This is a genomic window from Pseudomonas fluorescens (assembly GCF_018614655.1).
Lineage (GTDB): Bacteria > Pseudomonadota > Gammaproteobacteria > Pseudomonadales > Pseudomonadaceae > Aquipseudomonas > Aquipseudomonas fluorescens_BX.
The window spans coordinates 168,919-399,604 of the sequence record NZ_JAGGOG010000014.1 but is presented as its reverse complement, the minus strand read 5'-3'; the positions used below and the strand labels follow the sequence as shown (position 1 = coordinate 399,604).

Here is a 230,686-nt window from a genome sequence, read left to right as displayed (position 1 = left end):
TGCCGGTAACGCCATCGCTACCGTACAGTCCAACGCTTCGGTAAAAGTCATCACCGTACGTGCCACCGGTTTCGACCCGGTTGCCGCCGAAGGTGGTTCGGCTGCCGTTGAAGCTGTGGCTGCTGTGCACGACGCTGGCACCTCCAGCTTCGTTGGCGAAGAGCTGGCCAAGTCCGATCGTCCGGAACTGACCGCTGCCAAGATCGTCGTTTCCGGCGGCCGTGGCATGCAGAACGGCGACAACTTCAAGCACCTGTACGCCCTGGCCGACAAGCTGGGCGCTGCGGTCGGCGCTTCCCGCGCTGCCGTCGACGCAGGCTTCGTACCCAACGATATGCAGGTCGGCCAGACCGGCAAGATCGTTGCGCCACAGCTGTACATCGCCGTCGGTATCTCCGGCGCGATCCAGCACTTGGCCGGTATGAAAGACTCCAAAGTGATCGTCGCGATCAACAAGGATGAAGAAGCACCGATTTTCCAGGTGGCTGATTACGGTCTGGTAGCGGACTTGTTCGAAGCCGTACCTGAGTTTGAGAAGCTGGTCTAATCCGGCGGCTTCACTTATAAAGAGCCCGGTCTGTTGACCGGGCTTTTTTTTGCGCGTCAATTTTAGAGTGGAGAATCACGCCATGGAATTGCGTCCCTGGACTGTACTGCTGAGCCTGGCGCTCGTGCCAACCGTGTCCCTTGCCGCTGGCAAGTGCGAGCGCCTGGTGATCACCGGTAGCCCGGACGCACCGCCCTATCTGTGGCGCGATCCCCAAGATCCTACGCACCTGATCGGCAGCAGTGCCGATCTGTTGCAACAGGTCGGCAAGGACCTGGGTTTGAAAATCGACCTGTTGTACGGTGGCAAGCGCTCCCTGGCCCTGGACGAAGTGCGCAGCGGGCGCATGGACATCCTGGCCGATGCGCCACTGACCACCCGCGAGTTGGAAACCCTGGACTACATTCACCCGGCGCTGGTGCAAACCGACTACCTGGTGTGGACACGCAAGGATTCAACACTGGTCTACAACACAGCCGCCGACCTGCACGGGCACCAGGGCGCAGTCTCGCAAAGGGCGCGTTTGAGCCGTGACTTTGAAGCCTTCGCCTCCGAACAATTGACCTTGCAGCGCACGCCAACCGTGACCCCGGCCTTCCAGAAGTTGTTGCTTGGCGAAGTGGACTATGTAGTCGCAGGGCGTTATTCCGGCATGGCCATGGCCCAGAGCCTGGGCATGGACAAAGATCTGGTGGCTCGGGAACTGCCCATCGATCAGCCGGGTCTGTTCCTCGCCATTTCCCACAACTCGGCCTGCAACGATCCGTGGTTGCGCGGACAGCTCGCCAAAAAGATGACAGAATTGCCCGCGTCCGGTCTGGCGCAAACTGCGCTGCAGAGCAATCTGCAACGCTGGAAGGCGCAATTGCAGCAACCTGTCGGTACCCCAACAAAGTAGGGATTTTCAGTGACTATTCGACCTCTTTTCGCGGCCCTCGCCGTTGTAGCTTTGGCGGGATGTGCAGCCGATCCTGCGCCGAATGAACAAATGCGCCTGACTGGGCAAGCCCTGGAACAGGCCACCGCCGTGGGCGCCATCGCCGACGACTCGCCTGAGTTGAAACTGGCCGAGGGCAAGTTCGCCCGGGCCAAGGCCGACATGGCTGACAAGTCCTACAAGCATGCCCGTATGCGAGCCGAGCAAGCCGAACTGGATGCCCGACTGGCGGAAGCGCAAGTGTTGACGAAGAAAAGTCAGGAACAACTGAACGTGCTTAATACCCGTATCACCCGTCTGCGCAAACAGTTGGGAGAAGCCCAATGAACCCGATGATTCGCGGATTGAGCTGTGTGCTTCTGCTGGGTAGCGTGGCGATGGGCGGTTGCTCCAGCCATCCCAATACTGAGGCCGCCCTGGATCAGGCCAGCAGCGACTTCCAGAAGGTCAAGGAGGACTCCAATGTATTGCGTATCGCGCCCAAGGACGTGATCCGTGCCGGTGAATCGCTGGCCCGTGCCGATCGTTTCTCCAGCTATTGGGGCAGCAGCGCTGACGTCGCGCATTACGCCTACCTCAGCCAGCGCTACAGCGCGATTGCCCGGGAGCATACCGAGCAGGTGCTTAACGAAGAGCGCGGTGCCAAGCTCGAACTGGAACGCCAACGCCTGCAATTGGCCCTGCGTGAGGCCAAGTTGCTGAGCGTACAGCAACAGGGCAAGTGGCTTGAGGAGCAGATCATCAACCTGGCGACCAAGACGGATCGTGGCCTGGTGATGACCCTGGGGGACATGTTGTTCGATACCGGTGATGCGCAGCTGAAAAGTTCGGCCAACCGCACGGTGCTGAAAATCGTCCAGTTCCTGCAACTCAACCCCAAGCGCGTGGTGCGCATTGAGGGTTACGCCGACAATACCGGTGGCGAGCAAGAAAACCTCAAGCTGTCCCGGGACCGTGCCCAGGCGGTGGCGGACGTCTTGGTGGACCTGGGAATCGATGAAAAGCGCATCCAGGTGGAAGGTTATGGCGACCAATACCCGGTGGAGGTGAATGCTTCCGAACGGGGGCGTGCGCAGAATCGTCGGGTCGAGATTGTGTTCTCCGATGAGAAGGGCCAGTTGGGCGCCGCGCGCTAACAGTCTGGCGCAGATCAATATGTGGGAGCGGGCTTGCTCGCGAACGCGAAGTATCAGTCAACATTTCAGTTGCTGACACATCGCGTTCGCGAGCAAGCCCGCTCCCACATTTTTGTTCGGTGTACATCCGAAGTCCTGTCAATATCCTTACAGTTTTTTCTATCACTGCCGCCCGTGCTCGACTATTGTGGCAACTGTCCCCGTACACTTCTAAACTGTGCCGGTATGTTTCACACAAAAATAAAATACCCGTGAAATCGAGTGCTGCGTCATGACCAACCTTTTGCTCTATCAACGTATCGCTCAGCAACTGGCTGAGGATATCCGACGCGGTGTCTATCAGCCGGGCGAGCGCGTGCCGTCGGTGCGCAAGATGAGCTCACAGCTCAACGTCAGCCACGCCACGGTGTTGCAGGCCTACGCGAACCTGGAAGACCAGGGCTTGATTCGCGCACGGCCGCAGTCCGGGTACTACGTGCACCAGACCCCGGCCCTGACCGCGCCAACGCCAGACATCGCCCGGGTCGAGCGTCCAGGGTTGGTTACCCGCAGCAGCATCATTCAACAAGTATTGGTGGAGTCGCGCCGTGAAGGCGTGTTCCCGTTGGGCGCTGCGGTGCCCAGTGTCGACTATCTGCCGGTACGGGCATTGCACCAGCAACTGGCCAAGGTCACGCGCTTTCAGAGCCCTCGGGCTTTCAGCTACATGTTCAGCCCTGGTTTCGAACCGCTGCGCCGCCAAGTGGCGATCCGCATGCGCGATGCCGGCGTGGTGGTCGACCCCAGCGAAGTGGTGATCACACACGGCTGTGTCGACGCCTTGCAGATGTCTTTACGGGTACTGACGCGGCCCGGAGACCTGATCGCGGCCGAGTCGCCTACGTATTACGGTTTGCTGCAACTGGCTGACCTGCTGGGCCTCAAGGTCATCGAGATTCCCAGTGACCCGGCCACCGGCATGAGCCTGGAAGCCCTGCAACTGGCGGCCAACCAATGGTCGATCAAGGCGTTGGTACTGACCACGCGCTTGAGTAACCCCCTGGGCGGTACCATGCCCGAGGAACGGCAAAAACAGTTGCTGCGCCTGGCGTCGGACTTCGATATCCAGATTGTCGAAGACGATATCTACGGCGAACTGATGTTCGAACTGGGCCGCACCAAGGCCCTGAAAGCCTATGACCGCCTGGATCGGGTGATCTATTGCTCGAGCTTCTCCAAGACCCTGTCTCCGGGCATCCGCATTGGCTGGATGATCGCGGGCAAGTACCAGCAGGAAATCCAGCGCCTGCAAATGTTCAGCACCCATTCGGCCTGCAGCGTGACCCAGATGGGTACGGCGGCGTACCTGGAAAACGGCGGTTATGACCGGCATTTGCGCTATATCCGTCAGGAGTACCGCAAGAACCTCAGTGCCTTCCAGTTAGCGGTGCAGCAATATTTCCCTGAAGGCACCCAGATGACCCGGCCGACCGGCGGCTTCATCTTGTGGGTCAGTTTGCCGGGGCGGGTCAATACCCAGGAACTGCACGTGCGTGCGTTGCAGCAGGGCATCAGCATTGCGCCAGGGCTGATCTTCAGTAATACGGAACAGTTCAACCACTGTATTCGGCTTAACTGCGGCACCCCATGGAATCGCGAAGCCGAGCGGGCGTTGATGACCCTGGGCATGCTGGCCAGCCAGTTGTGTCAGGAAACGGCGGCAGGTTTTTGAACGGGGTAACGGGGACTCAAACATTCGTGGATTGATCAGCACGCTTGTCATGCCGGGCTCAACAAGCGAGCATATGGCCCTCTGCCGTTAATGCTGTTGGCGATATGACATCTACTTATCCTGCCGCGTTGTTGATTTGCCTGTTAGGCCTGTGCAACGCCGGCGTGGTGTCGGCGGCTCCAGCGAGTGAGCGAGCCGCTGCGGTCAGCACTGAACACAAGGCGCCGGTGACGAAAAAAACCACCCCGGCTCCCAAAAAACCGGTTGCCAGGAAAGCCGTCCCCGCGAAAAAACGTGCGCCTGTCGCCAGCAAGTCCAAATCGGCCCATGAAGTGGCCCGGACCAAATTGCCGCCGGCGCAGTTGGACTTGAGCCTGCCGTCGGACATGGTCAGGCACTTGCAGCCCCTCGGCACCATGCCGAAGCCGAAGAATGTGCCTTTGTTACCACCGATGTTCGAGGAAAAGCCCGCTGACAATAGCGCCTTCCAGATCAATGGACGCTTGCTCAGCAATGAGATGAAGCTGCAACTGCGTAACGAAGAACGGCGCGAAGTAGAAGGTGCAGCGCTGGATTTCGAGTTCAAGCAATAAACCCTGCCTGTAAACGTGACGTGGACAGCTGACCTTCTGTCGCAGACTGGTCAGTCACATTGGTTTTGCGCGAAAAACCCCTGTTAAGCCAATTTAAAACAGACGTTTAAGGGCGTACTCTAGCCTGGCCATTAATACTTAGTCGTCGAGGATCTGCTCGTCATGAAATGCCGTGAAGGCTGTGGTGCATGCTGCATTGCCCCCTCCATCAGTTCACCGCTACCCGGTATGCCCCAAGGCAAACCGGCGGGCGAACGCTGCCTGCATCTGTCGGTCGAACAGCTGTGCCAACTGTTCGGGTTGCCGGAACGGCCAGCGGTCTGCAGTGCGTTTGAGGCGGACATAGAGGTGTGTGGCAACAGCCAGGAAGAAGCGATCAGGTTGATCGGCTGGTGGGAGCAGATGACGGCGGCTTAGTGGGCTTTACTGTCGGAACTTCAACAATAAGGAATAAAACAATGGGTTCGCTGAAACGAATGGCTGTGTTGTGCGGTTTTACGGTTTTGTTTGCCGCCACGGCGCAGGCTGAAGACTGGCAAACGGCCAAGGATGAAGACGGCATCAAAGTGTCTTTGAGTGAAGTCGCCGGTTCCAAATACAAGGCGTATCGCGGTGTGACCGTGATCAAGGCGCCGCTGGCCAAGATTCAGGCCTTGCAGGAAGACGTGGCGGGCGCCTGCTCCTGGATCCACGAATGCAAGTCGCAAAAACTGCTCAAGCAGGAAGGTGACAAGAGCTGGACCTATACCCAGTTCAAGGCGCCGTTCCCGGTGTCGGATCGTGACTCGATCCTGGAAATCACCACCACCAAGGCGGCAGACGGCAGCGTGACCCGCAAGTTGTTGGAAGTGCCGACCTACCAGCCGGAAGTGAAGGACTATGTACGTGTTGCCCAGGTCGAAGGTTTCTGGAAACTGGTGCCTAAAGGCGCTGACCTGACCGAAGTGACCTACCAGGTGCACACCGAGCCAGGCGGCAGCGTGCCGTCATGGTTGGCCAACAAGTTCGTCGTAGATGCGCCGTTCAATACCTTGAAAGCGCTCAAAGAGCGCGCCGAGAAGTAAGCACCCTGTAGCCGCTGACGAGGCACGAGGCTGCGATGGGGCGCTCCTGCGGACCGCATCGCAGCCTCGTATCTCGGCAGCGGCTACAGTTTGAACGATTGTCAGTGCCCCAAGGTCCAGATATCTGTAAGCCCATCCATGGGTTCTATCGAGGAGGCACTGATGCAAACGTGGAACATCACCTTCGTTGACGATCACGGCGTCCAGTCTGTGGAGCAGTTCACCTGCACCGAAAAACCCAGTCTCGAAGACGCTGCCCAACTGATCCGCGCCAAGCTGCTGCCCGTGGCGGCCGAGCTGGACCTTAACGACCTGGATGGCCGCACCGATGAGCCAACGGTCAAGAGCCTGAAAACCCAGAACAGCATCCAAATCCTCAGCATTACCCCCGTCGCCTGAACATTCCCTGTCTGCCATTCAACCGCCTCTGGTGGAGGTGATAGCTTCGCGCTACTCTGCAAGGGAGATCAGCGAATGAATCGCTAAGGTCTGGTCTTGTCAGCTACATGCTTGTTTTCCTGCGGTGATGTCATTACCGGTTTACCTGTGCCGTTCGAGCACGGGGTTTGGGAAGCACGGAAAGTCTATCCATCAGTTTGAGGAGGACGTTTCATGAGCACAGCCTATCAAGAAGACATCAGCACCAACGTGTTGCGCCGCATGAAAGAGGGCGGCTTTGACTTCTCACGTTTCCACCCCATCGAGTTCTACGCCATTTTCCCGGATGAAGCCCGGGCGCGCAGGGCTGCGGGTCGATTTCGTGGGGAATCCCTCAATGCCCAGGTGAGCGTGCGGGACGACGGTGCCTGGTACCTGGAACTGAGCAAAGTAATGTTCGCCACCTACGACGGCATAGGAGACTTTGAGCAAGACTTTGAGGCGGTGGTCGAGCCTCTGGGCGGCATCATCGAGGGATGGGGCGTGAAGCAGGAGGTGCGTGGGTTACCCATGTAGCGTGAAGAACACCACAGCGTATCGGCTGACCCTTGGGTCGGCCGATTTTGTTTGTGCTGTCGCAAATATCCTGCACAAAAAAAGGCCACCCGAGCGGGGTGGCCAAAAGGGAAGACCGGACATGAAGGGGAACCGGTCGGTACACGAGGTACCAAGTTACCGGGGGTGCAATAGGTGATGCTGTAGGACGTGTCCTGTTCAGCTGATGAGGGCGATTATCCTCAGGGTTTGGCGGGCAGTGAAATCAACTCTGGCTATGCTGTTGATAGTCAAAGCCTGCGTCGCAATGAGGCGTGGGGCGAGACGCTTGGCATTTGCTGCACCGGGACGGTGCGGCTGGCCGTTCGGCTATATCCAACCGATTGATACTTAAGTGTTTATGCCGCTGGCACGGGCCTTGCGATGGTTCTTGCGTCCGGGTGACAAGGAGTACGGCATGATCCGCACTTATTATGATGAGATGTACGACGGGGCAGGGCGGGTTCGCCCCCATTACCGTGAGTTCGCCCGCTGGTTGGCCGAGACGCCTGCCGAGTTGCTGGCCCAGCGTCGGCGCGAAGCCGATCTGCTGTTCCACCGCGCCGGTATCACGTTCACGTTGTACGGGGACGAGCAAGGCACCGAACGGCTGATTCCCTTCGACACCATTCCCCGCAGCATTCCAGCCAGCGAGTGGCGAATTGTCGAGCGCGGCTGCATTCAGCGGGTCAAGGCGCTGAACATGTTCCTCGCCGACCTGTACCACGAACAACGGATCATCAAGGCCGGGATTATTCCCGCCGAACAGGTGCTGGCCAACGAGCAGTACCAACTGGCCATGCAGGGCCTGGATTTACATCGCGATATCTATTCCCACATCTCCGGCGTCGACCTCGTACGGGATGGCGACGGCACTTACTACGTCCTCGAAGACAACCTGCGCACTCCCAGCGGCGTCAGCTACATGCTGGAAGACCGCAAAATGATGATGCGCCTGTTCCCCGAGCTGTTCGCCGCCCAGCGCATTGCGCCGATTGATCACTATCCCAACTTGCTGCTCGACACCTTGAAAAGCTCCAGCCCGCTGGATAACCCCAGCGTGGTGGTATTGACCCCCGGACGCTTCAACAGCGCGTTCTTCGAGCATGCATTCCTGGCCCGGGAAATGGGCGTGGAGTTGGTGGAAGGTGCCGATCTGTTTGTAAGGGATGACCGCGTCTTCATGCGCACCACCGACGGTCCGAAAGCAGTCGATGTGATTTACCGCCGCCTCGACGACACCTTCCTCGACCCGCTGGCCTTCAACCCGGATTCCATGCTCGGCGTGCCGGGCCTGTTGGCGGCGTATCGTTCGGGCAATGTGGTGCTGGCCAATGCGATTGGCACCGGGGTGGCGGATGACAAGTCGGTGTATCCCTTCGTCACCGAGATGATCCGTTTCTACCTGGATGAAGAGCCAATACTGAAGAACGTCCCGACCTTCCAGTGTCGCAAGGCTGACGAATTGTCTTACGTGCTGGCTAACCTGTCGGAATTGGTGGTCAAGGAAACCCAAGGCTCCGGCGGCTACGGAATGCTGGTCGGTCCAGCCGCCAGTGCGGCGGAAATTGAAGCGTTCCGCGCGCGAATCAAGGCCAAGCCGCATGCCTATATTGCCCAGCCGACGCTGTGTTTATCCACCTGTCCGACCTTTGTCGAAAACGGCATTGCCCCGCGCCATATCGACCTGCGGCCGTTCGTGCTCTCAGGCAAGGAAACCCGCGTGGTGCCTGGTGGCCTGACCCGAGTGGCGCTGCGGGAAGGTTCGCTGGTGGTCAACTCGTCCCAGGGCGGCGGTACCAAAGACACCTGGGTGGTTGAGGATTAAAGCTATGTTGAGTCGAACTGCCTCGGACTTGTACTGGATGTCGCGTTACCTGGAGCGAGCGGAAAACCTCGCGCGGATGCTCGATGTCAGTTATTCCCTGTCGTTGATGCCCCAGGACGGGCGCGGCGATGGCCTGCATGAACTGGCCATGCCGCTGCTGATCACCGGCACCCTTGATGACTACCACGAGCGTCACGGTGAGTTGCACGCCGAACGGTTGCTGCATTTTTTTGCCCTAGATGCGGCCAACCCGGCGAGCATCTACAGCTGCCTCGGTGCTGCCCGTGCCAGTGCCCATGCGGTACGTGGGCGAATAACCGCCGACATGTGGGAAAACATCAACGCCACCTGGCTGGAAATTCGCGGCATTGCCCAGCAGGGCCTGAGCCGCTACGGCATGAGCCGATTTTGCGAGTGGGTCAAGGAGCGCTCCCACCTGTTCCGCGGCGCCACCTACGGCACCATCATGCGCAATGACGCCTTTCGTTTTATTCGCCTGGGTACGTTTATCGAGCGGGCTGATAACACCCTGCGCCTGTTGGATGCCCGCTACGAAATGGCCGGTGACCAGGCCGAGGCTGTCACTGATGGCACGGCCCATGCGTATTACCAGTGGAGTGCATTGTTGCGGGCCTTGTCTTCGTTCGAGGCCTACACCGAGATCTACCGCGATGCTCCCGGCGCACGACAAGTGGCCGAACTGTTGCTGTTGCGGGCCGATGTCCCGCGTTCACTGCGGGCCTGCAGCGAAGAGATCGACCAGATTCTCGCCAGCCTGCCCGGCGTCAACGGCCGCCCGGCCCAACGCCTGGCCGCCGAGATGGACGCGCGCCTGCGCTTTACCGCCATTGACGAAATCCTCGAGGAAGGCCTGCACGCCTGGCTGACCGACTTCATCCCGCTGGTTCGCCAGTTGGGTAACGCTATTCACAGTTCCTACCTGGAGGCGGCATGAGACTCTCCATCAGCCACGAAACCACCTACCACTACGAAGACCAAGTACGTGCCAGCATCCAGTACCTGCGCCTGACGCCTCACGACAGCGAGCGCCAGCACGTCCTGAGCTGGCAACTGGACTTGCCCCGGCCCGTGCGGGCGCAGTTGGACCCGTTCGGCAATATCTTGCATGTGTTGACCATGGACGAACCTCACGAAGCGATCATCATCGGTGCCCGCGGCCAGGTGGACATCGATGAGTTGCGCGAGGCCGAGCATGAGAGCCAATCGGCATTCCCATTTCTACGTTGCACGCGCTTGACCGAACCCGATGAGGCCCTGCGCAGTTTTGCCGAAAAACAGTGCCATCAGCGCCGGGACCGCAGTGCGCTGATCGACCTGATGCATGCGCTCAACCAGTACATGACCTATTCACCGGGAGCTACTGAAGTTGACACCTGCGCCGCCCAGGCATTCGCCGGTCGCGCCGGAGTCTGCCAGGACCATACTCACGCCTTTTTGGCGTGCGCTCGCAGCCTGGGAATTCCGGCGCGGTATGTGTCGGGGTATTTGTACACTGAAGACAGCGAACACCTGGCCAGCCATGCCTGGGCCGAAGCCTGGTTGGATGACGCCTGGTACAGCTTTGATGTGACCAATCAGCTTGCCCGGCCCGAGCGGCATTTGAAATTGGCCGTCGGGCTGGATTACCTGGATGCATGTCCGGTGCGCGGGATGCGCCGTGGAGGAGGGCATGAGCAGATGCATGCCAAGGTGTTTGTGGCGCCGACGCCGGTGATTTCGGTGCAGCAGCAATAAGGCTTCTGGTGCCTGATATTACGTAGCAGTTGTCGAGCGCCAGCGAGGCTACGTAAAGCCACACCACAAACAGAAAGCCGAACCCCCGACACTTCCAAAGTCAGAAGGAGTGGCGTCGCCCCCTACGCAGCCTCGCGGGAGCTCGGCAGCTGCTACGCGGTGACCCAGTTGGGTTATTTGTCCTGTGGGGTTCAAGGCGGTATCTAGGGCTGTTTTCTGTCTGCCATGTGCTTCAAATATCCCACCAGTAAATCCAGCTCACTGTCCGGCAACACACTGGCAGCAAACGCCGGCATCTTCGCCTGGGGCCAGCGTCTCAGGCTCTGGGGATCACGGATGTAGCGCTTGAGGAAATCGCCGCTGAAATATTCCGTGGGGCTGTAGGGGATATTCAAATCCGGCCCCACTTGCGCATCGCCTGCGCCATTCAAGCGGTGACACGCCATGCAGTTTTTCTGGAACAGCGCAAACCCCTGGTTGATCGGGTCATCGGCTGCCAGCTTCGGATCCGGCAACAGTGCTGGAAAACGCTCGGCTACGGTCTTCAACTGCTTGATTGCAGAAATCTGAAACGGCCACTGCTCCGGGCTGATATGGCCCACCTGCGGGTCAGTCCAGACCAGATAAAACGGCCCCGCACTGGGTTTGTCATCCCCCAGCTTCGGCCAAGGACGGGCCGGATCTTCCACCGCCAGCCAGGCTTGGGCACCGGTTTTTTCCAGCAACGGGCCTACGCTCAACTCTGCGGCAAAGCCGTCCAGGGCCACCGCCTGCAGATGGTTTTGCGGCTTGAGGCCTGGCAGCAACACTGCCAAAGGAACGGCGCGATAAGTCATCTGGCGCTTGTAGGAAACGTCATCGACGATCTGCACTGTTCGCACATCCGGGTGTTTGAGCAGGTCAGCGGTTTGCCACGTTTTACTGGCGTGATCCAGTTCAATGGTCAACTGCGCGGCAGAGGCCGGCAAGGTCAGCAGCAGGGTCAGGAAAGCGAGGGTGTATTTCAAGGGCGGGCCCATCTGTAGGGAGCGTCGACCTTGTATCCAAAGGCCGAAATCGTGGCTAACGATACCGCAAATCAACCAAAAACCGGCACGCAAAAAGGCAGCCCCTATAACGGGACAGCTGTACGCAATTTCCCGGTAGGAGCTGCCAAAGGCTGCGATCCTGGCGCTGCACTCGCGCCGCCTGTAGGGGTGGGGTCAGTCACCCAATGACCTTGGTCAGGTTGGGCAAAATTAGAATCAGGGTGGTGGCGAAGAGGATAAGTCCCGCTTGGCGTACTTTCGATTGTTTGAACATGGCTGACTGCCTTTTGTTGTTATTCCTGAGCGTCAAATGCGTGCCGTTGCATCTCACTATGACGGTGCTACATGAACCTTTTCTTACAGTTGCTCCAGCAAGACCCGGCAGCAACCTCATACAGTTCCTACAAAGTCAACCTTAGAGCCCTTGTCGTTCGTGGCTTAGATCCATTTCATATCAGCTAAGATCAAAAACCTTTAAAAAAAGCATGAGGCCTATCGCCATCTTGGCGGCAGCCCTAGGGCTAGACAGCTAAAACGATTAATCAGCCATTTCCAGTAGCCTCCTACCGTTCGTCTGAGCGTGACCGTCAAGGTCAATGAGCGCTTCGGTCATTGAATCCGCCGCCCCTGCGCTTAAGGTAAGAGCACGGTCGGCTCTCACCTTGAGAGCTTCATTGCACAGTGGTTCGAGGACGTCATGACCCAAGCTTTGATCTTTGATGCGATACGCACGCCCCGGGGTAAAGGCAAGGCTGATGGCGCCTTGCACAGCGTCAAACCGGTGAACCTGGTGGCGGGGTTGCTGACGGCGCTGCAACAGCGCACCGGCCTCGACACCCGGCAAGTGGATGACATCGTCCTCGGCTGCGTCACCCCGGTCGGTGATCAGGGCGCAGATATCGCCAAGACTGCCGCGCTGGTGGCCGACTGGGACATCAGCGTCGCCGGTGTGCAGATCAACCGGTTCTGCGCCTCAGGCCTGGAAGCGGTCAATCTGGGGGCAATGAAAGTACGCTCCGGGTTCGAGGACCTGGTGGTGGTCGGCGGGGTCGAATCCATGTCCCGGGTGCCCATGGGCAGCGACGGTGGCGCCTGGGTGCTGGACCCGCAAACCAATATGCACAGCCATTTCACGCCCCAAGGGATCGGTGCCGACCTGATCGCCACGCTGGAGGGTTTTACCCGCCACGACGTCGATAGCTTTGCCTTGCACTCCCAGCAGAAAGCGGCGAGGGCACGGTCAGACGGTTCCTTCAACAAGTCGCTGGTGGCGGTGCGCGACCAGAATGGCATCGTGCTGCTGGATCACGACGAGTTCATCCGTGGCGACTCCACACTCGAAGGCCTCGGCAAGCTCAAGCCCAGTTTTGAAATGATGGGGCAGATGGGCTTCGACGCCACGGCGTTACGGGTCTACAGCCATGTCGAGCGCATCAACCATGTGCACACGCCGGGCAACAGCTCCGGGATCGTCGACGGTGCCGCGCTGATGCTGATCGGTTCCTCCGCCTGCGGTCGCGAGTTGGGCCTGCAACCCCGGGCGCGGATTGTCGCCACGGCGGTCACCAGCACCGACCCGACCATCATGCTCACCGGCCCGGCGCCGGCCACCCGCAAAGCCCTGGCCAAAGCCGGCCTGCGGGTTGAAGACATCGACCTGTTCGAAGTCAACGAAGCCTTTGCCTCGGTGGTGCTCAAGTTCATCAAGGACATGGGCATTGATGCCGCCCGGGTCAATGTCAATGGTGGCTCCATTGCCATGGGCCATCCCTTGGGCGCGACAGGGTGCGCGATCCTCGGCACTCTGCTCGACGAGCTGGAGGTGCGCCAGCAGCGCTATGGCCTGGCCACGCTGTGTGTCGGCGGTGGCATGGGTATCGCCACTATTATCGAACGCCTCTGAGCCTAAGGAATTTGTCATGACCGATGCCATTCGTTACGAAAAAGGCCAGGACCAAATTGTGGTGCTGACCATCGACATGCCGGGCCAGAGCGCCAACACCATGAACGGTGTTTATCGCGACGCCATGGCGGCCACCGTCACCCGCCTGCAAGCGGAGAAAGAGTCGATTGCCGGGGTGATCATCACCTCGGCGAAGAAAACCTTCTTTGCCGGTGGCGACCTCAATGAACTGATCAAGGTCGACAAGCCTCACGCCAAAGAATTTTATGACAGCGTGCTGGTGTTGAAAGCCCAACTGCGCGCCCTGGAAACCCTTGGTAAACCGGTGGTGGCTGCGATAAACGGTACGGCCCTGGGCGGAGGTTGGGAAATTTGCCTGGCCTGTCAGCACCGAGTGGCCCTGGACCACAAGTCGGTGCAGATCGGCTTGCCGGAAGTCACCCTGGGTCTGCTGCCGGGCGGTGGTGGGGTGGTGCGGATGGTGCGCATGCTCGGTCTGGAAAAGGCGTTGCCCTACTTGCTGGAAGGAAAAAAGGTTACGCCGCAACAGGCGCTGCAAGCCGGGTTGATCGATGAGTTGGCCGCGGATCGGGATGAACTGCTGGCCAAGTCCAAAGCCTGGATCCTGGCCAACCCCGGCGCGAAACAACGTTGGGACAGCAGCGGTTACCAGATTCCTGGCGGCACACCCTCGAACCCGAAAGTGGCGCCGATGCTCGCCATTGCGCCGTCGATTTTGCGCAGCAAAACCAATGGCTGTTTCCCGGCCCCGGAGAAAATCCTCTGCGCCGCCGTAGAAGGTGCCCAGGTGGACTTCGACACGGCGCACCTGATCGAAACCCGATACTTCACCGAACTGGTCACCGGCCAGGTGGCGAAAAACATGATTGGCACCTTCTGGTTCCAGCTCAATGAAATCAATGCGGGCCGTTCGCGACCTCAAGGCTTTGCACCCTACGTGACCCGCAAGGTCGGCGTGCTCGGCGCCGGGATGATGGGCGCGGGGATTGCCTACGTCAGCGCCTGCGCCGGAATCGAGGTCGTGCTCAAGGACATCAGCCTGGCGGCGGCCGAGAAGGGCAAGGCTCACTCGGCAGCGCTGCTGGACAAGAAGGTCAGCCGTGGGCAATTGACCGCTGATCAACGGGAAAGCACCTTGGCGCGGATTCATCCGACCGAGTCTGATGCTGACTTGGCCGGTTGCGACCTGATCATTGAGGCTGTGTTTGAGGACCGTGAGCTCAAGGCCAAGGTCTGCGCGGCCGCACAACGTGTCGTGGGCGCCGACGCGTTGATTGCCTCCAACACCTCGACCTTGCCCATCAGCGGTCTGGCCACGGCAGTGCCCGACCCGAGCAAGTTCATCGGCCTGCATTTCTTCAGCCCGGTGGAAAAAATGCCCTTGGTGGAAATCATCAAGGGCGCTCGAACCAGCGACGAAACCCTGGCCCGAGGTTTCGATTTCGTCCTGCAAATCAAGAAAACGCCGATCGTGGTCAATGACAGTCGCGGCTTCTTCACTTCGCGGGTATTCGGCACGTTTACCAACGAAGGCATCGCCATGCTCGGCGAAGGCGTAGCGGCGCCGATGATCGAGACTGAAGCGCGCAAGGCCGGCATGCCTATTGGCCCGCTGGCGGTTTCCGACGAAGTGTCTCTCAGCTTGATGAACCATATCCGTCAGCAAACAGCCAAGGATCTGCAGGCCGAGGATAAACCGCTGCCTCAGCATCCGGCGTTTGTGGTGATCGACTTGTTGCTCAATGAGTACAAGCGGCCAGGCAAGGCGGCCGGTGGTGGTTTCTACGATTACCCGGTTGGCGCGCAGAAACATCTGTGGCCGGAGCTGAAAACCCGTTTTGAAAAGTCGGGCCAGCAGATCTCGTCACAGGATGTGCGCGATCGCTTGCTGTTTATCCAGGCGATTGAAACCGTGCGCTGCGTGGAGGAGGGCGTGCTGATGTCCACCGCCGACGCCAACGTCGGCTCGATCTTTGGTATCGGCTTTGCGGCCTGGAGTGGTGGGGCGCTGCAATTTATCAATCAATATGGCTTGAACGACTTTATTGCCCGCGCCCGCTACTTGGCCGAGCAGTATGGTGAACGGTTCTCGCCACCGGCCTTGCTCCTGGAAAAAGCAGCGCAGGGCACGACTTTCTGACGGGTTTTGGCACACGCGGGGCTTGCCTTGCCGGGGTATTTCAAGGCAGGCTCTGGGTGTGCATTATTCCCATCACAGTGTCAGGTATTTTTTATGTCGCTACGCGTCTGCATCCTGGAAACCGATAACCTGCGTCCAGGCCTGGTCGATCAATATCAAGGTTACGGGCAGATGTTCAAGCGCCTGTTTTCCAAGCAGCCGATTGCCGCCGAATTCGTCGTCTGCAACGTGGTGCAGGGTGATTACCCGTCGGATGACGAAGTGTTTGACGCGTACCTGGTCACGGGCAGCAAAGCCGACTCCTTCGGTGCCGATCCCTGGATTCAGACCCTCAAGACTTACCTGTTGAACCGCTATGAGCGTGGTGACAAGTTGATCGGCGTCTGCTTCGGTCACCAGTTGCTGGCGCTGTTATTGGGCGGCAAGGCTGAGCGGGCCAGCCAGGGTTGGGGAATGGGCATCCACGACTACAAACTCAACGCCAAGGCCCCGTGGATGAGCCCGGTGGTGGAGGAGCTGACACTGTTGATCAGTCACCAGGATCAGGTGACCACCTTGCCGAACAACGCCACGGTGATCGCCTCCAGCGAGTTTTGCCCGTTTGCGGCGTACCACATCGAAGATCAAGTGCTGTGCTTCCAGGGCCACCCGGAATTTATCCACGACTACTCCCGGGAACTGCTGGAAATTCTTCAGACAACCCTGGGGGAAAAGGTCTACAGCAATGGCGTCGCAAGCCTGGCGCGAGACCACCACGGCGTCACCGTGGCGGAATGGATGATGCGCTTTGTCGCCCACAAACCGCAGGTCGCTTGATCAATCAACCGACGGGATGGGTTAAAGCCATCCCGATCGCTTGAAGCTGACCCACAAACCGCTGCATCCCACCGCGATAAACCCCAGCACCGCAAAATAGCCGTAATGCCATTGCAGCTCCGGCATGTTCTGGAAGTTCATCCCGTAGATCCCGGCCACCGCCGTCGGGAATGCGAGGATCGCCGCCCAGGCGGCAAACTTGCGCTGCACCACGCTTTGGCGCGAGGCCTCGAGCAATACGCCAATCTCGATGGTCTGGCTGGCGATGTCTCGCAAGGTGGTCAGGTCTTCCATTTGCCGCGTCACGTGGATCTGTACGTCACGGAAATACGGGCGCATGTTCTTGTCGATAAACGGGAAGCTCAGCTTCTGCAATTCCTGGCTGATCTCCACCATCGGTGCCACATAACGCTTCAGTCGCAGCACGTCGCGGCGCAGCCCGTGAAGGTTCTGGATGTCCCGTTCATTCAGGGAGTCGCACAGTACATTGCGCTCCAGTTCATCGATCTCGGCGTGAATGGCCTCGCTCACCGGCTGGTAGTTCTCGGTGACGAAATCCAGCAGCGCATAGAGTACGAAATCTTCCCCGTGTTCCAGTAATAGTGGCCGCGCCTCACAGCGTTGACGTACATAGCCGTAGGACGCCGAGTGGCCGTTGCGGGCCGTGATGATGTAGCCGTTGCCGGCGAAGATATGGGTTTCGATAAACACCAGCTTGCCGTTTTCGCGAACCGGTGAGTAGGTCACGATAAACAGCGCATCGCCGAAGGTTTCCAACTTGGGCCGGCTGTGTTTTTCCAGGGCGTCTTCGATGGCCAGTTCGTGCAGGTTGAACTGGCGTTGCAGATTGGCCAGCTCCTGGGCATTGGGCTCTTCCAGGCCGATCCAGACAAAGTGGCCAGGCTTGGCAGCCCAGGCGGCACCCTCGTCGAGGGTGATATCGGTAACTTTCTTTCCGGCGCTGTAGACGGCCGCCGCAACAACTCTACCCATAATGCTGATCGCTTCTTCTTGGATGGCAGGTGACAGGCAGCTTAGCCTGCCCTGCGCTATCAGAGTCAGCGAATTCGGTGGGGTTCACCGGCAATTTCAGGTGTGGCTTGCAGCTCCCGATCCATCGCCTCAATACAGTCGTGCATCTGTGCCCTGCAGGTCAGCATCAACTGAGGCATGTCATCCATGGTCAGGCCGGTCGTAGGAATCGGCGGCAACGAACGAATCAAGATATCGCCACTGTCCCAGGCGTTCAGTTTCATCTGCTTTACGTAGGTGCTGACACACACCGGAACAATCGGCACGCCCGCCGCAATTGCCATCTGGAACGCGCCTTTCTTGAACGGCAGCAGGGTTTCACCGAGGTTGCGCGTGCCTTCGGGGAATACCCAGATCGATGTGTCCTCGTGCTGCAAGGTGTGCGTGGTGGTCAGCATCGAGCGGCGTGCTTTTTGGGCATTACCCCGATCAATCAGCACATTACCCGCCAGCCAGAACAACTGCCCGAACAACGGTACCCATTTCAGGCTTTTCTTGCCGATGCACACGGTGCGGTAGGGCACCACGTTGCCGAACACGAACAGGTCATAGTTGGACTGATGATTGGCAATGATCACGCAACTGTTGGGCTTGTTCCGCAGCGAGTCGACCTGGGTCTTGACTCGCAAGCGCAAGATCCACATCGCCGGCAACGCATACAGTCGCGCGCACAGGCGGCTGTTGTCCGGATTGAATGGCCGGCAAAGCCCCAGCAATACGCCAAGCACACCCGCCACCATAAAGTGCAGGCTCATCAATAACATGCGGAACAAATAAAGCATCAACACGGACCATCGGGACAAAAGGTGGCGCAGTGTACGGATGTGCACTGTTTTCGGCAATTACCCCTATAGAGGTAGGAGATGGACGATGTTTGAGCGCATGTTTCAACATGCGTTGATAGCGCCGGTTTAGAGGGCTAGAGGATCTTGCTGAATGCGAGGTAAGAAAAAGCCCGACTCAAGGTCGGGCTTCGGCTACAGCTGATGTGGGCAACTTAACCCAAGTGTTCCTGATCCTGGATGATCGCGTTATCCAGCGCTTCCAGCAGCGCCTTACGCACTTTGAGCTTGGTGTGCTTGTGGGCGTTCATGTTGATCTTCTTCAACTGGCGCGCCGCTTCCAAAGCGGCAGCCTGCAGCTCCTCAGGCGCTACTACCTTGTCGAGGAACCCGGCACCCAAGGCACCTTGCGGGTCGAACATCTCGGCATTGATCACCGACCGATGAAACGCCGACTTGCGCAGACGATCCCGCGCCAACTCGATCCCGGCGTGGTGCATGGTCATGCCGATCATCACTTCATTCAGGCCGATGCTAAATGGCCCCTCGACACCAATCCGATAATCCGCCGACAACAACAGAAACGCGCCCTTAGCCACAGCATGCCCAGGGCAAGCGACGATCACCGGGAACGGGTGTGACAACAGGCGACGCGCCAGAGTCGACCCCGACGTCACCAGACTGACCGCCTCTTTAGGGCCGGCAGTCATCACCTTCAAATCGTAGCCACCCGACAAAATCCCGGGCTGGCCCGTGATGATCACCACCGCCCGATCCTGCACCGCCTGATCCAGCGCTTCATTAAAGGCACTGATCACCGCAGGTGAAATGGCATTGACCTTGCCATTGCTCAAGGTCAGGGTCGCGATACCGTCTTCGAGGTGGTAAGCAATCAACTCACTCATGACGCGATTCCTTGTAATACTTGTAATAGAAGTACAGGCAGCAGACGTTACCCACCGCGCCCGCCTTGGTAAAGCGCCATGACTGACTACCCAGTCAGACTTTTCCCTCATGCCCACCCGCCAGCGGCCTTAGGCAGGGCGCAGCACCCACTATAGACAAGCGCCGCTCGTGCCTGAGAATGGCCGAATCGCCACCCTGGGCACGGCAGCGGATGCGCCTGGAACGGGATAACCGTCTAACCGCATGAAAATTCTGAAAAAAACCTTTGCCATCGGAAAAGCTTTCGACTACATTAGCGCGCCTCGACAGACTGAATCAGTTTGACGAGATACGGTGAAGTGTCCGAGTGGCTTAAGGAGCACGCCTGGAAAGTGTGTATACAAGAAATTGTATCGAGAGTTCGAATCTCTCCTTCACCGCCAAATTTGAAACAACAAAACCCCTGAAAACGTTAACGTTTTCAGGGGTTTTGTGTTTTCAGGGGGCAAAAAAAGCCCATATGGGAACATCCATGGAAACACAGGCTCCTGGATTGCCTGCGTTCATACCCCGATTTACAGGGCTTCGTGCCGCGCTGTCCGCATTGACCGGTAGATTAGCGTTGCGGGTTGCCACGATAACTTGCCGTTGCTCTTTTGACTGTCGGAGGAGGCGAGGAGGGTCTCCAGCGCAAACGCTATAGATGCAACCAGGCCAAGCTACCCAACACCACGCTCACTCCTGCTGCGGTGTACGACAAGCGTTTCAACCACTCCTTTCTCGTCAACAGCGTAATTGCCGCCAACGATATCGCGATCTGAATTGCCGTCATCGCTTGGGCCCAGCGATGGTGTTGGTGCAATGCCTGTTCTGACTTTACATCCCATTCCCGCGAGGTGGCTTCGAGCTTTTCCGCCTGTTTGTGCACCTCTTCCTTCTGGCTTTTATAGCGCTGGATTTCGTCGTTGTAGTGCGCCGCGTCCACGCCGGGAATATGCGCCGCCAACTCCGCCAGGTTCTGGCGGCTGGATTTGGCCTGGTAGTAATTCCACTGGTTGGCAGCTTCGGTCTTGAAGATCGCAGCGTTGTTTTTGTCCATGGCCGCTTCGCTTTCGGTGGAGCCAGCCTGGTAGCTGAGCATGGCGCCTGCGGTGGCCATGAGGGCGGTCATGACGGCGATGCGGCCGGCGAAGCTGTCACCACGGGCGTGGGAATGTTCGGTGGCGTGTTCGATGTGTTTTTCGTGAGGGCTGGGGACCTCGAAAGCTTCGGACATGGCGGCGTCTACACAGAGTTTCAGAGGGTCTGATTCTTCACCAGTGAAGCTGTCTCAAGGCTGTACGTAACGCTGCAAACCCTCTACCAATGCATCAAAAGTCACCCGGCAGCGTGGGCTGTTGCGCAGGTCTTCGTGCATGGTCACCCAGGTCTCCAACTCCAGTGAAAAGACATCCGGCAGTACCCGTATCAATCGGGTGTCTGGCTGGGCCAGCGGCACCTGACACACGCCGATGCCGGCACCGGCGCGGATCAGCGCCAGTTGCGCCAGGTCGCTGTCGCAGCTCAAGGCGAAGTTGCTTCGATCAATGCCTTTCAAAGGAAGGCTGCGGATAAAGGCGTTTTCCTGGTCGTAGCCAATGATGGAGTGAGGGGCCAGTTCGCTCAGTTGGCGGGGCGTGCCGTGGTGTTGCAGATAGTCATCGTGGGCATGCAGGCCCAGTTCGATGTTGCCAATGCGTCGTGCCAGCAATTGTTCCTGGCTGGGTCGGACCATGCGTACGGCGATGTCGGCTTCCAGTTGCAGCAGGTCGAGCAGGCGGCTGGTCAGCACCAATTCGATTTTCAAGTGCCGATGCTGCCGGCGCAGGCGCGCAAGGATGGGCGGCAGGACTTCGACACCAATCACTTCACTGGCGGACACCCTGACCACGCCGCGCACTTCCGGGCCTCGGGAGGAGGCGACGCGCTCGAGGGCGGCGGCAGTGGTTTCCATGGTTTCGGCGTGGGTCCGTAGCGCCAGGGCAACTGCTGTGGGCAGCAGGCCGCTGGGCGAGCGGGTGAACAGGGCCACGCCCAGAGCCTTCTCCAGCGCAGCAATATGTCGGCCCACCGTGGGCTGTGTGATGCCAAGCCGCCGCGCGGCGCCCGAAAGCGATCCCTCCCGGAGTACGCCGAGGAACGACCGATAAAGTTCCCAACCGATATTTGATGCCATGCATAAATGTATAGCGCATGGATGGTCTTCGGCAATTCCTCTATAGCGCGTTGGCTAGGAGAATCGACTCATCCAAACGCTTCGGGAGACAAACATGAACAAGGTGCTGGTGTTGGGTGCGACGGGTGGCGTGGGTGGCGAGGTGGCGCGGCAGTTGCTCGCCGCAGGCTGGCAGGTACGTGCCTTGGCTCGTGATGTTGCCAAGGCCCGTGAGCAGAACGCCGATTTCACCTGGATCAAGGGCGATGCCTTGAATCGCCAGGAGGTGATCGCCGCCGCCAAGGGTTGCGCGGTGATTGTGCATGCGGTTAACCCGCCAGGTTATCGGCGCTGGGCGCAGTGGGTGCTGCCGATGCTCGATAACAGCATCGCTGCGGCCACCGCAGAAGGTGCGACGATTGTCTTTCCGGGGACGGTGTACAACTTCGGGCCTGAAGCGTTCCCGTTGGTGAGTGAGGATTCACCCCAGCAGCCGCGCACCCGCAAAGGTGCGATTCGGGTGGAGATGGAGCGTCGTTTGTTTGAGGCGTCCACAAAAGGTGCGCGGGTGTTGATCGTGCGCGCCGGGGATTTTTTCGGCGCCAAGGCGGGCAATAGTTGGTTTTCCCAGGGGCTGGTCAAGCCTGGCAAACCGGTCGTCACGATAAATTACCCAGGCGCGCCCGGCGTGGCGCATCAGTGGGCGTATCTGCCTGATGTGGCGCAGACGATGGTCGAGCTGCTGGAGCGTCGCGAACAGCTCGATGCGTTTGCCTGTTTTCATATGGCCGGCCATCTGGATACGGACGGTACGCAACTGAGTCGGGCGATCCAGCGAGTTGTCTTGCGTCGGACGGGAGCGGAGTCACGCATAAGGAGCTTTCCTTGGTGGCTGCTGAAAGCGGCGTCACCCTTTGTCGTCACCTTCCGCGAAATGCTGGAGATGCGCTATTTGTGGGAAATACCTTTGCGCATGGATAACACCCGGTTGGTTCAGGTGCTGGGTCGCGAGCCTCACACACCGCTGGATGAAGCACTGGAGGCGACATTGACCGGTATGGGCTGCTTGCCTACACCGCCCGCGCCCGTTTCCATTGCCTGATAATCCAGCCATACACCGTCAGGTTGATCAGCAGCACCAGAGCGCCCAGGCCAAACTGGATTTGCGGCGTCAGCCCGGCCGGATAAATCAGCGTCAGTACATAGTGTTCGATGAAGCCGCCGCCATAACCGTCCTGCCCGGCGAGGTGGCGCAGCAGGTTTTCCCAGCGGGTCAGCGGGCAGGGCAGGTGGAAGAACTCGACCGCTACACCCCAGACGGCGGCAGGCAGATGCAGCCAGATGGCCGGGCGCCATTTGAGGGCGAGCAGGCCACCGAACAGTACAAACAGGATAAAGGCCAGGTGAAACAGCACCAGGCTGTCGGCGGCGATGCGGTAGAGCATGTTGGGTTCGCTTCAAAAGGGCAGGCTGTCAGTCTAAGGGAGAATGGGTTGCTTGCAGGCAAGCCGGGCCGTTATTGTGCTGAATCCTTTTAGTCCTTCGCCCACGGATCTGTTCTGATGAATGCACCGCGTACTGCTGTCGGCCCGATCAAGGCCGTGATTTTTGATATGGACGGGTTGTTACTGGACACTGAAGGCATCTACACCGAAGTGACGCAGATCATCGCCGAACGTTATGGCCGTACCTACGATTGGGGTATCAAGCAGCACATCATCGGGCGTGGTGCCCAGGACCTGGCCGAATACGTGGTCAAGGCGTTGGACCTGCCCATCACACCGGCAGAGTTCCTGGTGATCCGCGAACCGCTGATGAGCGAGCGCTTCCCCAAGGCTCTGGGCATGCCCGGTGCCGAGGCGCTGGTGCGGCACTTGAAGGCGCACAATATTCCGATTGCCGTGGGCACCAGTTCATCGCGCAATTCCTTTGGTCACAAGACCACTTTGCACCGTGAGTGGTTTGGCTTGTTCGGCACCATCGTCACGGCGGATGACCCGGAAGTCGGCGCCGCCAAGCCTGCGCCGGACATCTTCCTCACCGCCGCTCGCCGCCTGGGCGTTGCGCCCGAGGATTGCCTGGTGTTCGAGGATTCGCCTTTTGGGGTCACCGCCGCCAAGGCCGCGCACATGACCGCCATCGCCGTACCGGATGAAGCCATGGCCGACAGCAAGTATCACCACGCCGACCAGATCATCCGCAAGCTGGCGGACTTTGATCTTGAGGCCTACGGCTTGCCGCCAATGCGTTGATTCAACTGAATGCACCGAATCAAAATGTGGGAGCGGCGGTGCGACGATTCGACTTGCTCGCGAAAGCGGTGTATCAGTGACAGATATATTGCCTGGCACACCGTCTTTGCGAGCAAGTCGAATCGTCGCACCGCCGCTCCCACATTTAGTTATGCAGTGTTCTTAAGGCCGTAGGTATCACGCACTAAACCCGCCATCAATCGACAAGCTTGCCCCGGTGATATAACCCGCTTCCGGACCCACCAGATACGCCACAAAACTGGCGATCTCTTCCACGTGGCCGTAACGCCCCACTGCCATAAACTCGATCAGGCTCTCGGCAAAATCGCCGCTTGCCGGGTTCATATCCGTGTCCACCGGCCCAGGCTGCACATTGTTGATGGTGATCCCGCGTGGCCCCAAATCTCGCGCCAGGCCTTTGGTCAAGCCCACCAGCGCCGACTTGCTCATGGCATACGGGCCGCCACCGGCAAACGGCATGCGTTCGGCGTTGGTGCTGCCGATATTGATGATGCGGCCGCCTTCACTCATATGTTTGGCGGCTTCCTGGGTGGCGACGAATACGCTGCGCACGTTGATTGCCAGGGTCCGGTCGAAGTCTTCCAGCTTGAAATCTTCCAGCGGGCCGACGGCCAGTACTCCGGCATTGTTCACCAGGATGTCCAGGCGTCCGAACGCTTCAACCGTGGCGCTGACGGCGCTGCGGATGGCGGCTGCGTCGGCGCTGTCGGCATGAATCGCCAGGGCTTTGCCGCCTGCGCTGATCACGCTGTTCTGCAGTTCCTCGGCCTTGGCGGCAGAACTGACGTAAGTGAAGGCAACGGCAGCGCCCTGGGCTGCAAGGCGTTTGACGATCGCGGCACCGATGCCACGGGAGCCACCCTGGATCAAGGCGACTTTGCCGCTGAGGTTTTGTGTGGTCATGTCGATCTCCAAAAATGTTCAAGGCAGGCTGCCTTGTTGTTGGAGCCGAGTATCGACCTCACTGGGCCACCCCGGTAGACCGTCATTGCTATAGTCTGTGTAAACCAAAAGTTTAGAGTGTGGCGGTATGGAAAGCTTTGGCAGTATCGAATGTTTCGTGCGTAGCGCTGAAGGCGGCAGCTTCGCCGAAGCGGCTCGGCACCTGAGCCTGACCCCGGCGGCGGTCGGCAAAAGTGTCGCCAAGCTGGAAGCGCGCCTGGGTGTACGGTTGTTCCAGCGCAGCACCCGACGCCTGACGCTGACCGAGGCCGGCAAGTTGTTTCTGGAGGAAGTCAGCGGCAGTCTTATTACCATCCAGAATGCCGTGGCCAATCTGGCCAGCGCCGAAGGTCGACCGGTGGGCACGTTGAAGGTCAGCATGGGCACGGTGTTTGGTAACCGATATGTGGTGCCGTTGCTGGGGGAGTTTTTGCAGCGCTTTCCCGACATCAGCCCGGATTGGCACTTCGACAATCGCCAGGTGGACTTGATCGGCCAGGGTTTTGATGCCGCCATTGGCGGTGGTTTCGAACTGCCCCAGGGCGTGGTCGCACGCAAACTCAGCCCAGCCCATCGAATCCTGGTGGCCTCGCCGGACTATCTGGCGCGACGCTTGCCAGTGCATGCCCCTGAGGATTTGGGACGTTGCAGTGGCATCCTGATCCGTTCGCCCCAGACCGGGCGAATCCGCTCCTGGCAACTGACCAACCGGTTGCGCGAACAGCAGCCGCTGGTGCTCAAGGCACGAATGACCATGAGCGACTCCGAAGCGGCGTGTCATGCCAGCGCCCAAGGCTTGGGCATCTCGCTGGTGAGCATGCCGATGGCGGTGCCGTTCCTCGACAGTGGCGAATTACAGCGGGTGCTGGCGGACTGGTACGTCGACGACGGCAACATCTCCCTGTACTACGCCGAACACAAACTGCTGCCCGGCAAGACCCGGGCGTTTATCGACTTCATCATCGAGCAGTTTGCCGAACAAGGGTTGGGGCAGCGGTTCAGTGCGATCTGATTAGGGCGTGGGAACGATCGATGCAGTTGGCGCAGTCCCCTGTGGGAGCCGGGCTTGCCCGCGATGGCCATAACTCGGTCTCAGGGTTTACCGTCCAAACTTACCCGGCCATCCAATCACCTTCTTTGGTCTCGGCGTCGCATAAGTGCGCACCTTCGAGGTTGACAATCCCAACCGCACCAACCCCTCGGCAATCGTCACCGCCGCGGTCACTCCATCCACCACCGGCACCCCGGTACGCTGGCGAATCTGCTCATCCAACCCGGCCATGCCACCGCAGCCCAGGCAGATGACCTCGGCCTTGTCCTCGCTGATCGCCAGCTCGGCCTGGCGCACGATGGCCTCCATGGCGCGCAGTGGATCCTCTTCCAATTCCAGCACCGCCATGCCGCTGGCCCGCACGGATGCACAGCGCTGATACAAACCGGCCAGTTTCAGTCGATCCTCGATCAGCGGCACGGTGCGATCCAGTGTGGTCACCACCGAATAGGCATGCCCAAGAAACATCGCCGTGCTGGCGGCGGCTTCGGTGATGTCCACCACCGGCACGTTCAGCAGTTCCTGCAAGCCTTCGCGGCCGTGCTCGCCGTAACCGGCCTGGATCACCGCATCGAACGGTTGGTCGTAGGCCATCACCCGGTCCATTACTGCAATGGCGGCCAGGTAGCTTTCAAAGTTGCCTTCCACTGATTCGGCGCCGAACCAGGGCGTTAGCCCGACGATCTCGGTGCCGGGCGAGGCTACCGCCCGTGCTTGTTTGGCAATAGCGTCGGTGATGGTTTCGGTGGTGTTGACGTTGACCACAAGGATGCGCATGGAATGTCCTTAACAGTGTCGAAATTAATGGCTGGCGTTATCGACCGCGATGGCTTCGCCGTTGACATCGGCGTAGTACGGCTGGCGCTTGGCAATAATCAGGTACAGCAGCCCTGCAATGCCGGCGCCGATCAGCCAGGAGAAGGGTGAGATGCTGGCAAAACCAGGCAGCAGGGCCAGGAGAATGGCGATCACCGCCGCAGGAATAAACGACGCTACAGCTCGTAGATTGACCCCACGGCTGTAGTAATAAGCGCCATTGGAATCTTCGCTATACAACTGCGGTACATCGACCTGGCTTTTGCGGATCAGCCAATAGTCGACCATGATCACCCCGTACAGCGGCCCCAGCAGTGCGCCCAATCCAGACAGGAAATACACAATTACCAGCGGGCTGTTGTAGAGGTTCCACGGCAGGATCAGTACTGCCACGGTGGCGCTGATCAGCCCGGCCCGGCGAAAGTTCAGGTACCTGGGCGCCAGGTTGCTCAGTACAAACGCCGGGGCGACGAAGTTGGCCATGATGTTCACTGCCACGGTGACGATCAGGAACGCCAGGCAGCCCAGTACCACGAAGAACGTATTGGGAATCGCCGCGATGATTTCGGTAGGGCTTTCGATCACCCGGCCATTGAGCTGGAACTGCCCACCGCACAGCAGCACGGTGATGGTGGCAAACACCAGGATGTTCACCGGCAGGCCCCAGAAGTTGCCGACCTTGATGGTCTTGCGGCAGGGCGAGGAGCGAGCGAAGTCGCAGAAATTGAGGATCAGCGTGCCGTAGATTGCCAGCCACAGCGCGCCGCCGGCGAAGATGTTGCGCCACATCTCGCCACCCGTCAGCGGCTCGCGAACCGACCAGGCAATGTGGCCGCCGGCCTGGAAGTACATCCAACCGGCCAATGACGCCACAGTCAACAGAATCACCGGCCCGGCGAAAGCTTCATAGCGGCGCACCATCTCCATGCCATAGGCCAGGATCGTCAGTTGCACCAACCAGATCGCCACAAAGCACACCCAGCCGAGTGTGGAGAGCCCGAGGATCGAGTTGTGGTCGTAATCGGCAAAACCTGGGTGAATCGCCGTCAATAGCACACGGAAAACCACCGAGGCCAGGTAGGTCTGGATCCCGAACCAGGCAATGGCGATCACTGCGCGGATCAGTGCAGGAATCTGCGCGCCATGAATACCGAAACTGATGCGGCTTATCACGGGGAACGGCACCCCAGTCTTCTGCCCCATGTAACCGGACAGGTTCATGAAGAAATACACCAGCGCCGCGCCGATCCCCAGGGACAGCAGAATTTGCCAGCCTCCTAGGCCCAGGGCGTACAAGCCGATGGCGAAGGAGTAGTTGGCGATGTTGTGCACATCGTTGGTCCACAGGGCAAAGATGCTGTAGCGACCCCAACGCCGACCTTCGGCCTTGGTTGGCGCCAGGTCCTTATTGTGCAGGCGCGGGCTAAGCACCAGAGCGCCAGGACTTGTGGCCTCCGGGATCAAGGTGGAGGAGGGCAGATCCAGTGCGATGTTATTCGAGAGACTTGTACGCATTCCGGCAGGCTCCAAGGCATCTGTCGGAAAATCGCAGAGGCCAAAGTGTATGTATGTTTTGTATATTTTGTATACAAAGCGCATTTCACCTTAAGCCACATACGTGCCAGATTTTCGTCTATCAAATCAGCTGTTAATTTCGTTTTTATAGGTGTTAGCAATAACTAGCTGAATTTAAAACGATATAAATTGACCATTTGAACAGGTATTTATTTTGTATGAGGAATTTGATCAATCGTAGGGAGGAGTGTGTTGCAAGAAAGGGTGTAACTTTTCGGTGCGTTAATTATTAAATGCACACAAAAATGGCACTGATAGTGACATTCTTGTGTACATGTATTTGAGGTGGGCATCACGCCTTGCTGATGATATTCCCCGCGTGCAACCCGCATTCCTTCTGGGTTGCTTCTTCCCACCACCAGCGGCCTTCGCGCTCGTGCTGGTTCGGCAGCACCGGGCGGGTGCAAGGCTCGCAGCCGATGCTGATAAAGCCGCGCTCGTGCAGGCTGTTGTACGGCAGCTCCAGCATACGGATGTAACCCCAGATTTCTTCGCTGGTCATTTTCGCCAGCGGGTTGAACTTGTACAGGGTACGTTCCGGGGTGGAGAAGGCCGTATCGACTTCCAGCACCGCCACCTGGCTACGGGTGCCGGGGCTCTGGTCGCGGCGTTGGCCGGTGGCCCAGGCGCTGACGCTGGACAGTTTGCGGCGCAGCGGCTCGATCTTGCGGATGCCGCAGCACTCGCCATGGCCATCCTTGTAGAAACTGAACAGGCCCTTTTCCTTGACGAAGGGTTCCAGCTTGCTCTGGTCCGGCGAGATCAGCTCAATGTCGATTTTGTAGAACTCGCGCACCTGTTCAATAAACCGGTAGGTTTCTGGGTGCAGGCGGCCAGTGTCAAGGCTGAACACCTTGACGTTCTTGTTCAGCTTCCAGGCCATGTCCACCAGCACCACGTCCTCGGCGCCGCTGAAAGAGATCCACAGGTCGTCACCAAACTGGCTGAACGCCAGCTTGAGGATGTCCTGGGCGGATTTGTTGGCATAAGTCGCGGCGAGTTCAGCGACGTCGAAGGCTTGGTTCATCAGGACGGTTCCTACAGGTCAGTGGCGCTGAGCGCTCTATAGGGGGGCGATGGTAACAAAATCCGGCCTGCGTTGCGGCCGCCGGCATGAATCGCTAGAGTTCGGCAGTCCTTTTGCTCGCTCAACTAACAACATTAATGGGAGTGTCTTGTGGAAATTGCCTGTCTCGACCTGGAAGGGGTGCTGGTTCCGGAAATCTGGATCGCCTTCGCCGAAAAAACCGGTATTGAATCCCTGCGGGCCACCACCCGGGACATTCCCGACTACGACGTGCTGATGAAGCAGCGCCTGCGGATCCTCGATGAGCACGGCCTCACGCTTGGAGACATCCAGGAGGTGATTGCCACCCTCAAGCCGTTGGACGGCGCCATCGAGTTCGTCAACTGGCTGCGTGAGCGTTTCCAGGTGGTGATTCTGTCGGACACCTTCTATGAGTTCTCCCAGCCGCTGATGCGCCAGCTGGGCTTCCCGACGTTGCTGTGCCATCGGTTGATTACCGATGAGACGAATCGCGTCGTGAACTATCAGTTGCGTCAGAAAGATCCCAAGCGTCAGTCGGTATTGGCCTTCAAAAGCCTGTACTACCGGGTGATTGCGGCGGGAGACTCCTACAACGACACCACCATGCTGGGTGAGGCGGACCAGGGCATTCTGTTCCATGCGCCGGAGAATGTGATCCGCGAGTTCCCGCAGTTCCCGGCGGTGCATACGTTTGAGGATTTGAAGAAAGAGTTCATCAAGGCTTCGAACCGGCCGTTGAGCCTGTAAGTTATGTAGCGGGGTGGATGACCCTTTCGCGAGCAAGCCCGCTCCCACATTCGACCGCGTTTATCCTGTAGGAATGCGGTCGAATGTGGGAGCGGGCTTGCTCGCGAAGGGGCCTTTGAAAGCGCTATAACCCTTCCAGTGTCTCCAACAACACCCGCACCTTGGTCATCGACTCCTGATACTCCGCCTGCCACTCCGAGTCAGCGACAATCCCGCCACCGCCCCAGCAACACACCTGCCCATCCTTGACCAGCAAGCTACGAATGGCGATGGAGCTGTCCATCTCGCCGCGCACGTCCAGGTACAACAACGAGCCGCAGTACAGCCCGCGTCGGGTCGGTTCCAGTTCGTCGATGATCTGCATTGCGCGAATTTTCGGCGCGCCGGTGATCGAGCCACCGGGGAAGCTGCTGGCGATGAGGTCCAGGGGATCTTTGTCATCTGCCAATTCGCCGGTAACGCTGCTCACCAGGTGATGCACGTTGGGGTAGCTTTCCAGGCTGAACAGCTCCGGCACCTTCACCGAGCCGATGCGGCAGGTACGCCCCAGGTCATTACGCAGCAGGTCGACGATCATCAAGTTCTCGGCACGGTCCTTGGGGCTGGCCAGGAGTTCGGCGGCGTTGGCTGCATCTTCCGTTGGTGTCGCGCCGCGGGGGCGGGTGCCTTTGATCGGGCGGGTTTCCACCTGGCGCTGGCTGATTTTGACGAAGCGCTCCGGCGATAAACTCAGCACCGCGCCATCGTCAGGCAGGCTCTGGAATCCGGAAAACGGCGTCGGGCAGGCCTCGCGCAGAGCGCAATAGGCGACCCACGGATCGCCGATACAGGGGGCGCGAAAGCGTTGCGCGAAGTTGACCTGGTAGCAGTCGCCGGCCTGGATGTAGTCCTGAATCCGGGCCAGGGCTTGCCGGTAGGTTTGTGCGGTCAGATCCGGTGTCATCTTGCCGTGCAGTTTGAACGTCGCGGGAGCACTCGGCGCTGGGTGGCTGAACAGCATGATCAGGCGTTGCCGTTCGCTTTCCACCAGTTTGGGGTGAAATACCAATTGGCTGGTCTGGGCCTGGTGATCGCTGATCAGGGCCCAGGCATACAGGCCGAAGCGCGCGTCCGGTAGGCGCAGGTCGTCCACGGCCAGGTGCGGTAGCTGTTCCAGATGCCGACCGAAGTCGTAGCTCAGGTAACCGATCAGACCTCCGGCAAACGGCAGCTCATAAGGTGCCGGCAGCGCGGCTTCACCCAGCAGCGTCAGGTTTTCCCGCAACCGTTGCAGGAAATCGCTGCCACTTTCATCCGGCCAGACCGCCAGTGTGGCTTCCGGCCAGGCGCTGAGCAGGTCGTAGCGACCGCGTTCGGCGGCCGGTCGACCACTGTCCAGCAGCACCGCACCGGGGGCATGGCGAATGGCCGTGAAATACTCGGCAGGATTTGCCCGATAGGGCAGCGGATGAACGGAGCAGGTCGACATGCGGGATGGATCAGCTAGTGGCGCGAGGGAGGCGATTGTAGTCCCCTGTAGGATTTGCTCCTAGAGGGGATGTCGGGGATAGGTAGGTGTCAGCCTTCAACGGCAGGAACATGCCCAAACATGTCCTGCACAAATTTAACTCGTTCCTCTGGCGTTTCCGTTACACCCGCCGCTTTCAGCTCTTCCAGCCGAGCCTCCACCGCATGGGTGCGCAGGGTCAGGCCGCAGTCGTTGGCGATCTGGATATTCAGCCCCGGCCGGGCGTTGAGCTCCAGGATCAGCGGGCCTTTCTCCTGGTCCAGCACCATGTCCACACCGATGTAACCCAGGCCACACAGCTCATAGCAGCCGGCGGCGAGTTTCATGAAACCGTCCCAGTTGGGCAGTTGCACACCGTCCACTGCGTTGGTGGTGTCCGGGTGCTTGGTGATGATGTTGTTCAGCCAGGTGCCACGCAGGGTCAGGCCGGTGGCCAGGTCCACACCGACGCCAATGGCGCCCTGATGCAGGTTGGCCTTGCCGCCGGACTGGCGGGTCGGCAGACGCAGCATGGCCATCACCGGGTAGCCCATCAGCACGATGATGCGGATGTCCGGCACGCCTTCGTAGCTGATGCTTTTGAAGATCTGGTCAGGGACCACGCGGTATTCGATCAGCGCCCGGTCACGGTGGCCGCCCAGGGAATACAAACCGGTGAGGATGCTGGAAATCTGGTGCTCGATTTCTTCATGGCTGATGATCTTGCCGGACACTGTGCGATAGCGCCCTTCAAAGCGGTCGGCTACCACCAGGATGCCGTCGCCGCCCGCGCCCTGGGCCGGTTTGATCACGAAGTCGCTACGCCCGCCGATAATTTCGTCGAGCTTGTCGATTTCCTTTTCGGTGGAAATCACCCCGTACATTTCCGGCACATGAATACCGGCGGCGATGGCCCGCTCCTTGGTGATGATTTTGTCATCAACGATCGGATACAGGCTGCGCTTGTTGTACTTGAGCACGTAGTCGGCGTTACGCCGATTGATGCCCATGATTCCTCGTGCTTCAAGGGCCTTCCAGGTCTTCCAGAAGCCGAACATTACGAATCAGCCTTGAGGAAGGCCTTGAAACGCACCAGCTCGGTCAGGCGGTAGCCGCGATAGCGACCCATGGCCAGCATGAAGCCCACCAGGATCAGCAGGATCGCCGGGAAGGTAAAGACGAAGTAGACCAGCTCCGGCACGCTCATGATCAGGTGTGCCAGGGACGCGGCGAACAGCGTACCAATAGCCACTTTCATGGCATGGCCACCACCGCGTTCTTCCCAGGTGATGGACAGGCGTTCGATGGTCATGGTCAGGATCACCATCGGGAACAGTGCCACAGACAGCCCGCGTTCCAGGCCCAGCTTGTGGCTGAACAGGCTGATGGCGGCGATCAGCACCACCACGAACGTCAGCACCACCGACAGTCTCGGCAGCATCTGCAGCTTCAAGTGTTCCAGGTAAGACCTGAGTGACAGGCCCAGCGCCGTAATAACCGTGAACAGCACGATCCCGAAGCCCAGCTGTGTCTCGCGGAACGCCAGGGCGATCAGCACTGGCGTAAAGGTGCCCAGGGTCTGGAGGCCGATCAGGTTGCGCAGGATCAGGATCACCAGTACGCCAATCGGGATCATCACCATGATCATGAAGGTCTGCTGGGTTTGCAGCGGCAGGCCGTACAACGAGTATTCGAGGAAGTTGGCGTCGGTGTTTTCGTCGGTCAGCTTGGCCAGGCGAATGGCGTTCATTTCGCTGTTGTTCAGGCTGAAGGTCACCATGGCCTTTTTACCGCCGTCGACGGTGATCAGGTTTTCATCGCCGGTCCACCACAACAGGCGGTCGGACGGCAGGCCCTGTTCGCCGGTGTCCGGGTTGAAGTACAGCCAGTCGTTGCCATTGAAGCTGCGCAGCCACAGTTCCGGGGTTTGCGGCTGGTCAGCCACCAGGCGGATGGTGTGGACCTTTTCTACAGGTACGTGGGCGATGGACAGCAGCAGTTCGACGATCTTCGCCTTGTGCGGCGTCGACGGATCGCCTGCCAGCAGCAACTTGACGTTGTCGTCGTTGAGGTTGTTGGTGCGCTTGATGGCTTCGCTGATAAAGGTCTCGACGTCTGCCGAATGCTGGCGGATCGGTGCCAGCAAGGCTTCGGCGGCGATTTTTTCCGGGCCTTCGACGGCAATGCTGTCGCGGAAGGTAGGGCCCTTGATCTTGACCTTTTCGCCGCTGTAACGCTTGGTCAGCACCAGGCGGTAGTAGAGCGTCTGGTTGCCCTTGGCGCGGCGTGCCGACCAGGTGACCTTGCGGTTGCCATCGATGCGGTTGACGCTCACCCCATAATTATTGGAGATAAAGCTTTCATTAAGGCTGACGAAGTCGCGGCTCAGGGGCGGCACGAACATCTGGATTTTTACCGGGTCCTTGGCGCTGGCAACGAACTCGACCTTGGCGTCGATGTTCCACAGGTCGTCCGTGGCGTCTTCGGTGACGGGAATCCCCAGCACGAAAATCTGATAGGCGGTGACCGAAATGCCCAGTACCACCAGGATGGCGATCAGGATTTTCAGGTGCAGATTAAGAGAGCGCATTGAAATTACCCAGCGGTATGAGCGTCAGTGGCGCAGGCAGGTTTGCCCGCTGCGTATTTGAGACTGGGGTCGACCAGCGCATCAAAGCGTTTCAGCGCTTCGGAGCCGATCAGCAGCGGGTATTGGAAAGTGCTGCGGTCAGTCAAGTTCACTTCGATGCTGCGTAAAGCGGTACCCATGCAGATATCCAGGGCAATCACCGGGCGGGCGGTGTACTGCTTGCCCTCATCGGCGTCGTAGTCGTCGGCGCGCCGCTTGATCTTGCTGACGCGCGCCAGGGGACGTTCGATGGGGTGGGAATGCGCGGTGTCGATCGCCAGGTAAAAGCGTACCCAGGATTCGCCGTTGCGCTTGAAGCGTTTGATATCCCGGGCACTCAGTGATGCGGTCTTGGCACCGGTGTCGAGTTTGGCGGGCACTTGCAGGTCGATACCGGCCAAGTGAGCATATTCATTGAGGCCATACACCGTCTTCTCGGCAGCGAAGCCAAGACCGGGCAGCAACGATAGGCAAAACAATAGGGAGAAGGGCTTGAGTCTCATAAATCCTGACGCGGTGCAGTGCGATGTTCAATTCAAGGCGACTGGCATTGCTGCGCAAGCTCCCTCGTGCGCCTTTTCATCCAATGATGTCAGGCAAAAGCGGCGGGCATTCTAACATGAAGGTTTTCTGACGCCAGCGCTGGCAGGCGGCCATGCCCTCAAGGCATACAAAGGTGGTTATTAGACGATTGTCGACAATGTGGATTTATTCTTTGACTGTCCGGGGTTAATTGGCTAGTTTTTGCGGCATTGATTTTAAAGGTGTCGACAATATGCTGGGTCAATCGGAAGCTCCGATAGTGACGTCGGACGAATCCCAAACAATGTCGGAGAACGTTTTCCGCCGCATCCAGGCCGCCATCGTCAAGGGCGAGATCGCCCCCGGCAGCAAGATCTCCGAGCCGGAACTGGCCCGCACTTATGGCATCAGCCGTGGGCCGCTGCGCGAGGCGATCCATCGTCTGGAAGGCCAGCGCCTGCTGGTGCGCATCCCTCACGTTGGTGCGCGAGTTGTTTCCCTCAGCCATGCCGAACTGATCGAGCTCTACGAAATCCGCGAATCCCTGGAAGGCATGGCCTGTCGCCTGGCCGCCGAGCGCATGACCGATGAAGAAATCGAGGAGCTGCGCCAGGTACTGCACACCCATGAGCGCGATGCCGCGTTCCAGGCCGGCGTCGGCTACTACCAGCAGGAAGGCGACTTCGACTTTCATTACCGGATCATCCAAGGCGCCGGTAACCGCACCTTGACCCAAATGCTGTGCGGCGAGCTGTATCAGTTGGTGCGTATGTACCGCATCCAGTTTTCCGCTACCCCCAATCGTCCACGCCAGGCTTTTGCCGAGCATCACCGGATTCTGGACGCGATTGCTGATCGCGACGGTGAACTGGCCGAGTTGTTGATGCGCCGCCATATCGGCGCCTCCAAACGCAATATCGCGCGTCACTTCCCAGAGTGCGCCCCCTAGAGAGGTGAGTCATGAGTTCCAATAACAAAAGCACTCCAGGCCAGCGTTTCCGTGACGCGGTCGCCAGCGAACAGCCGTTGCAAGTGGTCGGCGCGATCAACGCCAACCACGCCCTGCTGGCCAAGCGTGCCGGTTTCAAGGCGATCTACCTGTCGGGTGGCGGGGTGGCCGCAGGCTCCCTGGGCGTGCCGGACCTGGGCATTACCGGCCTGGATGACGTGCTGACCGACGTGCGCCGTATCACCGACGTGTGCGACCTGCCGCTGCTGGTGGACGTGGACACCGGTTTCGGCTCCTCGGCGTTCAACGTGGCGCGCACCGTCAAGTCGATGATCAAGTTCGGCGCGGCAGCGATCCATATTGAAGACCAGGTGGGCGCCAAGCGTTGCGGCCATCGTCCGAACAAAGAAATCGTGTCGCAGCAGGAAATGGTCGACCGCATCAAGGCCGCCGTCGATGCACGCACCGATGACAGCTTCGTGATCATGGCCCGTACCGACGCCCTGGCCGTCGAAGGCCTGGAGTCGGCCCTGGAACGTGCCGCCGCCTGCATCGAGGCCGGCGCCGACATGGTGTTTCCGGAAGCCATCACCGAGCTGGAAATGTACAAACTGTTCGCCTCGCGGGTGAAGGCACCGATCCTCGCTAACATTACCGAGTTCGGCTCTACGCCGCTGTACACCGTCGAACAGTTGAAATCTGCCGATGTTTCACTGGTGCTGTACCCGCTCTCGGCATTCCGCGCCATGAACAAGGCCGCCGAAAACGTCTACACCGCGATCCGCCGCGACGGTACCCAACAGAATGTGATCGACACCATGCAAACCCGCATGGAGTTGTACGATCGCATCGACTACCACACGTTCGAGCAGAAGCTTGACGCGCTGTTCGCCAGTAGGAGCGAGCTTGCTCGCGAAGGTCGTTAACGATAACGCGCTTAGCCTGAATGAGCGTGGTGTCCTGAAGTTTTTCGCGAGCAAGCTCGCTCCTACAGGGGCAGCGTGAAAACTTAGCGATACGCGCCCCTGATAACTACAAGATTGGAGAAGACAATGGCCGAAGCAAAAGTACTGAGTGGGGCTGGCCTGCGTGGCCAGGTTGCCGGGCAGACCGCACTGTCCACCGTGGGCCAGGCCGGTGCCGGCCTGACCTACCGCGGCTATGACGTGCGCGAACTGGCTGCCGATGCGCAGTTTGAAGAGGTTGCCTACCTGCTGCTCTACGGCGAATTGCCGACCAAATCCGAACTGGCGGCCTACACCGCCAAGCTGAGCAAACTGCGCGACCTGCCTCAAGCGCTGAAAGAAGTGCTTGAGCGCATCCCCGCCGACGCCCACCCGATGGACGTAATGCGCACCGGTTGCTCGTTCCTGGGCAATATCGAACCGGAGAAGGATTTCAGCGCCCAGCACGACGTCACCGACCGCCTGCTGGCCGCGTTCCCGGCGATCATGTGCTACTGGTATCGCTTCAGCCACGACGGTAAACGCATCAACTGCGTGACCGATGAAGCATCCATCGGCGGCCACTTCCTGCACTTGTTGCACAACAAGAAGCCGAGCGAGCTGCACGTCAAGGTGATGAACGTCTCGTTGATCCTATACGCCGAGCACGAATTCAACGCTTCGACCTTCACCGCGCGGGTGTGTGCTTCGACCCTGTCGGACCTGTACTCCTGCGTCACTGCGGCCATCGGTTCCCTGCGTGGCCCCTTGCATGGCGGTGCCAACGAAGCAGCGATGGAGATGATCGAGCATTTTTCCTCTCCTGAAGAGGCGGTGAAGGGCACCCTCGGCATGCTCGAGCGCAAGGACAAGATCATGGGCTTCGGCCACGCGATCTATAAGGACAGTGACCCGCGTAATGAAGTGATCAAGGGCTGGTCGAAAAAACTGGCGGACGAAGTGGGCGACAAGGTGCTGTTCCCGGTCTCCGAAGCCATCGACAAGACCATGTGGGAGCAGAAGAAGTTGTTCCCCAACGCCGACTTCTACCATGCCTCGGCGTACCACTTCATGGGCATCCCGACCAAGCTGTTCACGCCGATTTTCGTCTGCTCGCGCCTGACCGGTTGGGCGGCACATGTGTTCGAACAGCGTGCCAACAACCGCATCATCCGTCCGAGCGCCGAGTATGTCGGCGTTGAACAGCGCAAGTTCGTGCCAATCGAACGTCGCTGAGTGGAGTAAACCGACGATCCCAGGGTGCAACAAGCCCGCTCCCACATTTAGACCGTATTTCACCTTGGATCAGCATCGGTTCCTCCTTTTGTAACTACCGTGACCGAGTCCTGACGATGAACACTGAACACCGCAAACCACTGCCCGGCAGCCGACTGGATTACTACGATGCCCGTGCGGCTGTCGATGCAATCACTCCCGGCGCCTACGCTACCTTGCCGTACACCTCCCGTGTGCTGGCAGAAAACCTGGTGCGTCGCTGCGACCCGGCGACCCTCAATGCGTCCCTGAGCCAACTGATCGAACGCAAGCGCGACCTCGACTTCCCGTGGTTCCCGGCGCGTGTTGTGTGCCACGACATCCTCGGCCAGACCGCCCTGGTGGACCTCGCCGGCCTGCGCGATGCCATCGCCCTGCAAGGCGGTGACCCGGCCCAGGTCAACCCGGTGGTGCCGACCCAACTGATAGTCGACCACTCCCTGGCCGTCGAAGCCGGTGGTTTTGATCCCGGTGCGTTCGAGAAAAACCGCGCCATCGAAGACCGCCGCAACGAAGACCGTTTCCACTTTATCGAGTGGACCAAAAAGGCCTTCAAGAACGTCGACGTGATTCCGCCGGGCAACGGCATCATGCACCAGATCAACCTGGAGAAAATGTCTCCGGTGATCCAGGTACGTGACGGAGTGGCGTTCCCTGATACCTGCGTCGGCACCGACAGTCACACCCCGCACGTTGACGCCTTGGGCGTGATCGCCATTGGCGTCGGCGGCCTGGAAGCCGAGAGCGTGATGCTTGGCCGCGCCTCGTGGATGCGCCTGCCGGAAAGTGTCGGCGTCGAGCTTACGGGCAAGTTGCAGCCGGGCATCACCGCCACCGACATGGTGCTGGCGTTGACCGAGTTTCTGCGCCAGCAAAAAGTCGTCGGCGCGTGGCTGGAGTTCTTCGGTGAGGGCGCCTCCAATCTGACCCTCGGTGACCGTGCGACCATCTCCAACATGGCCCCGGAATACGGCGCTACGGCGGCGATGTTCTACATCGACCAGCAGACCATCGCCTACCTGAAACTCACTGGCCGTGAAGACGAGCAAGTGGCGTTGGTGGAGCAGTACGCCCGTCACACCGGCCTGTGGGCCGATGACCTCAAGGGCGCGCAATACGAGCGTGGCCTGACCTTCGATTTGTCTTCTGTAGTGCGCAACATGGCCGGCCCGAGCAACCCTCACGCCCGCGTCGCCACCAGTGATCTGGCTGCCAAAGGCATCTCTGGCCAGTGGGACGACGTGCCGGGGCAGATGCCAGACGGCGCCGTTATCATTGCCGCCATCACCAGTTGCACCAACACCAGCAACCCGCGCAACGTGATTGCCGCAGGCCTGCTGGCGCGCAACGCCAATAAGCTGGGTTTGACCCGCAAACCTTGGGTCAAGTCGTCCCTGGCACCGGGTTCGAAAACCGTCGCCATGTACCTGGACGAAGCCGGGTTGACCACCGAGCTGGAACAATTGGGCTTTGGTGTCGTGGCGTTTGCCTGCACTACGTGTAACGGCATGTCCGGCGCGCTCGACCCGGTGATCCAGCAAGAAATCATCGACCGCGACCTGTACGCCACCGCCGTCTTGTCGGGTAACCGCAACTTTGACGGGCGTATTCACCCGTATGCCAAGCAAGCGTTCCTCGCGTCTCCGCCGTTGGTGGTTGCCTACGCCATTGCCGGCACCATCCGTTTCGATATCGAGAAGGACGTGCTGGGCCTGGATGCGAATGGCAAGGAAATCCGCCTTAAAGACATCTGGCCGAGCGACGAAGAAATCGACGCAGTGGTCAAGGCCTCGGTCAAGCCGGAGCAGTTCCGTCAGGTCTACATCCCGATGTTCGCCATCCATGAAGACACCGGCCCGAAAGTCGAGCCGCTGTACGATTGGCGTCCGCAGAGCACCTACATCCGCCGTCCGCCGTACTGGGAAGGCGCCCTGGCCGGTGCGCGTCCGCTCAAGGGCATGCGCCCGCTGGCGGTGCTGCCGGACAACATCACCACGGACCACTTGTCGCCGTCCAACGCGATCATGCTGGACAGTGCTGCTGGCGAATACCTGGCGAAAATGGGCTTGCCGGAAGTCGACTTCAACTCCTATGCGACGCACCGTGGCGACCACCTGACCGCACAACGCGCCACCTTCGCCAACCCGAAACTGTTCAACGAAATGGTGGTCGAGGACGGCAAGGTCAAGCAGGGTTCACTGACGCGTCTTGAGCCGGAAGGCCAGGTCACGCGGATGTGGGAAGCCATTGAAACCTACATGGAGCGCAAGCAGCCGCTGATCATCATTGCCGGTGCCGACTACGGCCAGGGCTCGTCCCGGGACTGGGCGGCCAAAGGCGTACGGCTGGCGGGTGTGGAAGCGATTGCCGCCGAAGGTTTCGAGCGCATTCACCGCACCAACCTGGTGGGCATGGGCGTGTTGCCACTGGAGTTCCTGCCGGGTACCGACCGCAAGACCCTGAAGATCGACGGCAGTGAAACCTACGACGTGATCGGCGAGCGCACCCCGCGTGCGGCGCTGACCCTGGTGATCAACCGCAAGAATGGCGAACGTGTCGAAGTGCCGGTGACCTGCCGCCTGGACACCGCCGAAGAAGTGTCGATCTACGAGGCGGGCGGCGTATTGCAACGTTTTGCCCAGGACTTCCTGGAATCGGCAGTGACCGCCTGACAACCGTGGCCGGGGCGTGCGCCCCGGCCCATGAGGAAAACCATGGCACACGTACCTCAGATCAGAATTCCCGCCACCTACATGCGTGGCGGCACCAGCAAAGGCGTGTTTTTCAGCCTCAAGGATTTGCCCGCATCGGCCCAGGTTCCGGGCGCCGCGCGGGATGCGTTGCTGCTGCGGGTGATCGGCAGCCCCGATCCCTATGACAAACAAATCGACGGCATGGGCGGTGCGACTTCCAGTACCAGCAAGACCGTGATCCTGGCCAAAAGTACCCGCGCCGATCATGACGTCGACTACCTGTTTGGCCAAGTCTCCATCGACAAACCGTTCGTGGATTGGAGCGGCAACTGCGGCAACCTGTCGGCGGCGGTGGGATCCTTCGCCATCAGCAACGGCTTGGTGGAAGCTGCGCGTATTCCGCAAAACGGCGTGGCCGTGGTGCGGGTCTGGCAGGCCAATATCGGCAAGACCATCATCGCCCACGTGCCGATTACCGACGGTGCTGTGCAGGAAACCGGCGATTTCGAATTGGACGGCGTGACTTTTCCTGCGGCCGAAGTGCAGTTGGAGTTCATGGACCCGGCGGCGGCGGAAGAGGGCGGCGGCGGTTCGATGTTCCCCACCGGCAACCTGGTGGACGACCTGGAAGTGCCCGGCGTGGGGACCTTCAAGGCGACGCTGATCAACGCCGGGATTCCTACCATTTTCATCAACGCCCAGGACCTGGGTTACACCGGTACCGAGTTGCAAGGCGTGATCAACAGTGATCCGAAAGCCCTGGCGATGTTCGAAACCATCCGGGCTCACGGTGCGTTGCGCATGGGCTTGATCAAGCACCTGGACGAAGCGGCCCAGCGCCAGCACACACCCAAGGTCGCGTTTGTGGCTCGGCCTGCGGATTACGTAGCGTCCAGCGGCAAGGCGATCAAGGCGGCAGATGTCGACCTGCTGGTGCGGGCGTTGTCCATGGGCAAGCTGCACCACGCGATGATGGGCACGGCGGCGGTGGCGATTGGCACGGCGGCTGCGATTTCCGGGACGCTGGTGAATCTGGCGGCCGGTGGTGTGGAGCGCAATGCGGTGCGGTTTGGGCATCCTTCCGGGACGTTGCGGGTGGGTGCCGAGGCGAGCCAGGTGGACGATGAATGGGTCGTCAAGAAAGCCATCATGAGCCGCAGTGCGCGGGTGTTGATGGAAGGTTTTGTGCGTGTTCCAGGCGACGCGTTTTAAGCATTGATCAATCAGGCAGACACCAAGATCTGCCTTTAAAAACACATCAACCCTGACCCTGAGGATGGACCAACCCCTAACTCTTTGGAGAATTGCCATGAGCGCCAACGTCGACCAAAACAATCGCCCCGACTACGACCAGGTCCTGCAGGACATCGCCGACTACGTCTTGAACTTCAAGATCGAATCCCGCGATGCCCTGGACACCGCCCGCAACTGCCTGATGGACACCCTCGGTTGCGGCCTGCTGGCCCTGCGTTTCCCGGAGTGCACCAAGCACCTGGGGCCGATTGTCGAGGGTACGGTGGTGCCGTTCGGTGCTCGAGTGCCCGGTACCTCATTTCGCCTGGACCCGGTCAAGGCCGCATGGGACATCGGTTGCATCGTGCGTTGGCTTGACTACAACGACACTTGGCTCGCTGCCGAATGGGGCCATCCTTCCGATAACCTCGGTGGGATTCTTGCGGTTGCCGACCATCTCTCGCAAAAGCGCGTGGCCAATGGCGATGCGCCGCTGACCGTCCGTGCAGTGTTGGACGCGATGATCATGGCCCACGAAATCCAGGGAGTGATCGCCCTGGAAAACTCTTTCAATCGTGTCGGTCTCGACCATGTACTGTTGGTGAAAATCGCTTCCACTGCCGTCACCGCCAAGCTGATGGGGGCCAATCGTGAGCAACTACTGTCGGCGCTGTCTCAGGCGTTTGTCGACGGCCAGGCCCTGCGTACTTATCGCCATGCGCCGAATGCCGGTTCGCGTAAGTCGTGGGCGGCGGGCGATGCGTCCAGCCGTGGCGTTCGCCTGGCGGACATTGCCATGCGTGGCGAGATGGGCATTCCCGGCGTATTGAGCGCGCCGCAGTGGGGCTTTTATGACGTGTTGTTCAGCCACACCAACAAGGACCTGGCGCTCAAGTCCGAAGACAAGCGCACCTTCAGCCTGTCACAGCCCTACGGCACTTATGTGATGGAAAACGTGCTGTTCAAGATAAGCTTCCCGGCCGAGTTCCATGCGCAAACGGCCTGCGAAGCAGCGGTGACGTTGCATCCACAAGTGAAGAACCGTTTGCATGAGATCGACAAGATCGTCATCACCACCCACGAGTCGGCGATTCGTATCATTTCCAAGGTGGGCCAACTGGCCAACGCCGCCGACCGCGATCACTGCATCCAGTACATGACCGCCGTGCCCCTGGCGTTTGGCAACCTGGTGGCTGAGCAGTACGAAGATGAGTTCCATGCCGCCCACCCGATCATCGATGAGCTGCGGGATAAAATGGTCATCGTCGAAGAGCCGCGCTACAGCCGCGAATACCTGGAAGCCGACAAGCGTTCCATTGCCAACGCGGTGCAAGTGTTCTTCAAGGATGGCTCCAGCACCGAGCAGGTGGCAGTGGAATATCCGATTGGCCACCGTCGCCGCCGGGCGGAGGGTATTGCATTGCTGGAAGACAAGTTCAAGGCCAACCTGGCGACGCGTTTTACTGCCCGACGCAGTGCCGAGATCTTTGCCTTGTGCAAGGAACAAGCTCAGCTTGAGACGACGCCGGTGAATCGGTTTGTCGATCTGTTTGTGATCTGACAGACACCGCCCAGGCATCACTCAAACCGCAAAATCACCCGTCGGTTGTGCTTGCTCTTCTTCTCGATTTTCTCGCAAAACACCCGACCTATTTCTTCGGTGTTGATCACATGGGTGCCGCCACAGGGCTGGATGTCGATACCGGCAATTTCAATCACCCGCACGGCGCCCTGGATCACCGGCGGCGCCACCGCCTGGGTGCGGGTGATCTGCAGCAAGGTGGAATACTCCGACGCGGGCATCGAGAGCGTCTTGACCTCATGGGCCTGCTCGATCAGTGCGTTGAGGTCGCGGGTGATGCTGTCCTTGTCGAGGGTCATTTCCGGCAAGTCGAAATCCAGGCGGCCTTTGTCTGCGTTGATGCTGCAACCGGTCACCGGGGCATCGATGATCGAGCACAACAGGTGCAGGCAGGTGTGCATCTTCATATGTTGGTAGCGCCGCTCCCAGTCCAGGTTAGCGTCCACCTGCACGCCGGCGCACAACTGGTCAGGGCGTTGCTCTACCTGGTGCCAGATGATCGAGCGTAATACCGGGTCGCGTACTGTCCCGATCACTTCAACTCGGGTGCCGTCGGCGAGGATGAAGTGGCCGGTGTCCCCAGGTTGACCGCCGCCGGTGGGGTAGAACAGGGTGTGTTCCAGGGCGATCCCTTGCTCACTGACGGCGATCACCCGGGCACTGAAGGCGTTCTGATAAGGCGCACTGTCAAACAGCGCCAGGGTTTCCATTGTGTGCACGGACATGTTCAACCTCCGACGATCAGTGGGCTGACTTGCAGCAAATGACGAACCATTGCGCTCAAGCCAGGGGGAGACAGCAGGGTGATTTCAAACTCGGGACCGCAGACTTTCAGGTTGATCGGCAAGCGCGGCGGGTGGCTGGTCGAGGCGACGTGACGCAAGCGAAACTGCAAGTGGTGACGCTCCTTCACCGTGGGTTCCAGCAATACGCCGGCCAAGGGATGGAAGTCTGCGTCCAGCACCGTCACTTTGTGGCTGGCGTTGACCTCACCTACTACGTGCAGGCGGTCGTTGAGGGCGAAGGCGCCAAGGTAGTTGCTGTGATCGGACTCGTCGTTTTTCTGCAATTGAATCTGGTTGACCACTTTGACTTTGGTGCCTGCCGGCACATCCTGTGTGATCACACAGGCTGGGCTGATGAATACGTTGTCACCGATCTGCACATAGCCCAGCACCCTGGCGCCTGCGCCGATTTCGACATTGTTGCCCAGCTGTGGATGACGTTTGCCGTCGGGGTTGTTGGCGATGCCTCGTGCACCCAGTGTCACGCCGCAGAGGATGTAGCAGTCGTTGCCTATCTCACAGGTTTCGCCGATGACGGTGCCATAGCCGTGATCAAGCACGAAGCGCCGGCCAATCCGCGCGGCGGGATGAATCTCGGCACCAGACAGGATCTTGCCCTGGTTGCTCAGCTTCAGGGCAATGGCGCAAAACACAGCGTTGGGCTGGTCGGGGAAACTCCACACCCAATGGGCCAGCCGGTAGAACAGCACTGCCTTGAACGAGGCGTAGGACTCCAGGATCAATTCGGCGCGCCCGCGAGATGCCGGGTCGCGATAGGCATAGGCAATCAAGTCCTCGGCCACGGCCTGCGCTGCCGTCTGGATCAGCGGCGCCAAGTGCGCCTGCAACTCCTGCATCTGTGCGGGCGAAAGGGTGGTGATGAGCTGAGTGAGCAACTCATCGTGCAATTGTTGCATGTCGATAAAGCCCCCCATGGAGGCACCCCCGCAATTGTCGTTATTCGAAACAGGGTAAATAGCTGTCCGCACTGTCGTAGACCATGGTCAGGACGACGGTCTCGGTGGGCAGTTCCGGTGCGAGCTTGGCAATGGCCACCATATTGGCGGCTGAAGACAACCCGAGGCTGATGGCATCGGTGCGCATGATGCGTTTCATCATCTCCAGGCATTCGTCCCGGGAGACTTTGAGCATGCCGTCCAGCACCGCCAGATTGAGGATGCTCGGGATCAAGCCGATGGACAGGCCCTGGATATGGTGCGGCGCATGTTGATCATTCAGCAGGTCGCATTCCTCGGGCTCTACACCCATGACGCGCACGGCTGGCCAGGTGGCCTTGAGGGTTTCACCAATGCCGGTGATGTGGCCGCCGGTGCCGATGCCGCTGACGAAATAGTCCACCCGCCGCTCGCCAAACGCGCGGATGATTTCCCGGGCGGTGGTGTCACGATGGGTCTGCGGGTTGGCGCCGTTGCGCTGTTGGTTGAGCATTACAAAGCTGGGGTTTTCCAGCTGTAGCTCCATGCACTTTTCGCCGTGGGAATTGTTGCCCAGGCGGCTGTCCGACAGCACCACCTTGGCGCCGTACAGGCGCAGCAGCTTCTGCTTCTCAGGGCTGTAGTTGTCCGGGATCACCAGCACCACTTTGTAGCCCAGCACGTTGCCGGCCATCACCAGGCCGATGCCGGTGTTGCCACCGCTGGGCTCGATGATGGTTTGCCCGGAACCACGGATCAGCACGCCCCGGCGTTCGGCGTCGAGGATCATGCCCAGGGCGATGCGCGCCTTGTGGCTGCCACCGGGGTTCAGCGACTCCAGTTTGGCGAAGACCTCGATGCCGAGGTCTTCGGAAAATTGTTCAAGGCGCACGATGGGCGTTTGGCCAATGGCGTCGAGTATCGAGTTATGCAACATCAAGTAGGAACCCATGGCCGGTAGTCAGTACAAAGGCATGTCGGGTTCAACGTCGCTAACCCAGTGTTTCATGCCTCCTTGCAGTACTTTGGTGTTGGCGAAACCGGCTGCCAGCAAGGTGCTGGCGGCCTGTTCGGCCCTGGTCCCGGCGTAGCAGATCAGGTAATGGGTGTTGTCCCGGCTCAGGCTGTGGAGTTGCCCGTCGAGTTCGGCCAGGGGAATGTGCAGCACGCCGGGCAGCTTGCAGACTTCCAGTTCGCTGGCGTCCCGCACATCCAACAGGATGTCGGCGCTTCTGTGTTGTTCGAGGAGTTGCTTGAGAACACGCGGCTTGATGTAGCGCTCTTCGGCCAGGGCCGGGGCGGTGACAACCGCGTCAGCACACACGGCGGCGGCAGGCTGTTCATTGCGGCGCAGTTCGGAGCAGCACGGGCAGTCGGCACGACGCTTGAAGCGGATTTCGCTGAACTTCATCGCCAGGGCATCGAAGCGCATCAACCGGCCTGACAAAGGTTCGCCAATCCCGATCAGCAGCTTGATCGCCTCGGTGGCCTGGATCATCCCGATCACGCCCGGCAGCACGCCGATCACACCGCCGGAACTGCAATTGGGGGCCAGTTCTGCCGGTGGTGCCTGAGGAAACAGGCAGCGATAACATGGGCCGCCTTTGTAGTTGAGGACGCTGATCTGGCCGTCGAAACGGTAGATGGCGCCGTACACCAGGGGTTTACCCAGTTGCACGCAGGCATCGTTGACCAGGTAGCGGGTTTCAAAGTTGTCGGTGCCGTCGATCACCAGGTCATAGGCGCCCACCAGTTCCAGCGCGTTGTCTGCATTCAAGGCGGTGTTGTGGGCATTGATCTGGATGTGGCTGTTCAGGTCTTGCAGGCGCTGTTTGGCAGACTCGACCTTGGGCATGCCCAGGGTGCTGTTGCCGTGGACGATCTGGCGTTGCAGGTTGCTGCTTTCCACCACATCAAAGTCCACCAGTCCCAGGGTGCCGATACCGGCTGCCGCCATGTAGAGGCTGATGGGCGAGCCGAGGCCGCCGGTACCGATGATCAGCACCTTGGCCTTCTTCAGGTTTAGTTGGCCTTCGCGGCCGACGCCGGGAAGGGTGATGTGGCGCACGTAGCGCTGCACTTCCTCATTGCTCAGTTGGTCGACGTCCATGCCGCCGGAGGTGGCGAGCAGGACTTCAATTTTTGCCGACTTGGGCAACGGTTCATCGGCCTCAATCAGCTCTTCCTCGGCGGTAAACAGGAAGTGTTCCTTGAGTTGGTTGTTTTTCTCGTGGAACAGGTGCGTACGCAATTGCGGGTAGCTGTCGCAGAGGTTTTCAATGACTTCGCGCAATGTCGATCCGGCACCCTCAAGGGTCGATTCGGGCAGCTTGGCCACACGGACCAGGATGTCGGGGAAAGAGACAGCGTTCATGCACAACTCCATTTGTAGGTCGTTGAAGGGTTTGCGGGCAAAGCGGCTGCCATCCCAGGCAAACAGCTTTGAACCTTGGGCCTTGCCCTGACGAACATCCACCACCAGGTAGCTGACGGGGTAGATGGGTTCGCCCATGAACAAGGCTTTTTCCTGGTCCTCGTCGCTGAAATAGGCACCGACGTCAGGATGGGAGTGGTAGATCACCACCACCGGGTTATCACTGCGAAAAGCCTTGTTCATCATCACCGTATCGGCCACCGCGAAGGTGTAACCGTTGGCTGCGCTGCGTGGGTACATTTCGGGATTCTTGCGGTGCAATTCATTCTGGATATTGCTGCCCAGGTACACGTTGCCATCCGCGAAGACGAAGCCGCAGCACTCTTCGGGGTAGGTGCGGCTCGCGTGGGCGTAAATCTGGTCCAGGGCGGAAGGGGTAAGGGCGTTCATGTCAGTTTTTCTTGGCCAAAAGCTTTTCGATAGGCAGCTTGGTGATCGCAAAGCCGGCCAGCAGGATTGCCGAGTAGAGCATCAGGTCCTTGGAAATTTCCACGCCTTCGTACCAGGCGCCGATGATCACGGCGAACACCGGGAAAATGATAAAGACAAAAGACAGGATGATCGGGCTCAGGCGCTTGAGCAGCATGAAATACACAATAAACCCGCCGACCGACGCTACCAGCCCCAGGTAGAACAGGGCGCTCCAGGAGCGCAAGGTGATGTCTTCGAAGGTTGGGGTTTCAAACCACAGCCCGGCGAGAAACAGCATTAAACCGGCGATGCCAATGGGCAGGGTGTTGTAGGTAATGACGCTGATGGCGCTGCCTTTTTGTTTGGTGATGACATAGCACAAGGCATGCATGATCGCCGCGGTGAGAATTGCCAATACCCCGAAGAACTCGGCATGGTCCAGGTGCAGGCCCTGGCTCTTGATGATCATGTAGAGGCTACCGAAACCGATGCTGATACCGACCACCTGGGAAAAGTAGATGCGTTCACGCAAAAACAGCGCGGAAAAAATCAGGATAAACACCGGCATGCAACTGAACAGCAGGGCGGTGAGGCCGGACGAGACATGCATCTCGCCATAATTGAGCAGGTAATAGGGAACACTGAAGTAGGAAAGGGTCACGAACACAAAGAACCAGCGACTCTCACGCGGGAACAGGATCGGCTCGCGGCGCACCATCGCGAAACACAGGAACAGCGGGAAGGCGATCAGGAAGCGCAGGCCTGCCGAGGTCAGCGGCGGCACACTTTCCACCGCAATCTTGATCCCCAGCCAAGTGGTTCCCCAGCTCAGGCAGACAATCAGAAACATCACACTGGTGATCAGGCCGGCCAGCCACTGCTTGCGTGTTTTTGTTTTTTCAGTGTTTTCTAAGACGGCGGACATTGGCATCGTGACTTTGCTTCCCTGATACGGAATTGACCTCTATATTGAGATCCTTAATCCGGTGATTGAACCCGTTAAAGCACACTATTTGGGCGAATGATGACTGTCAAAACAAATATTGACATGGTGTCAATTATGCGTGAGGGGCTGTCCAGCGGTCAGGGCGTCAAGTACAAACGCCTGTCCGATGTCATGGAGCGGGGCATCCTTGAAGGCTTGATTGAACCGGGACGAAAACTGCCGCCCCATCGGGTGCTTTCCGACAATCTGGGCGTCACCATCGGCACCATCAGTCGGGCCTATGGTGAACTGGAACGCCTGGGGTTGGTGGTGGCGCGGGTCGGCGACGGCACTTTCGTGCGCAAGCGTGGGATGGAGCGCCAACGGGATGAGGGTTTCCGTAACTTCAGCGAGGAGCCGCGGCAGTACTTCGACATGAGCCGCAACATGCACATTCCGGGGCAAGAGACGACATTCCTGGCACAGAGCTTTCAAACCCTGGCCAATAACGCCAAGTTCCTGCAGGACATCAGCGCGTATACCCCGGATGCCGGTTTGCCCCGTTACCGCGCTGCCGGCGCCCAGTGGCTGACCCAGCGCGACTTCTATCCGATTCCCGAACAGGTGATTTGCGTGAATGGCGGCCAACACGGACTGTTGTGCGCCATGATGGCGCTGTTGCGGGCCGGGGACACCGTGGTGACGGAGCAATTGACCTACCCGGGGTTGATCACCGCGGCGCGCATGCTCGGCATACGCTTGATCGGCCTGGAGATGGATGAAGAAGGGCTGTTGCCGAGTGCGGTGGATGAGGTCTGCCGTAATCACCGGGTATCGGCGTTGTACTGCACACCGACGATCCAGAATCCGACGACGGCGGTGCTGTCGGTCGCCCGGCGTGAGGCGTTGGTCAAGGTCTGCCGGGAACACAACTTGCTGATCCTCGAAGACGAGGCTCACGGCGTATTGGTGGAAGACCGGCCGCCACCGCTGAGTCATTTCGCCCCTGAACGCACGATTCTGATCAGCAGCCTGAGCAAGGCAGTGTCGGCAGGCTTGCGCGTGGGTTATGTGCATGCGCCGCCAGCGCTGGTCAGCCGTATCTCTGCAGCCTTGCGCTCTACCTGCTGGATGGCGACGCCGGTGACCCTGGAACTGGCCACCCAATGGATCGAAAACGGCACGGCGGAGTATTTGTTGCACCAGCAAATCAACGAGATCAGCCGGCGCAAGGCGCTGGTCGAAGGCCTGCTGGCCGGCCTTGAATATCGCACTCACCTCAATAGCCCGCATTTCTGGATCGAAGTCCCGGAACCTTGGCGGGCGTCGGAAATCGAGGCCGAACTCAAGCAGAACAATTATCTGATTGCGACGGCGGAGGCGTTTGCCGTCGGGCAAACCGCAGTGCCGCAGTTTATTCGGGCGAGTATCTGCAATACGTCCGGGGATGATCAGTTGTTGCGGGAGGGGTTTGATGCCTTGGCGACGGCGTTGGGGCAGGGCGGGGGGCGCTTTTGCCTTTGAGAAAATCCGGTAGCGATAGTGCTGTTGTGGCGAGGGGGACAAGCCCCCTCGGCACAGGGTTACTTGAAGCGCCGCTCGACACCTTTCTCCACCAGAATCTTCGCCGAAATCTCTTCCACTGAGAAATGCGTGGAATTGATGTGCGCAATATTCTCGCGACGGAACAGATTTTCCACTTCCCGCACTTCAAACTCACACTGGGCATAGCTGGAGTAGCGGCTGTTGGGTTTGCGTTCGTTGCGAATGGCGGTGAGGCGGTCCGGGTCGATAGTCAGACCGAACAGCTTGTGCTGGTGGGCGCGCAGGGCGGCCGGCAGCGTCAGGTGCTCCATGTCGTCTTCGGTCAGCGGGTAGTTGGCCGCGCGAATGCCGAATTGCATGGCCATATAAAGGCAGGTCGGGGTCTTGCCGCAGCGGGACACACCGACCAGGATCAGGTCGGCCTTGTCGTAGTAGTGGGTGCGGGCACCGTCGTCATTGTCCAGGGCGAAGTTCACCGCCTCGATCCGCTCCATATAGTTGGAGTTGTGACCAATGGAATGGGACTTGCCTACCGAGTAGGAGGAATGTTCACTCAACTCCTGTTCCAGGGGCGCCAGGAAGGTAGAGAAGATGTCGATCATGAAACCATTCGAAGTTGCGAGGATCTCACGAATGTCCTGATTGACGATGGTGTCGAAAATGATCGGACGAAAACCGTCTTTTTCGGCGGCCAGATTGATTTGTTGTACCATGGCTCGCGCTTTATCCACGCTATCGATATAGGGTCGCGTGAATTTGCTGAAGGTAATGTTTTCGAACTGCGCCAACAGGCTTTGACCCAGGGTTTCGGCAGTAATGCCGGTGCCATCGGAGATAAAGAAAGCAGATCGTTTCATTTGAGCCTTGGGCCTTAAGCTGATGACGAATCTTGGATATGATAGGCGCGATTTTGCCGTCCCGCAGTGGGCCGCATTCTCACTTATTTTCCAGGTCCAGGCCACAAGCGCAGGTGTTTGCTCCTAATGAGCGGCCAGCGTCCTGAGCTTTTCCAACATAGTTAGTGGAGAGATCACCTTGGTAGAGTACGTAGTTTCCCTCGATAAGCTCGGCGTCCATGATGTAGAGCATGTGGGGGGCAAGAACGCATCCCTGGGCGAGATGATCAGTAATCTTGCGGGCGCAGGTGTCTCGGTGCCCGGTGGCTTCGCCACTACGGCCCAGGCTTACCGTGATTTCCTCGAGTTGAGCGGCCTCAACGATCAGATTCACGCGGCCCTCGATGCGCTGGACGTCGATGACGTCAATGCCCTGGCCAGGACTGGCGCCCAGATCCGTCAATGGATCATGGAAGCCGAGTTCCCTGAGAAGCTCAATGCCGAGATCCGCACCGCGTTCGCCACGCTGTCGGCCGGTAACCCGGACATGGCTGTCGCCGTGCGTTCCTCGGCTACCGCCGAAGACCTGCCAGACGCCTCATTTGCCGGCCAGCAAGAGACCTTCCTGAACATTCGCGGTGTGGAAAACGTCATCCGCGCGGCCAAGGAAGTGTTTGCCTCCCTCTTTAATGACCGTGCCATTTCCTACCGTGTACACCAGGGTTTCGACCACAAGCTGGTGGCCCTGTCTGCCGGTGTGCAGCGTATGGTGCGTTCGGAAACGGGTACCGCCGGCGTCATGTTCACCCTGGACACCGAATCGGGCTTCCGTGACGTGGTGTTCATCACTGGCGCCTACGGTCTCGGGGAAACCGTCGTACAAGGCGCGGTCAACCCAGACGAATTCTACGTCCACAAGCACACCCTTGAGGCCGGCCGTCCGGCTATCCTGCGCCGCAACCTGGGCAGCAAGGCCATCAAGATGATCTACGGCGACGAGGCCAAGGCCGGTCGTTCGGTGAAAACCGTTGATGTCGACAAGGCTGAACGCGCGCGTTTCTGCCTGTCAGACGCTGAAGTCAGCGAACTGGCCAAACAAGCGATGATCATCGAGAAGCACTACAAGTGCCCGATGGACATCGAATGGGCCAAAGACGGCGACGACGGCAAGCTGTACATCGTTCAGGCCCGCCCTGAAACCGTGAAGAGCCGCACTTCGGCCAATGTCATGGAACGTTACCTGTTGAAGGAAACCGGCACCGTGCTGGTGGAAGGCCGTGCCATCGGCCAGCGCATCGGCGCTGGCAAGGTGCGGATCATCAAGGACGTGTCCGAGATGGACAAGGTTCAGCCAGGTGACGTGCTGGTCTCCGACATGACTGACCCGGATTGGGAACCGGTCATGAAGCGCGCTAGCGCCATCGTCACCAACCGTGGCGGGCGTACCTGCCACGCGGCAATCATTGCGCGCGAGTTGGGGATTCCTGCTGTGGTCGGTTGCGGCAACGCCACCCAGTTGTTGAAAGACGGCCAGGGCGTGACCGTTTCCTGCGCCGAAGGCGACACCGGTTTTATCTTTGAAGGTGAGCTGGGCTTCGACATCAAGCAAAACTCCATCGACGCCATGCCGGACCTGCCGTTCAAGATCATGATGAACGTCGGTAACCCTGACCGCGCCTTCGACTTCGCCCAGTTGCCGAACGCTGGCGTGGGCTTGGCCCGCCTGGAGTTCATCATCAACCGGATGATCGGCGTGCACCCCAAGGCGCTGTTGAACTACGACGGCCTGCCGCTGGATATCAAGGAAAGCGTCGACAAGCGCATCGCCGGCTACAACGACCCGGTGGGCTTCTACGTCGAGAAGCTGGTGGAAGGCATCAGTACCCTGGCGGCAGCGTTCTACCCGAAAAAAGTCATCGTGCGCCTGTCGGACTTCAAGTCCAACGAATACGCCAACCTGATCGGCGGCAAACTCTACGAGCCGGAAGAAGAAAACCCGATGCTGGGCTTCCGTGGTGCCTCGCGTTACATCAGCGAAGCCTTCCGTGACTGCTTCGAGCTGGAATGCCGTGCCCTCAAGCGCGTGCGCAACGAGATGGGCCTGACCAACGTCGAAATCATGGTGCCGTTCGTACGCACCTTGGGCGAGGCAAGCCAGGTCGTTGACCTGCTGGCCGAAAACGGTCTGTCCCGTGGCGAGAACGGTCTGCGCGTCATCATGATGTGCGAACTGCCGTCCAACGCGATCCTGGCCGAAGAGTTCCTGGAGTTCTTCGACGGCTTCTCCATCGGCTCCAACGACCTGACCCAACTGACCCTGGGCCTGGACCGCGACTCGGGGATCATCGCCCATCTGTTCGACGAGCGTAATCCTGCGGTCAAGAAGCTGCTGGCCAATGCCATTCAGGCTTGCAACAAGGCCGGCAAGTACATCGGTATCTGTGGCCAAGGCCCTTCCGATCACCCGGACCTGGCCAAATGGCTGATGGAACAGGGCATCGAAAGCGTCTCGCTGAACCCTGATTCCGTGCTGGAAACCTGGTTCTTCCTGGCGGAAGGTCAAGCGCCAGCGTAGGTAGTAACATCAAAAGTGCCGGTCAACCGTTACGGTTGGCCGGCATTTCTCATTCTGTACAGGGCGGAACTCCATCCGGACGCCGCCCTTTTTTGTGCAAGAGCATTATGCAGAGCAGCAGCAACCTGTTTCCCGTCGCCTTGATCAGCGCTGAGCGTCGTGGCGACCTGAGTGAAGATGTTTACCGGCTCAAGCCCGGCAACAGCCCTGATGGCACCGTCGAGTTGGCCGTGACCCGTCTGGGGTCGGCCAATGTCCCGGAAAACCGCGGCGTGCCGGTGGTGCTATTGCATGGCAGCTTCTCCAACCGACGGTTTTGGTACTCGCCCAAGGGGACCGGCCTGGGCGCCTGTCTGGCGCGGCAAGGGTTCGACGTGTGGATCCCGGAAATGCGTGGCCATGGCTTGTCCCGGCGTAACCAGGACTACGCTAAAAACCGTGTCGCTGACTATGCTCGTTACGATTTGCCGGCCATTGCCGCGTTTGTTCGTGAACAGAGTGGGCAGATTCCCCACTGGATAGGTCATTCCCTGGGAGGGATTACCCTGGCAGCCGCATTGGGTGGTCAGTACCTGGGCGCTCCGGTGGTGGCGTCGGTAGCCTTGTTCGGTTGCCAGGTCAGCCGAACCTGGTGGCCATTGAAGATTCCGCCGGTGGCGTGGGGTGGTCGATTTATCTTGAAACGTTTTTCTCAGTTGTCCGGTTCCAGGCTCAAGCGAGGTCCGGAAGATGAACCTATCGGCCTGGCCCTGGAAGCCATGCGTTGGCACGGCTTGTTCGGGCGCTTTGGCGACGCCGAAGGTGATTGGTGGAAGGGGTTGGCTGAGGTGGATGTGCCGATTCTGGCGGTGAGCGCCGCCGGCGATCATCAGGATCCGGATTGGGCCTGCCGCAAGCTGTTCGAGCAAATCGGCTCCGAGCACCGTCAGTATCTGTGCCTGGGGCGCAAGCATGGGTTTTCCGGTGATTTCGGGCATGTGGAGATGCTGGTCAGCAAAGCCGCCCAGGTCGAAGTATGGCCGTTGGTGCAGCGCTGGTTGAAGGATCCGCTGACACCTTTGATGGGGAATCAGCCTCAGGTGCTCGCGGCGATTTGAGGGGAGGGCTCTAACAAGGGCGTTTCGCTTGCTTGTGGTTGCGGCTAAGATATGACGCGTCGGGCTGTTCTGGTCATATTCAGTCGCGTAGTAGCTATTGCGTTGCGCTCGAGTGAGTCTGATCATTGCCGGCCACAACGAACGAGCCTTAAAGAACCGTCGTTGCGATGCGTTTCCCTGAGTTAAAGAGCTGATGTAAACAGTGGGTTGTTCGACACCTTCTTTCACCTGCAGGAGTTTCCCGATGAACCATTACGTTACCCCCGATCTGTGTGATGCCTACCCGGAACTGGTGCAGGTGGTTGAGCCGATGTTCAGTAATTTCGGTGGCCGGGACTCCTTTGGTGGCGAGATCGTCACCATCAAGTGCTTCGAAGACAACTCACGGGTTAAAGAACAAGCCGAGCTCAACGGCACCGGCAAGGTGCTGGTGGTCGACGGTGGCGGTTCCCTGCGCAGAGCCTTGCTGGGCGACATGATCGCCGAGAAAGCCGCGAAAAATGGCTGGGAAGGGCTGGTGATCTACGGTTGCATCCGTGATGTCGACGTCATTGCCCAAACCGACCTTGGGGTGCAGGCCCTGGCCAGTCACCCGATGAAGACCGACAGACGTGGCGTTGGCGATTTGAACGTGACGGTAACCTTTGCCGGCGTGACATTCCGCCCGGGTGAGTATGTTTACGCCGACAATAACGGTGTGATTGTCTCCCCCAGCCCACTGAAAATGCCCGAATAAACAGCAGTAGCCGACAGGGGTGAGGATGTTCGAGGAAGAAAACGCGCAATGGGGGCTGGTGCATGCCCTGGTGCTGGATGGCAAAGGCGGTGCGCGTTCGATTGCCCGGACTGAGCTTGATGAGCTGCACCTGCAGCCGCAGGAAAGCCTGTGGCTGCATTGGGATCGCAGCCATCCCCAGACCCAGACCTGGCTGCGCAAATCCAGCGGCCTGAGCGAGTTTGCTTGTGACTTGCTGCTGGAAGAGAACACTCGCCCGCGTCTGTTGCCACTGCCGGACGCAGAGCTGTTGCTGTTCTTGCGCGGAATCAACCTGAACCCCGGGGCCGAGCCGGAAGACATGGTGTCGGTGCGCATTTTTGCCTCGGCTTCGCGGGTCATCTCCCTGCGTTTGCGGCCATTGCGCGCCACCGATGAGCTGCTGGTGCAATTGGCGGATGGCAAAGGGCCTAAAACCGCGTCAGAACTTATCCTTTATATGGCGCAGTACCTGACCAACAAGGTTCAGGATCTGGTCAGCGATCTTTCTGAAATCGTCGATGCCGAAGAAGAAAAACTGGATGCCGACGAACGGTATACCCCGGAGCATGGCAGCATCTTGCAGATCCGTCGTAGGGCGGCGGGGTTGAAGCGCTTCTTGTCACCCCAGCGGGATATCTTCGGCCAGTTGACCCGGATCAAATTGCCGTGGTTCGTCGATGACGATGCTGACTATTGGAATGAATTGAACAACAGCCTGACCCGTTATCTGGAAGAGCTGGAATTGACCCGAGAGCGCGTGGGGCTTGTGCTTGAGGCCGAAGACCGGCGCTTGAGCGTGCGCATGAACCGCACCATGTACCGCTTCGGGATCATCACCGGGATCTTCCTGCCAATGAGTTTCCTGACGGGATTGCTGGGCATCAATGTGGGGGGGATTCCGTTCTCTTCCAGCCCTTACGGGTTCTTGATTGCCTGCCTGATGATGGTCTCGGTGGCGCTGGGACAATGGTGGTTGTTTCGACGGTTACGCTGGGTTTGACCTGAATATGACCTGAACGTAGGAAGAGGTCATGTGACCTGAAGAATTTTACCCTCGTCTTTTAAAATACTTGCGAGAGGTCCCTTATGCACGATCCGTTCGAACAGTCTTTGCGTGACATGCTTAATGCCTCGCCGTCCAACCGGGACGACGATGCTTGCCTGGGTCGCGTACTGAAAACCGCCAACCGTCAGGTCGGGGCGGGAGATCTGTTCGGTTTGCTCGGTCGTTGGCTGCCGGCGTTGATGATGGCCCTGAACAATGGTTCGGCCCATGTATCCCCGGTTTCCCGTCGTAAACCTATTGCTCGCACTGCTGATAAGGCTGATTGAATATGGAACTTGATCTCTGGACGCAGAGTCTGGTAACTGCAATGACTGCACTGTGGACCAAGGTGGCGAATTTCATTCCCAACCTGTTTGGCGCTCTGGTGGTGGTCCTGCTAGGGTTTGTCGTGGCCAAGCTACTCGACACCCTGCTGTCCAAGTTGCTGGCCAAATTAGGCCTTGATCGCTTGATGGGAGGCACCGGTCTTACCAAGTTGCTGGGCCGGGCCGGGCTGCAAGTACCGATCTCCACACTGATCGGAAAGATTGTTTATTGGTTCGTTTTGCTGATTTTTTTGGTTTCTGCAGCCGAATCACTTGGACTTGAGCGAGTTTCAGCTACTCTCGACATGTTGGCGCTGTATTTGCCGAAGGTATTCGGCGGCGCGCTGGTGTTGCTGGTAGGGGTTTTGCTGGCGCAACTGGCCAATGGGCTGGTGCGAGGCGCAGCTGAAGGAGTGGGGCTGGATTACGCCAGCGGTCTGGGGCGAATCGCTCAGGGGCTGGTGATCATCATCAGTATTTCGGTCGCGATCAGCCAGTTGGAGGTCAAGACTGACCTCCTGAACCATGTGATTGTGATTGTTTTGATTACCGTTGGTCTGGCTGTTGCGCTGGCCATGGGGTTGGGAAGCCGGGATATTGCCGGTCAGATTCTTGCGGGAATCTATGTGCGTGAGTTGTACCAGGTTGGGCAACACGTGCGTGTGGGCGAGGTCGAAGGGCAGATCGAAGAGATCGGCACGGTCAAGACGACAGTGCTGACCGATGATGGCGAACTGGTTTCGCTGTCCAATCGGATTCTGCTGGAACAGCATGTGAGTAGCCGCTAATCCGGCAAACCCTGCTAATGTACGCCGCCGCAATCCTGGGTAACCAGACTGTGGCGGACATTGACCTGACTGTCGGCACGACTTGTTTTGAATAAAGCCCAAACGCTGTCCACGCGCTATGACCCCCGTGAGCTCTCTGATGAGGAGTTGGTCGCGCGCTCGCACACGGAGCTGTTTCACGTAACACGTGCGTACGAAGAATTGATGCGCAGGTATCAACGCACCTTGTTCAACGTTTGTTCAAGATATTTGGGGAACGATCGGGATGCGGATGATGTCTGTCAGGAAGTGATGCTCAAGGTGCTGTACGGCCTGAAGAACTTCGAGGGTAAATCGAAGTTCAAAACCTGGCTATACAGCATCACGTACAATGAGTGCATCACGCAGTATCGGAAGGAACGGCGAAAGCGTCGCTTGATGGATGCTTTGAGTCTGGACCCCCTCGAGGAAGCGTCTGAAGAAAAGGCGCCGACACCTGAGGAGAAGGGCGGACTTGATCGCTGGCTGGTGTATGTGAACCCGATTGACCGGGAAATTCTGGTGCTACGATTTGTCGCAGAACTGGAGTTTCAGGAAATCGCGGATATCATGCATATGGGTTTGAGTGCTACAAAAATGCGTTACAAACGTGCTCTTGATAAATTGCGTGAGAAATTTGCGGGCAGTACTGAAACTTAGTTCGGTGCAAATATCTCTTACGTGTAGGCAAGTTCTGTTAGACTTGTCGCCGAGTTGTCCCCCGGTATGTGGGACTGCTTTACAATCACCAGATGGGGATTTAACGGATGAAACTGAAAAACACCTTGGGCTTGGCCATTGGTTCTCTTATTGCCGCTACTTCTTTCGGCGTTCTGGCACAAGGCCAAGGCGCAGTTGAAGGCGAGCTGTTCTACAAGAAGCAGTACAACGATAGCGTCAAAAATATCGAAGACGGCTTCAACCCAGGCGCTCGCATTGGTTATTTCCTGACCGACGACCTCGAGCTGAACCTCAGCTACGACAAGACCAACCACACCCGTTCGAACAACGGTACTGGTAATCAGAAGATCGGTGGCGATACTGGCAGCCTGACTGCTCAATATCACTTTGGTCAGGCTGGCGTTGACTCCCTGCGTCCATACGTAGAAGGTGGTTTCGGTCACCAGAGCCGTAGCAACGTAGAAGCTGACGGTCACAAAGGTCGTGATCAAACGACCCTGGCTATCATCGGTACTGGCGTGAAGTACTACTTCACCAACAACCTGTACGCTCGTGCTGGTGTTGAAGCTGACTACGGTCTCGACAACGGTAAGTGGGACTACGCTGCACTGGTTGGTCTGGGCGTAAACTTCGGCGGTAACGCCGGCGCAGTAGCACCAGCTCCTGCCCCAGCTCCAGAGCCAGTTCCAGAGCCAGAAGCTCCGGTTGCTCAGGTTGTTCGTGTTGAGTTGGACGTTAAGTTCGACTTCGACAAGTCGGTTGTTAAGCCTAACAGCTACGGCGACGTGAAAAACCTGGCCGACTTCATGGCTCAGTACCCAGCTACCAACGTAGAAGTTGCTGGTCACACTGACTCCATCGGTCCAGACGCCTACAACCAGAAGCTGTCCCAGCGTCGTGCTGACGCTGTTAAACAAGTCCTGGTCAAGGACGGTGTTGACGCTAGCCGTGTGACTTCGGTTGGTTACGGCGAATCCCGCCCAGTTGCTGATAACGCAACTGAAGCAGGTCGTGCTGTTAACCGTCGCGTAGAAGCATCGGTTGAAGCTCAAGCAGCTCAGTAATTACTGAGTTGTAGAAAAAAGCCCGGCTTAGGCCGGGCTTTTTTTCGCCTGGAGTTTGCCTCAGGCGGTTTCCATTGCCCGTGTTTGCACCGCCTGCGCCATTGCAGCAACGTGTCCAATCACCAGGATTGCCGGGCTCTTCAAGGCAAAGTCCCGCGCATCGTCCTCCATGCCGGAAAGGTCGCTGCGACACTCCCGTTGCTCAGGTAATGACGCATTTTCAATCATGGCCACCGGCATATCAGCGGCCATGCCCGCCTCCAGTAACTGTTGCCGGATCTCTCCCAGCTTCGCCACGCCCATGTAGACCACCAGCGTCGTTCCACCGTCTGCCAGTGCCCGCCAATTGAGAGTGCTGTCGTCTTGAGTGTGGGCGGTCACTAGGGTGACGCCACGACTGATCCCCCGCAACGTCAGCGGTATATCGCAGTTGGTTGCGCCTGAAAGTCCCGCCGTAATGCCATTGACCAGCTCTACCTCGATACCCCGATCCCTCAGCCACAAGGCTTCTTCGCCGCCGCGGCCAAAAATGCAGGGATCACCTCCTTTAAGCCGCACCACACACTTGCCCTGGCGGGCATAGCGCAGCATCAGGCGGTGGATAAAGTTCTGTGGCGTGGAGCGACAACCGCCACGTTTGCCGACGGTCACCACTCGAGCCTCCGGGCAATGCTCAAGCACCGTTGGGTTGACCAAGTCATCAATGAGCACCACATCTGCCTCACGCAGTGCTCTTACCGCTTTGAGGGTCAGCAGTTCCGGATCACCGGGGCCTGCGCCCACCAGCCAGACTTTTGCATTCATGATTATTCCCCTCACAGACTTATCGCAATGGATTGCGGATTGCTGGCCAATAGACGTTTGATTTCCGGTACACAGGAACCGCATTGCGTGCCGCAGCCCAGTTCCTGCTTGAGTCCATTCAGGTCCAGGCCCCGGGCGATGCCTGCGCAGACGGCGCTTTCGCTGACGTTCTTGCAGTTGCACAAGGTCTTGTTGTTGGTCGTTCCTGCGGCGTTGCCCGGCGGTGCGCTCAACGGCGCCAAGAGCCAGCGGCGTAGTTGTTCGTCGGTGCGGCCTTCCAGCCACAGGCTTTGCAACCAGTGGCGGGCGAGGGTTTCTCCTGCCAGGCGGACGGCGGTGATACGACCCTTCTCAATTTTCACGCGCTTGCCGATGGAGCGGCGGGGATCGTCATAGGCCATGACCGGGCCATCATTGAGTCCCAGTAACTGGTCGATGCGCTGGAGCACTTGCAAGTCAGGCGCTTCGCCATGGGCCGCGCGAATCAACAACGCTGGCCGTTCACGCCCAGCCAGGCTCAAGCTGACGTAGGCAAAGCCCTCGCACAGCGGTCGCAATGCTTCAAAATGCTGCTGCACATCGCCCTCAATCAATGCGAACAATTGCCAGGGCAATTGCACCGCTTCCAGGCGTACGCCGCTGTGCTTGAGTTCTGGCTGTTTCGACAAGGGATCGAACGCCGGTTGGGTGAGGGCATTGACGCCGCCCTTGAGGAAGCGATCGCCCCAGTGCATGGGCAGAAATGCCTGGCCGGGTCGCACGCTGTCGTCGCTGGACACCGCCACAATCACACTGCCGCGACGGCTTTTCAGGCTGACCAGATCGCCCTCTTTGAAGCGATGGCGCCGCAGTTCATCCGGGTGCAGGCCCAACAAGGCTTCGCTGACATGGCCAAATAGTTGCGCAGCGGTGCCTGTGCGGCTCATACCGTGCCATTGGTCCCTCAGGCGGCCGGTGATGAGGGTCAGGGGGAAGCGCGCGTCCCGTTGTTCCTTGGCGGCCCGGTAGGGGTCGGCAATAAAACGTGCGCGCCCATTCTCGGTAGGAAAGACGCCGTCGGTATACAGCCGCGCGGTACCTGTCTGCGCGTTGGACGGAAAAGGCCATTGCTGCGGGCCGATTCGGTCGAGTAAGGCGTGACTGATACCCGACAGGTCCAAGTCGCGCTCGCAGGTCAGCATCTTGTACTCATCGAAGATCTGCGCCGGGTGCTCAAAGGCGAATAAGCTCGTCAATCCAGGCCGCAGCCGTCGCTCCAGACGCTGGGCGAAATCCACGGTGATCGCCCAGTCAGGCCGCGCCTCTCCCGGTGGGACGATGGCGCGGCGCACGTGGGAAATACGTCGCTCGGAGTTGGTGACGGTGCCTTCTTTCTCGCCCCAACTGGCGGCCGGCAACAACAAGTCGGCGAAGGCGGCGGTTTCGGTGGTGCGAAAGGCTTCCTGCAACACGACGAAGGGGCACGCTGCCAAGGCTTGGCGGACGGCATTCTGGTCCGGCAGTGATTGCGCGGGGTTGGTGCAAGCGATCCACAGCGCCTTGATCTTGCCAGCCTGAATTTGCTCGAAGAGTTCGATGGCGGTCAGCCCGGTATTGGCCGGCAGTTGTTCGACGCCCCAATAGGCGGCCACTTGCGCTCTATGTTCCGGGTTGGCCGCCTCACGGTGACCAGGCAGCAGATTCGACAAGCTGCCGGTTTCCCGACCACCCATGGCATTCGGCTGGCCGGTCAGGGAAAACGGCCCGCAGCCCGGCCGGCCCAGGGTGCCGGTGGCCAAGTGTAGATTGATCAATGCGCTGTTCTTCGAGCTGCCGGCGGTGGACTGGTTGAGCCCCATGCACCACAGCGACAGAAAACTGGGTGACGTACCAATCCATTGCGCGCACTGGCGCAGTTGCTCGACGTTGATCCCGCACAGTTGCGACACCATTTGCGGGGTGTAGTCGTGCACCAGCTTTTTCAGCTCGGCCAAACCCTCGGTATGACCCTGGATAAAGTCGCGATCGATCCAGTCTTCCCACAGCAACAGGTGCAAAATCCCATGAAACAAGGCGACGTCTGTACCCGGCAGGATCGCCAAATGCAGGTCTGCCAAATCGCAGGTGTCGGTGCGCCTTGGATCAACCACGATCACTTTCATCTGCGGGCGACGAGCTTTGGCTTCCTCCAGGCGTCGGAACAACACCGGATGGGCGTAGGCCATGTTGCTGCCGACGATCAGCACACAGTCGCTCGACTCCAGGTCTTCATAGCTGCACGGCGGCGCATCCGCCCCCAAGCTGCGCTTGTAACCCACTACGGCCGATGACATGCAGAGCCTGGAGTTGCTGTCGATATTGTTGGTGCCCACCAGTGCACGGGCCAGCTTGTTGAAGCTGTAGTAGTCCTCGGTCAGCAGTTGTCCGGAGATGTAGAAGGCCACGCTGTCCGGCCCATGTTCGGCAATGGTGTCGGCGAACACGTTGGCGGCGTGTTCCAGTGCGGTATCCCAATCGGTGCGGCTGCGGGCCAGGGTCTTGCCTAGCCGCAGTTCCGGGTACAACGCCCGTGCAGTGATGTCTCCGGTCAGGTGCAGACTGGAACCCTTGCTGCACAGTTTGCCGAAGTTGGCTGGGTGCGTTGGATCACCGCTGACACCGAGAATCCGCTCGCCGTCATGCTCAATCAGTACGCCGCAACCCACCCCGCAGTAGCAGCAGGTCGAGGCGGTGGTCTGGCGGTTCATCAACCGGCGTCCCGCAGGGCCAGCATGACTCGACCGTTTTCAACCCGGGCGTGATGATGGTGAGCGCAACCGATATCCGGTGCCTGGGCTTCACCGGAGGCCAGGTCGATCTGCCAGTTATGCAATGGGCAGGCAACTCGCTTGCCGTAGATCAAACCTTGGGACAACGGCCCACCCTTGTGGGGGCAGCGGTCATCCAGGGCAAACACTTCGTCGTCACTGGTACGGAAAATCGCGATCTCGCCTTTAGGTCCGCTGATGATGCGCGAGCCGAGGGCATTGATTTCATCCAGCGCACAGATATCCAGCCAGTTCATACCGTTACCTCCAGCTGTTTGACGGGGATGGTGTCGAACTCCTTTTTCAACTGTGGCTGCTCCAGGCGTTCCTTCCACGGGTCCTGTTCGAACGACAGGGAGAATTGCAGGCGGTCGTTGAGGGCCCGACGGCGTTCTGGATCTTCCAGTACGGCTTTCTTGATGTGCTCCATGCCCACCCGTTGCAGGTAGTGCACGGTGCGCTCCAGGTAGAAGGCCTCTTCCCGGTAAAGCTGTAGGAAAGCGCCGTTGTATTCGCGCACTTCTTCAGCGGTTTTCAGCTTGACGAAGAACTCGGCGACCTCGGTCTTGATCCCGCCGTTGCCGCCGATGTACATCTCCCAGCCGGAATCGACGCCGATGATTCCCACGTCCTTGATCCCTGCTTCCGAGCAATTACGCGGGCAACCTGAGACCGCCAGCTTGACCTTGTGGGGCGACCACATGTTGAACAAGTCATGTTCCAGTTCGATGCCCAGTTGCGTGGAGTTCTGCGTGCCAAAACGGCAGAACTCGCTGCCCACGCAGGTCTTCACGGTGCGGATGGATTTACCGTAGGCATGGCCGGAGGGCATGTCGAGATCCTTCCAGACACCCGGAAGGTCCTGTTTCTTGATCCCCAGCAAGTCGATGCGTTGCCCGCCGGTGACCTTGACCATGGGCACGTTGTACTTGTCTGCCACATCCGCAATACGGCGCAGCTCCGAAGGATTGGTCACACCCCCCCACATCCGTGGGACCACCGAATAGGTGCCATCTTTCTGGATGTTGGCGTGGGCCCGCTCGTTGATCAGCCGCGATTGCGGGTCATCCTTGGCTTCGCCGGGCCAGGTGGAAATCAGGTAGTAATTCAATGCCGGGCGGCAGGTGGCGCAGCCATTCGGGGTGCGCCAGTTGAGGTAGCTCATGGTGCCGGCGATGGTCAGTAAATGTTGGTCGCGAATGGCTTGGCGGATCTGCCCGTGGTTGAGGTCGCTGCAACCGCAGATAGCCTTTTCGCTTTTCGGTTTGACGTCAGCAGCACCGCCCACGGTGTTTATCAGGATCTGCTCCACCAGCCCGGCGCAGGAGCCGCAGGAACTGGCGGCCTTGGTGTGTTTCTTGACCTCGTCGACGCTGAACAGGCCCTGTTCCTGAATCGCCTTGACGATGGTGCCCTTGCACACGCCATTGCAGCCGCAGACTTCGGCGCTGTCGGCCATGCTCATGGCCTTGTCCTGGCCCTGATGGCCTACGTCGCCCAAAGCGTTTTCACCAAACATCAAGTGATCGCGGATCTCGCCAATGGCGTGGTTCTCACGGATCTGTCGGAAGTACCAGCCACCGTCGGCGGTGTCGCCGTACAGGCACGCGCCGACGAGGATGTCGTCCTTGATCACCAGTTTCTTGTAGACGCCGCCGATCGGGTCGGAGAGGGTGATGGTTTCAGTGCCTTCGCCGCCCATGAAGTCGCCGGCGGAGAACAGGTCGATACCGGTCACTTTCAGCTTGGTTGAAGTCACCGAGCCTTGATAGCGGGCAAAGCCCAATTGTGCGAGATGATTGGCGCAGACCTTGGCCTGTTCGAACAGCGGCGCGACCAGACCATAGGCGATCCCGCGATGGCTGGCGCATTCGCCGATGGCATAAATGCGCGGATCGTAGGTTTGCAGTGTGTCATTGACCAGAATCCCACGGTTGCACGGGATGCCGGACTTTTCCGCCAGTTCGGTATTGGGACGAATACCGGCGGCCATCACCACCAGGTCGGCGGGGATCACGTCGCCATTCTTGAACTGTACCGAGCCGACGCGACCGTTACCGGCGTCATGCAGGGCCTGGGTCTGTTCGCACAGGCGGAACACCAAGCCACGGCTTTCCAGTTCGGTTTGCAGCAGTTGGCCGCTGGTCTTGTCCAGTTGCCGCTCCAGCAACCACTCACCGATATGCACCACGGTCACGTGCATGCCCCGCAGCATCAGGCCATTGGCGGCTTCCAGGCCGAGCAGGCCGCCGCCGATCACCACCGCGTGCTTGTGAGTCTTGGCGGTATCAATCATGGCCTGTGTGTCGGCGATGTCGCGGTAGCCGATCACGCCCTGCAAGGTGTTGCCGGGAATCGGCAGGATAAACGGCGTCGACCCGGTAGCGATCAGCAGGCGATCGTACTCGGCTTCGCTGCCGTCTTCGGCGATGACTTTACGTTTGACCCGGTCGATCTGCACCACTTTGCGGTTAAGCAGCAGCTTGATGTCGTTGTCCAGATACCAACTCAAGTCGTTGAGCACGATCTCTTCGAACGTCTGCTCGCCGGCCAGCACCGGCGACAGCAGGATGCGGTTGTAGTTGGTGTGGGGCTCGGCGCCAAAGACGGTGATGTCGTATAGCTCGCTGCTGAGCTTGAGCAATTCTTCAAGGGTGCGAACCCCGGCCATGCCGTTGCCGATCATCACCAGTTTGAGTTTCTTCATGTCGTTCTCCGCAGTGGCTCGACAAATCGTGCGCAAACAAAAAAAGGCGTCCCCACTAGTTACCTAGCGAGGACGCCTTTGTCCTGGTCCCGTTCTCTCGGGAAGCTCGACCTTCGACGTTGAAGGGGCGGCTATATGTGTGTTGATGGAAGAACTAATGCAGTGGTTGTGCCAAGTGAGGTGATGCCGGGGTTTATTGGCGATGTGGCGCAAAGTTCGAGAGGTTTCGCCCCTTAGCGGTGCAATAGCCAGTACAGCAGCACCAGATTGATCAACAATGATGCAACTGCCAGGGTCTGCCAGACCTTGAGCGGTTCCCGTTCCAGCAGTGGCCTGGGGCGCAGGCTCAACTCACTGCGCTCGGCGTGTTCCAGTACCAGCAGCCATTCCTCGGCGGTTTCATAACGATGCTCAGGTTGGGCGGCCACTGCCCGCTCCAGGCCTTGTTGTAGCCAATCAGGCAGGTCGGGCCGATATCGACTGGCACTGATGGGCAGGGCGAACTTGGGCCGTTGGAAAGCCTCGATTTCACCGTAGGGATAATGCCCGGTCAGCAGGTAGTACAACGTCACGCCGATGCTGTACAGATCCTGCTGCGGTGTAGGAGGTTCTCCATTGAAGGCTTCGGGTGCGATGAAGCTCGGGGTGCCAGGCAACAAATGGGCACGGTCTTCGGAAAGTCCCGGACAGTAGGCCAGGCCAAAATCCAGGACGCGCAGTTCACCATCGTCTCCCAGCAGCAGGTTTTCCGGTTTGATGTCGCGGTGCAGGATTTGCCTGCGGTGCAACAGCCCCACCGCACGCAGCAAGCGTTCGGCGAGGAACTGCCATTGCGCCAGGGGCAACGGGCCTTGCTGCTTAAACAGCTCGGCCAGGGTCTGGCCAGTGTATTCACGCATCACGTAGTACAAATGCAGACGGCCGCTGGCGGGGTGGACTTCAGGAAACGCTCGCCCGGCGACTCGGCGCAGAAACCATTCCTCCGATAGCAAGGCTTGCGCGGCATGGGTGTCACCATCGTGGCCGGCCGGCAAGGTCTTCAACAGCCAAGACTGGTGCTGGGCATCGCGCACACGGTAAAGCAGGGACTGCCGACTTTGCCCCAGCACCGTTTCTACCTGCCAGCCCTCAAAACGCTGCCCGGCTTTCAAGGCGGGTGGCAGGGGCCATTGGCGCAACTGCACCAGGGCATCGCCGAGGGTGGCGGCGCCCAGTTGGTCGATACGCACCAGCAGGGCGCTGGCATTGTCTTGGCTGCCCGCCAGATGCGCAGCGCTGACCAGGGTGTTCACGGCGAGGTCCAGGTCCGACTGTTCCCGCAGGATGGCGCTGATGCTGTGATCGCCCAGCGTCGCCCAGACTCCATCGCTGAGCAGCAAAAAACACTCACCCTCACGTAGCTCACCGTCGAGAAAATCCACCACCAAGTGTTGATCCAGTCCCAGGGCGCGCTTGAGCACATGTTGCATGCCCGGTTGTTCCCAGACATGTTCTTCACTGATGCGCTGCAAGTCGCCGTCCAGCCAGCGGTACACCCGGCAGTCACCGACATGCGCCAGGGTGAAGCGCTGCCCACGAAATACCAGGGCACTGAGGGTGGTGAGCAACGGCAGGCCACCACCGTTGGCCTGCAGCCAGCGGTTCTGTGCCAGCAGCAAGCGGTCCAGGGCCTGGGCCACGTCCCAGGTTTGCGGTGTGGCGTAGTAGTCCAGCGCCAGAGCTTGCAGGGTTGAGCGGGCGGCGAGGCCACCGTCGGCGCATTGGCTGACGCCGTCGGCGATGGCACACAAATAGCCTTTGCTCGCGGCCAACTCAGGGGCGGGGGTAACCAGGCGCAAGGCATCCTGGTTTTCCGCCCGTGGGCCGGTGGCACTGGCCTGGGCGACGCTCAGTTGCAGGCTCATCAGACCCGCGCAGCGGTGACGGCCGCCGAGCCCCAGGTGGTCCTCCAGCGACGCTTGACCCCATGTAGGCCGAACCAGGCCAGCACGCCGAGGCTCGCGAACAACCAAAGTGCGAGTTGATAGCTACCGGTGCTTTGCTTGATCGCGCCCATGCCCGCCGCCAGGGCGAAACCGCCGATGCCGCCCGCCATGCCGATCAGGCCGGTCATCACGCCGATCTCCCGGCGAAAGCGCTGGGGTACCAGTTGGAACACCGCACCGTTACCGGCACCCAGGCCAAGCATGGTGCAGACGAAAAGCGCCAGGGCTGCGTAGGAGCTCGGCAGGTTGAAACCCACCGCGGTAATACAGATTGCCGCCACGCTGTACATGCCCAGCAAGGTGCGAATTCCACCGAATCGATCGGCCAGCGCGCCGCCCAGAGGTCGCATCAGGCTGCCACCAAACACGCAGGCAGCGGTGTAGTAACCCGCGGCGACCGGGCTCAAGCCGTACTGGTCGTTGAAGTAGCCGGGCAGGGCGCTGGCCAGGCCGATGAATCCGCCGAAGGTCACGCTGTAGAAAAACATGAACCACCAACTATCGCGGTCGCCGAGTGCCTTGAAGTAGTCGGCCATGGACTTGGCTTTTGGCCGTTCGGGGGCGTTGCGGGCCAGCCAGGCGAAGACGATCAGGGTCAGGATCAGCGGAATCAGGGCGAAGCCAAACACATTGCTCCAGCCGAACGCGGCCGCCAACACCGGCGCCAGCAGGGCTGCAAACACCGTCCCGGAGTTGCCTGCACCGGCAATGCCCATGGCCTTGCCCTGGTGCTCGGCGGGGTACCACTGGGACGCCAGGGGCAGGGCAACGGCAAAAGAAGCGCCGGCCATGCCGAGGAACATCCCCAGCAGCAACGCGTGTTCATAACTGTGAATCCCCAGTTTCCAGGCGACGAACAGTGCCACGATAACTATGACCTGGCCAATCAGCCCGGCGGTCTTGGGTGACAGCTTGTCTGCCAGCATGCCCATCAGAAACCGCAGGACGGCGCCCGCGAGGATCGGCGTTGCCACCACCAGACCGCGCTGCTGGGTGGTCAGGTGCAGGTCGGCGGCGATCTGTATCGCCAGTGGACCGAGCAGGTACCAGACCATGAAACTCAGGTCGAAATACAGGAACGCGGCAAACAAGGTCGGGGTATGACCGGATTTCCAGAAGCTTGATTTCATCACGCACCTCAGCGGTAAGGGGGCTTGTAAGAAGGCCTTGTGATGGAACAGCTGGCTAAGGCCGCTCCATCGGCCCCGGGTTATGGGGCCAAAACGAAAAAACGCCGCCACCGGGTTCGCGAGGGCAAACCGGGTGTGCGACGTCTTTGTCGTGGAGGGGCAACCGCCGTTGGCTACCTGTGGTGATTGTGTAGCAAGACCTGAGCCAATATCGGCAGCGGGGGGGAATGTGTCGATCACCTGTAGCCGCTGGCGCAGCCTGCGATCGGCTGCGCAGCAGTCGCCAGGATCTTGAAACCGCTGAAGGTCCTTCGGCCCTTATCGCAGCCTCGTGCCTCGGCAGCGGCTACAACGGGCCAAATTCTTGCCTGGTGACGTGCAAGACGGTATCTACACGGACTTTTCAGCCCAGTAATTCGCTCATGGCAATAATTTGCTCTGCCACCTGGATCAGCTTCTGTTGCCGGCTCATGGCCTGGCGGCGCATCAGGGTGTAGGCCTCTTCTTCATTGCAGTCCTTCATTTTCATCAATAGGCCCTTGGCCAGTTCGATGCGTTTGCGCTCTGCCAACTGCTGGTCCCGGGCCTGCAACTGCGCGCGCAGGGCCTGGTCGCTTTCGAAGCGGGCCATGGCCACGTCGAGGATCGGTTGCAGGCGCTGGGCCTGGATACCTTCGACAATATAGGCACTGACCCCGGATTTGATCGCCTGACGCATCACCACAGGGTCGTGCTCATCGGTAAACATCACAATGGGCCGTGGCTGGTCGCGGCTGACCAGCACCACTTGCTCCATGACATCGCGGCCCGGTGACTCGGTATCGATCAGGATCACGTCCGGGCGCACTGTTTCGACCCGTGCGGGCAGGTCGATGGTCAGCCCGGATTCGTCGATGACCTCGAATCCGGCCTCGGTCAGCGCGGCCTTGAGGCGCCCGACTTTGCGCGCAGTGTCATTGATCAGCAGGATTCGCAACATAAGGTCATCCTCCTGTCAGCGCCGGGCGAGTTGGGCGGCAGTGTCGGCCATGGCATGCAGACGGAAGCTACGGGCATAGCCGGCCGGGTCCGAACCGTCCCAGACCTTGCCATCGATTAGTTGGCTGCTGCGCATTTCCTCGCCCCAGGCCGCGACGCCCACGGCCGTTGCGGCCTCGCGATAGATCTCCAGTTGCTGGACCTGACGGGCGACGCCGAGGTAGTCCGGGTCTTCGCGCAACAAACCCCAACGGCGGAACTGGGTCATGAACCACATACCGTCGGACAGATAAGGCAGGTTGACCTTGCCACCACCGTGAAAACGCAGGGCGTGGAGGTCTTGCCAGTGGTTGCCCAGGCCGTCGTCATACTCGCCCAGCAGGCGCGGCTCGATGCAATCGAGGGGGGCATCAAGGTAGTCCCGGGCGCTAAGCAATTGCGCAGTGGAGTGGCGATTTTCAGGGCTTTCATCGATAAAGCGACTGGCCTCCAAAATCGCCATCACCAACACGCGTGCCGTGTTGGGGTATTGCTCGACGAATGCCTGGGTGCAGCCGAGGACTTTTTCCGGATGATCCGGCCAAATGGTCTGGGTGGTGGCCAAGGTGAAGCCCTGGTTTTGCTTCACCGCACTGGCACACCACGGCTCGCCGACGCAAAAACCATCAATTCTCCCGGCTTGCAGGTGCGCGACCATTTGCGGCGGTGGCACCACCACACTCTCAACATCCTGCAACGGATGGATGCCCTGGCTGGCCAGCCAGTAATACAACCACATGGCGTGAGTGCCTGTGGGAAAGGTCTGGGCGAAGGTGAGTTTTGTTCGGCTTTGGTGCGCGTGGTGATTCAGTGCCTCAGGACTGGTCACCCCTTGCTGCTGCAGGCCGTGGGACAGGTTGATGCTTTGGCCATTCTGGTTCAGGCCCATCAGCACCGCCATGTCGGTGGGGGCGATACCGCCAATTCCCAGGTGCACGGCGTAGATCAGCCCATACAGGCTGTGGGCGGCATCCAGTTCGCCGCTGACCAGCTTGTCCCGCAGATTAGCCCACGACGATTGGCGCTTGAGGTTCAGGGTCAGGCCGTAGGGCTGGGCGAAGCCCTGGGTGGCGGCGACCACCACCGAGGCGCAGTCGCTCAAGGCTATGAAGCCGAGGTCGAGGCTGCGCTTTTCCGGGGCATCACTGCCGTTGACCCAGGCCAGGGGGTTGCCCGCCTGGCGATTGCCCACCGAATCACTCATCAACGCCTACCTTATTTAATCAAAAAAAGCGTCGTTCCTTCGGGTGGCAGTGCCAGCCACCGGAGGGTAACGACGCCTTTGTCCTTGAGCCCGCTCCGTCGTTGGCGAGGGCTGCGATAAACAAGTCAAAGCAAGGCACATGCCACGGGGGACGGGGGCTCGGAGCGGCGTCAGCTTTTGATCAAGATTGAAAGCACTGCGGCTCTCACTATGCCCGCTCCTTCATTCCCGGCCACGCAGGAAAACCCGCCGTGCACGTTGATCAATTCGCCGCGATTTACTGCCATCTGTTCTTGCGACGCTGGTGGCTTTGTTGGCTGCTGATGCTAGGCAGCACACCGGTCCTTGGCGAGGTTTATCAGGCCAGGGATGAAAGCCTGCACACGTTCTTTACCGCGTTATCGGTGCCATTGGGTCAGCCCATCGTTGTCAGCCCGGCTGTTGCCCGCAAGCACATCACCGGGACGTTCGATTTCAGCACGGCACAAGGGACGCTGGAGGCGACGGCTGTCCAGCAAGGTTTGATCTGGTACAGCGACGGGCGGGTACTCTACCTCTATGACGCCAGTGAGGCGAAAAGCTCGGTGGTTGCGTTGCGTCATATCTCGGTCGACAGGCTGCGTGGATTCATGCGGAGCTCTGGGCTCAGCGAAGCGCGCTATCCGCTACGCGCGAGCGGGGCACGAATGTTTTCTGTTTCGGGGCCGGCTAACTATGTCGATCAGGTGCTGCGTCTGGCCCAGCTCATGGATCGGCGGCGTGAAGAGTTGCGCACGGGGGCACAGAAGATCGGGGTGGTGCAGGTGCTCAACACGCATGTCGCCGATCGTCAGTACGCCATGGGGGACGAGCAGGTCAACGTACCGGGCATGGCCTCGATGATCGAAAAACTGTTGGCCTCCGAACAGAAGAATACCTCCTCGTCCCCGTCAGGGTTGCTGGCTGATAAAAACATCTCGGTGATGGCGTATCCCGACACGAATAGCCTGTTGATAAAGGGGAAACCCGAGCAGGTACGTTTTATCGAGAACCTCGTGGCGGAGCTGGATGTGCCCAAACGGTCAGTAGAAGTGTCGCTGTGGCTGGTAGATGTGGACCGCGATGAGCTCAAGAAAATAGGCATGCAATTGCACAAAGAGGGCAAGACCGAGGGCACGGCTGCCTTTGCGACTCGGGCTCTGGCGCCCGTTGAAGATGATGCGTTCATGAGTCGAATCACGGCGTTGGAGCGACGGCGTCGGGCGAAGGTGGTGACGCTGCCCGTCATCCTGACTCAGGAGAATGTCCCGGCGGTTTTTCATGACAACCAGACTTTCTACCTGCCTCGTCCAGGGACAGACAGTGATGAATGGCAACCGGTTATTTACGGTACTCAGGTCAGTGTTCTGCCGCGTTTTGCCGAGGCCAATGAAGTCGAGATGCAGCTCACCATCGAGGATGGTCGCCAAATGAACAAGCCACGCGGTAGTGATGCACCGTTGGCAGCGGTGGGGCATATCGGGATCAATACCGTGGTGCGTGTGAGCCAGGGTAATCGGTTGTGGGTCGGTGATTTTCCACGCGCGGCCAATGGCGCCGCGCGTGGCGCGTCATTCGGGCCGATGGCCAACAGTGTGCGTTTGTTTGTGATCCAGGCCAGGGCCTTGGGGGACATCAGTATCGGGCCAGGGCATCCGCCGCCCTTGGCGCCATCTCAGTACCAGCGTGTGAAACGCGCGTTTGTTCGTTCAGCCGAGCTATGACGAAATGTCTTACGCGTCCTGTCCAGTAAATCTCGAGTTTATGGGTTTTTGCCTACCGCATAGCTGCGAGGTGATTTCTATAGTTGCCGCCTATCTGGCAGACCCGTGTTGAGCACCAGGGAGCCCTGAATGTCGGTTGGTAAGTGTCGAGGTTTGAATGGACGATGTAGCTGAGGGTTGGGCGCCTGCGCCTGTGATCTTCGGTCGCTGGACGTTGCATGGCGATGGCAGGCTGACAGGCGCTTGCGCGGATATTCAGCTGCCTCCCAAGGAGTGGCAGGTGTTGCGCTTACTGCTTGCATCCACCGGTGTGCTGGTGACCAAGGATCATTTGCTGGAAAGGGCCTGGTCCTCTGGCGAAGTCACCGAGGAGTCACTGACTCGCTGTATCTATTCACTGCGTAAACACCTGGGCGACGACAAGGGGTTTATCAAGACCATCTATGGCAGGGGCTACCGCTTTACCTGTCCGGTAGTAGCGGTCAATGCGGCTGATCACGTGCCTGTGCCCCCCGTGGTTCACGTCTGTTCGACCTGTGGACAGGTGAGCCGGTGGGAGTCCTGACTTGAGAGGGGCCTGGTGCAAAGGATGGCTGCTGATCATCCTGCTCGTGGGCAGCGAGGCCAAGGCTTATTGCTGGGCAGAAGCGGCCAGTCGATATGACCTCGAGCCGGAGCTGTTACAGGCCATAGCGGCGGTGGAGTCTGGCTACCGAGCCGACGCCATGAATTACAGCAACAATAACGGCACCCGGGATATCGGGCTGATGCAGATCAACAGCATTCACCTGCCACGGCTGCTCAAGGAGGGCGTTACCGAGCAGCGACTGTTGGATGAGCCTTGCTTGTCAGTGGCGGTGGGGGCATCGATTCTTGCCGGCTTTATCAAGCAGTTTGGTTACAACTGGACAGCGGTGGGTTCTTACAATGTGGGCACCGGCTCAGGGCCGCAACGTGACGCATTGCGTGTTCGTTATGCGCAAAAAATCTGGGCGCGGTATGAAGAGTTGATGGCGTTGCGTAACTGATGATCGGATTGTCTGTGCGCCGTGCTTCGCCTGGACCCCTTCACCCGGCTATAATCCCGGCCACTTTTCGCCGCCACCCGAGTCAAGCCCGCCCATGTATACCCTGGCCCGCCAGCTGTTGTTCAAACTCTCCCCGGAAACCTCCCACGATTTGTCCCTGGACCTGATCGGCGCGGGTGGCCGCCTGGGGCTCAATGGCCTAGTGTGCAAGGCTCCGGCCAAGATGCCGGTGTCGGTGATGGGGCTCGACTTTCCCAATCCCGTAGGACTGGCCGCCGGTTTGGACAAGAACGGTGCGGCTATCGACGGCTTTGCGCAGCTGGGTTTCGGCTTTGTCGAAATCGGCACGGTCACACCTAGACCGCAACCCGGCAATCCAAAGCCACGCATTTTCCGCTTGCCGGAAGCCGAGGCGATCATCAATCGCATGGGCTTCAATAACCTTGGGGTCGACCACCTGTTGTCGCGGGTTCAAGCGGCGAAGTACAAGGGCATCCTGGGGATCAATATCGGCAAGAACTTCGACACGCCGGTGGAGCGTGCCGTGGATGACTACCTGATTTGCCTGGACAAGGTCTACGCCCACGCCAGTTACGTCACGGTCAACGTCAGCTCGCCCAATACACCGGGTTTGCGCAGCTTGCAGTTTGGTGATTCCCTCAAACAACTGCTGGAAGCCTTGCGCCAGCGCCAGGAAGACCTGGCCGTGCGTCATGGCAAGCGCGTTCCGTTGGCGATCAAGATTGCCCCGGACATGAGCGATGAAGAAACCGTATTGGTGGCACAGGCGCTGGTGGACTCGGGAATGGATGCGGTGATTGCCACCAATACCACCCTGAGCCGTGTCGGCGTCGAAGGCTTGGCCTATGGTGACGAGGCCGGTGGCCTGTCCGGGGCCCCGGTACGTGACCAGAGCACCCATATCGTCAAGGTCCTGGCCGCCGAGTTGGCAGGGCGTCTGCCGATCATCGCCGTAGGTGGTATCACCGAAGGCAAGCACGCGGCCGAGAAAATCGCGGCTGGTGCCAGCCTGGTGCAGCTGTATTCCGGTTTTATCTACAAGGGCCCGGCGTTGATTCGCCAGTCGGTGGATGCGATTGCCGCGTTGCCTAGAGGCTGAATAAAGAGGGCATAAAAAAGGGCTCCTCGAAGGAGCCCCTGGGCCGAAGCCCGCCGCCCGGATGGGGCGTGCGTGGTTAAGTCGTTGCGTATTCGTGATGGTGTCGGAATTAAATGCCCTTGATTAGCCGACGGCGTGAAGTTCGTTGAGTCTGTGGATTCCCGCAGTGCCAGTCATACCGTCCCAGTTGTCGCCGCGTCCTTCTCGCCAGCCGTTGATCCAGGCTTGGCGTACCGACGGTAGAGTAAATGGGCAAAGCTCACGGGATTTGCCATGAACGCCATATTGATATCCGCGTAAAAATGCTCTTTCCAACGGATCACGCTTAAGTCTTCTCATAGGGTGTTTCCCTCACTTGTTGACTGTCTTGATATCCTTCGGCCCCGTCCGAGGCCGGGCAGAGTTTTTCTGCCGTTGGTGCGCTCGCTGCCGGCGTGGCGAGCACGGTGTCGGCGCCGTTACGACGCCAACCTGTGTTGAGTTCTAACCAATAGGTCACATGGATTCAATGATCGTTTTGTCATAAGGACGTAACGATAATGCTGGTATAGCCATAAGCTGGGGTGGCTTTTCGCCCCTTTTATTGGGTAAAGCCAGCTATGATGTGCCCTGCAAAGAGGATGGGTTTAATCCTTTAGTGAGAATGTCCGCCCGTTGCAGTCGGTTATTATTCGACGAAGGGTCGGAATATTTCTTTTTGTTGCATCAAATACATGATCTGCCCCGTCAATAAAGGCCCAGAGGGCCTGCAGCCGGGGTGGGACGGCACATTCGTGCCACACGAGTGCTCTTCAAGAAAAGCGCTTGATTGAAAACCGAACCGGCGATGCGTCGCTCGTTCACTTATTGCTGAAAAGCCTGGAATTCCCATGTCGGATCGTTACGAACTCTTCCTCACTTGCCCCAAGGGCCTCGAAGGCTTGCTGATCGAGGAGGCCGTCGGGCTTGGCCTTGAGGAAGCACGCGAGCACACCTCGGCCGTGCGCGGTATGGCCGACATGGAAACCGCCTACCGCCTGTGCCTCTGGTCGCGCCTGGCCAACCGCGTGTTGCTGGTGCTCAAGCGCTTCCCGATGAAGGACGCCGAAGACCTCTACCACGGTGTGCTGGACATCGAGTGGGCAGACCACATGGTTGCCGACGGCACCTTGGCGGTGGAATTCAGTGGACACGGCTCGGGCATCGACAACACCCACTTTGGCGCGCTGAAGGTCAAGGATGCGATTGTCGATAAGCTGCGCACCCCGACCGGCGAACGCCCGTCCATCGACAAGATCAACCCGGACCTGCGCATTCACCTGCGCCTGGACCGTGGTGAAGCGATCCTGTCCCTCGACCTCTCCGGCCACAGCCTGCACCAGCGCGGTTACCGCTTGCAGCAGGGCGCTGCGCCACTCAAGGAAAACCTGGCGGCGGCGATCCTGATTCGCTCCGGCTGGCCGCGCATTGCCGCTGAAGGCGGCGCGCTGACGGACCCAATGTGCGGCGTCGGTACCTTCCTGGTGGAAGGCGCGATGATCGCCGCCGACATGGCCCCCAACCTCAACCGCGAGCAGTGGGGCTTCACTGCCTGGTTGGGCCACGTTCCGGCCCTGTGGAAGAAACTTCACACAGAGGCCAGCGAACGTGCCGTCATCGGTATGGCCAAGCCGCCGTTGTGGGTTCGTGGTTACGAAGCTGATCCACGGTTGATTCAGCCCGCTCGTAATAACATCGAACGTGCGGGTCTGAGCCATTGGATCAAGGTGTATCAGGGCGAAGTCGGCACCTTCGAGCCGCGCCCGGACCAGAACCAGAAAGGCCTGGTGATCTGCAACCCACCTTACGGCGAGCGTCTGGGTGATGAAGCCAGCCTGTTGTACCTCTACCAGAACCTCGGCGAGCGCCTGCGTCAGGCCTGCCTGGGCTGGGAAGCGGCGGTATTCACCGGTGCCCCGGATCTCGGCAAGCGCATGGGTATTCGCAGTCACAAACAGTATTCTTTCTGGAACGGCGCCTTGCCGTGCAAGTTGCTGCTGATCAAGGTCACGCCGGATCAGTTCGTCACAGGCGAGCGCCGTACCCCTGAACAGCGTCAGGCGGAACGTGAGCAGGCCGTCTACGACCAGGCACCGACCGAGCCGCAAGAGCGTCAGTACAACAAGAACGGCAACCCGATCAAACCGGTACCGGCTCCGGTGGTCGAGCAGGCACGCTTGAGCGAAGGCGGGCAGATGTTCGCCAACCGTTTGCAGAAAAACCTGAAGCTGCTGGGCAAGTGGGCCAAGCGTGAAGGCGTCGACTGCTACCGCGTCTACGATGCCGACATGCCGGAATACTCCATGGCCATCGACCTGTACCACGATTGGGTCCATGTCCAGGAATATGCCGCTCCGAAATCCATCGACCCGGAAAAAGCCTCGGCGCGTATGTTCGATGCCCTAGCCGCAATTCCCCAGGCGTTGAACATCGACAAGAGCCGCGTGGTGGTCAAGCGCCGCGAGCGTCAGAGCGGCACCAAGCAGTACGAGCGTCAGAGCGCCCAGGGCAAGTTCACCGAAGTCAGCGAAGGCGGCGTGAAGTTGCTGGTCAACCTGACGGATTATCTGGATACCGGCCTGTTCCTCGATCACCGGCCAATGCGCATGCGTATCCAGAAAGAAGCGGCCGGCAAGCGCTTCCTCAACCTGTATTGCTACACCGCCACCGCCAGTGTGCATGCAGCCAAGGGCGGCGCGCGCAGCACCACCAGTGTCGACTTGTCGAAAACCTACCTGGACTGGGCACGCCGCAACTTCTCCCTCAACGGCTTCTCGGACAAGAACCGCCTGGAGCAGGGTGACGTGATGGCATGGCTGGAAGCCAGTCGTGATGAGTTCGACATGATTTTCATCGACCCGCCGACCTTCTCCAACTCCAAGCGTATGGAAGGCATCTTCGACGTGCAGCGTGACCACGTGCAATTGCTTGACCTGGCCATGGCACGCCTGGCGCCGGGCGGCGTGTTGTACTTCTCCAACAACTTCCGCAAGTTCCAACTGGAAGACAACCTCAGCGCGCGTTATGCCGTTGAGGAAATCAGCGATAAAACCATCGACCCGGATTTTGCGCGCAACGCCAAGATCCATCGGGCCTGGAAAATCACCGCACGCTGATCTGCACCTCTGAAGCCGCGGGCCTGGAGTATTCCGGGCTCGCGTTTTTTTTTGCGCTGGTCAAACTCAACCCCTGTGGCTATAACTTAGGGTCCAGCCAAAGTGACGTCCCGGCACACTGGCGCTTTGAGTGTTGCCTATGTCGCTGCATGCCGTGCGCCCGAAAATCCTTGGCTTTATCAATGAGCAGGCGTCGGCGTGGCTCGTGGCATTGACGGTCTTTCTGGCAGGCGTAGCGCTGACGGCCATCGTCGCGTGGGCGGCGTCCGATCTCTATCAACAGCAGGTTCGCCAGCGGTTTCAACTGCTGGTCAACGAACGCTACAGCCGTCTTCAGGAGCGCTTTGAAGATCAGGAACAACGCCTGGGCAGCCTGCGGCGTTTTTTCGTCAACTCGCACATGGTTTCCCACAAGGAATTCAATGGTTTCGCACGGCCCTTGCTGCTGCGTACCCGGGCCTATGCCTGGGCGCCGCGGATTTTTCGTGATCAACGCAAGGCGTTTGAACAGCAGGTGACCCATCAGCGCGGTTTTCCGTTTGCCATTCGTGAATTGAATGAGGCAGGTGAATTGGCGCCAGCGGCCGAGCGCGATGAATATGTGCCGGTGCTCTACAGCCAGACTCAAAGCATCCTTGGGTCACCCTTGGGGTTTGATTTGTTGGCCCAGCCCCTGCGTCGTTCGACGCTTGCACGGGCGCAAAAAACAGGGACGATGGCGGTTTCACAACCCATGCTATTGGTGGGCGTGGAGCCGGCCTACGCCATGGGCGTCTTGCTGGTAGTGCCGGTCAGTCACGCGGCCACTGCGCAAACGCCCCAAAGCGAGCCATACGGTTACGTGATGGCCGTGATCAGCATGCGCCAGTTGGTAGCCGACGGTTTACCCAAGCCCGACCGGGACAATCTGGTGGTGCAGATTGTCGACACCTCCGATACGCAGCAACGCGTGCTCTACGAATCCAGCAGTGCCTTGGCCCACAGCAGCCTGGAGGCGACACGCCGGTTGACCTTGGGCGATCACGTCTATGCCTTGACGCTGCGCCCCAGTCAGGTATTCGAGAAGGTCAATCACTCTTCGGTGATCAGCATCCTGAGCCTGGGTAGCCTGCTTAGCGTGTTGCTCAGCGCCTTGCTTTATGTGCTGGTCAGCCAGCGCCAGAGGGCACTGAAGCTGGTGGAGCAACGCACTGGCCAGTTGCACCAACGGGAGCAGGAATTGCGCGGCGCCCACGGCCAATTACGCAGTGTGTTGAACGCGGCAACGCAGGTAGCGATCATTGCCACCGACTTGCGCGGGGTCATCAATACCTTCAATGCCGGGGCTGAGCAGATGCTGGGCTTTGAGGCTGATCAGGCAGTGGGCCATCTGACCCTCGCAAGCCTGCACTTGGCCCCAGAGCTTGACGCCCGGGCCGCGCAGTTGAGTCTGGTACTCGGTAAACCCATTGCGCCGCATCAGGCGATGCTGGTGGAAGGCGGTGACAATGTGCATGAGGCCCGTGAGTGGACGCTGGTGCGCAAGGATGGCAGCCAACTGACGGTGAATATGCTGGCGACGACCTTGCTGGATGACCATGGTCTGTGGATTGGCCACTTGGCGATCTGCCTGGATATCACTGAGCAAAAACGTGCCTATGAGGCGCTGGCAGCGCGGGATCGGTTGCTGAAAAAGCTCAGTGCCCATGTTCCCGGTGGCATCTTTCAATTCACCCTGGAACCTCGGAATAACTGGCGATTTATCTATGCCAGTGATGGCATTCGTGACATCTACGAAATCGAACCCGGGTTGTTGCAGTTGGATGCGAAACAAGTCTTTGAACGCATTCATCCCCAGGACGCCGAGCGGGTCCGCGCGTCTATCCGTTTGTCAGCGCTGCAATTGAGTCACTGGCGTGAAGAGTACCGCGTGCAATTGCCTCAACGGGGCCTGCGCTGGGTCCGTGGCGAAGCTACCCCGGAAGAGCTGCCAGGCGGCGGGACGTTGTGGCATGGCTATGTGTCGGATATTTCCGACCTGAAACGGGTCGAGGAAGAGCTTCGGGCACTGTCCATCACTGACTCCCTGACCGGCATTTATAACCGGCGCTACTTCCAGGACCGCCTGCGGGCCGAGATGATCAGGGTCAAGCGCACCTCGGGAGCGTTGGCGGTGATCATGTTCGATATTGATCACTTCAAACGCATCAATGATCAGCATGGGCACGCCGTGGGCGATGGCGTGTTGCAAGAGTTGTGTCGGCGGATACGCCAGCGCTTGCGTCGCACTGATGTGTTCTGCCGCCTGGGAGGCGAGGAGTTTATGGTGCTGTGCCCTCACACCGATGGCGCCCAAGCCTATAGCCTGGCGCTGGAGTTGTGGCAAGCGTTGCGCAGCGCGCCAATGGAGCGCGTGGGTACCGTGACAGCCAGTTTCGGGGTTGCCAGTTGGTGGGTCGATGAAGGCGAAGACAGTTTGTTGTTGCGCGCGGACTCGGGGGTGTACGCGGCCAAGCAGGCGGGCAGGGATCGAGTCGAGGTAGAGCGGTTGCCGGCTTGATGACAGCCTTGCAGGAGCCAGGCCCCTGCAAGGCTGTGGGGTTTACAGAACCGGCGCGGCCGCTGTCAGCTTCGGCTGGCGATACAGGTCCAGTAACACCTGATCCAGCACCGACGAGGCGCCCCATGGCTTCGGATCGTTAAGGATTGCTACCACTGCCCAGGTGTTGCCGTTGTTATCGCGGCTGAAGCCGGCAATCGCCCGCACGGTGTTCAGGGTGCCGGTCTTGACGTGAGCTTCACCGCGCAACGCCGTGGTTTTCAGACGTTTGCGCATGGTGCCGTCCATCCCGGAAATCGGCAGCGAACTGATGTACTCCGCAGCATACGGGCTTCGCCAGGCAGCTTGCAGCATGGCCGCCATCTCCCGGGCGCTGACGCGCTCGGCACGGGACAAGCCGGAACCGTTCTCCATCACCAGATGTGGCGCGGTGATGCCTTTTTTCGCCAGCAACTGACGCACAACCCGCTGGGCAGCCTTGGCGTCATCACCATCGGCATCGGTGCGGTATTGCGCGCCGAGGCTGAGGAACAGCTGCTGGGCCATGGTGTTGTTACTGTATTTGTTGATGTCGCGGATGATTTCCGCCAGGTCCGGGGAGAACGCACGGGCCAGGACCTTGGCATCCTTGGGCACCGGGGCCTGGATGTCGCGGCCCTGGATGCTGCCGCCCAGCTCTTTCCAGATCGCCCGTACGGCTCCGGCGGTGTAGGTGGCGTGGTCCAGCAAGGACAGGTAGGTCTGAGAGCTGCAGCCATCACCCAATTGCCCGTTGACGGTCACCGTGACACTGCCATCGGCGGCGGTTACTGGGTTGTAGCGCACATCACCGGTGCACTGTTTGCTGTTGACTACCTTGACCTGGTTGTCGATGTGAATGCTGGCAATCGGTGGCTCCACCGAAATCAACACCTTGCCCGAGTCGTTGCGGGCTACAAAGCGCAAGGCCTTGAGGTTGACCAGCAGGGCATCCGGCTTGACCAGGAATGGCTTGTTGGCGTCATTGCCATCGTCATTGAATTCCGGCAATTGCGGCTGGACGAAGAAACTGCGGTCCAGCACCAGGTCTCCGGTGACTTGCTGCACGCCATTGGCCCGCAGGTCACGCATCAGCAACCAGAGTTTTTCCATGTTCAGCTTGGGATCGCCGCCGCCCTTGAGGTACAGGTTGCCGCGCAGTATGCCGCCGCTCAGGGTGCCATCGGTGTAGAACTCGGTTTTCCACTGATGGTTGGGGCCGAGCATTTCCAGGGCGGCGTAGGTGGTGACGAGTTTCATGGTCGAGGCCGGATTGACCGACACATCGGCGTTGAACACGGTGGGTGTGCCGGGGCCGTTGAGGGGAATCATCACCAGGGACAGCGCATTGTTCTGCAGCTTGGCCTTCTGGAGGGTTTCCTGAACCTTGGGGGGCAGGGTGGTGTTGATCGGGGCGGCGGTGACGGAAAAGGCCAGGGGCAAAAGAAAACCGGCCAGTAACAGGGGACGCAGAGATTTGATCATAAGAAATGGAACCCTACTGCTGAGGAGGGGTGAAAAGAGGAGGGCATATGAACGAAAATCCCTCAGTGGTCATGAAAGTGTCGGCATTATGCCCCAAGCGTGAGGCACTTGTGCCTGAACCATAGCGGCTAATTGCGGTTTTTTTTACTGGCACACTGCCGCCCGTCCCAGAGAGTCGGGCAAAGGGCCGCTTAAACTGCTAAAGTGCCGCCCGTTATTACTTATGAGGATTGTTCCATGGCGACTAACCGTTCCCAGCGTCTGCGCAAAAAACTGTGCGTTGATGAATTTCAAGAGCTGGGCTTCGAGCTGAACCTGGATTTCAACGAAGGTTTGGACGACAAGGCTATCGACGCTTTCCTCGACGCATTCCTGAAAGAAGCGATGGAGGCCAATGGCCTTGGCTACGTGGGCGGCGATGACTACGGTCTGGTTTGCCTGCAGAAGCGCGGCTCGGTCAGCGAAGAACAGCGTGTTGCTGTTGAAGCTTGGCTCAAAGGCCGTAGCGAGCTGAAAAGCGTTGAAGCCAGCCCGCTGATGGACGTCTGGTACCCGGAAAAGCCGATCAATCCGGTAGCCTGATGTCATGAAAAAGCGACCCGCCCGGGTCGCTTTTTCGTTATGGCGTCTTAAAAAGAGTCAGGCCTTGCGCCCATTCAGAATCACCAGCGTCAACACCCCCGCGACAATCCCCCAGAACGCCGAACCGATGGAAAACAACGTCAACCCCGACGCTGTGACCATAAAGGTGATCAGCGCTGCTTCCCGTTCCTTGGGCTCATTCATGGCGATGCTCAGGCCATTGATGATCGAGCCAAACAACGCCAGTGCCGCAATCGACAGCACCAGTTCCTTGGGCAGGGCCGCGAACAAGGCCGCCAAGGTGGCGCCAAATACCCCGGCAATCCCGTAGAAAATCCCGCACCAGACCGCAGCCGTGTAGCGCTTGTTGCGATCCTCATGGGCATGGGGACCGGTGCAGATCGCTGCGCTGATGGCCGCCAGGTTGATGCCGTGGGAGCCGAACGGCGCCAGCACCAGCGAGGCCAGGCCGGTCGCCGTGATCAGGGGCGAGGCCGGCACGTTGTAGCCATCGGCCCGCAGTACGGCCACCCCCGGCATGTTCTGCGAGGTCATCGCCACCACGAACAGCGGAATGCCGATGCTGATGGTGGCGGCCAGGGAGAAGTACGGCGTGGTCCACACCGGTGTCGCGACTTCCAGGTGGAAGCCACTGAAATCCAGCAACCCCATCAGGCCGGACAGGGCCGTGCCGATCAGCAGTGCGGCCAGTACCGCATAGCGCGGCGACAGGCGCTTGACGATCAGGTAGGTGAAGAACATCCCCAGCACCAGCGCGGTACGGTGCTGCGCGGCGACGAAAATCTCGCTGCCGATCTTGAACAGAATCCCCGCCAGCAAGGCCGCCGCCAGGGACGCAGGGATACGCTTGACCAGTTTTTCAAAACTGCCGGTGAGCCCGCAGATCGTCACCAGCACCGCGCAGGTGATGTAGGCACCGATGGCCTCGCCGTAGCTCACGCCGCCCAGGCTGGTGATCAGCAGTGCCGCGCCGGGTGTGGACCAGGCGATGGTGATCGGCGTGCGATAGCGCAGGGACAGACCGATGCTGCACACCGCCATGCCGATGGAGATTGCCCAGATCCACGACGAAATCTGCGCCGTGGTCAGGCCGGCGGCCTGGCCGGCCTGGAACATCAGCACCAGGGAGCTGGTATAGCCGGTCATCATGGCAATGAAGCCGGCGACGATAGCCGAAGGCGAGGTATCGGCTAGTGGGCGCAGTGGCGCTTGGGTCGCGTCGGTCATGGGGCGGTGTTCCTTTATGCCTGGGGCTTATTTTTAGAAGCGGGTGCGGATTCAAGCCTAAACTCAAACGTAACGACTCATTGCAATACAGCCGGCGCCGCAAACAGCCATACAGTCGTGTTGGCGCAACGGGTTGTGTACAATATGCGTTGTTTTTACGCGATACTTGCCAGCGACCCTCAGTACCGTATTACAGTCAACGTCAATTCGCCGCCGTTCTCCCGACCCGAGTGCCCATGAACGAACAGTTGCAGCCCCTCAAGAAACAACCGCGAGCCGGTAAGGCCGGTCGCAGTGGAACCCAGGACGATATCGTCTACGCGCATATCTTCGAGGCGATCCTTGAACAACGCCTGGCGCCCGGTACCAAATTGAGTGAAGAAGCACTGGGCGAAATCTTCGGCGTGAGCCGTACGATCATTCGCCGGGCATTGTCGCGCCTGGCCCATGAAGGCGTGGTGTTGCTGCGGCCCAATCGCGGTGCGGTCGTGGCCAGCCCGAGTGTCGAGGAAGCCCGTCAGGTGTTCATGGCCCGACGCCTGGTGGAGCGCGCGATCACTGAGTTGGCGGTGCAGCATGCCACCGCCGAGCAGTTGGCCGAATTGCGTCAGATGGTCAATGACGAGCGGGACAGCTTCTCCCGAGGCGATCGCGGGGCGGGTATCCGGCTTTCCGGCGAGTTCCACCTGAAGCTGGCCGAGGCGGCGAAGAACGCACCGCTGATCAGCTTCCAGCGCAGCCTGGTGTCCCAGACTTCACTGATCATCGCCCAGTACGAAAGCGGCAACCGTTCCCACTGCTCCTACGATGAGCACACCCAACTGATCGACGCTATCGAGGCGCGGGATGCGACGTTGGCCGTGAACCTGATGATGCACCACATGGATCACATCGACAGCAAGCTCAACCTCGATGAGGAAAGCGCGTCGGATGACCTGCATGCAGTGTTCTCGCATCTGTTGCAGACCAAGAAGCCGGGGCGGTCGTCTGTAAAATTGTAAACCCGATCAAAAAATGTGGGAGCGGGCTTGCTCGCGAAGGCGGAGTGTCAGTCACTAGATTTATCGACTGATCCACCGCCTTCGCGAGCAAGCCCGCTCCCACATTTGTTTTGTGGTGTTTGTTATATCAGCGTTGGTGCACCAACTGCCCGGCCGCATACGTCTGCAATACCGCCCGATCATCCCCCAGCGTCATCAACACAAACAACGTCTCGGCAATGGTATTGGCCTGCTTCAAACGATAGCTGAGCAGCGGCGTGGCGTTGTAGTCCAGCACCAGGAAGTCCGCGTCGGTGCCCGGTTGCAGCGTGCCGATCTTGTCTTCCAACCGCAGCGCCCGCGCGCCGCCCAGGGTCGCCAGGTACAACGATTTGAACGGACTCAGTCGCGCACCCTGCAACTGCATCACTTTGTAGGCTTCGTTCAGTGTTTGCAGGAGTGAGAAACTGGTGCCCCCACCGACGTCGGTGCCCAGGCCGACATTGAGCTTGTGCTTCTCCGCCATCGGCAAGTTGAACAAGCCGCTGCCGAGGAAGAAGTTCGAAGTCGGGCAGAACGCTACCGCCGAACCCGCTTCTGCCAGGCGCGCGCATTCGTCGTCGCACAGGTGCACGCCGTGGGCGAATACCGAGCGTTCTCCCAACAGTTTGTAATGGTCGTACACGTCCAGGTAACCGCTGCGTTCCGGGAACAGCTCCTTGACCCACTCCACTTCCTGCAGGTTTTCACTGATGTGAGTCTGCATGTACAGGTCCGGGTATTCCCCCAGCAGTTGCCCGGCGAGGGTCAGTTGCTCCGGTGTGCTGGTCGGTGCGAAACGTGGCGTCACCGCGTAGTGCAAGCGGCCTTTGCCGTGCCAGCGCTCGATCAGCGCCTTGCTTTCCAGGTAGCCGGATTCGGCGGTGTCGGTCAGATAGTCCGGAGCGTTGCGGTCCATCATCACTTTGCCGGCGATCATGCGCAGGTCAAGTTTCTCGGCCGCTTCGAAAAACGAATTCACCGACTGCGGGTGCACGCTGCCAAACACCAAGGCCGTGGTGGTGCCGTTACGCAGCAGTTCCTTGATGAAAATGTCCGCGACCTCTTCGGCGTGGGCCTTGTCGGCGAACTGGCTTTCGCAGGGGAAGGTGTAGGTGTTGAGCCAATCCAGCAACTGTTCGCCATAGGCGCCCACCATGCCGGTTTGCGGCAGGTGGATATGGGTGTCGATCAGGCCGGGGGTGATCAGCGCATCCTGGTAATGGGTGACCTCGATGTCAGCCGGCAGGCTGGCGAGCAGTTCGCTGGCATGGCCCAAGGCGCTGATCTGGCCGTTGTCGATTACCAGCAGGCCGTCTTCGAAATACTCATAGGAGGCTTCAATGCCTACTTCAGCAGGGTCGGCGATGCTGTGCAGGATGGCGGCACGGTAGGCTTTGCGAGTCAAAGGCATGGTCATCTCAGTTAATAGCTTGGCTGCGACGCGAGGCCGGCAGCAGTTTGGCAATGGGTTCGGCGCTGGCGGTGTGCTGGCCGAAATGGGCGTTATAGGTGGCGATGATTTCGCCGGCGATGGAGATGGCGATTTCCACAGGCAATTTGCCTTTGACCTCGCCCAGGCCCATCGGGCAACGCATGCGTTGCAGTTGCGTGGCGTCGAAGCCGCGGTCGCGCAGGCGGTGTTCGAACTTGACCCGCTTGGTTTTCGAACCGATCAGGCCGAAGTAGGCGAAGTCATTGCGTTTGAGCAGGGCGGCGGTCAATTCCAGGTCGAGGGCGTGGTTGTGGGTCATGACGATGCAATAACTGCCTGCGGGCAAGTTGTCGATTTCATCCACGGGCTCTTCGCTGACGATTTTACGCACGCCCTGAGGGATCTGCTCCGGGAATTCCTGTTCCCGGGAATCGATCCAACGCACGCGGCAGGGCAGGCTGGCCAATAACGGCACCAGGGCGCGACCGACATGACCGGCACCGAACACGGCTATCTGCGCCTGCACCTGGCCCATCGGTTCAAACAGCAACACCGTGACGCCGCCGCAGCACTGGCCCAGGCTGGCGCCGAGGCTGAAGCGCTCCAGATGAGTGTTTTGCTGGCCGCGAACGAGCATGTCCCGGGCGATCTGCATCGCCTTGTATTCCAGGTGCCCGCCACCAATGGTGTCGAAGGTCTGACTGGCGGCGATGACCATCTTCGAGCCCGCGTTACGCGGCGTGGAGCCGAGCTCTTCGATGATGGTCACCAGTACGCAAGGTTCACCCTGGGTTTGCAGGTCGGCGAGGGCGCTGATCCAGTTGTTCATGTTTACCTCAACATTTCTGTTGTCAGTCCGGCCGTCTTCGACTTACTCGCGAAGGCAGCACCTCGGTCTAAAGCGAAGCCAACTCAGTTTCAGTTTCAACAGCTTTCGCTGCCTTCAACTGCCGCATCTGCTCACAACCCCACAACACCCGTTCCGGTGTCGCCGGTGCATCAATCTTCGGTTGATGGCGGTAGTCACCGAGGCTGGCCACGGCATCCTTGATCGCACACCAAGACGCAATGCCAAGCATGAACGGCGGCTCACCCACGGCCTTGGAATGGAACACCGTGTCTTCCGGGTTCTTGCGGTTTTCCACCAGCTTCACCCGCAAATCCAGCGGCATGTCCGCTACGGCCGGGATCTTGTAGCTGGCCGGGCCGCAGGTCTCTAATTTGCCCTTGGCATTCCACACCAGCTCTTCCATGGTCAGCCATCCCATGCCCTGAATGAAGCCGCCCTCGACCTGGCCGATGTCGATGGCCGGGTTCAGCGACGCACCCACGTCGTGGAGGATATCGGTACGCAGCATCTTGTACTCACCGGTCAGGGTGTCGACGATCACTTCGCAACAGGCCGCGCCGAAGGCGAAGTAGTAGAACGGCCGCCCGCGTGCCTGGCTGCGGTCGTAGAAGATTTTCGGGGTCTTGTAGAAACCGGTGCTGGACAGCGACACCTGGGCGAAATACGCCTGCTGGATCAGCGTTTCAAACGTCAGGATATGGTCGCGGACCCGTACGTGGCCGTTGTGGAATTCCACATCGGCTTCACTGACTTCGTACTTGCGCGCGGCAAACTCCACCAGGCGCTGCTTGATGATTTCGGCGGCATTCTGTGCGGCTTTACCGTTCAGGTCGGCGCCGCTGGAGGCGGCGGTCGGCGAAGTGTTCGGCACTTTGTCGGTGTTGGTGGCGGTGATTTGTACCCGGTCGGTTTCCACCTGGAATACCTCGGCTACTACCTGCGCGACCTTGATGTTCAAACCCTGGCCCATCTCGGTGCCGCCGTGGTTCAGGTGGATGCTGCCGTCGGTGTAGATGTGGATCAGTGCACCGGCCTGGTTGAGGAAGCTGGCAGTGAAGGAAATGCCGAACTTCACCGGCGTCAGCGCCAGGCCTTTTTTCAGGATCGGGCTGTTGGCGTTGTAGCGACGAATCGCTTCGCGACGCTCGACATATTGGCTGCTGGCTTCCAGTTCGGCGGTCATTTCTTCGAGCATGTTGTGCTCGACCGTCTGGTAGTAGTGGGTGACGTTGCGCTCGGTCTTGCCGTAGTAGTTGGCCTTGCGCACCGCCAGTGGGTCCTGGCCCAAGTGGCGTGCGATAGCGTCCATCACTTCCTCGATGGCGACCATTCCTTGTGGGCCACCGAAGCCACGATAAGCGGTGTTGGACGCGGTGTTGGTCTTGCAGCGATGACCGTTGACCGTGGCATCGCCCAGGTAATAGGAGTTGTCGGCATGGAACATGGCGCGGTCGACAATCGAGTTCGACAGGTCCGGTGAGCAGCCGCAGTTACCGGCCAACTCCAGATTGATCCCGTGCAGGCGTCCGCTGTCGTCAAAGCCCACGTCATATTCGATATAGAAGGGATGACGCTTGCCAGTCATCAGCATGTCTTCGACGCGGGGCAGGCGCATCTTGGTCGGCTGGCCGGTGAGGTGGGCGACTACCGCACACAGGCAGGCAGGGCTTGCCGCCTGGGTTTCCTTGCCGCCGAAACCACCGCCCATGCGGCGCATGTCGACGACGATCTTGTTCATCGAGACGTCGAGTACTTCGGCCACCAGCTTCTGCACTTCGGTGGGGTTTTGCGTGGAACAGTAGACGATCATGCCGCCGTCTTCGGTGGGCATCACCGAGGAGATTTGGGTCTCCAGGTAGAAATGTTCCTGGCCGCCGATGTGCAGGGTGCCCTGGATACGATGTTTCGCCGTCGCCAGCGCGCCCGTCGAATCACCGCGTTGGTGGGTGTGGCTGTCCAGCACGAAATGTTTTTTGCGAAAGGCCTCGACCACATCCAGCACCGGCTCCAGGTCTTCGTATTCGATGACGGCGGCCATCGCCGCTTTACGTGCGGTTTCCAGGTCGCGGGCGGCCACGGCCAGCACCGGTTGCCCGACAAACTGCACATCATCAATCGCCAATAACGGGTCGCCCGGCATCAGTGGGCCAATGTCTTTCAGGCCCGGTACATCTTCATGGGTGATGACGATGCGCACGCCTTCAAAGGCGTAGCAGGGCGCGGTGTCGATGCTGATGATTTTGGCGTGGGCGCGGTCGGACAGGCGCGCATACAGGTGCAACTGGTTGGGGAATTCCAGGCGGTCATCGATGTACTGCGCTTCGCCGGACACGTGCTTGGCGGCGCTGTCGTGCTTGATGCTGCGGCCGACACCGGAGGTCAGGTCCTTGGCAAACAGCTCGGCGAGTTCGGCTTGGGTTTTTTCCACGGCGTGATGATTAGACATAAGCGGTCACCCGAGTCTCGATGTGCGGCGTTTGCAGTTCGATGAAGTATTTGCGCAGCAGGTTTTGCGCGCTGAGCAGGCGGTATTCCTTGCTGGCGCGGAAGTCTGACAGCGGGGTGAAATCCTCGGCCAGGGCGGCGCAGGCTTTTTCCACCGTGGCTGAATTCCAGGTCGCGCCCGTCAGGATCGCTTCGCAATGTTTTGCGCGTTTTGGCGTAGCCGCCATGCCACCGAAGGCGACGCGGGCATCGGCGATCACACCGTTATCAATCTTCAGATTGAAAGCCGCGCAGACGGCAGAAATATCATCGTCCAGACGCTTGGACACCTTGTAGGCACGGAACAGCGACTGGCCCTTGGGCACGATGATCTTCTCGATAAACTCACTGTCCTGGCGGGCCGTGACGCGGTAGTCGATGAAGTAGTCTTCCAAGGCCAGGGTGCGACGGGTGTTGCCTTTACACAGGACGATTTGCGCGCCCAGGGCGATCAGCAGCGGCGGTGAATCACCGATAGGCGAGGCGTTGCCGATATTGCCGCCCAGCGTGCCCTGGTTGCGGATCTGCAAGGAGGCGAAGCGGTGCAGCAGGTCGCCGAAGTCCGGGTATTCATTATTCAAGGCGGTGTAGCAGTCGGACAGCGAGGTGGCGGCACCGATTTCCAGGCGGTCTTCGAAGATCTCGACACGCTTCATCTCGGTGATATTGCCAACGTAGATCATCACCGGCAGTACGCGGTGGAATTGGGTCACTTCCAGTGCCAGGTCGGTGCCGCCGGCCAGAAGTCGGGCTTGAGGATAGGCGTCATAGAGGTCGGCCAGGTCGGCGACCGTCAGCGGCACCAGGCAGCGTTTGTCGCCGCTGTTCAACTCGCCGGTTTGTGTTGGGGCAATGGCCTTGAGGCGGGCGATGGTGGCGGCTTCGCGGCTGTCGAACTGGTCCTGGGGTTTGTTGCAACAGGCCTGTTCGGCGGCGGCTAGAATCGGGCGATAGCCGGTGCAGCGGCAGAGGTTGCCGGCCAAGGCTTCATGGGCCTTGTGGGTATCGGGGGTTTCGCTGTTCTTTTGCAGGGCGAACAGCGACATCACAAAGCCCGGGGTGCAGAAGCCGCACTGCGAGCCGTGGCACTCGACCATGGCTTTCTGCACGCTGTGCAGTTCACCCTGATGCTTGAGGTCTTCGACGCTGATCAGTTGTTTGCCGTGCAAAGACGACACAAAGGTCAGGCACGAGTTGAGGCTGCGATAACGGATCTGCTCGCGGCCCTGATCATCGGTATGCAACTCGCCCACCACCACGGTGCAGGCACCGCAATCGCCGCTGGCGCAGCCTTCCTTGGTGCCTGATTTGCCCAGATGCTCGCGCAAATAGTTGAGCACGGTCAGGTTAGGGTCCAGGGCGTGCTCGCTACGGAGTTCCTGGTTAAGTAAAAACTGGATCACGGAAGGCCTCGCAGACTCATTATTGTTGTTAACCGCTTTGCGCCGAATCTAGTCATGTCTGACTTTTCGGTCAATGATTTTCTGACCTAAGGGTCAAGAAATTGCGATTTCAACATCCTTAATTATGGTCCAGATCTTTGGAACCGATGTTTTTGGGGGCTTTTGGGCTTTAATGGCTGCTTATTTCATGCCAAATTCCAGCTCGTGGGCCCTGCGCCATCAACCTGCAAGTGCGCTACACTGCCGCGCTCGTACCGATAGAAGATTTTGAAGGGAAAACATGACGTTCAAGGCGCCGGATAGTCTTGCCGAGCAAATCGCTCACCACCTCGCCGAACGTATCATTCGCGGCGACCTCAAGCCTGGGGAGCGGATCCAGGAGCAGAAGGTCACGCTGGCGCTCAATGTCAGCCGTGGTTCCGTGCGCGAAGCCTTGCTGATCCTTGAGCGGCGGCACCTGATCGCGATCCTGCCGCGCCGTGGCGCCCACGTCACCGAACTCACCGCCCACAAGGTACAGAGCCTGTGTACGCTGATGTCCGAAATGTACATCCTGCTGGGCAATTCGGTCGCCGAAGGCTGGCAGACCCAGGCCGACATGGCGCCGTTCCTGCAGATCCAGCAACGGCTGGTGAGCAATTTCGAGCGCCAGGACATCCGTGCCTTCGTCGAAGAAAGCTTCAATGTGATGCGCGCGGCCTACCCCTTCGCCAACAACCCGTATTTGCAGGAAACCGTCGAGAACCTGCAACCGGCGATGAACCGTGCCTATTACCTGGCGCTGGATCAGCGCAAGGCGGAAATGAGCGAGTACCTGGCGCTGTTCGAGCAATTGCTCGCCGCCGTACTGGCCCGTGACCTGTCACAGATTCGCCTGGTGCTCTCGGCCTACGGCCAGCGCAGCAGCTCCCTGGTCATCGCTGCCTTGGCGGTTGCCTAAGCGTGCGGCTCAAGTGCATCAAACTGGCGGGGTTCAAATCCTTCGTCGACCCGACCACGGTGAATTTCCCCAGTAATATGGCGGCGGTGGTAGGGCCCAATGGCTGCGGCAAGTCGAACATTATCGACGCCGTGCGCTGGGTGATGGGCGAGAGTTCCGCGAAAAACCTGCGTGGCGAGTCGATGACCGACGTCATCTTCAACGGCTCCACCAGCCGCAAGCCGGTGAGCCAGGCCAGCATCGAGCTGGTGTTCGACAACTCCGACGGCACCCTGGTCGGTGAGTACGCCGCCTATGCGGAAATCTCCATCCGCCGCAAAGTGACCCGTGACAGCCAGAACAGCTACTTCCTCAATGGCACCAAGTGCCGACGCCGGGACATTACCGACATCTTCCTCGGCACCGGCCTGGGCCCGCGCAGCTATTCGATCATCGAGCAGGGGATGATCTCCAAGCTGATCGAAGCCAAGCCCGAAGACCTGCGTAACTTCATCGAGGAAGCGGCTGGCATCTCCAAGTACAAGGAGCGCCGCCGCGAGACCGAAAACCGTATTCGCCGCACCCACGAAAACCTCGCCCGCCTGACCGACTTGCGCGAAGAGTTGGAGCGCCAGCTCGAACGCCTGCACCGTCAGGCCCAGGCCGCCGAGAAGTATCAGGAATACAAGGGCGAAGAACGCCAGCTCAAGGCGCAACTGTCGGCGCTGCGTTGGCAGGCACTGAACGATCAGGTCGGCCAGCGCGAAGCGATCATCGCCACCCAGGAAATCAGTTTCGAAGCCTTGGTGGCCGAGCAGCGCAACGCCGACGCCAGCATCGAACGCCTGCGGGACGGTCACCATGACTTGTCCGAGCGCTTCAATCTGGTGCAGGGGCGCTTCTATTCGGTGGGCGGTGACATCGCCCGGGTCGAGCAGAGCATTCAGCACGGTCAGCAGCGCTTGCGTCAGTTGCAGGACGATCTGAAAGAAGCTGAACGCGCGCGCCTGGAAACCGAATCTCACCTGGGCCACGACCGCACCTTGCTGCTGACCCTCGGTGAAGAGCTGGATATGCTCACCCCTGAGCAGGAAGTCACCAGCGCGGCGGCCGAAGAAGCCGCTGCGGCCCTGGAAGAATCAGAAACCACCATGCACGGCTGGCAGGAGCAGTGGGACGCTTTCAACCTGCGTTCCGCCGAACCGCGCCGCCAGGCCGAGGTGCAGCAGTCGCGCATCCAGCAGCTGGAAACCAGCATGGAACGCTTGGCCGAGCGTCAGCGGCGTTTGCTGGAGGAGCGCGTGTTGCTCGCTGCCGATCCGGAAGACGCGGCGATCTTGCAACTGAGCGAGCAATTGGCCGAGAGCGAAATGACGCTTGAAGAGCTGGAGGCCAGCGAAGAACAGCAAGTAGAGCGCCTGGAGCAATTGCGTCAACAGCTGCAACAGGCGGGTCAGGCCCAGCAGCAGGCACAGGGTGATTTGCAGCGGCTCAACGGCCGTTTGGCGTCGCTGGAAGCCCTGCAGCAGGCGGCTCTTGATCCGGGTACGGGGACCGCCGAATGGCTGCGCGATCAACATCTGGCCGAGCGTCCGCGCTTGGCCGAGGGTTTGAAAGTCGAGGCCGGTTGGGAGCTGGCGGTGGAAACCGTGCTGGGTGCCGACCTGCAAGCGGTGCTGGTGGATGACTTTGGCGGTTTCGACCTGGCCGGTTTTGCCCAGGGCGATTTACGCTTGCTCAGCCCTGCGGCGGACGGTGTGCGGGTGCCGGGCAGTTTACTGGACAAGGTTGAGGCAGCGATTGATCTGTCGCCCTGGCTGGGCCAGGTCAAACCGGTGGAGAGTCTTGAGCAGGCCTTGGCACTGCGTGGGCAGTTGGCGGCCGGCGAAAGCCTGATCAGCCGTGACGGCTGCTGGGTCGGCCGGCATTTCCTGCGGGTACGCCGTGCCAGTGAAGCTGAAAGCGGCGTGCTGGCGCGAGGTCAGGAAATCGTCAACCTGAGCGCCGAACGTGAAGAGCGTGAAGCCACCCTTGAAGCCCTGGAAACCCAATTGCAAACCCTGCGCGCTACCCAGCGCCAGCAAGAGACTGGCCGCGAACACCTGCGCCGGCTGTTGCAGGACGAAGCGCGTCAGCAAGGCGAATTGAAGGCTCAGCTGTCGGCGAGCAAGGCCAAGGTCGAACAGTTGACCCTGCGCCGTACCCGTCTTGATGAAGAAGTGGCCGAGATGGGCGAGCAGCGCGCCCTGGAGCACGAACAAGTTGGCGAGTCACGCCTGCAATTGCAGGAAGCCCTCGACAGCATGGCCCTGGACACCGAGCAGCGCGAGTTGCTGTTGGCCCAGCGCGACAGCTTGCGCGAGCGCCTGGATCGGGTACGCCAGGAAGCCCGCCAGCACAAGGATCACGCTCATCAGTTGGCGGTGCGCTTGGGATCGCTCAAGGCGCAGCACGATTCCACACGCCAGGCCCTTGAGCGCCTGGAAATGCAATCCGAGCGGCTGACCGAGAAGCGCGAGCAACTGAGTCTCAACCTGGAGGAGGGCGAAGCCCCGCTGGAAGAGCTGCGGCTCAAGCTTGAAGAATTGCTCGATAAGCGCATGACTGTCGACGTCGAACTCAAGACAGCACAAATTGCCCTGGAAGATGCCGACCGCGAATTGCGTGACGCCGAAAAACGTCGGACCCAGGCCGAGCAGCAATCGCAACTGATCCGTGGCCAACTCGAACAGCAGCGCATGGAATGGCAAGCCCTGACCGTGCGCCGTAAAACCTTGCAGGACCAGTTGCTCGAAGATGGCTACGACCTGCACGGCGTGCTCAATACCTTGACCGCTCAGGCCAACGAAAAAGAAGCTGAAGAAGAACTTGAGCGCATCGCCGCGCGTATTCAGCGGCTGGGCGCGATCAACCTTGCGGCCATCGATGAGTACCAGCAGCAGTCCGAGCGCAAACGTTATCTGGATGCCCAGGATGCCGATCTGGTGGAAGCCCTGGACACGTTGGAAAACGTTATTCGCAAGATCGACAAGGAAACCCGTAATCGCTTCAAAGATACCTTTGATCAGATTAATGGTGGTTTACAGGCGTTATTCCCGAAAGTTTTCGGTGGTGGCAGCGCTTACTTGGAACTGACGGGCGAAGATCTACTCGATACAGGGGTGACGATCATGGCGCGGCCTCCGGGCAAGAAGAACAGCACCATCCATTTGTTGTCCGGTGGCGAGAAGGCACTGACGGCATTGGCCCTGGTATTTGCCATCTTCAAGTTGAACCCGGCGCCGTTCTGTATGCTCGACGAGGTTGACGCCCCGCTGGATGACGCTAACGTTGGACGGTATGCCCGACTGGTTAAAGAGATGTCCCAGACGGTGCAGTTCATCTACATCACCCACAATAAGATCGCCATGGAAATGGCCGATCAGTTGATGGGGGTGACGATGCACGAACCGGGATGTTCGCGTTTGGTAGCGGTGGATGTCGAAGAAGCGATGGCGATGGTGGAATCTTAAGTCGCGCTTTGAAAGGGATTTTTCAGCAGGATGTAAGGTGTTTTACCGGTCGCGGGGCGATGGCAAAGGGACATATTTGTTCAAGCCATTTTGACAGACTGTGTAAAGTTATCTTTGGTCGTGCTAGTTTAATGTCAATTTCTTGTATGCGTGGGCAAAACGTCATTCAGAACATAGAGTTGGCGCCACGTTTTAAAGCGGTTTGCACGGTGCTAAACCCCTTATTTTTCAGCATTTTTTATTAGAGGCACGGGATTACATGGAAATCGGTCTGCGCGAGTGGCTGATCGTCATCGGCATCATTGTCATTGCCGGTATTCTTTTTGATGGCTGGCGCCGTATGCGCGGTGGCAAGGGCAAGTTGAAATTTCGCCTGGACCGCAACCTGTCCAATTTACCGGACGACGACGGCAGTGCTGAGCTGCTGGGGCCGCCCCGTGTCCTGGACGCCCATAAAGAACCGCAGTTGGACGAGCATGACTTGCCGTCGATGAGTGCGCCGGTGCGTGAAGCCCGCGAGCCCTCCGGAAAACGCGGCAAGCGTACTGCCGGCGAACCTTCCCAGGGTGACCTGAATCTGGACCTGGAAGACGGCCCGAGCTTCAGTAGCCGTGACGGCGATTTCCCGGACGAAAGCCCGGCCAAGAGCGCCTCGCGTGAGTCCGTCAAGGATCAGCCGGCCGCTGAAGAAGTGCTGGTGATCAGTGTGATCTGCCGCGACGCTGCCGGCTTCAAGGGCCCGGCGCTGTTGCAGAACATTCTGGAAAGCGGCCTGCGTTTTGGCGAGATGGATATTTTCCACCGCCACGAAAGCATGGCCGGCAACGGTGAAGTGCTGTTCTCCATGGCCAACGCGGTCAAGCCAGGCGTTTTCGACCTGGACGACATCGACCATTTCAGCACCCCGGCGGTCAGCTTCTTCCTTGGTCTGCCAGGCCCGCGTCATCCGAAACAGGCGTTCGACGTCATGGTGGCGGCGGCCCGCAAGCTGTCTCAGGAACTCAACGGCGAGCTCAAGGACGATCAACGCAGCGTACTGACCGCCCAGACCATCGAACACTACCGTCAGCGTATTGTGGAGTTCGAGCGTCGCGCCCTGACACAGAAGCGCTGAGGTTCGATCTTAAGCGTCGCCTGTAGAATACGTGCACTAACATATTGAGCAGCTTCGGCTGCTCTTTTGCTTTATGAGAGAACACCCATGACCGCCGCCCATACCCGCATCCTCGAACTGCGCGCTGAACTGGATCAGCACAACTACCGTTACCACGTCCTCGACGAGCCGAGCATTCCGGACGCCGAGTACGACCGCCTGTTCCACGAGCTCAAGGCCCTGGAAGCCGAGCATCCGGAGCTGGTCACCCGCGACTCACCGACTCAGCGGGTTGGCAGCGCGGCGTTGTCGGCCTTCACTCAGGTGCGTCACGAGATCCCGATGCTCAGCCTGGGTAACGCCTTTGATGAAACCACCATGCTGGAGTTTGACCGCCGGGTGACCGAAGGGTTGGACCTGCCGGTGGGCGATCTGTTTGGCGGCGGCGCGGCGGTGGAATACAGCTGCGAGCCAAAACTCGATGGCCTGGCGGTCAGCCTGCTGTATCAGGACGGTGAGTTGGTACGCGGCGCAACTCGCGGTGACGGCACTACCGGCGAAGACATCAGCATCAATGTGCGCACCGTGCGTAATATCCCGCTCAAGCTGCAAGGCTCCGGCTGGCCGGCAACCCTGGAAGTGCGCGGCGAAGTGTTCATGTCCAAGGCCGGTTTCGAGCGGCTCAACGCCACACAGCTGGAAGTCGGGGGCAAGACCTTCGCCAACCCGCGTAACGCCGCTGCCGGCAGCTTGCGCCAGTTGGATTCGAAGATCACCGCCAGCCGCCCGCTGGAGTTCTGCTGCTACGGTGTGACCACCGATATCAGTGACACCCATATCGGCAACCTGCAGCAGTTGAAGCAGTGGGGCATGCCCATCAGCCACGAGTTGAAGCTGGCCAAGGGTATTCAGGATTGCCTCGACTACTACCGCGATATCGGCGAGCGGCGTAACGCCTTGCCCTATGAAATCGACGGTGTGGTGTTCAAGGTCAATAGCATCGCCTCCCAGCGAGAGCTGGGTTTCCGTGCCCGCGAACCACGTTGGGCGATTGCCCATAAATTCCCCGCCATGGAAGAACTCACCGAGCTGCTGGACGTTGAATTCCAGGTCGGTCGTACCGGTGCTGTCACGCCTGTGGCGCGGCTCAAGCCGGTCAAGGTCGCGGGTGTGACGGTGTCCAATGCGACCTTGCACAACATGGATGAGGTGGCGCGCCTGGGCTTGATGATCGGCGACACCGTGATCATCCGCCGTGCCGGTGACGTGATTCCGCAGGTGGTGTCGGTGGTGCTCGAGCGTCGCCCGGAAAACGCCCGTGCGGTGCAGATCCCCGAGAGCTGCCCGGTGTGCGGCTCCCATGTTGAGCGCACGCAACTGGTCAAACGCAGCAAGGGCAAGGAAACGGTCAGTGAAGGTGCGGTTTACCGCTGCGTCGGGCGCTTGGCCTGTGGTGCCCAGCTCAAGCAGGCGATTATCCATTTCGTTTCTCGTCGGGCCATGGACATCGACGGCTTGGGTGACAAGACCATCGAGCAGTTGGTGGATGAAAAACTCATCGGCTCGCCGGCGGATCTCTACAAGCTCAAGTACGAGCAGATCATCGACCTGGAAGGCTTTGCTGACGTCTCCAGCAAAAAACTGATCGCGGCTATCGAGAACAGCAGGACCCCGACCCTGGCGCGGTTTATCTACGCCCTTGGCATTCCCGATGTGGGCGAGGAAACCGCCAAGGTGCTGGCGCGCTCCCTGGCGTCCCTTGAGCGAGTGCAGCAGGCGTTGCCGGAAGTGCTGACGTACTTGCCGGATGTCGGGCTGGAAGTGGCGTATGAGATTCACAGCTTCTTTGAGGATGGCCATAACCAGGAAGTGCTAAGCGCGCTGCTGTCCAAAGACGAGTGCGGGCTGGAATTGCAGGAGCAGGGCGACCTGAGTGCCGAGTTCGCCGCCAGTACCACCTTGGGCGGCTTGCTGGACAAACTGCATGTGCCTTCGGTGGGGCCGGGCGCCGCACAGAAGCTGGCGGACAAGTTCGGCTCACTGGAAGGCGTGATCAAGGCCGATTGGCTCGACATGCGCCAGGCATTGCCGGAGAAGCAGGCCAAGGCGGTGCGAGATTTCTTCGATAATGAAGAAAACGCCAGGCGCGCGCTGGCCATTGAGCTGCAACTCAAAGACTTCGGCATGCATTGGCAGAGCGAGAAAAAAGTCGTCGAAGGCTTGCCCGAGGCTGGCCATACCTGGGTGCTCACCGGCTCCCTGGAGCTGATGAGCCGGGATGTCGCCAAGGAAAAACTCGAAAGCCTCGGCGCCAAGGTGGCGGGTTCGGTGTCGGCGAAAACCCATTGCGTGGTAGCGGGGCCGGGGGCGGGGTCGAAGTTGGCCAAGGCCAGTGAGCTGGGGTTGAAAGTGTTGGATGAAGAGGCGTTTGTGGCCTTTTTGGCCAAGCACAACATCACGGTCTGATGCTTTTGTGGCGAGCGGGCTTGCCCGCGTTGGGCTGCGTAGCGGCCCCAGAACCTGCTACCGAACTCCTCCTGAAAGAACTGCGTGACCTTACTGGGGCTGCTTCGCAGCCCAACGGGGGCAAGCCCCCTCGCCACAAGTAATAGGCCACCAATAAAAAACTGGAACGATCAACTCGTAACCGTGATCTAGTCGTGGGTATGCCAAGGAGAGATCGCCATGTACCGCTTCTTCGAGCAGCTCAGTTCGCGCATTGCTTCGCCGTTCATGGCCGGGCAATCGCGCAACAGCAAGGTGTGGCAATGCCGCTGCGGTCAGTCGCTGTTCTTTCGCAATAGCCAGTGCCTCGCCTGCTCGGCGCTGCTGGGGTATCAGCCGGAGCACAGCCGGCTTTCTTCCTTGCAGCCTGGGCCTTACGTCGAGACCTGGCAGTTGGACGCCGACCCTGAGGCGGGATTGTTTCGCCGTTGTGCCAATCTGGATACCCCGGCCGCCTGCAACTGGCTGCTGCCGGCAGACAACGGCCAGACCTTGTGCGTCGCTTGCAGCCTGAACCGCACCATCCCCGATCTGTCGATCCCTGAAAACCCTGAGCGCTGGCGCAAGGTGGAAATCGCCAAGCGGCGGTTGGTGGCACAATTGATTAGCCTGGGCTTGCAGGTGATCCCCAAGAGCCTCGATGAAGACAACGGTCTGGCTTTCGATTTTGTCGGTATCGACCTGGAAGGCAAGGCACCGACCACCGGCCATGCCAACGGCCTGATCACTCTCGATATCAAGGAAGCCGACGACGCGCACCGCGAAAAAGTCCGCGTGCAGATGCGCGAACCTTATCGCACCTTGCTCGGCCACTTTCGCCACGAGGTCGGCCACTACTACTGGGATCGCCTGATCGGCAACAGCCACTGGCTGGAGCCGTTCCGCAGCCTGTTCGGTGACGAGCGCGCCAGTTATGCCGAGGCCCTCGAACAGCACTATCAAAACGGCCCCCGCCCGGATTGGCAGCAAACCTGTGTGAGCGCCTACGCCACGATGCACCCCTGGGAAGACTGGGCCGAAACCTGGGCCCACTATCTGCACATGATGGACGCGGTCGACACGGCCCTGGGGTTTGGCATGAGCGCCCAGGAGATGGACCTGGACTACCAGCCGTTTCCCCTGAGCACCCTCTACGATCCCGAGCATCCGGGCGGGGCAGCGTTCCTGTCGTTCGTCAACGCGTGGATCGAATTGGCCGGCATGCTCAACGAATTGTCGCGGAGCATGGGGCAGCCGGATTTCTATCCCTTCGTCTTGCCGTCGGCGGTGATCACCAAGTTGCACTTTATCCACCTGGTGATTCAGCAAGAGGGCGGCAAGGCAGATGAAGTGCTGCAGGCGCAATAACTCACCCGCGGGCAAGTGCTTGAACCCCAACATTTTTTAATCCGGAACCAACGGTTGTAACTTCCGATGAGATCGGTACAATGGCGCGGCTTGCCGAGAGGCGAGCGTCGTTATGGTGACTCCATCGGTCCCCCCGCAACGATTACCCGTGAACCTGGTCAGACCCGGAAGGGAGCAGCCACAGCGGGAACATTGTGTGCCGGGGTGTGGCTGGTGGGGTTGCCTCCATAACGTACCTCCTGCAGTACCCCTTCTGTTTGAACCCTCTTTTCGCCACATCAGAATGTTTGTTTGATCGCCCGTCTTTTATCCCGCGATGCGTGATGATCATTTCACAACGTTCAAAACCCTCTCTGGACAACCACAAAACGGCTTGTTAGTTTTTGTGCGCCACATGTTTCAGTATATGACGGTGGTGCACGGATGATATTAAAGTGATGGCGCTTGCTTGCCGTCCTCTATAACTAATAAGGATGCATGTCATGCAAAGCGTGCAAGGATTGCCCCGTCTTATCAGCGCTTCGGTCGGTGCCCCAGGCAAGGCGCGCAACTTGCCCGCTGACGTTCAATGTATCCAATACCTATTTAACCTGATTATTCCCAAGATGGGCTTTGCGCTGAACGAGAATGGCAGGTCTGATGGCCAGTTGGTGCAGTGCATCAGCCAGTACCAGTTCCGCCAGCTCAAGTACGCACACCCCGATGGCGTTATCGATCCGACCGGCCGCACGTTCAACAGCTTGATCGAAGAAGCGATCAAGGTGCCGGTCAAGGCCAATCCGGCCTTGCGCATCCCAAGTTTCCTCGGCGGTTTTGGCAATGCCAATTCGGAGATGATCCACGCCACGGTCAATCACTACCTGGACCGCATGCGCGCAGTCATTGAATCCGAGCGGCGCAACCGGCAGATGGTGCTCCAGGCCACGTGCGACGGGGGCATGACCCTCACTGACAAAGACTTTCAGAGCGCCGCAACCCAGTTGGGTAACGGTATTTCGGTGAACATCATCAAGGCGTTTGCCACGGTGGAATCGGGCGGGCGCTCCGGTTTCGGGCCGGCCAAGTTGCCGGTGATCGCCTTTGAAGGCCACCTGTTCCGCAAGTACACCAAGCACAAATACGATCAAACGCATCCGCTGCTGTCATACCCCTATGTAAAAAAGGCCGGGCCCCAATGGCAGGCCAATAACAAGGATCAGACCAAAGCCTGGGAAACCATGGCCACCGCGTTTGGCCTGGATCAGGAAGCGGCCTTGATGTCGGCCTCCTGGGGTATGTTTCAAATCATGGGCTTCAATTTTTCGACGTGCGGTTACAAGACAGTTTTTGAATTTACCGCAGCCATGAAGATTAATGCCGGCAACCAGTTGAAGGCCTTCGTGGGCTTTTGCAGTAAAAGTTCGGCGTTGATCAAGGCCATGAAAAACAAGGACTATGCCGCGATGGCGTTGAACTATAACGGCAAGGATTATGGCGATTATGATTCGCGGATTAAGAAAGCCTACGAAGCGCTTGAAGGGAAAAAATAAGATGGCAATGACGCTTTCCACCCGATTGTTGGCTGCTGGTGTGTTTTCCTTTTGTGTGGCGACTCCCGTGTTTGCCGGTGCTCCTGTACTGCATTCGGGCAAGTACGAGGCGTTGATGCTGGCGGTGACGCCACAGCATCAGGTCGAGGGGTTTTATGCCGAAGAGCGGGGTGAAGGCACAACCTTCAGTTGTGCTTTTTATCTGCAAGGCAAGGTTGAGGCCGGCAAGCCTTCGGCGGTTTCTACGTGGTCTGATGAAGTCTATCCGGGCTCGGTCGAGGCGTCGGCGGACGGTGTGACCCTTACGGTCGAGAAAGGCCAGCAGCACCCTGGCTGCATGAATGTATTGATGCCCGATATCGCCACCGGTCTGGACCTGACACAGACCGCCAGCAAAAAATGGATCGGGCTGGTGACGGTCCTGGCTGACAAGGCTTTCTTGCAGAAGGCCCCGCAGGCCTCAGCCGGTAAGCGCCCTTATATCGTCAAGAACGATGTGGTGGGCGTGCTGGCGTACAAGAATGGCTGGGCCCAGGTGGAGTTCATCAATGACCAGGATCGCTCCTTCACCGGCTGGATCAGCCAGGATCAGTATGCTCGGTTGAGCGCACCCAAGAACTGATGATGTCCCTGCACCGCGACAGGCCAGGCCTGTCGCGGTGTTTTTTTGTGCGCCAGAAACTCAGCCGAACGTCTCCCGCAGCAGCCCGGCAAATGCGTCCCGAGCCAGATGGCGCTGAGTGTCCTTGTGCCAGAACAGCAGGTTGTCCACCGCCGCCAGCTCATCGAAGCGGTAGGACGTCAACTGGTTGGCCTGCTCATAGCGGGCCAGGATGCCTTCTGGTGCCAGCGCCACGCCAATGCCCGCGCTGACGCAACCGATGATCGTTCCCCAACTGGCATAGCTGGCAATGGCCGGCTTGATATCGTGGGGTTTGAGCCAGTTTTCCAGGGCGGCACGGTAAGGGCAGCCTGGCGGCCAGACCAGCAGGGTGCGGCCCGCCAGGTCACTGGCGTCTGCAATGGGGGCACTGGAGGCGCTGGTGATCAGCACCAGGCGTTCGCTGTAGACCACGCTTTGTTCGAGTTTGGGGCGTTTGCCTCCCGCAGCCACCAACGCCGCATCCAGGCGGTGGTGTTGCAGGTCATCGAGCAGATGCGCCCAGGCGCCGGTCACCAACTCCAACTCCACTTGTGGGTAACGTCGGTGGTATTCGGCAAGCAGCGGAGGCAGACGACCACTGGCGCTGGATTCCACCGCGCCGATGCGCAATTTGCCGCGAGGAATCGCGTTGCTGTCGACCGCACGCTTGGACTCCTCCACCAGCGCGAGGATGCGCTCGCAGTAGTCGAGAAACACTTCACCGGCGGCACTGATCGCCAGACCGCGCCCGGCGCGAATGAACAGGGGTGTGCCCAACTCGCTTTCCAGTTGCTTGATGCGCGTGGTGATGTTCGACGGTACGCAGTGCAACTGCACGGCGGCCTGGGCCACGCTGCCGGTTTGCGCCACGGCTTTCACCATTTTCAGTTGGGCCAGTTCCATCGCTCAGTTCCAGTGATTACAGAAGTCAGAAACGGTTAATTGTCCTGCACCTTGCCCAGGACAAGACTGCGGCATTCCCACTCAGTTTCTGGATGCCGTCGATGAATGCCCCGTCACCCGTAAAGCTTACGCTAGTCACTGCCAGCGTGATCCTCTGTTGGGCATATTCGCCCATTGGAGTTCACATGGCGCTGCACGGTTACAGTCCCGGCCAACTGGCTTTGGCGCGGTTTCTGATTGCATCGCTGTTTATGGCGGGTGTGGCGTTGGTGGTGCGGATCGAGCTGCCTCGGCTGCGGGATTTGCCATGGCTGTTGGTACTGGGTTTTTTCGGGATCTTCCTGCATCACCTGTGCCTCAACCTGGGCCAGCAGTGGGTGACGGCGGCGGCTTCCAGTGTGTTGGCGCAATCGGTGCCGCTGTTCAGCGTTCTGGTGGCGTTTGTCTGTTTGAAGGAGCGGGTGAGCGGCTGGCGTTGGGGGTGTGTGCTGCTCGGGCTGACAGGGGTGTTGGTGGTGATCTGGGGCGAGCGCGGCCTGGGTGAAATTGACCCCCGAGGCCTGCTGATTCTGCTGGCAGCGATCTCGTGGAGTGTGTATTTCGCCATTCAGAAGCACTATTCCCGCCGCTACAGTCCGCTGACCACCGTGTGCTACACGGTGTGGTCAGGGACGTTGTTGCTCTGTGTCTACTTGCCAGGTTTGCCTGCCATGGTGATTCAGGCGCCGCTGTCGGCCAACCTGGCGGTGCTGGTGCTGGGTGTCTTCCCCAGTGCCCTGGCTTACCTCGCCTGGGCCTATGTGTTGAGGCACGTCGAGGTGAGTCGTGCTTCGGTGGCCTTGTACCTGGTGCCGCCGGTAGCGATGGTGATGGCGGCGACCCTGCTCGGGGAGCAGGTTTCAATGCGAGTGGTGATGGGCGGCCTGATCGTATTGACCAGTGTGGGCGCTATCAGCCTGGAAGGGCGCTGGCGCCGTCAGCCACTATTGGGGCACGGTGAACACCCGCAGGCGGTGGCCGTCGGGATCCAGGCCGGTAAAGGTGTAGCCAAACCCCATCTCGACGGGTGATTGCGCAATGCTTACCCCCTGTTTGACCCAGTGTGCATGCAGTTCATCCACCGTTGATGGCTCGGCGACGCGAAATCCAACCTCGCAGCCGCCCCCGGCGCTCTGGGCGGCCGGCTCTGCGGTGTGCCGGGACCACAGGCCAAGCTTGACGCCGTTATCGAGCATGAACAGGGCAAAGGTGGGGTTCAGCGCGACTGGCGGCTTGTCCAGCAGACGGCTGTAGAAGTTGGCGCTGGTGGCGGGGCTGTCGACGTACAGCAGGAAGTAGTGGTCGAGGATCTGCATGATGGCTCCATGGAAGCTGGCAGCAATGGCGCGGCTCAGTCCCGTGAAGTCTAAGGGCCTGTCCTGTCAGTTCATGTCAGGAGTCGATGAACAAAGAGCGGACAGCCTGGGCTGTCTGCTCTTTTTATTACGGGTACTGGTGTTGCGAGCTCTAAGGCTTGGACAAGGCCTGGTCTACCGCCGCGATCAGCTTTCCCAGATCCTTCGGGGTGGCTTTGTGTATGACACCGAACAGGTAAGCGCGCTGTTCATCCTCGTCGACCAAGTCTGCGAAAAAGACTGTCAGCTTCACTTCCAGCGCCTCTGCGAACAAAAACAGAGCCTCCACGCTGGGTGTATAGGTGCCGGTTTCGAAGCGGCTAATGGTTTTAGGATCAAAACCGGTTTTTTCACCTAGTTCAGCCTGAGTAAGCCCCGCTACCTTGCGGTAGCGCCTGATGGCCGGACCCAAACTTGAAATTTGCATCGCTCAATTCCCATTTAGAATCAAGAACTTAACGATAAATATTAGAATTAGACAACCGCTCGCGCCATCACCTTTTCTTGCAAAATGTGATGTAATTCGTAGAATCGACATTTAGGACAAGTATTTGGTGGTCTCGTTTCAGAAGGTAGGTTTATGAAACAGGAAATCATTGCTTTTTTCCTACTCTCATAAAGGTGCCCATACATCGGACGCTTGGCAGGGGCTCAACCGTCGCTCGTCAGTGCCAAAGCACCACCTCGCCTTCCGTGCCGGATACCCGTATTAAAGCCTAGTTGATCATCAAAGAATCGACGGTGAATTGCTGTGCAAAACCGTGGCTTAGCCGCCGATTGTGGCCATCCAGCCGATTGACGGCATAGCCGGACTAGAAATGCGAATCGGCCCATCCTGCCTACCCGGCAGTCGATAGGGTGATCGAATGCTGTTCATGGAGCTTTAACGTGCGTCTCAACTTGCCGGTCACCGATGTTGAACAAACTTTTGGGGAGCAGCAACGGCTTATTTCCGCTACTGACGTCAACAGCCATATTACCTACTGCAACGCCGAGTTCGTCGCCATGAGCGGTTTTACTCAGGCGGAGCTGATCGGCAGCCCCCACAATCTGGTGCGCCACCCGGATATGCCGCCCGCCGTGTTCCAATTGATGTGGAGCTACCTCAAGGCTGGGCAAAGCTGGATGGGCGTGGTGAAAAACCGCTGCAAGAATGGCAACTATTATTGGGTCAGCGCCTATGTGACACCCATTCTCGAGGATGGCCGGCTGGTGGGCTATGAGTCGGTGCGGGTCAAGCCCACTCGCGATCAAGTGCGCCGGGCCGAAGCCCTGTACGCGCGGTTACTGGCGGGCAAGTCGGCCGTTTCGGCAGGACGGCGGATCGCCGCTACGGCACGGGCGCTGGCGTTGCCGTCAGTGGCAGCGGTGGTTTCGGTCGGTGCCTTCCAACTGATTCCTGTGGGGTGGGCGCAAGCCTTGACCGTTGGTTTGTTTCTCGGCGTGGGTGTTTGGGCACAGCAGCGCTTGGGGCAGCAACTCCAGAAAATCGTCCAGCACACCTCCAATACCTTTTCCGACCCGATCAGTGCTTTGACCTACAGCGACGCCACCGGCTCGGCTGCACAGTTGGAAATGATCCTGATCAGCGAGGACGCGCGGCTGAAAACTGCCTTGACGCGCCTGGGTGACCTGGCCACCCAGATGGCCGAGGCCGCCACCGACTCCAGCGCATTGTCGAGCAACACTGAGTCGGCACTGTTGGAACAGCGAGCTGAAACCGACATGACGGCCGCCGCCATGACCGAAATGGCAGCCTCCATCGCCGAGGTGGCGGTGCATGTGCAGCAGACCGCCAGCGAAGCTTACACCGCCAACGGATTGGCCGAGCAAGGCAGCCATGTGGCCGGCACCTCGCGTGAGGCGATCCAGTTGCTGGCCGGTACCGTCACCCAGATCAACCAGGCCGTGGGTAACCTGTCCGGGCAGACCCAGGAAATCCAGGTGGCTGCGAGCATGATCCAGGCCATCGCCGACCAGACCAACCTGCTGGCCCTCAACGCCGCCATCGAAGCTGCCCGTGCCGGTGAGCAAGGGCGCGGGTTTGCCGTGGTGGCCGATGAGGTGCGGGCGCTGGCGGGCAAGACCCGTGAGTCGACCGAACAGATCCAGGGCATTATCCAGAACCTGCGGGCCGGCGCTGATGAGGCGGTCGATATCGCAAGCTTGGGTATTCGCGAAGCCGAGCAGGGCGTGCAGCAGGTGCTTGAGGCGCAACAGGCGCTGCAAGGTATCCGCCAGGCGGTGGAGCGCATCACTGACATGAGCCAGCAAATGGCCGCCGCCTCCCAGGAACAATCCCACGTCGCCGAGGAAGTTTCACAACAGATCAACAATGTCGCCGCCACCGTGCAAAAGACAGCAGGCAATGCTAACGCTGCGGTCACCCGAGGACGGGAACTCGAAAGCATCTCTTCCGGGTTGCGCGCCCTGGTCGAGCGGTTCAACCGCTAGCCAATGTGAGCCTCACTCATGGACGAGAAATACCGCAGGGCCGTGGATGCAGCCGCCATTTTCTCCGAGACCGATCTCGCAGGCGACATCACCTACGTCAATGATCAGTTCTGCGGCATGTCCGGCTATAGCCGCGAAGAGTTGCTGGGGAAGAACCACCGGATTCTCAGTTCCGGGCTGCACCCTGAGGCGTTTTTCCAGGGGATGTGGAACGCCATCAGCCAGGGCAGGGTCTGGCGCGGCGAAATCTGTAACCGCGCCAGGGACGGCACGCTGTATTGGGTCGACAGCACCATGGTGCCGTTGCTCAATGAGCAGACCGGTGAGGTGCAGAAGTACGTGTCGATTCGCTTTGATGTCAGCGAAAAGCGCCAACTGCTGCACACCTTGCAGTGGCGGGTCGGCCATGACGTGCTGACGGGGCTGCCAAACCGCGCTTATTTGTCCGAGTTGCTCACCCAGTCCCTGGAGTTTTCCCGTAGTGAAGACATTCCCTTAGCGCTGTGCATGCTCGACCTGGACGGGTTCAAGGCGGTCAACGATGGTTACGGCCATGCGTGTGGCGACTTGTTGCTGGTGGAGGTCGCCAGTCGCCTGCGGGAGATCATCCGTGGCGAGGATGTGGTGGCTCGGCTCGCGGGTGACGAGTTTGTGCTGATCCTGCGTTATGTGCGTGACATCGACGAACTCAACGGCGCGTTAGTGCGCATCCTCAAGGCTATCTCCGAGCCGTATTCGATCCAGGGTGCGGAGATCAATGTGTTTGCCAGTATTGGCGTCACCTTGTTTCCCCTGGACGATGAGGACGCCGACACCTTGCTGCGCCACGCCGACCAGGCCATGTATGTGGCCAAGCAGAGCGGGCGCAATCGTTTCCAGCTGTTCGATGTCTCCCTGGAGCAGGAGGTCAAGGCTACTCACCAGACGGTGCAGCAGATTCGCCAGGCTCTGGCGGCGGGCGAGTTGTGCCTGCATTACCATCCCAAGGTCAATCTGCGCTGCGGCACGGTGGTAGGGTTCGAAGCGCTGTTACGTTGGCAGCATCCCGAGCGCGGGCTGGTGGCGCCGGGGGATTTCCTGCCGTTGATCGAGCAGACTGACCTGATCGTCGACATCGGTGAATGGGTGATGAACCAGGTCCTGACCCAAATGTATCAATGGCAAGGGGCAGGGCGCTGCTGGGCGGTCAGCGTGAACATCGCGGCGCGGCATTTCCAGCGGGCGGACTTCGTCGAGCGGCTGCAGCAACTGCTGGCGCAGCACCCCGGCGTGGAGCCGCATATGCTCGACCTGGAAATCGCTGAATCAGTGGCCATCGACAATATCCAGCGGGTCACCCAGCACCTTGAAGCCTGTCATGCCCTGGGCGTGCAGTTTTCCCTGGATGATTTCGGCACGGGTTATTCGTCCCTGAGCTACCTCAAGCGCTTGCCCACCCAGACCATCAAGATCGATCGGTCTTTTGTGCGTGACATCCTCCACGACAAGGATGACCTGGCGCTTACCAAGGCGGTGATTAGTCTGGCCCGGGCCTTTGGCCGCGAAGTGATCGCCGAGGGCCTGGAAACCCTGGAACATGGCCAGTTGTTGATGCGCATGGGCTGCGAAGTGGCCCAGGGCTACTTCATCGCTCGGCCCATGCCGGCCGGTGAGGTGCCTGGTTGGGTCGATGGTTTTGCTCCGCCGGTGCAGTGGTTGAAGGGCGGATGAACCTGTCTGGGCGCCGCGGATTCAGGCTTTTCAACGGGCTGTAGAGCCCTCTTAGTCAGATAAGGCGAGCGTGCCGGATGCAATTTCCCCCCTGCTCCGCTAGCATTACCGGCTTCTGTTTCCCAGTTGCGACGGTTTTCGATGAGTTATCAGGTTCTTGCACGTAAATGGCGTCCGCGCTCGTTCCGCGAAATGGTCGGCCAGACCCATGTGCTCAAGGCTCTGATCAATGCCTTGGACAGCCAGCGGCTGCACCACGCCTACCTGTTCACCGGTACCCGGGGTGTCGGCAAGACCACCATTGCGCGGATCATCGCCAAGTGCCTGAACTGTGAAACAGGCATCACGTCGACGCCCTGCGGCACCTGTTCGGTGTGCCGGGAAATCGACGAAGGGCGGTTTGTCGACCTGATCGAGATCGACGCCGCCAGCCGCACCAAGGTCGAAGACACCCGCGAGCTGCTGGACAACGTGCAGTACGCACCGAGCCGTGGCCGCTTCAAGGTCTACCTGATCGACGAAGTGCACATGCTGTCCAGCCACTCGTTCAACGCACTGTTGAAAACCCTGGAAGAGCCGCCGCCCTACGTCAAATTCATCCTGGCCACCACCGACCCGCAGAAACTCCCTGCAACGATTTTGTCGCGGTGCCTGCAGTTCTCCCTGAAGAACATGACACCGGAGCGGGTGGTCGAGCATTTAACCCACGTTCTTGGTGTCGAGAACGTACCGTTCGAAGACGACGCCTTGTGGCTGTTGGGTCGCGCCGCCGATGGCTCGATGCGCGACGCCATGAGCCTCACCGACCAGGCCATCGCCTTTGGTGAAGGCAAGGTCATGGCCGCCGATGTGCGGGCCATGCTCGGCACCCTGGATCATGGTCAGGTGTTCGATGTGTTGCATGCGCTGATCGAAGGCGACGCCAAGGCGTTGCTCGAAGCCGTGCGTCACCTGTCTGAACAAGGCCCGGATTGGAATGGGGTGCTCTCGGAAATTCTTAACGTGCTGCACCGCGTGGCTATCGCCCAGGCCTTGCCTGAGGGGGTCGACAACGGTCACGGCGACCGCGACCGCGTGCTGGCCCTGGCCCAGGCGCTGCCGGCCGAAGACGTGCAGTTCTACTACCAGATGGGCCTGATCGGCCGTCGTGACCTGCCCCTGGCGCCGGACCCGCGAGGCGGGTTCGAAATGGTCCTGCTGCGGATGCTGGCCTTCCGGCCCGCCGACACAGCGGACGCACCGAGACAGCCGCTAAAGCCAGTGGGGATCAGCCAGGCCACAGTTGATTCCGCCAAACCAGTGGCTGGCGCGGCGGTTGTCGCGCCAGTGGTTGCGCCGAGTATTGCAGCGCCGGAGCCTGTTGCGCCCGCACCTGTTGTTGCCGAGCCAGTAGCCGCGCCTGAGCCGGTTATCGAGCCTGCACCTGTAGAGGCCGTGGTCGACCTGCCCTGGAACGAGCCGGTAGAGGCGGTTGTCGAGCAACAGCCAGCGGTCGAGCCGGTGCTGGAAACCGCTGCCGAACAGCCTGAACTGACGCCCATGCCCACGCCGACCCCGGACAGCGTGGTGCCGGATGCGCCGGAGTGGGTCTCGGCTCCTGTGCCGGAACCGACCATCGCTGAAGTGGACGCCGCGACCCCAGGCACCGACCTCGATGACGAGCCGCCGCTGGACGAAGACTACATCGAGCCGGACATGGATTCGGCCTACAGCTACCTGGACGATCTGGCCAGCGAGCATACCGCCGAGCCTGCCCCGGAGCCTGAGCCGGAACCTGCGGCGATGCCGGCCACCGGCTTGGCGCTGCAGTGGCTGGAGCTGTTCCCGAAATTGCCGATTTCCGGCATGACCGGCAGCATCGCCGCCAACTGCACCCTGATCGCCGTCGATGGTGACCATTGGTTGCTGCACCTGGACCCGGCTCACAGCGCACTGTTCAACGCCACCCAGCAGCGTCGACTTAACGATGCCCTGAACCAGTACCACGAACGCACCCTGACCATCAGCATCGAATTGATCAAGCCCGAGCAGGAAACTCCCGCCCAGGCCGCGTCCCGCCGTCGGGTCAACCGCCAGCGCGAGGCTGAGGAGTCGATCCACGGTGATCCGCTCATCCAGCAGATGATGGAACAGTTTGGCGCGGTGGTGCGCCACGATACTATTGAACCTGTCGAAGCCCCGGTGGCAGCACAGGGCTAATAATTGAAGGCGCGGTGCCCATGGGCACCGTGCTGTCTTGATCCACGTACTTTTGAGGTGATTCCCATGATGAAAGGTGGCATGGCCGGCCTGATGAAGCAGGCGCAGCAGATGCAGGAAAAAATGGCCAAGATGCAGGAAGAACTGGCCAATGCCGAAGTCACCGGTAAAGCCGGTGGCGATATGGTCAGCGTAGTGATGACGGGCCGTCACGACATCAAGCGCGTGAGCATCGACCCAACTGTATTGCCAGGCGCGAGCGAAGACGACCTGGAAATGCTCGAAGCCTTGTTCGCCGCGGCCGTCAACGACGCCGTGCGCAAGATCGAAGCCAACAGCCAGGACAAAATGTCCGGCGTGACCGCAGGCATGCAACTGCCGCCGGGCATGAAGCTGCCGTTTTGATTCAAGAGCGGGATCACAAAAATGCCAGGCCTCGTGCCTGGCATTTTTTTTAAAGCATATTCCCGCGTAGCAGCTGTCGAGCTTAAGCTCGACAGCTGCTACGGGACGATAACTTTGTCGAACCTCAACGTCCCGGCAAGTGTCTGCACCCTATACCGTTGAATTCACTCACCGATAAAGGAGCCTCGCTGATGACTCAAGAACCGACTCTCAACCAGCGCATCGTGCTGGTCTCACGGCCTCAAGGCGCGCCAGTGCCGGAAAATTTCCGCCTCGAACGCGTCACCCTGCCGGACCTGGCCGATGGCCAGGTCTTGTTGAAGACGCTGTTCCTGTCCCTGGATCCTTATATGCGTGGCCGCATGAGCGACGCGCCGTCCTACGCAGCCCCCGTGGAAATCGGTGAAGTCATGACCGGTGGCGCTGTCAGCCGGATCGAACAGTCGCGCAACCCGAAGTTCGAGGTAGGTGACGTGGTAGTCGGCGCCACCGGTTGGCAAAGCCACAGTATTTCCGACGGTCGCAACCTGATACCGGTGCCCAAGGGGCTGGCCAGTCCGTCCATGGCCCTGGGCGTCCTGGGTATGCCGGGCATGACCGCCTACATGGGCCTGACCGACATCGGTCAGCCCAAGGCCGGGGAAACCCTGGTGGTGGCGGCAGCGTCCGGCGCAGTGGGCTCGGTGGTCGGCCAAGTGGCCAAACTCAAAGGCCTGCGGGTGGTGGGTGTGGCAGGCGGAGCGGACAAGTGCCGCTATGTGGTCGATGAGTTGGGCTTTGATGCTTGTATCGACCACAAGAGCGAGAATTTTGCCAATGAACTGGCTCTGGCCTGCTTTAAGGGCGTGGATATCTATTTTGAAAATGTCGGTGGCAAGGTATTCGACGCCGTCGTGCCGCTGCTCAACCCCAAGGCACGGATTCCGTTGTGCGGCCTGATCGCCGGTTACAATGCCCATGAAGCACCCAGCGGTCCCGACCGGTTGCCGGCATTGCAGCGCACCTTGCTGACCAAGCGCGTGCGGATCCAGGGTTTTATCGTGTTTGATGACTACGGCGATCGCCAGCCTGAATTCCTCAGTGCCATGGCGCCCTGGGTGCGGGATGGCAAAATCAAGTTCCGCGAAGATGTGGTCGATGGCCTGGAACAGGCGCCTGACGCCTTTATCGGTTTGCTGGAAGGGCGCAATTTCGGCAAGTTGGTAGTGCGTGTCGCACAAGATTGAGCATTTGACGCTAATCCGGGGCGCGGGTATAAACCGCGTCTCGTTGTTTTTGTCGGACCTTTCCCCATGAGCTTCAGCCCCCTGATTCGTCAACTGATCGACGCCTTGCGTACCTTGCCAGGCGTGGGTCAGAAAACCGCCCAGCGTATGGCGCTGCAACTGCTGGAGCGTGATCGCAGCGGTGGTTCCCGGTTGGCCCAGGCGTTGAGCCAAGCCATGGAGGGTGTGGGCCATTGCCGATTGTGTCGCACCCTCACCGAGGAAGAACTCTGCCCGCAATGCGCTGATCCGCGCCGCGACGACACGCTGCTGTGCGTGGTTGAAGGGCCGATGGATGTGTATGCGGTGGAACAGACCGGTTATCGCGGCCGCTACTTTGTGCTCAAGGGCCATCTGTCGCCGCTGGACGGTCTGGGTCCGGAGGCCATCGGTATTCCGCAACTGGTGGCGCGGATCGAAGAGCAGGGCACGTTTACCGAAGTGATCCTGGCCACCAACCCGACGGTGGAGGGCGAGGCCACGGCGCATTACATCGCGCAGTTATTGAGCAACAAAGGCTTGATCACCTCGCGTATCGCCCATGGCGTACCGCTGGGCGGTGAGCTGGAGTTGGTCGATGGCGGCACCTTGGCGCATTCATTTGCCGGGCGTAAGCCAATCGCGCTCTAAGCCGCACTGCAGGACAGAATGTGGGAGATTCTATGGTTGAGGGGCAACCATACAAGCGGGCTTGCTCGCGAAGGCGGTTGTAGCCGCTGCCGAAGAATGAGGCTGCGATGGGCTTGGTGCGGCATTCCGACGCAGCGGCCCCAAGGCGGTCCTGCGGACACGCATCGCAGCCTCGTGCCTCGGCAGCGGCTACAACCGCCTTCGCGAGCAAGCCCGCTCCCACATTCGTTTTGTGGTGTTCACGAGTTTTTCTTTGGCTTGATAACCAAGCAAGCGCTTGGTAAGTTCGCTCCACCGTCCCGTGGAGCTTGCCGATGTCTACCTATCAGGAATACTTCGACCCCAGCCACCAATTGGTCCGCGACAGCGTGCGCCGCTTTGTCGAACGCGAGATCTTGCCGGACATCGAGCAGTGGGAAGAGGCTGAAAGCTTCCCACGCGAGCTTTACCTCAAGGCCGGTGCGGCCGGGATTCTTGGTATCGGTTACCCCGAAGCCCTGGGTGGCAGCCACGAAGGGGACCTGTTCGCCAAGGTCGCCGTCAGCGAGGAGCTGATGCGTTGCGGCTCGGGTGGTGTAGTGGCGGGGCTGGGCTCGCTGGATATCGGCCTGCCGCCCATCGTCAAATGGGCTCGGCCTGAAGTACGTGACCGTGTCGCGCCGCAGGTCTTGTCTGGCGAGAAGATCATGGCCCTGGCGGTTACGGAGCCGGGTGGCGGTTCCGATGTCGCCAGCCTGCAAACCCGTGCGGTGCGCGACGGTGATCATTATCGTGTCAGCGGCAGCAAAACCTTTATCACCAGCGGTATACGCGCCGACTTCTACACCGTGGCCGTGCGCACTGGTGGGCCGGGGTTTGGCGGTATCAGCCTGCTGTTGATGGAGAAGGACACGCCGGGCTTCACCACAGGCCAACCGCTAAAGAAAATGGGCTGGTGGGCGTCAGACACCGCTGAACTGTTCTTCGACGATTGCCGAGTACCGGTGGGTAACCTGATCGGTGTCGAGAACATGGGGTTTGCCTGCATCATGGGCAACTTCCAGAGTGAGCGCCTGGCCCTCGCGTTGATGGCCAACATGACCGCACAGCTTGCCCTGGAGGAGAGCCTGAAATGGGCCGCCCAGCGCGAAGCTTTCGGCAAGCCCATCGGCAAGTTCCAGGTGCTCAAGCATCGCTTGGCGGAAATGGCCACTGCGGTGGAAGTCTCCCGGGAGTTCACCTACCGCCAGGCCGCGAAGATGGCCGCGGGACAGAGCGTGATCAAGGAAATTTCCATGGCCAAGAACGTCGCCACCGACACCGCCGACCGTGTGACCTACGATGCCGTGCAGATCCTTGGTGGCCTGGGTTACATGCGCGGCAGCCTGGTAGAGCGGCTGTGTCGGGACAACCGGATCCTCTCCATCGGTGGCGGGACCCGGGAAGTGATGAATGAAATCATCAGTAAGCAGATGGGTTTGTAACCCGGCTTACTTGTCCGTCAGCGCAAACTGGGTCAGGCAAAACGTCGGGATTCCCATGTCTTCCAGGCGCTGGGAGCCTCTCAGCTCCGGCAGGTCGATAATCGCCGCCGCTTCGAAAATCCGCGCGCTCATGCGCTGTACCAGGTTGGCCGCTGCAATCAGGGTGCCGCCGGTGGCGATCAGGTCATCGAACATCAGCACCGAATCGCCTTCACACAGGCTGTCAGCGTGCACTTCCAGGAAAGCCTCGCCGTACTCGGTCTGGTAACCCTCGCTCAACACATCGGCCGGCAATTTGCCCTGCTTGCGGAACAGGATCAGCGGCTTGTTCAATTGATAGGCGATGATCGAACCGATCAGGAAGCCCCGGGCACCCATCGCACCAATGTGGGTGAAGTCGGCTTCGACGTAGCGGTGGACAAAGCTATCCGCCACCAGGCGCAACGCCCGCGGGGATTGAAACAGCGGCGTGATATCGCGAAAGATCACCCCAGGCTTGGGGAAGTCGATGACTGGGCGAATCAGAGATTTGATGTCGAATGAATCGAAGACCATCGTCGGGTGTCCTGGGAAGAAGGGCGGCTGGGCAGTATAACCCGCGACCGAACCTCGGTCGCGGGCGCCTGGATCAGCCTTCCAGGGAGCCGCCGGCCAGGGCGCAAAGCTGGATCGGGTCGAGGATGTGCACCTCCTTGCCCTCGGCGGCGATCAACGCGTTTTGCTGGAAGCGAGTGAACACCCGGGACACGGTTTCCACCGCCAGCCCCAGGTAGTTGCCGATTTCGTTGCGCGACATGCTCAGGCGGAACTGATTGGCCGAGAAGCCTCGGGCACGGAAGCGCGCGGAGAGGTTGACCAGGAAGGTGGCGATACGCTCGTCGGCGGTTTTCTTCGATAACAGCAGCATCATCTGCTGGTCGTCGCGAATTTCCCGGCTCATGACCCGCATCAATTGCCGACGCAATTGTGGCAATTGCAGCGCCAGTTCATCCAGGCGCTCAAAAGGGATTTCACACACCGAGGTGGTCTCCAGCGCCTGGGCCGACACCGGGTGAGTTTCAGTGTCCATGCCTGACAGACCGACCAGTTCGCTGGGCAGGTGGAAGCCGGTGATCTGCTCTTCGCCGCCATCACTCAAGCTGAAGGTTTTCAACGCACCCGAGCGCACTGCGTAGACGGAATCGAACTGGTCACCCTGGCGAAACAGAAACTCACCTTTTTTCAGCGGTCGACCACGTTTAACGATTTCGTCCAGCGCGTCCATGTCTTCCAGATTCAGCGAAAGTGGCAGGCACAGAGGGGCCAGGCTGCAATCCTTGCAGTGGGCCTGGTTATGAGCGCGCAGTTTGACTGGCTCGGACATTTCTTAAATCCTTGTGGGAAATCACACATAAGACGTAAGGGTACCGCACTGTGGGAGGGTCAGGCCAGCGTGTACAAGAAGCCGGTCGGGGTATAAAGATTGTTCAACAGCCGCCGATGAACTGGTATTGCCCCATGAGCCAGGAGGCTCAAGCCATGCTTTCCTTCAGTACCAACCTTGCAGCACACACGGTTATCCCTACAGTGCTTGAGCCGAAAAAGGTGATTGCCGAGGACGACACTTCGGTTACTCCTGTTGCTCCTGAGTCCAAGCCTGGTGTGGTCGTCACCATTTCCGGTGCGGCCATGAAAGCGGCGGCGGCGCAGAGTGCTTCCAACAATGATATCGACGATAGCGGGCTGGCCGATAACGTTAAGCAGTTGCTCAAGCTGATTCGCCAGATCAAACAACAGATTGCCGAAAAACAGGCGGAGATGGCCGCAGTAATGGCTGACAAGAACCTCAGCCCTGAAGAGGCCCAAGCCAGGCTCGGCAGTTTGCAGTCGGCCATGAGCACGTTGCAGGCGGGCTTGACGTCCGCCCAAGCGTCCTTGGCCAAGGCTATCAAGGACCTGGACCCGGGTGATGCGATCAAGGCTGCCGGCCTGGCGATGAAGTAGCCGACCTTCAGATCACCCGTGAAAATCGCTGCCTGTTCTGGTGTTCCAGGTAGGTATCGAACACCATGCACACCGAGCGCACCAGCAGGCGTCCCGCTGGCAAGACGCGGATGCCCTGGGCGTCGAGTTCGATCAGACCCTCCTTGCCCATGGCTTCCAGTTGCGGCCAGAGCGCTGCGAAATACCCACGAAAATCAATATTGAAGGCCTGTTCGATCCCCTCGAATGTCAGGTTGAAGTTGCAGATCAACTGTTGAATCACCTCCCGCCGTAAACGGTCGTCCGGGTTGCATACCAGGCCACGGCTGGTGGCCAGTTGTGCGCCGGCCAAGGCGTTCTGGTAGTGATTCAGGTCGCTGCTGTTCTGGCAGTACAGGTCGCCAATCTGGCTGATGGCCGACACCCCGAGCCCGATCAAATCGCAATGCCCGTGGGTGGTATAGCCCTGGAAGTTGCGTTGCAGCGTTGACTCTTCCTGGGCGATGGCCAGTTCGTCATCCGGCAGGGCAAAGTGGTCCATGCCGATGTAGCGGTAACCGGCGTTGGTCAGTTGCTCTATGGTGGTTTGCAGCATCAACAACTTTTCGGCCGGGGTTGGCAAATCAGCGGTGTTGATCCGCCGCTGGGGCATAAAACGTTCCGGCAAGTGGGCATAGTTGAACACCGAGAGGCGGTCGGGTTGCAGGCTGATCACTTCCTCCACCGTACGAGCGAAACTCAACGGCGTCTGCTTGGGCAAGCCGTAGATCAGGTCGATATTGATCGAGCGAAATTGCAGGGTGCGTGCCGCATCCATCACCGCGCGGGTTTCTTCAAGGCTTTGCAGACGATTGACCGCCCGTTGCACGTTGGGATCCAGGTCTTGCAGGCCGACACTCACGCGGTTGAAACCCAGTTCACGGAGCAAGCCCATGGTGGACCAATCGGCTTCCCGTGGGTCGATCTCGATGCCGTAATCGCCGGAATCGTTGTCCAGCAGGTTGAAGTGCCTGCGCAGTTGGGCCATCACCTGGCGCAGTTCGTCATGGCTGAGAAAGGTCGGGGTGCCACCGCCAAAGTGCAGTTGCTCGACTTTCTGGCTGGGGTCCAGGTGGCAGGCCACCAACTGGATTTCCTGTTCCAGGCGTTGCAGATACGCCTGAGCGCGGCCGCGGTCCTTGGTGATCACCTTGTTGCAGGCGCAGTAGTAGCAAATATTGGCGCAGAACGGCACATGCACGTACAGCGACAGAGGCCGTACGGCCTTGCGGCTTTCGCGCAGGGCGTGGAGCAGGTCGAAGGTGCCGACCTGGCTGTTGAATTGCACGGCAGTGGGGTACGAGGTGTAGCGCGGCCCCGCCAAGTCGTAGCGGTGAATCAGATCAGTATCCCAACGAATGGCGTCGAGCATGCGGGTGCTCCCCCGGATAGGCTAGTGGGCCGAGTCTAGGGGGAGTGCCGGTGGGGCATCTTGATTTGCATCAACGGGGAGCGGCGCTATGCCACAGGGCGACTCAGTGGCCCATCAGCCAGTGCTGATGGGGCCCGGGCAAGGTCCAGACACCGAACAGCACCACCAGCAAGCCACCGGCCATTCGTACGCTGCGTTTGCGCAACAGCGCGGTGACACGCTCGGCCGCGAGCCCGGTGGCCAGCAACACCGGCCAGGTGCCGAGGCCGAACGCGAGCATCAGCATTGCGCTATCCAGTGCATTACCTTGGCTGGCGGCCCAGAGCAAGGTGCTGTAAACCAGCCCGCATGGCAACCAGCCCCAGAGTGCCCCCAGCAGTAACGCCCGGGGCAGGCTGGACACCGGCAGCAAACGGTTGGCAACGGGCTGGATATGGCGCCACAGGCCACGACCGAGGCTTTCGATACGGGTCAGGCCGCTCCACCAACCGGCCAGGTACAGGCCCATGGCGATCAATAACAGTCCGGCAAGGACGCGCATGAACATCGCGGCTGGGCTGTTGGCCACCGCCCAGCCTGCCAGGCCGATCAGCAGGCCAGCGCTGGCATAGCTGAGGATTCGTCCCAGGTTGTAGGCCAGCAACAGACGAAAGCGTCGGCTGCGTTGTTCCTTGGGAATCGCCAGGGTCAGCGCGCCCATCAGCCCGCCGCACATGCCCAGGCAATGACCACCGCCCAACAAACCGAGGATGACTGCCGAGACCAGCAGTGGCACGAGTTCAAGCATGGGGTGGGTCTTTGGGTTTTGCGGGTTGATCAGGACCGTTGGCTTCGTCGATCGCCGCCAGGTGGTTCGGGTCCTGATCGTCGAACAGCACACTGTGGGCCGGGCCGTCGAGGTCGTCGTACTGGCCGCTGTCTACCGCCCAGAAGAAGATGTAAATGGCGATGGCCACGATCAACAGTGCCGCCGGAATCATCACGTAAAGAGCTGGCATCTGCACTCCATGCCCGCACGGCTCAGGCCGGCAGCGGGCGGGTTACGAGGGTGGGGCTGGCCGTGTGCGTGCTCGGCAGGCGAGTCAGGCGCAGGGCGTTGAGCACCACGGTCAACGAACTGAGGGACATGCCGATCGCGGCCCAGATGGGGGTGATCCAGCCGAGGGCGGCGAACGGCAACATCAGGCCATTGTACAGCCCGGCCCACAGCAGGTTCTCAATGATTACCCGACGGGTACGCCGCGCCAGGGTGAAGGCTTGCACCAGGGCGTCCAGGCGGTTGGACAGCAGTACGGCATCGGCGCTGGTTTTCGCCAGGTCGGTGGCCGAGCCCATGGCCACGCTGATATCGGCGGCGGCCAGTACCGGCACATCGTTGACGCCGTCGCCGAGCATCAGCACCTTGCGGCCTTCCTGATGCAGGCGTTGCAGCACTTGCAGCTTGTCATCGGGGCGCAGGCCGCCCTGGGCTTCGTCGATCCCCAGTTCCTTCGCCACGCTGGCGACCATGGGTGAGCTGTCCCCGGACAGCAGCAAGGTGCGCCAACCCCGTGCCTTGCAGGCTGCCAGCAACGCCGGGGCATCGCTGCGCAGGCGATCATCGAGGACAAACCAGGCGAGGGCGCCATGGCCGTCACCGAGCAGCAGCCATTGGCCCGCTTCGTCAGGCGAGGCGGGGATCGGGCAGCCACTCAGTTCACAGACAAAGCCCGGCTGGCCAATGCGCAGGCGTTGTTCGCCCACCCGTCCTTCCAGCCCGAGGCCAGGGGTGCTGAGCACTTCGTCTGCTGCCAGTGGTGCGCGGCCGAAGGCGCGGGCGATCGGATGTTCCGAGCGGTTTTCCAGGGCCGCGGCCAGGCCCAGGCATTGATCGCTGTCCAGCGCGCCCAGCGGCCGAATCGCGCGCAGGGCCAGGCGTCCTTCGGTGAGGGTGCCGGTCTTGTCGAAAATCACCGTATCGATCTGGTTCAGGCCTTCCAGCACATGGCCGCGGGTCAACAGCAAACCGAGTTTGTGCAGGGTGCCGGTGGCGGCGGTCAGGGCGGTCGGAGTGGCCAGGGACAGGGCGCAAGGGCAGGTGGCGACCAGCATCGCCAGCACAATCCAGAACGCGCGCGATGCATCCAATTCCCACCACACCAAGCCAATCACGGCGGCGGCAATCAGTGAGCACAGGAGGAACCATTGGGCGGCGCGGTCGGCGATTTGCGCCAGGCGCGGTTTTTCCGCCTGGGCCCGTTCCAGCAGGCGCACGATGGCAGACAGGCGCGTGTCATGACCCAAGGCCCGGACTTCCACGGTCAGCGCACCTTCGACATTGAGGGTGCCGGCAGTCACGGCATCCCCGACGTGCCGTGGTTGCGGCAGGTATTCGCCGGTCAGCAGCGACTCATCAATGCTCGATTGACCGTCAAGGATCACGCCGTCGGCCGGCAGGATGGCACCTGGGTGCACCAGCACACGGTCGCCCAGTGCCAGCTCGGTCAGCAGGATCCTTTCGCTCTGGCCGTCGGCGTGCAGGCGCAGGCACGAGGCGGGCAACAGGTTGACCAACTGTGCGGTGGCGGCGGCGGTTCGTTCCCGGGCACGACGTTCCAGATAGCGTCCGGCCAGCAGGAACAGCGCAAACATGCCCACCGCGTCGAAATACAGCTCGCCCACGCCAGTGATGGCGGTCCAGATACCGGCCAGATAGGCGCCGCCGATGGCCAGGGACACCGAGACATCCATGGTCAGGTGGCGGGTGCGCAGGTCGCGCATGGCGCCCTTGAAAAACGGTGCGCAGCTGTAGAACACAATAGGTGTGGTGAGAAACAGCGCGACCCAGCGCAAGATCGTGTGCAGCTCCGGGCTCAGGTCGATATTGAATTCTGGCCAGGTGGCCATGGTTGCCATCATTGCCTGGAACCACAACAACCCGGCGACACCTAATTGACGCAAGGCCAGGCGGTTTTCGCTGGCCAGCTGCTCGGCGGCACGGTCGGCCTGGTACGGATGGGCGGCGTAGCCGATATGGCGCAGCTCGCTGAGAACTTGGCTCAGCGGTAATTGGGCATCGGCCCAGCGCACTTGCAGGCGGTGGTTGGACAGGTTCAGTCGCGCTTCGGCCACGGCGGGCAGGCTGCGCAGGTGTTTCTCGATCAGCCATCCGCACGCGGCACAACTGATGCCTTCCATCAGCAGGGTGGCTTCGGCCAGTTCACCTTCGTGGCGTACGAAAGGTTGCTGCACGTCGGCGCGGTCGTACAGCGCCAGTTCGTCCATCAGTTGTACCGGCAGTGCCTCGGGGTTGGCCGAGGCTTCGCTGCGGTGCAGGTAATAACTTTCCAGCCCGCCGGCGACAATCGCCTCGGCCACCGCCTGGCAGCCCGGGCAGCAGAGTTCTCGGGGCTCGCCGAGGATCACGGCGATGAACCGGCTGCCGGGCGGAACGGGGAGGGCGCAGTGGTAGCAGGGCGTTGGGGTGCTCATGGTCGTGGCTAGTTTTTCAGGTCTTCAGCGCCCTGCAACGGCTCATCGCCCAGCAGCAAGTCCTTGTCGTGGCTGACCTGCTCTTCCTCAAACATACGCCAGGTCTGGTTGTCTTGTACGCCCAGCAGTTCCACGAAACGACGGCCTTCGACTTTGTCGGACAGTTGGCCGATATAACGACCCTGTTCGCTTTCACTGCGGGCCAGGACGATCTTGCGATCCTTCTCTGGCTGGGTCGGCGAAATCAGGTTCAGTTCCAGGGTGGCTGGCTGGCTGTTGCCGGTCAGGCGCAGATCGACCTCACCGGTCAGTTCGTCCAGGTGCATCGTGGCGCGCAGTTGCAGGGTCTGGGCCAGCAACTCACGGTCCAGGGAGCGGTTGATGCCTTTGCCGGCCTCATAGTAGTTGTCGTTGACCAGGTTGTCCGGGTTCTTCACCGCGATGGTCACCATGGACAAGGTCAAGGTCACCGAGCAGGCCAGGATACCAATGATGATCCAGGGCCAGAGGTGCTTGTACCAAGGGCTTGCGGCAGTTGCTGCGGGCATTGTTCTGCTCTCTTGTTAACGGACTTTTTGTTTAACGGACTTGTGGGCCGATGAATCGGCTCTTGGCGTCAATGTGGACGCTGTCGTCATCGGCATCCTTGAGGGTGAATTTCACCTCGTTGGTGCTGGATGGCAATTGTTCCGGTGCGCTCGACAACTCCACCGGCATGCTGAAGATTTCCCCGGCGCCGACCTTGATCTCGCGCTTGCCTTGCAGCTTGAGGTCCGGCAGGCCCGAAGCTTCCAACACGTAGGTATGGTCGCGCTGATCCTTGTTCATGATCTTCAGGCTGTAGACGTTTTCGATTCGCCCTTCGGCGTTCTCGCGGTACAGCACCCGGTCTTTACTGACATCAAAGCCCACCAACGAACGCATGAAGAACGCCGTCACCAACAGGCTGATCATCGCCAATAGCACCAGCGCGTAACCGATCAGGCGTGGTCGCAGCTTATGGGTTTTCTGTCCTGAGAGGTTGTGCTCGGTGGTGTAACTGATCAGCCCGCGCGGGTATTCCATCTTGTCCATGATGTTGTCGCAGGCATCAATGCAGGCGGCGCAGCCGATGCACTCGATCTGCAGGCCATCGCGGATGTCGATGCCGGTCGGGCAGACTTGCACGCACATGGTGCAGTCGATGCAATCCCCCAGGCCCTCGGCCTTGTAGTCGATGCCTTTCTTGCGCGGGCCACGGGCTTCTCCACGGCGTGGGTCGTAGGAAACGATCAGCGTGTCCTTGTCGAACATCACACTCTGGAAGCGCGCGTACGGGCACATGTAGATACACACTTGCTCGCGCAGCCAGCCGGCGTTGCCGTAGGTGGCGAGGGTGAAGAAGCCGACCCAGAAATACGACCAGCCATCGGCCTGCCCGGTGAAGAAGTCGAACACCAGTTCACGGATCGGCGAGAAGTAGCCGACAAAGGTCATGCCGGTGACAAAGCCGATGACCAACCACAGGCTGTGCTTGCTGAACTTGCGCAGGAACTTGTTGGCGCTCATCGGCGCCTTGTCCAGCTTGATGCGCTGGTTGCGGTCGCCTTCAGTGACTTTTTCGCACCACATGAAGATCCAGGTCCAGACGCTTTGCGGGCAGGTATAGCCGCACCAGATCCGCCCGGCGTACACGGTGATGAAGAACAGGCCAAACGCAGAAATAATCAGGAGGCCCGACAGCAGGATGAAGTCCTGGGGCCAGAAGGTTGCGCCAAAAATGAAGAATTTACGCTCTGGCAGGTTCCACCACACAGCCTGGTGACCGCCCCAGTTCAGCCATACGGTGCCGAAGTACAGCAGGAACAACCCGGCGCCGCCGACCATCCGCAGGTTGCGAAACAGACCGGTAAAAGCCCGAGTGTAGATTTTCTCCCGGGACGCGTAGAGATCGACGGTGTTGCTCGGATTTTTGGCAGGCGGGGTAACGTCATGTACCGGAATCTGGTTGCTCATCATTGCATCCCACGGCAGTGGAGATTGCCTCGGCCAGTACGTGCCAACCGGGGTCAAAATAGGGGTGTTGCAGTGGCGTAATGATACGCCTGTAGTGCCGGCGAACGGGTGCGACCTTTGGTCGCGTTGGGGGAAATCAATTGATGGTGTACGTGATCTGGGTCAATTGACTTGTGAAGTATGGACGGTTTTTTCCGCAGGGGAGGTCATTCGTCCCATGGGTTGATCAGTGCAACGCCGCTGGACTGAAAATCGCTGGTATTGCGGGTGACCACTGTCAGGCCATGAACCAGGGCCGTCGCGGCGATGAGGGCGTCGCTCTCGTTGGCTTGATCCGGAACATGCAAGCTAGCGCAGCGTAGTGCCACAGCGGCATCAACCGGTAAGATTCTGGCATCGAATGCTGGCATTACGTGACGCCTCAGCCAGGTGCGCAGTACCTTCCCTTGAACAGGGTCTCGGCGCTCCATCCGTAGTACCCCTGTCTCCAGTTCCTTCAAGGTAATGGCCGAAATATACATGCGGGGTGCGATGACGCTCTTGGCCCAGGCGACGACTTTGGCGTCCGCCTGGGGTTTGCGCAGTTCGGAAATGACATTGGTGTCGAGTAAGTACATCAGGAGAGGTCCACGGGTCGATGAATGATCACGGCGCGCTCGGTTTCGAACTCGATGTCTGCCGCTTCTGGCATCACCAACAGGTCAACGATGTCGGCATTGAGGCCTGTCAGGTTTTGATAGTCCTCAATGCTTAGCAGTACATGGGCTGGCTTGCCTCGATCAGTGATAAAAACCGGTCCTTGGCGGGTGGCTTTTTTGGCACCGCTTGTGTCTTGATTGAATTCGCGGCTGGAAATAGTGGTGATGGTCACGGGGTACCTCCCCTTTAATTAAGGTGAATGTAGTTACGTTACTACTTCGCTGGAGCAAGCCACAAGCTCGAAGCTACGAGCGGTCGATGTGTTCTTTGCTTGCCGCTACCTCCAAAACAAAAAAGCCCCGCCAATTTTCATTGGCGGGGCCGTTTTTGTATCGCTGTTTACCTTACTCGGCGTCAGCCGGCTTGTCCCCATGGGACAGGCTGTAAACATACGCCGCCAGCAAGTGCACCTTGTCGTTGCCTTGCAGTTGCTCTTGCGCAGGCATCTGGCCCTGACGGCCATAACGGATGGTCTGCTGCAACTGGGCGAAGCTCGAACCATAGATGAACGCGCCCGGGTGAGTCAGGTCAGGTGCGCCCATCGCTGGCGTACCTTTACCGGCCGGGCCGTGGCAGGCCACGCAGTTGGCAGCGAAGAGTTTCTCGCCGTTGGCCACGTCAGCCTTGGCGCCTTCCGGCAGTTTGCGGCCGTCGAGGTTGCTCACGACAAAGCCGGCCACGTCGGCCACACCTTGCTCGCCAATGACTTCGGCCCAGGCCGGCATCACCGCGTGGCGGCCTTTCATGATGGTTTCCTTGATGGTGGCGGGCTCCCCGCCCCAGCGCCAGTCGGCGTCGGTCAGGTTGGGGAAGCCATAGGCGCCCTTGGCGTCGGAACCGTGGCACACCGAGCAGTTGGAGGCGAACAGGCGGCCCCCCATCTTCAAGGCTTGTGGGTCTTTAGCCACTTCTTCGATCGGCATCGACGCGAACTTGGCAAAGATCGGCCCGAACTTGGCGTCCGACCTGGCCATTTCCTTTTCCCACTCGTGCACGCCGGTCCAGCCGGTCTGCCCGTTGGCAAACGGGGTTTGCTTGTCGTTATCGAGGTAGGCGTAGCCTGGCAGCAGGCCTTTCCAGTTACCCAGGCCCGGGTACAGCGCCAGGTAACCCAGGGCAAAGATGATGGTGCCGACGAACAGCATGAACCACCATTTCGGCAGCGGGTTGTCGTATTCCTCGATCCCGTCGAACGAGTGGCCAACCGTCTCGTCCGTTTGCTCGGCGCGCTGGCCCTTGCGGGTCGACAGCAGCAGCCAGGTCAGGGCGAAAATGGTACCCAGGCTGAGGACTGTGACGTACAGACTCCAGAACGTAGTCATTCTTTGTTACTCCTAGAAGCTTGCTCGACGTGCTTGATAGCTTCGGGATCATCCGCAAAGGGCAGCAAGGTCGCGTCTTCAAACTCCGACTTGCGCTTGGGGCTGAACACCCACAGCGCCAGCCCGATAAAGGCCACCATCACGACAACGGTGCCCAGGCCTCGAATCATCCCGATATCCATCCAGATCACCGTTTGCTTTTGATGATGGTGCCCAGGCCTTGCAGATAGGCCACCAGTGCGTCCATTTCGGTCTTGCCCTTCACGGCATCCCTGGCGCCGGCGATGTCTTCGTCGGTGTAAGGCACGCCCAGGGTGCGCAAGACTTCCATTTTCTTCGCGGTGTCCTTGCCGTCGAGCTTGTTTTCCACGAGGAACGGGTACGCCGGCATTTTCGACTCGGGAACCACGTTGCGCGGGTTGTACAAGTGCGCACGCTGCCAGTCATCGGAGTAACGACCGCCCACACGGGCCAGGTCCGGACCGGTACGCTTGGAACCCCACAGGAACGGGTGGTCCCAAACGCTTTCACCGGCAACCGAGTAGTGGCCATAGCGTTCGGTTTCGGCGCGGAACGGGCGGATCATCTGCGAGTGGCAGCCGACGCAACCGTTGGCGATGTAGACGTCGCGGCCTTCCAGTTCAAGGGCGGTGCGTGGCTTCATGCCTTCTACCGGCTTGTTGGTGACGTCCTGGAAAAACAGCGGAACGATCTGGGTCAGGCCGCCGATGCTCACGGCGATGACCATGAAGAAGGCCAGCAGGCCGATATTCTTCTCGACTACTTCATGCTTCATCAGTGAGCTCCCACTACAGCGATCTGAGCGGCGGCTTCAGCTTCAGCCGGGTTCGAGGCGCGAACGGTGCGCCACACGTTGTAGGCCATGAACAGCATGCCGCTGGCAAAGAACGCACCACCGATGGCACGTACGATGAAGCCAGGATGGCTGGCTTGCAGTGCTTCGACAAAGGAGTAGGTGAGGGTGCCGTCATCGTTGATTGCACGCCACATCAGGCCCTGGGTGATGCCGTTGACCCACATCGAAGCGATGTAGAGCACGGTACCGATGGTGGCGAGCCAGAAGTGGGTGTTGATCAGGCTGACGCTGTGCATCTGCGCACGTCCGAACAGTTTCGGGATCATGTGGTACAGCGCACCGATGGAGATCATCGCCACCCAACCGAGAGCGCCGGCGTGTACGTGGCCGATGGTCCAGTCGGTGTAGTGGGAGAGCGAGTTGACGGTCTTGATGGCCATCATCGGGCCTTCGAAAGTCGACATGCCGTAGAACGCCAGCGAAACCACCAGGAACCGCAGGATCGGGTCGGTGCGCAGCTTATGCCAGGCGCCCGACAGGGTCATCATGCCGTTGATCATGCCGCCCCAGCTTGGCGCCAGCAGGATGATCGACATCGCCATGCCCAGGGACTGAGCCCAGTCCGGCAGGGCGGTGTAGTGCAGGTGGTGCGGACCTGCCCAGATGTACAGGGTGATCAGCGCCCAGAAGTGCACGATGGACAGGCGATAGGAGTAGATCGGACGCTCGGCCTGTTTTGGCACGAAGTAGTACATCATCCCCAGAAAACCCGTGGTGAGGAAAAAGCCTACGGCGTTGTGGCCGTACCACCATTGGATCATCGCGTCGGTCGCACCGGCGTAGGCCGAGTAGGACTTGAAGAAACTCACCGGCAGCGAGGCGTGGTTGACGATGTGCAGCATCGCCGTCACGACGATGAAAGCCCCGTAGAACCAGTTACCCACATAGATGTGTTTGGTCTTGCGCTTGACGATGGTGCCGAAGAACACCGCACCGTAGGTGACCCAGACAATCGCCAGCAAAATGGCGATAGGCCATTCCAGCTCGGCGTATTCCTTGGTGGTGGTGTAACCCAGCGGGAGGGTAATGATTGCGCCGATGATGACCGCTTGCCAGCCCCAGAAGGTAAAGGCCGCCAGTGAGTCTGAAATCAGTCGGGTCTGGCAGGTTCGCTGCACGACGTAGTAAGAAGTGGCAAACAGTGCACATCCACCGAAGGCGAAGATCACCAGGTTGGTGTGCAGTGGGCGCAGGCGTCCAAACGTCGTCCACGGCAGGCCAAAATTCAACTCTGGCCAAACCAGTTGCGAGGCGATGAAGACACCGAGCCCCATGCCAAGGATCCCCCAGACCACCGTCATGATGGCGAACTGGCGGACTACCTTATAGTTATAAGCAGTCGGACTGATTGCTGTGCTCATTCTAAGGTTCCACGGTTTAGGTTTTTTTATAGGGTAAAAATCGGTCGCAAGTATGGAGAAAGCAGGGTTCCATTGCAACGCAAGGTGACCTGCGTCAATGCGTTCCAAACCAGATTCTGCGCCCTTTCCATGTTTGGCGTAAGGACAAAATCCAATATGAAAAGCTGACGAGTTGGACAGGAAATTTGAAGGGTCGAAGGTACTTGTAACTTGGTGTGTGTAAACAAGCGGCCCGGGTGACGACGGGGTAGTGGCACGACAGCCGGTCACTGCCAGCCTTTGCGCCTGTCATCGAGCAGAAATGTTCAACCCATCGAGTGCAAGTCGGCCGTCGACCGGCCAAAGCCAGTCCACTGTGGGGACAAGCGTAGACCCGAATGGCAGGAGGGGAAAGTCAGCAATCAGGCAGGTGCGACAATGGGTCGCAAAGAGGTATGAACTGCCGCACCTTGATCAGATGCGGCTGTTCGGTATTGCCGTGTTACTCAGGCCGGCTTTCAGGCGTTGCGCCATCGGCGTTGTGGGACAGGCTGTAGACGTAGGCGGCGAGCAAATGCACCTTGTCATTGCCTTGCAGCACTTCCTGCGCTGGCATCTGGCCCTGGCGACCGTGGCGAATGGTCTGCTGCAACTGCGCCAGACTGGTGCCGTAGATAAAGCCGCTTGGCTGCGTCAGGTTCGGCGCGCCCATGGCTTCAACACCATGGCCATCCGGCCCGTGACAGGCCACGCAAGTGGTGCTGAATGCCGTTTGGCCAGCCGCCACATCGGCGGTGCTATCAGCCGGCAGCGGCAGTTTAGCCAGATCGTGACGCACATAGGCGGCGACGTTTTTCACCCCGTCTTCACCCAGCACGTCACCCCAGGCTGGCATTGCGGCATGACGGCCGTTCATGATCGTCGCCTTGATGGCCTCTGCCGAACCACCCCAGCGCCAGAGGTTGTCCGCCAGGTTCGGGAAACCGTACGCGCCCTTGGCATCCGAGCCGTGGCACACCGAGCAGTTGGAGGCGAACAAGCGGCCGCCCATTTTCAGCGCTTGTGGGTCTTTCGCGACGTCTTCCACGGGCATGGCCGAGAATTTGGCGAAGATCGGCCCGAACTTGGCGTCGGCCCTGGCCATTTCCTTGTCCCATTCCTTGGTCTGGGTCCAGCCGTCTTCATAGCCCGGCAACACGCCTTTCCAGTTGCCCAGGCCCGGGTAGAGGATCAGGTAGCCGACCGCAAATACCAGGGTTCCGGCAAACAGCATGAACCACCATTGCGGCAGCGGGTTGTCGTATTCCTCGATCCCGTCGAACGCGTGGCCCATGGTCTGGTCGACGCTGCCGCGGGTTTCGCCTTTGCGGGTGCCGATCAACAGCCAGGTCAGGCCGATCAGGCTGCCGAGGGTCAGTGCGCAGATCCATGTACTCCAGAAGGTCGTCATGGCCGGATGCTCCTTGTTACAGGCTCTTCTTGAGCGTCGGTGGTAGGCATGGGTTCATCGGCAAACGGCAACAGGCGTGCCTGCTCGAACTCCGCGTTGCGCCGGCTGTTGAATACCCAGAGCGACAGGCCGATAAAAGCGATGGCCACAATCAGCGTGCCCAGGCCACGGAGGGTGCCTGCATCGAATTCAAATCCCATGGCTCACCTCTTGCTCTTGATGGCAGTGCCAAGCACTTGCAGGTACGAAACCAGCGCGTCCATTTCGGTCTTGCCCTTGAGGCTGGCTACCGCGCCGCTGATGTCGTCGTCGGTGTAGGGCACGCCGAGGGTGCGCATGACCTTGAGCTTGGTCTCGGTGTGGCTGCTGTCGACTTGGGCGGTGACCAGCCATGGATAGGCCGGCATTTTTGACTCCGGTACCACGTTGCGCGGGTTGTACAAGTGCGCGCGGTGCCAGTCGTCCGAGTAGCGCGCACCAACGCGAGCCAGGTCCGGCCCGGTGCGCTTGGAGCCCCACAGGAACGGGTGGTCCCACACGCTTTCACCGGCGACCGAGTAGTGGCCGTAGCGCTCGGTTTCGGCGCGGAACGGCCGGATCATCTGCGAGTGGCACTGTACGCAGCCTTCGCGGATGTAGATGTCGCGGCCTTCCAGTTGCAGCGCGGTGTAGGGCTTCATGCCTTCCACCGGCTTGTTGGTGACGTCCTGGAAGAACAACGGGACGATCTGGGTCAGGCCGCCGATGCTCACGGCGAGCACCATCAACAGCATCAGCAGGCCGACGTTCTTTTCAATGGTTTCGTGTTTCATCATCGACTCCTCAGGCCATCTGCGCGGCAGTGGTGGCTTCGGCGGGTTGCGCCGAACGCACGGTGCGCCAAGTGTTGTAGGCCATCAGGAACATGCCGCTGAGGAAGATCGCACCGCCCACCAAACGCACGATGAAGCCTGGGTGGCTGGCCACCAGGGTTTCGACGAAGGAGTAGGTCAGGGTGCCGTCTTCGTTGACCGCACGCCACATCAGGCCCTGGGCGATGCCGTTGACCCACATCGACGCGATGTAGAGCACGGTGCCGATCGTGGCCAGCCAGAAATGCGCGTTGATCAGGCCGAGGCTGTACATCTGCTCGCGACCGAAGATTTTCGGGATCATGTGGTACAGCGCGCCGATGGAGATCATTGCCACCCAGCCAAGCGCGCCGGCGTGTACGTGGCCGATGGTCCAGTCGGTGTAGTGGGAGAGAGCGTTGACGGTCTTGATGGCCATCATCGGGCCTTCGAAGGTCGACATACCGTAGAACGCCAGGGATACCACCAGGAAGCGCAGGATCGGGTCGCTGCGCAACTTATGCCAGGCGCCCGAGAGCGTCATCATGCCGTTGATCATGCCGCCCCAGCTCGGTGCCAGCAGCACCAGCGACATCACCATGCCCAACGACTGCGCCCAGTCCGGCAGTGCGGTGTAGTGCAGGTGGTGGGGGCCTGCCCAGATATACAGGGTGATCAGGGCCCAGAAGTGCACGATGGACAAACGATAGGAGTACACCGGACGTTCGGCCTGTTTCGGCACGAAGTAGTACATCATTCCGAGGAAGCCGGCGGTGAGGAAGAAACCTACCGCGTTGTGGCCGTACCACCACTGCACCATGGCATCCGTCGCACCGCCGTAGAGGGAGTAGGACTTGGTCAGGCTGACCGGGATTTCCAGGTTATTGACGATGTGCAGAATGGCCACGGTGATGATGAATGCACCGAAAAACCAGTTACCCACATAGATGTGTTTGGTGTTGCGCTTCATGATCGTGCCGAAGAACACGATGGCGTAGGCGACCCAGACGATGGTGATCAGGATGTCGATTGGCCATTCCAGCTCGGCGTATTCCTTGGAACTGGTGTAGCCCAGCGGCAAGGTGATCGCGGCCAACACAATGACCAACTGCCAGCCCCAGAAGCAGAACTGTGCAATTTTTGGTGCGAACAGTTGAGTCTGGCAGGTGCGTTGCACCGAGTAGAAGGAGCTGGCAAACAAAGCGCAGCCACCGAAGGCAAAAATCACCGCGTTTGTGTGCAACGGGCGCAGGCGACCGAAACTGGTCCAAGGCAGGTTGAAGTTGAGTTCGGGCCATACCAACTGGGCAGCGAGAAAAACCCCGAGCCCCATGCCAACGATGCCCCACACCACCGTCATAATGGCGAATTGGCGGACCACCTTGTAGTTATAGGCGGTACTTAAAGTAGTGTTCATGGTTCCCCATCCACGGTTCAACCCAAGCCAATGCGGCACTTGGGCTGGAGTTATAGGCAGACTAAAAAGCGAGGTAAGCATGGGCAAAGAGCACAAGGCCAGTATTGACGGGGATCAATGGGCGCGGTGTGTGCGGGAACGCGGCTGGATTTGGGATGTCGCCTCAGGCGTCGCCCCGGACGAATCCGTGACGCTGATCCTGGCCCACGGTGCGGGCGCGCCGATGGACTCGGGCTTTATGAACGACATGGCTGAACGCCTTGCCGGGCATGGCGTGAACGTATTGCGCTTCGAGTTTCCCTACATGGCCCAGCGCCGTGTGGATGGCGGCAAACGCCCGCCGAATCCAGCGCCAAAACTGTTGGAATGCTGGCATGAGGTGCATGCCGAGGTGCGACGTCATGTCGCTGGGCGTTTGGCCATTGGCGGCAAGTCCATGGGCGGGCGGATGGCCAGTTTGCTGGCTGACGAATTGAGCGCGGATGGGCTGGTGTGTCTGGGGTATCCGTTTTATGCGGTGGGCAAGCCGGAAAAGCCAAGGACCGAGCATTTGGCTGGATTGAAGACGCCGACGTTGATTGTTCAGGGCGAGCGGGATGCGCTGGGCAATCGGGCGGCGGTGGAAGGGTATGCGTTGTCGCCGAGCATCGAAGTGATGTGGTTGGTGGCGGGGGATCATGATTTGAAGCCGTTGAAGGCCTCGGGGTTTAGTCATGAGCAGCACTTGGAGGCTGCGGCGGTGAAGGTGTCTGGGTTTCTCGGCGCCTGTTAGGGCCCTTTCGCGAGCAAGCCCGCTCCCACATTCGACCGAGTTGTTCTGAATGAATACGGTCAAAATGTAGGAGCGGGCTTGCTCGCGAAAGCGATTTACCGGTTAAACCGTTCCACCAGCGAGTACTGGGTATTCGCCGTATGCGTCAGCTCTTCACTCAACTGCGCCGAGTTCAACGCCTGCTCCGACGTCTGATCCGCCAACAGCGCAATCGTGCTGATATTGCGGCTGATCTCTTCGGCCACGGCGCTTTGCTCTTCGGTGGCGGCGGCGATCTGTGTGGTCATGTCGGTGATATTGGCCACCGCTTCACTGATCCCCACCAGCGCTGCATCCGCCTCCATCACCCGCGCCACACCTTCTTCTGCCTGACGATGCCCGGCATCCATGGTCTGCACGGCCGCGCTGGCGGTCTGCTGCAGCTTGGCGATCAGTGTATGGATCTGCCCAGTGGACTCGGCGGTGCGCTGCGCCAATTGCCGTACTTCATCGGCCACCACCGCAAAACCACGACCCATCTCCCCGGCACGGGCCGCTTCGATGGCCGCGTTCAAGGCCAGCAGGTTGGTCTGGTCGGCAATGCCTTTGATCACGTCGACTACGCCGCCGATTTCATCGCTGTCCTTGGCCAGTTGGGTCACGGTCACGCCGGTTTCGCCGACGGCCGCCGACAGACGCTGGATAGCGTCGCGGGTTTCTCCGGCAATATCGCGGCCGCGACCGGTGAGGCGATTGGCTTCCTGAGTAGCGTCCGCCGTGCGCTGCACATGGCTGGCCACTTCCTGGGTCGTTGCCGCCATCTGATTGACCGCCGTGGCCACTTGTTCGGTCTCCACGCGTTGGCGTTCCAGGCCGCTGGAGCTGTTATGCGCCAAGGTATTGGACTGTCGCGCCTGCTCATTGAGGTGCTCGGCGGTGTCCTGCAAGCGTGTCAGACACGTCTTCAGACGGGCTTCCTGACTCAGGATCGACATCTCCAGACGTGCCTGTGCGCCACGACTGTCGGTGTACATCTGCGCGATCAGCGGGTCGGAAGTGGTCTGTTCGGCCAGGCGCAACAGGCGTTTGAGGCCGCGTTGTTGCCAGGACAAACCCAGCAAGCCCAACGGCACCGAAAGCGCCGCCGCCAGGGCAAAGCCCCAATGCGAGTTAAGCCACACGCCAATCAGGAAGCTTAACTGGCTGACCAGGATAAACGGCAACCAGTCCTGCAGCACCGGCAGCCACTTGTCACGGCGTGGAATGGCCGGCTTGCCCTGGTTGATGCGCTGGTACAGCGCTTCGGCGCGGCGGATCTGCTCGGCGGTGGGCTTGACCCGCACCGATTCGTATCCGATCACCTGATTACCGTCGAAGACCGGCGTCACATAGGCGTTGACCCAATAATGATCGCCGTTCTTGCAGCGGTTCTTGACGATGCCCATCCATGGCAAGCCTTGTTTGAGCGTGGACCACATGTGTGCGAACACCGCCGCCGGTACGTCCGGATGGCGAACCAGATTGTGCGGCGCGCGCGTCAGCTCGTCATGGGAAAACCCACTGATTTCGACAAAGGCGTCGTTGCAGTAAGTGATCACACCTTTGGCATCAGTGGTGGAGATCAACCGTTGCTGAGCGGGGAAGGTACGTTCGCGCTGGGTAACGGGTTGGTTATTACGCATGGTGGTTCAATCCGCAAGGCTTTGACAGGTTGTCGGCCGTTACGGGGTTTTATTTAACTTGTTTTTGCAACAATCGGCACAGCCTCACACCGTTGAGATCCGGCGCTGGCACAGGCTGTGCTCGTTTGACAGGCGCGTTGTCAGCCCGCCAGCATCGGGTAGGTAAACAGCGCAAAGTGCAGCAGGTTCAAGCCGAAGTGCGTGGCAATCGCCGCGCCCAGGCCGCCAAAGCGATACGCCAGCCCGTAACCGACGCCGGCAATTCCCGCCAGCAGCGTCCACTGCCAGCCTGCGCCCAGATGAACCAGGCCGAACAGCAGGGATGCCAACAGCAGCGCCAGGTTTTCACCGTAGGGTAACTGCTTGAAACGCCGGCTCAGACCGCCCTGGATGTAGCCACGAAACAGCGCTTCTTCCACCAGCGTCACCAGCAACAGGTTGTTCAACACCCACAGCCACGCCTGGTCCGGCCATTTCGGTGCCCAACTGATAATGCCCAGCAGCAGCGCGCCACCGAGGGCGGCGATGGTCGTCAGGGTCAACGCCATGGCAGTGGCGTAGATCGAAAGACGCAGGGAGCGACGGGCGACAATCCACGGGCACGCCAGCAGCAACCAGAAGCCTATCAGGGGTTTATCCTGGTTCAGGTACATCGAGAAGGGTACGGAGTCGTCGGTAAAGCGTTGCGGGTCAATTGCGCGGCCGTTATAGAAACCTGGCAGCCAGTGCATCGCGAGGCCCAGGGCCAGGACAATAAACAGCCCATGGCCGAGGTAGCGTGCCCAAGGGTTTCGCTGTTGGCGGACGGCAAAGCCGGCGACCAGCAGCAAGGCAATGGACACCACCGCCAGCAATCCCAGTTTCCCGTAGATCAAGGCCAGTACATAGCCAATGGAAAGAAGCGCCAGGTATAGCCAGGGCAGAGCAAGCATGAGGAGTCCTTGTGACGGTAAACAGCGCGGCATTATAACGACCGTCGCGGTGTACCCAAAAGAAAACACCGCCCATAAAGGCGGTGTTTAGTGTGGCGAGTGTCCGTTACGAGGCGATTAGTTGCCGCAACACATAATGCAAAATCCCCCCCGCCTTGAAGTACTCCACCTCATTGAGCGTATCGATCCTGCACAGCACTTCTACTTTTTCGCTGCTGCCGTCTTCCCGGGTAATCACCAGCGTCAGATTCATCCGCGGCTCTATATTGGCGTCCGTCAGCCCCAAAATGTCGACCTTCTCCTTCCCCGTCAGCTTCAACGTCTTCCGGTTCTGATCCAGCTTGAACTGCAACGGCAACACACCCATCCCCACCAGATTAGAGCGGTGAATACGCTCAAAACTCTCGGCGATGACTGCCTTGACCCCCAGCAGGTTGGTGCCCTTGGCCGCCCAGTCGCGGCTTGAACCGGTGCCGTACTCCTGACCCGCGATGACCACCAGCGGCGTACCGGATGCCTGATATTTCATGGCCGCGTCGTAGATCGGCATTTTCTCGCCGGTAGGGATGTAGATCGTGTTGCCGCCTTCTTCACCGCCGAGCATTTCGTTGCGGATACGGATGTTGGCGAAGGTGCCGCGCATCATGACTTCATGGTTGCCCCGGCGTGAGCCGTAGGAGTTGAAGTCCCGGGGTTCGACGCCTTGTTCGCGCAGGTAGTGGCCGGCGGGGCTGTCGGTCTTGATGTTGCCGGCGGGGGAGATGTGGTCGGTGGTCACCGAGTCGCCGAGCAGGGCCAGGACGTTGGCGCCTTTGACGTCTTTGATTACCGGCAGAGGCCCGGCGATGTCGTCGAAGAACGGTGGGTGCTGGATGTAGGTGGAATCCTTCTGCCACACGTAGGTAGCAGCTTGCGGGACTTCGATGGCTTGCCATTGTTCGTCGCCAGCAAACACTTCGGCGTATTCCTTGTGGAACATGCCGGTGCTGACTTGCGCGACGGCGTCGGCGATTTCCTTGCTGCTGGGCCAGATGTCTCGCAGGTATACGGGTTTGCCATCCGAGCCGTTACCGAGCGGTTCGCTGCTGATATCCATGCGTACAGTGCCTGCCAGCGCGTAGGCCACCACCAGGGGCGGGGAGGCCAGCCAATTGGTCTTCACCAGCGGGTGAACCCGGCCTTCAAAGTTACGGTTGCCCGACAGCACGGAGGCGACGGTCAGGTCGGCTTGCTGGATGGCTTTTTCAATCGGTTCCGGCAGGGGACCGGAGTTGCCGATGCAGGTGGTGCAGCCATAACCCACGAGGTCGAAGCCCAGTTGGTCCAGGTACTGAGTCAGGCCCGCGGCCTTGTAGTAGTCGGTGACCACTTTGGAGCCCGGCGCAAGGGAGCTTTTTACCCATGGCTTACGCTGGAGACCTTTCTCCACGGCCTTTTTCGCTACCAGGCCAGCCGCCATCATCACGCTGGGGTTGGAGGTGTTGGTGCAGGAGGTGATCGCGGCGATCACCACGGCCCCGTTTTTCAGGCGATAGGTCTGACCTTCGAAGTCGTAGTCGGCTTCGCCTATCAGGTCGGCGTTGCCTACAGCGACACCGCCACCGCCTTCGCTTTCCAGGCGGCCGACTTCCTTGCTTGCCGGTTTGAATTGCAAATCGATGAAATCAGTGAAGGCTTGGCCGACGTTGGGCAGCGAGACGCGGTCTTGCGGGCGTTTCGGGCCGGCGAGGCTGGCTTCGACGCTGCCCATCTCCAGGGCCAGGCTGTCGGTGAAGACCGGCTCCTGACCCGCCTTGCGCCACAGGCCCTGAGCCTTGGTGTAAGCCTCCACCAGTTTCACGGTGGCGGTCGGACGGCCCGACAGGCGCAGGTAGTCCAGGGTCACGTCATCCACGGGGAAGAAGCCGCAGGTGGCGCCGTATTCCGGGGCCATGTTGGCGATGGTTGCGCGGTCGGCCAGTGGCAGGTCGGCGAGACCGTCGCCATAGAACTCGACGAATTTGCCCACTACGCCTTTTTTACGCAGCATCTGGGTGACGGTCAGCACGAGGTCGGTGGCGGTGATGCCTTCTTTCAGTTTGCCGGTGAGCTTGAAGCCGATGACTTCCGGGATCAGCATCGACACCGGTTGCCCGAGCATCGCCGCTTCGGCTTCGATGCCGCCCACGCCCCAGCCCAGTACGCCGAGACCGTTGATCATGGTGGTGTGGGAGTCGGTGCCCACCAGGGTGTCGGGGTAGGCGTAGGTGCGGCCGTCTTCGTCCTTGGTCCACACGGTGCGGCCAAGGTACTCCAGGTTGACCTGGTGGCAGATACCGGTGCCAGGCGGCACCACGCTGAAGTTGTCGAAGGCGCTCTGGCCCCAGCGCAGGAAGGCGTAGCGTTCGCCATTACGCTGCATTTCGATGTCGACGTTCTGCTCAAAAGCGCTGGCGGTGCCAAATTTGTCGACCATCACGGAGTGGTCAATCACCAGGTCCACCGGTGATAGTGGATTGATCCGCTGGGGATCGCCACCGGCCTTGGCCATGGCGGCGCGCATGGCCGCGAGGTCAACTACGGCAGGCACACCGGTGAAGTCTTGCATCAGCACGCGCGCCGGGCGGTATTGGATCTCGCGGTCGGAGCGGCGCTCCTTGAGCCAGGCGGCAATGGCCTTCAGATCGGCGCCGGTGACGGTTTTTTCGTCCTCCCAGCGCAGCAGGTTTTCCAGCAGGACCTTGAGCGACATCGGCAGCTTGTCCAGATCACCCAGGCTCTTGGTGGCTTCGGGCAGGCTGAAGTAGTGGTAGGTCTTGTCGTCGATTTCCAGGGTTTTAAGGGTTCTCAGGCTATCAAGGGATGACATCGAATGACTCCTTATGGTCCGCACGGCTACGGACCTGACGGGACGGATAGAGCTTCTAAGCTAGCCCTGTTTTAAGTAGCTGGCTAATAACTGGACTCTATGGACAGATCCAAGGTTCCGAAGTCAGCTATCATGCGCGCGTTTTCATGACAGGCATTGCGCTAGAGCAGGCCGGTTACCAGGAGAGTCAATGAACACCCTTTTTATGCACTGCCGCCCGGGTTTTGAGGGCGAAGTCTGTTCCGAGATCGCGGAACACGCCGCTCGCCTGAACGTCTCGGGCTACGCCAAGGCCAAGACCAGCAGCGCCTGCGCCGAATTTGTCTGCACCGAAGAGGACGGCGCGGCGCGCCTGATGCGTGGCCAGCGCTTTGCCGAGCTGATCTTCCCAAGACAGTGGGCACGCGGGGTGTTTATTGATTTGCCGGAAACTGACCGCATCAGTGTGATCCTCGCCCATCTGCAAGGTTTCCCGCTGTGCGGCAGCCTGTGGCTGGAAATGGTCGACACCAATGATGGCAAGGAACTGTCGAACTTCTGCAAGAAATTTGAAGTGCACCTGCGCAAGGCGCTGATGGCGGCCGGCAAGCTGGTGGAGGACCCGAGCAAACCGCGTTTGCTGCTGACCTTTAAAAGTGGCCGAGAGGTGTTCATGGGGCTGGCCGAGTCGAATAACTCGGCGATGTGGCCCATGGGCATTCCCCGCTTGAAATTCCCGCGGGACGCGCCAAGCCGCTCCACCTTGAAGCTGGAAGAGGCTTGGCACCACTTTATCCCTCGGGATCAGTGGGATGAACGCTTGCACAGCGACATGACCGGGGTCGACCTGGGCGCTGCGCCGGGTGGCTGGACCTGGCAACTGGTCAACCGTGGCATGCTGGTGACCGCCATCGACAACGGCCCCATGGCCGAGAGCCTGATGGACACGGGCCTGGTGCAGCACTTGATGGCTGACGGTTTCACCTATACACCTAAACAGCCGGTGGACTGGATGGTCTGCGATATCGTCGAGAAGCCGGCGCGCAACGCGGCCTTGCTGGAAACCTGGATCGGCGAGGGGCATTGCCGTGAAGCGGTGGTTAACCTGAAACTGCCGATGAAACAGCGCTATGCCGAAGTGAAGCGCTTGCTGGAGCGGATCGAGGAAGGTTTCAAGGAACGGGGCATTCGCGTGGAAATCGGCTGTAAGCAGCTGTACCACGACCGTGAAGAAGTCACCTGCCATTTGCGGCGGTTGGATGCGAAGAAGCCAAAGGCCCGGTAAACTGATGGCCAGTTTCAGGAGTGAATAATGAGCGACATGTTTGACACCCCCGTCGACGGCACCCTCGACGCCACCGGCCTCAACTGCCCGGAACCGGTCATGATGCTGCACCAGCACATCCGCGACCTGGCACCTGGTGGTTTGCTCAAGGTCATCGCGACCGATCCCTCGACCCGCCGCGATATCCCCAAGTTCTGCGTGTTCCTTGACCATGAACTGGTGGGGCAGCAGGAACAGGCCGGGACTTACCTGTACTGGATTCGCAAGAAGTCCGCTTAAGCCACTCGAATCCGCCGACGCGCACTGCGTGTCAGGCGGATCACCAGCATCGCCGCTGCGCAGCTCAAGCCGACAATCAGACCTTGCCACAAGCCGCTTGGGCCACTGGCCTCACCCAGCCAGTCCGTGAGCCCCAACACATACCCTACCGGCAACCCCACGCCCCAATAGGCAAACAACGTCAGGACCATGGTCACCCGCGTGTCCTGATAGCCGCGCAACGCGCCGGCGGCCGTGACCTGGATCGCGTCGGAAAACTGGAACAACGCCGAAAACACGATCAGCATCGCGGCCACCTGGAGCACCAGCGGGTCCGAGGTATAGATCGCGGCTATCTGTTCGCGAAACAGCAGCATCAGGCTGCAGGACAGGCAGGCATACGCCAGCGCCGTGCCCATCCCCACACCCGCCGCGAAGCGCGCTTCCCGGGGTTCGCTGCGGCCCAGGGCCTGGCCCACCCGCACGGTGACGGCCATGCTCAGGGAGTAGGGGATCATGAACACCAGCGAGCTGAAGTTCAGGGCAATCTGGTGGCCGGCCACCACGGTGGCACCCAGACTGCCGATCAGCAGGGCGATCACTGCGAAGATGCTCGATTCGGCAAAGATCGCAATGCCGATCGGCAGGCCGATGCTCAACACGCGTTTGATCACCGACCATTGTGGCCAGTCGAAGCGCTTGAACAACTCACTCGCCTGATAGACCGGCGCCCAGCGGGTCCAGCCGGCCAGGCCGAGCATCATCACCCACATCACAATCGCCGTGGCCCAGCCGCAACCGATACCGCCCATTGCCGGCACGCCGAAATGGCCGTAGATGAACACGTAGTTCAGTGGAATATTCAGCGCCAGCCCGCACAGGCCCAAGACCATGCTCGGCCGCGTGCGGCCCAGGCCATCGCTGAAGCAACGCAACACGTAATACAGCGCAATCGCCGGCATGCCCGAGGCGATGCCGTGCAGGTAACCCATGCAGGGCTTGATCAGTTCGGGATCGACATTCATGGCATGCAGGATCGGTTCGGCACTGATCAGCAACAGCAGGGCGGTCATCCCGACCACCAGTGCCAGCCACAGCGACTGGCGCACCAGCGGGCCGATCTCACTGTGTTGACCGGCGCCAAAGCGCTGGGCGACTTTGGGGGTGGTGGCCAGCAAGGTGCCGGTCATCAGCAGGTACACCGGGATCCAGATCGAGTTGCCCAGTGCGACGGCTGCCAGGTCCCGGGCGCTGACGCGTCCGGCCATCACCGCGTCGACAAAGCCCATGGCGGTGGTCGCCAGTTGGCCGATCATGATCGGCAGCGCCAGGGCCAGCAGGTTGCGTACTTCCAGGCTGACGCGGGCGGGACGGGTGAGGGGGGTGGTGGCAGTGTTCACGTGCAGGGTGTCCAAAAAGGGGGAGCGCAGGACGGCGCATTCTACGCTTTGACGGGTCGGTCAGGAAAAAACCTGTGTTGCGGATTTGTAAGCAGCCTCCCAGGCAACCCAGGGCCCCACAAGGGATCGGCATTGTTCGACCAATCTCATTCCATCCCTGATCCCTGTACACTGCTGATCCGCGAAAGGAGCCTGCCATGCTGATTGTTGCCGACGAAAATATCCCGCTACTCGATGCGTTTTTTGAAGGGTTTGGCGAGATTCGCCGCGTTCCCGGCCGCTCCATCGACCGCGCCGCCATTGAGCAGGCGGATGTGCTGCTGGTGCGCTCGGTGACCAACGTCAACCGCGCATTGCTCGAAGGCACCCCCGTGCGTTTTGTCGGAACCTGCACCATCGGCACCGATCACCTGGACCTCGACTATTTCCAGCGCGCCGGCATCCAGTGGTCCAGCGCGCCCGGCTGCAACGCCCGGGGGGTGGTCGACTATGTGCTGGGTAGCTTGCTGACCCTGGCCGAGATCGAAGGCGCAGACCTCGGCCAACGCACCTATGGTGTCGTGGGGGCCGGTGAAGTCGGCGGGCGGTTGATCAAGGTCCTCAGGGGGCTGGGCTGGAACGTGCTGGTCTGCGATCCGCCACGGCAGGCCGCCGAGGGCGGTGATTACGTCAGCCTCGAGCAGATCGTCGAGCAATGCGACGTCATCAGCCTGCATACACCGCTGAACAAATCCGGCAATGGTTCTACCTGGCACCTGTTTGATCGCCAGCGCCTGAACCAGCTCAAGCCTGGCGCGTGGCTGATCAACGCCAGCCGTGGTCCCGTGGTGGATAACGCGGCCCTCAGGGACGTGCTGCTTGAGCGCGAGGACCTGCAAGCGGTGCTGGATGTCTGGGAAGGCGAGCCGCAGGTGGATGTCGACTTGGCTGACCTGTGTGTATTGGCCACCCCGCACATCGCGGGTTACAGCCTGGATGGCAAGCAGCGTGGCACCGCGCAGATTTACCAGGCGTTTTGCCGGCATCTTGGCCAGGAGCCGACTGTTCAACTCAGTGATTTGCTGCCTGAACCGTGGCTGGCCGAAGTCAGTCTCAACGTCAATGTCGACCCTGCCTGGGCCTTGGCGACCCTGTGCCGCAGCGTCTACGACCCGCGCCGTGATGATGCGGATTTCCGCCGTAGCCTGGTAGGAACGGTGGAAGAGCAGCGTAAGGCGTTTGACCTGCTGCGCAAGCATTACCCCGAGCGGCGTGAGATTGACGGGTTGAAAGTGCGGATCGGTGGAGAGTCGGCCACTCTGTCGAACATTGTGTCAGCGTTGGGCGCACAGGCAATTTGAGGCCATAAAAAACCCGGCCATCAAGGTCGGGTTTGAAAGGGGTTGGGCGATTCAGCCTTGCTGGGCAGGCTTGACCAATTTCTGTTCCAGTTCGCGGCATGCGTCCTGGACCATCTCTTCAGTAATCTGCACCTCACGGCCTTGGGCATCGATATACGAGCAAGGCAGATCCTGTGGCTGGCGGATCACTTCAATTTTGGCATTGCTGCTATTTTGCAAGGACATAGCCTGTCTCCTCATCAGGTTGTGTACCGACTCTAAAACCCCCGCATGACCAAGCTGTGACAAATCCGTACAAGGTGGCGGTTCGAATGCCCAGTCCAGCAGAAACCTTTGGGAATTTCCAGCCGTGTATTAGACCGATAACGTCTACGCGCTAGCGCTGCCGGGCATAATTAACCTGACTCATTATGATTTACCCAAGTTCCATCGGATTGCAGTGTAGGCTTGGGGTTGTACCCTTCAGGTGATGCTCTCCATGCTCTCAGCCCGTCAACGCCGCGCCATTCGCCTGGCCACCCGCTTTGTTGCCCCTTACCGCTGGCAGGCGCTGGGTGCCTTGTTGGCACTGATCGTCACCGCCGGTATCACCTTGTCCATGGGGCAAGGCATCAAGCTGTTGGTGGACCAGGGCTTCATGACTCAGTCGCCGCATCTGCTCAACCAGTCCATCGCTTTGTTTATGATTCTGGTACTTGGCCTGGCGGTGGGTACCTTTGCGCGGTTCTACTTGGTATCGTGGATCGGCGAACGCGTCGTGGCGGATATTCGCCGGCAGGTGTTCAATCACCTGATCTACCTGCACCCCGGTTTTTACGAAAACAATCGCAGCTCGGAAATCCAGTCCCGCCTGACCGCTGATACCACGTTGCTGCAATCGGTGATCGGCTCGTCGCTGTCCCTGTTTCTGCGCAACGCGTTGATGGTGATCGGTGGGATCGTGCTGCTGTTCATCACCAATCCCAAGCTCACCAGCATTGTCGTGGTGGCGTTGCCGCTGGTGTTGGCGCCGATCCTGATTTTCGGCCGCCGAGTGCGCAGCCTGTCGCGTCAGAGCCAGGACCGTATCGCTGATGTGGGCAGCTACGTGTCCGAGACGCTCGGCCAGATCAAGACGGTACAGGCCTATAACCACCAGGTGCAGGACGAGCAGCGCTTCGCGGTCACCGTGGAAGAGGCATTCACGACTGCCCGCAAACGCATCGTGCAGAGGGCCTGGCTGATTACCCTGGTGATCATGCTGGTGCTGGGCGCCGTGGGTGTGATGCTCTGGGTCGGCGGCATGGACGTGATCGCCGGGCGCATCTCCGGGGGAGAGCTGGCGGCGTTTGTGTTCTACAGCCTGATTGTCGGCAGCGCCTTTGGCACCTTGAGCGAAGTGATCGGCGAACTGCAGCGGGCGGCGGGGGCGGCAGAACGGATTGCCGAGCTGCTGCAGTCAGGCAATGAGATTCAGGCGCCTGTTGAGGGCGCGATCACGTTACCAGCGCGGGTCAGCGGTCGGTTGGAACTGCAGGACCTGCATTTTTCCTACCCTTCGCGTCCGGATCGCTTTGCTGTCGATGGCTTGAGTCTGACGATCAATGCGGGCGAAACCCTTGCGTTGGTCGGCCCGTCCGGCGCGGGCAAGTCGACGGTTTTCGACCTGCTGCTGCGCTTCTACGACCCTCAGCAAGGTCGGGTGCTGCTGGAAGGCCACGCCCTGACCGACCTCGACCCGCTGGACCTGCGCCGTTGCTTCGCCCTGGTCTCCCAGAGTCCTGCGCTGTTCTTCGGCAGCGTCGAAGAAAATATCCGCTACGGCAATCCATCGGCCACCTTTGCTCAGGTCGAGGAGGCTGCGCGCATCGCCCACGCCCACGACTTCATCCTGCAAATGCCCGATGGCTATCAGACTCACTTGGGCGACGGCGGCATGGGCCTCTCCGGCGGCCAACGCCAGCGCCTGGCGATTGCCCGGGCTCTGCTGGTGGACGCGCCGATTCTGTTGCTGGATGAAGCCACCAGCGCCCTCGATGCCCAGAGTGAGCACCTGATCCAGCAAGCCTTGCCCAGCCTGATGCAGGGCCGTACTACGCTGGTTATTGCTCACCGTTTGGCCACGGTGAAAAACGCCGACCGGATCGCGGTGATGGATCAGGGCAAGTTGGTGGCGGTGGGCACGCATCAGCAGTTGATTGCCAGTAACCCGCTGTATGCGCGGTTGGCGGCATTGCAGTTCAGTGATGGAGCCAGGGAAACCCATCCACACTAAATCGCCGTCCATAAAAAATGCCCGCATCTTTCAATGCGGGCATTTTCAGCATCAAGCCTGACGCTTACTGATCATCAAAATACCGTTCATGCCAATCCACCAGCGGCTGTGGCGCATTGAGTTTTTGGCCGTAGATCACCGAATAAGACAGCACGTTCTGTACGTACTGGCGGGTTTCGTCGAAGGGGATGCTTTCCACCCACACGTCGAAACTCAGGTGATCAGCACCGCGCAACCATTGGCGCACGCGACCTGGGCCGGCGTTATAGGCGGCGGACGCGAGCACGCGGTTGCCGTTGAACTGGCTGTGGACCTGGCTCAGGTAGGCGGCGCCGAGCTGGATGTTCTTGTCCGGGTCCAGTACTTGCGCAGGTGACGCCAGCGGGATGCTGAACTTACGTGCGGTTTCCTTGGCGGTGCCGGGCATCAGTTGCATCAGGCCACTGGCGCCGACGCCGGAGCGGGCGTCGTCCATGAAGGCGCTTTCCTGGCGAGTAATGGCAAACACCCAGCTTGAGTGCAGGCCGCGAACCTTGGCTTCGCGCACCAGGGTGTCGCGGTGGGCCATCGGGAAGCGGATGTCCAGGTCATCCCAGTATTGCGCCTGGCTGATGGTGCGGATTGCCGGGAAATACCACTTCATGTCGTAGGCCAGTTTGGCCTGGGCGACCATTTCGTCGCGGTTGAAGTGGCGGCTGACGTGGTACCACTCGCGGCGCCCGTCGACGATCTGGCCTCGGGCGTAGAACTCCAGCGCACGGCGAACGCCAGGGGTGTTACGCACTTTATTGATCAGCGCCTGGCTCATCACCAGTGGCTTGTTGTTCAACTGGTACGGTGCTTGGGAGCGATCCGCCGCGAGGAAGCCATAGAAGTCCCGTTCTTTCGCCAGGCCTTTGTACAGCACCAGGGCTTGCGGGTTCTTCGGCTCCGCCAGTTCAAGGCTGCGGGCTTGCCAGTAGCGCCAGCGGTTGGTGGTGGCCAGGTCCTGCGGCAACTTGCGGGTCAACTGGTAGGCGTCTTCCCAGCGAGCCAGGCGCAGCAGCAAGCGCAGGCGCCATTCGGAAACGGTGTTGTCCCGTAGTTCCGGGTCGTATTTGGTCATTACGTCCAGGGCGCGGGAGTCGAAACGTCGTGCCAGGGTCAGGCCGATCTCCCTGGCGATGGACACTTTTTCGTCACGGGAGAAGTGCATGCTGCTGGCGTAGCCATCGAGCAGGGCCATGGCCTTGTCGGGATCCTGACGTGCCAGGCGACGAAGCCCGAGGCCGACCGCGTCGGACATTGCCTCGCTAGCCGGCAGGAAACGTGATGAATCACTGAGCATGTCGGGTTTTTGCGCCACGTCCACCATCAAGCGTCCCTGAGGGCCGAGGGTGCGCAAGGTTTTTACCAGGCTGTTGGCCAGCGCGTAGTTACGGGCTTCGGCGGCTAACTTGGCGCGGTCCCAGATTTTCTGTTCGGTCAGTTGGCCATCAGCGGCCCATTGGCCAAAGGTGGCATCACAGGCGGCCGGTTGAGATTTGCCGGTCATCCACAGTTTTTCAGCCGTTTTGTAACCTTCGGCCTTTAGGTTGTGGCTCAACTGATACTGGCCGTGGAGGCAGTCCAGCTCGACGAAGTTGAGTTTCGCGTCGTAGTACTTTTCAAAGGTTTGCCAGTCGCCGCGCTCCGCCAGCCAACGCAACCAGCGCAACTTCATCCAGTTGGCCTGGGGCAGGTCGCCGTTTTTGGCGAAGAACTGTTCGACTTCCTGGTTGCTGGCAGACTTCAGGCGCGCGGTCAGTTCGTCGTAGGCCAGATAAGGCGTTAACGGATAATCGGCCAAGGCCTGGCTGTATTGCATGTAGGGGCCGCTGTCACCCTTGGCCAATGCGCGCTTGGCTTCATCGTAATACTGGCGTTGGGTGGTCAGATCCACGGCCTGGGCAGATTGAACGGCGGTGGCAGAAAGGAGCAGACAAGATAAAAAGTTAAAAAGGCGACTGCGCATGAGACGTCCGTGCAGAGGAATCAGGACTAGTGCCGACAGTGCCGACACTGATTGCCCCTAGCTTAGCCTTTTGCTCGTAGCCGGTGAAAGCTTTGCCGGTCGCTTCGTTCAAGTTCATTAGAAATGTCCTACAGAACGTGTCGGCCGCGAAAATGCCGGCCGCCTCAGGCCCTAAGTCAGGTAGAATGCGCGCCCAGTTTTTGGAGAAGCTCATGACCCTGCTCAAATTCAGCGATGTGTCCCTTGCTTTCGGCGCTATGCCGTTGTTGGACAAGGTGTCCTGGCAGATCGCCCGTGGTGAGCGGGTGTGCATCATCGGCCGCAACGGCACCGGCAAGTCCAGCATGATGAAGCTGGTAAAAGGTGATCAGAAGGCCGATGAGGGCTCTGTCTGGCGCGCCCCGGGCCTCAAGATCGGCGAATTGCCGCAAGAATTGCCGGTGGCCGACGAGCGGACGGTGTTCGACGTGGTCGCCGAAGGCCTCGACGGCGTGGGCGCACTGCTCGCCGAATACCATCACCTGGCGCAGAACTGCGTCACCGAAGAAGACCTGGACAAGCTGATGCATGTCCAGCACGACCTCGAAGCCCGTGACGGCTGGCGCCTGCAGCAATTGGTCGACAGTACCCTGAGCCGCCTGCAGCTGCCGGCCGACAAGACCCTCGCCGAATTGTCCGGCGGCTGGCGTCGTCGCGTCCTGCTGGCGCAGGCACTGGTTTCTGAACCAGACCTGCTGCTGCTCGACGAACCGACCAACCACCTGGACATCGGCGCTATTGCCTGGCTTGAAGAAGCCCTCAAGGATTTCCAGGGCGCCGTGCTGTTTATCACGCACGACCGTTCTTTCCTGCAAAACCTGGCGACGCGCATTCTGGAACTGGATCGCGGCGGCCTGATCGACTGGAACGGCGATTACGCCAGCTTCCTGGTGCACAAGGAAGCGTCGCTGGCCGCTGAAGATACCGCTAACGCGTTGTTCGACAAGAAGCTGGCCCAGGAAGAGGTCTGGATCCGTCAGGGCATCAAGGCGCGTCGTACCCGTAACGAAGGCCGCGTACGTGCCCTCAAAGCCCTGCGCAATGAGCGTAGCGAGCGCCGTGAGCGCACCGGCAAAGCCAACATTCAGCTCGACACTGCCGATAAGTCAGGCAAGCAGGTAATGGTCCTGGAAAACGTGAGCTTCGCTCACCCGGGTGGCCCGTTCCTGATCAAGGACTTCTCCATGGTCCTGCAGCGCGGCGACCGGATCGGCCTGCTCGGTGCCAACGGTACCGGCAAGACCACCTTGCTCAAGCTGATGCTCAATGGCCTGCAGCCCTCCAGCGGTAAAGTGGAAGAGGGCACCAAGATCGATGTGGCCTACTTCGACCAGTTGCGTCATCAGTTGGACCTGGAAAAAACCGTCATCGACAACGTTGCTGAAGGTCGCGACTTTATCGATATCGACGGCCAGAGCCGCCACGTACTGAGCTACCTGGGCGACTTCCTGTTCAGCCCGCAACGTGCCCGTACGCCGGTCAAGGCGCTGTCGGGTGGTGAGCGTGCGCGCCTGCTGCTGGCCAAGCTGTTCAGCAAGCCGGCCAACCTGTTGGTGCTCGATGAACCGACCAACGACCTCGATGTTGAAACCCTGGAATTGTTGGAAGAGGTCTTGCTGACCTTCAACGGCACCGTGCTGATGGTCAGCCACGACCGGGCATTCCTCGACAACGTGGTCACCAGCACCCTGGTCTTCGAAGGTGAAGGCAAGGTGCGCGAATACGTGGGTGGTTATCAGGACTGGCTGCGTCAGGGCGGCTCGCCGCGCCTGCTGGGCGTGACCGAGAGCAAATCCGGCAAGGCTGACTTGAACTCTGCCGTGGTCACGCCGGTTGCAGCACCTGCACCGGTCCAGGATGCGCCTGTTGCGAAGAAGAAACTCAGCTACAAGCTTCAACGTGAGTTGGAAGCGCTGCCGGGTGATATCGACGCCAAGGAAAAGCAGATCGCTGCTGTTGAAGCAGAAATGGCTGACTCGGGTTTCTACCTGCGTCCTGCGGCTGAAACCGCCAAAGTCATCGCATCCCTGGAAACCTTGAACCAGGAGCTGGAAGTGCTGGTTGATCGTTGGGCCGAGCTGGATGCCTGATTGATCCTGCAGCACTAAAAAGCCTGGCGTTCATTCCTGTGAGCGCCGGGCTTTTTTATATGAAATGCGATCCAAATGTGGGAGCGGGCTTGCTCGCGAAAGCGGTGTGTCAGTCACCAGACGCATCAACTGAAAGACAGCTTTCGCGAGCAAGCCCGCTCCCACATTTGATATGCGTTGTACTTAAGGGGCTTTCACCAGCTTCACCGCCAGCACATCGCACGGTGCGCCGTGCAGTACATCGTTGGCAGTGGAGCCCAGCAGCAAGGCCAGGCCGTGACGGCCATGGCTGCCGACCACAATCAGGTCGCAGTTTTGTTCCTTGGCCAGGTGGTGGATTTCCTGGCGGGGCTGGCCGTAGGTGAGGTGGGAGTTTTCCTTCGTCACTTCAGGGTATTTAAGGATCAATCGTTCAAGGCGTTCTTTGGCCTGATCAAATTGTTGTTGCTGTAACTGGGAAAGGTCCATGGGCACGTCGCCACCAAACGCCATGGCCATTGGCTCGACGATATGCACCAACGATAGTTTTGCGCCGCTGGCGACCGCAAAGGCTCGTGCGCGCTTGATCACTGGATCGCACTCTTCGGTCAGGTCCACGGCGACCAGAATATGTTCGTATGACATGGGGAGTTCCTCCAGGGGACTGCAATAGGTTCAGTATGGCTGGTTTTTCAGGCGGATGGGGGTGTCAGGTCAAATCCGCTCATCAAGAATTCGGGAGTACACATATGACGGTCTGGATAGTGGTGTCAATCCTTGTGGTGGTCTTGAGTCCTCTGGCATGGTTGCGTCCCTCGCGCCATCAGAGCGGGCGCATGGCCCTGCGCATGGAGGCGCGCCGCATCGGCCTGGCCATGCAGCTGGCGCCCCAGGAGTGGCCCCACTGGCTCAAGCAGGAGCCGCCGAGCCCCTGTGCACAGTATTGCCGGCCACGGCGGGGCAATAAGCCTCAATGCTGGAGTTATTGGCAGTTGGAGCCGGGAATATGGGTCAATCAGTGGCAGGAAGTCTGCGTTGATGAAAAGTTGTTGCCATATTTTGCGACGCTGCCGGCCAACGTCTACAAGGTCGAAGCAGACAAGCAAATGATCGCCTTGTATTGGGGCGAGAAGGGCGAGGCGAGTGTTTTGCAGGACATCGCGTCCTTGCTCAAGGCTCTGGCCTGATTCGTGCCCACAGAAAGCCAGGCAATAAAAAGCCCGATATCAACATCGGGCTGGAGTTGGCCAGGCAGGCCGGTAATTCGTCACTAGCCAGGTCGCTCAATCACGCGAGGTGTTCACCTGCGCGTTCATACTCCCTTACCAAGGTTGCCCTAGCCTAGCCGGATATTCTGGCCTGTACAGGTTTTAGCGCGAATTTTCCTACTATTGATTGGGTGAATGCTTAAACATTGGCGAAGCGCTGATGGATAGCGTGGGTTCTGAAATGACTGAAAAGTCGCGTTTTGCCTGCTCTTTCGAGCGATTGACAATTGCCCGAATTTGGATGAAGGTGGCGTACCCAAATCAAACGGGCGTATGAATTGAGCGTTTGTATTTCAGACCGCTCTTACAGAATCCCGACTATCGCGTTGACGGGTGTGCCTGGCGGATTGGCGTAGCATCGACGGTAACGTCCCTGCTGAACCTGCGGCCAGCGTCCAACGTGTACTGTTCAGCTTCCATATCGTGGAGATCAGTTGATGATTTACGAAGGTAAAGCCATCACGGTTAAGGCTCTTGAAAGTGGCATCGTCGAATTGAAATTCGACCTCAAGGGTGAGTCCGTCAACAAGTTCAACCGTCTAACCCTGAACGAACTGCGTCAGGCCGTAGACACCATCAAAGCAGATGCATCGGTCAAGGGTGTGATCGTCTCCAGCGGCAAGGACGTGTTCATCGTCGGCGCTGACATCACCGAATTCGTCGACAACTTCAAGCTGCCCGATGCCGAGCTTGTGGCTGGCAACCTCGAAGCCAACAAGATTTTCAGCGATTTCGAAGACCTCAACGTGCCGACCGTTGCCGCGATCAATGGCATCGCCCTGGGCGGCGGTCTGGAAATGTGCCTGGCCGCGGACTTCCGTGTGATGTCTGCCACTGCGAAAATCGGCCTGCCGGAAGTCAAACTGGGCATCTACCCAGGCTTTGGCGGTACCGTGCGCCTGCCGCGCATCATCGGTGCCGACAACGCCATCGAGTGGATTGCCGCCGGCAAGGAAAACCGTGCTGAAGACGCGCTGAAAGTCGGCGCTGTCGATGCCGTGGTTGCTCCCGACAAGCTGGCAGAAGCGGCACTGAACCTGATCAAAGGCGCCATCAGCGGCGAATTCGATTACAAGGCCAAGCGCCAGCCAAAGCTGGAAAAACTCAAGCTCAACGCCATCGAACAGATGATGTCGTTCGAAACCGCCAAAGGTTTCGTGGCTGGCCAAGCCGGTCCGAACTACCCGGCGCCGGTTGAAGCGATCAAGACTATCCAGAAGGCTGCGAACTTCGGTCGCGACAAAGCTCTGGAAATCGAAGCGGCGGGCTTCGTCAAACTGGCCAAGACCTCGGCAGCCCAGAGCTTGATCGGTCTGTTCCTGAACGATCAGGAACTGAAGAAAAAGGCCAAGGCCTACGACGAAATCGCCCGTGACGTGAAACAGGCTGCCGTACTCGGTGCCGGTATCATGGGCGGCGGTATCGCCTATCAGTCGGCGTCCAAAGGCACGCCGATCCTGATGAAAGACATCAATGAACACGGGATCGAGCAGGGTCTGGCAGAAGCCGCGAAACTGCTGGTGGGCCGCGTTGATAAAGGTCGCATGACCGCTGCGAAAATGGCTGAAGTGCTTAACGGCATTCGTCCTACGCTGTCCTACGGCGATTTCGGCCATGTCGACCTGGTGGTCGAAGCGGTTGTCGAGAACCCGAAGGTCAAGCAGGCAGTACTGGCTGAAGTTGAGGCCCAGGTCAAAGAAGACACGATCCTGGCTTCGAACACCTCGACCATTTCCATCACCTTGCTGGCCAAAGCCCTCAAGCGTCCGGAAAACTTCGTCGGCATGCACTTCTTCAACCCGGTGCACATGATGCCGCTGGTGGAAGTCATCCGTGGCGAGAAGTCCAGCGAACTGGCAGTGGCAACCACCGTTGCCTACGCCAAGAAAATGGGCAAGAACCCGATCGTCGTCAACGACTGCCCGGGCTTCCTCGTCAACCGCGTGCTGTTCCCGTACTTCGGCGGTTTCGCCAAGCTGGTCAGCGCCGGTGTGGACTTCGTCCGTATCGACAAGGTCATGGAAAAGTTCGGCTGGCCGATGGGCCCGGCGTACCTGATGGACGTGGTCGGTATCGACACCGGCCACCACGGTCGTGACGTGATGGCTGAAGGCTTCCCGGACCGCATGAAAGACGATCGTCGTTCGGCTGTCGATGCGCTCTACGAAGCCAAGCGCCTGGGCCAGAAGAATGGCAAAGGTTTCTACGCTTACGAGACCGACAAGAAGGGCAAGCAGAAGAAAGTTGCCGACCCATCGGTGCTGGAAGTGCTCAAGCCGATTGTCTACGAACAGCGTGAAGTGTCCGACGAGGACATCATCAACTGGATGATGATCGCTTTGTGCCTGGAAACCGTGCGTTGCCTGGAAGACGGCATCGTTGAAACCGCAGCCGAAGCCGACATGGGCCTGGTCTACGGTATTGGTTTCCCTCCGTTCCGTGGTGGTGCGCTGCGTTACATCGATTCGATCGGTGTAGCCGAGTTCGTTGCCCTGGCTGATCAATACGCTGATTTGGGCCCGCTGTACCACCCGACTGCGAAGCTGCGTGAGATGGCCAAAAACGGCCAGAGCTTCTTCGGTTAAGTGCCCAGACGACTAGAGCGAGAATATTTATGAGCTTGAATCCAAGAGACGTCGTGATTGTCGACTTCGGTCGTACTCCGATGGGCCGCTCCAAGGGCGGCATGCACCGCAACACCCGTGCCGAAGACATGTCGGCACACCTGATCAGCAAGTTGCTTGAGCGCAACGTCAAGGTTGACCCTAACGAAGTCGAAGACGTGATCTGGGGCTGTGTGAACCAGACCCTGGAACAGGGTTGGAACATCGCACGCATGGCGTCGTTGATGACCCAGATCCCGCACACCGCTGCCGGCCAGACCGTCAGCCGTCTGTGTGGCTCCTCGATGAGCGCGCTGCACACTGCTGCACAAGCGATCATGACCGGCAACGGTGATGTATTCGTGGTCGGCGGCGTGGAGCACATGGGCCATGTCAGCATGATGCACGGCGTTGATCCTAACCCGCACATGTCCCTGTACGCGGCGAAAGCCTCGGGCATGATGGGCCTGACCGCAGAAATGCTCGGCAAGATGCACGGCATTACCCGTGAAGCCCAGGACGCTTTTGGCCTGCGCTCCCACCAGCTGGCCCACAAGGCGACCGTGGAAGGCAAGTTCAAGGATGAAATCATCCCGATGAACGGCTACGACGAGAACGGTTTCCTGAAGCTGTTCGACTATGACGAAACCATTCGTCCGGATACCACCCTGGAAAGCCTGGCGGCCCTCAAACCTGCCTTCAATCCAAAGGGCGGCACCGTGACAGCCGGTACTTCGTCGCAGATCACCGACGGTGCCTCGTGCATGATCGTGATGTCGGCCCAGCGTGCCCAGGACCTGGGTATCCAGCCGATGGCGGTGATTCGTTCGATGGCAGTGGCGGGTGTGGATCCGGCCATCATGGGCTATGGTCCAGTACCGGCCACACAAAAAGCATTGAAGCGCGCGGGCCTGACCATCTCCGATATCGACTTCTTCGAGCTCAACGAAGCTTTCGCCGCACAGGCCCTGCCAGTGCTGAAAGATTTGAAAGTACTCGACAAGATGAACGAGAAGGTTAACCTGCACGGCGGCGCGATTGCCTTGGGTCACCCCTTCGGGTGTTCCGGTGCTCGTATCTCCGGCACGTTGCTTAACGTGATGAAGCAAAATGGCGGCAACCTTGGGGTTGCTACCATGTGCATTGGTCTCGGCCAAGGCATCTCTACCGTCTTCGAACGCATCTAAGCGTTCGGTTGACGGAAGCCGGGGCCCAGTGCCCCGGTTTTTGTTTTTTGGAAGAATTTGTAATTTTTTTTTAACAATTTTTGTGAGAGGGCCAGAGCATGAAAGTCGAACCAGGGCTCTACCAACATTATAAAGGTCCGCAGTACCGCGTTTTTAATGTGGCGCGGCACTCTGAAACCGAAGAAGAAGTGGTGTTCTACCAAGCACTGTATGGCGATTACGGCTTTTGGGTGCGTCCCTTGAGCATGTTCCTGGAGACTGTCGAGGTTGACGGCGAACAGGTCCCGCGCTTTGCTTTGATCCAGGTCGAACCCAGCCTTTTTTCAGCGCAATAAAGGCAGTCTGCGCAGAATGCTGCGCTTGACCTCACCTTGTTGCCACTATATATAGCGTTGCCGCGTCAGGCGCCAACCGCCTTTCACTTCTCGAATTCAGGAATTTTCCGATCCATGGGCAAATCGCTGGTCATTGTGGAATCCCCGGCTAAGGCCAAGACCATCAACAAGTACTTGGGTAACGAGTACGTGGTGAAGTCGAGTATCGGCCATATCCGAGACCTGCCCACCAGCGGTTCGGCTAGCGCCAGCAAGGAGCCTGCCGCCAAGCGCGGCAAGGCGGCTGCGGGCGAAGGTCCGGTGCTCACGCCTAAAGAGAAAGCGCGCAAGCAGCTGGTCTCGCGCATGGGTGTCGATCCCGATCATGGCTGGAAAGCCAAGTACGAGATCCTCCCAGGCAAGGAAAAGGTCATCGAAGAGCTGCGCCGGCTCGCCAAAGATGCTGACACCATCTATCTCGCAACCGACTTGGACCGCGAAGGGGAAGCCATTGCCTGGCACCTGCGGGAAGCCATCGGTGGTGACGACAGCCGCTATAAGCGCGTGGTGTTCAACGAAATTACCAAGAAGGCGATCCAGGAAGCCTTCTCCAAGCCGGGCGAACTGGACATCGACCGCGTCAATGCCCAGCAGGCCCGTCGTTTCCTCGACCGCGTCGTGGGCTACATGGTCTCGCCGTTGCTATGGGCGAAGATCGCCCGTGGCCTGTCTGCCGGTCGTGTGCAATCGGTTGCCGTGAAGCTGGTGGTGGAGCGTGAGCGCGAGATTCGTGCGTTCAACCCCGAAGAGTACTGGGAAGTCCATGCCGACCTCGGCACTGCCAAAGGCGCGAACGTGCGCTTTGAAGTGGCCCGCGAGAAAGGCGAGGCGTTCAAGCCACTCAACGAAGCCCAGGCCATGGCCGCGCTGGAGAAGCTCAAGTCTTCCAGCTACAGCATCGTCAAGCGTGAAGACAAGCCTACCAGCAGCAAGCCATCGGCACCGTTCATCACCTCCACCCTGCAACAGGCCGCGAGTAACCGCCTGGGCTTCGGGGTGAAGAAGACCATGATGATGGCCCAGCGTCTGTATGAAGCGGGCTACATCACGTATATGCGTACCGACTCCACCAACCTGTCGTTGGATGCGGTCGCGATGGCGCGTACCTATATTGAAGGTGAGTTCGGCAAGAAGTACCTGCCGGAAAAACCTAACGTCTACAGCAGCAAGGAAGGCGCACAAGAGGCTCACGAAGCGATTCGTCCTTCTGATGCCAACACCGAGCCAAGCAAGCTGACCGGCATGGAGCGTGACGCTGAGCGCCTCTACGAGCTGATCTGGCGTCAGTTCCTCGCCTGCCAGATGCTGCCGGCGCAATACCTGTCGACCACCGTCAGTGTCGGTGCCGGGGACTTCGAACTGCGGGCCAAGGGCCGTATCCTCAAGTTCGACGGCTACACCCGCGTCATGCCGCAAATTGCCAAGCCGGGCGACGACGATGTACTGCCGGACATGGCCCAGGGCGACGCGATGAAGCTGATCAAGCTTGATCCGAGCCAGCACTTCACCAAGCCGCCGGCCCGTTATTCGGAAGCCAGCCTGGTCAAGGAGATGGAGAAACGCGGCATCGGTCGTCCTTCGACCTACGCGGCGATTATTTCCACCATCCAGGACCGTGGTTACGTTGCACTGCATAATCGTCGTTTCTACTCGGAAAAGATGGGCGATATCGTCACTGAGCGTCTGTCGGAGAGCTTCTCCAACCTGATGGACTACGGCTTCACCGCCGGCATGGAAGAGCACCTCGATGACGTGGCCCAAGGCGAACGCGACTGGAAAAATGTACTCGACGAGTTCTATGGCGACTTCAAGAAGAAGCTCGAAGTAGCCGAAAGCCCGGAGAGTGGCATGCGCGCCAACCAGCCGGTGATGACGGATATTCCGTGCCTCACCTGCGGGCGCCCGATGCAGATTCGTACTGCTTCCACCGGTGTGTTCCTCGGTTGCTCGGGCTATAGCCTGCCGCCGAAAGAGCGCTGCAAGGCGACCGTCAACCTGGTGCCGGGCGATGAAATCGCTGCCGATGACGAGGGCGAGTCCGAGTCGCTGGTACTGCGTGGCAAGCATCGCTGCCCAATCTGCAGCACGGCGATGGACGCCTACCTGCTGGACGAGAAGCACAAGCTGCACATCTGCGGTAACAACCCGGATTGCAACGGCTATGAGATCGAGGAGGGCACTTACCGTATCAAGGGCTACGAAGGTCCGAGCCTGGAATGCGACAAGTGTGGCAGCGAGATGCAGCTCAAGACCGGCCGCTTCGGCAAGTTCTTCGGGTGCACCAACCCTACCTGCAAGAACACCCGCAAACTGCTGAAAAGCGGTGACGCGGCGCCGCCGAAAATGGACCCGGTGAAGATGCCTGAGCTCAAGTGTGAGAAGGTCAACGACACTTACATTCTGCGTGACGGCGCTTCGGGCCTGTTCTTGGCCGCCAGCCAGTTCCCGAAAAACCGTGAGACCCGTGCGCCACTGGTGATCGAGATCGTGCCCCACAAGGACGAGATTGATCCGAAGTACCACTTCCTCTGCGAAGCGCCGAAGAAGGACCCGGATGGTCGTCCGGCGGTAATCCGCTACAGCCGCAAGACCAAGGAGCAGTACGTGCAGACTGAGGTCGAGGGCAAGCCTACCGGCTGGAAGGCGTTCTATGACGGTGGCAAGTGGAAGGTCGAGGACAAGCGCCAAGGCGCTTGATCCCCCAACCGCTTAGCGATAAAGGCCGCCGTTACAGGCGGCCTTTTTTTGCGCTTGCAGTAGGCTTGGTTGATCCATGACACTGCTGAACCAGCATCACGCCTTATTCGTTGTGGAGACTGCCGTCATGGCCAACGAACTCTATACCCGTACCAATCAGAAAATTTATTTCGCGGGGTTGTCCCTGGAAGCCCTCGGTCGCGCCGAGGAGGGAAAGGAGATGAACGCTATCGCGCTGGTGCAGGCTGGACGTGAGTCGGCGTTGTTCCACCTTTATGGGGCGTTGCTTGGTCTATGCCATGAAATTGCCGGGTTTTATCGGCTACCCCAAGCCGGCGCGCCCCGGGCGGAAATGATCCTGACTCGCGAAGTGTCGGAGTCCATCGCTATTCCGGAATTGGCCGAACTGGTGGAAATGGCGCAGAGCCCGGACAGCTGGTTGGCGCGCTTGCTGGTAGCTCATTCGGCGATGTTCCAGCCGCCACGAGTGCCACATAAGCCCAAGGGCGACGTGACCCAGCCGCTGATCGTGGCGGTGAGCCTGGAAGAAGAGGGGCCGGAGCCTTTGAGTCGGGAAGAGCTGGAGAGTTGGCGGCAGGAGCTCAAGAAGCTGGCGATTCGGTTTCGGGATGGCTTGAACGAGTGCTGATAAGTGAAGTAATGATCGTTCCCGTACAGAGCATGGGAACGATCAATCTGGTTGCACCATTCATCAAATCGTAAAGAAAGCGGCCCAGATCCCGAGCGAGGCCAAGCGGATGACTGATATAATCTCGGCCTTTCGTGGAGAACAGACTTTTATGCCAACGTCCTTTCTGGAAATTGTTGAACTGCCCGACGGCCGAATTGAGCTGCGCAGGGCTGAGGACGAGGGTTCTCTGGTGATTCTGGACTTTTCCGAGGACGCCAAAGCGTTCCTGCAAGGCCAGCATGTAGAAGTGGCAAAAGCCATGTTGAGCGTCGGCGTGCAGATGGCGGGGCGCCTGGCTGAAGGTGAGCCGGAGAAAGACGACGGCCCACGGATTCTTCACTGAGTCCGTTTGTCGGTTTTTTGCGAGTTTGAAGTTACAGATCGGCTTCTCAATCCTAGAGAAGCCTCGCGTCTATCGCAGGCTCTGACGGTAAGTCAGATAACTGCAAAGCGGACGATTTTCAGTACATCCCGGTAACGCTTTTCAGCGTTGGTCCAGGGATTATCCCAATCGAATGTTCAGGCTCTGTGCGTCGCCATCCCGTGCCGCGCTGATCAACTGCTGCCTGGCCGTTGTACTCAGCGGGTTCAGCCAGCTGACTACTGTATGGCTACGGCCCAGGCGCAAGGCTTCGCAGGTCAATTGTTGAGCGCTCTGTGTGCCGCGGGGTTGCAGCAACAGAATACGCTCGCGATTCAGGCCCGCATCCCGTAACCAGGTCTGGGTCAGGCTGGAAGGCGGGGCGATCAGTGTCAGCCAGCGTGCATCCTGTTCTTCGCTCAGTTCGCGAAGAATGGGTGCCAGCAGGTTCAGGCAGTTCCCGGCGGCACCGCGCAACGACAGTTCACTGAACGTCTCGGGTTCGGCGCTCCAGGGCGCCTCGACCGACTCCTTGAGGATCGGCGCAAGGGGTTGCGCCATCATGAAGGCTTCAAACAGCGGAAGCTGAGTGTGTTGTGGTGTGTGTGGAAACTGCATGATGCCTCCGTTAGCGGCGAATAACGCCGACGCTCAAACCTTCAATCACCAGATCCTGATCCTTCAGGTTGACTTCAATGGGTGCGAACTCGGGGTTTTCGGCCAGGAGCCAGACCTTGCTGCCTTCGCGCTTGAAACGCTTGACCGTCACCTCGTCGCCGATACGGGCAACGACGATCTGGCCGTTGCGGGCTTCGCGCGTGGTATGGACGGCCAGCAGGTCGCCATCGAAAATGCCGACGTCCTTCATGCTCATGCCATGAACCCGCAACAGGTAGTCGGCGCGAGGATGGAAGAAAGTCGGGTTGATGTTGCAGGACTCCTCGACGTGCTGCTGCGCCAGGATTGGCGCACCGGCAGCGACACGGCCGATGATCGGCAGGGTCGACTCGTCGGCCTTGGCCTCGAAGCCAGGAATACGAATGCCTCGTGAAGCGCCCGGGGTCATCTCGATCGCGCCTTTGCGGGCGAGAGCCTTGAGGTGTTCCTCGGCAGCGTTGGGCGACTTGAATCCCAGCTCAAGGGCAATTTCCGCCCGGGTCGGCGGGTAGCCATTGTCATCAAGGCAGCGCTTGATAAAAGCGAGAATCTCAGCTTGGCGTGGCGTCAGTTTTAGCATGTTGATCGCTCTGTCTTTTTATACAGTGACTGGGATTATATACAGTGGACTGCGCTTGGCAATCACCGTTTTTACTCACTCCGCTGGACGGTCATCGGTCACCTGTCCTACATGACCGGGACAGCGCTGCCTACAGACCTTGGAGGATGTGATTAAATAGCGACGAAATAGATGACTGCCCAGCCGGAAAACGGACCTGCAGGCTTGACAATACACAAAGTGAAACGTATGTTTCAAACAAGTGTTTGTCAGGCGGAGTAGCCATGGCCCAGTCGGAAACCGTTGAACGCATTCTCGATGCTGCCGAGCAGTTGTTCGCGGAAAAAGGATTTGCTGAAACTTCATTGCGGCTGATCACCAGCAAGGCTGGGGTCAACCTGGCGGCAGTGAACTATCATTTCGGCTCGAAAAAGGCCCTGATCCAGGCGGTGTTCTCGCGCTTCCTGGGACCGTTCTGCATCAGCCTCGATCGCGAACTGGAGCGCCGCCAGGCCAAGCCTGAAAACAAGCCGAGCCTGGAAGACTTGCTGGAAATCCTGGTCGAACAAGCGTTGGTGGTCCAGCCGCGCAGTGGCAACGACCTGTCAATCTTCATGCGTTTGTTGGGCCTGGCATTCAGTCAGAGCCAGGGGCACTTGCGGCGTTACCTGGAAGACATGTACGGCAAGGTGTTCCGCCGCTATATGTTGCTGGTTAACGAAGCAGCGCCACGTATTCCCCCTATCGAATTGTTCTGGCGTGTGCATTTCATGCTCGGCGCTGCGGCGTTCAGCATGTCCGGGATCAAGGCCCTGCGAGCGATCGCCGAGACCGATTTTGGCGTCAATACCTCCATTGAGCAGGTGATGCGCCTGATGGTGCCATTCTTGGCTGCGGGTATGCGGGCCGAGACCGGTGTCACCGACCAGGCCATGGCCGCTGCCCAACTGCGTCCACGCAGCAAGTCCGTGCCGGCGGCCGCCAAGGTTTGACCGCTTGCGGGTGGGCGTGTCCGCTGGCTTGCGCTAAGCTAGCCGCCCATGCCGATTTCAGATGTTTATCCACAACCCGTTGCTCACGCTGAGCGTCCATTGCCAGGCTTTATCCGGCGATGCGACCTCGCGAGGGCTTCGGGTTGTGCGCTATTTAAGGAAGGTTTATGACTGCGGCCCTGCAAGGCTCTTTGATGGTGGACGTCGCCGGTACCTGGCTGACGGCTGAAGATCGCCAGTTGTTGCGTCAACCCGAGGTGGGTGGCCTGATCATTTTTGCGCGCAATATCGAACATCCGCGCCAAGTGCGCGAGTTGAGCGCTGCGATTCGCGCGGTGCGCCCTGATCTGCTGCTGGCAGTTGACCAGGAAGGTGGCCGTGTCCAACGCCTGCGCCAAGGGTTTGTGCGGCTCCCGGCGATGCGTGCCCTGGCGGACAATCCCAATGCTGAATACCTGGCTGAGCAATGCGGCTGGATTATGGCTACCGAAGTGTTGGCCGTCGGTCTGGACCTGAGCTTTGCACCGGTACTGGACCTGGATTACCAGCGCAGTGCCGTCGTGGGCAGTCGCTCATTCGAAGGCGACCCCGAACGCGCTGCCGTGCTGGCCGGTGCCTTTATTCGCGGCATGAACAGCGCCGGCATGGCCGCCACCGGCAAACATTTTCCGGGCCACGGTTGGGCTGAAGCCGATTCCCACGTCGCCATTCCCAATGACGAGCGCAGCCTGGAACAAATTCGCGCCAACGACCTGGTGCCTTTCGCACGACTGAGCAAGCAACTGGCGGCGGTAATGCCGGCCCATGTCATTTACCCTCAGGTTGGTTCACAGCCTGCCGGTTTCTCCCGTCGTTGGTTGCAGGACATCCTGCGGGGCGAATTGCAATTTGACGGCGTGATTTTCAGCGACGACTTGTCCATGGCGGGTGCCCACGTGGTCGGCGATGCTGCCAGTCGTATCGAAGCCGCGCTGACTGCCGGTTGTGACATGGGCCTGGTGTGCAACGATCGAGCGGCTGCTGAGCTGGCTCTGAGCGCCGCACAACGCATGAAGGTCACCCCATCGGCGCGTATTGCGCGGATGCGTGGGCAGGCAATCGCCTCTACCGAGTACAAGCAGAACCCGCGTTGGCTGACGGCGCTTGGTGCGCTGCGGGATGCTCAATTAATTGACTGACAGCTGCGGTGCGCCCTTCGCGAGCAAGCCCGCTCCCACACTTGACCCCGCATACCCTGAAGAAATGCGGTCGAATGTGGGAGCGGGCTGGCTCGCGAAGGCGATCTAACCGTCAGCGCTTTTCCTGCTTGTGAGGCAACGGCGCAAACAACGCCTCAATATCCTCATTGCCCAATTTCCAATCCCCGGTCGTGCGGCCATCGAGCACGCCCGCGGCCAGGTCAGACTTTTCCTTCTGCAAATGCTGGATTTTCTCTTCCACGGTACCCCGGGCAATCATCTTGTAGACAAACACCGGCTTCTCCTGGCCAATGCGATACGCACGGTCGGTCGCCTGGTTTTCGGTGGCCGGGTTCCACCACGGGTCGTAGTGAATCACCGTGTCCGCTTCCGTCAGGTTAAGCCCAACGCCGCCGGCCTTTAGGCTGATCAGAAAGATCTGCAGTTTACCGCTCTGGAAGTCCTTCACCGGCGTGCGCCGATCCCGGGTTTGCCCGGTCAGCAGTGCGTAGGCCACGCCACGTTTCTTCAGCTCGGCCTCGATCAGGCTCAGCATCGAGGTGAACTGGGAAAACAGCAGAATCCTGCGTCCTTCCGCAAACAACTCCTCAAGCATTTCCATCAGGCTGTCGAGCTTGCCCGAGCTGCTGCCTCGTGCGGGCAGGGTTGCGTCGTTCACCAGCCGCAAATCGCAGCACACCTGACGCAACTTGAGCAGCGCTTCCAGGATAATGATCTGACTGCGGGCCACGCCCTTGCGGGTGATCTCGTCGCGGACTTTCTTGTCCATGGCCAGGCGCATGGTTTCATACACGTCGCGCTGGGCCTCGTTGAGGTCGACCCAGTGGATGATTTCGGTCTTTGGCGGCAACTCCGTTGCTACCTGTTCCTTGGTACGGCGCAGCAGGAAAGGTTTGATCCGCCCGTTAAGGTGCTGCAATCGCACTTCGCTGGCACGCTTTTCAATGGGCACGCGGTAATCCCGATTAAAGCTTTTCACGTCCCCCAGCCAACCCGGCAACAGGAAGTGGAACAGCGACCACAGCTCGCCCAAGTGGTTTTCCAGCGGTGTCCCTGACAGGCACAGGCGCTGGCGGGCATTCAGCTCGCGCGCGGCCTGGGCGGCCTTACTGGTGGGGTTCTTGATGTACTGGGCTTCGTCGAGGATCAGTACGTGCAAGGGCTGGGCGGCCAGTAGCTCAATGTCCTTGGGCAGCAAAGCATAGGTGGTGAGCAGCAGGTCGTAGTCCTGCAGTTGTGCGAAATGTTTTTTGCGCCCGGCGCCGTACAGCGCCAGCACCTTGAGCTGCGGCGTAAAGTGCGCGGCTTCGTCGAGCCAGTTGGGAATCAGGCTGGTGGGCATTACCACCATGCACGGGCGATCCAGACGCCCGGCGATTTTTTCGCTGAGAATATGCGCCAGGGTTTGCAGGGTTTTCCCCAGGCCCATGTCGTCCGCAAGAATCCCGCCGACCTCCAGTTGCCGCAGCGACTGCATCCAACTCAAACCTTCCAACTGGTAGGGGCGCAAGGTCGCATTCAGGCCTTCGGGTGCCGTGGCAGTGAAATCCTTGATGTCCCGCAGGCGCTGAGCGAAGTTGCGGATCTGTTCGCCACCTTCCCATTGCAGTGGCAGGTCTTCCAGAGGATTGAGGCGGATCGCGTCGGCCTTGCTCAGGCGCAACGTGGTGCCGGGCTCTTGCAGGTAGAACTCGCCGAGGGTGGCCAGCACCGGTTTCAGCCGGCCGTAGGGCAGGGCGACTTGCAGAGGCCCATGGCCGCCGTTGGGCATGGCCGGGATATTCACCAGGATCAGTTCGTCATCGCGGCGGCGCGCAAGTTTTTCCGGGTTGAGGATCTCGGTGTGGGAGCGCATCAGGTTCAGCAGGATCGGCAGCAGGCTCAGTCGCTCGCCGTTGACGATGATCCCCAGCTCCAGGTCGAACCAATCCCGTTCCGGTATTTCATCGACGGTGGCGTACCAGTCGTCCACGGCCGTCAGGTCGAAGCCGAAATCCTCATCGATCTGCAGCTCCCAGCCTTGGGCGCGTAACCCGGGCGAAGCATTCAGAGTGAAGTTCAGCCAGGCGCTGTCATTGACCATCTCGAACAGCTCGCCGGCACTTTCCGGCAAGGCTTTGCTCTGGCGGGTGGCGATCTTGAAGCCCAGCAGGCGCAGTTGTTCGCGAAACTGTTGTTCCACTTCTGGATGGCGCTTGATCCGCAGGCTCTGGGTTTCCTGGCGGACAATGATGTCGGCGTTCTTCTGCCCACTGACGTAGTTGTCTTGATAATTGAACGACAGCGCCGCCCGATGCTGGATATAACGCTGCATCTTGCCGTTGCGTGGTTCGAACGCACTGAACTCGATACTCGCCAGCCACAGGCGCGGCACCGGTTGCACGTCATCCAGCACTACTTGGGGCAGCACCACTCGGTTGTCCAGCACCGCCTGGAGCTTTTCCAGCAGTTCGGCATCCTTGGCTGCGGCCGGGTAGGCCAGGGTTTCCTGAACCTTGAGCAGCACCGCAGCGATGTGTTTGCAGTTGGTGTGTACGGGGCAGGTGCAGCGACTGTCCACCAGGATCAAGGTGCCCTTGGCTGACTCGCGCAATTCGATGGTCTGTCGATAGACGTTGCCGCCCGAGCCTTCGCAGCTGGCGATGATCGTACTGTCACCGGACTCGACGATCCGCACGCGGTTTTCCAGGGCGTAGCGCCGGCCACGCTCAAGGCTTTGCTCTTTGAAGCGGTTGGCCCATGAAGGGGCCAGGGGTTTGGTCAACGACGACGTCAGGGGCATGGCGCAGGATCAGTCCTGAAGATCAGGCGGTGGTGCGCTGGGCGGCTTGGCGGTCAGCGAGGTGATCTTGATCAACAGGGCCAGGTGGCCGCCGTCCAAGTAGTTGAGCTGGTTATTCTTGGTGCGCACATCTTTTTGATTGAGGTGCTCGCTGGCGATCACGCTGCCATTACTGTCGAACTGGTTGACCCAGAAATCTGCATCCATGTCGGTAAAACGGCCCAGTTGCAGGTTCAGGGTGCCCTCGATCGGAAATTGACCGAACTGTTCCTGACCGTCGCTGATGGCCAGCTTGATCGGTTGCTCGCCGAGGCTCTGTTCCCACGCCTTGTGCAGCAACACGGTGTAATGACTGTCAGCGCGGAGCTTATCGACAATGTTCGTCAGTCGCGGTGGGCTCATTTTATCGGTGCCCAGGCGTGGCGCCCCGGCGTCCCAGTCTTCCGGGGCCGCGCGGCTGTTGATCACCGGTTCCGCATTCTGGCGGATCAGGATCATTTCTACCTGATACAGGCTATCGGCAAACGCCGACGGGGCGAGCACCACCAACAACAGGCTCAGAATGCGGAACAGGCGCATGGGGCGTCCTTCAAGCAGATTTCGGGATGAGGCGCTCAAACAGCGCCTCCAATGTATTAAAGCGTTCTTCGGCACGTTCCATCGGCACCATGAACTTGAACAGCGTAGCCCCTTCGAACTTGTAGCGATTGGGTTGGCCCTGAATCAGCTTGATCAACACCAGTGGGTCCACCGGTGTCTGTGCTTCGAACTCGATGCGCCCACCTTGCGGCCCGGCGTCGACCTTCTTGATCCCCAGTTGCTCGGCCTGCAATTTGAGCAGAGTCAGGCGCACCAGGTTCTTGGTCGGTTCGGGCAGCAGGCCGAAGCGGTCGATCATCTCCACTTGCAGGTCCTTGAGGCCTTCTTCGTCGGTGGCTGAGGCGATGCGTTTGTACAGAATCAGCCGCGCATGCACATCCGGCAAGTAGTCTTCGGGAATCAACGCCGGCAAGCGCAGGTTGATTTCCGGGCCGCCGCCCAACGGTTGGTCAAGGTTCGGCTGCTCGCCTTTGCGAATAGCCTTCACGGCGCGTTCGAGCATTTCCATATAGAGGGTGAAACCCACCGCCTGGATCTGCCCGCTCTGGCCATCCCCCAGCAGTTCGCCGGCGCCACGGATTTCCAGGTCGTTGGTGGCCAGCACGAAGCCGGCGCCCAGATCCTGGGTGTTGGCGATGGCTTCCAGGCGCTTCTCGGCGTCGGAGGTGATCTGCTGTCGCGGCGGCGTGAGCAAGTAGGCGTATGCCTGGTGGTGACTACGGCCGACCCGGCCACGCAATTGGTGCAGTTGCGCCAGGCCGAACTTGTCGGCGCGCTCGATGATGATGGTGTTGGCGCTCGGCACGTCGATGCCGGTCTCGATGATGGTCGAGGCGATCAGCACGTTGAAGCGCTTGTGGTAGAAGTCGCTCATCACCTGTTCGAGTTCGCGTTCGCGCATCTGCCCATGGCCGATGGCGATCCGTGCTTCCGGTACTAGTTCGGCCAATTCGGCGGCGCACTTCTCGATGGTTTTCACATCGTTGTGCAGGTAGTAGACCTGGCCACCACGGAGCAGCTCACGCAGCAGCGCTTCCTTGACCGTACTTTTGTTTTGCTCCATGACGAAGGTGCGCACCGACAGCCGTCGCGCCGGCGGCGTGGCAATGATCGACAGGTCACGCATGCCCGATACCGCCATGTTCAACGTGCGCGGGATCGGTGTGGCAGTGAGGGTCAGGATGTCGACTTCACTGCGCAGGGCCTTGAGCTGTTCCTTCTGACGGACACCAAAGCGGTGTTCTTCGTCGATGATCACCAACCCGAGGTTTTTGATCTTCACATCGTCGGACAGCAGCTTGTGAGTGCCGATGACGATGTCGATCTTGCCTTCTGCCAGATCCGCAATGGCGGCGTTCACTTCCTTGGCGGACTTGAAGCGGCTCATCACTTCCACGCTCACCGGCCAGTCGGCAAAGCGGTCGCGGAAACTGTTGTAGTGCTGTTGGGCGAGCAGGGTGGTCGGTACCAGGATTGCCACTTGGCGACCGCCGTGTACCGCAATGAAGGCCGCGCGCATGGCCACTTCGGTCTTGCCGAAGCCCACGTCGCCGCAGACCAAACGGTCCATCGGCTTGGGGGCGAGCATGTCGGCGCGCACGGCGTCGATGGTGGTTTGCTGGTCCGGGGTTTCCTCGAAAGCGAAGCCGGCGCTGAACGTGGCGTAGTCGGCTTTCGGGTCAGCGAAGGCATGTCCTTCGCGGGCCGCACGGCGGGCATAAATGTCCAGCAGTTCGGCGGCCACGTCGCGCACTTGTTCGGCGGCCTTGCGCTTGGCTTTCTGCCAGGTCTCGGACCCCAGACGGTGCAACGGTGCCAGGGCGTCGTCGCTGCCGGTATAGCGGGCGATCAGGTGCAGGCTTGCCACGGGCACATACAGCTTGGCGCCTTCGGCGTATTCCATGGTGAGGAATTCGGCGGCCTGGTTGTCGATTTCCAGGGTCTGCAGGCCCAGGTAGCGGCCGACGCCATGGTCGATGTGCACCACCGGTGCGCCTTCGCGCAATTCGGTGAGGTTCTTGATCACGGCATCGTTGTTGGCATCGGCGCGTTTTTCGCGACGGCGACGCTGCATCACGCGCTGACCGAACAGCGGGCTTTCGGCAATCAGCGCCAGGGCCGGATCATCCAGCACCAAGCCTTCATCCAGCGGTGCAATGGTGATTGCCAGGCGGTGCTTGCTGGCGACAAAGTCCGGCCAGCTGTCGACGGTTTTTGGTCGCAGCTTCAGGCGTTCCAGCAGTTCCAGCAGCACTTCGCGACGGCCGGCGGACTCGGCGGTAAACAGCACGCGGCCGGGGAAGTCGCCGAGGAAGTTCGACAGTGCTTCGAGCGGTTGGTTGGCTTTGGCTTCAATCGCAAGGTTGGGCAAGGCCTGTGCCGGGAAGCGCTCACGGCCAACGCCGGCTTCTACATCTTGTTGGCTGGCAACTACGCGCGGCCAGTTTTTCAGGCGGGCAAAGCAGTCTTCCACCGGCAGGAACAGCTCGGCGGGCGGTAATAAAGGGCGGGACGGATCGACGCGGCGTTCTTCATAACGGTTGCGTACGTCATTCCAGAAGTTTTCCGCCGCCTGTTCGATGCCGGGCAACGAGAACACTTGGGTGTCCTGGGGCAGGTAATCGAAGAGGGTCGAGGTTTCGTCGAAGAACAGCGGCAGGTAGTACTCGATACCGGCGGGGGTAATCCCGCTGCTCAAGTCCTGAAAGATCGGGCAGCGACGGAAGTCCACATCAAAGCGCTCGCGAAAGCGCGCCTTGAAGCGGGTGACGGCGTCTTTTTGCAGCGGGAATTCCCGGGCCGGCAGCAGCTTGACCGACTCGACCTTGTCGATGGAACGCTGGTTTTCCGGGTCGAAGGTGCGCAGGGTTTCGATTTCGTCGTCGAACAGGTCGATCCGATAGGGCAGTTTGCTGCCCATCGGGAACAGGTCGATCAAGGCACCGCGTACCGCGAACTCGCCGTGTTCGTACACCGTGTCGACGCAACGATAACCGCTGGCTTCAAGCCGGGTGCGCATCTGTTCCACGTCGAGCTTCTGGCCGATATCCAGCACTAGGCTGCTGCCCAGCAGGAATTTGGTCGGTGCCAGGCGGTGCAGTGCCGTGGTGATGGGTACCACCAGTACGCCGTGAGCCAGTTCCGGCAGGCGATAAAGGCTGGCGATTCGCTGGGAGATGATGTCCTGGTGCGGCGAAAACAGATCGTAGGGCAGGGTTTCCCAGTCCGGGAAATGCAGCACCGGCAAATCGGGGGCGAAGAAGCTCAGCTCCTGCTCCAGTCGCTCGGCGCTTTGGCTGTCGGCGGTGAGCAGCAGGGTAAAGCGCTTGGCTGCGCTGGCAGCCTCGGCAATGGCCAGGCTCAGGGCGGCACCGGGCAGGTTGCCCCAATGCTGTTTACCTGCCTCGGCAGGGAGTAGCGGTAGACGCAGAACGGGCACGGAAGGTTGAGCTCCAAGCGTTGCGACAAAGTCGGTAATTGTAACGGCCCCGGGTGCCGCCTGTCAGTTGCTGACTGTGCCTAATACGTATTGAGGGAAATGTAGTGGCTAAGACAAACAAAGGCGGCTTTTGACTCATTATGTAGTGCCGAAATCGGCGTATGTTTCGGAGGGTTACGGACACTTTGCCCGGATGGTCCAACGAGGGGTGCGCTGAAAGCCACGTGTTTACTGGGCTCCAGCGCGACGATATTTTTTTGCAAGGGGTTTTGTTGCGGGGCGCGCATTGCTCCGAGGGCGGTCGGGCGGCATAATGTAGCCCCTTTTTTCTGCCCCTACATGTGGAAGGTTCCCGTGACTCAGAAGCCCGACCAGTGTCTTGGTGAATGGATCGATCGTGAAGCACTCGCTGAAGCGATGATTCCGCTTATCGGTCAGCTGTACCGCAATAACAATGTGGTGAGCTCGATCTATGGCCGCAGCCTGATCAACCAGTCAGTCATCGCGATTCTCAAGGCTCATCGCTTTGCTCGCCATCGTTCTGCTGACGATAGCGAACTCTCCGTCCACGAAACATTCCCTCTGCTTAAAGCCATGAGCGAGCTCAAGCTCGGCGCGGCGTCGGTAGACCTGGGCAAGTTGGCCTACAAATTCCGCAACGAAGCCAATGGCCGTACTGCCGAGCAGTTCGTCCGTGAAGAAATGGCTGACGTGGTGGGTCAGCAAAACGCTGCGGCCCGCAAAGGCACTGACGTTGTCCTGTACGGCTTCGGTCGTATCGGCCGTTTGCTGGCGCGCATCCTGATCGAAAAAACCGGTGGCGGCGACGGCCTGCGCCTGCGTGCCATCGTTGTACGCAAAGGTGCCGAGAACGACCTGACCAAGCGCGCAAGCCTCTTGCGTCGCGACTCGGTACACGGTCCGTTCAACGGCACCATCGTCATCGACGAAGAAAACAACACCATCACCGCCAACGGTAACCTGATCCAGGTGATCTACGCGAAGAGCCCGGCTGAGGTGGATTACACCCAGTACGGCATCAAGGACGCACTGCTGGTAGACAACACCGGTGTGTGGCGCGACGCCGAAGGCCTGGGTCAGCACTTGGCGTGCCCAGGCATCGACCGCGTTGTTCTGACGGCACCCGGCAAAGGCAAGCTGAAGAACATCGTTCACGGCATCAACCATGGTGAAATCACCGCTGACGACAAGATCGTGTCTGCGGCTTCCTGCACCACCAACGCCATCGTGCCGGTGCTCAAAGCTGTAAACGACAAGTTCGGCATCGTTAACGGTCACGTTGAAACGGTTCACTCGTACACCAACGACCAGAACCTGATCGACAACTTCCACAAGGGCGATCGCCGTGGCCGTAGCGCCGCGCTGAACATGGTGATCACCGAGACCGGTGCTGCTACCGCTGCTGCCAAGGCCTTGCCTGAGCTGGCCGGGAAGCTGACCGGTAACGCGATCCGTGTTCCGACGCCAAACGTGTCGATGGCCATTCTCAACCTGAACCTTGAGAAAGCCGCCACCCGTGAAGAGATGAACGAGTACCTGCGCTACATGGCGCTGCACTCCGATCTGCATAAGCAAATCGACTTCGTCAATTCCCAGGAAGTGGTTTCCACCGACTTCGTGGGCTCGCGCCACGCGGGCGTGGTGGATGCTGAGGCGACCATCACCCAAGACAACCGTGTTGTTCTGTACGTTTGGTACGACAACGAGTTCGGTTACAGCTGTCAGGTGGTTCGCGTGATGGAAGACATGGCCGGGGTCAACCCACCAGCATTCCCGCGTTAAGCATCAGTGGTAAATGAAAACGCCCCGACATGTCGGGGCGTTTTCGTATCTGGCGTACACCCTCCATAGCGTTCTGAGTCTTCCCCATGACGCCTGGTTCTTGCTCGCGAAGATCGTCAACGATAACGCAGCGCTTTTAAGTGCTTCGCGAGCAAGCTCGCTCCTACAGGGGAAGGTGGGTGTCAGTTGTTGAGGCGGATCGCCTCACTGGCGAGCGCCGGGGTCGAGAGCATCAGCAATCAACAGAAAGCGACATGCCGCATAATGGCCCGTCCTGAAAGGGGGGCAGGCCTCCAGGTTAATTCAATTTCCGATGGCGACAGGGTTTATGGGTGATCTGCGACAAATGGCGATGTTTTGCGGCTTGGCGCTGCTGGCAGGGTGTGGCGGCGATTCGCTGGAGGGCTTTGGCGGGCCGACCATGGGCAGTACGTATTCTATCCAGTACGTCAAAACCTCTCGTACGCCAGCTGCGAAAGAGCTTCAGCGCCAGGTGGAAAGCATTCTGAGTGAAGTCGACCGGCAAATGTCGACCTACCGCAGTGATTCCGATATCGAGCGCTTCAACGATCTGCCTGCCAACAGTTGCCAGTCGATGCCCGAACCGGTCCTGCACCTGGTACGCACCGGGGAGCAGTTGTCCCAGGCCAGCGATGGCGCCTTCGACCTGACGGTCGAACCACTGATGAATCTCTGGGGGTTTGGTCCGCAAGCCCGAGAGATAAAGGTCCCGGACGTGGCAACGCTTACGCAGGTGCGCCAGCGTGTCGGCCATGCGCATCTACACTTCGACGGCCAGCAGTTGTGCAAGGACGCTGCCGTCGAAGTCGACTTCAACAGCATCGCTGCCGGATATGCCGTTGACCGGATCGCCGCGCAACTGACTCGGCTGGGCATCCGCAGTTACCTGGTCGAAGTCACTGGCGAACTCAAAGCTGCGGGTCACAAACTGGATGGCACGCCTTGGCGTATTGCGCTGGAAGAGCCCCGGGACGATCAGCAGGTGGCTGAGCGGGTGATCAATGTCGATGGCTTCGGTGTGTCTACATCAGGTGACTATCGCAATTATTTCCAGCAGGATGGTCGACGTTATTCCCACGCCCTCGATGCACGGACGGGCGCGCCTATCACTCATCAACTGGCGTCGGTGACGGTGTTGCAACCTTCAGCGTTGATGGCTGATGGATTGTCGACCTTGCTGATGATCCTCGGCCCGGAGCAAGGGTGGGCGTATGCAGAAAAGCACCGGATCGCGGCGTTTTTTGTGATGCGCGAGGGGACTGGTTTCGTCACACGGAGCAACAAGGCGTTCGAGCAACTGACGGCAGTGAAGCCGTAACGAACACTGTGTAGTAAAGGCAAAACTGGCCTACGACGCGACCAAGGGTTAATGTGCGCGGCGTTGAGGCTTATATAGACTGTGCCCCGGTTCATACACCTGAGCCCATTTGATCCTTCATGACCGCTGGCCGCGGCATGATTTAGCCAGGCGCCCAACCGTGCGTCTTGGCCTGTTCTGAGGAGTACGCATGGCTGTCTACAACTACGACGTAGTGGTACTGGGTTCCGGCCCGGCTGGAGAAGGTGCGGCGATGAACGCCGCCAAAGCTGGGCGCAAGGTGGCGATGGTCGATAGCCGTCGCCAGGTCGGCGGTAACTGCACCCACCTGGGTACCATCCCGTCCAAGGCCTTGCGTCACTCGGTGCGCCAGATCATGCAGTTCAACACCAACCCGATGTTCCGGGCCATTGGTGAGCCGCGCTGGTTTTCATTCCCGGACGTGCTCAAGAGCGCTGAAAAAGTCATCTCCAAACAGGTTGCCTCGCGCACCGGCTACTACGCTCGTAACCGCGTCGACCTGTTTTTCGGCACCGGCAGCTTCGCCGACGAGCAAACCGTCGAGGTGGTCTGCGCCAACGGTGTGGTCGAGAAACTGGTGGCCAAGCACATCATCATCGCCACCGGCTCGCGCCCGTATCGCCCGGCCGATATCGATTTCCACCACCCGCGTATCTACGATAGCGACACGATCCTCAGCCTGGGTCACACCCCGCGCAAGCTGATTATCTATGGTGCAGGCGTGATCGGCTGCGAATACGCCTCGATCTTCAGCGGCCTGGGTGTATTGGTGGAACTGGTGGATAACCGCGACCAGTTACTGAGCTTCCTCGACTCGGAAATTTCCCAGGCGTTGAGCTACCACTTCAGCAACAACAACATCACCGTGCGCCACAACGAGGAATACGATCGCGTTGAAGGCCTGGACAACGGGGTGATCCTGCACCTCAAGTCCGGCAAGAAGATCAAGGCCGACGCCCTGCTCTGGTGCAACGGCCGTACCGGCAACACCGACAAGCTGGGCATGGAAAACATCGGGGTCAAGGTCAACAGCCGTGGCCAGATCGAGGTGGACGAGAACTACCGCACCTGCGTGACCAATATCTACGGTGCCGGTGACGTGATCGGCTGGCCAAGCCTGGCCAGTGCCGCACACGACCAGGGCCGTTCGGCTGCTGGCAGCATTGTCGACAACGGCAGCTGGCGCTACGTCAATGATGTACCAACCGGGATCTACACCATTCCCGAGATCAGCTCCATCGGCAAAAACGAGCACGAGCTGACCAAGGCCAAGGTGCCTTACGAAGTGGGTAAGGCATTCTTCAAGAGCATGGCGCGTGCGCAGATCGCCGGTGAGCCCCAAGGCATGCTGAAGATTCTGTTCCACCGCGAGACTCTGGAAGTCCTTGGCGTACATTGCTTCGGCTACCAGGCCTCGGAGATCGTGCACATCGGCCAGGCCATCATGAACCAGCCGGGTGAGCAAAATACCCTCAAGTATTTCGTCAACACCACGTTCAACTACCCGACCATGGCTGAAGCCTATCGGGTAGCGGCCTACGACGGCCTCAACCGGCTTTTTTGAGCGGCTCCGGCCGGTGGCCTGAGCCGGCCGGGGAGACCGATTTCAGTAATTCCCGAGAGTGGCAGTGGCCAAACCGGGAAAGTCTGTAATCAGGCTATCTACGCCGAAGTCGGCGAGCCTGCGCATCAGCGCGGGCTCGTTGACCGTCCACACGGACACGTGCAGCCCTTGGCGCTGGGCTTTGGCCAAGCGCTCAGGGGTGCACAACGTCCAGTTCAGCGCCAGAATTTCACAGCCATAGTTTGCCGCGACCTTCAATGGGTCGAGCCAGGCGTATTCGGCCACCAGCCCCCGGGACAGGTCCGGCGTCAGGTCCAGGGCCGCTTTCAGCACTTCCCGCGAGCTTGAGGTCACGGTGATCTTGTCCATCAGGCCAAACTGCTGGGCCATTTCTCGAATAGCCAACACCGTCGTTGCCGCGCGGGTGCGCGAAGCGCTTTTGACTTCCAGTTGCCAGTGATCGAAGTCGCATTTCTCGAACAGTTCCTCAAGGCGTGGAATGGGGCAAGGATTGACCCAGCCCGGGCCGCCCTTGCGCGCGTCCATCTTCACCAGATCAGCTGCCGAGTACTCGACCACCTTGCCACGCCGGTCGGCGGTGCGCTTGAGGGTAGGGTCATGGATGACCATCAACTCGCCGTCCATGGACAGGTGCAAATCCAGTTCGCAGCGGCGAACGCCGTGCTTGAGGCATTCCTGGAAGCTGGTCAGGGTGTTTTCCGGTGCTTCGCCTTTGGCACCGCGGTGGCCGTAAATCAGGGTCACAGTTGCTCCTTTACGCCAGGTATCCTGGCTGAATGGATGGCACAACGGGCCATTCAATGATCGTATTCAGGTGTCTTGGGCGTCGCTTTGTTCCCGGGCCAGGCGTCGTTCCTGAGCCTGTTTTTGCAGGATATAACGCGCCAGCAGCTGGCGCTGGGCGTCGGTCATGGCTTCGAACTCGGTGCCGACCTCAAACCCGCCACTCTTGGCATCGCAATGGGTGACCTTGGCGCGCAGCAGCAGGCCCAGTGCCTGGGGCATCAGCACCAGCTTGACCGCCAACTGGCTGTCGGGTGCCAGGGCGCTGGGGTGCTGGAACTCAATGCCACCCTCGGAAATGATCACGGGTTGCGGCGTGCCAATCTCGCCCAGCAGGCTTTGCGCCATGATCTGGCTGAGCAGGTCGATCCGCTTGTTCTGTACTTTGAGGAAGGCCGCCAGGGTTCGGTCCCGCTCGCCGATCTGGCGCAGCAGGTGCTGGGACTCGAATTCGCTCAGGTGCAGTTCACTGAGCAGATTGAACAGCGGCGAATCATCCAGCAACACTTCCTTACTCGCCGCTTCGGGGCCGGACAGAGGGCTAATTTCCAGTGCGATCATGTCCTCGATACGGTAGTATTCGCGGCGATCTTCTTCATCTAATGTCGACATGGCGAACCCAAAGTAGCGGTGATGGTCTGAGTGTAAAGCTGCTTACCTGACCCCGCCACAAGGACGTCTTCTTTTCCTCCGAACAAGCCCCGACATGTTCAGACCTCTCTTCGTATTTATCGGCACGCGTTATACCCGTGCAAAGCGTCGCAATCATTTTGTGTCATTCATTTCCTTGACCTCGATGATCGGGCTCGCCCTTGGCGTAGTCGTGATGATCGTGGTGCTTTCGGTGATGAATGGCTTCGATCATGAGATGCGCACCCGCGTGCTGGGCATGGTGCCCCACGCGACCATCGAGTCTGGTGAGCCCATCAGTGACTGGCAAAGCCTGGCCGCCAAGGTCAAGGAGAACCCCAAGGTTCTGGCGGTCGCGCCCTTTACCCAGATGCAAGGCCTGCTGACCAACAATGGCAAGGTGCAGAAAGTCCTGCTCAATGGCATCGATCCGGCGCAGGAGCGCAACGTTTCGATCATCGACAAGTTCATGCAGCAGGGCAAATTGGACGATTTGTCGCCCGGCAGCTTTGGCATCGTGATCGGCGACAAGGCCGCCGCCAAGCTTGGCGCGGGTATCGGCGACAAGCTGACCTTCGTCGCGCCGGAAGTCACGGTGACCCCGGCCGGCATGTTTCCGCGCATGAAACGTTTCACCATTGTCGGCATCTTCCACGTCGGCGCCGGTGAAATTGATGGCTACCTGGGCGTGACCAACCTCACCGACCTGGCCCGCTTGCATCGCTGGAAGCCGGATCAGGTCCAGGGCCTGCGCCTGAAGTTCAACGACCTGTTCGATGCGCCGCGTACTTCGTGGGAAATCGCCCAGCATTTGGGTGAAAGCCAGTACTACGCCCGCGACTGGACCCGTACCCACGGCAACCTGTATCAGGCGATCCGCATGGAAAAAGCCATGATCGGCCTGCTATTGCTGCTGATCGTCGCCGTCGCCGCCTTCAACATCATCTCCACCCTGGTGATGGTGGTGAACGATAAGAAGGGCGACATCGCCATCCTGCGCACCCTCGGCGCCACGCCGGGGCAGATCATGGCGATTTTCATGGTCCAGGGCACGGTAATCGGTGTGGTGGGCACGTTGATCGGCACGGCGGTGGGGATTCTCGCTGCGCTGAACGTCAGCGCCGCCATCGCCGGCCTTGAAACGCTGATCGGTCACAAGTTTCTTAACGCCGACGTTTACTTCATCGACTACTTGCCGTCCCAGGTGCAGAGCCAGGACGTGTTGATGGTCGGCGGCGCCGCGTTGGTCCTGAGTTTCCTTGCCACCCTGTATCCAGCCTGGCGCGCGGCACGTACCCAGCCAGCGCAGGCTTTACGTTATGAGTGAATCGGGCATGAGTGAAAAAGCAATCCTGAGCTGCCGCGACCTGGGCAAATCCTACGAGGAAGGCCCTGAGTCCGTGGTGGTGCTGTCCAACCTGCAGCTGGAACTGCACCCGGGCGAGCGCGTGGCGATCGTCGGCAGTTCCGGTTCCGGCAAAAGTACCTTGCTCAACCTGTTGGGCGGCCTTGATACACCGTCCAAGGGCAGCGTCTGGCTGGCCGGCGAAGAATTGTCGGCCCTGGGCGAGAAGGCCCGTGGCCAGTTGCGCAACCGGTCGTTGGGCTTTGTGTACCAGTTCCACCATCTGTTGCCTGAGTTCACCGCCCTGGAAAACGTCTGCATGCCGCTGTTGATCGGCAAGACTGCGATTCCGGAGGCGCGTCAGCGGGCCAAGGCGTTGCTGGAGCGGGTCGGCCTCGGCCATCGCCTGGAACATAAACCGGCCGAATTGTCCGGCGGCGAGCGCCAGCGTGTAGCGATTGCCCGGGCCCTGGTCAACAATCCGGGGCTGGTGATGCTCGACGAGCCCACGGGCAACCTCGACTCCCACACCGCCCAGGGCATCAAGGACTTGATGCTGGAGCTGAGCACCCAGATGCGCACCGCGTTCCTGGTGGTGACCCATGACATGAGCATGGCCCGGCAGATGGACCGCGTGTTGCACCTGCAGGAAGGTCACCTGGTCGCCATCTGACCCGTTTCAAGCCCGGTGCATGGCACCGGGTTTTCTATTTTTTCAACGGTGCCCGCGAATGTTCAGACCGTTATCGATTTTCATCGGCACGCGCTATACCCGCGCCAAGCGCCGTAACCGTTTTGTTTCGTTTATCTCGATGACCTCGATGATCGGCCTCGCTCTGGGGGTGTTGTCGATGATTGTGGTGTTGTCGGTGATGAACGGTTTCCAGCGGGAAATGAGCTCACGCATCCTCGGCATGGTGCCGCACGCCACCATCGTGGGCGTCAATCCGATCAATGATTGGCAGCCGGTGGCCGCCGCTGCGCTGAAAAATCCGGAAGTGACTGCCGCCGTGCCGTTCACCCAGATGGATGGCATGTTCTCCTATAAGGGCGCGATGCAGCCGATCGAGATCAGCGGTGTCGATCCGGCCCAGGAGGGCAAGGTGTCAATTGTTGCCCAGCATATCGTCCAGGGCAGCCTTGAAGACCTGAAAGCCGGTGAGTTTGGTGTGGTGGTCGGTGAGATCACTGCGCGGCGTTTCCGTCTGAATGTCGGTGACAAGCTGACCCTGATCGTCCCGGAAATCAGTAGCGCTCCCGGGGGCATCACCCCGCGTATGCAACGCTTGAACGTAGTCGGGGTGTTCAAGGTCGGTGCCGAACTGGATGGCTCCATGGCGTTGATCAACGTCGCTGATGCCGCACAGATGCAGCACTGGCAGCCAAACCAGGTACAAAGCGTGCGTCTGGCGGTGAAGGACCTGTATGCGGCGCCGAAAGTCTCGGCGGACATCGCCAGCAGCCTGGGCGCAGACTACAAGGCGGATGACTGGACCCACACCCAGGGCAGTCTGTTCAGCGCGATGAAGATGGAAAAGACCATGATCGGCCTGCTGTTGCTGATGATCGTCGCCGTCGCCGCGTTCAATATCATCGCCACCTTGATCATGGTGGTGAACGACAAGGGCGCAGATATCGCGATCCTGCGTACCATCGGCGCCACGCCACGGCAGATCATGGCGATCTTCATCGTTCAGGGCACGGTGATCGGCATTGTCGGTACGTTGATCGGCGGTGTGCTTGGTGTGATTGCGGCGCTGAACGTCAGTGAACTGGTGGGCTGGCTGGAGCGGGTGACCGGGCAGCATATCTTCAGTTCGGATGTGTATTTTGTCAGTAACCTGCCGTCGGAGCTGCAAGGTGGGGATGTGTTGCTGATTTGCACCGCCGGGTTTGTGTTGAGCTTCCTGGCGACGATTTATCCGGCGTATCGGGCGGCGAAGATCGAGCCGGCGCATGCCCTCAGGTATTCGTAAAGCTTAAGACCGCCTTCGCGAGCAAGCCCGCTCCCACATTTTTGACCGAGTACATTCAAGGCGAATGCGGTCAAAAATGTGGGAGCGGGCTTGCTCGCGAAGGGGTCGGTACAGCTTGCATCAATGCCCCTGCGGCAACTCAATCACAAACCTAGTCCATCCCGCCCCCGACTCACACCGAATCGTCCCGCCATGAGCCCGTACAATCGACTGGGTAATCGCCAACCCCAGCCCCGCATGCTCGCTGCTACCTTCATGTCGCGCTGGGTCCGCCCGGTAGAACCGGTCAAACAACCTTGGCAGTAACGTCTGCGGAATGCCTTCCCCGGTATTTTCCACGCTCAGCTTCACGCCTTGTGTCTCGTCAACAATCCTCACGCTGACTTCCCCACCTTGCGGCGTAAAGCGCAGCGCATTATCCAGCAGATTGGAAAGCGCCCGGCGCAGCATGCTGCGGTCACCGAGGGTGCCGGCACTGCCTTTCCGGGTCATGTTCACCTGGGCGTCTTCTGCCAATGGGGCAAAGAACTCCAACAACGCATCTGCCTCGTCCGCCAATACCAATGGCTCGCGCTTGGGAATCAACAAGCCGTGATCGGCCTTGGCCAGGTACAACATGTCATTGACCAGTTGCGCCATCCATTGCAGCTCTTCCAGATTACTGTGCAACGCCTCGCGGTAATCTTCGAGCGGGCGGGGCTGGGTCAGGATGACTTGCGTATGGGTCAGCAGGTTCGACAGGGGCGTGCGCAGTTCATGGGCAATGTCAGCGGAGAACGCTGAGAGGCGCTGAAAGGCGTCATCCAGCCGGCCGAGCATGGCGTTGAACGCTTGGGCCAGTTCCGCCAGCTCCGGTGGCATCTGTTCCTGGGGCAGGCGCTGGGTCAGGGAGTGCACGGATACGCCGGCGGCTACCTCACTCATACGGCGCAACGGGCGCAACCCACTGCGGGCTGCCCAGGCCCCCAGCAATGCCGTGGCCAGGGCCGAGAGGCCGACGGTCAGCCAGATCAGGCGCTGCATGCGTTCCAGGAAGTGTTGGTGGTGGGTGATGTCGAGTATCAGGCTTAATTGCGGGGAGCTTGTCTTGCCCGCTACCAAAGGTGCGTTGTACACGCGGTAGTCCGTTCCGGTGCTTTGCAGACTGTGCAGGCCGGCGTTTGAAGGCAAGGTAATGTCCGGTGCACTGTCGAACCAGTGTTGACCCTCCATTGCGCTGATCCGCAAGGCCAGATCTGGCTGATGACGGAGTTCTTCGCGTAGCTGGCCCTCACGCTGGGTAAACAACGAGAGTGTGTCGACGCCTTGCAAGACATTGCGCAGTGTCACCAGCTTGCCGTCGAGTAATTGCTGGTCCAATTCGATGAAGTGGGCCTCGCTGGCGCGATTGAACAGTACTCCCGCCAGCAGCGAGACCACCGCGGTACAGGCGGCAAACAGCAACGCCAAACGGCTGGCCAGGGATATTCGCCTCATCAGCAGAAGCGCTCTTCAAGCACGTAACCCATGCCGCGCACGGTATGAATCAGCTTGTTGGGGAAGCTGTCATCGACTTTCAGTCGCAGACGGCGGATTGCCACTTCGATGATGTTGGTGTCGCTGTCGAAATTCATGTCCCAGACCTGGGAAGCAATCAGCGATTTGGGCAGCACCTCGCCCTGGCGGCGCAGCAGCATTTCCAGCAGGGAAAACTCCTTGGCAGTGAGGTCGATGCGCTGGCCGCTGCGTTCCACTCGCCGGCGAATCAGGTCCAGGCGCAGGTCGGCCAGTTGCAGGCTGGTTTCCTGAGGGGCACTGCCGCCACGGCGCAACAGGCTGCGCACTCGGGCCAGCAGTTCGGAAAACGCGAAGGGCTTGACCAGGTAGTCGTCGGCGCCCAGTTCCAGGCCGTGTACGCGATCTTCCACTGCATCCCGCGCCGTCAGGAACAGCACCGGTATGTCCATGCCGGCACTGCGCACCGCCTGAAGAATTTGCCAGCCGTCGCGGCCTGGCAGCATCACATCCAGGATCAACAAGTCGTAGCCGCCGGTCAGCGCCAGATGCTGACCGGTGGTGCCGTCGGCCGCCAGTTCGGTGTTAAACCCGGCTTCGGCCAGGCCCTGGCGCAGGTAATGGCCGGTTTTCGGTTGGTCTTCGACGATCAGCAGTTTCATGGGCGGCTCATGGCAACGGGTAACAGCAGGCTTTATACCGTGGGTGCCAGGGTGCAGGTCCAACCTGACAAAGTTGTAATCTAACAGTCAGCTGGCTGGCAGCGACGCATCATTAGAGTTTCCCACAGGCTGATTCGAAACCTTTTGGAGAGTGACCATGTTTTTGCGTAAACCCTGGTTGTTGGCAGGTTGCCTGCTGGTGTTGAGTGTACCGGTGCTGGCTTCTCCGGCCGAAACCTTTGCTTTCGGTGAGGCCGCACCTGCCGCCAAAGCCACGCGTACCGTGGAAGTGCTGCTGCAGGACATTTCCTTTTCTCCAAAGTCCCTCGACGTAAAAGCCGGCGAGACCGTGCGTTTTGTGCTGATCAACAAAGGTCAGTTGCTCCACGAATTCAACCTCGGTGACGCGGCGATGCACGCCAGTCATCAGCAGGAAATGCTCAAGATGCAGTCCAGTGGGATGCTCACCCCGACGGGCATGAAGATGGGCGATATGGACCACAGCGCCATGGGGCATGGTGATATGGGCGGGATGAAACACGATGACCCTAACAGCGTACTGGTAGAGCCGGGCAAAACCGCCGAACTGATCTGGACCTTCAGCAAGGCTGGCGCCCTGGAGTTTGCCTGCAACATCCCCGGGCACTATCAGGCGGGGATGGTGGGCAAGCTGACCGTTGCCCCCTGACCCCGTAGCAGCTGTCGAGCCTTGGCGAGGCTGCGTAGGGAGTAACTCGGTTTGGGAGCAGCAGTGCGGCCTACGCAGCCTCGCCAAGGCTCGACAGCTGCTACGGGATGTTCAAGTGGAACTACCTGAAGTTCAAGACGGCATAACTTAAGGGCGGGAACAAAGGCTGGTAGACTGGCGGGGTTTCTTTAGCCAGGTTTCCGCCATGCATCCCGCAGCCGAACATTCGCCGCTGGGCAAGTCCAGTGAATACATCTGCACCTACACCCCATCGTTGCTGTTTCCGATACCGCGCGCGGCCAAGTGGGCCGAACTGGGCCTGAGCGCCGAGACCCTGCCGTATAAAGGCGTGGATTTCTGGAACTGCTTCGAATTGTCCTGGTTGCTGCCGTCCGGCAAGCCGGTGGTGGCCATCGGTGAGTTCAGCATCCCGGCCGACTCGCCGAACATCATCGAGTCCAAATCTTTCAAGCTGTATCTCAACTCGCTGAACCAGACGCCGTTTGCCGAGACCCAAAGCCTTGAAGCGACGTTGCGCACCGACCTGAGCGCCGCTGCCGGCAAGCCGGTGGGCGTGCGAATCCGCCATTTGGCTGAGGTTGAAGCCGAAGGCGTGGTATCGCTGCCGGGCGTGTGCATTGATGATCTGGATATCAGCGTCAGCAATTATGAGCATCCGCGTCCCGAACTGCTGCGTTGTGATGAGTCTCGCGTGGTGGAGGAGAGCGTTCACAGTCATCTGCTTAAATCCAACTGCCCGGTGACCAGTCAGCCTGATTGGGGCAGTGTGGCGGTGGAGTACCGTGGTTCGGCGCTGGATCATGCCAGTTTGCTGGAGTATCTGGTGAGCTTCCGTCAGCACTCTGACTTCCACGAGCAATGCGTGGAGCGGATTTTCCTGGACCTGCAACGCTTGTTGAAACCGGAAAAGTTGACGGTGTATGCGCGTTATGTGCGCCGTGGCGGCCTGGATATCAACCCGTATCGCAGCACGGAAGAGGTGGCGTTCCAGAACCTGCGTCTGGCCCGTCAGTAAAACAAAAGGCCCCGCTCGATAGCGGGGCTTTTGTTATCAGATCCCGATATTGCCCAGGGTCTGCACAATGTTGCGCAAGGTCCCGGCAATGCCTGGGTGGTCCAGCTCAAAGCGTTCCACTGCCAGGTTCACGCCGTCGGCGATGCTTGGATCCTGGATGGCGCCTTCCAACGGCTCCTGAACTTCAAGCTCAGCAATCAATGTTTCCAGTTCTTCACGTTTCTCAGGAAGCATCAACGGATTCTGTTCCAATTGCTCGCGCAATAATTTGACCTGTTCTTGCAACTGTTCGCGGGCAGGCATGGCGTTCTTCCTTTTATCGATAGGCACTGGCATAGACCGCGGCACGCCGATAAAGGTCTATGAACTGACCTGTAGATTAATCCACTCATGGCTGTTGTGCATGATCTCGATCAGGGCTTCTCACCCTTGAGTTGCCGCAGGCTGATGTCTGCCAGGCACGTTTCCAGTTCGCCCAGGTGATCGATCACCGAATGCACCCCCAGCCCATACAGTGCCATGGTCGCCTTGGCGCGCTTGCGCTCCCGCTCCTGCTGGCTCAGCGCCTGCCATTGCGCAGGAGAAAGCCCGCACAGCGAACCGCAAGAGGCCAGGCCGATCGTCCATAGCCCGGCGTTGAGCCCTGATTGCAGCAGGCGCGGTTCACCGCTGACTAATACACAGCCTTCCAGGCGCTCAATGTTCAACGCCATCAAAGCCTGCCAGCAGGCGTGGGGCGCCGGCCAGCGGGTGGAGGAGGGAGGTGTCGCGTTGACCCAGCGTGGCAGCCCGGCAGCCAAGGCCGTGGAAACGGCGCCCGGCAGTTCGTCCAGCCAGGCACAGGGAATGCCATGTTCTTCCAGGCTGCGCAGGATCTTCAAGGCTCCGGGCGTGGCGTGGGGATCTGGGGAGGGCGTGGCGTTATTGCGGGCCAGGGAACCAAAATCTACCAGGCAGCCACTCAAGCCGAACAGTACGGCAGTCAAAGACGGGGCACTGGCGACAGCAATCTCGGCGTGAGGCATTTCGACGTCCCTGAAAATAGCTGTGACGCTATCGGAGGGCGATGACAGGCTGATGACAGTTGATTCTGATTGTAGGAATTTTGTATATAAGCGGAACGAAATTTCCTCGAGACTGCCTTATCTGGCGCTTCCGTCATATACTGACACCCTTCATTCAGGGCATAGCGCCCATGACAGACCATTCAAGGAGTTCAAGCTATGCGCTGGAGCCAATGCCTCGCTCAGTTGTCCGTGTGTGCCAGTATCCTGCTGGTGCCTTTCGTTGCCCAGGCGGCTTCGGAAGACGATCCATGGGAAAGCGTCAACCGTCCGATCTTCACCTTCAACGACACCGTTGATACCTACGCGCTCAAGCCTTTGGCTCAAGGCTATGAATGGATCACCCCGCAATTTGTCGAAGATGGCATCCACAACTTCTTCCGCAATATCGGCGATGTCGGCAACCTGGCCAACAATATCCTGCAGCTCAAGCCTTATAACGCTGGCGTGGACACGGCGCGTTTGCTGGTAAACACCACATTCGGTGTGTTGGGCTTCGTTGATGTAGGCACCAAAATGGGGCTGCATCGTAGCGATGAAGACTTTGGTCAGACCTTGGGCTACTGGGGTGTCGGCAGTGGTCCTTACGTGATGCTGCCATTGCTGGGCCCAAGTACTTTGCGTGACGCGCCGTCCAAGTATGTGGACAGCTATACCCAACCGTACCGCTACATGGACGATGTTTCCTTACGCAACAGCGTCATGGGCTTGAACATCGTCGACACCCGCGCCAGCTTGCTGTCGAGCGAGAAGCTGATCAGCGGCGACAAGTACACCTTCATCCGCAACGCCTACCTGCAGAACCGCGAGTTCAAGGTCAAGGATGGCAAGGTAGTGGATGATTTTTAAGGCTTAGGCTCTTAAATGAAAAAGGCGACCTTGGTCGCCTTTTTTGTGTGCATTGATTTCAGTTCATCTTCAAGATCGACAGGCCCAGCTTTTGCCCGCCATCGTCTTGATCGGCCACCCACACCACTTCGGTTTCGGCGTTCAGACCCTTGAGTGCAGCGTGATCCGACTCTATGCGGACACTTAATCGATCTGCGACCTTGAATCGCTTGGGTGTCTGTACCTGCATGCCCGAGCCCGAAAGATCGACACATACCGCGGCAATCACCTGCCCGGCGTGGATCAGAGAGACTTGGGCATCCACCCGCATACGGATGAAATCGCGTTTTTCAGCGTAGTCGCGCTCATGTTCGCTCACAGGTTCCATCCTTACATTGCGTTGTGGTTTTGTCTGTTCTTATAACTCCCGGTGATTTGCGGTGTAAAGACGCCCGGCGACCATCGGCATGAGCTTGAAACCCCTGGCGGATGGGAGTACCGTCTGCGCCTTAGAAGGGCACCTCTGGTTTACTTTTGTGCGTGGGCAAAAAGCTCGCACTTTGTAGGACAGAGAGGCTAGAAAGCGAATCCAGTAGTGTGAGTCCGGCCTTTGCCTGGCTGCCTACGCCAACCTAATTCTGGCGCCGTTTGCCCACATGCAAAAAACCAGTGCCACGCTGCTGATAATCGATGACGACGAAGTAGTGCGCGCGAGTCTCGCGGCCTATTTGGAAGACAGTGGCTTCAGCGTCCTGCAGGCCAGCAACGGCCTCCAGGGTCTCCAGGTGTTCGAGCGCGACAAGCCCGACCTGGTTATCTGCGACCTGCGCATGCCTCAGGTGGGCGGCCTCGAGCTGATCCGCCAAGTGACCGATATCGCCCCGCAGACGCCGGTGATTGTCGTGTCCGGTGCCGGGGTGATGAACGACGCGGTCGAGGCCTTGCGCCTGGGCGCCGCCGATTACCTGATCAAGCCTCTGGAAGACCTGGCGGTGCTGGAGCACTCGGTGCGTCGTGCCCTGGATCGTGCACGCCTGCTGCTGGAAAACCAGCGCTACCGTGAAAAGCTGGAAACTGCCAACCGTGAACTCGAAGCCAGCCTGAACCTGCTCCAGGAAGACCAGAACGCCGGTCGCCAGGTGCAGATGAACATGCTGCCGGTCAGTCCCTGGACCATCGACGAGTTCCAGTTTGCCCACCAGATCATCCCGTCGCTGTACCTGTCGGGTGATTTCGTCGACTACTTCCGCGTTGATGAGCGACGTGTCGCGTTCTACCTGGCCGACGTTTCCGGCCATGGCGCATCCTCTGCATTCGTGACCGTGTTGTTGAAATTCATGACTACACGGCTGTTGTTCGAATCCAAACGCAACGGCACCTTGCCGGAGTTCACTCCCTCGCAAGTGCTGGGCCACATCAACCGGGGCCTGATCAGCTGTAAGCTGGGCAAGCACGTGACGATGGTGGGCGGCGTGATTGATGAAGAAACCGGTCTTTTGACCTACAGCATTGGCGGTCACCTGCCATTGCCGGTTTTATACACTCCAGACAGTGTGCGTTATCTGGAAGGGCGTGGTTTGCCAGTGGGCTTGTTCAATGAAGCCACCTACGAAGACCACATCCTGGAGTTGCCGCCGACCTTCAGCCTGACGCTGATGTCCGACGGTATCCTGGACCTTTTGCCAGAGCCTACACTCAAAGAGAAAGAGGCCGCCTTACCCCAACGGGTCAGGTCGGCGGGCGGCAGCCTGGATGGCCTGCGGCAGGTTTTTGGATTGGCCACGCTAGGGGAGATGCCGGATGATATCGCCCTATTGGTGTTGAGCAGGAATCTTTGATGAGTACCGGAAGAATCCAATTCGCCGAGCAAGACGGGACTTTTGTCCTGAAGTTTGTCGGTGAAGTGCGCCTGACCTTGTGTTCGGCGCTGGATGCGACGATTGAGCGGATTTTCACAGCGTTGAACTTCTCGGCGATTGTGATTGATCTGACCGAAACCCGCAGCATCGATAGCACCACCCTTGGGCTGTTGGCCAAGTTGTCCATTCTGTCTCGGCAGAAGGTCGGACTGCTGCCGACCGTCGTCACCACCCACGAAGACATCACCCGGCTGCTGCAGTCCATGGGCTTCGATCAAGTGTTCAACATCGTTGACCGCCCGATCCCGTGCCCGGAATGCCTGAGCGACCTGCCTTCCCAGGATCAATCCGAGGAAGTGGTACGGGTCAAGGTGCTGGAAGCCCACAAGATCCTGATGGGCTTGAACGACTCCAACCGCGAGGCGTTCCACGACCTGGTGAATGCGCTGGAGCGGCATTGATTTCCCCGCCGCCTTTGTAAAAAGGGCAAGGCATGAAAAAGGGCGGTACCTGTGAAAGGTACCGCCCTTTTTGCCGTGGCCCGTTTTTAGAGCTTGGCGGTCAACAGCGCTTCGAGTTTTTCCTGGTCGCGGGCGAACTGACGAATGCCCTCGGCCAGCTTCTCGGTGGCCATCGCATCTTCGTTGGATTCCCAACGGAACTGCGCTTCAGTCATGTGGACGCGAGCTTCGCCTGCCTGGCCTGGTGCCAGCTTGCGCTCCAGCTTGCCATTGTCGGCCGCCAGTTTCTCCAGCAGGTCCGGGCTGATGGTCAGGCGGTCACAACCGGCCAACTGCTCGATCTGGCTCAGGTTGCGGAAGCTCGCACCCATCACCACGGTCTTGTAGCCATTGGCCTTGTAGTAGTTGTAGATGCGCGTCACCGACTGCACGCCCGGATCATCGGCGCCGGCGTAGTCGTTGCCATTGGCCTTTTTGTACCAGTCGTAGATACGGCCCACGAACGGCGAAATCAGGAACACACCCGCTTCGGCGCAAGCCACGGCCTGGGCAAAGGAGAACAGCAGCGTCAGGTTGGTCTGGATGCCTTCTTTTTCCAGCGTCTCGGCGGCACGGATGCCTTCCCAGGTGGAAGCGATCTTGATCAGTACACGATCACGACCAATACCGGCCTTTTCGTACAGGTCGATCAGGCGATGCGCACGCTTGAGCACGGCATCGGTGTCAAACGACAGGCGGGCATCTACTTCAGTGGAAATGCGGCCAGGGACCACTTTCAGGATTTCTTGCCCGACCGCGACCGCAAAACGGTCGCTGGCCAGGCCGACATCACCGTTGCAGTCGGCAACGCACTCGTCCAGCAGCTTGGCATAAGCCGGGATCGACGCCGCCTTGAGCAGCAGCGACGGGTTGGTGGTGGCATCCACCGGCTTGACGCGAGCGATAGCTTCAAAATCGCCGGTATCGGCAACGACAGTAGTGATTTGTTTAAGTTGTTCCAGCTTGGAAGTCATGGGCGTGCTCTGTCCTGTGGGTCTGATGACATTACCCGAGCGCTGACAGCCACTCAAGGGCGTGTGTGCGTATCGATGGCCTCAGCGGCAACATCCGCAAAACGGCTGTTTGAATGGCGAGGCGCGGTATCGGTAAATACGATGCCAAACCGGGGCACAGGTTCAAAGCAACTGACCGTTGACGCTCCCATGGCCGGATCTCGCGCCTGAGCTATTGCCCAGCCAAGGTGCGTGTCGTATTCATCCTATTGTGGCATTAGTAGTGCCTTGGCGGCCGTTTCTGCCGGTTTCGATTGGCCATCGGAAGTCCGCAGGCCGAAATTCTTCTCCCGATCGTTGCCGCCCGAATCACTGTTCTTCCACTCATAAAGGGAGGTCAGTGGGATGTTCAGCTTTTTGACATCGGAGATGAACGTGTGGACTTTACTGGCTTGCCCTTCGGTCCCGCCATTGGAGCTGAGTGACGGCGCGCCCCATTCGCTGATAACCCCCGGTAGGTGAAAGTTCTGCTGAATGAACGCTTGGGCATTGTTGATCTGGGCACCGGACAAGCTATAGGGATGATAGGAAATCGCGCTGAGGCATTTGGGGTAATCACTGACAATCTTGTTCAGCGCCACTGTGGACGCGCTTCCCGGGCTCGGCGCTTTCGCGAAGCCAAAGCCGATCAGCGGTGTCGTTTGCGCTTTTTGTCCCAGCGAATGGCACACAGCGCTCATGAACGGAACAAAGGTCGTATCGAAGTTGCGGGTCGGCCAATACTTTTCCAGGTCCGGTTCATTCCATATTTCAATGGCGACCAGTTGCGCACTGTAGGACTGCTCCAGTGCAAACACCGAGTTGGCGAACAGTTCTCCCGCAGCCGCAAGCTCGCTGGCGTTGCCGGGTGTGGTTGTCAGCGCCTTGGTTGAGCGAACGGTCATCAGTACCGGTAATTCGGCCGATTTGGCGGCGGCGAAGGCATCGCTGATCTGCTTTTGATACGCCGAGCCGCCCAAGCTGTTCGTCCATATACCAAAACGCACGAACCCGAACCCCGACGCTTTGATCTTCTCGGCATCGGCAGAAGTGAAACTCTGGATCTTGACCTGGACGCCGATGGTCTTGTTGGCCGACAGGGCGGGGAACAGTTCGCTGGCGTGAACCTGACTGGCGGCACTGAGCATGAGCAGCGTCGAAGCGGCAAGCCGTTTGAAAGGTGATGAGTTCATGTCGGGTTTCCTCAAGTCGAGCTGGAAATAACGTGGGCATTGGTTTGTTAATGCCATTAGTTTGATGACCTGCAAGGTTACGAAGTGCGCAAATGTTATTTTTTGTCAGGCATCGATTGTTAGAAAGTCAGCGTTATTTTTGGTCCGGTTATTCTGGTTGGGTGGTTTTTAGGTGTCGTGGTACTTAGTACGCTTGTATTTACAAGGCTGATCCGTTTCTGAGTGCGGGATGGACCCATCGGTTCACTCAAATCCCCGCCACGCATTGGTTGATTCGACATTACACGGGAAGCGTTGCCTTGTTCAGAAATATTCTTGTCGTCTGCGTTGGCAATATTTGCCGAAGTCCTACAGCAGAGATGCTGTTGCGTGAAGCGCTGGCAACTTCAACCATCGCAGTGACCTCAGCGGGCCTTTCCGCTCGTGTTGGCGAGTCCATGGAGCCTGCGGCGCGCCAGGTTCTGGAAGCGCGTGGTCATAGCGCGCAAGCGTTTAAAGCGCGGCAAATTACCCCGGACATCGTTAATGAATCAGACCTGATTCTGGTCATGGAAAAAGAGCATGTAAAACAAGTGCTGAAGATTGCATCGCACGCCAGGGGTAAAGTGTTTCTTCTAGGAAAGTGGCAGGGTGATCGGGAAATACAGGATCCCTATCGTCAAGGAAAAGCAGCTTTTATTCATGCCCATGCATTGATTGAAGATGCTGTTTGCTCATGGGCGCAGCGCCTCGGGCATTGATGAATAATTTTCAGATCAAGTAAATGGTAAGAACTAACTTATGCAATTACCGTCAGTAGTCGGCACCCGAGACAGCGAGCGAGATGATATTGATCTTCTCGGTATATTAGGCTCTTTAATTGATCGGAAATGGTTAATAGGCGCGTTCACCGGCGCATTTATGGTAGCCGGCGTTGCCTATGCGATTTTGTCGACGCCTGTGTATCTGGCGAACGCATTGGTTCAGGTCGAACCCAAAAAGAACGACATGCTCGGTTTCTCCGATCTCAACAGTATGCTCAATGGACAATCTCCATCGGTGACCGAGATTGGCATCATCAAGTCTCGAGCGGTGATCGGCAAAACCGTCGATGATCTGCACCTTGATATCAAAGTTACGCCTAACACGTTCCCGCTCATTGGCGGGTTTCTTGCCCGACGCTATGTGGGCGACTCTGTAGCGGCACCTGTTTTCGGCCTGAGCAGTTACGCCTGGGGAGGTGAGCGCCTAGAGATCGGGCAGCTCAATCTGCCGGAAGAACTGTTGGGCAAGAAACTCACGCTGGTGGCCGCCGAACAGCATCGATTCAAGCTTTTCGATGACAACGACAACCTGTTGGTGGACGGCGTCGTTGGCGAAGGGTTTGCGCAAAATGGCGTGCAGGGGCTGATCGCCAATATGGCGGCCAATCCCGGTACCCGTTTTGAAGTGGTGCGTAATCCAAGAATCGTCACCATCCTTGATTATCAGGATGTGCTGGATGTTTCCGAGCAAGGTAAGGAGTCGGGCATCATTGGCCTGGCCCTGGCCAGCACTGACTACGCCAAGGCGGTGAAGATTCTCAATAAAATCGCCATGTTGTATGTGCAGCAAAACGTGGAGCGCACGTCGGCCGAAGCGGCGCAAAGTCTGGATTTTCTGCAAGCCCAACTGCCGCAAGTCAAGAGCGATCTCATCAAGGCCAGCGATGCGCTCAACGCCTATCAAACCCGCGGCAAGACAGTCAATATTTCGCTCGAAACCCAATCGGTGCTGGAGCAGATCGTCGGCCTGGACACGCGCATTTCGGAGTTGAAGCTGCAACAGGCGGAGCTTGATCGCAAGTTCACCAAACAGCATCCGGTCTATCGCGCTTTGATGACGCAGATTGGAGAATTGACTCACCAACAGCAGAGTCTGGAGAGCAAGGTTCAGGACCTGCCCGCCACGCAACAGGAGTTGCTGAACCTGACCCGCGACGTGGAAGTGGCGTCGCAGATCTACACGCAGTTACTGAACAAATCCCAGGAACTGGACATCGTCAGGGCCGGCGCGGTGGGCAATGTTCGTCTCATTGACACTGCAGATGTCGACAAGACCACGCCGGTCAAGCCGCGCAAAGCCCTGATCATTCTGATCGCGACCTTCCTCGGGGCTTTTATCGGCGTCGCCCTGGTGCTTGTACGTAAATCCCTGAGTCGAGGATTGGAGGGGCCGGAGGCCATCGAGCAACTCGGGTTGCCGGTGTATGCGTCAATTCCATACAGCGCACTGCAACAGGAAGAGGATGGTAAAAAATTCCGCTTGAGTGACGAGTCGTGCAAGCAGGCTTCTCTGTTGGCCTTACGTAACCCGACAGACTTGTCTATCGAGTCGATCCGTAGTTTGCGCACTTGTCTGCATTTCGCGGGGCTGGATTCGACCAACAACCGGATCATGATTTCCGGCCCAAGCCCGGAGGTGGGTAAAACCTTTGTCTCTTCCAACCTTGCGGCCGTCATGGCGCAAAGCGGACAAAAGGTTGTACTGATCGATGCGGATATGCGCAAAGGGCATTTGCACAAGACGTTCAACACGCCGATCGCCAATGGTCTCTCGGACCTTTTGGTCAAGCGCTGCAGCCTGGAGCAGGGGGTTCATCAAACCGAGATCGATAACCTGCATTTCATCAGTCGTGGACAGGTCCCGCCCAACCCGTCAGAGCTGTTGATGCATGCGAACTTCCGTGAGCTGCTGGTGCAACTCAGTGAGCTGTATGACGTGGTGATCATCGATACGCCGCCGCTATTGGCTGTGACCGACGCCGCGATCGTCGGTCGTGAAGCGGCGATCAGTTTGATCGTCGCCCGCTTTGGTGTGAACCCTGCCAAAGAGATCGAATTGACGATTCGTCGATTTGCCCAGAACGGCATTCAGTTGAAGGGCGCCGTTTTCAATGGCGTCGAGAAGCGTACAGCGAGCTACTACGGCAATGGCGGTTACAACTACGAGTATGCGTCCGATAAGTCTTGATTCGGCGATTGTCATTACCTGCATGAAAATGGGTGGATTGTGAAAAAAATACTGCATGTGGCCGAAACGATTAAAGGTGGCGTTGCTACCGTTATTCGGACGATATCGGCTCCACCTGAGGGCGAGGCTTCGAACTATGAACTGGTCTATTTGATCCCGCACGATCAGAAAAAAGAGTTGCACGGCATTGATGAGCAACAGGTCAGAACCTTCTTCAGAACCAAACGAGATGCGCTGTCGCTGCTGCGATTCGCCTGGAAAATGGCCCGTGTGATTCTCAAGGAAAAACCACATGTGGTGCACTTGCACAGCACCTTTTCCGGGGTCATTGGCCGTTGTGTGTGCCTGATCCTGCGGCCATGGCGCTCGCCAAAGATTATTTACTGCCCTCATGCCTTTTCGTTTCTGATGGAGAGTTCGCCAGCCAAACAGAAAATCTATTCGTTGATTGAGCGGCTCTTGCAGAAAGTCACGGACGTGATCATTTGTGTCAGCCAGTACGAATTGGATACCGCTGCGACGTTTGGTATCGATCGACACCGTATGAAGTTGATCTACAACGGTATTCACTACAAAGGTGATGAGCCGAAGACCAATGGCCAAGGTCCGATTCATCTGCTCTTTGTGGGTCGGCTCGACTATCAGAAGGGGTTCGATGTCTTGCTCAAGGCGTTTGCCGGGGTCCGACGCACAGATCTGAAACTGACGGTGGTTGGCAGTGCAGTCAATGAAGACACCGTCGACTGCCCGGTAATGGACGGGGTCGAATACGTGCCGTGGGTGACGCCGGCTGAAGTGAATGCGCTTTATCAAGCGGCGGATGCCCTGATTGTTCCAAGTCGCTGGGAAGGCTTTGCCATGGTGCCTCTGGAAGGTATGGCCATGGGGCTGCCTGTGATTGCCAGTGACTGCACGTCCTTGCCTGAGTTGGTCACCCATGAGGTGACCGGCTACATCTTCCCTGCGGGTGATCACCAGGCATTGACCGACCTGTTGGTGAATATCGAGAAGCCCGGGTTGCTGGACCTCGGAACCCAAGGTCGCAAAGTGGTTCGCGAGCGGTTCAGTGCCACGTTGATGATCAGGCAAACCTATGACGTGTATTCCGCTCCCTCTTACTCAGTAGAAATCAGCTCATGAACGTAACTATTTTGCATGGCTACAGCGCCTCCAACTCCGGTGATGGCCTGCTCGTGGATCTGGCAATCGCCCTGGTGCTGCGAAACTTTGGTCCGGACACTGCAATCAACGTGGTGGCCTCCGACCCGAAGTCATTCAGTTACTTGCCTTACAAACGCTATGACGCGCCGGTGATGGCCGCCAAGGGGCTGGGGCGGGTCAAGCAAGCGCTGTTCCTTGATCAGTCCTACGCCGGCCTCGCGCAGCTATTGAGTTCAAGTGACTTGATCGTCGGGGTAGGCGGCGGTTACATGCGCTCTAAAAGTGCTTTTGAACATATCAAGTTGAAACTGGGGCACGCCAAGCAACTGGAAACGGCGATTCTTAGCAAAGTGCCGTCGGTGTACCTGCCGCAAAGCATCGGTCCTTTCCATGGTGAGAGCAGCAAGATAGTCGGGCATTACGCCCATGCCGATGCCGTTTTTGTCCGGGACAACAGGTCGTCGGAGATTTTCGGTGCCCATGAAAATGTCTACCGTGCACCTGATCTCGCGGTGCAGGCATTGGCCAGCAAGATTCTCATGCAGCCCAAGTTCACTCGTTGCGCGTCTTCGCCAGCGGTGGTCTGCGTGGTGCTGCGCAAACCGCCGGCGTGGAGCAAGGAAAAGAAAGCCGGTTACGTGGCTAACTTGAAGCTCCTGCTACAGCGGTTGAAGAACAAGAGCAAAGTAGTCTGCGCGGTGCAAAGTGCTGTGCGTGGCAACGATGACGGCGCGTTCTATCGAGAGCTGGGCATTACCGAAGCCTTGTTGCCATTGAAGGCAACCCTGGCCAAATATCAGCCGGATCTGGTTATTTCCGTCAGGTTGCATGGTGCCATCGAGTCGCTGCTGGCGGGCGTTCCTGCGTTCCATATCAGTTATGAGCGCAAGGGCTTTGGCGCCTATCAGGACATGGGCGTGGAAGACTGGGTGATCAATGGCGGCGATATCAATGTCGACACCATCATCGATACGGTTTACGCACCGAATGCATTGTCCCGATTTGGTCAGCAGTTGACGAATACCTGCAAGGAGATCGAAGCCAAGACGTTGGTCATGGACGGGATCATCAAGGGTATCGTTCGATGATATTTCGGCTATTGCTCCGGGGCGGAGCTTTAGGCGCGAAATTTCTGCTGGTATTGGCCATTACCCATTACTTGGGGTACGACGCGTTGGGCTTCTACGGCGTGGTGGTGGCCGCGTCTTTGATTGCGTCGAAGTTTTACAGCGTCGGGTTCAGTTCCGAAATCAATCGGCTGATCAGCGTCGGCGGCAGTTCGCGCTGGGTCGTGGATAAGGTCCTGCTCTTGTACCTGGCTGCGGGGACTGTTTTGTCGGTGGTGACGGTGACGGTCTATTCGCTGTTCCAGGAGGTCGAGGCGGGGGCCGCGCTGATCGTGTGTGTGACACTTGTGCTGCTCACCGAGCACCTGTCTTTCGAAATAAACTCCTTTGTATTTTCCGCCCAGAAAGCCACGTGGGGCGCGATGCTGTACTTCATCAAAACCGGGCTCTGGGCGCTGCTGGCCTTGGGCGGGATGCTGCTGGGCTGGGTGTCCAGCATCACCAGTGTGTTGTGGTTGTGGGTGGCGGCCAATGTGCTGGTGATGGTTGTCGGTTACCTGATTGTGGTGAACGTTCATAGCGGGAGGGTGGCAGGTGCCCTCACCACCGCCTCGGTCTGGAAAGCCGGATTGCCGTTTTATCTGGGCACTGGCTTGATTGCATTGAGTCAGTACGCCGAGCGCTTTCTGATTCTCGACATTGAGCCCTACGCGAGCCTGGGCAAGTACGTCTACGTCTGGTCCGTAGCCAACACCTTGCAAGCACTTTCCTACGCCGTGGTCGTGGTGGTGGGGGTCCCTGCACTCGCCAAGCGCTATCAGAATGACCAGCAGGCGCTGACAGTCCGGCAATTGTTCATGAATCAGTGGGTGACGCGTGCCCTTGTGGTGTCAGTCATCGTGGCGGTGATGATTTATCTGTTCTTCAATGTCGTGCTCGATTATGTCGGTGCGACGGTGCCGCGTCCGGATAACAAAATCCTCGGCGTGCTGATCTTTTCCTTTGCCTTGCGCGCCGTCGGCGACATCGTCTGGGGCGGTCTTGTCGCGTCGAAAAACAGTCGGGTGTCACTCGCCAGCGCGGCCATCTGCCTGCTGGTTTCCCTGCCGGTCAGTTACGTGCTGATCAAGCACTACTCGATTTATGGTGCCGCCTGGGGGAATGTCTTTTCGATCGCCGTGCAGCTCGGCGTTATCGCCTTGTTGACCCGGTGTGTCCGAACGAAGGTGACGGTGTAATGGCGTTGAAATTACCCTCTATTGAGTTTCGCGGCAGAAAACTCGACTCGTCGATTTCGTTCCTGATTCTGTTCAGTGGCCTGTTTCTGTCTGTTGCCATGCCGCTTCTGATGCACCGGGATCCTGGCCCCGACGCCATGACGTTGTGGTCGTCCTACGCTCGAGCCGACAACTGCAACTTCTGGAATCCCTTCTCGCCAGACCGGTCTTCCTACGAATGCTCGGCGTATCTGCTGCGACCCACTGGCATCAACCTGACCAATGCCTGGGCCTACGGGATGGCGTGCAATCTGTTCCTGACGGCAGTCCCTGTGTTTATTTTCAGGCGTATGCCACTGACGATATTCCTGATCCTGTGTTTGTGGGGCGTGGTCCGCTCGTTTTTCCTCGAAAACCTGACCAAGGAAATCATTGTATCGGTGGCGATGATTGCCATTTTGCTGTTCTCGTTTTCCAGGCGGTACCGCGGAGGGTTTTTCTTCTCTGCGCTGGTTTACGGCGTGTTGATCCGGCCTTACTGGATATTGTTTTCACTGGCCTGGATTGGCGTGTGTGTCATGAAGAAGTACGTGTCTCGACTCACCTTCTTCCTGATGCTGTTCCTGTTTTACCTGGCGGTCGCCACGGCGATTCAACTGGTCGTCGGTTATTCGGTGTCGTCGATCCGCGCCAGTAACAATGAGCTACGCACGGCGGGCGAGGAGGGGTCGAAGTCGCTGATTGTGTCCTGGCTCAGTGGCGGTGATTTCGTGTCGCAAGCGCTGGATTCTCTAATTATCTTTTTCCGCCTGTCGTTTCCCGCGGAGTTGATCCTGCTCTCCGGCCTGGGCCAGGTCATCTTTGTGGTGTTGATGATGATGACCTCGTTGCTGATGTTCAAAATGATCACCTCGAGCGACTACAAGGGCGTGCGTATTGAAACCAAAGTCAAAGAGCTGATCGCAATTCCCCTGTCCTTTTTACTGGTGCAAGGCTTGTTTGAACCGGACTTCGGTTCCTTCGCCCGACATTTTTCCATGGTGGTACCGGTGCTGTTCATGGGCCTGGGGTTGCAGTTGCGCGCAAAGAAACCTGAGTTGGTTGAAACAAGAATCCTGAGCTGAGGTTTGTGCTTTATGTCGATCAAGAAAAAGTCGCTGGAGATCGAAACCCTGCGCGGTCTGGCCTGCCTGCTGCTGGTGCTCTATCACGTGATAGGGCCCTTGGGTGGCGGCTTGAAAATAGACGTGGGGTCGCCTTTTCGGGTGATCGCTGATTCCATGGTGTACGTGCGCATGCCGTTGTTCACCTTTATTTCGGGTTACATCTACTCCATCTACAAAATCCGGGGCAATGACTTTTCCGCCTACTTTATTGGTAAGGTCAGACGGTTGATCGTGCCGTTGTTTTGCGTGGGGGTTCCGTTTTCGGTGTTGCAGGCGATCGGGCCCGGCGTGAACAAGGAGGTGGGTCTGATCGATGCGTTATTGTCGTTCTATGTGCCGGTCAATCACTTCTGGTTTTTGCAGGCGGTGTTCATCATCTTTATGTTTGTCGGCCTGCTGGAGTGGCGTGGCCTGTTGCAGACAGCGACGCGCCTGTACCTGTTGCTGGGGTTCGCGGCGGTGGTGTTTCTGCTGCCGCCCTTTGCGGTTGATGCTTTCGGCATCAATGGTGCGGTCTATCTGCTGCCGTTTTTTGTGATGGGAATGATTGGCCATGAAAAGGTCAACGAGATAAGGCGATCACTCAAGGTAATCGGGCCGCTGGTGTTCGTGTTGATATCGCTGGTGCTGCTGTATGTGGCGGCGGTGGATCGCGGGTTGATTGTCGATCGCCGGAGCCTGGTGGGATTGCTGGTGGGGTGTGTGTCTTGCGTGGCGCTGTTGTCGAGTAACGTGCGGGTGCAATGGCTGATCTGGCTCGGCGGATATTCCTACGCGATTTTCCTGTTTCATGTCTTGTTTGCCGCCGCTTCGCGGTTCGCGCTGGGGCGCCTGGGTGTCAGCGATGAAAGTGTTCTGGTGCTCAGTGGCGTGGCTTTTGGCTTGCTGGGGCCGGTGGTGCTGTCGAGTATTTTCAGCCGGTTCGCACTCACGTCCACTCTGTTTCTGGGTGAGCGAGCAGCACGTGAAAAGCCGCCGGTTACCGTGGCTACGGTGCCACGATCCTGATGATCGTTCTGATGAAGGAAGTGACGCATGTTTGCAGGCGATGATGTGCGCCCTGTACCGGCTTCGGTGATCGAAGTGGGTGATGCTCGCGAACGGTTTGAGCAATGGCGCGAAGGAAAGGCGGGGAAGGTGTTGTCCATCTCGGTGATCGGTGACAGTTACAGTGCCGGACAGGACTTTTATCTGAACAAACTCGTCCAGCGACTCACTAAAGTGGTGGGTTTTGCCGGGCCAGGTTATGTCGGATTCAACCACGGCGCAGCGCTCGGCGGTACACACTACAAATACACTCGAAGCAGCAAAAAGTACTTCGGCGGTGGTTGGGACGTGTCCCGTCTTGGCCAGGCAAGCCCCGACAGCCGTACCATTACGGGCCGTCCCGGTGCTTATCTGGAGATTGATGCCAGCCCGACAACGACCGTTGATACCTCTATCGCCCAGGCGAAATTACTTTACCTGGGGAACGGGCAGTCCAATGAGGTGCGCTACCGCTGGGCAGACTCAGGCACTTGGCATTCATTGAAGATCGGCGGTTCAGGTGTCCAGGAAGTGTCGCTGCCTGACAGGCCTGAAACCGCCGAGTGGGCGTTCAGACTGGAGGTGCTCAAAGGCGCGCCAACCCTGTTCGGCCTATGGTTGAGCAATCACGAGGGTGGCGTCAGAGTGTCCAAGCTCGCCGCTTCCGGTGCGGCATCCGCGGATTTCTACCACAGGGATGAGCCGTGGCAGGCTCAGTGGAAAGCGGTGGTGTCGAAGATTCCTGCGGACATTTACCTGATCATGCTGGGCGGCAATGACCAAGGGTTTGGCGTGAAACCCGAACAGTATCTGGAGAACATTCAAGGCCTGGTACGGATGGTGCGCGAGATTCACCCGGCGGCGAGCATCAACCTGATTCTGCGTCAGGACACCACACGTTCAAGTGCCTATCCGATGTCGGCGTACGGGAAGGTCCTGGAGCCCTGGGCGCGCACGGAACACCTTGGTTACGCCGATATGCAGTGCGCATTCGGCGCCGACTTTAAACGCTACGCTGGTGGCGGGCCCACCCCTATGATCGGTCCGGACAGCATTCACCCTATCCCGGGGTCGGGAGGTCGGGTGATAGCGGACTACATCTATCGCCTGATTGTCGGCGGTAATAACGCGGTTTCGCCGCAGGACACCTGCGGCGCGGTGCGACAGTAAGTACTCAGCGCAGCCCTTTCTCGAAGTGCTCCAGCTGACCCAGCAGCTCAGCGGTTTTGAGCGGCATCAGCTGGGGGTCACAACGGGTTTCCACCGTGATGACAATGGCCGGATCGCTGTCGGGGATGCGCGCACGGAATCGCCAATCGCTGAAAATGACTTTCAGCCCATTGCGCTCATCGACATCCAGCGCCTGTTGGGCGTACACCAACTTCAAGTGGGCGATGAGGGAGTCGGGGTCGAGAATCGGTCGACGGATTTCCCCGGAGGAGGGGAACACCCCAATTCGCTCCACCATCAGCATGGAGCCCAGCCAGGTATTGGTCGGGCAGGACGACGACGGATACAGTGACAACCAGGCCATCGCCCCGACGTTACCCACCTCCAGTTGAATGTCTGCCGAGCGATTTGCAATGTTCATAGTGGCCTGCCTGAGTGAAGAGTGGGCGACGTTGTGCCGTGTGAGCAATGAGTGAGGTAGCAACCTGATTTAAAGGCCTTTGAGGTACAGGTGCTCGTAACAGAAGTTGGTCGCTTCGAGGTAGCCCTCTGCACCGCCGCAGTCGAAGCGCAGGCCGTCGAACTTGTAGGCCAGAACGCAGCCATTTTGCGCCAGCTTCATCAGGGCGTCGGTAATCTGGATCTCCCCACCTTTGCCAGGCTGGGTATCGGCGATCAGATCAAAGATATCGGGCGTGAGGATGTATCGGCCAATGATTGCCAGATTGGACGGGGCGTCTTCCGGGCTGGGCTTTTCAACCATGTTGCTGACCCGGTAGACGTCATCGGCGATCAATTCGCCGGCGATCACGCCGTACTTGTGTGTCTGGTCCCGGGGCACTTCCTGAATGGCCACGATCGAGCAGCGGTATTTCTTGTAGAGCTGGATCATTTGCGCCAGCACACCATCCCCTTGCAGGTTCAGGCACAGGTCATCCGCTAGCACCACGGCGAAGGGTTCATCACCGATCAAGGGGCGACCGCTGAGAATCGCGTGGCCCAGGCCCTTCATTTCGATCTGCCGGGTGTAAGAGAAGGTGCAGGTTTCAATCAGCTCGCGGGTGCCGGCCAGGAACTTTTCTTTTTCGGTGCCACGAATCTGATGCTCCAACTCATAGCTGATGTCGAAGTGATCTTCCAGTGCGCGTTTGCCCCGCCCGGTCACGATTGCCATGTGCTGCAGGCCGGCGTCCCGTGCTTCCTCTACGGCGTACTGGATCAATGGCTTGTTGACGATCGGCAGCATTTCCTTGGGCATGGCTTTGGTTGCCGGCAGGAAGCGCGTGCCATAGCCAGCGGCGGGAAACAAACATTTACGAATCATAAAAATATCCTGAAAAGCATGGATCACAGCCAATTGCCGGGCGCAATAAGCAATGATTATAAGTTTTTTACTAAGCGACTACTTAATACCTGAGGTAGGTTGCTAATGGCAATTGTCGTCAGGTATATAACAAGGGAATGTTATGAGTTGTCAGTCTGTGATTCGTTAGTTATTTTTCGTCGGTGTATGTTGATAGTGGTGATCGTTTCATAGTGCTAAATAAGTACCAGGTTTTACTGTCTGGCCGACATAAGTATTTATCGGTGGCAGTTGAATGACTGTACTTCTTGCTGTTGTCGTCCCTGTTTTTCTGTGCGCAGGTTTTCTACGCACATTTAATTCTGGGCGCTGCGCAGGTTATTGAGCACTTCACGACCCTACTATGGACCGCTCTATGAAGATTCTGGTAACGGGTGGCACCGGATACATCGGTTCGCACACCACACTTGCGCTGCTTGAAGCTGGTTTTGAAGTAGTGGTGCTGGACAATCTTTGCAACAGCTCCGACGCTGCGCTGCACGCAGTGGAAGCCATCTGCGGCAAAAGTGCGCTGATGATTCACGGGGATGTATGCGACAGAGCATTGCTGGATCGGATTTTCCAGCAACATTCCATTGATGCGGTCCTGCATTTTGCCGGGCTCAAGGCGGTCGGCGAGAGCGTGCATAAGCCGCTCGAATATTACGAAGCCAATGTCGGTGGCAGCCTCACGCTGTGTCAGGCGATGGCCGCCGCCGGTGTGTTTCGCCTGGTATTCAGTTCATCGGCCACGGTGTACGGCGCGCCGGAGCAGATGCCGATCCGCGAGGATTTCCCCACCGGCAGCCCCACCAATCCCTATGGTCAATCGAAATTGATCGTCGAGAACGTGTTGCGAGCCCTGTGTGCGTCAGAGCCGCGCTGGAGCATCGCATTGTTGCGCTATTTCAATCCGATCGGCGCTCACGACAGCGGCCACCTGGGCGAGGATCCGAATGGCATCCCCAATAACCTGGTGCCCTACATCAGCCAGGTGGCGGTCGGCAGCCTGCAAGAGTTGTCGATCTTCGGTGACGACTACCCCACGGTTGATGGCACCGGTGTGCGTGACTATATCCACGTCGTGGACCTGGCGGAGGGGCATTTGAAGGCCTTGCAGTCGATTTCGCAACGCACGGGAATCAACATCTGGAACCTCGGTACGGGTGACGGCTACAGCGTGCTGCAGGTGCTGCGTGCATTCGAGCAGGCGTCGGGTCGGCCGGTACCCTATCGGGTAATGCCGCGCCGCTCGGGTGACGTCGCCGAGAGTTGGGCCGACCCTTCCAAGGCCGCCCGTGAACTGGGCTGGAAGGCCACACGCAGTTTGCAGCAAATGATGACAGATACCTGGCGGTGGCAATCGAACCACCCGAAGGGATACCTTGGATAAGGTCGATACTGTTGCTGCAAGCAATGATTTTGCTGAGTGTTATAAATCGGCAGGAATGTTAATTATCGTCGGGAAATTAGGCTGGAAATGCATCTGGCAAGTCCGTAGATATAAACCCTGCCGTTCGACATTTATCAGTCAGGATTGACTGTGAATGAACAACGGATCTTGTTCGCACTTTTTGCGGCTTGAACTTTCCACCTCTAACTGAACGCCGGGTTTTTTAACAGGGCCGAACGTTAGAAAGGAGTTGATATGAAAAAAGTGATGGCAATTGCCCTGTTGTCGATGTTTGCCAGCTGGGTATCCGCGGCGGAAGCACCGCTGACACAGGCCACCAATGTCGCGGGTAACGTAGCAGCTTCTCAAGCTCCTGCGGCCAGTACGGCAATGGTGGCAGGTGCAGTGGCTGCTTCCAATAGTGGTAGCAATGCCAACGGTGGTACAGGCGGTACAGGTGGTACTACTGGTACTACTGGCTCTACCGGTACTAACTGAGAAACTTTGTAGGTGTAATACAAGGTCGCCCGATGAAAGTCGGGTGACCTTGTTTAGATTTGCCCTTGAATAGCGTAGTGCCATTATGACTCGTAGTTTTCCTTTTTTGATGTTGGCAAGTATCGCTTTGCAAGGATGTATGTTTTCTCCAGGGCAATACCTGAGCACCAGCGATATAACGCGCCAGGGGGCCAGTGAAAGCAGTCGCGTTGAACTGATTCCGATCACACCCAAGCTCATTGCGATGGACAGGGCCACACACAAGCGTGCGACGCTGCCGACGCAACTGTTGACGGCCCCGGAGGAGTACCGAATCGGTAACAACGATGTCTTGTACATCACGGTCTGGGACCACCCCGAGCTGACGGCGCCCTCTGGCGCGCAACAGCAGATTGATGCCAACGGCCGCCTGGTACGTTCCGACGGCACGCTTTACTACCCCTATATCAAAGAAGTCCAGGCGGCTGGTAAAACCATCCAGCAGCTGCGTTCGGACATTGCCTCAAGGCTGTCGGCCTTTATCGCGGACCCGCAAGTGGATGTCGCCGTGTTGCGCTTCGCCAGCCAGAAGGTGGTGGTGTCGGGTGCGGTATCGAAGGCGGGTCCACAACCGATTTCCACCAACCCGCTCAGTGTGATCGAAGCCCTCGGTTCTGCCGGTATCGACCCGCTGAATGCGGACTTGTCCGGCTTGCTGTTGACGCGGAACGGGCGGGTGTATCCGCTGAATCTCGACGCGCTCAATCAGCAGGATTCCGAGCTGCAGAACGTCTACCTCAAAGGTGGCGATCAATTGTATCTGCCGTACAACGACAACAAGCGCATCTACGTCATGGGCGAAGTCAATCAGCCGCGCGCACTGACGTTCAAAACCGGCACCATGAACCTGTCTGACGTTCTTGGCTCGGTAGGCGGATTGAGCCAGACCACCTCGAACGGTAACGCGGTCTATGTCATCAGGGGGGTTGAGAACCTTGATGTGGAACCGGCGAAAATCTATCAACTGCAAGCCGAGTCGCCGACCGCCATGGCGCTGGCCACGCACTTCGATGTACGCCCTCAGGACATTGTCTATGTGGGCCCGGCCAACGTAACTCGCTGGAACCGCTTCATCAGTCAACTGGTGCCGTCGGCAGCCATTCTCGGCGTGGGGGCTTCCGCAGCGAAGAACCTGAATGATGCCAGCAGCAGCAATAAATAAGGCTTGGTCTGACTGTGAGAACGTTGAATGTTGGCGTCTGCGTGATAGCGGCCTTGTTATGTGGATGTAACCCGTTGATGAACGCCTCTTTGACCAACCTTAAAGCGGCGGTGAGTGGGCCCGATGAGTTGCAAGCGACGGCGGCCCAGGTGGCGCAGGTTGAGTTTCCCCAGCTCACATTGACCACGCCTTCCGGCTCCGGGGTGTTGGCGATGGTGCGTGAGCGGGGCGACCTGCAGTTCTGGGTAGCCTCCGGCAAGCAGGTGTTACTGCTGCGCGACGGGCTGGCGGTACGCACCATCGGCCTGGGTATCGACGGCGACCTGGACGGGACGCGGCTTGCCGCGACCTCGCCCTTCAAACAAGGCCTGCACACGCTGCCTGATGGCTACACCAGCCAGCGCTGGATTGATCTTTATCAAGGCAGCGAAGTCGGCGTGACCCTGAACAGTCGCTTCTCCCGTAAATCCATGGAAACCCTGGAAATCCTCAACAAGGAATACGCCGTGCTACGTGTCGATGAGCAGATTGACGCCCCGGCCATTGGTCTGCGTGCGACCAATCGTTATTGGGTCGATCCCGTGGACGGTTTCATTGTGCAGAGTGAGCAGCAATTGACCACGCAACTGCGGGTCAAGATCGTTCAATTGACCCCTGAACGCAGGTTTAACCGTTGAGGCGGGTACAGCTTCTGTCGGCGTGCCTGCTGTTGATCACCGGCGTGAGCCAGGCGGCGGTCACTGTCACCGGCGACGTGCTCACCCCGGGGCCGGTCGACCTGCCGCCAGGGGGGCGGTTGTCGGACGTGATCAGCGTCGCCGTGCCCAATGCCGAAAGCTACTGGCTGGCAGCTGCATTGCTGCGCCAGCCTTTGCTGGAAGAGCAGACCCGGCTCAAAACCGGGGTGCTGTTCGATTTGCAGGTGTTGCAGCGTACAGCGTTGATCTTCGACAGACCCACTCGGGCAAACCTGGCGATGCGTTTGTACGAGCAAGTCAGCCGCATGCCGGTTACCGGGCGCCAGGTTACGGTGCTGGACCCGGTTGCCATCGAGGTCGGGTTCGCCCGTAACGTCCGTCTGACCGATGGTGATCGCCTCATCTATCCATTTCGCGTCGACGAGGTTGAAGTGCTCGGTGCGGTCGCCGAACCGTGCCGGTTGCCTTTTGTCGCCCTGCAAGAGGCTCGGGATTATCTGCAAGGGTGCGCGCCGCTGGCCGATGCAGAGACCGATTATCTGTGGCTGATCCAACCCAATGGGGTCACCCGACAGGTCGGCATCGCGCCCTGGAATCGTGAGAGCGGGCAAGTGCCTGCCGCTGGCAGCAAGATCCTGGTGCCTGTCAGAAATGATGATATTGATCCGCCTATTCCTGAACTGAATCAGCAGTTGGCCGAATTTCTTGCCACGCAACTGGCTGAGGTGGTTCATTGAATTTACGTTTTGCAGCCGTATTGTTATTGCCCTGTGGTTTAGCTCATGCCGAGCCGCGTTTGACTCAGAATGATTTCGGCGGAGTGGGTTTGCTACAGACGCCCACCGCCAGAATGTCCCCGGCCGGCGAGTTGAGCGTGAACGCCAACCGAACCGAGCCCTATAGTCGTTACAGTGTGGCGCTACAGCCGTTCGATTGGCTGGAAGGCGCGTTTCGCTACACCGCAATCACCAACCGTCCCTACGGCCCCGAGTCGTTGAGCGGCAGCCAGAGCTACAAGGATAAGGCGGTCGACGTCAAAGTCCGGCTATGGCAAGAAACTCATTGGGCGCCGGACGTGGCGTTGGGGTTCCGAGACATCGGCGGTACAGGTCTGTTCTCCAGTGAGTTCCTGGTGGCCAGCAAGCGCTATGACAATTTTGATTTCAGTGCCGGCATTGCCTGGGGTTACTTGGGCAATCGCGGCGACTTCGATAACCCGGCGGGGTGGGCCGATGATCGCTTCAAGACCCGGCCGGACATGGAGGGTACCGGTGACGTCAACGCAGGCGCCTACTTTCGCGGTCGGCCTTCGTTGTTCGGCGGTGTGACTTACCAGACGCCCTGGGACCGGCTTAGCCTGAAACTCGAGTACGAAGGCAATGACTATAAAAGCGAGCCCAAGGACAACGTGATCAAGCAGGATTCGCCGATCAACCTCGGCGCAGTGTTCAAAGTGACCGACTCACTGGACCTCAGTGCGGCCTGGGAACGGGGCAACACCGCGATGTTCGGCCTCACTTTTCACACCAACTTCGTCAGCCGCAAGGCCCCGGCCAAGTCCTTCGATCCGCCGGCGGAGCCGTTGCCGGCCAAGGCCCCGGCCACCGCAATGGATCAGGTCAATTGGCCCGATGTGTCCCGGCGACTGCAGCAAAATGCCGGCTACAAGGTCGAGCGCATCAGTCAGCGCGGTCCCGAGTTGATCGTCTATGGCGAGCAGGGGCGGTATTTTCATTCCTCGAAAGCGGTCGGTCGTGCAAGCCGGATTCTGGACAACAGCGTCAACGACGATATCGACTGGTTCACGGTGGTGAACAAGCGCTACGACCTGCCTCTGGAAGAAACCAGTGTGCCTCGGCAAACCTTTCGCGAAGTACTCAACAACGAGGAGCCGCTGCAAACGTTGCACCGCACTACCGAGATCAATCCGGCGATGCCGCATAACGAGAAGACCCTCTACACCGAAGCGCGCGACCCCTTCAGCTACGGGGTCGGGCTGGGCTTCAAGCAGAACGTGGGTGGCCCTGACGGCTTTCTCTATCAGTTCACTGCCGACGCGGACGCCGAATATCGCTTCAACCGCAACACCTGGTGGAACGGCCTGCTCAGCGCCAATCTGCTGAACAACTTCGACAAGTTTGTCTACGATGCACCCAGTGGCCTGCCGCGGGTTCGCACGGACTTGCGCCAATACCTGACAACCTCTGAAGTCACTATGCCGCTGTTCCAGGTCAGCCACGCCGAGCAGTTGGACAAAGACCTGTATGGCATGGTCTACGGCGGGTATCTGGAGTCGATGTTTGCCGGTGTGGGGGGTGAGGTGCTGTTTCGCCCTGAAGGTCAGCGCTGGTCGGTCGGGGCAGACCTGAACTACGTGCGCCAGCGCGAATTCGACCAAGGTTTTGGCCTGCGGGACTACTCGGTCGTCACAGGCCATATCACCGGTTATACGGACTTGCCCTTCGATACACTCGCAGCCGTCAGCGTCGGGCGCTACCTGGCAGGGGATTGGGGCACCACGATCGATCTCTCACGGGAGTTCTCAAACGGTGTGCGATTTGGTGCCTGGGCGACGATCACTACCGCTTCCAGCGCCGAATATGGTGAAGGTAGCTTCGATAAGGGCTTGTACCTCTCCATCCCGTTCGATGAATTGATGAGCATGTCCACCATGCGCCGCGCCAACCTGGTCTGGTCGCCGCTGACCCGGGACGGTGGCGCACGACTCAATCGCAGCTTCCAGTTGCACTCGATGACCGACAGCCGCGACAACGACATGTTCTACCGCAACTTCGAGAAGATCACTGAGTAGTGGTCGGCGATCTGCAGGGCCACAAACCCTGTAGGTCGCGCCGTGGTCGGCCGCAATGGCAGCCCATGAAACACCCCATGATGCTGCACAGAGCCCTTTGCGCAACCCACCTATACCATCCGCTGACCTGATTGGCGGATGGCTTGCGCCACTGCCAAACCTGGCAGGCGGTCACGCCCGATTCACAGACATGAAAAAGGGGACTTTCGTCCCCTTGTGGTGGTGCGCCTTCAACGGTCAGACGATCAATAGATGTCCTTCGAAAGCAAGGTAAAGGGCGTCTTCACCAGAATTTTCAGATCCAGCCACAACGACCAGTTATTGATGTACTTGAGGTCGATCTCGACACGCTTCTGCATCTTGTCGATGGTGTCGGTTTCGCCGCGGCAACCATTGATTTGGGCCAGCCCGGTAATACCCGGCTTGATTCGGTGGCGTGCCATGTAGGCGAGAATTTTCCCCGAGTAATAGTGGTTATGGGCGATAGCGTGAGGCCTCGGACCGACCAAGGCCATGTGCCCTTGCAAAACATTGAACAGTTGCGGCAGTTCATCCAATGAGGTGCGGCGGATGAAACGCCCAACGGCGGTGATGCGCGAATCGTTGCGGCTGGCCTGCTTGACCTCAAGGTCGTTGTGTACACGCATCGAGCGAAACTTCCAGACCTGGATCACCTTGCCATTCCAGCCATGGCGATCCTGTTTGAAAAAGACTGGGCCTGAGGAGTTGAGTTTTACGGCCAGGGCAATAAGTGCCAGCACCGGGCTCAGCAGGATGATTGCCAGCAGCGCCACACTTTTTTCCAGCAGGCTCTTGCTCAGCGCTGCGGTGGGCCGGCTGGTGAGTGGGCTTTCATTCAAATAGATCGCAGGCAGGCCGTCCACGACCCTGACCGAGTGATTGAGCAGCGTCAGGCTATTCAAGTCCGGCACCCAGACCACATCGACATTGGCGTCTAGCAAGTCGACGTACATTGCTTCGATCTTTGCCGCTTCGCTCAGCGCCAGGGTGATGTACAAACGTCGAATGTCATGGGTTCTGATCAACTCCAGAAGGTCTTCCTGCGCACCAATGATGTGTGGTGCGCCTGGCTTCAGCGGGGCGACGGCGCCGGTGCTGACCAGGCCCACCAAGGGCAGGTTCTCGAGACTGCTCAAGTTCTTGGCCAGGCCAAGCGCAAGCTCGCCGGTGCCGACGATCAGGGTTCTATGGCCGCTTTTTCGTGACCGCTGATAATACTTGGAGAACCCGTGCAAGGGCGCGTACAGCAGTGCCTGCCCGAGGAAGCCAAACACGGCCCAACTGAGAATCACCTCCCGGGAAAACAGTGCATCGGCCTTGCAGATAAATGCCATGCAAGCCAGCGCAGCCATGGTCATGGACCAGCCTACGAACAGGCGTCCCAACCCCGTCAGGTAGTTATCTCTTTTTCTGTATACGCCGCTGAACGTATAGGCCGGAACCGAGGCCAGTACCGTCAATGCCGCGCACACTCGGTAATAGAACTCGACCGCTCCGGTCTGCTGTTTGGCGAGTATGAACAACAATAAAACGACAAAGCCCTGTGCCAGCGCCCATTGGCCCCAAAAGGTAAGTCCCTTGAGGCCGGTATTTCGATTGATACGAAGACTAAGATCCATACGATATCCCCAAAAGACGTCCATTCAGGTATCGACAGTCGAGACGCGAGTTGTTTAAGCAGGATTTATTATTATTTTAACTAACGCCCTGAAGCTAACAGCCTCAAGAGGTCGAACTGTCGTCAGTCAATAGATTAAATTATTGATGAAGGTACTGTCTGACGAGTTCTAACAAGATGGCAGAGTGCCAACTTTCGAGCGGAGAATGTCGATTGTTAGAAAATGTCGATGATGGGGTGGTGCAAGAAGTGCAGAGGAGGCAGTGCGGGTGAAATTGGAGTGGGGGGGAACAAACAAAGTGCACTTTTTATTGTTGTAGTCGCACTGTCATATGTTTGTTGTAAGGTCGTCAGGCGGGATGTGTCTCTGATATCACTTCTTGGATAAGGCAATAGCCACGGTTCCTCACGGCACGAAATAACCGTTCACCTTTACTGGCACTTTTGAACTTGTCCTGCAATCGACTCAAGCACATCTCCAGGCCGCGATACTGCTCGGGCTCTCTGCCAATGCTTAGAATCAGATCAGACCTGCTGACGACGCGATCCTCATGATGAAGCATCTTCCTCACAAGAGTGGCTTCCAAACCAGTGAGGTTTATTTCGATGTTCTCTTTAATCAGTACACTTTGATCGTTATCGAGTTGCCACACTTCGTTGTCGGGAGCTCCCTCCTCACTTTCTCCAGGTATATCGCTGAATTCAGCGGGGGTTGGCGTGACGCTGGTGCGCGCCCCGGATTGCGCCGCTAGCCATTCCGCTTCAAGGGTGGCAAGCATTTTCTGTGTATCGTGTTCGATACGGTGGGCGACATTTTTCCGTGTCACGTTCGGGTATGGGAGCTCCATCAGCACGGAGGCAGAAGAGGGCTGGGCAACACCTTCGATAAACATTTGTGCTTGGGATGTACCAAACGAGTTGAAACGCTCGCTGGACAGAATGGTCTCGAGCTCACGCTGGGATGTTGTGCTGTGAGTCACGACGACAAAATATTTTCTGGGGAGGGTTGTACTGATTTCCACGTCTCTCTCCTAAGTGTTCACCAATGTGCGGTTTAAAGTTGATCGGCAGTGGACTAATAGCTCCTTTGGAAGTAGTCAAAGGGCCGCGCCTAGGCCAATGAATGGCTCTCGATATGCTCTACTCGATCGGCAATAAAAAATCTTGTTATTGTGGGTCAGTGTCACCATACGGTCATGGTGCTTATTGAGAAACTCAGGATTACCATTGAGCTTCAAACACTGGTCCTGGGGTGAAATGGATACCTTGATGTGGTTGGTCAAATTCAGTGAATTGAAGCCTGTTAGCGCTTTGCGTTGGATGCTGTATTCATCCCGAGCGATTTCTATACCATGATCTTTCAGACGATACATATTATAAATAATGATTTTTTTATATTTGGAATCTACTTCCCAGAAGGGGTGTTCATTGAGTGACACGGCCAGTGTATGACCGAGATCGCACAAGTTGTTGCCCGACTGAAACGGCTCTTTGACCATCGAAAAACTGGCAAGGCTCGGTTTTGACAGGAAGAGGGTCGTTCGGTTCAAATATTTTTTGGGGTGGTACGAGCGGCGGTCTATCCGGGAAGCGGGATCCCGGTGCGGATGCACCAGTGCATTACAGCTGCACCCGCACGATTGCCCGGCTGGCATCCTCCAGGGCGACGGCGCGGTAGTTCTTGTCTCACTGGCAAGCGGGTGGTTATCACGTAACAGGAACTGTTGTCGGGCCAGGTAGCGATTCTGGGCCTTTGCGGGTGAGGTACCTCCAGTCGCATTCATGCAACAACTCCTTTCCATAGGTGATTCAGGCGGTCGAGATCAGACCCCTCATCAAGCGGTATCCATGCCCGCGAATGCTCTGAATGGCATTGTGAGTACCATACATGTCTTTTATTTTTCCGCGAAGACGGCTGATTGATTTCTCCAAAGCCCTGGGGTCGTAAAAATTGGCGTTCAGGCCCATGATTCTGGCGATCTCGTCATGGCTCAATATATGGTTGCTGGTTTGCGCCAATGCCTCCAGAATTTTCATTTCTGCAAACGAGATGTCCAGCTTCTTGCGGGGGCCTAACAGGCATATACGGGTGGGATCCAGCACCAGGTTGACTTCTCGTTGCCACTCTTCACTGGTGAAGAATTCGGACAGCAACTCAGAGCTTTCGTCGGTCAAGGTATTGAGCTTGATACAGCAGTCGGCCCCAGCAAGATAATACTTCATCTTGTTGTAGGCGCCTCGGCCTGTGATGACGGCACAGATGATTGGATTTAAATGGATGGAGCGAAGGTTTTCCACCAGCGCCAGGCTCTCATCGAGAGCTTGAGGGCCGTCGATAATGATGAAGATGGCGCGATACGCATCCGTGCGTTCACTTTTCTTATGTGAATTAGTGTATGAGCTAGCATCAAGAGCTATATCAGAGTTCACATGCCTTGCGACTAATGCCTTAAAGTTCTCGGCCACACTGCGGGTACGACCCAAGGTGAGAACACCAGGTTCCTCATTTGTCGGGCGCAGGTGTCTAGTCGCTAATTTCCCTGTAAGCATCATGCTTTGACTCGAATGGGTGCTGACATCGGGATGTTAAAGCACCGGTTCTCATCTGTGACTGACAATTGGTAACATTCAAACGAATTCTACGTGTGTGTCGAGAGTTTTCTAACATACACAGAGGTTTTTCGAGTTTTTAGTTGCTTTTCCCAGCTGGCTGAACTAATGAATTGACACCCTTAGATGGTGGCAATGTGAAATTGTGCCACTATTTTTAGCCGCTGACGACATGTATTTGTCCTCAAAAGGCCATCACTTACTTCGACGACGATTAATTCTGAGAAAATTCCAAATATGTGAACTCCGTCACGTTTTACCAGAGCAAGGAGTCATCTGTCTACACCGAAGCCTCTGGCGATGCATTAGCCGGACGATTAATAACAATCCTTGAGTGTGTGGTTTGATAAGACTTATTATCCGTCGGTTCCCTCGACTAAATGATCATGATTGGCCAAGTGTCTTATTAGGCAGTGGGTATTTACCTGTCATTGAATAGTGCTAGGTTGCTAGATGTACTAATACGATTAATGGGTTGTTCAATAAGAATGGCCTGGCGGAGAGTTTATGGATTTTTGGACCCTTGTGCAGGTACTGGTTTTAGGTGCAGTAGAAGGATTGACAGAATTTTTGCCAATTTCCAGTACGGGCCACCAAATTATTGTTGCGGATTTGTTAGGCTTTGGTGGTGAGCGCGCCATGGCGTTTAATATTATTATTCAGCTGGGTGCCATCCTGGCTGTTGTTTGGGAGTTTCGTTCAAAGATCCTTGAAATTGCCAGCGGTTTAACTACCCAGAGTAATGCACAACGCTTTACGCTGAATTTGCTGATCGGTTTTCTTCCTGCCGTTGTCCTCGGCGTATTGTTCGCCGATAAAATTCATGAGTACCTGTTTAACCCGATTACCGTGGCCGTCGCTCTGGTTGTGGGTGGAGTTATCATGTTGTGGGCAGAGCAGCGCGAACATAAGGTGCACGTTGAGCATGTTGACGATATGCGCTGGTCCGATGCACTAAAGATTGGTTTTGCCCAATGCCTGGCGATGATACCGGGCACTTCCCGATCCGGATCGACCATTATCGCGGGCTTGTTGTTTGGTCTGTCGCGCAAGGCGGCCACCGAGTATTCGTTCTTTCTGGCGATGCCGACCATGGTTGGCGCCGCCGTGTACTCAGGCTACAAGTACCGGGATCTGTTCCAGGCCAGCGATCTGCCCGTATTTGCCTTGGGTTTTGTGACCGCGTTCTTTTTCGCGATGATCGCAGTGCGTGGATTGCTCAAGTTCATCGCCAGCCATAGCTACGCGGCATTTGCCTGGTACCGTATTGCCTTCGGCTTGCTGATCCTGGCGACTTGGGTATTCGGGTGGGTGAACTGGACTGCGGTTTCAGCTGGCTGATAGAACGGGTGCGCATTACGCCCACCCAGTCACCGCCCCTCCAACAACCCCGCTGCCTGATCGAGTAAAGCCAACGGATCGCTGGCCTTATGAATATCCACCGACAACAACTGCCGAAACTTGCGCGCTCCCGGAAATCCCGTCCCCAGCCCCAGTACATGGCGAGTGATGTGATGCATCGACCCTCCCGTCGCCAAGTGCTCGGCTATATAAGGCCGCAACTGTGCCAACGCTTCAGCCCGGCTGATCACCGGCGCAGAGCTGCCAAACAACCGCTGATCCACCTCCGCCAGCACATAAGGATTGTGATAAGCCTCGCGCCCCAGCATCACCCCGTCAAACACCTGCAAGTGCTCTTCGCATTGCTCAAGCGTCTTGATCCCGCCGTTGAGAATAATCTCAAGCGCCGGAAAATCCTGCTTCAACTGCGCTGCCACGTCATAACGCAGCGGCGGAATGTCCCGATTCTCCTTGGGTGACAACCCCTCCAGAATCGCGATCCGCGCATGTACGGTAAAACTGGTACAGCCCGCGTCCTTCACCTGCCCGACAAAATCACACAACTGGGCGTAACTGTCCCGGCCATTGATCCCAATGCGATGCTTCACCGTCACCGGAATCGACACCACGTCACGCATCGCCTTCACACAATCCGCCACCAGGGCGGGGTGAGCCATGAGGCAGGCGCCGATCATATTGTTTTGCACGCGATCACTGGGGCAACCGACGTTGAGGTTCACCTCGTCGTAACCAGCGGCTTGGGCCATGCGGGCACAAGCGGCCAGGTCGGCGGGTACACTGCCGCCCAGTTGCAAGGCAAGCGGGTGCTCGGCTTCGTTGTGACGCAGGAAGCGGTCGTGGTCACCGTGGAGGATTGCGCCAGTGGTGACCATCTCGGTGTAGAGCAAGGCGTGTTTGGAGAGCAGGCGCAGGAAGAAACGGCAGTGGCGGTCCGTCCAGTCCATCATGGGCGCGACGGAGAAACGACGGGAAAGCACTTGCGGTGTGGCTGTTTGTAGGGACATTGGAGAATCTGAAGGGCGGAGAGCAGAGGAGGGAAGTTTATCAGTAATAACGCGGCCGGGGGTTGATGCTCTCGGCGAGCCGTTGGTCGCGCTGTCGTGAGCTCGGCCCGTCCTCGCCATCTCCCGATGTTTTTAGCCCGCTCGTCCTGATGTGCGTAGTAACAACATCCCAAGCGCCACCCCCACCAACGCCGCAAAGATCATCAGAAAAATCGCCCCTGACCAGCCAAGTGTGCCGACAATGGTGCCAATCAAAATCGGCCCGATGACCTGACCAAGGTAGTTGCCCTGCATCACCCAACCAATACTGAGCGGCGCGAGCGAAGGCGAGGGTGCGGTTGACGAGGCGGTCGCGAGAATGGTCGCTGGCAATATTCCTGCGATCGCCGAGAATACAAAGCACAACACCACGGCGAGCGGGGCCGGCGTCTGCGGGTAAAAGATACACGCGCCTGCGACGCCAACGAGAACAGCGGATCCAGCAATCAGTGTGCCCGCGCGGATGCCACGGGAAAGCAACAGGCCTGCCGACAGGTTGCCCACTATGTTGGTGGCGACGATCGCGGCGCTGATGACGCCGGCGGTACCGACGGGCACACCCAGGCGCTGCATCAGGAACACTGGAAGGAAGGTCATCACCGCGAAAAACTGCAGGTTGTACGCAGTGAAGCTCAGCGCAAGCGTCAGTGTTGCGCGTGCCCCCAGTACGCTGCGTAGTTGCGACCATACGGGCGTTGCAGCCTGGCGTGAGACCGTCGCGTCGGCGGGTGTGGTGAGGAATAATGCCGCCGCAGTCATTAGCACCAGTGCCGCGCTAACATACCAATCGTTGCGCCAGTTGCCGAGCGTCGGTCCGATCAGCATCGATAGCGCAATACCCCCACCCATGAAGGTGCTCCACAGTCCAAATACGATGGGGCGTCTGGATATCGGCGTCGTGCGGTTGAGCACGGCGGGCGCCGCGACCACGACGGTCAGAAAGCCTACCCCTTCGGTGAAACGGCTCACGAGCAACCACCCGAAATCGTGAGTCAGCGCGCCGGCAAGGCTGCTGATACCGAGGATGCCAAGGCCCGCGATGAGTAGTCGCCGGTCGCCCCAGTGCCGAACCAGCATGCCGGCCGCGATGCCGCCGAATACGCCAACGAGTGGGAACACCGACATGATCCAGCTTAGTGAAGCGAGCGAGCCGCCGAACTCCTGTTGCAAGGACGGCAGGGCGATGGTTGTTTTGCCAACATGCATGGCCGCGGCGATGCCTGCCAACACCACATTCAAAACCACGATCCAGTCCACGCGCTGCTGAACGCTGGCAGCATCTGCCGTAGCCATTGATATGCCCATTTTGCCTCCCGTCTGGTTGAACTTGCGCCGAGGATACAAGTTAAAGTCAACTTCAATTCAAGCCGTCGGGGGTAAGACAATGCGTTCTACTGGTAGTGATAATGACCCGTTGCTGTCAATCAGTCAGATCGCCCGGCGCAGTGGTGTTGCGGCATCAGCCTTGCGGTTCTACGAGTCTCGGGGGCTGATTGAGTCGAAGCGGCATGAGGCCAGTCACCGCTACTTTCCGCGCTCGACCCTGCGGCGTGTCGCGTTTATCGTCTTTGCCCAGCGGATTGGTTATTCACTGGATGAGATAGGCGCTCAGCTCGCCAGCATTTCAACCCATTCACTGGCTACGGATGGTGACTGGCAGCGATTGTCTGGCGAGTGGAAACAGCGTGTTGCCGAGAGGATTCTGGAATTGCAGCGACTGTATATCGAGCTCGATCATTGCATTGGTTGCGGGTGTCTTTCGCTTAAGCATTGCAAAATGACCAACCCGGGGGATCGAGCGGGGAAAAACGGTCCTGGCCCACGCAGATGGCTCGGGGATCCGCCGCCTACTTAAGGCTTGTTCTGATAGGCAAACTTGTGGCCGTATCAAAAACGGCAAACTGAACCAATCCTGTCGCCCGGAAAGGTTTCATGATCCCTGGTGGTTTTGAGGTCTAGGATTAGGTCTGAGAATGGTACCGCCATGCCTCCAGCCCACCTGGAACTGAAAAATGATCTCGAATCTCTTCAAAGTCGTGATGATCGCTGGCACCCTGCTGCTGGGCGCTTGCTCCGGTGTGAGCACGAGCACCAGTAGTTGCCCCGCCGAGGGCTGCCAATCCTTCGGCGACCATGTCACCGGAAGCTCCAATAAGAAGGCGAACTTCGGTGGCAGTAGTGCCATAGGTAGCAGTTTCAATGCATACAGTTCGGGCTTGCTGCATGACTAAGCGGTGATGTGCCATTCGCTGTGGGGATAATCGAGTTGCGGTGGCGTCCTCTCGTCTGAGGGGCTGCTGCGCACCCCAACGGGAGCAAGTTCCCTCGCCACAAGGGAATCCTGGTCAGTCAGGGCGTGTCATCGTTCACGTCCATCGTGAGCAAGCTCGCTCCTACAAAAAGCCCCAATCTCCCGGTTTAGAGCCCTCTATCCGCCCCAGATCCGACCACTCAGTCCACAACAGACGCCCCATCCCACTCGACCATGATATTCTGCGCGCCATCTTGGTCTAACCTTTCTCTCGTGCGTGCATTCGAACACGCGCGGCCGGATGATGTCGCCGAGGTAGCTGAAGCCAATAATGATAAGAAGTCAGCGCAGAAAGACATAAAACTGAGGTCGATGCATCGACCTTGTGTGCCCGTTCCGGGGTTCTTGTGAGTGTGGGAAACCGTATGGCGCTGCTTGGCGTAACGCAGGGTTTTCGCATGAAGAGAGGGCTGTGGGGCGGATGGCGTTTTATCATAGGTGCTACTGATGTTTAAAAAAATGAACACGGCCCTGCTGGGGCTGGCTTTGTCGATGGGGATCACGTCCGTTCACGCGGAAGAGGCAAAGAAAGTCGATGTGCTGCTGATTGGCGGCGGCATCATGAGCGCGACCCTGGGTGTTTGGCTCAATGAGCTACAACCGGACTGGTCGATGGAGATGGTCGAGCGCCTTGATGGCGTCGCCGAAGAAAGCTCCAATGGCTGGAACAACGCCGGTACTGGTCACTCGGCCCTGGCTGAGCTGAACTACACCCCGGAAGACAAGAACGGCAACGTTGAGATCCCTAAAGCGGTCGAGATCAACGAAGCGTTCCAGATCTCCCGTCAGTTCTGGTCCTGGCAGGTTCAGCAGGGCGTTCTGAAAAACCCGCGTTCGTTCATCAACTCCACTCCGCACATGAGCTTTGTGTGGGGCGATGACAACATCAAGTTCCTCAAGAAGCGTTATGAAGCGCTGCAGGCGAGCCCGCTGTTTGCCGGCATGCAGTACTCCGAAGACCCGGCGCAGATCGCGAAGTGGGTTCCGCTGATGATGGAAGGGCGTGACCCGAACCAGAAAATCGCGGCCACCTGGACCCCGATCGGCACTGACGTGAACTTCGGCGAGATCACCCGCCAGTTCGTTGCTCACCTGCAAACCACGCCGAAGTTCGATCTGAAACTGTCGAGCGAAGTGCAGGACATCACCAAGAATGACGACGGCTCCTGGCGCGTCAGCTACAAGAACCTGAAAGACGGCACCACGACCGAAACCGACGCCAAGTTCGTGTTCATCGGCGCGGGCGGCGGTGCACTGCATCTGCTGCAGAAGTCGGGTATTCCGGAAGCACGTGAATACGCCGGTTTCCCTGTTGGCGGCTCGTTCCTCGTAACCGAGAACCCAACCGTGGCCGAACAGCATCTGGCCAAGGCCTACGGCAAAGCTTCCGTTGGTGCTCCGCCGATGTCGGTTCCGCACCTGGACACCCGTGTGCTGGATGGTAAGCGCGTGATCCTGTTTGGCCCATTCGCGACCTTCTCCACCAAGTTCCTGAAGGAAGGTTCGTACCTGGACCTGCTGACCAGCACCACCACCCACAACATCTGGCCAATGACCAAAGTCGGTATCCGCGAATACCCCCTGGTCGAGTACCTCGCCGGCCAACTGATGCAGTCGGATGACGACCGCTTCAAGGCGCTGCAAGAGTACTTCCCGAACGCCAAGAAAGAAGACTGGCGCCTGTGGCAAGCCGGTCAGCGCGTGCAGATCATCAAGCGTGACGAAGAGCAGGGCGGCGTCCTGAAACTCGGTACCGAGGTGGTCACCTCCGCCGACAACACCATCGCCGGTCTGTTGGGCGCATCGCCAGGCGCGTCCACCGCGGCTCCGATCATGCTGACCGTGCTGCAGAAAGTGTTCAAGGATCAGGTCGCGACCCCTGCCTGGCAGGAAAAGCTGCACCAGATCGTGCCGAGCTACGGCACCAAGCTGAACGACAGCCCTGAAGCTGTTGCTAAAGAATGGGCCTACACCGCCAACGTTCTGCAACTGACGCCTCCGCCAGCCATTCCGCAACTGGCTGCTCCACAAGCCACCGAGGCTGCAAAGCCTGCGGCTGAGCCGAGCAAGCCAGCGGCTGATATTGCGCTGTAAGCTATTGGTGAGGTCCTGAGTCAGGACCACGCCATATGAAAAGCCCGCTGAGCCGTTAACGGTTCAGCGGGCTTTTTTGTGGCTTCAGTGATGCCGCCAAGGCTCGGGTACTTCCACTTGCCGTTCAGCCAGGGCCAATGCGGCCTTCAAGCCGGCTTTATCCAGCGGGATGCAGTAAGCCGGCTTGGCCCGCTCGAATCGCCAGCTCTCGTCCAGCCCGCCGGCATCCACGGCATCGAAGCCGATTTCGTCCAGTAATGTGATTACCTGCACTTTCGCGGTGTGATCATCTGCTGCCACGGGCAGCGCGCGACGGTCCGGTGAACCTTGGGCGCGGGCGTCTTTGGTCAGGTCTGGAGCGAGGATCGCATTGAATACCTTTACCACGTTTGCGCCAGGCAGATGCTCGGCCAGCAAACGGCTGGTAGTGGTTTCAAAGCGGTCCAGCTCGGGAATGTGCCCATCCCGGCTCGGGTAATAGTTGTTGGCATCCATCACCGTTTTACCCTCCAGCCATTGCGCGGGCACGCTGCGGTAATGTTCCAGGGGAATCGCCACCAGCACCAGGTCGCCAAATTTCGCGGCGTCCTGCGCCGTGCCCACTTTAACGCCACGGATACCACTCAACACGCTGCTCATGGTGTGTGGACCGCGTGAATTGCTCAACATCACTTCATGCCCGGCCGCGAGGGCCAATTGCGCCACGGCGCGCCCGATAAAGCCTGCTCCAAGAATGCCAATCCGCATGTCCCAGCTCCTCTGTTGGATGGTGTGGGGTTATGATGATTGGCAACCAATAGGCGATAAATAGTGTTTTTGCATGGGCTGTTGTTACTGGGAGTAGCGAATGATGGACCGCCTTTCGAGCATGAACGCCTTTGTAATGGCCGCCGAGTTGGGCTCCTATGCGCGAGCGGCTGAACGTTTGAACATGTCGGCGCAGATGGTCGCCAAACATGTGGCCGCCCTGGAGCATCGCTTGGGGGCACGGCTGCTCAATCGCACCACGCGCCGGCAAAGCCTGACGGAGTTGGGCAATGCGTACTACGAGCGCTGCAAACATATCCTGACGGAAGCCGAAGCGGCGGACTCCCTCGCACAGATCATGAACGACACGCCTCGCGGCAAACTGAAAATCACTGCCCCGGTGACCTTCGGTTCCTACAGCCTCATGCCGCTGGTGACGGCGTTTCTACGGGACAACCCGGACGTGGAAATCGACCTGCACCTGACCGACCGTTTTGTTGACCTGGTGGAGGAGGGCTATGAAGTGGCGTTTCGCATTGGTCCCCTGGCAACCACCAGCCTGACCGCCAGGCCGCTGTCGCCTTACCGGTTGGTGGTCTGCGCCGCACCGGCCTATCTGGCGGGGCGAGGAACACCCCGCACTCCGGCAGACCTGGAACACCACGAATGCCTGGGATACGCCTACTGGTCGCGCCCGGCGGATCGCGAATGGTCGTTCTACCAGGGCTCGACCCTGCATAAGGTGCAGGTTGCCAGCCGCTTACAGGTCAATGAAAGCAAGGCCTTGATGTCCGCTGCACTGGATGGATTTGGCATTGTGCTGGGCCCGGAAGACTTTCTTCGGCCAGCACTGAAAAACGGCGATTTGGTGCAATTGCTGCCGGACTTTGAGGCGCCGAGCCGACAGATGCATCTGCTTTACACCGCCAATCGCCAGCGCACCGCCAAGTTGCGAAGGTTTGTTGAGGCGGTGATTGGGCGGTTCGGTGCGTCCTAGCGTTCGGTCAGTTTTCTTTACACACAACCTGCATGTAGATTCAGCAAGCAGACAGATTCCACCTGTTAAAAATATCTTCATAGCCAAGCAGGAGCGTGGTTGGAACAAGGGGGCATTTTTTACCGGTGTAAACGCTGGGCGGTGACGCCCGAGGGGTCTGTATGTTGCTACGTTATGCGGCGTTGGCGGCCATTGTGGTCGCGGCTTCCGGGTGTGTCGAGGAGCGGGTTGTGCATGATCGGCGTCCGGTACAGCATGAATATTTCGAAGTGGTAGCGCCACAACCGCCACCGGTGCAGGTGGTGGAGGTCGAGCCAGAAGCTCGCCCGGGTTATTTGTGGTCGCGAGGCTACTGGCGCTGGAAAGGTGAACGCTATGTTCCGGTGCACGGCCACTGGGAGCCGCTCAGGCCTGGGTATCGTTATGTGCACCCGCATTGGGAGCCGCGTAATGACGGGTATCATTGGCAGGTAGGTGGTTGGATTCGCTGATCGTTTCAGGTCAGCTGTCGCATACCGGCGGTCTTGGTGGCGCTGATGTCAAAGGTCGCCGTGTATTCACATCCCGCCGCATGGGCGCAGCGTTCAATCAGGCAGTCGGCGAAGTCGGCCTTGGTGGTGGTGAATCGTCGCAAGGCTTGCCAGATGACTTCGGCGTGCTCGATGGTCAGTTCCCGGGTACGCAGTAGCGTCTCCAGTACGGTTACCACTTCACCCTTGGCTGACTGGTAGCAGGTTTGTAAAACCCAGACCAACTCCACGACTGAGACCAGGCTGACAAAACCGGGAAACGCGGCGGTCAGAGACTCGATCAGCTTCGACGCTTTTGCTGACTGCACGGGATCGTCCTGGGTGACATAACGCACCAGAACATTCGTATCCAAGCCAATCATCCGGCTTTTGCTCCCTGTGCGGCGATGGCCCGGTTCATGTCTTCGAGGCTGACCGCCTTGGCGGGCTTGCGGATCAATCCCTTCAGGTCCTGCACGCTGTGGCTTGCGGCAATGATGGCGAATTTTCCATCTTCCATTTCGACAAATTCGACCCGGTCTCCGGTGTCCAGCCCGAGGGCTGCCCTGACCTGAGCAGGAATAGTGATCTGGCCTTTTGACGTCAGTGTGGCGGTCGCCATATTTATAATCCCCATCGTGATATTCCTTACCTTAGGGTAAGGAGCTACGGAGGACAAGATCCATTGGTCCATAGGTTGCTCGGCTGGTGTCGGTTGATCGGAACTGATAAAAACATAGTCCGAACTCTGCCAGTCGACACGCCGGAAACTGGCCCCAAAGAGATACAACATATGACCGACCGCGAACTCATCATCCCCGATCCCATGCAGCTCATCGTTGAACGCGCCGGGTACGTTCCGGCGGTCAAAGTCGGTAAAACCCTGTATTGCGCAGGACAAGTCGGCCGCACGGCGACGCTTGAGGTGATCGTGGATCCCGAGGAACAATTCACTGCCGCCTGGGAAGACCTGCGGCGTGTGCTGAAGGAGGGCGGTTGTACCTTCGAGGACGTCGTGGACATGACCACCTATCACGTAAACATGAGCCAACACATGGCGGTTTTCCGTGAAGTGAAAAACCGCCTGTTTCCTCGAGGGATTTCTGCCTGGACGGCTATTGGTGTATCGGAGTTGGCCGTTCCAGGTTTGCTGGCAGAGATCAAATGCGTGGCGGTTCAGCGCTGAGTCAAGCCGCTACGACCTGCTGCAAATGCGCCCACAACGCGGCCACATGCTCGCGTTCGGTGGTCAGTGCGCCGATGGACACCCGCACCATCCAGCGACCCTGCAAAGTTGCTGGCGTGACATAGACCACCCCTGATTGATTGAGCCGATTGACCCAGGCCTGGGTATAAGTATCCAGTTCCTCGCCTGCCAAACCCGCCGGTTCGTGCCGAATGCACAGGGTCTGCAGATTGACCGGCGCGAGGACTTTCCATTCGCCTGCCTGCTCGATCTGTTCCTTGAGCCATTGGGCATTCGCCAGGTCGCGGCGCAGGCGTTGTTGCAAGCCTTCCACACCTTCGCTGCGCAACAGGAACCACAATTTCAATGCACGGAACCGACGACCGAGGGGAATGCCCCAGTCCCGCAGGTTTTTCACCTCGGAATCGACGCTGGTCTGCAAGTAGCTGGGATTGGTGCTCATCACTCGGATCAGGTGCTGCGAATCCTTGACGAAATACAGCGAGCAATCAAAGGCTACCCCTAACCATTTGTGGGCGTTGACCACGATGGAGTCGGCCTGCTCGATGCCGGCCCACATCCAGCGGCACTCCGGCAAGATCATCGCCGAGCCGGCCATGGCGGAGTCGACGTGCAGCCACAGGTTGAACCGACGAGCGATTGCTCCCACGGGCGTCAGTGGATCCACGGCGGTGGTTGTGGTGGTGCCGACCGTCGCGGCGATGGCGCAGGGTACCAAGCCGGCGGCGAGATCCTGTTCGATGGCGGCCTGAAGGGCGGTGGGATCCATGGCCAGGCTGTCGTCGCAGGCAATGTGCCGGATATTGTCCTTGCCGAATCCTGCCAGTAGTGCGGCTTTATCGACGGAACTGTGCGCGTATTCCGACACGTAGATCACCAGTGGCTTGCCTTGGGCTTGCAGGCCGCCGCTTGCCAGGCCGTACTCGGTGGTACGTTCGCGAGCGCAGATCAACGCGACGAGGGTGCTGGTGGACGCAGTGTCCTGGATCACGCCGCTCCAGTTATCAGAGAGGCCGACCATTTTTCGTACCCAGTCGACGGTCTTTTCTTCCAGCTCACTGAGCGCCGGGCTCGATTGCCAGGACAGGCCCAGTACGCCGAGTCCCGTGCTGAGGAAGTCGCCGAGGATCGAGGGCAACGAGGCGTTACTCGGAAAGTAGCCGTAGAAATTGGGGTGCTGCCAGTGGGAAAGACCCGGCATGATCAGTCGGTCGACGTCGCTTAGCACGTCGGCAAAGGCTTCGCCGGTCTGGGGTGCCTGATCGGGCAGGGCCTTGAGCAAGTCGCCGGGCTGCACACGCGCCATCACCGGTTGTTGCGCCACGTTGGCGTGGTAGTCGGCAATGCGGTCGATCAGTTGGTGGCCGTGACGGCGGAATTCTTCGGGACTCATGGGCGGCCTCGTTCAGGTAGGAGAGGCCGTATGTTAGGCGCGTGAGCGGCAGGTCCTATAGCCGCGAAACTGCATAGCTACCATGCAGGTTGCGCATGCTTGGCTCAGCCATCGGTCGGGATGCCATAGCTCGACAGTTTCCAGATCTCGTGCACGGTATCGCGGAACCACTTGTGCTCGACCGCGTTGTGGGTGCGCTCATGCCAGATCGTCCAGTAGTGGTGGCGATGGGTGATGAAGTCCAGCGGTTGCCAGGTCATCGGGTAAAACCGCGACAGGTTCACGGCAATATGTTCGGGGATAGTCAGCAATGCCGGACGACGGCTGGCAACTTCCATGGCCGCGGAAAAGAACGGCACGTTCAGCAAGATGTTTCGCTGCAGGCCGAGGGCTTTCAGATCGCGTTCGATGAAGCCGTCCTTGTCGCCACCACCGGTGATGCGGATATGGTCGGCATCAGCGTAGGACTTTGCGGTCAGCGGCACTCCGGCCAGCGGGTGATCCTTGGCCATCATGCACACCGGACGATCGTCACCGAGGGTACGGCCATGAACTTCGGCGGGTTCTACATCAAGCATGGTGGTCACCAGGTCGATTTCACCGTTGGCCAATTGTTTGTAGTCGTTGGGTTTCCAGGCCAGGTAATCGACAACCACATGGGGCGCGACGCCCGCCAGATGTTCCATCAATGCCGGAAGCATGTACTCCGCGACGTAGTCTGATGACGCGATGCGAAAGCGCTGGCGGCATTCCATCGGGTCGAAAAGCGTGGGTGTGATCAAGGCGTCCAGATCAGCGATCAGTTTATTCAACGGCTCGATCAGGCTTTGCGCCCGTGGGGTGTAGACGTATTCACGGCCATTGCGCACCAGCAGCGGGTCGCCAAAGGCATCACGCAATTGGCGCAACTGACGGCTGATCAGCGACTGGCTGGCATTGAGCTTGAGGGCCGCGTGGCTGATGTTGCGGGTTTGCAGCACGGTGTGCAGAACCCGCAACAGGTGGATGCTCAGCGAAGAAAACGAAGCAGACATGCGGTGTTCTCCGATGTAGCCGCTGCCGAGGCACGAGGCTGCGAAGCGGCCCTAAACGGCGCCCCTTCGTGCCGCATCGCAGCCTCGTGCCTCGGCAGTGGCTACAGGTCAGGTTACGACGCGATAGCACGGCACATACGCCGCGCCACCGGGCAACTTCATGCGGTGTTGCTCCACAAACGCTTTCAACAGCTCATCCAGCGGTTTCATGATCGTCGGGTCGCCGTGAATCTCGTACGGTCCATTTTGCTCGATCAGCCGAATGCCCTTGTCCTTGACATTACCCGCCACAATCCCGGAGAACGCCCGGCGCAGGTTGGCCGCCAGTTCGTGGGGGGGCAGGCTGTGGTTCAGTTGCAGGCTGGCCATGTTTTCGTGGGTCGGATCGAACGGGCGTTGGAAGCCTTCGTCGATTTTCAGCAGCCAGTTGAAATGGAACGCGTCGTTGCGTTCGCGGCGGAACTGTTTGACCGCCTTCAGGCCTACGGTCATTTGTCGCGCCACTTCCGCGGGATCGTCGATGATGATCTGGTAGTGAGCCTGGGCCGCGTCCCCCAGGGTCGCACCGACAAAGGCGTGCAACTGCTGCAGGTAAGGCGCCGCCTGTTTGGGCCCGGTAAGGATCACCGGGAACGGCACATCGCGGTTGTCCGGGTGCATCAGGATGCCCAGCAGGTACAGGAACTCTTCGGCCGTACCGGCACCGCCCGGGAAAATGATGATCCCGTGGCCGACGCGCACGAAGGCTTCCAGGCGTTTTTCGATGTCCGGCAGGATCACCAGTTCGTTGACGATCGGGTTTGGCGCTTCGGCGGCGATGATGCCCGGCTCGGTCAGGCCCAGGTAGCGGCCGCCGGTGATACGCTGCTTGGCGTGGGAAATGGTTGCGCCCTTCATCGGGCCCTTCATCACACCGGGGCCGCAGCCGGTGCACACGTCGAGGCTGCGCAAGCCCAGTTCATGCCCGACTTTCTTGGTGTATTTGTATTCTTCGGTATTGATCGAGTGCCCGCCCCAGCACACCACGATCTTCGGCTCGACACCGGGGCGCAGGGTGCGGGCGTTGCGCAGCAGGTGGAACACGTAGTCGGTGATGCCCTGAGAGTTGCTCAGGTCGATGCGCTGGCTGTCCAGTTCGTTCTCGGTGTAGACGATGTCGCGCAGGGCACTGAAGAGCATTTCCCGGGTGCTGGCGATCATTTCGCCATCGACGAAGGCGTCGGCCGGGGCATTCAGCAGTTCCAGGCGTACGCCGCGATCCTGCTGGTGGATGCGCACTTCGAAGTCTTTGTAGGCGTCGAGGATGGTCTTGGCGTTGTCGATCTGGGCGCCGGTGTTGAGGATGGCCAGGGCGCACTGGCGGAACAGGGTATAGGTGCTGCCGGAACCTGCTTCACTCAGCTGCTGGACTTCACGTTGGGACAGCGTTTCGAGGCTGCCTTTGGGGCTGACGGACGCATTGATGACGGGTCTTTGGGGCATTCTGATTCCCTGAAAGCGCAGCCAGCAGGGCCGTTTACGGCCACTGGCATGAGGATAATGAGCGCCGAGCTCGGTTGCGTGTGACAGGCATTATCGAAGGCGCTTGGGCCTGAGGCAAACACTGTCTGGCAATACGCGCTGCCCGGCGCCTTCATCATGCCGCATAAAGGTGCGCCGTAAAGCCTTTTACTGAATCAGCTTCCAGTTCTTGTAGAAGACCCGGCGCAGGGTATAGACCACTGCGGCAAAGCCCGCGATCAGGCCGTTGAGGGCAAAGGGTATCGGCGACGGGCGGACGATATCGATGAACAGGCAATAGCGCTTGGCGTCATTCTTGTTGAAGGATGCGTGCATCAGTGTGTCATCGAAAATGAACAATGGATCGTCGTGCCAGTAGTGCTTGTGCTTGCCGACCTGAATGTAGACGCCCTCGTGATGCGGGGCCGGGGCCATGTTGTAAAGCACGCGGAACATCAGGCGCAGGGGCCCGAAGTGAAACGAGGTGGAACGGTTTTCATTGAATACCGAGACGCCAATGGTTTTGACGTAGGGCAGTTTTTCCTTGAGCTGCGGGATCTCCAGCGTGGTTTCGACAGGGCGCCCGTACCACTGGAAAAACAGCATGCCACGCTTCTTCTCGGCCATGCGTGTGTCCAGGTACTGGATGATTTCATCCTTGTGGACCATGGCATCGTCGATCACCTTTTGCAGGTCCTCACGCCAGGCGGGCGGCAGATCGTGCATTTGGTAGATGTGGCGATTAGGGCTGCTCAGCAGGTCGAAAAACGTGTTGAACGGTGCCAATATCCAAGTGTTGCGCCCGTTACCCACAAAGTACTTCTTGATGGTTTTGCCGTCATACAGGCCGTTACGCAAGAAATCGTAGAGACCGCAGATGACCACCAGCGCCAAAAACACCAGCGTGATTTTCGGAAAGCAATAAATAATCAGCAACACGGCAAGCACCCAGGCTGCCGAGATTATTTTTTTGCGCAAACTTGCACTCATGAAACACAGCTCCAGCGGGACGGATTTCGACAGTGCCGACGGAGGGAGACAGTCGCGCAACATGTTGAAACAATTCGTACATCATAAGACGTTATTTCACTGATGGCCTTTTAAAATATTGCGAAATTGTGAAGACCTTGCACAGTTCTTTACGTCTGGCGCTTTATTTCGTGGGTTACAGGGCTTTCGGGGCCTGGCGGATTGGATTTTGTGAACAGAAGAATTGCGACTATCGTGACGCATCGGTTTTCCGGACGTCTATGAACCGTACGATTGACGCTGTAATGGCCACCATTGGCCTTCGGCACCTTGGAAGAGGCAGAAATTTTATGATCATCAAACCGCGAGTTCGTGGGTTTATCTGTGTAACGGCCCATCCTGTTGGCTGTGAAGCGAACGTCAAGCAGCAGATTGACTACGTGACTAAGCACGGTGCCATCGAAGGCGGCCCGAAAAAGGTGCTGGTACTCGGCGCCTCCACCGGTTACGGCCTGGCCGCGCGGATCAGTGCCGCGTTTGGCTGTGGTGCCGATACCCTGGGCGTGTTTTTTGAGAAAGAAGGCGAAGAAGGCAAGCTCAGCTCTGCCGGCTGGTACAACAGCGCCGCGTTCGAGAAGTTTGCCGTCGAAAAGGGCCTGTACGCCAAGAGCATCAATGGCGATGCCTTCTCTGACGAGATCAAGCGCCTGACCATCGAAACCATCAAGAAAGACCTGGGCAAGATCGACCTGGTGGTCTACAGCCTGGCTGCGCCACGCCGTACCGACCCGCAAGGCGTGGTGCACAACTCCACCCTGAAACCGATCGGCAAGGCCGTGACCCTGCGTGGTATCAACACCGACAAGGGCGTCGTGGTCGACACCACCCTGGAACCTGCGACCCAGGAAGAAATCGACGGCACCGTTAAGGTCATGGGTGGCGAAGACTGGCAGCTGTGGATCGACGCCCTGCGTGAAGCCGACGTGTTGGCCGAAGGCGCCAAGACCACCGCGTTCACCTACCTGGGTGAAAAGCTGACCCAGGACATCTACTGGAACGGCTCCATTGGAGAGGCCAAGAAGGACCTGGACAAGAAAGTCCTGACCCTGCGCGAGAACCTGGCGGCACTCAAGGGCGACGCCCGTGTGTCGGTACTCAAGGCCGTGGTGACCCAGGCCAGCTCGGCGATTCCGATCATGCCGCTGTACCTGTCGCTGTTGTTCAGGGTGATGAAAGAGCAGGGCACCCACGAAGGCTGCATCGAGCAGGTCTACGGTCTGTTCAAGGACAGCCTGTACGGCAGCGAGCCAAAGCTCGACGCCGACGGCCGCCTGCGTGCCGACCTCAAGGAACTGGAACCGAAAGTCCAGGACGCCGTGGCAGCACTGTGGAATCAGGTTAGCGACGAGAACGTCAACGAGATCAGCGACTTTGCCGGTTACAAGTCTGAGTTCCTGCGTCTGTTCGGTTTTGAAATCGAAGGCGTGGACTACGACGCTGACGTCAACCCGACCGTGAAGATTGAAGGCCTGGTTCAGGCGTAAGCGATCCGGGTGATGAAGAAGCGGCCTGCAGGGGTAATGCCAGTCAGTTAAGGGTGAACACTGTACCTGTGGCGAGGGAGCTTGCTCCCGTTGGGTCGCGAAGCGGCCCCAAAAATGGGACTGCTGCGCAGTCCAACGGGAGCAAGCTCCCTCGCCACAGGTTACTTTTTACCCCCTTCTACTTCTTAACCGATCGGCATTAGCCTCCAGGGGCCGCTTTTTTATGGGCGCAAAGAAAGCGCAGCGCCCGCGTTTTGCCCTTTAGCCGATCGACATGGCAGACTGCGACCGTTATCACACTCACACTAACGGAGGATCTTCATGACGATTCGTGCAGTAGTTTTTGATTTTGGCGGAGTCTTGTTTGACTGGAGCCCGCACCACCTGTATCGCCAACTGATTGCCGATGACTGCGAGCGTCAATGGTTCCTGGACAATGTCTGTACCCAGGCCTGGAACACTGAGCAGGACGCCGGGCGCACCCTGGCCGAAGCGACCCGCACGCTGATTGACGAACATCCGCAACATGAACCCCTGATCCAGGCGTACTACGACCGCTGGCACGAGATGCTGCGCGGCACGCTGCCCGAAGGCGTGGCGATATTGGAAGCCCTGCATGAGGCGAAAATGCCGCTGTACGGGTTAACCAACTGGTCAGCTGAAACCTTCCCCTATGCTCGTAAGCACTATCCCTTCTTGCAGTACTTTCGCGACATCGTGGTGTCCGGCGAAGTGAAACAGATCAAACCCGACGCCGCGATCTACCACACCAGCCTTGGCCAGGTCCGCGCGCACTTGCCGGACATCCAGCCCGCTGAGGTGGTGTTTATCGATGACGTGGCCGGGAATGTCGAGGCCGCCATCGACCTGGGTTGGCAGGGGATTCACCATGTGTCAGGCGAACAGACGGGTGAACGTTTGCGTGCATTGGGCGTGACCTTCTAGCGCGCCCATTGCTCCATCGCGAAGTCGACGAAGGCTCGCAGCTTGGGCAGGCGATAGCGGTCCTGGGCATACAGCAGGTGCATTGGCCGATAGGGAGACTGGTAGCCCGGCAACAATGCCACCAGTTTTCCCGCCCGCAAGTCCGTATCGACCAACGCGTCCGGCAGCATGACGATGCCCATGCCTTCTACTGCTGCACGATGCAAGGCCTGGGAACTGTTGACGGTCATCGGGCCGGATACGGCGATTTCGACTTCTCCTTCGGGCCCTCGCAGGCGCCATTGTTTGTCGGCATGGCGCCAGTCGTCGGTGGGGGGGTAGGCGAACGCCAGGCAGTCATGTTGTTGAAGGTCTGTCGGCGTTTGCGGTGTACCCCGGCGCGCCAGGTAATCCGGCGAGGCGCACAGGGTCATGGTGTAGTTTTGCAAAGGCCGGGCGATCAGGCGCGAAGGCTGCAATTCACCGAGGCGAATTGCCACGTCGAAACCACTGTCGATCAGGTCCATCGACTGATTGCTCAACACCACATACAGCTGGATCTGCGGATGACGCCGGGAAAATTCGCTCAGCGCCGGTGCCAGGCGCTCGGCACCGAATGCGGGTGGGGCGGTGATCCGCAGCAGGCCCTTGGGGACTTCGCCGTGGACCTGCTCGGCCAATTGTTCGGAACCGGCTACCAGCCCCAGTACTTCCAGACAGCGCTGGTAATAAATACCGCCGAACTCCGTCAGGCTTTGTTTACGGGTGGTGCGCTTGAGCAGGCTGACGCCCAGCCGTTGTTCCAGGGCGCGCAGGTGATTGCCGACCATGGTGGTGGACATCCCGCAGGACTGCGCCGCCGCCGTCATGCTGCCGGCTTCCACCACTTTTACGTACACGGTCATCGCCTGGAACAAATCCATTATCAAGCCCTGATTTAAAGTCATTGCAGTTTTGTGCAGTTTATCCAGCTCAGGTGGCTAACGATACTGCAGGCTCACGAAGATATTCCGGAGCCTTACGCCATGACTGCCGCCTGCCTGATGACCACTTATCAACCCTCACCCTTGAGCTTCGTGCGTGGCTTGGGCACGCGGCTGTGGGACCAGCAGGGGCGCGAGTACCTCGATGCCGTGGCCGGTGTGGCGGTGACGAATGTCGGGCATTCCCACCCGCGCCTAGTGACGGCAATCAGCGAGCAGGCGGGATTGCTGCTGCACACTTCCAACCTCTACAGCATCGACTGGCAGCAACGATTGGCGCAGCGGCTGGCTCAGTTGTCGGGCCTGGACCAAGTGTTTTTCAACAACTCCGGCGCCGAAGCCAATGAGACGGCGCTGAAACTGGCGCGGCTGCATGGCTGGAAAAAGGGCATCGAAGAACCGCTGGTGGTGGTGATGGAAAACGCCTTTCACGGCCGCACCCTGGGCACGATGTCTGCCAGTGATGGGCCGTCGGTACGGCTGGGTTTCCAGCGGTTGCCGGGGGACTTTATCAAGATCGGCTTTGGTGACCTGAAGGCACTGGAGGCGGTGACCCAGGCGTTCGGCGCGCGCATTGTGGCGGTACTGCTGGAGCCGATTCAGGGTGAAAGCGGCGTGCAGCCCGCACCGCCGGGTTACCTGAAGACCTTGCGCGAGCATTGCAGCCGGCAAGGCTGGCTGTTGATGCTCGATGAAATCCAGACCGGGATTGGTCGTACCGGCCGCTGGTTTGCCTTCCAGCATGAAGGGATCGTGCCGGACGTCATGACCCTGGCCAAAGGACTGGGCAACGGTATCCCGATTGGCGCGTGCCTGGCACGGGCTGCCGTGGCCCAGCTGTTTACCCCGGGCAGCCACGGCAGCACCTTTGGTGGCAATCCGTTGGCTTGCCGGGTGGGCTGCACGGTGCTGGATATTATTGAGGAGCAAGGGTTGCTGGAGAATGCGGCGCAACAGGGTGAGCGCTTGCTGGCGCGTTTGCGGGTGGAGTTGAGCGAGCATCCCCAAGTCCTGGCGATAAGGGGACAGGGCTTGATGATCGGCATCGAGTTGGCTGCACCTCAACGAGATTTGGCGCAACGTGCGGCGCAGGAGCACGGGCTGCTGATCAACGTCACGCGGGGCAAGATCATTCGTTTGCTGCCGCCGCTGACGATTGATGCCAAAGAGGTAGAGATGATCGTTCGGGCTCTTTCCCGGTTATTGGATTAACCCCCAATCAAATGTGGGAGCGGCCCACTCCCACAGGGTTATGCGTTCACCTTTAGAGAGTCGTGCCATTGAGCCATTCCTGATTCATTGTCTCGGTGTTCCCCAGGTAGTCCAGCAACCACGTCATGGCCGGGGACAGTTTGTTCTGCGCCCAGGCCACGCACGACGGGCTGGCGGGGAAGGGCCGGGACAGTTGCAGGGCGACCAGTTCGCCGCGTTCGATCCACGGCAACACCAAGTGCGCCGGCGCCATGCCGACGCACAGGCCGTCCCGCAGGCAATCGATGGCCGACGCCCAATGCGGCACGACCAGACGGCGCTGGTTGTCCAGGGTCCAGGTGTCACGTTTGGGCAGGTTGCGCGAGGTGTCAGTCATGCACAGGGATGCGAAGGGCCGCAGTTGATCGTCGTTGAGCAAACCTTGCTGCGCGGCCAGCGGATGACGGGCGCTGACCACGCACAGCCAGTTCAGCAGCCCCATGTCGCGGAAGGTGAATTGGCTGGCCACCGGCACGGCACTGGTGGCGCCGATCACGATGTCGGTGCGTTCGTCCGCCAAGGCGTCCCACACGCCGTTGTACACCTCGTACTCCAGCAGTAATTCCACTTCCGGAAACTGGCGATAGAAATCCAGTACCAGTTGCCGACAGCGTTGTTGTTTGACGATGGAGTCCACTGCCACCTTCAACTGACCGCTCCAGCCGTTGGCCACCTGTTGGCACAAGCGACGGGTGCCGAGCATTTTTTTCATCACGGCCCGGGTTTCTTCGACAAATAGCTTACCGGCCGGCGTCAGCTCCACGTCCCTATGGCGGCGAACAAACAACGGCACCGCCAGCCATTCCTCGATCTGCCGTACCGTGTAACTGATGGCCGATGGCACGCGGTGCAACTCCTGGGCAGCGGCGCTGAAGCTGCCGTGACGGGCTACGGCGTCGACTACATCCAGGGAGTATTCAGACCACATATTGGCTGCCTTCAAAAATATTGATGAGAGTATCCAATTATTATCGCTTCACAGGGGAACTGTCAG

204 protein-coding genes, 1 tRNA gene, 1 other RNA gene and 1 pseudogene (1 of these 207 cut by a window edge) are annotated in these 230,686 nt (G+C 59.1%); 112 read left to right on the top strand and 95 right to left on the bottom strand.

Features of this window, described 5'->3' with window-relative positions:
* The 13 genes from J7E41_RS15740 to J7E41_RS15680 form a co-directional block, all read left to right on the top strand.
* Window positions 1-547, top strand: the 3' portion of a protein-coding gene (locus J7E41_RS15740) for an electron transfer flavoprotein subunit alpha/FixB family protein (RefSeq protein ID WP_214994174.1). Its footprint begins 383 nt before the window's first position; the window shows 547 of its 930 coding nt (coding positions 384-930); its start codon lies off the left edge, out of view; its stop codon occupies window positions 545-547.
* Between the two features lie 82 nt (window positions 548-629).
* Complete coding sequence (locus J7E41_RS15735; protein ID WP_214994173.1) at window positions 630-1,445, top strand: substrate-binding periplasmic protein; 816 nt, start codon at window positions 630-632, stop codon at window positions 1,443-1,445.
* A 9-nt stretch (window positions 1,446-1,454) separates the two neighbouring features.
* Complete coding sequence (locus tag J7E41_RS15730; RefSeq protein ID WP_214994172.1) at window positions 1,455-1,811, top strand: DUF4398 domain-containing protein; 357 nt, start codon at window positions 1,455-1,457, stop codon at window positions 1,809-1,811.
* Complete coding sequence (locus tag J7E41_RS15725; protein ID WP_214994170.1) at window positions 1,808-2,620, top strand: OmpA family protein; 813 nt, start codon at window positions 1,808-1,810, stop codon at window positions 2,618-2,620. The genes J7E41_RS15730 and J7E41_RS15725 overlap by 4 nt, the downstream gene beginning before the upstream one ends.
* A 271-nt stretch (window positions 2,621-2,891) precedes the next feature.
* The gene (locus J7E41_RS15720; protein WP_155583132.1) at window positions 2,892-4,331 is read left to right on the top strand and encodes a PLP-dependent aminotransferase family protein; all 1,440 of its coding nucleotides are present in this window, start codon (window positions 2,892-2,894) and stop codon (window positions 4,329-4,331) included.
* Window positions 4,332-4,435: 104 nt separating this feature from the next.
* Complete coding sequence (locus J7E41_RS15715; RefSeq protein WP_214994168.1) at window positions 4,436-4,924, top strand: translation initiation factor 2; 489 nt, start codon at window positions 4,436-4,438, stop codon at window positions 4,922-4,924.
* A gap of 162 nt (window positions 4,925-5,086) precedes the next feature.
* Window positions 5,087-5,341, top strand: coding sequence for a YkgJ family cysteine cluster protein (locus J7E41_RS15710; protein WP_214994166.1), 255 nt, complete (start codon window positions 5,087-5,089; stop codon window positions 5,339-5,341).
* Between the two features lie 41 nt (window positions 5,342-5,382).
* Entirely contained in the window at window positions 5,383-5,988 is a 606-nt protein-coding gene (locus tag J7E41_RS15705) for an START domain-containing protein (protein ID WP_214994165.1), read from the top strand.
* Window positions 5,989-6,150: 162 nt separating this feature from the next.
* Window positions 6,151-6,387 (top strand): hypothetical protein, encoded by a 237-nt coding sequence (locus tag J7E41_RS15700; RefSeq protein ID WP_251029509.1) that lies wholly within the window; start codon window positions 6,151-6,153, stop codon window positions 6,385-6,387.
* A 213-nt stretch (window positions 6,388-6,600) separates the two neighbouring features.
* Complete coding sequence (locus J7E41_RS15695; RefSeq protein WP_155583128.1) at window positions 6,601-6,942, top strand: ribonuclease E inhibitor RraB; 342 nt, start codon at window positions 6,601-6,603, stop codon at window positions 6,940-6,942.
* Window positions 6,943-7,378: 436 nt separating this feature from the next.
* Complete coding sequence (locus tag J7E41_RS15690) at window positions 7,379-8,788, top strand: circularly permuted type 2 ATP-grasp protein (RefSeq protein WP_214994163.1); 1,410 nt, start codon at window positions 7,379-7,381, stop codon at window positions 8,786-8,788.
* 4 nt (window positions 8,789-8,792) lie between these two features.
* Window positions 8,793-9,743, top strand: coding sequence for an alpha-E domain-containing protein (locus tag J7E41_RS15685; protein ID WP_214994162.1), 951 nt, complete (start codon window positions 8,793-8,795; stop codon window positions 9,741-9,743).
* Window positions 9,740-10,543: a transglutaminase family protein gene (locus tag J7E41_RS15680; protein ID WP_214994161.1), complete on the top strand. Its 804-nt coding sequence runs from the start codon at window positions 9,740-9,742 to the stop codon at window positions 10,541-10,543. Before J7E41_RS15685 ends, J7E41_RS15680 begins: the two co-directional genes overlap by 4 nt.
* Window positions 10,544-10,746: 203 nt before the next feature.
* On the opposite strand, the gene J7E41_RS15675 is transcribed toward J7E41_RS15680, so the two are convergent.
* Window positions 10,747-11,550: a c-type cytochrome gene (locus J7E41_RS15675; protein ID WP_251029508.1), complete on the bottom strand. Its 804-nt coding sequence runs from the start codon at window positions 11,548-11,550 to the stop codon at window positions 10,747-10,749.
* Window positions 11,551-12,268: 718 nt separating this feature from the next.
* On the opposite strand from J7E41_RS15675, the gene J7E41_RS15670 reads away from it, so the two are divergent.
* From J7E41_RS15670 to J7E41_RS15660, 3 genes are all read left to right on the top strand, one after another.
* A complete protein-coding gene (locus tag J7E41_RS15670; protein WP_214994157.1) occupies window positions 12,269-13,474 on the top strand; it encodes an acetyl-CoA C-acetyltransferase in 1,206 nt (401 codons plus the stop codon).
* 16 nt (window positions 13,475-13,490) lie between these two features.
* The gene (locus J7E41_RS15665; RefSeq protein WP_214994154.1) at window positions 13,491-15,635 is read left to right on the top strand and encodes a 3-hydroxyacyl-CoA dehydrogenase NAD-binding domain-containing protein; all 2,145 of its coding nucleotides are present in this window, start codon (window positions 13,491-13,493) and stop codon (window positions 15,633-15,635) included.
* Window positions 15,636-15,728: 93 nt separating this feature from the next.
* Window positions 15,729-16,451 (top strand): amidotransferase, encoded by a 723-nt coding sequence (locus J7E41_RS15660; RefSeq protein ID WP_214994152.1) that lies wholly within the window; start codon window positions 15,729-15,731, stop codon window positions 16,449-16,451.
* Between the two features lie 21 nt (window positions 16,452-16,472).
* On the opposite strand, the gene J7E41_RS15655 is transcribed toward J7E41_RS15660, so the two are convergent.
* From J7E41_RS15655 to J7E41_RS15645, 3 genes are all read right to left on the bottom strand, one after another.
* A complete protein-coding gene (locus J7E41_RS15655; RefSeq protein ID WP_214994150.1) occupies window positions 16,473-17,444 on the bottom strand; it encodes a magnesium and cobalt transport protein CorA in 972 nt (323 codons plus the stop codon).
* Window positions 17,445-17,509: 65 nt separating this feature from the next.
* A complete protein-coding gene (locus J7E41_RS15650; protein WP_214994148.1) occupies window positions 17,510-18,265 on the bottom strand; it encodes a 1-acylglycerol-3-phosphate O-acyltransferase in 756 nt (251 codons plus the stop codon).
* 215 nt (window positions 18,266-18,480) lie between these two features.
* Window positions 18,481-19,170: a crotonase/enoyl-CoA hydratase family protein gene (locus tag J7E41_RS15645; RefSeq protein ID WP_214994146.1), complete on the bottom strand. Its 690-nt coding sequence runs from the start codon at window positions 19,168-19,170 to the stop codon at window positions 18,481-18,483.
* 333 nt (window positions 19,171-19,503) lie between these two features.
* On the opposite strand from J7E41_RS15645, the gene J7E41_RS15640 reads away from it, so the two are divergent.
* Window positions 19,504-19,593, top strand: a tRNA-Ser gene (locus tag J7E41_RS15640).
* A 254-nt stretch (window positions 19,594-19,847) separates the two neighbouring features.
* Here the strand turns inward: J7E41_RS15640 and J7E41_RS15635 are convergent.
* Window positions 19,848-20,426, bottom strand: a complete 579-nt coding sequence (locus J7E41_RS15635; RefSeq protein WP_214994144.1) for a DUF4337 domain-containing protein — start codon at window positions 20,424-20,426, stop codon at window positions 19,848-19,850.
* Between the two features lie 54 nt (window positions 20,427-20,480).
* A complete protein-coding gene (locus tag J7E41_RS15630) occupies window positions 20,481-21,365 on the bottom strand; it encodes a LysR family transcriptional regulator (RefSeq protein ID WP_214994142.1) in 885 nt (294 codons plus the stop codon).
* Window positions 21,366-21,459: 94 nt separating this feature from the next.
* On the opposite strand from J7E41_RS15630, the gene J7E41_RS15625 reads away from it, so the two are divergent.
* Window positions 21,460-22,446, top strand: a complete 987-nt coding sequence (locus J7E41_RS15625) for an NAD(P)H-binding protein (RefSeq protein WP_214994139.1) — start codon at window positions 21,460-21,462, stop codon at window positions 22,444-22,446.
* On the opposite strand, the gene J7E41_RS15620 is transcribed toward J7E41_RS15625, so the two are convergent.
* A complete protein-coding gene (locus tag J7E41_RS15620; protein ID WP_214994137.1) occupies window positions 22,415-22,789 on the bottom strand; it encodes a DUF2784 domain-containing protein in 375 nt (124 codons plus the stop codon). The genes J7E41_RS15625 and J7E41_RS15620 overlap by 32 nt on opposite strands.
* Window positions 22,790-22,906: 117 nt before the next feature.
* On the opposite strand from J7E41_RS15620, the gene J7E41_RS15615 reads away from it, so the two are divergent.
* The gene (locus tag J7E41_RS15615) at window positions 22,907-23,596 is read left to right on the top strand and encodes an HAD-IA family hydrolase (protein ID WP_214994136.1); all 690 of its coding nucleotides are present in this window, start codon (window positions 22,907-22,909) and stop codon (window positions 23,594-23,596) included.
* A 177-nt stretch (window positions 23,597-23,773) separates the two neighbouring features.
* Here J7E41_RS15615 and J7E41_RS15610 read toward each other — a convergent pair whose 3' ends face one another.
* Window positions 23,774-24,520: a 3-oxoacyl-ACP reductase family protein gene (locus tag J7E41_RS15610; protein WP_214994135.1), complete on the bottom strand. Its 747-nt coding sequence runs from the start codon at window positions 24,518-24,520 to the stop codon at window positions 23,774-23,776.
* A 127-nt stretch (window positions 24,521-24,647) separates the two neighbouring features.
* Between J7E41_RS15610 and J7E41_RS15605 the strand changes: the two genes are divergently transcribed.
* Entirely contained in the window at window positions 24,648-25,571 is a 924-nt protein-coding gene (locus J7E41_RS15605) for a LysR family transcriptional regulator (protein WP_214994134.1), read from the top strand.
* An 87-nt stretch (window positions 25,572-25,658) separates the two neighbouring features.
* Here J7E41_RS15605 and J7E41_RS15600 read toward each other — a convergent pair whose 3' ends face one another.
* From J7E41_RS15600 to J7E41_RS15590, 3 genes are all read right to left on the bottom strand, one after another.
* Complete coding sequence (locus J7E41_RS15600) at window positions 25,659-26,387, bottom strand: aspartate/glutamate racemase family protein (RefSeq protein ID WP_214994133.1); 729 nt, start codon at window positions 26,385-26,387, stop codon at window positions 25,659-25,661.
* Between the two features lie 24 nt (window positions 26,388-26,411).
* Complete coding sequence (locus tag J7E41_RS15595) at window positions 26,412-27,941, bottom strand: NCS1 family nucleobase:cation symporter-1 (protein ID WP_214994132.1); 1,530 nt, start codon at window positions 27,939-27,941, stop codon at window positions 26,412-26,414.
* A 352-nt stretch (window positions 27,942-28,293) separates the two neighbouring features.
* A complete protein-coding gene (locus tag J7E41_RS15590; protein WP_214994130.1) occupies window positions 28,294-29,028 on the bottom strand; it encodes a phosphoadenylyl-sulfate reductase in 735 nt (244 codons plus the stop codon).
* A gap of 150 nt (window positions 29,029-29,178) precedes the next feature.
* Between J7E41_RS15590 and thrH the strand changes: the two genes are divergently transcribed.
* Complete coding sequence (thrH, locus tag J7E41_RS15585; RefSeq protein WP_214994129.1) at window positions 29,179-29,796, top strand: bifunctional phosphoserine phosphatase/homoserine phosphotransferase ThrH; 618 nt, start codon at window positions 29,179-29,181, stop codon at window positions 29,794-29,796.
* A 124-nt stretch (window positions 29,797-29,920) separates the two neighbouring features.
* On the opposite strand, the gene pabB is transcribed toward thrH, so the two are convergent.
* From pabB to J7E41_RS15565, 4 genes are all read right to left on the bottom strand, one after another.
* Entirely contained in the window at window positions 29,921-31,264 is a 1,344-nt protein-coding gene (gene pabB / locus J7E41_RS15580) for an aminodeoxychorismate synthase component I (RefSeq protein WP_214994128.1), read from the bottom strand.
* Window positions 31,265-31,353: 89 nt separating this feature from the next.
* A complete protein-coding gene (locus tag J7E41_RS15575; protein ID WP_214994127.1) occupies window positions 31,354-32,340 on the bottom strand; it encodes an alpha-L-glutamate ligase-like protein in 987 nt (328 codons plus the stop codon).
* Window positions 32,340-33,872: an inactive transglutaminase family protein gene (locus J7E41_RS15570; RefSeq protein ID WP_214994126.1), complete on the bottom strand. Its 1,533-nt coding sequence runs from the start codon at window positions 33,870-33,872 to the stop codon at window positions 32,340-32,342. Before J7E41_RS15570 ends, J7E41_RS15575 begins: the two co-directional genes overlap by 1 nt.
* Window positions 33,873-33,877: 5 nt before the next feature.
* Window positions 33,878-34,414 carry an ATP-dependent zinc protease family protein gene (locus J7E41_RS15565; protein WP_214994125.1) on the bottom strand — a complete coding sequence of 179 codons (537 nt, stop codon included), beginning with the start codon at window positions 34,412-34,414 and terminating at the stop codon, window positions 33,878-33,880.
* A 272-nt stretch (window positions 34,415-34,686) separates the two neighbouring features.
* On the opposite strand from J7E41_RS15565, the gene J7E41_RS15560 reads away from it, so the two are divergent.
* The 6 genes from J7E41_RS15560 (at window position 34,687) to prpD (ending at window position 43,088) form a co-directional block, all read left to right on the top strand.
* On the top strand, window positions 34,687-35,382 hold the full coding sequence (locus J7E41_RS15560) for a GntR family transcriptional regulator (protein WP_435304126.1): 696 nt from the start codon (window positions 34,687-34,689) through the stop codon (window positions 35,380-35,382).
* Window positions 35,383-35,393: 11 nt separating this feature from the next.
* Window positions 35,394-36,308, top strand: coding sequence for a methylisocitrate lyase (prpB, locus tag J7E41_RS15555; RefSeq protein WP_214994123.1), 915 nt, complete (start codon window positions 35,394-35,396; stop codon window positions 36,306-36,308).
* Window positions 36,309-36,434: 126 nt separating this feature from the next.
* Window positions 36,435-37,562, top strand: coding sequence for a bifunctional 2-methylcitrate synthase/citrate synthase (gene prpC / locus J7E41_RS15550; RefSeq protein WP_214994121.1), 1,128 nt, complete (start codon window positions 36,435-36,437; stop codon window positions 37,560-37,562).
* A 116-nt stretch (window positions 37,563-37,678) separates the two neighbouring features.
* Window positions 37,679-40,273, top strand: a complete 2,595-nt coding sequence (gene acnD, locus J7E41_RS15545; RefSeq protein WP_214994119.1) for a Fe/S-dependent 2-methylisocitrate dehydratase AcnD — start codon at window positions 37,679-37,681, stop codon at window positions 40,271-40,273.
* Window positions 40,274-40,315: 42 nt separating this feature from the next.
* Window positions 40,316-41,506, top strand: coding sequence for a 2-methylaconitate cis-trans isomerase PrpF (prpF, locus tag J7E41_RS15540; RefSeq protein WP_214994117.1), 1,191 nt, complete (start codon window positions 40,316-40,318; stop codon window positions 41,504-41,506).
* 97 nt (window positions 41,507-41,603) lie between these two features.
* Window positions 41,604-43,088, top strand: a complete 1,485-nt coding sequence (gene prpD, locus J7E41_RS15535; protein ID WP_214994115.1) for a 2-methylcitrate dehydratase — start codon at window positions 41,604-41,606, stop codon at window positions 43,086-43,088.
* 17 nt (window positions 43,089-43,105) lie between these two features.
* On the opposite strand, the gene J7E41_RS15530 is transcribed toward prpD, so the two are convergent.
* The 5 genes from J7E41_RS15530 to J7E41_RS15510 are packed head-to-tail and all read right to left on the bottom strand — an operon-like array spanning window position 43,106 to window position 48,548.
* Window positions 43,106-43,834, bottom strand: a complete 729-nt coding sequence (locus J7E41_RS15530; protein WP_214994113.1) for an alanyl-tRNA editing protein — start codon at window positions 43,832-43,834, stop codon at window positions 43,106-43,108.
* A 2-nt stretch (window positions 43,835-43,836) separates the two neighbouring features.
* Window positions 43,837-44,829: a serine O-acetyltransferase gene (locus J7E41_RS15525; RefSeq protein ID WP_214994111.1), complete on the bottom strand. Its 993-nt coding sequence runs from the start codon at window positions 44,827-44,829 to the stop codon at window positions 43,837-43,839.
* A 22-nt stretch (window positions 44,830-44,851) separates the two neighbouring features.
* Window positions 44,852-45,766 carry a PLP-dependent cysteine synthase family protein gene (locus tag J7E41_RS15520; protein ID WP_214994207.1) on the bottom strand — a complete coding sequence of 305 codons (915 nt, stop codon included), beginning with the start codon at window positions 45,764-45,766 and terminating at the stop codon, window positions 44,852-44,854.
* 24 nt (window positions 45,767-45,790) lie between these two features.
* The gene (gene moeB / locus J7E41_RS15515; RefSeq protein WP_214994108.1) at window positions 45,791-47,653 is read right to left on the bottom strand and encodes a molybdopterin-synthase adenylyltransferase MoeB; all 1,863 of its coding nucleotides are present in this window, start codon (window positions 47,651-47,653) and stop codon (window positions 45,791-45,793) included.
* Between the two features lies 1 nt (window position 47,654).
* Window positions 47,655-48,548, bottom strand: a complete 894-nt coding sequence (locus tag J7E41_RS15510) for a DMT family transporter (protein WP_214994205.1) — start codon at window positions 48,546-48,548, stop codon at window positions 47,655-47,657.
* Window positions 48,549-48,698: 150 nt separating this feature from the next.
* On the opposite strand from J7E41_RS15510, the gene J7E41_RS15505 reads away from it, so the two are divergent.
* Window positions 48,699-50,123: a PLP-dependent aminotransferase family protein gene (locus tag J7E41_RS15505; protein WP_214994106.1), complete on the top strand. Its 1,425-nt coding sequence runs from the start codon at window positions 48,699-48,701 to the stop codon at window positions 50,121-50,123.
* Window positions 50,124-50,182: 59 nt separating this feature from the next.
* Here J7E41_RS15505 and ppsR read toward each other — a convergent pair whose 3' ends face one another.
* Complete coding sequence (gene ppsR / locus J7E41_RS15500; RefSeq protein WP_010176424.1) at window positions 50,183-51,001, bottom strand: posphoenolpyruvate synthetase regulatory kinase/phosphorylase PpsR; 819 nt, start codon at window positions 50,999-51,001, stop codon at window positions 50,183-50,185.
* Between the two features lie 178 nt (window positions 51,002-51,179).
* Between ppsR and ppsA the strand changes: the two genes are divergently transcribed.
* From ppsA to J7E41_RS15460, 8 genes are all read left to right on the top strand, one after another.
* Window positions 51,180-53,555, top strand: coding sequence for a phosphoenolpyruvate synthase (gene ppsA / locus J7E41_RS15495; protein ID WP_214994104.1), 2,376 nt, complete (start codon window positions 51,180-51,182; stop codon window positions 53,553-53,555).
* A 107-nt stretch (window positions 53,556-53,662) separates the two neighbouring features.
* A complete protein-coding gene (locus J7E41_RS15490) occupies window positions 53,663-54,652 on the top strand; it encodes an alpha/beta fold hydrolase (protein ID WP_214994101.1) in 990 nt (329 codons plus the stop codon).
* 244 nt (window positions 54,653-54,896) lie between these two features.
* Entirely contained in the window at window positions 54,897-55,388 is a 492-nt protein-coding gene (gene rraA / locus J7E41_RS15485) for a ribonuclease E activity regulator RraA (RefSeq protein WP_214994099.1), read from the top strand.
* Window positions 55,389-55,413: 25 nt separating this feature from the next.
* Entirely contained in the window at window positions 55,414-56,409 is a 996-nt protein-coding gene (locus J7E41_RS15480) for a zinc transporter ZntB (protein WP_214994097.1), read from the top strand.
* An 86-nt stretch (window positions 56,410-56,495) separates the two neighbouring features.
* A complete protein-coding gene (locus tag J7E41_RS15475; RefSeq protein ID WP_029298275.1) occupies window positions 56,496-56,741 on the top strand; it encodes a hypothetical protein in 246 nt (81 codons plus the stop codon).
* Between the two features lie 2 nt (window positions 56,742-56,743).
* Window positions 56,744-57,568, top strand: a complete 825-nt coding sequence (locus J7E41_RS15470) for a mechanosensitive ion channel family protein (protein WP_155583084.1) — start codon at window positions 56,744-56,746, stop codon at window positions 57,566-57,568.
* Window positions 57,569-57,655: 87 nt separating this feature from the next.
* The gene (sigX, locus tag J7E41_RS15465) at window positions 57,656-58,246 is read left to right on the top strand and encodes an RNA polymerase sigma factor SigX (protein ID WP_064453626.1); all 591 of its coding nucleotides are present in this window, start codon (window positions 57,656-57,658) and stop codon (window positions 58,244-58,246) included.
* Between the two features lie 107 nt (window positions 58,247-58,353).
* Entirely contained in the window at window positions 58,354-59,331 is a 978-nt protein-coding gene (locus tag J7E41_RS15460; RefSeq protein ID WP_214994095.1) for an OmpA family protein, read from the top strand.
* A 60-nt stretch (window positions 59,332-59,391) separates the two neighbouring features.
* On the opposite strand, the gene cobA is transcribed toward J7E41_RS15460, so the two are convergent.
* The 8 genes from cobA to J7E41_RS15420 form a co-directional block, all read right to left on the bottom strand.
* Window positions 59,392-60,135, bottom strand: coding sequence for a uroporphyrinogen-III C-methyltransferase (gene cobA, locus J7E41_RS15455; RefSeq protein ID WP_214994093.1), 744 nt, complete (start codon window positions 60,133-60,135; stop codon window positions 59,392-59,394).
* Window positions 60,136-60,146: 11 nt separating this feature from the next.
* Window positions 60,147-62,861 carry a nitrate reductase gene (locus J7E41_RS15450; RefSeq protein WP_214994091.1) on the bottom strand — a complete coding sequence of 905 codons (2,715 nt, stop codon included), beginning with the start codon at window positions 62,859-62,861 and terminating at the stop codon, window positions 60,147-60,149.
* Window positions 62,861-63,178: a nitrite reductase small subunit NirD gene (gene nirD, locus J7E41_RS15445; protein ID WP_032863380.1), complete on the bottom strand. Its 318-nt coding sequence runs from the start codon at window positions 63,176-63,178 to the stop codon at window positions 62,861-62,863. The genes J7E41_RS15450 and nirD overlap by 1 nt, the downstream gene beginning before the upstream one ends.
* Window positions 63,175-65,628, bottom strand: a complete 2,454-nt coding sequence (gene nirB / locus J7E41_RS15440; protein WP_214994089.1) for a nitrite reductase large subunit NirB — start codon at window positions 65,626-65,628, stop codon at window positions 63,175-63,177. Before nirB ends, nirD begins: the two co-directional genes overlap by 4 nt.
* A 233-nt stretch (window positions 65,629-65,861) precedes the next feature.
* Complete coding sequence (locus J7E41_RS15435) at window positions 65,862-67,532, bottom strand: bifunctional protein-serine/threonine kinase/phosphatase (protein WP_214994087.1); 1,671 nt, start codon at window positions 67,530-67,532, stop codon at window positions 65,862-65,864.
* Window positions 67,532-68,743 carry a nitrate/nitrite transporter gene (locus tag J7E41_RS15430; protein WP_214994085.1) on the bottom strand — a complete coding sequence of 404 codons (1,212 nt, stop codon included), beginning with the start codon at window positions 68,741-68,743 and terminating at the stop codon, window positions 67,532-67,534. The genes J7E41_RS15435 and J7E41_RS15430 overlap by 1 nt, the downstream gene beginning before the upstream one ends.
* A 403-nt stretch (window positions 68,744-69,146) precedes the next feature.
* Window positions 69,147-69,722, bottom strand: a complete 576-nt coding sequence (locus J7E41_RS15425; protein WP_214994083.1) for an ANTAR domain-containing response regulator — start codon at window positions 69,720-69,722, stop codon at window positions 69,147-69,149.
* Between the two features lie 15 nt (window positions 69,723-69,737).
* A complete protein-coding gene (locus tag J7E41_RS15420) occupies window positions 69,738-70,964 on the bottom strand; it encodes a CmpA/NrtA family ABC transporter substrate-binding protein (RefSeq protein ID WP_214994081.1) in 1,227 nt (408 codons plus the stop codon).
* A gap of 323 nt (window positions 70,965-71,287) precedes the next feature.
* Here J7E41_RS15420 and sctC point away from each other — a divergent pair, with 323 nt between their 5' ends.
* The 4 genes from sctC (at window position 71,288) to J7E41_RS15400 (ending at window position 74,854) form a co-directional block, all read left to right on the top strand.
* Window positions 71,288-72,706, top strand: a complete 1,419-nt coding sequence (gene sctC, locus J7E41_RS15415) for a type III secretion system outer membrane ring subunit SctC (RefSeq protein ID WP_214994204.1) — start codon at window positions 71,288-71,290, stop codon at window positions 72,704-72,706.
* Window positions 72,707-72,863: 157 nt separating this feature from the next.
* A complete protein-coding gene (locus tag J7E41_RS15410; protein WP_214994079.1) occupies window positions 72,864-73,271 on the top strand; it encodes a winged helix-turn-helix domain-containing protein in 408 nt (135 codons plus the stop codon).
* A gap of 1 nt (window position 73,272) precedes the next feature.
* Complete coding sequence (locus tag J7E41_RS15405; RefSeq protein ID WP_214994077.1) at window positions 73,273-73,734, top strand: transglycosylase SLT domain-containing protein; 462 nt, start codon at window positions 73,273-73,275, stop codon at window positions 73,732-73,734.
* 94 nt (window positions 73,735-73,828) lie between these two features.
* On the top strand, window positions 73,829-74,854 hold the full coding sequence (locus J7E41_RS15400) for a quinone-dependent dihydroorotate dehydrogenase (protein WP_214994075.1): 1,026 nt from the start codon (window positions 73,829-73,831) through the stop codon (window positions 74,852-74,854).
* A gap of 123 nt (window positions 74,855-74,977) precedes the next feature.
* On the opposite strand, the gene rmf is transcribed toward J7E41_RS15400, so the two are convergent.
* Window positions 74,978-75,193 carry a ribosome modulation factor gene (gene rmf / locus J7E41_RS15395; RefSeq protein ID WP_002553055.1) on the bottom strand — a complete coding sequence of 72 codons (216 nt, stop codon included), beginning with the start codon at window positions 75,191-75,193 and terminating at the stop codon, window positions 74,978-74,980.
* A gap of 530 nt (window positions 75,194-75,723) precedes the next feature.
* Here rmf and rlmKL point away from each other — a divergent pair.
* A complete protein-coding gene (gene rlmKL, locus J7E41_RS15390; protein WP_214994073.1) occupies window positions 75,724-77,988 on the top strand; it encodes a bifunctional 23S rRNA (guanine(2069)-N(7))-methyltransferase RlmK/23S rRNA (guanine(2445)-N(2))-methyltransferase RlmL in 2,265 nt (754 codons plus the stop codon).
* Between the two features lie 139 nt (window positions 77,989-78,127).
* Window positions 78,128-80,527, top strand: coding sequence for a sensor domain-containing diguanylate cyclase (locus tag J7E41_RS15385; RefSeq protein WP_214994071.1), 2,400 nt, complete (start codon window positions 78,128-78,130; stop codon window positions 80,525-80,527).
* Between the two features lie 42 nt (window positions 80,528-80,569).
* Here the strand turns inward: J7E41_RS15385 and dacB are convergent, their stop codons facing one another.
* Entirely contained in the window at window positions 80,570-82,030 is a 1,461-nt protein-coding gene (gene dacB / locus J7E41_RS15380; RefSeq protein ID WP_214994070.1) for a D-alanyl-D-alanine carboxypeptidase/D-alanyl-D-alanine endopeptidase, read from the bottom strand.
* Window positions 82,031-82,267: 237 nt separating this feature from the next.
* Here dacB and J7E41_RS15375 point away from each other — a divergent pair, with 237 nt between their 5' ends.
* Window positions 82,268-82,612, top strand: a complete 345-nt coding sequence (locus J7E41_RS15375; protein WP_214994069.1) for a YggL family protein — start codon at window positions 82,268-82,270, stop codon at window positions 82,610-82,612.
* A gap of 57 nt (window positions 82,613-82,669) precedes the next feature.
* Here the strand turns inward: J7E41_RS15375 and J7E41_RS15370 are convergent, their stop codons facing one another.
* Complete coding sequence (locus J7E41_RS15370) at window positions 82,670-83,860, bottom strand: benzoate/H(+) symporter BenE family transporter (RefSeq protein ID WP_214994068.1); 1,191 nt, start codon at window positions 83,858-83,860, stop codon at window positions 82,670-82,672.
* Between the two features lie 236 nt (window positions 83,861-84,096).
* On the opposite strand from J7E41_RS15370, the gene J7E41_RS15365 reads away from it, so the two are divergent.
* The gene (locus J7E41_RS15365) at window positions 84,097-84,861 is read left to right on the top strand and encodes a GntR family transcriptional regulator (protein ID WP_169355662.1); all 765 of its coding nucleotides are present in this window, start codon (window positions 84,097-84,099) and stop codon (window positions 84,859-84,861) included.
* Window positions 84,862-84,988: 127 nt separating this feature from the next.
* On the opposite strand, the gene guaD is transcribed toward J7E41_RS15365, so the two are convergent.
* From guaD to xdhA, 4 genes are all read right to left on the bottom strand, one after another.
* Complete coding sequence (gene guaD / locus J7E41_RS15360; protein ID WP_214994067.1) at window positions 84,989-86,293, bottom strand: guanine deaminase; 1,305 nt, start codon at window positions 86,291-86,293, stop codon at window positions 84,989-84,991.
* Between the two features lie 7 nt (window positions 86,294-86,300).
* Entirely contained in the window at window positions 86,301-87,143 is an 843-nt protein-coding gene (gene xdhC / locus J7E41_RS15355; RefSeq protein ID WP_214994064.1) for a xanthine dehydrogenase accessory protein XdhC, read from the bottom strand.
* A gap of 67 nt (window positions 87,144-87,210) precedes the next feature.
* Window positions 87,211-89,610: a xanthine dehydrogenase molybdopterin binding subunit gene (xdhB, locus tag J7E41_RS15350; RefSeq protein WP_214994062.1), complete on the bottom strand. Its 2,400-nt coding sequence runs from the start codon at window positions 89,608-89,610 to the stop codon at window positions 87,211-87,213.
* A complete protein-coding gene (xdhA, locus tag J7E41_RS15345) occupies window positions 89,603-91,051 on the bottom strand; it encodes a xanthine dehydrogenase small subunit (RefSeq protein WP_214994059.1) in 1,449 nt (482 codons plus the stop codon). The genes xdhB and xdhA overlap by 8 nt, the downstream gene beginning before the upstream one ends.
* 280 nt (window positions 91,052-91,331) lie before the next feature.
* On the opposite strand from xdhA, the gene J7E41_RS15340 reads away from it, so the two are divergent.
* From J7E41_RS15340 to J7E41_RS15305, 8 genes are all read left to right on the top strand, one after another.
* Window positions 91,332-91,991, top strand: coding sequence for a GntR family transcriptional regulator (locus tag J7E41_RS15340; RefSeq protein ID WP_214994057.1), 660 nt, complete (start codon window positions 91,332-91,334; stop codon window positions 91,989-91,991).
* A gap of 2 nt (window positions 91,992-91,993) precedes the next feature.
* Entirely contained in the window at window positions 91,994-95,482 is a 3,489-nt protein-coding gene (gene smc, locus J7E41_RS15335; protein ID WP_214994054.1) for a chromosome segregation protein SMC, read from the top strand.
* 259 nt (window positions 95,483-95,741) lie between these two features.
* Window positions 95,742-96,596: a cell division protein ZipA gene (zipA, locus tag J7E41_RS15330; RefSeq protein WP_214994053.1), complete on the top strand. Its 855-nt coding sequence runs from the start codon at window positions 95,742-95,744 to the stop codon at window positions 96,594-96,596.
* A gap of 87 nt (window positions 96,597-96,683) precedes the next feature.
* On the top strand, window positions 96,684-99,041 hold the full coding sequence (ligA, locus tag J7E41_RS15325) for an NAD-dependent DNA ligase LigA (protein ID WP_214994052.1): 2,358 nt from the start codon (window positions 96,684-96,686) through the stop codon (window positions 99,039-99,041).
* Between the two features lie 219 nt (window positions 99,042-99,260).
* A complete protein-coding gene (locus J7E41_RS15320; protein ID WP_214994051.1) occupies window positions 99,261-100,427 on the top strand; it encodes a zinc-binding metallopeptidase family protein in 1,167 nt (388 codons plus the stop codon).
* Window positions 100,428-100,549: 122 nt separating this feature from the next.
* An RNA gene (gene ffs / locus J7E41_RS15315) (signal recognition particle sRNA small type) lies at window positions 100,550-100,646 on the top strand.
* 263 nt (window positions 100,647-100,909) lie between these two features.
* Window positions 100,910-101,956: an N-acetylmuramidase family protein gene (locus tag J7E41_RS15310; protein WP_214994050.1), complete on the top strand. Its 1,047-nt coding sequence runs from the start codon at window positions 100,910-100,912 to the stop codon at window positions 101,954-101,956.
* 1 nt (window position 101,957) lies between these two features.
* Complete coding sequence (locus tag J7E41_RS15305) at window positions 101,958-102,578, top strand: hypothetical protein (protein ID WP_214994049.1); 621 nt, start codon at window positions 101,958-101,960, stop codon at window positions 102,576-102,578.
* 60 nt (window positions 102,579-102,638) lie between these two features.
* On the opposite strand, the gene J7E41_RS15300 is transcribed toward J7E41_RS15305, so the two are convergent.
* On the bottom strand, window positions 102,639-103,502 hold the full coding sequence (locus tag J7E41_RS15300) for a LysR family transcriptional regulator (RefSeq protein ID WP_214994048.1): 864 nt from the start codon (window positions 103,500-103,502) through the stop codon (window positions 102,639-102,641).
* Between the two features lie 101 nt (window positions 103,503-103,603).
* On the opposite strand from J7E41_RS15300, the gene J7E41_RS15295 reads away from it, so the two are divergent.
* Window positions 103,604-104,572: a DMT family transporter gene (locus tag J7E41_RS15295; RefSeq protein WP_214994046.1), complete on the top strand. Its 969-nt coding sequence runs from the start codon at window positions 103,604-103,606 to the stop codon at window positions 104,570-104,572.
* On the opposite strand, the gene J7E41_RS15290 is transcribed toward J7E41_RS15295, so the two are convergent.
* Both J7E41_RS15290 and J7E41_RS15285 read right to left on the bottom strand, forming a co-directional pair.
* A complete protein-coding gene (locus J7E41_RS15290) occupies window positions 104,486-104,857 on the bottom strand; it encodes a VOC family protein (RefSeq protein ID WP_214994044.1) in 372 nt (123 codons plus the stop codon). The genes J7E41_RS15295 and J7E41_RS15290 overlap by 87 nt on opposite strands.
* 151 nt (window positions 104,858-105,008) lie before the next feature.
* Window positions 105,009-105,323 (bottom strand): helix-turn-helix domain-containing protein, encoded by a 315-nt coding sequence (locus tag J7E41_RS15285; protein ID WP_169355648.1) that lies wholly within the window; start codon window positions 105,321-105,323, stop codon window positions 105,009-105,011.
* A 431-nt stretch (window positions 105,324-105,754) separates the two neighbouring features.
* On the opposite strand from J7E41_RS15285, the pseudogene J7E41_RS28540 reads away from it, so the two are divergent.
* From J7E41_RS28540 to J7E41_RS15250, 8 genes and pseudogenes are all read left to right on the top strand, one after another.
* Window positions 105,755-106,114, top strand: a pseudogene (locus J7E41_RS28540) (PAS domain-containing protein); the annotation flags it as partial.
* Window positions 106,115-106,471: 357 nt separating this feature from the next.
* On the top strand, window positions 106,472-107,350 hold the full coding sequence (locus tag J7E41_RS28535; RefSeq protein WP_435304127.1) for a methyl-accepting chemotaxis protein: 879 nt from the start codon (window positions 106,472-106,474) through the stop codon (window positions 107,348-107,350).
* Between the two features lie 18 nt (window positions 107,351-107,368).
* On the top strand, window positions 107,369-109,060 hold the full coding sequence (locus tag J7E41_RS15275; RefSeq protein WP_214994041.1) for a putative bifunctional diguanylate cyclase/phosphodiesterase: 1,692 nt from the start codon (window positions 107,369-107,371) through the stop codon (window positions 109,058-109,060).
* Between the two features lie 141 nt (window positions 109,061-109,201).
* Window positions 109,202-111,259, top strand: a complete 2,058-nt coding sequence (gene dnaX, locus J7E41_RS15270; protein WP_214994040.1) for a DNA polymerase III subunit gamma/tau — start codon at window positions 109,202-109,204, stop codon at window positions 111,257-111,259.
* A 66-nt stretch (window positions 111,260-111,325) separates the two neighbouring features.
* Window positions 111,326-111,664, top strand: coding sequence for a YbaB/EbfC family nucleoid-associated protein (locus tag J7E41_RS15265; RefSeq protein ID WP_155583049.1), 339 nt, complete (start codon window positions 111,326-111,328; stop codon window positions 111,662-111,664).
* A gap of 191 nt (window positions 111,665-111,855) precedes the next feature.
* Window positions 111,856-112,890 carry an NADP-dependent oxidoreductase gene (locus tag J7E41_RS15260; RefSeq protein ID WP_214994039.1) on the top strand — a complete coding sequence of 345 codons (1,035 nt, stop codon included), beginning with the start codon at window positions 111,856-111,858 and terminating at the stop codon, window positions 112,888-112,890.
* A 66-nt stretch (window positions 112,891-112,956) separates the two neighbouring features.
* Entirely contained in the window at window positions 112,957-113,559 is a 603-nt protein-coding gene (recR, locus tag J7E41_RS15255) for a recombination mediator RecR (RefSeq protein ID WP_214994038.1), read from the top strand.
* 314 nt (window positions 113,560-113,873) lie between these two features.
* Window positions 113,874-115,022, top strand: coding sequence for an acyl-CoA dehydrogenase family protein (locus J7E41_RS15250; protein WP_214994037.1), 1,149 nt, complete (start codon window positions 113,874-113,876; stop codon window positions 115,020-115,022).
* Between the two features lie 6 nt (window positions 115,023-115,028).
* Here the strand turns inward: J7E41_RS15250 and J7E41_RS15245 are convergent, their stop codons facing one another.
* Both J7E41_RS15245 and fnr read right to left on the bottom strand, forming a co-directional pair.
* Entirely contained in the window at window positions 115,029-115,577 is a 549-nt protein-coding gene (locus tag J7E41_RS15245) for an adenine phosphoribosyltransferase (RefSeq protein WP_214994035.1), read from the bottom strand.
* 73 nt (window positions 115,578-115,650) lie between these two features.
* A complete protein-coding gene (gene fnr / locus J7E41_RS15240) occupies window positions 115,651-116,385 on the bottom strand; it encodes a fumarate/nitrate reduction transcriptional regulator Fnr (RefSeq protein WP_214994034.1) in 735 nt (244 codons plus the stop codon).
* Window positions 116,386-116,540: 155 nt separating this feature from the next.
* Here fnr and J7E41_RS15235 point away from each other — a divergent pair, with 155 nt between their 5' ends.
* Window positions 116,541-117,005 carry a hypothetical protein gene (locus tag J7E41_RS15235; protein ID WP_214994033.1) on the top strand — a complete coding sequence of 155 codons (465 nt, stop codon included), beginning with the start codon at window positions 116,541-116,543 and terminating at the stop codon, window positions 117,003-117,005.
* A gap of 7 nt (window positions 117,006-117,012) precedes the next feature.
* Here the strand turns inward: J7E41_RS15235 and hemN are convergent, their stop codons facing one another.
* The 16 genes from hemN to ccoN (J7E41_RS15155) form a co-directional block, all read right to left on the bottom strand.
* Window positions 117,013-118,395 (bottom strand): oxygen-independent coproporphyrinogen III oxidase, encoded by a 1,383-nt coding sequence (gene hemN, locus J7E41_RS15230; protein ID WP_214994032.1) that lies wholly within the window; start codon window positions 118,393-118,395, stop codon window positions 117,013-117,015.
* 103 nt (window positions 118,396-118,498) lie between these two features.
* A complete protein-coding gene (locus tag J7E41_RS15225; RefSeq protein ID WP_214994031.1) occupies window positions 118,499-119,182 on the bottom strand; it encodes a sulfite exporter TauE/SafE family protein in 684 nt (227 codons plus the stop codon).
* Window positions 119,175-119,393 carry a cbb3-type cytochrome oxidase assembly protein CcoS gene (ccoS, locus tag J7E41_RS15220; RefSeq protein WP_214994030.1) on the bottom strand — a complete coding sequence of 73 codons (219 nt, stop codon included), beginning with the start codon at window positions 119,391-119,393 and terminating at the stop codon, window positions 119,175-119,177. Before ccoS ends, J7E41_RS15225 begins: the two co-directional genes overlap by 8 nt.
* Before the next feature lie 22 nt (window positions 119,394-119,415).
* On the bottom strand, window positions 119,416-121,866 hold the full coding sequence (locus J7E41_RS15215; protein ID WP_214994029.1) for a heavy metal translocating P-type ATPase: 2,451 nt from the start codon (window positions 121,864-121,866) through the stop codon (window positions 119,416-119,418).
* A gap of 8 nt (window positions 121,867-121,874) precedes the next feature.
* Complete coding sequence (locus tag J7E41_RS15210) at window positions 121,875-122,414, bottom strand: FixH family protein (protein WP_214994028.1); 540 nt, start codon at window positions 122,412-122,414, stop codon at window positions 121,875-121,877.
* Between the two features lie 31 nt (window positions 122,415-122,445).
* Complete coding sequence (ccoG, locus tag J7E41_RS15205; protein ID WP_214994026.1) at window positions 122,446-123,861, bottom strand: cytochrome c oxidase accessory protein CcoG; 1,416 nt, start codon at window positions 123,859-123,861, stop codon at window positions 122,446-122,448.
* A gap of 206 nt (window positions 123,862-124,067) precedes the next feature.
* Entirely contained in the window at window positions 124,068-124,478 is a 411-nt protein-coding gene (locus J7E41_RS15200) for a type II toxin-antitoxin system VapC family toxin (protein WP_214994024.1), read from the bottom strand.
* Window positions 124,478-124,732: a type II toxin-antitoxin system Phd/YefM family antitoxin gene (locus J7E41_RS15195; RefSeq protein ID WP_214994022.1), complete on the bottom strand. Its 255-nt coding sequence runs from the start codon at window positions 124,730-124,732 to the stop codon at window positions 124,478-124,480. Before J7E41_RS15195 ends, J7E41_RS15200 begins: the two co-directional genes overlap by 1 nt.
* A gap of 172 nt (window positions 124,733-124,904) precedes the next feature.
* Complete coding sequence (ccoP, locus tag J7E41_RS15190) at window positions 124,905-125,882, bottom strand: cytochrome-c oxidase, cbb3-type subunit III (RefSeq protein ID WP_214994020.1); 978 nt, start codon at window positions 125,880-125,882, stop codon at window positions 124,905-124,907.
* Window positions 125,879-126,064, bottom strand: coding sequence for a CcoQ/FixQ family Cbb3-type cytochrome c oxidase assembly chaperone (locus tag J7E41_RS15185; RefSeq protein ID WP_003175465.1), 186 nt, complete (start codon window positions 126,062-126,064; stop codon window positions 125,879-125,881). Before J7E41_RS15185 ends, ccoP (J7E41_RS15190) begins: the two co-directional genes overlap by 4 nt.
* Before the next feature lie 5 nt (window positions 126,065-126,069).
* Complete coding sequence (ccoO, locus tag J7E41_RS15180) at window positions 126,070-126,678, bottom strand: cytochrome-c oxidase, cbb3-type subunit II (protein ID WP_214994017.1); 609 nt, start codon at window positions 126,676-126,678, stop codon at window positions 126,070-126,072.
* On the bottom strand, window positions 126,678-128,120 hold the full coding sequence (ccoN, locus tag J7E41_RS15175) for a cytochrome-c oxidase, cbb3-type subunit I (protein WP_214994015.1): 1,443 nt from the start codon (window positions 128,118-128,120) through the stop codon (window positions 126,678-126,680). The genes ccoO (J7E41_RS15180) and ccoN (J7E41_RS15175) overlap by 1 nt, the downstream gene beginning before the upstream one ends.
* Before the next feature lie 481 nt (window positions 128,121-128,601).
* Entirely contained in the window at window positions 128,602-129,549 is a 948-nt protein-coding gene (gene ccoP / locus J7E41_RS15170; RefSeq protein ID WP_214994013.1) for a cytochrome-c oxidase, cbb3-type subunit III, read from the bottom strand.
* Window positions 129,546-129,749 (bottom strand): cbb3-type cytochrome oxidase subunit 3, encoded by a 204-nt coding sequence (locus tag J7E41_RS15165; RefSeq protein WP_214994011.1) that lies wholly within the window; start codon window positions 129,747-129,749, stop codon window positions 129,546-129,548. The genes ccoP (J7E41_RS15170) and J7E41_RS15165 overlap by 4 nt, the downstream gene beginning before the upstream one ends.
* A gap of 3 nt (window positions 129,750-129,752) precedes the next feature.
* Window positions 129,753-130,361 carry a cytochrome-c oxidase, cbb3-type subunit II gene (ccoO, locus tag J7E41_RS15160; protein WP_034108140.1) on the bottom strand — a complete coding sequence of 203 codons (609 nt, stop codon included), beginning with the start codon at window positions 130,359-130,361 and terminating at the stop codon, window positions 129,753-129,755.
* Between the two features lie 10 nt (window positions 130,362-130,371).
* Window positions 130,372-131,796 carry a cytochrome-c oxidase, cbb3-type subunit I gene (gene ccoN / locus J7E41_RS15155; RefSeq protein WP_214994009.1) on the bottom strand — a complete coding sequence of 475 codons (1,425 nt, stop codon included), beginning with the start codon at window positions 131,794-131,796 and terminating at the stop codon, window positions 130,372-130,374.
* A 79-nt stretch (window positions 131,797-131,875) separates the two neighbouring features.
* Here ccoN (J7E41_RS15155) and J7E41_RS15150 point away from each other — a divergent pair, with 79 nt between their 5' ends.
* Window positions 131,876-132,568 carry an alpha/beta family hydrolase gene (locus tag J7E41_RS15150; protein ID WP_251029507.1) on the top strand — a complete coding sequence of 231 codons (693 nt, stop codon included), beginning with the start codon at window positions 131,876-131,878 and terminating at the stop codon, window positions 132,566-132,568.
* Window positions 132,569-132,663: 95 nt separating this feature from the next.
* Here J7E41_RS15150 and J7E41_RS15145 read toward each other — a convergent pair whose 3' ends face one another.
* From J7E41_RS15145 to acnA, 3 genes are all read right to left on the bottom strand, one after another.
* Window positions 132,664-134,229 carry a methyl-accepting chemotaxis protein gene (locus J7E41_RS15145; RefSeq protein ID WP_214994007.1) on the bottom strand — a complete coding sequence of 522 codons (1,566 nt, stop codon included), beginning with the start codon at window positions 134,227-134,229 and terminating at the stop codon, window positions 132,664-132,666.
* 140 nt (window positions 134,230-134,369) lie between these two features.
* Window positions 134,370-135,161: a CPBP family intramembrane glutamic endopeptidase gene (locus tag J7E41_RS15140; RefSeq protein ID WP_214994005.1), complete on the bottom strand. Its 792-nt coding sequence runs from the start codon at window positions 135,159-135,161 to the stop codon at window positions 134,370-134,372.
* 106 nt (window positions 135,162-135,267) lie between these two features.
* The gene (gene acnA, locus J7E41_RS15135; RefSeq protein WP_214994002.1) at window positions 135,268-138,009 is read right to left on the bottom strand and encodes an aconitate hydratase AcnA; all 2,742 of its coding nucleotides are present in this window, start codon (window positions 138,007-138,009) and stop codon (window positions 135,268-135,270) included.
* A gap of 190 nt (window positions 138,010-138,199) precedes the next feature.
* Between acnA and rlmM the strand changes: the two genes are divergently transcribed.
* Window positions 138,200-139,273, top strand: coding sequence for a 23S rRNA (cytidine(2498)-2'-O)-methyltransferase RlmM (gene rlmM / locus J7E41_RS15130; RefSeq protein ID WP_214994001.1), 1,074 nt, complete (start codon window positions 138,200-138,202; stop codon window positions 139,271-139,273).
* A gap of 27 nt (window positions 139,274-139,300) precedes the next feature.
* A complete protein-coding gene (tusA, locus tag J7E41_RS15125; RefSeq protein WP_214994000.1) occupies window positions 139,301-139,552 on the top strand; it encodes a sulfurtransferase TusA in 252 nt (83 codons plus the stop codon).
* Here tusA and J7E41_RS15120 read toward each other — a convergent pair.
* The gene (locus J7E41_RS15120) at window positions 139,549-140,931 is read right to left on the bottom strand and encodes an MATE family efflux transporter (protein WP_214993999.1); all 1,383 of its coding nucleotides are present in this window, start codon (window positions 140,929-140,931) and stop codon (window positions 139,549-139,551) included. The genes tusA and J7E41_RS15120 overlap by 4 nt on opposite strands.
* 197 nt (window positions 140,932-141,128) lie before the next feature.
* Here J7E41_RS15120 and pdxB point away from each other — a divergent pair, with 197 nt between their 5' ends.
* A complete protein-coding gene (pdxB, locus tag J7E41_RS15115; RefSeq protein ID WP_214993998.1) occupies window positions 141,129-142,271 on the top strand; it encodes a 4-phosphoerythronate dehydrogenase PdxB in 1,143 nt (380 codons plus the stop codon).
* A 51-nt stretch (window positions 142,272-142,322) separates the two neighbouring features.
* Here pdxB and J7E41_RS15110 read toward each other — a convergent pair whose 3' ends face one another.
* Window positions 142,323-142,496 (bottom strand): PA1571 family protein, encoded by a 174-nt coding sequence (locus J7E41_RS15110; RefSeq protein WP_214993997.1) that lies wholly within the window; start codon window positions 142,494-142,496, stop codon window positions 142,323-142,325.
* 244 nt (window positions 142,497-142,740) lie between these two features.
* On the opposite strand from J7E41_RS15110, the gene J7E41_RS15105 reads away from it, so the two are divergent.
* Window positions 142,741-144,525 (top strand): ABC transporter transmembrane domain-containing protein, encoded by a 1,785-nt coding sequence (locus J7E41_RS15105; RefSeq protein WP_214993996.1) that lies wholly within the window; start codon window positions 142,741-142,743, stop codon window positions 144,523-144,525.
* A gap of 64 nt (window positions 144,526-144,589) precedes the next feature.
* Here J7E41_RS15105 and J7E41_RS15100 read toward each other — a convergent pair whose 3' ends face one another.
* Window positions 144,590-146,518: a transglycosylase SLT domain-containing protein gene (locus J7E41_RS15100; protein ID WP_214993994.1), complete on the bottom strand. Its 1,929-nt coding sequence runs from the start codon at window positions 146,516-146,518 to the stop codon at window positions 144,590-144,592.
* Between the two features lie 212 nt (window positions 146,519-146,730).
* On the opposite strand from J7E41_RS15100, the gene J7E41_RS15095 reads away from it, so the two are divergent.
* Window positions 146,731-148,647 carry an ATP-binding cassette domain-containing protein gene (locus tag J7E41_RS15095; protein WP_214993992.1) on the top strand — a complete coding sequence of 639 codons (1,917 nt, stop codon included), beginning with the start codon at window positions 146,731-146,733 and terminating at the stop codon, window positions 148,645-148,647.
* Between the two features lie 183 nt (window positions 148,648-148,830).
* Here the strand turns inward: J7E41_RS15095 and J7E41_RS15090 are convergent, their stop codons facing one another.
* Window positions 148,831-149,271 (bottom strand): universal stress protein, encoded by a 441-nt coding sequence (locus J7E41_RS15090; RefSeq protein WP_214993990.1) that lies wholly within the window; start codon window positions 149,269-149,271, stop codon window positions 148,831-148,833.
* 104 nt (window positions 149,272-149,375) lie between these two features.
* On the opposite strand from J7E41_RS15090, the gene J7E41_RS15085 reads away from it, so the two are divergent.
* From J7E41_RS15085 to J7E41_RS15055, 7 genes are all read left to right on the top strand, one after another.
* Window positions 149,376-149,813 (top strand): hypothetical protein, encoded by a 438-nt coding sequence (locus tag J7E41_RS15085; protein ID WP_214993988.1) that lies wholly within the window; start codon window positions 149,376-149,378, stop codon window positions 149,811-149,813.
* Window positions 149,814-150,331: 518 nt separating this feature from the next.
* The gene (fadB, locus tag J7E41_RS15080; protein ID WP_214993987.1) at window positions 150,332-152,479 is read left to right on the top strand and encodes a fatty acid oxidation complex subunit alpha FadB; all 2,148 of its coding nucleotides are present in this window, start codon (window positions 150,332-150,334) and stop codon (window positions 152,477-152,479) included.
* Between the two features lie 29 nt (window positions 152,480-152,508).
* Complete coding sequence (gene fadA / locus J7E41_RS15075) at window positions 152,509-153,684, top strand: acetyl-CoA C-acyltransferase FadA (RefSeq protein ID WP_003218978.1); 1,176 nt, start codon at window positions 152,509-152,511, stop codon at window positions 153,682-153,684.
* Window positions 153,685-153,782: 98 nt separating this feature from the next.
* Window positions 153,783-154,019 (top strand): DUF1653 domain-containing protein, encoded by a 237-nt coding sequence (locus tag J7E41_RS15070; RefSeq protein ID WP_010176359.1) that lies wholly within the window; start codon window positions 153,783-153,785, stop codon window positions 154,017-154,019.
* 114 nt (window positions 154,020-154,133) lie between these two features.
* Window positions 154,134-156,755 (top strand): type I DNA topoisomerase, encoded by a 2,622-nt coding sequence (gene topA, locus J7E41_RS15065; protein ID WP_214993986.1) that lies wholly within the window; start codon window positions 154,134-154,136, stop codon window positions 156,753-156,755.
* 127 nt (window positions 156,756-156,882) lie between these two features.
* A complete protein-coding gene (locus J7E41_RS15060) occupies window positions 156,883-157,404 on the top strand; it encodes a DUF6586 family protein (protein ID WP_214993985.1) in 522 nt (173 codons plus the stop codon).
* Between the two features lie 151 nt (window positions 157,405-157,555).
* Window positions 157,556-157,789 (top strand): hypothetical protein, encoded by a 234-nt coding sequence (locus J7E41_RS15055; protein ID WP_169355610.1) that lies wholly within the window; start codon window positions 157,556-157,558, stop codon window positions 157,787-157,789.
* A 159-nt stretch (window positions 157,790-157,948) separates the two neighbouring features.
* On the opposite strand, the gene sulA is transcribed toward J7E41_RS15055, so the two are convergent.
* A complete protein-coding gene (gene sulA, locus J7E41_RS15050) occupies window positions 157,949-158,425 on the bottom strand; it encodes an SOS-induced cell division inhibitor SulA (RefSeq protein WP_214993984.1) in 477 nt (158 codons plus the stop codon).
* 10 nt (window positions 158,426-158,435) lie between these two features.
* The gene (gene lexA / locus J7E41_RS15045; RefSeq protein WP_003172575.1) at window positions 158,436-159,044 is read right to left on the bottom strand and encodes a transcriptional repressor LexA; all 609 of its coding nucleotides are present in this window, start codon (window positions 159,042-159,044) and stop codon (window positions 158,436-158,438) included.
* A 263-nt stretch (window positions 159,045-159,307) separates the two neighbouring features.
* Here lexA and J7E41_RS15040 point away from each other — a divergent pair, with 263 nt between their 5' ends.
* A complete protein-coding gene (locus tag J7E41_RS15040; RefSeq protein ID WP_214993983.1) occupies window positions 159,308-160,015 on the top strand; it encodes a TetR/AcrR family transcriptional regulator in 708 nt (235 codons plus the stop codon).
* A gap of 167 nt (window positions 160,016-160,182) precedes the next feature.
* Window positions 160,183-161,193 (top strand): beta-N-acetylhexosaminidase, encoded by a 1,011-nt coding sequence (nagZ, locus tag J7E41_RS15035; protein ID WP_214993980.1) that lies wholly within the window; start codon window positions 160,183-160,185, stop codon window positions 161,191-161,193.
* Between the two features lie 112 nt (window positions 161,194-161,305).
* Here nagZ and J7E41_RS15030 read toward each other — a convergent pair whose 3' ends face one another.
* Genes J7E41_RS15030 through mfd form a run of 3 tightly spaced genes read right to left on the bottom strand, consistent with a single transcriptional unit; the run spans window position 161,306 to window position 168,035 of the window.
* Window positions 161,306-163,996: a DEAD/DEAH box helicase gene (locus J7E41_RS15030; RefSeq protein WP_214993978.1), complete on the bottom strand. Its 2,691-nt coding sequence runs from the start codon at window positions 163,994-163,996 to the stop codon at window positions 161,306-161,308.
* Window positions 163,997-164,005: 9 nt separating this feature from the next.
* Complete coding sequence (locus tag J7E41_RS15025) at window positions 164,006-164,575, bottom strand: CsiV family protein (RefSeq protein ID WP_214993975.1); 570 nt, start codon at window positions 164,573-164,575, stop codon at window positions 164,006-164,008.
* A 10-nt stretch (window positions 164,576-164,585) separates the two neighbouring features.
* Window positions 164,586-168,035: a transcription-repair coupling factor gene (mfd, locus tag J7E41_RS15020; protein WP_214993973.1), complete on the bottom strand. Its 3,450-nt coding sequence runs from the start codon at window positions 168,033-168,035 to the stop codon at window positions 164,586-164,588.
* A 339-nt stretch (window positions 168,036-168,374) separates the two neighbouring features.
* On the opposite strand from mfd, the gene J7E41_RS15015 reads away from it, so the two are divergent.
* From J7E41_RS15015 to sthA, 3 genes are all read left to right on the top strand, one after another.
* Entirely contained in the window at window positions 168,375-169,838 is a 1,464-nt protein-coding gene (locus J7E41_RS15015) for a glyceraldehyde-3-phosphate dehydrogenase (protein WP_214993971.1), read from the top strand.
* Window positions 169,839-170,166: 328 nt separating this feature from the next.
* Window positions 170,167-171,177, top strand: coding sequence for an FAD:protein FMN transferase (locus tag J7E41_RS15010; protein ID WP_251029506.1), 1,011 nt, complete (start codon window positions 170,167-170,169; stop codon window positions 171,175-171,177).
* A 190-nt stretch (window positions 171,178-171,367) separates the two neighbouring features.
* The gene (gene sthA / locus J7E41_RS15005; protein WP_024074093.1) at window positions 171,368-172,762 is read left to right on the top strand and encodes a Si-specific NAD(P)(+) transhydrogenase; all 1,395 of its coding nucleotides are present in this window, start codon (window positions 171,368-171,370) and stop codon (window positions 172,760-172,762) included.
* A gap of 42 nt (window positions 172,763-172,804) precedes the next feature.
* Here the strand turns inward: sthA and J7E41_RS15000 are convergent, their stop codons facing one another.
* Together J7E41_RS15000 and J7E41_RS14995 are read right to left on the bottom strand one after the other, a co-directional pair.
* Window positions 172,805-173,527, bottom strand: a complete 723-nt coding sequence (locus tag J7E41_RS15000) for a glycerophosphodiester phosphodiesterase (RefSeq protein WP_214993969.1) — start codon at window positions 173,525-173,527, stop codon at window positions 172,805-172,807.
* A 66-nt stretch (window positions 173,528-173,593) separates the two neighbouring features.
* Window positions 173,594-174,178 (bottom strand): PilZ domain-containing protein, encoded by a 585-nt coding sequence (locus J7E41_RS14995; RefSeq protein ID WP_214993967.1) that lies wholly within the window; start codon window positions 174,176-174,178, stop codon window positions 173,594-173,596.
* A gap of 94 nt (window positions 174,179-174,272) precedes the next feature.
* Here J7E41_RS14995 and J7E41_RS14990 point away from each other — a divergent pair, with 94 nt between their 5' ends.
* From J7E41_RS14990 to J7E41_RS14980, 3 genes are read left to right on the top strand one after another with little or no spacing between them, the layout of a single operon-like run.
* Window positions 174,273-175,523 (top strand): lipoprotein-releasing ABC transporter permease subunit, encoded by a 1,251-nt coding sequence (locus J7E41_RS14990; protein WP_214993965.1) that lies wholly within the window; start codon window positions 174,273-174,275, stop codon window positions 175,521-175,523.
* A gap of 7 nt (window positions 175,524-175,530) precedes the next feature.
* Window positions 175,531-176,214 carry a lipoprotein-releasing ABC transporter ATP-binding protein LolD gene (gene lolD, locus J7E41_RS14985; RefSeq protein WP_185709365.1) on the top strand — a complete coding sequence of 228 codons (684 nt, stop codon included), beginning with the start codon at window positions 175,531-175,533 and terminating at the stop codon, window positions 176,212-176,214.
* Between the two features lie 58 nt (window positions 176,215-176,272).
* Entirely contained in the window at window positions 176,273-177,517 is a 1,245-nt protein-coding gene (locus J7E41_RS14980) for a lipoprotein-releasing ABC transporter permease subunit (RefSeq protein ID WP_214993963.1), read from the top strand.
* Window positions 177,518-177,637: 120 nt separating this feature from the next.
* On the opposite strand, the gene J7E41_RS14975 is transcribed toward J7E41_RS14980, so the two are convergent.
* Window positions 177,638-178,993, bottom strand: coding sequence for a heavy metal sensor histidine kinase (locus J7E41_RS14975; RefSeq protein WP_285229504.1), 1,356 nt, complete (start codon window positions 178,991-178,993; stop codon window positions 177,638-177,640).
* A complete protein-coding gene (locus tag J7E41_RS14970) occupies window positions 178,993-179,673 on the bottom strand; it encodes a heavy metal response regulator transcription factor (protein ID WP_214993961.1) in 681 nt (226 codons plus the stop codon). Before J7E41_RS14970 ends, J7E41_RS14975 begins: the two co-directional genes overlap by 1 nt.
* A 157-nt stretch (window positions 179,674-179,830) precedes the next feature.
* Here J7E41_RS14970 and copI point away from each other — a divergent pair, with 157 nt between their 5' ends.
* Both copI and queF read left to right on the top strand, forming a co-directional pair.
* Entirely contained in the window at window positions 179,831-180,361 is a 531-nt protein-coding gene (gene copI, locus J7E41_RS14965) for a copper-resistant cuproprotein CopI (RefSeq protein WP_214993959.1), read from the top strand.
* A 205-nt stretch (window positions 180,362-180,566) separates the two neighbouring features.
* Window positions 180,567-181,397, top strand: a complete 831-nt coding sequence (gene queF, locus J7E41_RS14960) for an NADPH-dependent 7-cyano-7-deazaguanine reductase QueF (RefSeq protein ID WP_214993956.1) — start codon at window positions 180,567-180,569, stop codon at window positions 181,395-181,397.
* A gap of 36 nt (window positions 181,398-181,433) precedes the next feature.
* On the opposite strand, the gene J7E41_RS14955 is transcribed toward queF, so the two are convergent.
* Both J7E41_RS14955 and J7E41_RS14950 read right to left on the bottom strand, forming a co-directional pair.
* On the bottom strand, window positions 181,434-181,700 hold the full coding sequence (locus J7E41_RS14955; protein ID WP_214993955.1) for a DUF4404 family protein: 267 nt from the start codon (window positions 181,698-181,700) through the stop codon (window positions 181,434-181,436).
* Between the two features lie 110 nt (window positions 181,701-181,810).
* Complete coding sequence (locus J7E41_RS14950) at window positions 181,811-182,422, bottom strand: HAD family phosphatase (RefSeq protein ID WP_214993953.1); 612 nt, start codon at window positions 182,420-182,422, stop codon at window positions 181,811-181,813.
* 198 nt (window positions 182,423-182,620) lie between these two features.
* Between J7E41_RS14950 and J7E41_RS14945 the strand changes: the two genes are divergently transcribed.
* On the top strand, window positions 182,621-183,310 hold the full coding sequence (locus tag J7E41_RS14945; protein ID WP_214993951.1) for an MlaA family lipoprotein: 690 nt from the start codon (window positions 182,621-182,623) through the stop codon (window positions 183,308-183,310).
* 58 nt (window positions 183,311-183,368) lie between these two features.
* On the opposite strand, the gene J7E41_RS14940 is transcribed toward J7E41_RS14945, so the two are convergent.
* A complete protein-coding gene (locus J7E41_RS14940; RefSeq protein WP_214993950.1) occupies window positions 183,369-183,668 on the bottom strand; it encodes a PilZ domain-containing protein in 300 nt (99 codons plus the stop codon).
* A gap of 277 nt (window positions 183,669-183,945) precedes the next feature.
* Between J7E41_RS14940 and rssB the strand changes: the two genes are divergently transcribed.
* Window positions 183,946-185,127, top strand: coding sequence for a two-component system response regulator RssB (rssB, locus tag J7E41_RS14935; RefSeq protein ID WP_155582987.1), 1,182 nt, complete (start codon window positions 183,946-183,948; stop codon window positions 185,125-185,127).
* Window positions 185,127-185,609: an anti-sigma factor antagonist RssC gene (gene rssC, locus J7E41_RS14930; protein ID WP_214993949.1), complete on the top strand. Its 483-nt coding sequence runs from the start codon at window positions 185,127-185,129 to the stop codon at window positions 185,607-185,609. Before rssB ends, rssC begins: the two co-directional genes overlap by 1 nt.
* 86 nt (window positions 185,610-185,695) lie before the next feature.
* On the opposite strand, the gene tal is transcribed toward rssC, so the two are convergent.
* Entirely contained in the window at window positions 185,696-186,622 is a 927-nt protein-coding gene (tal, locus tag J7E41_RS14925; protein WP_214993948.1) for a transaldolase, read from the bottom strand.
* Window positions 186,623-186,867: 245 nt separating this feature from the next.
* The gene (locus J7E41_RS14920; RefSeq protein ID WP_214994200.1) at window positions 186,868-187,833 is read right to left on the bottom strand and encodes a glycosyl hydrolase family 5; all 966 of its coding nucleotides are present in this window, start codon (window positions 187,831-187,833) and stop codon (window positions 186,868-186,870) included.
* 299 nt (window positions 187,834-188,132) lie between these two features.
* Between J7E41_RS14920 and J7E41_RS14915 the strand changes: the two genes are divergently transcribed.
* Genes J7E41_RS14915 through J7E41_RS14880 form a run of 8 tightly spaced genes read left to right on the top strand, consistent with a single transcriptional unit; the run spans window position 188,133 to window position 197,631 of the window.
* Window positions 188,133-188,573, top strand: a complete 441-nt coding sequence (locus J7E41_RS14915; RefSeq protein ID WP_214993947.1) for a low molecular weight protein-tyrosine-phosphatase — start codon at window positions 188,133-188,135, stop codon at window positions 188,571-188,573.
* Between the two features lie 40 nt (window positions 188,574-188,613).
* Window positions 188,614-190,824 carry a polysaccharide biosynthesis tyrosine autokinase gene (locus tag J7E41_RS14910; protein ID WP_214993945.1) on the top strand — a complete coding sequence of 737 codons (2,211 nt, stop codon included), beginning with the start codon at window positions 188,614-188,616 and terminating at the stop codon, window positions 190,822-190,824.
* A 39-nt stretch (window positions 190,825-190,863) separates the two neighbouring features.
* Window positions 190,864-191,964: a glycosyltransferase gene (locus J7E41_RS14905; protein ID WP_214993943.1), complete on the top strand. Its 1,101-nt coding sequence runs from the start codon at window positions 190,864-190,866 to the stop codon at window positions 191,962-191,964.
* Complete coding sequence (locus tag J7E41_RS14900; RefSeq protein ID WP_214993941.1) at window positions 191,961-193,073, top strand: polysaccharide pyruvyl transferase family protein; 1,113 nt, start codon at window positions 191,961-191,963, stop codon at window positions 193,071-193,073. Before J7E41_RS14905 ends, J7E41_RS14900 begins: the two co-directional genes overlap by 4 nt.
* Window positions 193,070-194,290 carry a phosphoribosylaminoimidazole carboxylase gene (locus tag J7E41_RS14895; RefSeq protein WP_214993940.1) on the top strand — a complete coding sequence of 407 codons (1,221 nt, stop codon included), beginning with the start codon at window positions 193,070-193,072 and terminating at the stop codon, window positions 194,288-194,290. The genes J7E41_RS14900 and J7E41_RS14895 overlap by 4 nt, the downstream gene beginning before the upstream one ends.
* Complete coding sequence (locus tag J7E41_RS14890) at window positions 194,290-195,393, top strand: hypothetical protein (RefSeq protein ID WP_214993939.1); 1,104 nt, start codon at window positions 194,290-194,292, stop codon at window positions 195,391-195,393. The genes J7E41_RS14895 and J7E41_RS14890 overlap by 1 nt, the downstream gene beginning before the upstream one ends.
* 12 nt (window positions 195,394-195,405) lie before the next feature.
* Entirely contained in the window at window positions 195,406-196,443 is a 1,038-nt protein-coding gene (locus tag J7E41_RS14885) for an acyltransferase family protein (protein ID WP_214993938.1), read from the top strand.
* 27 nt (window positions 196,444-196,470) lie between these two features.
* Window positions 196,471-197,631, top strand: coding sequence for an SGNH/GDSL hydrolase family protein (locus tag J7E41_RS14880; protein ID WP_214993937.1), 1,161 nt, complete (start codon window positions 196,471-196,473; stop codon window positions 197,629-197,631).
* Between the two features lie 4 nt (window positions 197,632-197,635).
* Here J7E41_RS14880 and J7E41_RS14875 read toward each other — a convergent pair whose 3' ends face one another.
* Together J7E41_RS14875 and galU are read right to left on the bottom strand one after the other, a co-directional pair.
* Window positions 197,636-198,052, bottom strand: a complete 417-nt coding sequence (locus tag J7E41_RS14875) for a mannose-1-phosphate guanylyltransferase (protein ID WP_214993936.1) — start codon at window positions 198,050-198,052, stop codon at window positions 197,636-197,638.
* Between the two features lie 69 nt (window positions 198,053-198,121).
* A complete protein-coding gene (gene galU, locus J7E41_RS14870) occupies window positions 198,122-198,955 on the bottom strand; it encodes a UTP--glucose-1-phosphate uridylyltransferase GalU (RefSeq protein ID WP_214993934.1) in 834 nt (277 codons plus the stop codon).
* A gap of 394 nt (window positions 198,956-199,349) precedes the next feature.
* On the opposite strand from galU, the gene galE reads away from it, so the two are divergent.
* The 6 genes from galE to J7E41_RS14840 all read left to right on the top strand — a co-directional run bounded on the left by galE (window position 199,350) and on the right by J7E41_RS14840 (window position 205,575).
* The gene (galE, locus tag J7E41_RS14865; RefSeq protein WP_214993933.1) at window positions 199,350-200,366 is read left to right on the top strand and encodes a UDP-glucose 4-epimerase GalE; all 1,017 of its coding nucleotides are present in this window, start codon (window positions 199,350-199,352) and stop codon (window positions 200,364-200,366) included.
* A 255-nt stretch (window positions 200,367-200,621) separates the two neighbouring features.
* Window positions 200,622-200,864 (top strand): hypothetical protein, encoded by a 243-nt coding sequence (locus J7E41_RS14860; protein ID WP_214993932.1) that lies wholly within the window; start codon window positions 200,622-200,624, stop codon window positions 200,862-200,864.
* 85 nt (window positions 200,865-200,949) lie between these two features.
* Window positions 200,950-202,065 carry a polysaccharide biosynthesis/export family protein gene (locus tag J7E41_RS14855; protein WP_435304125.1) on the top strand — a complete coding sequence of 372 codons (1,116 nt, stop codon included), beginning with the start codon at window positions 200,950-200,952 and terminating at the stop codon, window positions 202,063-202,065.
* A 14-nt stretch (window positions 202,066-202,079) separates the two neighbouring features.
* Entirely contained in the window at window positions 202,080-202,742 is a 663-nt protein-coding gene (locus tag J7E41_RS14850; protein WP_214993930.1) for a YjbF family lipoprotein, read from the top strand.
* On the top strand, window positions 202,739-203,500 hold the full coding sequence (locus J7E41_RS14845) for a capsule biosynthesis GfcC family protein (RefSeq protein ID WP_214993929.1): 762 nt from the start codon (window positions 202,739-202,741) through the stop codon (window positions 203,498-203,500). Before J7E41_RS14850 ends, J7E41_RS14845 begins: the two co-directional genes overlap by 4 nt.
* The gene (locus tag J7E41_RS14840; protein ID WP_214993927.1) at window positions 203,497-205,575 is read left to right on the top strand and encodes a YjbH domain-containing protein; all 2,079 of its coding nucleotides are present in this window, start codon (window positions 203,497-203,499) and stop codon (window positions 205,573-205,575) included. Before J7E41_RS14845 ends, J7E41_RS14840 begins: the two co-directional genes overlap by 4 nt.
* Window positions 205,576-205,820: 245 nt before the next feature.
* On the opposite strand, the gene J7E41_RS14835 is transcribed toward J7E41_RS14840, so the two are convergent.
* The 4 genes from J7E41_RS14835 to J7E41_RS14820 form a co-directional block, all read right to left on the bottom strand.
* Window positions 205,821-207,215 (bottom strand): undecaprenyl-phosphate glucose phosphotransferase, encoded by a 1,395-nt coding sequence (locus J7E41_RS14835; RefSeq protein WP_214993925.1) that lies wholly within the window; start codon window positions 207,213-207,215, stop codon window positions 205,821-205,823.
* Window positions 207,216-207,564: 349 nt separating this feature from the next.
* Window positions 207,565-208,236 carry a winged helix-turn-helix domain-containing protein gene (locus J7E41_RS14830; protein WP_214993924.1) on the bottom strand — a complete coding sequence of 224 codons (672 nt, stop codon included), beginning with the start codon at window positions 208,234-208,236 and terminating at the stop codon, window positions 207,565-207,567.
* Between the two features lie 75 nt (window positions 208,237-208,311).
* The gene (locus J7E41_RS14825; protein WP_214993923.1) at window positions 208,312-208,998 is read right to left on the bottom strand and encodes a hypothetical protein; all 687 of its coding nucleotides are present in this window, start codon (window positions 208,996-208,998) and stop codon (window positions 208,312-208,314) included.
* 25 nt (window positions 208,999-209,023) lie between these two features.
* Window positions 209,024-209,767, bottom strand: a complete 744-nt coding sequence (locus J7E41_RS14820) for a winged helix-turn-helix domain-containing protein (protein WP_214993922.1) — start codon at window positions 209,765-209,767, stop codon at window positions 209,024-209,026.
* 564 nt (window positions 209,768-210,331) lie between these two features.
* Here J7E41_RS14820 and J7E41_RS14815 point away from each other — a divergent pair.
* The gene (locus J7E41_RS14815) at window positions 210,332-211,165 is read left to right on the top strand and encodes an undecaprenyl-diphosphate phosphatase (protein ID WP_214993921.1); all 834 of its coding nucleotides are present in this window, start codon (window positions 210,332-210,334) and stop codon (window positions 211,163-211,165) included.
* Window positions 211,166-211,194: 29 nt separating this feature from the next.
* On the opposite strand, the gene dusA is transcribed toward J7E41_RS14815, so the two are convergent.
* On the bottom strand, window positions 211,195-212,190 hold the full coding sequence (dusA, locus tag J7E41_RS14810) for a tRNA dihydrouridine(20/20a) synthase DusA (protein ID WP_214993920.1): 996 nt from the start codon (window positions 212,188-212,190) through the stop codon (window positions 211,195-211,197).
* 132 nt (window positions 212,191-212,322) lie between these two features.
* Window positions 212,323-213,522, bottom strand: a complete 1,200-nt coding sequence (locus tag J7E41_RS14805) for an MFS transporter (protein ID WP_214994199.1) — start codon at window positions 213,520-213,522, stop codon at window positions 212,323-212,325.
* Window positions 213,523-213,613: 91 nt separating this feature from the next.
* Here J7E41_RS14805 and soxR point away from each other — a divergent pair, with 91 nt between their 5' ends.
* From soxR to mqo, 3 genes are all read left to right on the top strand, one after another.
* On the top strand, window positions 213,614-214,084 hold the full coding sequence (gene soxR / locus J7E41_RS14800) for a redox-sensitive transcriptional activator SoxR (RefSeq protein WP_214993918.1): 471 nt from the start codon (window positions 213,614-213,616) through the stop codon (window positions 214,082-214,084).
* Between the two features lie 157 nt (window positions 214,085-214,241).
* The gene (locus J7E41_RS14795; RefSeq protein WP_214993917.1) at window positions 214,242-214,460 is read left to right on the top strand and encodes a hypothetical protein; all 219 of its coding nucleotides are present in this window, start codon (window positions 214,242-214,244) and stop codon (window positions 214,458-214,460) included.
* 527 nt (window positions 214,461-214,987) lie between these two features.
* Window positions 214,988-216,634, top strand: coding sequence for a malate dehydrogenase (quinone) (gene mqo / locus J7E41_RS14790; RefSeq protein ID WP_214993916.1), 1,647 nt, complete (start codon window positions 214,988-214,990; stop codon window positions 216,632-216,634).
* Between the two features lie 84 nt (window positions 216,635-216,718).
* Here mqo and J7E41_RS14785 read toward each other — a convergent pair whose 3' ends face one another.
* Window positions 216,719-217,381 carry an NADPH-dependent F420 reductase gene (locus J7E41_RS14785; RefSeq protein ID WP_214993915.1) on the bottom strand — a complete coding sequence of 221 codons (663 nt, stop codon included), beginning with the start codon at window positions 217,379-217,381 and terminating at the stop codon, window positions 216,719-216,721.
* Window positions 217,382-217,481: 100 nt separating this feature from the next.
* On the opposite strand from J7E41_RS14785, the gene J7E41_RS14780 reads away from it, so the two are divergent.
* Window positions 217,482-218,378 (top strand): LysR family transcriptional regulator, encoded by an 897-nt coding sequence (locus J7E41_RS14780; RefSeq protein ID WP_214993914.1) that lies wholly within the window; start codon window positions 217,482-217,484, stop codon window positions 218,376-218,378.
* A 161-nt stretch (window positions 218,379-218,539) separates the two neighbouring features.
* Entirely contained in the window at window positions 218,540-218,869 is a 330-nt protein-coding gene (locus tag J7E41_RS14775) for a YXWGXW repeat-containing protein (protein WP_214993913.1), read from the top strand.
* Between the two features lie 5 nt (window positions 218,870-218,874).
* Here J7E41_RS14775 and J7E41_RS14770 read toward each other — a convergent pair whose 3' ends face one another.
* Both J7E41_RS14770 and J7E41_RS14765 read right to left on the bottom strand, forming a co-directional pair.
* Window positions 218,875-219,270 carry a PIN domain-containing protein gene (locus J7E41_RS14770; RefSeq protein ID WP_214993911.1) on the bottom strand — a complete coding sequence of 132 codons (396 nt, stop codon included), beginning with the start codon at window positions 219,268-219,270 and terminating at the stop codon, window positions 218,875-218,877.
* Complete coding sequence (locus J7E41_RS14765; RefSeq protein ID WP_214994196.1) at window positions 219,267-219,524, bottom strand: AbrB/MazE/SpoVT family DNA-binding domain-containing protein; 258 nt, start codon at window positions 219,522-219,524, stop codon at window positions 219,267-219,269. Before J7E41_RS14765 ends, J7E41_RS14770 begins: the two co-directional genes overlap by 4 nt.
* 156 nt (window positions 219,525-219,680) lie before the next feature.
* Here J7E41_RS14765 and J7E41_RS14760 point away from each other — a divergent pair, with 156 nt between their 5' ends.
* Window positions 219,681-220,073, top strand: coding sequence for a RidA family protein (locus tag J7E41_RS14760; protein WP_214993910.1), 393 nt, complete (start codon window positions 219,681-219,683; stop codon window positions 220,071-220,073).
* Between the two features lies 1 nt (window position 220,074).
* On the opposite strand, the gene J7E41_RS14755 is transcribed toward J7E41_RS14760, so the two are convergent.
* From J7E41_RS14755 to J7E41_RS14740, 4 genes are all read right to left on the bottom strand, one after another.
* Entirely contained in the window at window positions 220,075-221,487 is a 1,413-nt protein-coding gene (locus J7E41_RS14755) for a pyridoxal phosphate-dependent decarboxylase family protein (protein WP_214993909.1), read from the bottom strand.
* Window positions 221,488-221,591: 104 nt separating this feature from the next.
* Window positions 221,592-222,521 (bottom strand): LysR family transcriptional regulator, encoded by a 930-nt coding sequence (locus J7E41_RS14750; RefSeq protein WP_214993908.1) that lies wholly within the window; start codon window positions 222,519-222,521, stop codon window positions 221,592-221,594.
* 108 nt (window positions 222,522-222,629) lie between these two features.
* Window positions 222,630-224,003 carry a nucleotide 5'-monophosphate nucleosidase PpnN gene (gene ppnN / locus J7E41_RS14745; protein ID WP_214993907.1) on the bottom strand — a complete coding sequence of 458 codons (1,374 nt, stop codon included), beginning with the start codon at window positions 224,001-224,003 and terminating at the stop codon, window positions 222,630-222,632.
* Window positions 224,004-224,189: 186 nt separating this feature from the next.
* The gene (locus J7E41_RS14740; protein ID WP_214993906.1) at window positions 224,190-225,011 is read right to left on the bottom strand and encodes an aspartyl/asparaginyl beta-hydroxylase domain-containing protein; all 822 of its coding nucleotides are present in this window, start codon (window positions 225,009-225,011) and stop codon (window positions 224,190-224,192) included.
* A gap of 329 nt (window positions 225,012-225,340) precedes the next feature.
* Between J7E41_RS14740 and fabV the strand changes: the two genes are divergently transcribed.
* Together fabV and J7E41_RS14730 are read left to right on the top strand one after the other, a co-directional pair.
* On the top strand, window positions 225,341-226,534 hold the full coding sequence (gene fabV, locus J7E41_RS14735; protein ID WP_214993904.1) for an enoyl-ACP reductase FabV: 1,194 nt from the start codon (window positions 225,341-225,343) through the stop codon (window positions 226,532-226,534).
* Window positions 226,535-226,855: 321 nt separating this feature from the next.
* A complete protein-coding gene (locus J7E41_RS14730) occupies window positions 226,856-227,479 on the top strand; it encodes an HAD family hydrolase (protein ID WP_214993902.1) in 624 nt (207 codons plus the stop codon).
* On the opposite strand, the gene J7E41_RS14725 is transcribed toward J7E41_RS14730, so the two are convergent.
* A complete protein-coding gene (locus J7E41_RS14725; RefSeq protein WP_214993900.1) occupies window positions 227,476-228,381 on the bottom strand; it encodes a LysR family transcriptional regulator in 906 nt (301 codons plus the stop codon). The two genes, J7E41_RS14730 and J7E41_RS14725, sit on opposite strands and share 4 nt — an antisense overlap.
* Window positions 228,382-228,483: 102 nt before the next feature.
* Here J7E41_RS14725 and J7E41_RS14720 point away from each other — a divergent pair, with 102 nt between their 5' ends.
* Complete coding sequence (locus tag J7E41_RS14720; RefSeq protein ID WP_214993898.1) at window positions 228,484-229,653, top strand: aspartate aminotransferase family protein; 1,170 nt, start codon at window positions 228,484-228,486, stop codon at window positions 229,651-229,653.
* Window positions 229,654-229,705: 52 nt separating this feature from the next.
* Here J7E41_RS14720 and punR read toward each other — a convergent pair whose 3' ends face one another.
* Window positions 229,706-230,620: a DNA-binding transcriptional activator PunR gene (gene punR, locus J7E41_RS14715; protein WP_214993897.1), complete on the bottom strand. Its 915-nt coding sequence runs from the start codon at window positions 230,618-230,620 to the stop codon at window positions 229,706-229,708.
* Window positions 230,621-230,686 lie beyond the last annotated feature (66 nt).

Coding starts and splice junctions, on each gene's coding strand:
- J7E41_RS15735 (WP_214994173.1), top strand. CDS start 630: ATGGAATTGCGTCCCTGGACTGTACTGCTGAGCCTGGCGCTCGTGCCA.
- J7E41_RS15725 (WP_214994170.1), top strand. CDS start 1,808: ATGAACCCGATGATTCGCGGATTGAGCTGTGTGCTTCTGCTGGGTAGC.
- J7E41_RS15720 (WP_155583132.1), top strand. CDS start 2,892: ATGACCAACCTTTTGCTCTATCAACGTATCGCTCAGCAACTGGCTGAG.
- J7E41_RS15715 (WP_214994168.1), top strand. CDS start 4,436: ATGACATCTACTTATCCTGCCGCGTTGTTGATTTGCCTGTTAGGCCTG.
- J7E41_RS15710 (WP_214994166.1), top strand. CDS start 5,087: ATGAAATGCCGTGAAGGCTGTGGTGCATGCTGCATTGCCCCCTCCATC.
- J7E41_RS15705 (WP_214994165.1), top strand. CDS start 5,383: ATGGGTTCGCTGAAACGAATGGCTGTGTTGTGCGGTTTTACGGTTTTG.
- J7E41_RS15700 (WP_251029509.1), top strand. CDS start 6,151: ATGCAAACGTGGAACATCACCTTCGTTGACGATCACGGCGTCCAGTCT.
- J7E41_RS15695 (WP_155583128.1), top strand. CDS start 6,601: ATGAGCACAGCCTATCAAGAAGACATCAGCACCAACGTGTTGCGCCGC.
- J7E41_RS15690 (WP_214994163.1), top strand. CDS start 7,379: ATGATCCGCACTTATTATGATGAGATGTACGACGGGGCAGGGCGGGTT.
- J7E41_RS15685 (WP_214994162.1), top strand. CDS start 8,793: ATGTTGAGTCGAACTGCCTCGGACTTGTACTGGATGTCGCGTTACCTG.
- J7E41_RS15680 (WP_214994161.1), top strand. CDS start 9,740: ATGAGACTCTCCATCAGCCACGAAACCACCTACCACTACGAAGACCAA.
- J7E41_RS15670 (WP_214994157.1), top strand. CDS start 12,269: ATGACCCAAGCTTTGATCTTTGATGCGATACGCACGCCCCGGGGTAAA.
- J7E41_RS15665 (WP_214994154.1), top strand. CDS start 13,491: ATGACCGATGCCATTCGTTACGAAAAAGGCCAGGACCAAATTGTGGTG.
- J7E41_RS15660 (WP_214994152.1), top strand. CDS start 15,729: ATGTCGCTACGCGTCTGCATCCTGGAAACCGATAACCTGCGTCCAGGC.
- J7E41_RS15655 (WP_214994150.1), bottom strand. CDS start 17,444: ATGGGTAGAGTTGTTGCGGCGGCCGTCTACAGCGCCGGAAAGAAAGTT.
- J7E41_RS15650 (WP_214994148.1), bottom strand. CDS start 18,265: ATGCTTTATTTGTTCCGCATGTTATTGATGAGCCTGCACTTTATGGTG.
- J7E41_RS15645 (WP_214994146.1), bottom strand. CDS start 19,170: ATGAGTGAGTTGATTGCTTACCACCTCGAAGACGGTATCGCGACCCTG.
- J7E41_RS15635 (WP_214994144.1), bottom strand. CDS start 20,426: ATGTCCGAAGCTTTCGAGGTCCCCAGCCCTCACGAAAAACACATCGAA.
- J7E41_RS15630 (WP_214994142.1), bottom strand. CDS start 21,365: ATGGCATCAAATATCGGTTGGGAACTTTATCGGTCGTTCCTCGGCGTA.
- J7E41_RS15625 (WP_214994139.1), top strand. CDS start 21,460: ATGAACAAGGTGCTGGTGTTGGGTGCGACGGGTGGCGTGGGTGGCGAG.
- J7E41_RS15620 (WP_214994137.1), bottom strand. CDS start 22,789: ATGCTCTACCGCATCGCCGCCGACAGCCTGGTGCTGTTTCACCTGGCC.
- J7E41_RS15615 (WP_214994136.1), top strand. CDS start 22,907: ATGAATGCACCGCGTACTGCTGTCGGCCCGATCAAGGCCGTGATTTTT.
- J7E41_RS15610 (WP_214994135.1), bottom strand. CDS start 24,520: ATGACCACACAAAACCTCAGCGGCAAAGTCGCCTTGATCCAGGGTGGC.
- J7E41_RS15605 (WP_214994134.1), top strand. CDS start 24,648: ATGGAAAGCTTTGGCAGTATCGAATGTTTCGTGCGTAGCGCTGAAGGC.
- J7E41_RS15600 (WP_214994133.1), bottom strand. CDS start 26,387: ATGCGCATCCTTGTGGTCAACGTCAACACCACCGAAACCATCACCGAC.
- J7E41_RS15595 (WP_214994132.1), bottom strand. CDS start 27,941: ATGCGTACAAGTCTCTCGAATAACATCGCACTGGATCTGCCCTCCTCC.
- J7E41_RS15590 (WP_214994130.1), bottom strand. CDS start 29,028: ATGAACCAAGCCTTCGACGTCGCTGAACTCGCCGCGACTTATGCCAAC.
- pabB (WP_214994128.1), bottom strand. CDS start 31,264: ATGTCGACCTGCTCCGTTCATCCGCTGCCCTATCGGGCAAATCCTGCC.
- J7E41_RS15575 (WP_214994127.1), bottom strand. CDS start 32,340: ATGTTCGGCTTCTGGAAGACCTGGAAGGCCCTTGAAGCACGAGGAATC.
- J7E41_RS15570 (WP_214994126.1), bottom strand. CDS start 33,872: ATGCGCTCTCTTAATCTGCACCTGAAAATCCTGATCGCCATCCTGGTG.
- J7E41_RS15565 (WP_214994125.1), bottom strand. CDS start 34,414: ATGAGACTCAAGCCCTTCTCCCTATTGTTTTGCCTATCGTTGCTGCCC.
- J7E41_RS15560 (WP_435304126.1), top strand. CDS start 34,687: ATGCTGGGTCAATCGGAAGCTCCGATAGTGACGTCGGACGAATCCCAA.
- prpB (WP_214994123.1), top strand. CDS start 35,394: ATGAGTTCCAATAACAAAAGCACTCCAGGCCAGCGTTTCCGTGACGCG.
- prpC (WP_214994121.1), top strand. CDS start 36,435: ATGGCCGAAGCAAAAGTACTGAGTGGGGCTGGCCTGCGTGGCCAGGTT.
- acnD (WP_214994119.1), top strand. CDS start 37,679: ATGAACACTGAACACCGCAAACCACTGCCCGGCAGCCGACTGGATTAC.
- prpF (WP_214994117.1), top strand. CDS start 40,316: ATGGCACACGTACCTCAGATCAGAATTCCCGCCACCTACATGCGTGGC.
- prpD (WP_214994115.1), top strand. CDS start 41,604: ATGAGCGCCAACGTCGACCAAAACAATCGCCCCGACTACGACCAGGTC.
- J7E41_RS15530 (WP_214994113.1), bottom strand. CDS start 43,834: ATGTCCGTGCACACAATGGAAACCCTGGCGCTGTTTGACAGTGCGCCT.
- J7E41_RS15525 (WP_214994111.1), bottom strand. CDS start 44,829: ATGGGGGGCTTTATCGACATGCAACAATTGCACGATGAGTTGCTCACT.
- J7E41_RS15520 (WP_214994207.1), bottom strand. CDS start 45,766: ATGTTGCATAACTCGATACTCGACGCCATTGGCCAAACGCCCATCGTG.
- moeB (WP_214994108.1), bottom strand. CDS start 47,653: ATGAACGCCCTTACCCCTTCCGCCCTGGACCAGATTTACGCCCACGCG.
- J7E41_RS15505 (WP_214994106.1), top strand. CDS start 48,699: ATGACTGTCAAAACAAATATTGACATGGTGTCAATTATGCGTGAGGGG.
- ppsR (WP_010176424.1), bottom strand. CDS start 51,001: ATGAAACGATCTGCTTTCTTTATCTCCGATGGCACCGGCATTACTGCC.
- J7E41_RS15490 (WP_214994101.1), top strand. CDS start 53,663: ATGCAGAGCAGCAGCAACCTGTTTCCCGTCGCCTTGATCAGCGCTGAG.
- rraA (WP_214994099.1), top strand. CDS start 54,897: ATGAACCATTACGTTACCCCCGATCTGTGTGATGCCTACCCGGAACTG.
- J7E41_RS15480 (WP_214994097.1), top strand. CDS start 55,414: ATGTTCGAGGAAGAAAACGCGCAATGGGGGCTGGTGCATGCCCTGGTG.
- J7E41_RS15475 (WP_029298275.1), top strand. CDS start 56,496: ATGCACGATCCGTTCGAACAGTCTTTGCGTGACATGCTTAATGCCTCG.
- J7E41_RS15470 (WP_155583084.1), top strand. CDS start 56,744: ATGGAACTTGATCTCTGGACGCAGAGTCTGGTAACTGCAATGACTGCA.
- J7E41_RS15460 (WP_214994095.1), top strand. CDS start 58,354: ATGAAACTGAAAAACACCTTGGGCTTGGCCATTGGTTCTCTTATTGCC.
- cobA (WP_214994093.1), bottom strand. CDS start 60,135: ATGAATGCAAAAGTCTGGCTGGTGGGCGCAGGCCCCGGTGATCCGGAA.
- J7E41_RS15450 (WP_214994091.1), bottom strand. CDS start 62,861: ATGAACCGCCAGACCACCGCCTCGACCTGCTGCTACTGCGGGGTGGGT.
- nirD (WP_032863380.1), bottom strand. CDS start 63,178: ATGAACTGGCTGGATATCTGTGCGCTGGATGAAATCAATGCCCTCGGC.
- nirB (WP_214994089.1), bottom strand. CDS start 65,628: ATGAAGAAACTCAAACTGGTGATGATCGGCAACGGCATGGCCGGGGTT.
- J7E41_RS15435 (WP_214994087.1), bottom strand. CDS start 67,532: ATGAGCCTGCAACTGAGCGTCGCCCAGGCCAGTGCCACCGGCCCACGG.
- J7E41_RS15430 (WP_214994085.1), bottom strand. CDS start 68,743: ATGAAATCAAGCTTCTGGAAATCCGGTCATACCCCGACCTTGTTTGCC.
- J7E41_RS15425 (WP_214994083.1), bottom strand. CDS start 69,722: ATGTTGCGAATCCTGCTGATCAATGACACTGCGCGCAAAGTCGGGCGC.
- J7E41_RS15420 (WP_214994081.1), bottom strand. CDS start 70,964: ATGAGTGATTCGGTGGGCAATCGCCAGGCGGGCAACCCCCTGGCCTGG.
- sctC (WP_214994204.1), top strand. CDS start 71,288: ATGCTAGGCAGCACACCGGTCCTTGGCGAGGTTTATCAGGCCAGGGAT.
- J7E41_RS15410 (WP_214994079.1), top strand. CDS start 72,864: ATGGACGATGTAGCTGAGGGTTGGGCGCCTGCGCCTGTGATCTTCGGT.
- J7E41_RS15400 (WP_214994075.1), top strand. CDS start 73,829: ATGTATACCCTGGCCCGCCAGCTGTTGTTCAAACTCTCCCCGGAAACC.
- rmf (WP_002553055.1), bottom strand. CDS start 75,193: ATGAGAAGACTTAAGCGTGATCCGTTGGAAAGAGCATTTTTACGCGGA.
- rlmKL (WP_214994073.1), top strand. CDS start 75,724: ATGTCGGATCGTTACGAACTCTTCCTCACTTGCCCCAAGGGCCTCGAA.
- J7E41_RS15385 (WP_214994071.1), top strand. CDS start 78,128: ATGTCGCTGCATGCCGTGCGCCCGAAAATCCTTGGCTTTATCAATGAG.
- dacB (WP_214994070.1), bottom strand. CDS start 82,030: ATGATCAAATCTCTGCGTCCCCTGTTACTGGCCGGTTTTCTTTTGCCC.
- J7E41_RS15375 (WP_214994069.1), top strand. CDS start 82,268: ATGGCGACTAACCGTTCCCAGCGTCTGCGCAAAAAACTGTGCGTTGAT.
- J7E41_RS15370 (WP_214994068.1), bottom strand. CDS start 83,860: ATGACCGACGCGACCCAAGCGCCACTGCGCCCACTAGCCGATACCTCG.
- J7E41_RS15365 (WP_169355662.1), top strand. CDS start 84,097: ATGAACGAACAGTTGCAGCCCCTCAAGAAACAACCGCGAGCCGGTAAG.
- guaD (WP_214994067.1), bottom strand. CDS start 86,293: ATGCCTTTGACTCGCAAAGCCTACCGTGCCGCCATCCTGCACAGCATC.
- xdhC (WP_214994064.1), bottom strand. CDS start 87,143: ATGAACAACTGGATCAGCGCCCTCGCCGACCTGCAAACCCAGGGTGAA.
- xdhB (WP_214994062.1), bottom strand. CDS start 89,610: ATGTCTAATCATCACGCCGTGGAAAAAACCCAAGCCGAACTCGCCGAG.
- J7E41_RS15340 (WP_214994057.1), top strand. CDS start 91,332: ATGACGTTCAAGGCGCCGGATAGTCTTGCCGAGCAAATCGCTCACCAC.
- zipA (WP_214994053.1), top strand. CDS start 95,742: ATGGAAATCGGTCTGCGCGAGTGGCTGATCGTCATCGGCATCATTGTC.
- ligA (WP_214994052.1), top strand. CDS start 96,684: ATGACCGCCGCCCATACCCGCATCCTCGAACTGCGCGCTGAACTGGAT.
- J7E41_RS15320 (WP_214994051.1), top strand. CDS start 99,261: ATGTACCGCTTCTTCGAGCAGCTCAGTTCGCGCATTGCTTCGCCGTTC.
- J7E41_RS15310 (WP_214994050.1), top strand. CDS start 100,910: ATGCAAAGCGTGCAAGGATTGCCCCGTCTTATCAGCGCTTCGGTCGGT.
- J7E41_RS15305 (WP_214994049.1), top strand. CDS start 101,958: ATGGCAATGACGCTTTCCACCCGATTGTTGGCTGCTGGTGTGTTTTCC.
- J7E41_RS15300 (WP_214994048.1), bottom strand. CDS start 103,502: ATGGAACTGGCCCAACTGAAAATGGTGAAAGCCGTGGCGCAAACCGGC.
- J7E41_RS15295 (WP_214994046.1), top strand. CDS start 103,604: ATGAATGCCCCGTCACCCGTAAAGCTTACGCTAGTCACTGCCAGCGTG.
- J7E41_RS15290 (WP_214994044.1), bottom strand. CDS start 104,857: ATGCAGATCCTCGACCACTACTTCCTGCTGTACGTCGACAGCCCCGCC.
- J7E41_RS15285 (WP_169355648.1), bottom strand. CDS start 105,323: ATGCAAATTTCAAGTTTGGGTCCGGCCATCAGGCGCTACCGCAAGGTA.
- J7E41_RS28535 (WP_435304127.1), top strand. CDS start 106,472: ATGATCCTGATCAGCGAGGACGCGCGGCTGAAAACTGCCTTGACGCGC.
- J7E41_RS15275 (WP_214994041.1), top strand. CDS start 107,369: ATGGACGAGAAATACCGCAGGGCCGTGGATGCAGCCGCCATTTTCTCC.
- dnaX (WP_214994040.1), top strand. CDS start 109,202: ATGAGTTATCAGGTTCTTGCACGTAAATGGCGTCCGCGCTCGTTCCGC.
- J7E41_RS15265 (WP_155583049.1), top strand. CDS start 111,326: ATGATGAAAGGTGGCATGGCCGGCCTGATGAAGCAGGCGCAGCAGATG.
- J7E41_RS15260 (WP_214994039.1), top strand. CDS start 111,856: ATGACTCAAGAACCGACTCTCAACCAGCGCATCGTGCTGGTCTCACGG.
- recR (WP_214994038.1), top strand. CDS start 112,957: ATGAGCTTCAGCCCCCTGATTCGTCAACTGATCGACGCCTTGCGTACC.
- J7E41_RS15250 (WP_214994037.1), top strand. CDS start 113,874: ATGTCTACCTATCAGGAATACTTCGACCCCAGCCACCAATTGGTCCGC.
- J7E41_RS15245 (WP_214994035.1), bottom strand. CDS start 115,577: ATGGTCTTCGATTCATTCGACATCAAATCTCTGATTCGCCCAGTCATC.
- fnr (WP_214994034.1), bottom strand. CDS start 116,385: ATGTCCGAGCCAGTCAAACTGCGCGCTCATAACCAGGCCCACTGCAAG.
- J7E41_RS15235 (WP_214994033.1), top strand. CDS start 116,541: ATGCTTTCCTTCAGTACCAACCTTGCAGCACACACGGTTATCCCTACA.
- hemN (WP_214994032.1), bottom strand. CDS start 118,395: ATGCTCGACGCCATTCGTTGGGATACTGATCTGATTCACCGCTACGAC.
- J7E41_RS15225 (WP_214994031.1), bottom strand. CDS start 119,182: ATGCTTGAACTCGTGCCACTGCTGGTCTCGGCAGTCATCCTCGGTTTG.
- ccoS (WP_214994030.1), bottom strand. CDS start 119,393: ATGCCAGCTCTTTACGTGATGATTCCGGCGGCACTGTTGATCGTGGCC.
- J7E41_RS15215 (WP_214994029.1), bottom strand. CDS start 121,866: ATGAGCACCCCAACGCCCTGCTACCACTGCGCCCTCCCCGTTCCGCCC.
- J7E41_RS15210 (WP_214994028.1), bottom strand. CDS start 122,414: ATGCCCGCAGCAACTGCCGCAAGCCCTTGGTACAAGCACCTCTGGCCC.
- ccoG (WP_214994026.1), bottom strand. CDS start 123,861: ATGAGCAACCAGATTCCGGTACATGACGTTACCCCGCCTGCCAAAAAT.
- J7E41_RS15200 (WP_214994024.1), bottom strand. CDS start 124,478: ATGTACTTACTCGACACCAATGTCATTTCCGAACTGCGCAAACCCCAG.
- ccoP (WP_214994020.1), bottom strand. CDS start 125,882: ATGACTACGTTCTGGAGTCTGTACGTCACAGTCCTCAGCCTGGGTACC.
- J7E41_RS15185 (WP_003175465.1), bottom strand. CDS start 126,064: ATGGATATCGGGATGATTCGAGGCCTGGGCACCGTTGTCGTGATGGTG.
- ccoO (WP_214994017.1), bottom strand. CDS start 126,678: ATGAAGCATGAAGTAGTCGAGAAGAATATCGGCCTGCTGGCCTTCTTC.
- ccoN (WP_214994015.1), bottom strand. CDS start 128,120: ATGAGCACAGCAATCAGTCCGACTGCTTATAACTATAAGGTAGTCCGC.
- ccoP (WP_214994013.1), bottom strand. CDS start 129,549: ATGACGACCTTCTGGAGTACATGGATCTGCGCACTGACCCTCGGCAGC.
- J7E41_RS15165 (WP_214994011.1), bottom strand. CDS start 129,749: ATGGGATTTGAATTCGATGCAGGCACCCTCCGTGGCCTGGGCACGCTG.
- ccoO (WP_034108140.1), bottom strand. CDS start 130,361: ATGAAACACGAAACCATTGAAAAGAACGTCGGCCTGCTGATGCTGTTG.
- ccoN (WP_214994009.1), bottom strand. CDS start 131,796: ATGAACACTACTTTAAGTACCGCCTATAACTACAAGGTGGTCCGCCAA.
- J7E41_RS15150 (WP_251029507.1), top strand. CDS start 131,876: ATGGGCAAAGAGCACAAGGCCAGTATTGACGGGGATCAATGGGCGCGG.
- J7E41_RS15145 (WP_214994007.1), bottom strand. CDS start 134,229: ATGCGTAATAACCAACCCGTTACCCAGCGCGAACGTACCTTCCCCGCT.
- J7E41_RS15140 (WP_214994005.1), bottom strand. CDS start 135,161: ATGCTTGCTCTGCCCTGGCTATACCTGGCGCTTCTTTCCATTGGCTAT.
- acnA (WP_214994002.1), bottom strand. CDS start 138,009: ATGTCATCCCTTGATAGCCTGAGAACCCTTAAAACCCTGGAAATCGAC.
- rlmM (WP_214994001.1), top strand. CDS start 138,200: ATGAACACCCTTTTTATGCACTGCCGCCCGGGTTTTGAGGGCGAAGTC.
- tusA (WP_214994000.1), top strand. CDS start 139,301: ATGAGCGACATGTTTGACACCCCCGTCGACGGCACCCTCGACGCCACC.
- pdxB (WP_214993998.1), top strand. CDS start 141,129: ATGCTGATTGTTGCCGACGAAAATATCCCGCTACTCGATGCGTTTTTT.
- J7E41_RS15110 (WP_214993997.1), bottom strand. CDS start 142,496: ATGTCCTTGCAAAATAGCAGCAATGCCAAAATTGAAGTGATCCGCCAG.
- J7E41_RS15105 (WP_214993996.1), top strand. CDS start 142,741: ATGCTCTCCATGCTCTCAGCCCGTCAACGCCGCGCCATTCGCCTGGCC.
- J7E41_RS15100 (WP_214993994.1), bottom strand. CDS start 146,518: ATGCGCAGTCGCCTTTTTAACTTTTTATCTTGTCTGCTCCTTTCTGCC.
- J7E41_RS15095 (WP_214993992.1), top strand. CDS start 146,731: ATGACCCTGCTCAAATTCAGCGATGTGTCCCTTGCTTTCGGCGCTATG.
- J7E41_RS15090 (WP_214993990.1), bottom strand. CDS start 149,271: ATGTCATACGAACATATTCTGGTCGCCGTGGACCTGACCGAAGAGTGC.
- J7E41_RS15085 (WP_214993988.1), top strand. CDS start 149,376: ATGACGGTCTGGATAGTGGTGTCAATCCTTGTGGTGGTCTTGAGTCCT.
- fadB (WP_214993987.1), top strand. CDS start 150,332: ATGATTTACGAAGGTAAAGCCATCACGGTTAAGGCTCTTGAAAGTGGC.
- fadA (WP_003218978.1), top strand. CDS start 152,509: ATGAGCTTGAATCCAAGAGACGTCGTGATTGTCGACTTCGGTCGTACT.
- J7E41_RS15070 (WP_010176359.1), top strand. CDS start 153,783: ATGAAAGTCGAACCAGGGCTCTACCAACATTATAAAGGTCCGCAGTAC.
- topA (WP_214993986.1), top strand. CDS start 154,134: ATGGGCAAATCGCTGGTCATTGTGGAATCCCCGGCTAAGGCCAAGACC.
- J7E41_RS15060 (WP_214993985.1), top strand. CDS start 156,883: ATGGCCAACGAACTCTATACCCGTACCAATCAGAAAATTTATTTCGCG.
- J7E41_RS15055 (WP_169355610.1), top strand. CDS start 157,556: ATGCCAACGTCCTTTCTGGAAATTGTTGAACTGCCCGACGGCCGAATT.
- sulA (WP_214993984.1), bottom strand. CDS start 158,425: ATGCAGTTTCCACACACACCACAACACACTCAGCTTCCGCTGTTTGAA.
- lexA (WP_003172575.1), bottom strand. CDS start 159,044: ATGCTAAAACTGACGCCACGCCAAGCTGAGATTCTCGCTTTTATCAAG.
- J7E41_RS15040 (WP_214993983.1), top strand. CDS start 159,308: ATGGCCCAGTCGGAAACCGTTGAACGCATTCTCGATGCTGCCGAGCAG.
- nagZ (WP_214993980.1), top strand. CDS start 160,183: ATGACTGCGGCCCTGCAAGGCTCTTTGATGGTGGACGTCGCCGGTACC.
- J7E41_RS15030 (WP_214993978.1), bottom strand. CDS start 163,996: ATGCCCCTGACGTCGTCGTTGACCAAACCCCTGGCCCCTTCATGGGCC.
- J7E41_RS15025 (WP_214993975.1), bottom strand. CDS start 164,575: ATGCGCCTGTTCCGCATTCTGAGCCTGTTGTTGGTGGTGCTCGCCCCG.
- J7E41_RS15015 (WP_214993971.1), top strand. CDS start 168,375: ATGTGGAAGGTTCCCGTGACTCAGAAGCCCGACCAGTGTCTTGGTGAA.
- J7E41_RS15010 (WP_251029506.1), top strand. CDS start 170,167: ATGGGTGATCTGCGACAAATGGCGATGTTTTGCGGCTTGGCGCTGCTG.
- sthA (WP_024074093.1), top strand. CDS start 171,368: ATGGCTGTCTACAACTACGACGTAGTGGTACTGGGTTCCGGCCCGGCT.
- J7E41_RS14995 (WP_214993967.1), bottom strand. CDS start 174,178: ATGTCGACATTAGATGAAGAAGATCGCCGCGAATACTACCGTATCGAG.
- J7E41_RS14990 (WP_214993965.1), top strand. CDS start 174,273: ATGTTCAGACCTCTCTTCGTATTTATCGGCACGCGTTATACCCGTGCA.
- lolD (WP_185709365.1), top strand. CDS start 175,531: ATGAGTGAAAAAGCAATCCTGAGCTGCCGCGACCTGGGCAAATCCTAC.
- J7E41_RS14980 (WP_214993963.1), top strand. CDS start 176,273: ATGTTCAGACCGTTATCGATTTTCATCGGCACGCGCTATACCCGCGCC.
- J7E41_RS14975 (WP_285229504.1), bottom strand. CDS start 178,993: ATGAGGCGAATATCCCTGGCCAGCCGTTTGGCGTTGCTGTTTGCCGCC.
- J7E41_RS14970 (WP_214993961.1), bottom strand. CDS start 179,673: ATGAAACTGCTGATCGTCGAAGACCAACCGAAAACCGGCCATTACCTG.
- copI (WP_214993959.1), top strand. CDS start 179,831: ATGTTTTTGCGTAAACCCTGGTTGTTGGCAGGTTGCCTGCTGGTGTTG.
- queF (WP_214993956.1), top strand. CDS start 180,567: ATGCATCCCGCAGCCGAACATTCGCCGCTGGGCAAGTCCAGTGAATAC.
- J7E41_RS14955 (WP_214993955.1), bottom strand. CDS start 181,700: ATGCCTGCCCGCGAACAGTTGCAAGAACAGGTCAAATTATTGCGCGAG.
- J7E41_RS14950 (WP_214993953.1), bottom strand. CDS start 182,422: ATGCCTCACGCCGAGATTGCTGTCGCCAGTGCCCCGTCTTTGACTGCC.
- J7E41_RS14945 (WP_214993951.1), top strand. CDS start 182,621: ATGCGCTGGAGCCAATGCCTCGCTCAGTTGTCCGTGTGTGCCAGTATC.
- rssB (WP_155582987.1), top strand. CDS start 183,946: ATGCAAAAAACCAGTGCCACGCTGCTGATAATCGATGACGACGAAGTA.
- rssC (WP_214993949.1), top strand. CDS start 185,127: ATGAGTACCGGAAGAATCCAATTCGCCGAGCAAGACGGGACTTTTGTC.
- tal (WP_214993948.1), bottom strand. CDS start 186,622: ATGACTTCCAAGCTGGAACAACTTAAACAAATCACTACTGTCGTTGCC.
- J7E41_RS14920 (WP_214994200.1), bottom strand. CDS start 187,833: ATGAACTCATCACCTTTCAAACGGCTTGCCGCTTCGACGCTGCTCATG.
- J7E41_RS14910 (WP_214993945.1), top strand. CDS start 188,614: ATGCAATTACCGTCAGTAGTCGGCACCCGAGACAGCGAGCGAGATGAT.
- J7E41_RS14900 (WP_214993941.1), top strand. CDS start 191,961: ATGAACGTAACTATTTTGCATGGCTACAGCGCCTCCAACTCCGGTGAT.
- J7E41_RS14895 (WP_214993940.1), top strand. CDS start 193,070: ATGATATTTCGGCTATTGCTCCGGGGCGGAGCTTTAGGCGCGAAATTT.
- J7E41_RS14890 (WP_214993939.1), top strand. CDS start 194,290: ATGGCGTTGAAATTACCCTCTATTGAGTTTCGCGGCAGAAAACTCGAC.
- J7E41_RS14885 (WP_214993938.1), top strand. CDS start 195,406: ATGTCGATCAAGAAAAAGTCGCTGGAGATCGAAACCCTGCGCGGTCTG.
- J7E41_RS14880 (WP_214993937.1), top strand. CDS start 196,471: ATGTTTGCAGGCGATGATGTGCGCCCTGTACCGGCTTCGGTGATCGAA.
- J7E41_RS14875 (WP_214993936.1), bottom strand. CDS start 198,052: ATGAACATTGCAAATCGCTCGGCAGACATTCAACTGGAGGTGGGTAAC.
- galU (WP_214993934.1), bottom strand. CDS start 198,955: ATGATTCGTAAATGTTTGTTTCCCGCCGCTGGCTATGGCACGCGCTTC.
- galE (WP_214993933.1), top strand. CDS start 199,350: ATGAAGATTCTGGTAACGGGTGGCACCGGATACATCGGTTCGCACACC.
- J7E41_RS14860 (WP_214993932.1), top strand. CDS start 200,622: ATGAAAAAAGTGATGGCAATTGCCCTGTTGTCGATGTTTGCCAGCTGG.
- J7E41_RS14855 (WP_435304125.1), top strand. CDS start 200,950: ATGACTCGTAGTTTTCCTTTTTTGATGTTGGCAAGTATCGCTTTGCAA.
- J7E41_RS14835 (WP_214993925.1), bottom strand. CDS start 207,215: ATGGATCTTAGTCTTCGTATCAATCGAAATACCGGCCTCAAGGGACTT.
- J7E41_RS14825 (WP_214993923.1), bottom strand. CDS start 208,998: ATGAATGCGACTGGAGGTACCTCACCCGCAAAGGCCCAGAATCGCTAC.
- J7E41_RS14820 (WP_214993922.1), bottom strand. CDS start 209,767: ATGATGCTTACAGGGAAATTAGCGACTAGACACCTGCGCCCGACAAAT.
- J7E41_RS14815 (WP_214993921.1), top strand. CDS start 210,332: ATGGATTTTTGGACCCTTGTGCAGGTACTGGTTTTAGGTGCAGTAGAA.
- dusA (WP_214993920.1), bottom strand. CDS start 212,190: ATGTCCCTACAAACAGCCACACCGCAAGTGCTTTCCCGTCGTTTCTCC.
- J7E41_RS14805 (WP_214994199.1), bottom strand. CDS start 213,522: ATGGCTACGGCAGATGCTGCCAGCGTTCAGCAGCGCGTGGACTGGATC.
- soxR (WP_214993918.1), top strand. CDS start 213,614: ATGCGTTCTACTGGTAGTGATAATGACCCGTTGCTGTCAATCAGTCAG.
- J7E41_RS14795 (WP_214993917.1), top strand. CDS start 214,242: ATGATCTCGAATCTCTTCAAAGTCGTGATGATCGCTGGCACCCTGCTG.
- mqo (WP_214993916.1), top strand. CDS start 214,988: ATGTTTAAAAAAATGAACACGGCCCTGCTGGGGCTGGCTTTGTCGATG.
- J7E41_RS14785 (WP_214993915.1), bottom strand. CDS start 217,381: ATGCGGATTGGCATTCTTGGAGCAGGCTTTATCGGGCGCGCCGTGGCG.
- J7E41_RS14780 (WP_214993914.1), top strand. CDS start 217,482: ATGATGGACCGCCTTTCGAGCATGAACGCCTTTGTAATGGCCGCCGAG.
- J7E41_RS14775 (WP_214993913.1), top strand. CDS start 218,540: ATGTTGCTACGTTATGCGGCGTTGGCGGCCATTGTGGTCGCGGCTTCC.
- J7E41_RS14770 (WP_214993911.1), bottom strand. CDS start 219,270: ATGATTGGCTTGGATACGAATGTTCTGGTGCGTTATGTCACCCAGGAC.
- J7E41_RS14765 (WP_214994196.1), bottom strand. CDS start 219,524: ATGGGGATTATAAATATGGCGACCGCCACACTGACGTCAAAAGGCCAG.
- J7E41_RS14760 (WP_214993910.1), top strand. CDS start 219,681: ATGACCGACCGCGAACTCATCATCCCCGATCCCATGCAGCTCATCGTT.
- J7E41_RS14755 (WP_214993909.1), bottom strand. CDS start 221,487: ATGAGTCCCGAAGAATTCCGCCGTCACGGCCACCAACTGATCGACCGC.
- J7E41_RS14750 (WP_214993908.1), bottom strand. CDS start 222,521: ATGTCTGCTTCGTTTTCTTCGCTGAGCATCCACCTGTTGCGGGTTCTG.
- ppnN (WP_214993907.1), bottom strand. CDS start 224,003: ATGCCCCAAAGACCCGTCATCAATGCGTCCGTCAGCCCCAAAGGCAGC.
- J7E41_RS14740 (WP_214993906.1), bottom strand. CDS start 225,011: ATGAGTGCAAGTTTGCGCAAAAAAATAATCTCGGCAGCCTGGGTGCTT.
- fabV (WP_214993904.1), top strand. CDS start 225,341: ATGATCATCAAACCGCGAGTTCGTGGGTTTATCTGTGTAACGGCCCAT.
- J7E41_RS14730 (WP_214993902.1), top strand. CDS start 226,856: ATGACGATTCGTGCAGTAGTTTTTGATTTTGGCGGAGTCTTGTTTGAC.
- J7E41_RS14725 (WP_214993900.1), bottom strand. CDS start 228,381: ATGGATTTGTTCCAGGCGATGACCGTGTACGTAAAAGTGGTGGAAGCC.
- J7E41_RS14720 (WP_214993898.1), top strand. CDS start 228,484: ATGACTGCCGCCTGCCTGATGACCACTTATCAACCCTCACCCTTGAGC.
- punR (WP_214993897.1), bottom strand. CDS start 230,620: ATGTGGTCTGAATACTCCCTGGATGTAGTCGACGCCGTAGCCCGTCAC.